Annotated in this window: 208 protein-coding genes, 4 tRNA genes, 3 rRNA genes, 1 other RNA gene, 4 pseudogenes, 1 riboswitch and 1 other annotated feature (2 of these 222 only partly in view); of the genes and pseudogenes, 191 read left to right on the forward strand and 29 right to left on the reverse strand. The window is 35.4% G+C overall.

Going from position 1 to position 230686, the window contains the following annotated elements:
- A protein-coding gene (rpoC, locus tag H0I41_RS01570; RefSeq protein WP_023599205.1) for a DNA-directed RNA polymerase subunit beta' crosses the window boundary here: on the forward strand, nucleotides 1-3651 show its 3' portion. 21 nt of this gene lie to the left of the window's left edge; only the last 3651 of its 3672 coding nucleotides appear in the window; its start codon lies off the left edge, out of view; its stop codon occupies nucleotides 3649-3651.
- Nucleotides 3652-3725: 74 nt separating this feature from the next.
- Here rpoC and H0I41_RS01575 read toward each other — a convergent pair whose 3' ends face one another.
- Nucleotides 3726-4397, reverse strand: coding sequence for a prepilin peptidase (locus tag H0I41_RS01575; protein ID WP_011161519.1), 672 nt, complete (start codon nucleotides 4395-4397; stop codon nucleotides 3726-3728).
- Nucleotides 4398-4563: 166 nt separating this feature from the next.
- Here H0I41_RS01575 and rpsL point away from each other — a divergent pair, with 166 nt between their 5' ends.
- The 43 genes from rpsL (at nucleotide 4564) to H0I41_RS01785 (ending at nucleotide 31099) form a co-directional block, all read left to right on the forward strand.
- Nucleotides 4564-4971 carry a 30S ribosomal protein S12 gene (gene rpsL / locus H0I41_RS01580; protein WP_003647838.1) on the forward strand — a complete coding sequence of 136 codons (408 nt, stop codon included), beginning with the start codon at nucleotides 4564-4566 and terminating at the stop codon, nucleotides 4969-4971.
- Between the two features lie 23 nt (nucleotides 4972-4994).
- Nucleotides 4995-5465, forward strand: coding sequence for a 30S ribosomal protein S7 (gene rpsG / locus H0I41_RS01585; protein ID WP_004895884.1), 471 nt, complete (start codon nucleotides 4995-4997; stop codon nucleotides 5463-5465).
- A gap of 29 nt (nucleotides 5466-5494) precedes the next feature.
- Nucleotides 5495-7591 (forward strand): elongation factor G, encoded by a 2097-nt coding sequence (gene fusA / locus H0I41_RS01590; RefSeq protein WP_011161520.1) that lies wholly within the window; start codon nucleotides 5495-5497, stop codon nucleotides 7589-7591.
- Nucleotides 7592-7861: 270 nt separating this feature from the next.
- Complete coding sequence (gene rpsJ / locus H0I41_RS01595; protein ID WP_003647835.1) at nucleotides 7862-8170, forward strand: 30S ribosomal protein S10; 309 nt, start codon at nucleotides 7862-7864, stop codon at nucleotides 8168-8170.
- Between the two features lie 26 nt (nucleotides 8171-8196).
- A complete protein-coding gene (gene rplC, locus H0I41_RS01600) occupies nucleotides 8197-8826 on the forward strand; it encodes a 50S ribosomal protein L3 (RefSeq protein WP_003649467.1) in 630 nt (209 codons plus the stop codon).
- A 14-nt stretch (nucleotides 8827-8840) separates the two neighbouring features.
- Nucleotides 8841-9458 carry a 50S ribosomal protein L4 gene (gene rplD, locus H0I41_RS01605; RefSeq protein ID WP_004895875.1) on the forward strand — a complete coding sequence of 206 codons (618 nt, stop codon included), beginning with the start codon at nucleotides 8841-8843 and terminating at the stop codon, nucleotides 9456-9458.
- The gene (gene rplW / locus H0I41_RS01610) at nucleotides 9458-9754 is read left to right on the forward strand and encodes a 50S ribosomal protein L23 (protein ID WP_004895873.1); all 297 of its coding nucleotides are present in this window, start codon (nucleotides 9458-9460) and stop codon (nucleotides 9752-9754) included. Before rplD ends, rplW begins: the two co-directional genes overlap by 1 nt.
- A 19-nt stretch (nucleotides 9755-9773) precedes the next feature.
- Complete coding sequence (gene rplB, locus H0I41_RS01615; protein ID WP_004895870.1) at nucleotides 9774-10610, forward strand: 50S ribosomal protein L2; 837 nt, start codon at nucleotides 9774-9776, stop codon at nucleotides 10608-10610.
- 21 nt (nucleotides 10611-10631) lie between these two features.
- Nucleotides 10632-10919 carry a 30S ribosomal protein S19 gene (gene rpsS, locus H0I41_RS01620; RefSeq protein WP_003647831.1) on the forward strand — a complete coding sequence of 96 codons (288 nt, stop codon included), beginning with the start codon at nucleotides 10632-10634 and terminating at the stop codon, nucleotides 10917-10919.
- Between the two features lie 20 nt (nucleotides 10920-10939).
- Nucleotides 10940-11293: a 50S ribosomal protein L22 gene (gene rplV / locus H0I41_RS01625; protein WP_003649465.1), complete on the forward strand. Its 354-nt coding sequence runs from the start codon at nucleotides 10940-10942 to the stop codon at nucleotides 11291-11293.
- Nucleotides 11294-11307: 14 nt separating this feature from the next.
- Nucleotides 11308-11976 carry a 30S ribosomal protein S3 gene (gene rpsC, locus H0I41_RS01630; protein ID WP_011161521.1) on the forward strand — a complete coding sequence of 223 codons (669 nt, stop codon included), beginning with the start codon at nucleotides 11308-11310 and terminating at the stop codon, nucleotides 11974-11976.
- A 2-nt stretch (nucleotides 11977-11978) separates the two neighbouring features.
- Nucleotides 11979-12416, forward strand: a complete 438-nt coding sequence (gene rplP / locus H0I41_RS01635; protein ID WP_004895865.1) for a 50S ribosomal protein L16 — start codon at nucleotides 11979-11981, stop codon at nucleotides 12414-12416.
- A complete protein-coding gene (gene rpmC / locus H0I41_RS01640; RefSeq protein ID WP_003647828.1) occupies nucleotides 12406-12603 on the forward strand; it encodes a 50S ribosomal protein L29 in 198 nt (65 codons plus the stop codon). Before rplP ends, rpmC begins: the two co-directional genes overlap by 11 nt.
- A gap of 22 nt (nucleotides 12604-12625) precedes the next feature.
- Nucleotides 12626-12892 carry a 30S ribosomal protein S17 gene (gene rpsQ, locus H0I41_RS01645; RefSeq protein ID WP_003647827.1) on the forward strand — a complete coding sequence of 89 codons (267 nt, stop codon included), beginning with the start codon at nucleotides 12626-12628 and terminating at the stop codon, nucleotides 12890-12892.
- Between the two features lie 33 nt (nucleotides 12893-12925).
- Nucleotides 12926-13294 carry a 50S ribosomal protein L14 gene (gene rplN / locus H0I41_RS01650; RefSeq protein ID WP_003647826.1) on the forward strand — a complete coding sequence of 123 codons (369 nt, stop codon included), beginning with the start codon at nucleotides 12926-12928 and terminating at the stop codon, nucleotides 13292-13294.
- 20 nt (nucleotides 13295-13314) lie between these two features.
- Nucleotides 13315-13554 (forward strand): 50S ribosomal protein L24, encoded by a 240-nt coding sequence (gene rplX, locus H0I41_RS01655; RefSeq protein ID WP_004895861.1) that lies wholly within the window; start codon nucleotides 13315-13317, stop codon nucleotides 13552-13554.
- Nucleotides 13555-13568: 14 nt separating this feature from the next.
- A complete protein-coding gene (gene rplE, locus H0I41_RS01660; protein ID WP_004895859.1) occupies nucleotides 13569-14111 on the forward strand; it encodes a 50S ribosomal protein L5 in 543 nt (180 codons plus the stop codon).
- Nucleotides 14112-14125: 14 nt separating this feature from the next.
- A complete protein-coding gene (locus tag H0I41_RS01665) occupies nucleotides 14126-14311 on the forward strand; it encodes a type Z 30S ribosomal protein S14 (protein ID WP_003647824.1) in 186 nt (61 codons plus the stop codon).
- Nucleotides 14312-14335: 24 nt separating this feature from the next.
- Nucleotides 14336-14734 carry a 30S ribosomal protein S8 gene (rpsH, locus tag H0I41_RS01670; RefSeq protein WP_004895856.1) on the forward strand — a complete coding sequence of 133 codons (399 nt, stop codon included), beginning with the start codon at nucleotides 14336-14338 and terminating at the stop codon, nucleotides 14732-14734.
- Nucleotides 14735-14758: 24 nt separating this feature from the next.
- Nucleotides 14759-15289, forward strand: a complete 531-nt coding sequence (rplF, locus tag H0I41_RS01675) for a 50S ribosomal protein L6 (RefSeq protein WP_135014279.1) — start codon at nucleotides 14759-14761, stop codon at nucleotides 15287-15289.
- Between the two features lie 27 nt (nucleotides 15290-15316).
- A complete protein-coding gene (gene rplR / locus H0I41_RS01680; RefSeq protein WP_004895852.1) occupies nucleotides 15317-15676 on the forward strand; it encodes a 50S ribosomal protein L18 in 360 nt (119 codons plus the stop codon).
- A gap of 17 nt (nucleotides 15677-15693) precedes the next feature.
- A complete protein-coding gene (rpsE, locus tag H0I41_RS01685) occupies nucleotides 15694-16218 on the forward strand; it encodes a 30S ribosomal protein S5 (protein WP_003647820.1) in 525 nt (174 codons plus the stop codon).
- A 9-nt stretch (nucleotides 16219-16227) separates the two neighbouring features.
- On the forward strand, nucleotides 16228-16413 hold the full coding sequence (gene rpmD, locus H0I41_RS01690; protein ID WP_024273012.1) for a 50S ribosomal protein L30: 186 nt from the start codon (nucleotides 16228-16230) through the stop codon (nucleotides 16411-16413).
- 25 nt (nucleotides 16414-16438) lie between these two features.
- Nucleotides 16439-16879: a 50S ribosomal protein L15 gene (gene rplO, locus H0I41_RS01695; protein WP_003649460.1), complete on the forward strand. Its 441-nt coding sequence runs from the start codon at nucleotides 16439-16441 to the stop codon at nucleotides 16877-16879.
- Nucleotides 16879-18174 carry a preprotein translocase subunit SecY gene (secY, locus tag H0I41_RS01700; RefSeq protein ID WP_004895849.1) on the forward strand — a complete coding sequence of 432 codons (1296 nt, stop codon included), beginning with the start codon at nucleotides 16879-16881 and terminating at the stop codon, nucleotides 18172-18174. The genes rplO and secY overlap by 1 nt, the downstream gene beginning before the upstream one ends.
- 11 nt (nucleotides 18175-18185) lie before the next feature.
- Nucleotides 18186-18839 carry an adenylate kinase gene (locus H0I41_RS01705; RefSeq protein ID WP_004895847.1) on the forward strand — a complete coding sequence of 218 codons (654 nt, stop codon included), beginning with the start codon at nucleotides 18186-18188 and terminating at the stop codon, nucleotides 18837-18839.
- A 73-nt stretch (nucleotides 18840-18912) separates the two neighbouring features.
- On the forward strand, nucleotides 18913-19134 hold the full coding sequence (gene infA / locus H0I41_RS01710; protein ID WP_003647816.1) for a translation initiation factor IF-1: 222 nt from the start codon (nucleotides 18913-18915) through the stop codon (nucleotides 19132-19134).
- A gap of 14 nt (nucleotides 19135-19148) precedes the next feature.
- Nucleotides 19149-19265: a 50S ribosomal protein L36 gene (gene rpmJ / locus H0I41_RS01715; RefSeq protein ID WP_003647815.1), complete on the forward strand. Its 117-nt coding sequence runs from the start codon at nucleotides 19149-19151 to the stop codon at nucleotides 19263-19265.
- 33 nt (nucleotides 19266-19298) lie between these two features.
- Nucleotides 19299-19646, forward strand: coding sequence for a 30S ribosomal protein S13 (rpsM, locus tag H0I41_RS01720; protein ID WP_003647814.1), 348 nt, complete (start codon nucleotides 19299-19301; stop codon nucleotides 19644-19646).
- A gap of 24 nt (nucleotides 19647-19670) precedes the next feature.
- Nucleotides 19671-20060 (forward strand): 30S ribosomal protein S11, encoded by a 390-nt coding sequence (gene rpsK / locus H0I41_RS01725; protein WP_003647813.1) that lies wholly within the window; start codon nucleotides 19671-19673, stop codon nucleotides 20058-20060.
- 45 nt (nucleotides 20061-20105) lie between these two features.
- Entirely contained in the window at nucleotides 20106-21044 is a 939-nt protein-coding gene (locus H0I41_RS01730; RefSeq protein ID WP_004895837.1) for a DNA-directed RNA polymerase subunit alpha, read from the forward strand.
- 26 nt (nucleotides 21045-21070) lie between these two features.
- Complete coding sequence (rplQ, locus tag H0I41_RS01735) at nucleotides 21071-21454, forward strand: 50S ribosomal protein L17 (RefSeq protein WP_135014278.1); 384 nt, start codon at nucleotides 21071-21073, stop codon at nucleotides 21452-21454.
- Between the two features lie 185 nt (nucleotides 21455-21639).
- Complete coding sequence (locus H0I41_RS01740; protein ID WP_011161524.1) at nucleotides 21640-22488, forward strand: energy-coupling factor transporter ATPase; 849 nt, start codon at nucleotides 21640-21642, stop codon at nucleotides 22486-22488.
- Complete coding sequence (locus H0I41_RS01745; protein WP_135014277.1) at nucleotides 22464-23333, forward strand: energy-coupling factor transporter ATPase; 870 nt, start codon at nucleotides 22464-22466, stop codon at nucleotides 23331-23333. Before H0I41_RS01740 ends, H0I41_RS01745 begins: the two co-directional genes overlap by 25 nt.
- Nucleotides 23326-24123 (forward strand): energy-coupling factor transporter transmembrane component T family protein, encoded by a 798-nt coding sequence (locus tag H0I41_RS01750; RefSeq protein ID WP_011161526.1) that lies wholly within the window; start codon nucleotides 23326-23328, stop codon nucleotides 24121-24123. The genes H0I41_RS01745 and H0I41_RS01750 overlap by 8 nt, the downstream gene beginning before the upstream one ends.
- A 3-nt stretch (nucleotides 24124-24126) precedes the next feature.
- Nucleotides 24127-24918 (forward strand): tRNA pseudouridine(38-40) synthase TruA, encoded by a 792-nt coding sequence (gene truA, locus H0I41_RS01755; RefSeq protein WP_086874626.1) that lies wholly within the window; start codon nucleotides 24127-24129, stop codon nucleotides 24916-24918.
- A gap of 102 nt (nucleotides 24919-25020) precedes the next feature.
- The gene (gene rplM / locus H0I41_RS01760) at nucleotides 25021-25464 is read left to right on the forward strand and encodes a 50S ribosomal protein L13 (RefSeq protein ID WP_011161528.1); all 444 of its coding nucleotides are present in this window, start codon (nucleotides 25021-25023) and stop codon (nucleotides 25462-25464) included.
- A gap of 13 nt (nucleotides 25465-25477) precedes the next feature.
- Nucleotides 25478-25873 (forward strand): 30S ribosomal protein S9, encoded by a 396-nt coding sequence (rpsI, locus tag H0I41_RS01765; protein ID WP_004895822.1) that lies wholly within the window; start codon nucleotides 25478-25480, stop codon nucleotides 25871-25873.
- Between the two features lie 472 nt (nucleotides 25874-26345).
- Nucleotides 26346-27725: an ATP-binding cassette domain-containing protein gene (locus H0I41_RS01770; protein ID WP_228099719.1), complete on the forward strand. Its 1380-nt coding sequence runs from the start codon at nucleotides 26346-26348 to the stop codon at nucleotides 27723-27725.
- 45 nt (nucleotides 27726-27770) lie between these two features.
- Complete coding sequence (locus tag H0I41_RS09355) at nucleotides 27771-27935, forward strand: P-loop NTPase family protein (RefSeq protein ID WP_228099718.1); 165 nt, start codon at nucleotides 27771-27773, stop codon at nucleotides 27933-27935.
- Entirely contained in the window at nucleotides 27936-29510 is a 1575-nt protein-coding gene (locus tag H0I41_RS01775; protein WP_011161530.1) for an ATP-binding cassette domain-containing protein, read from the forward strand. It begins immediately after the preceding gene.
- Between the two features lie 24 nt (nucleotides 29511-29534).
- A complete protein-coding gene (locus H0I41_RS01780; RefSeq protein WP_023599217.1) occupies nucleotides 29535-30104 on the forward strand; it encodes a histidine phosphatase family protein in 570 nt (189 codons plus the stop codon).
- Nucleotides 30105-30232: 128 nt separating this feature from the next.
- On the forward strand, nucleotides 30233-31099 hold the full coding sequence (locus tag H0I41_RS01785; RefSeq protein WP_135014276.1) for an NmrA family NAD(P)-binding protein: 867 nt from the start codon (nucleotides 30233-30235) through the stop codon (nucleotides 31097-31099).
- 225 nt (nucleotides 31100-31324) lie between these two features.
- Here H0I41_RS01785 and H0I41_RS01790 read toward each other — a convergent pair whose 3' ends face one another.
- Nucleotides 31325-31909, reverse strand: a complete 585-nt coding sequence (locus H0I41_RS01790) for a DJ-1 family glyoxalase III (protein WP_011161533.1) — start codon at nucleotides 31907-31909, stop codon at nucleotides 31325-31327.
- Between the two features lie 261 nt (nucleotides 31910-32170).
- Here H0I41_RS01790 and H0I41_RS01795 point away from each other — a divergent pair, with 261 nt between their 5' ends.
- On the forward strand, nucleotides 32171-32860 hold the full coding sequence (locus H0I41_RS01795) for a histidine phosphatase family protein (protein ID WP_011161534.1): 690 nt from the start codon (nucleotides 32171-32173) through the stop codon (nucleotides 32858-32860).
- 26 nt (nucleotides 32861-32886) lie between these two features.
- On the opposite strand, the gene H0I41_RS01800 is transcribed toward H0I41_RS01795, so the two are convergent.
- Nucleotides 32887-33213 (reverse strand): ArsR/SmtB family transcription factor, encoded by a 327-nt coding sequence (locus H0I41_RS01800; protein WP_069168893.1) that lies wholly within the window; start codon nucleotides 33211-33213, stop codon nucleotides 32887-32889.
- 94 nt (nucleotides 33214-33307) lie between these two features.
- On the opposite strand from H0I41_RS01800, the gene H0I41_RS01805 reads away from it, so the two are divergent.
- From H0I41_RS01805 to H0I41_RS01835, 7 genes are all read left to right on the forward strand, one after another.
- A complete protein-coding gene (locus H0I41_RS01805) occupies nucleotides 33308-34192 on the forward strand; it encodes a cation diffusion facilitator family transporter (RefSeq protein WP_053107059.1) in 885 nt (294 codons plus the stop codon).
- Nucleotides 34193-34255: 63 nt separating this feature from the next.
- Nucleotides 34256-34513: a hypothetical protein gene (locus H0I41_RS01810; protein ID WP_053107058.1), complete on the forward strand. Its 258-nt coding sequence runs from the start codon at nucleotides 34256-34258 to the stop codon at nucleotides 34511-34513.
- Nucleotide 34514: 1 nt separating this feature from the next.
- Nucleotides 34515-34757 (forward strand): hypothetical protein, encoded by a 243-nt coding sequence (locus tag H0I41_RS01815; protein WP_053107057.1) that lies wholly within the window; start codon nucleotides 34515-34517, stop codon nucleotides 34755-34757.
- Nucleotides 34758-35456 carry a 2,3-bisphosphoglycerate-dependent phosphoglycerate mutase gene (locus tag H0I41_RS01820; protein WP_180320531.1) on the forward strand — a complete coding sequence of 233 codons (699 nt, stop codon included), beginning with the start codon at nucleotides 34758-34760 and terminating at the stop codon, nucleotides 35454-35456.
- A 108-nt stretch (nucleotides 35457-35564) separates the two neighbouring features.
- On the forward strand, nucleotides 35565-36500 hold the full coding sequence (locus H0I41_RS01825; RefSeq protein WP_011161540.1) for an AAA family ATPase: 936 nt from the start codon (nucleotides 35565-35567) through the stop codon (nucleotides 36498-36500).
- Between the two features lie 235 nt (nucleotides 36501-36735).
- Nucleotides 36736-38094: a YSIRK-type signal peptide-containing protein gene (locus H0I41_RS01830; protein WP_135014275.1), complete on the forward strand. Its 1359-nt coding sequence runs from the start codon at nucleotides 36736-36738 to the stop codon at nucleotides 38092-38094.
- 45 nt (nucleotides 38095-38139) lie between these two features.
- Nucleotides 38140-48456: an MBG domain-containing protein gene (locus H0I41_RS01835; protein ID WP_182094572.1), complete on the forward strand. Its 10317-nt coding sequence runs from the start codon at nucleotides 38140-38142 to the stop codon at nucleotides 48454-48456.
- A gap of 211 nt (nucleotides 48457-48667) precedes the next feature.
- Here the strand turns inward: H0I41_RS01835 and H0I41_RS01840 are convergent, their stop codons facing one another.
- On the reverse strand, nucleotides 48668-50329 hold the full coding sequence (locus tag H0I41_RS01840) for an APC family permease (protein WP_135014273.1): 1662 nt from the start codon (nucleotides 50327-50329) through the stop codon (nucleotides 48668-48670).
- Nucleotides 50330-50807: 478 nt separating this feature from the next.
- Between H0I41_RS01840 and secY2 the strand changes: the two genes are divergently transcribed.
- The 10 genes from secY2 (at nucleotide 50808) to H0I41_RS01890 (ending at nucleotide 68992) form a co-directional block, all read left to right on the forward strand.
- Nucleotides 50808-51995, forward strand: coding sequence for an accessory Sec system protein translocase subunit SecY2 (gene secY2, locus H0I41_RS01845; RefSeq protein ID WP_135014272.1), 1188 nt, complete (start codon nucleotides 50808-50810; stop codon nucleotides 51993-51995).
- A 2-nt stretch (nucleotides 51996-51997) separates the two neighbouring features.
- Nucleotides 51998-53506: an accessory Sec system protein Asp1 gene (gene asp1 / locus H0I41_RS01850; protein WP_135014271.1), complete on the forward strand. Its 1509-nt coding sequence runs from the start codon at nucleotides 51998-52000 to the stop codon at nucleotides 53504-53506.
- A 1-nt stretch (nucleotide 53507) separates the two neighbouring features.
- Complete coding sequence (gene asp2, locus H0I41_RS01855) at nucleotides 53508-55052, forward strand: accessory Sec system protein Asp2 (protein ID WP_135014270.1); 1545 nt, start codon at nucleotides 53508-53510, stop codon at nucleotides 55050-55052.
- Nucleotides 55036-55893: an accessory Sec system protein Asp3 gene (gene asp3 / locus H0I41_RS01860; protein WP_135014269.1), complete on the forward strand. Its 858-nt coding sequence runs from the start codon at nucleotides 55036-55038 to the stop codon at nucleotides 55891-55893. The genes asp2 and asp3 overlap by 17 nt, the downstream gene beginning before the upstream one ends.
- A 4-nt stretch (nucleotides 55894-55897) precedes the next feature.
- On the forward strand, nucleotides 55898-58264 hold the full coding sequence (secA2, locus tag H0I41_RS01865; RefSeq protein ID WP_135014268.1) for an accessory Sec system translocase SecA2: 2367 nt from the start codon (nucleotides 55898-55900) through the stop codon (nucleotides 58262-58264).
- Between the two features lie 12 nt (nucleotides 58265-58276).
- Entirely contained in the window at nucleotides 58277-59806 is a 1530-nt protein-coding gene (gene gtfA, locus H0I41_RS01870) for an accessory Sec system glycosyltransferase GtfA (protein ID WP_135014267.1), read from the forward strand.
- Nucleotides 59799-61127, forward strand: coding sequence for an accessory Sec system glycosylation chaperone GtfB (gtfB, locus tag H0I41_RS01875; RefSeq protein WP_135014266.1), 1329 nt, complete (start codon nucleotides 59799-59801; stop codon nucleotides 61125-61127). The genes gtfA and gtfB overlap by 8 nt, the downstream gene beginning before the upstream one ends.
- Nucleotides 61120-61308, forward strand: a complete 189-nt coding sequence (locus tag H0I41_RS01880; RefSeq protein ID WP_023599234.1) for a hypothetical protein — start codon at nucleotides 61120-61122, stop codon at nucleotides 61306-61308. The genes gtfB and H0I41_RS01880 overlap by 8 nt, the downstream gene beginning before the upstream one ends.
- Before the next feature lie 361 nt (nucleotides 61309-61669).
- Nucleotides 61670-67960 (forward strand): pectate lyase-like adhesive domain-containing protein, encoded by a 6291-nt coding sequence (locus tag H0I41_RS01885; RefSeq protein ID WP_182094574.1) that lies wholly within the window; start codon nucleotides 61670-61672, stop codon nucleotides 67958-67960.
- Nucleotides 67961-68113: 153 nt separating this feature from the next.
- A complete protein-coding gene (locus H0I41_RS01890) occupies nucleotides 68114-68992 on the forward strand; it encodes a glycosyltransferase family 2 protein (RefSeq protein ID WP_011161551.1) in 879 nt (292 codons plus the stop codon).
- A 54-nt stretch (nucleotides 68993-69046) separates the two neighbouring features.
- Here H0I41_RS01890 and H0I41_RS01895 read toward each other — a convergent pair whose 3' ends face one another.
- Together H0I41_RS01895 and pepC are read right to left on the reverse strand one after the other, a co-directional pair.
- On the reverse strand, nucleotides 69047-70060 hold the full coding sequence (locus H0I41_RS01895; RefSeq protein ID WP_135014595.1) for a sugar transferase: 1014 nt from the start codon (nucleotides 70058-70060) through the stop codon (nucleotides 69047-69049).
- A gap of 281 nt (nucleotides 70061-70341) precedes the next feature.
- The gene (pepC, locus tag H0I41_RS01900) at nucleotides 70342-71691 is read right to left on the reverse strand and encodes an aminopeptidase C (protein ID WP_135014594.1); all 1350 of its coding nucleotides are present in this window, start codon (nucleotides 71689-71691) and stop codon (nucleotides 70342-70344) included.
- Nucleotides 71692-71888: 197 nt separating this feature from the next.
- Here pepC and H0I41_RS01905 point away from each other — a divergent pair, with 197 nt between their 5' ends.
- The 10 genes from H0I41_RS01905 to H0I41_RS01950 all read left to right on the forward strand — a co-directional run bounded on the left by H0I41_RS01905 (nucleotide 71889) and on the right by H0I41_RS01950 (nucleotide 81918).
- Nucleotides 71889-72923, forward strand: a complete 1035-nt coding sequence (locus tag H0I41_RS01905) for an LCP family glycopolymer transferase (protein WP_135014593.1) — start codon at nucleotides 71889-71891, stop codon at nucleotides 72921-72923.
- 116 nt (nucleotides 72924-73039) lie between these two features.
- Nucleotides 73040-73591, forward strand: coding sequence for a dCTP deaminase/dUTPase family protein (locus H0I41_RS01910; protein ID WP_004896724.1), 552 nt, complete (start codon nucleotides 73040-73042; stop codon nucleotides 73589-73591).
- Nucleotides 73591-74970: a DNA repair protein RadA gene (gene radA / locus H0I41_RS01915; protein WP_135014592.1), complete on the forward strand. Its 1380-nt coding sequence runs from the start codon at nucleotides 73591-73593 to the stop codon at nucleotides 74968-74970. Before H0I41_RS01910 ends, radA begins: the two co-directional genes overlap by 1 nt.
- An 81-nt stretch (nucleotides 74971-75051) precedes the next feature.
- Nucleotides 75052-76551: a glutamate--tRNA ligase gene (gene gltX, locus H0I41_RS01920; protein WP_135014591.1), complete on the forward strand. Its 1500-nt coding sequence runs from the start codon at nucleotides 75052-75054 to the stop codon at nucleotides 76549-76551.
- Between the two features lie 89 nt (nucleotides 76552-76640).
- Nucleotides 76641-78053, forward strand: a complete 1413-nt coding sequence (cysS, locus tag H0I41_RS01925) for a cysteine--tRNA ligase (RefSeq protein ID WP_162222133.1) — start codon at nucleotides 76641-76643, stop codon at nucleotides 78051-78053.
- Nucleotides 78046-78489 (forward strand): Mini-ribonuclease 3, encoded by a 444-nt coding sequence (locus tag H0I41_RS01930; protein WP_004895772.1) that lies wholly within the window; start codon nucleotides 78046-78048, stop codon nucleotides 78487-78489. Before cysS ends, H0I41_RS01930 begins: the two co-directional genes overlap by 8 nt.
- Nucleotides 78476-79231, forward strand: a complete 756-nt coding sequence (gene rlmB, locus H0I41_RS01935) for a 23S rRNA (guanosine(2251)-2'-O)-methyltransferase RlmB (RefSeq protein ID WP_135014589.1) — start codon at nucleotides 78476-78478, stop codon at nucleotides 79229-79231. Before H0I41_RS01930 ends, rlmB begins: the two co-directional genes overlap by 14 nt.
- Before the next feature lie 213 nt (nucleotides 79232-79444).
- Nucleotides 79445-80002, forward strand: a complete 558-nt coding sequence (locus H0I41_RS01940; RefSeq protein WP_053107529.1) for a sigma-70 family RNA polymerase sigma factor — start codon at nucleotides 79445-79447, stop codon at nucleotides 80000-80002.
- Nucleotides 80003-80069: 67 nt separating this feature from the next.
- Complete coding sequence (locus tag H0I41_RS01945; RefSeq protein WP_003649422.1) at nucleotides 80070-80288, forward strand: P8 family protein; 219 nt, start codon at nucleotides 80070-80072, stop codon at nucleotides 80286-80288.
- A 121-nt stretch (nucleotides 80289-80409) separates the two neighbouring features.
- Nucleotides 80410-81918 carry a gluconokinase gene (locus H0I41_RS01950; RefSeq protein ID WP_135014588.1) on the forward strand — a complete coding sequence of 503 codons (1509 nt, stop codon included), beginning with the start codon at nucleotides 80410-80412 and terminating at the stop codon, nucleotides 81916-81918.
- Nucleotides 81919-81983: 65 nt separating this feature from the next.
- Here H0I41_RS01950 and H0I41_RS01955 read toward each other — a convergent pair whose 3' ends face one another.
- From H0I41_RS01955 to H0I41_RS01965, 3 genes are all read right to left on the reverse strand, one after another.
- Complete coding sequence (locus tag H0I41_RS01955) at nucleotides 81984-83744, reverse strand: 1-deoxy-D-xylulose-5-phosphate synthase (RefSeq protein WP_135014587.1); 1761 nt, start codon at nucleotides 83742-83744, stop codon at nucleotides 81984-81986.
- Between the two features lie 99 nt (nucleotides 83745-83843).
- Nucleotides 83844-85091 carry an MFS transporter gene (locus H0I41_RS01960; RefSeq protein WP_014567127.1) on the reverse strand — a complete coding sequence of 416 codons (1248 nt, stop codon included), beginning with the start codon at nucleotides 85089-85091 and terminating at the stop codon, nucleotides 83844-83846.
- A 97-nt stretch (nucleotides 85092-85188) separates the two neighbouring features.
- Nucleotides 85189-86241 carry a polyprenyl synthetase family protein gene (locus H0I41_RS01965; protein WP_135014586.1) on the reverse strand — a complete coding sequence of 351 codons (1053 nt, stop codon included), beginning with the start codon at nucleotides 86239-86241 and terminating at the stop codon, nucleotides 85189-85191.
- A 329-nt stretch (nucleotides 86242-86570) separates the two neighbouring features.
- Between H0I41_RS01965 and rpmG the strand changes: the two genes are divergently transcribed.
- The 11 genes from rpmG to H0I41_RS02020 all read left to right on the forward strand — a co-directional run bounded on the left by rpmG (nucleotide 86571) and on the right by H0I41_RS02020 (nucleotide 93109).
- Complete coding sequence (rpmG, locus tag H0I41_RS01970; RefSeq protein WP_003647778.1) at nucleotides 86571-86720, forward strand: 50S ribosomal protein L33; 150 nt, start codon at nucleotides 86571-86573, stop codon at nucleotides 86718-86720.
- 7 nt (nucleotides 86721-86727) lie between these two features.
- Nucleotides 86728-86898: a preprotein translocase subunit SecE gene (gene secE / locus H0I41_RS01975; RefSeq protein WP_004895754.1), complete on the forward strand. Its 171-nt coding sequence runs from the start codon at nucleotides 86728-86730 to the stop codon at nucleotides 86896-86898.
- A gap of 95 nt (nucleotides 86899-86993) precedes the next feature.
- Entirely contained in the window at nucleotides 86994-87545 is a 552-nt protein-coding gene (gene nusG / locus H0I41_RS01980; RefSeq protein ID WP_135014585.1) for a transcription termination/antitermination protein NusG, read from the forward strand.
- Between the two features lie 131 nt (nucleotides 87546-87676).
- Nucleotides 87677-88102, forward strand: a complete 426-nt coding sequence (gene rplK / locus H0I41_RS01985; RefSeq protein ID WP_004895752.1) for a 50S ribosomal protein L11 — start codon at nucleotides 87677-87679, stop codon at nucleotides 88100-88102.
- 97 nt (nucleotides 88103-88199) lie between these two features.
- A complete protein-coding gene (gene rplA / locus H0I41_RS01990) occupies nucleotides 88200-88892 on the forward strand; it encodes a 50S ribosomal protein L1 (protein ID WP_135014584.1) in 693 nt (230 codons plus the stop codon).
- A 130-nt stretch (nucleotides 88893-89022) separates the two neighbouring features.
- The gene (locus tag H0I41_RS01995; protein WP_004896733.1) at nucleotides 89023-89667 is read left to right on the forward strand and encodes an amino acid ABC transporter permease; all 645 of its coding nucleotides are present in this window, start codon (nucleotides 89023-89025) and stop codon (nucleotides 89665-89667) included.
- Nucleotides 89654-90301 (forward strand): amino acid ABC transporter ATP-binding protein, encoded by a 648-nt coding sequence (locus tag H0I41_RS02000; protein ID WP_135014583.1) that lies wholly within the window; start codon nucleotides 89654-89656, stop codon nucleotides 90299-90301. Before H0I41_RS01995 ends, H0I41_RS02000 begins: the two co-directional genes overlap by 14 nt.
- Nucleotides 90301-91089: an amino acid ABC transporter substrate-binding protein gene (locus H0I41_RS02005; protein WP_167739992.1), complete on the forward strand. Its 789-nt coding sequence runs from the start codon at nucleotides 90301-90303 to the stop codon at nucleotides 91087-91089. The genes H0I41_RS02000 and H0I41_RS02005 overlap by 1 nt, the downstream gene beginning before the upstream one ends.
- Nucleotides 91090-91127: 38 nt before the next feature.
- Nucleotides 91128-91251 (forward strand) — a sequence feature (ribosomal protein L10 leader region).
- 37 nt (nucleotides 91252-91288) lie between these two features.
- Complete coding sequence (rplJ, locus tag H0I41_RS02010; protein ID WP_004895747.1) at nucleotides 91289-91789, forward strand: 50S ribosomal protein L10; 501 nt, start codon at nucleotides 91289-91291, stop codon at nucleotides 91787-91789.
- Nucleotides 91790-91832: 43 nt separating this feature from the next.
- Entirely contained in the window at nucleotides 91833-92195 is a 363-nt protein-coding gene (gene rplL, locus H0I41_RS02015) for a 50S ribosomal protein L7/L12 (RefSeq protein WP_003647769.1), read from the forward strand.
- Between the two features lie 77 nt (nucleotides 92196-92272).
- Nucleotides 92273-93109: an ion channel gene (locus tag H0I41_RS02020; RefSeq protein ID WP_228099753.1), complete on the forward strand. Its 837-nt coding sequence runs from the start codon at nucleotides 92273-92275 to the stop codon at nucleotides 93107-93109.
- A 31-nt stretch (nucleotides 93110-93140) separates the two neighbouring features.
- Here the strand turns inward: H0I41_RS02020 and H0I41_RS02025 are convergent, their stop codons facing one another.
- Nucleotides 93141-93365, reverse strand: a complete 225-nt coding sequence (locus H0I41_RS02025; protein ID WP_004896736.1) for a hypothetical protein — start codon at nucleotides 93363-93365, stop codon at nucleotides 93141-93143.
- A gap of 103 nt (nucleotides 93366-93468) precedes the next feature.
- On the opposite strand from H0I41_RS02025, the gene H0I41_RS02030 reads away from it, so the two are divergent.
- From H0I41_RS02030 to H0I41_RS02140, 23 genes are all read left to right on the forward strand, one after another.
- Nucleotides 93469-94080, forward strand: coding sequence for a class I SAM-dependent methyltransferase (locus tag H0I41_RS02030; RefSeq protein ID WP_011161564.1), 612 nt, complete (start codon nucleotides 93469-93471; stop codon nucleotides 94078-94080).
- A 75-nt stretch (nucleotides 94081-94155) separates the two neighbouring features.
- The gene (locus H0I41_RS02035; protein WP_014567132.1) at nucleotides 94156-94338 is read left to right on the forward strand and encodes a hypothetical protein; all 183 of its coding nucleotides are present in this window, start codon (nucleotides 94156-94158) and stop codon (nucleotides 94336-94338) included.
- A 175-nt stretch (nucleotides 94339-94513) separates the two neighbouring features.
- Nucleotides 94514-95356 (forward strand): transcriptional regulator, encoded by an 843-nt coding sequence (locus H0I41_RS02040; protein ID WP_228099752.1) that lies wholly within the window; start codon nucleotides 94514-94516, stop codon nucleotides 95354-95356.
- 124 nt (nucleotides 95357-95480) lie between these two features.
- The gene (locus H0I41_RS02045) at nucleotides 95481-95807 is read left to right on the forward strand and encodes a YxeA family protein (protein ID WP_053107523.1); all 327 of its coding nucleotides are present in this window, start codon (nucleotides 95481-95483) and stop codon (nucleotides 95805-95807) included.
- Between the two features lie 73 nt (nucleotides 95808-95880).
- Nucleotides 95881-96363 (forward strand): tRNA adenosine(34) deaminase TadA, encoded by a 483-nt coding sequence (gene tadA / locus H0I41_RS02050; protein ID WP_004896738.1) that lies wholly within the window; start codon nucleotides 95881-95883, stop codon nucleotides 96361-96363.
- Between the two features lie 33 nt (nucleotides 96364-96396).
- An RNA gene (ffs, locus tag H0I41_RS02055) (signal recognition particle sRNA small type) lies at nucleotides 96397-96477 on the forward strand.
- A gap of 62 nt (nucleotides 96478-96539) precedes the next feature.
- Nucleotides 96540-98348, forward strand: a complete 1809-nt coding sequence (dnaX, locus tag H0I41_RS02060; protein ID WP_135014580.1) for a DNA polymerase III subunit gamma/tau — start codon at nucleotides 96540-96542, stop codon at nucleotides 98346-98348.
- Nucleotides 98349-98360: 12 nt separating this feature from the next.
- A complete protein-coding gene (locus H0I41_RS02065) occupies nucleotides 98361-98690 on the forward strand; it encodes a YbaB/EbfC family nucleoid-associated protein (RefSeq protein ID WP_061400186.1) in 330 nt (109 codons plus the stop codon).
- A 1-nt stretch (nucleotide 98691) separates the two neighbouring features.
- Nucleotides 98692-99291 (forward strand): recombination mediator RecR, encoded by a 600-nt coding sequence (gene recR, locus H0I41_RS02070; protein WP_061400187.1) that lies wholly within the window; start codon nucleotides 98692-98694, stop codon nucleotides 99289-99291.
- The gene (locus H0I41_RS02075) at nucleotides 99288-99524 is read left to right on the forward strand and encodes a YaaL family protein (RefSeq protein WP_004896742.1); all 237 of its coding nucleotides are present in this window, start codon (nucleotides 99288-99290) and stop codon (nucleotides 99522-99524) included. The genes recR and H0I41_RS02075 overlap by 4 nt, the downstream gene beginning before the upstream one ends.
- A 106-nt stretch (nucleotides 99525-99630) precedes the next feature.
- Nucleotides 99631-100272 (forward strand): dTMP kinase, encoded by a 642-nt coding sequence (tmk, locus tag H0I41_RS02080; protein WP_135014579.1) that lies wholly within the window; start codon nucleotides 99631-99633, stop codon nucleotides 100270-100272.
- A 13-nt stretch (nucleotides 100273-100285) separates the two neighbouring features.
- Nucleotides 100286-100612: a cyclic-di-AMP receptor gene (locus H0I41_RS02085; protein ID WP_004895733.1), complete on the forward strand. Its 327-nt coding sequence runs from the start codon at nucleotides 100286-100288 to the stop codon at nucleotides 100610-100612.
- Nucleotides 100612-101469 (forward strand): DNA polymerase III subunit, encoded by an 858-nt coding sequence (locus tag H0I41_RS02090; RefSeq protein ID WP_135014578.1) that lies wholly within the window; start codon nucleotides 100612-100614, stop codon nucleotides 101467-101469. The genes H0I41_RS02085 and H0I41_RS02090 overlap by 1 nt, the downstream gene beginning before the upstream one ends.
- 10 nt (nucleotides 101470-101479) lie before the next feature.
- The gene (gene yabA / locus H0I41_RS02095; RefSeq protein ID WP_004895731.1) at nucleotides 101480-101824 is read left to right on the forward strand and encodes a DNA replication initiation control protein YabA; all 345 of its coding nucleotides are present in this window, start codon (nucleotides 101480-101482) and stop codon (nucleotides 101822-101824) included.
- A 5-nt stretch (nucleotides 101825-101829) separates the two neighbouring features.
- A complete protein-coding gene (rsmI, locus tag H0I41_RS02100) occupies nucleotides 101830-102687 on the forward strand; it encodes a 16S rRNA (cytidine(1402)-2'-O)-methyltransferase (RefSeq protein ID WP_023599260.1) in 858 nt (285 codons plus the stop codon).
- Between the two features lie 14 nt (nucleotides 102688-102701).
- The gene (locus tag H0I41_RS02105) at nucleotides 102702-103436 is read left to right on the forward strand and encodes an acyl-[acyl-carrier-protein] thioesterase (protein WP_135014577.1); all 735 of its coding nucleotides are present in this window, start codon (nucleotides 102702-102704) and stop codon (nucleotides 103434-103436) included.
- A 54-nt stretch (nucleotides 103437-103490) separates the two neighbouring features.
- The gene (locus H0I41_RS02110; RefSeq protein WP_274381715.1) at nucleotides 103491-104006 is read left to right on the forward strand and encodes a folate family ECF transporter S component; all 516 of its coding nucleotides are present in this window, start codon (nucleotides 103491-103493) and stop codon (nucleotides 104004-104006) included.
- Between the two features lie 28 nt (nucleotides 104007-104034).
- On the forward strand, nucleotides 104035-104760 hold the full coding sequence (tsaB, locus tag H0I41_RS02115) for a tRNA (adenosine(37)-N6)-threonylcarbamoyltransferase complex dimerization subunit type 1 TsaB (protein WP_004896750.1): 726 nt from the start codon (nucleotides 104035-104037) through the stop codon (nucleotides 104758-104760).
- Complete coding sequence (gene rimI, locus H0I41_RS02120; RefSeq protein WP_135014576.1) at nucleotides 104744-105280, forward strand: ribosomal protein S18-alanine N-acetyltransferase; 537 nt, start codon at nucleotides 104744-104746, stop codon at nucleotides 105278-105280. The genes tsaB and rimI overlap by 17 nt, the downstream gene beginning before the upstream one ends.
- Before the next feature lie 17 nt (nucleotides 105281-105297).
- Nucleotides 105298-106344: a tRNA (adenosine(37)-N6)-threonylcarbamoyltransferase complex transferase subunit TsaD gene (gene tsaD, locus H0I41_RS02125; protein WP_135014575.1), complete on the forward strand. Its 1047-nt coding sequence runs from the start codon at nucleotides 105298-105300 to the stop codon at nucleotides 106342-106344.
- 217 nt (nucleotides 106345-106561) lie between these two features.
- On the forward strand, nucleotides 106562-109564 hold the full coding sequence (locus H0I41_RS02130; RefSeq protein ID WP_135014574.1) for an SEC10/PgrA surface exclusion domain-containing protein: 3003 nt from the start codon (nucleotides 106562-106564) through the stop codon (nucleotides 109562-109564).
- Nucleotides 109565-109571: 7 nt separating this feature from the next.
- Complete coding sequence (locus H0I41_RS02135) at nucleotides 109572-110468, forward strand: hypothetical protein (RefSeq protein ID WP_135014573.1); 897 nt, start codon at nucleotides 109572-109574, stop codon at nucleotides 110466-110468.
- A 212-nt stretch (nucleotides 110469-110680) separates the two neighbouring features.
- Entirely contained in the window at nucleotides 110681-111304 is a 624-nt protein-coding gene (locus tag H0I41_RS02140; protein ID WP_135014572.1) for a hypothetical protein, read from the forward strand.
- A gap of 90 nt (nucleotides 111305-111394) precedes the next feature.
- Here the strand turns inward: H0I41_RS02140 and H0I41_RS02145 are convergent, their stop codons facing one another.
- Both H0I41_RS02145 and H0I41_RS02150 read right to left on the reverse strand, forming a co-directional pair.
- Nucleotides 111395-112750: a ClC family H(+)/Cl(-) exchange transporter gene (locus H0I41_RS02145; RefSeq protein ID WP_135014571.1), complete on the reverse strand. Its 1356-nt coding sequence runs from the start codon at nucleotides 112748-112750 to the stop codon at nucleotides 111395-111397.
- Between the two features lie 132 nt (nucleotides 112751-112882).
- Nucleotides 112883-113875, reverse strand: a complete 993-nt coding sequence (locus H0I41_RS02150; protein ID WP_135014570.1) for a GMP reductase — start codon at nucleotides 113873-113875, stop codon at nucleotides 112883-112885.
- 190 nt (nucleotides 113876-114065) lie between these two features.
- Between H0I41_RS02150 and H0I41_RS02155 the strand changes: the two genes are divergently transcribed.
- The 4 genes from H0I41_RS02155 (at nucleotide 114066) to H0I41_RS02170 (ending at nucleotide 117942) form a co-directional block, all read left to right on the forward strand.
- Nucleotides 114066-115355 (forward strand): adenylosuccinate synthase, encoded by a 1290-nt coding sequence (locus H0I41_RS02155; RefSeq protein WP_011161583.1) that lies wholly within the window; start codon nucleotides 114066-114068, stop codon nucleotides 115353-115355.
- Nucleotides 115356-115358: 3 nt separating this feature from the next.
- A complete protein-coding gene (gene purB, locus H0I41_RS02160) occupies nucleotides 115359-116654 on the forward strand; it encodes an adenylosuccinate lyase (protein ID WP_011161584.1) in 1296 nt (431 codons plus the stop codon).
- 73 nt (nucleotides 116655-116727) lie between these two features.
- Nucleotides 116728-117471 carry a hypothetical protein gene (locus H0I41_RS02165; protein WP_135014569.1) on the forward strand — a complete coding sequence of 248 codons (744 nt, stop codon included), beginning with the start codon at nucleotides 116728-116730 and terminating at the stop codon, nucleotides 117469-117471.
- A gap of 18 nt (nucleotides 117472-117489) precedes the next feature.
- Nucleotides 117490-117942, forward strand: a complete 453-nt coding sequence (locus tag H0I41_RS02170) for a bis(5'-nucleosyl)-tetraphosphatase (RefSeq protein WP_011161586.1) — start codon at nucleotides 117490-117492, stop codon at nucleotides 117940-117942.
- 83 nt (nucleotides 117943-118025) lie between these two features.
- Here H0I41_RS02170 and H0I41_RS02175 read toward each other — a convergent pair whose 3' ends face one another.
- Nucleotides 118026-119075, reverse strand: coding sequence for an IS30-like element ISLjo1 family transposase (locus H0I41_RS02175; protein ID WP_011161461.1), 1050 nt, complete (start codon nucleotides 119073-119075; stop codon nucleotides 118026-118028).
- A gap of 392 nt (nucleotides 119076-119467) precedes the next feature.
- Between H0I41_RS02175 and H0I41_RS02180 the strand changes: the two genes are divergently transcribed.
- The 6 genes and pseudogenes from H0I41_RS02180 (at nucleotide 119468) to H0I41_RS02205 (ending at nucleotide 123547) form a co-directional block, all read left to right on the forward strand.
- Nucleotides 119468-120256 carry a sensor histidine kinase gene (locus H0I41_RS02180; RefSeq protein WP_228099773.1) on the forward strand — a complete coding sequence of 263 codons (789 nt, stop codon included), beginning with the start codon at nucleotides 119468-119470 and terminating at the stop codon, nucleotides 120254-120256.
- Entirely contained in the window at nucleotides 120257-121024 is a 768-nt protein-coding gene (locus tag H0I41_RS02185) for a LytR/AlgR family response regulator transcription factor (protein WP_135014783.1), read from the forward strand.
- A 162-nt stretch (nucleotides 121025-121186) separates the two neighbouring features.
- A pseudogene (locus H0I41_RS02190) lies at nucleotides 121187-121618 on the forward strand (CoA transferase); the annotation flags it as partial.
- A 9-nt stretch (nucleotides 121619-121627) separates the two neighbouring features.
- Nucleotides 121628-121972, forward strand: a pseudogene (locus tag H0I41_RS02195) (NUDIX domain-containing protein); the annotation flags it as partial.
- Between the two features lie 171 nt (nucleotides 121973-122143).
- On the forward strand, nucleotides 122144-122962 hold the full coding sequence (locus tag H0I41_RS02200) for a helix-turn-helix domain-containing protein (RefSeq protein WP_135014779.1): 819 nt from the start codon (nucleotides 122144-122146) through the stop codon (nucleotides 122960-122962).
- Nucleotides 122963-123079: 117 nt separating this feature from the next.
- Nucleotides 123080-123547, forward strand: a complete 468-nt coding sequence (locus H0I41_RS02205) for a hypothetical protein (protein WP_135014777.1) — start codon at nucleotides 123080-123082, stop codon at nucleotides 123545-123547.
- Nucleotides 123548-123677: 130 nt separating this feature from the next.
- On the opposite strand, the gene H0I41_RS02210 is transcribed toward H0I41_RS02205, so the two are convergent.
- The 4 genes and pseudogenes from H0I41_RS02210 to H0I41_RS02225 all read right to left on the reverse strand — a co-directional run bounded on the left by H0I41_RS02210 (nucleotide 123678) and on the right by H0I41_RS02225 (nucleotide 129578).
- Nucleotides 123678-124955: an ISL3-like element ISLjo2 family transposase gene (locus tag H0I41_RS02210; protein WP_182094509.1), complete on the reverse strand. Its 1278-nt coding sequence runs from the start codon at nucleotides 124953-124955 to the stop codon at nucleotides 123678-123680.
- Between the two features lie 143 nt (nucleotides 124956-125098).
- Nucleotides 125099-126391 (reverse strand): extracellular solute-binding protein, encoded by a 1293-nt coding sequence (locus tag H0I41_RS02215; RefSeq protein ID WP_011161594.1) that lies wholly within the window; start codon nucleotides 126389-126391, stop codon nucleotides 125099-125101.
- 110 nt (nucleotides 126392-126501) lie between these two features.
- A complete protein-coding gene (locus tag H0I41_RS02220) occupies nucleotides 126502-128427 on the reverse strand; it encodes an ABC-F family ATP-binding cassette domain-containing protein (protein ID WP_011161595.1) in 1926 nt (641 codons plus the stop codon).
- Nucleotides 128428-128526: 99 nt separating this feature from the next.
- A pseudogene (locus tag H0I41_RS02225) lies at nucleotides 128527-129578 on the reverse strand (IS30-like element ISLjo1 family transposase).
- Between the two features lie 218 nt (nucleotides 129579-129796).
- Here H0I41_RS02225 and H0I41_RS02230 point away from each other — a divergent pair.
- The 5 genes from H0I41_RS02230 (at nucleotide 129797) to H0I41_RS02250 (ending at nucleotide 132768) form a co-directional block, all read left to right on the forward strand.
- The gene (locus H0I41_RS02230; RefSeq protein ID WP_003647732.1) at nucleotides 129797-130441 is read left to right on the forward strand and encodes a redox-sensing transcriptional repressor Rex; all 645 of its coding nucleotides are present in this window, start codon (nucleotides 129797-129799) and stop codon (nucleotides 130439-130441) included.
- Between the two features lie 140 nt (nucleotides 130442-130581).
- On the forward strand, nucleotides 130582-131148 hold the full coding sequence (locus H0I41_RS02235) for an LOG family protein (protein WP_135014789.1): 567 nt from the start codon (nucleotides 130582-130584) through the stop codon (nucleotides 131146-131148).
- A complete protein-coding gene (locus H0I41_RS02240; RefSeq protein ID WP_011161597.1) occupies nucleotides 131090-131395 on the forward strand; it encodes a PTS sugar transporter subunit IIB in 306 nt (101 codons plus the stop codon). Before H0I41_RS02235 ends, H0I41_RS02240 begins: the two co-directional genes overlap by 59 nt.
- A gap of 159 nt (nucleotides 131396-131554) precedes the next feature.
- Nucleotides 131555-132013 (forward strand): LytTR family DNA-binding domain-containing protein, encoded by a 459-nt coding sequence (locus H0I41_RS02245; protein WP_004895701.1) that lies wholly within the window; start codon nucleotides 131555-131557, stop codon nucleotides 132011-132013.
- The gene (locus tag H0I41_RS02250) at nucleotides 132010-132768 is read left to right on the forward strand and encodes a LiaF transmembrane domain-containing protein (RefSeq protein ID WP_004896777.1); all 759 of its coding nucleotides are present in this window, start codon (nucleotides 132010-132012) and stop codon (nucleotides 132766-132768) included. Before H0I41_RS02245 ends, H0I41_RS02250 begins: the two co-directional genes overlap by 4 nt.
- 44 nt (nucleotides 132769-132812) lie before the next feature.
- On the opposite strand, the pseudogene H0I41_RS02255 reads toward H0I41_RS02250, so the two are convergent.
- Nucleotides 132813-133864, reverse strand: a pseudogene (locus tag H0I41_RS02255) (IS30-like element ISLjo1 family transposase).
- 1024 nt (nucleotides 133865-134888) lie between these two features.
- Between H0I41_RS02255 and groES the strand changes: the two are divergent.
- The 24 genes from groES (at nucleotide 134889) to trxA (ending at nucleotide 161609) form a co-directional block, all read left to right on the forward strand.
- The gene (groES, locus tag H0I41_RS02260) at nucleotides 134889-135173 is read left to right on the forward strand and encodes a co-chaperone GroES (protein WP_003647727.1); all 285 of its coding nucleotides are present in this window, start codon (nucleotides 134889-134891) and stop codon (nucleotides 135171-135173) included.
- Between the two features lie 30 nt (nucleotides 135174-135203).
- Nucleotides 135204-136835, forward strand: coding sequence for a chaperonin GroEL (gene groL, locus H0I41_RS02265; RefSeq protein ID WP_004896780.1), 1632 nt, complete (start codon nucleotides 135204-135206; stop codon nucleotides 136833-136835).
- 148 nt (nucleotides 136836-136983) lie between these two features.
- On the forward strand, nucleotides 136984-137223 hold the full coding sequence (locus H0I41_RS09360; protein ID WP_044496655.1) for a helix-turn-helix domain-containing protein: 240 nt from the start codon (nucleotides 136984-136986) through the stop codon (nucleotides 137221-137223).
- Nucleotides 137172-137810, forward strand: coding sequence for a hypothetical protein (locus H0I41_RS02270; protein ID WP_011161600.1), 639 nt, complete (start codon nucleotides 137172-137174; stop codon nucleotides 137808-137810). Before H0I41_RS09360 ends, H0I41_RS02270 begins: the two co-directional genes overlap by 52 nt.
- 604 nt (nucleotides 137811-138414) lie before the next feature.
- On the forward strand, nucleotides 138415-140178 hold the full coding sequence (locus H0I41_RS02275; RefSeq protein WP_182094576.1) for an ABC transporter ATP-binding protein: 1764 nt from the start codon (nucleotides 138415-138417) through the stop codon (nucleotides 140176-140178).
- Nucleotides 140179-140313: 135 nt separating this feature from the next.
- Complete coding sequence (locus tag H0I41_RS02280; protein WP_162222137.1) at nucleotides 140314-140652, forward strand: helix-turn-helix domain-containing protein; 339 nt, start codon at nucleotides 140314-140316, stop codon at nucleotides 140650-140652.
- 11 nt (nucleotides 140653-140663) lie between these two features.
- Entirely contained in the window at nucleotides 140664-141134 is a 471-nt protein-coding gene (locus tag H0I41_RS02285) for a hypothetical protein (RefSeq protein ID WP_135014535.1), read from the forward strand.
- Nucleotides 141135-141238: 104 nt separating this feature from the next.
- Nucleotides 141239-142501 carry an MFS transporter gene (locus tag H0I41_RS02290; protein ID WP_162222138.1) on the forward strand — a complete coding sequence of 421 codons (1263 nt, stop codon included), beginning with the start codon at nucleotides 141239-141241 and terminating at the stop codon, nucleotides 142499-142501.
- A gap of 112 nt (nucleotides 142502-142613) precedes the next feature.
- Nucleotides 142614-145187, forward strand: a complete 2574-nt coding sequence (gene mutS, locus H0I41_RS02295; protein WP_162222139.1) for a DNA mismatch repair protein MutS — start codon at nucleotides 142614-142616, stop codon at nucleotides 145185-145187.
- A 5-nt stretch (nucleotides 145188-145192) separates the two neighbouring features.
- On the forward strand, nucleotides 145193-147085 hold the full coding sequence (mutL, locus tag H0I41_RS02300; protein ID WP_011161603.1) for a DNA mismatch repair endonuclease MutL: 1893 nt from the start codon (nucleotides 145193-145195) through the stop codon (nucleotides 147083-147085).
- Nucleotides 147086-147090: 5 nt separating this feature from the next.
- Nucleotides 147091-147669, forward strand: a complete 579-nt coding sequence (gene ruvA / locus H0I41_RS02305; protein ID WP_011161604.1) for a Holliday junction branch migration protein RuvA — start codon at nucleotides 147091-147093, stop codon at nucleotides 147667-147669.
- A gap of 28 nt (nucleotides 147670-147697) precedes the next feature.
- Entirely contained in the window at nucleotides 147698-148717 is a 1020-nt protein-coding gene (gene ruvB / locus H0I41_RS02310; RefSeq protein WP_135014537.1) for a Holliday junction branch migration DNA helicase RuvB, read from the forward strand.
- A 60-nt stretch (nucleotides 148718-148777) separates the two neighbouring features.
- Nucleotides 148778-149233: a preprotein translocase subunit YajC gene (gene yajC, locus H0I41_RS02315; protein WP_044496656.1), complete on the forward strand. Its 456-nt coding sequence runs from the start codon at nucleotides 148778-148780 to the stop codon at nucleotides 149231-149233.
- Between the two features lie 97 nt (nucleotides 149234-149330).
- Nucleotides 149331-150779, forward strand: a complete 1449-nt coding sequence (gene zwf, locus H0I41_RS02320) for a glucose-6-phosphate dehydrogenase (protein ID WP_135014538.1) — start codon at nucleotides 149331-149333, stop codon at nucleotides 150777-150779.
- Nucleotides 150779-151900: a DNA polymerase IV gene (gene dinB / locus H0I41_RS02325; protein WP_011161607.1), complete on the forward strand. Its 1122-nt coding sequence runs from the start codon at nucleotides 150779-150781 to the stop codon at nucleotides 151898-151900. Before zwf ends, dinB begins: the two co-directional genes overlap by 1 nt.
- 37 nt (nucleotides 151901-151937) lie before the next feature.
- The gene (locus H0I41_RS02330; protein WP_004896790.1) at nucleotides 151938-152903 is read left to right on the forward strand and encodes a DHH family phosphoesterase; all 966 of its coding nucleotides are present in this window, start codon (nucleotides 151938-151940) and stop codon (nucleotides 152901-152903) included.
- On the forward strand, nucleotides 152887-154272 hold the full coding sequence (locus tag H0I41_RS02335) for a DEAD/DEAH box helicase (RefSeq protein WP_135014539.1): 1386 nt from the start codon (nucleotides 152887-152889) through the stop codon (nucleotides 154270-154272). The genes H0I41_RS02330 and H0I41_RS02335 overlap by 17 nt, the downstream gene beginning before the upstream one ends.
- A 231-nt stretch (nucleotides 154273-154503) precedes the next feature.
- Complete coding sequence (gene alaS / locus H0I41_RS02340; protein WP_011161609.1) at nucleotides 154504-157152, forward strand: alanine--tRNA ligase; 2649 nt, start codon at nucleotides 154504-154506, stop codon at nucleotides 157150-157152.
- A gap of 54 nt (nucleotides 157153-157206) precedes the next feature.
- On the forward strand, nucleotides 157207-157464 hold the full coding sequence (locus tag H0I41_RS02345; RefSeq protein WP_003647717.1) for an IreB family regulatory phosphoprotein: 258 nt from the start codon (nucleotides 157207-157209) through the stop codon (nucleotides 157462-157464).
- Nucleotides 157464-157895, forward strand: coding sequence for a Holliday junction resolvase RuvX (gene ruvX / locus H0I41_RS02350; protein ID WP_023599301.1), 432 nt, complete (start codon nucleotides 157464-157466; stop codon nucleotides 157893-157895). Before H0I41_RS02345 ends, ruvX begins: the two co-directional genes overlap by 1 nt.
- Before the next feature lies 1 nt (nucleotide 157896).
- On the forward strand, nucleotides 157897-158211 hold the full coding sequence (locus tag H0I41_RS02355; protein ID WP_004895671.1) for a DUF1292 domain-containing protein: 315 nt from the start codon (nucleotides 157897-157899) through the stop codon (nucleotides 158209-158211).
- Between the two features lie 57 nt (nucleotides 158212-158268).
- Nucleotides 158269-158811 (forward strand): CvpA family protein, encoded by a 543-nt coding sequence (locus tag H0I41_RS02360; RefSeq protein WP_004896794.1) that lies wholly within the window; start codon nucleotides 158269-158271, stop codon nucleotides 158809-158811.
- A gap of 41 nt (nucleotides 158812-158852) precedes the next feature.
- Nucleotides 158853-161219: an endonuclease MutS2 gene (locus H0I41_RS02365; protein ID WP_086874684.1), complete on the forward strand. Its 2367-nt coding sequence runs from the start codon at nucleotides 158853-158855 to the stop codon at nucleotides 161217-161219.
- Nucleotides 161220-161297: 78 nt separating this feature from the next.
- Nucleotides 161298-161609: a thioredoxin gene (gene trxA, locus H0I41_RS02370; protein ID WP_004895668.1), complete on the forward strand. Its 312-nt coding sequence runs from the start codon at nucleotides 161298-161300 to the stop codon at nucleotides 161607-161609.
- Nucleotides 161610-161691: 82 nt separating this feature from the next.
- On the opposite strand, the gene H0I41_RS02375 is transcribed toward trxA, so the two are convergent.
- Nucleotides 161692-162087 carry a YslB family protein gene (locus H0I41_RS02375; protein WP_004896796.1) on the reverse strand — a complete coding sequence of 132 codons (396 nt, stop codon included), beginning with the start codon at nucleotides 162085-162087 and terminating at the stop codon, nucleotides 161692-161694.
- A 96-nt stretch (nucleotides 162088-162183) separates the two neighbouring features.
- On the opposite strand from H0I41_RS02375, the gene murI reads away from it, so the two are divergent.
- The 4 genes from murI (at nucleotide 162184) to H0I41_RS02395 (ending at nucleotide 177233) form a co-directional block, all read left to right on the forward strand.
- The gene (gene murI, locus H0I41_RS02380; RefSeq protein ID WP_004896797.1) at nucleotides 162184-162984 is read left to right on the forward strand and encodes a glutamate racemase; all 801 of its coding nucleotides are present in this window, start codon (nucleotides 162184-162186) and stop codon (nucleotides 162982-162984) included.
- A 2-nt stretch (nucleotides 162985-162986) separates the two neighbouring features.
- A complete protein-coding gene (locus H0I41_RS02385) occupies nucleotides 162987-163610 on the forward strand; it encodes an XTP/dITP diphosphatase (protein WP_004896798.1) in 624 nt (207 codons plus the stop codon).
- Nucleotides 163611-163765: 155 nt separating this feature from the next.
- On the forward strand, nucleotides 163766-175879 hold the full coding sequence (locus H0I41_RS02390) for an MBG domain-containing protein (RefSeq protein WP_135014540.1): 12114 nt from the start codon (nucleotides 163766-163768) through the stop codon (nucleotides 175877-175879).
- A gap of 175 nt (nucleotides 175880-176054) precedes the next feature.
- Nucleotides 176055-177233: an acetate/propionate family kinase gene (locus tag H0I41_RS02395; RefSeq protein WP_162222141.1), complete on the forward strand. Its 1179-nt coding sequence runs from the start codon at nucleotides 176055-176057 to the stop codon at nucleotides 177231-177233.
- A gap of 45 nt (nucleotides 177234-177278) precedes the next feature.
- Here the strand turns inward: H0I41_RS02395 and H0I41_RS02400 are convergent, their stop codons facing one another.
- Nucleotides 177279-178175 (reverse strand): mechanosensitive ion channel family protein, encoded by an 897-nt coding sequence (locus H0I41_RS02400; protein WP_004896804.1) that lies wholly within the window; start codon nucleotides 178173-178175, stop codon nucleotides 177279-177281.
- A gap of 122 nt (nucleotides 178176-178297) precedes the next feature.
- Between H0I41_RS02400 and H0I41_RS02405 the strand changes: the two genes are divergently transcribed.
- Together H0I41_RS02405 and H0I41_RS02410 are read left to right on the forward strand one after the other, a co-directional pair.
- A complete protein-coding gene (locus tag H0I41_RS02405; protein WP_004895662.1) occupies nucleotides 178298-178729 on the forward strand; it encodes a DUF948 domain-containing protein in 432 nt (143 codons plus the stop codon).
- Between the two features lie 22 nt (nucleotides 178730-178751).
- Complete coding sequence (locus H0I41_RS02410) at nucleotides 178752-179084, forward strand: YtxH domain-containing protein (RefSeq protein WP_004895661.1); 333 nt, start codon at nucleotides 178752-178754, stop codon at nucleotides 179082-179084.
- Nucleotides 179085-179177: 93 nt separating this feature from the next.
- On the opposite strand, the gene H0I41_RS02415 is transcribed toward H0I41_RS02410, so the two are convergent.
- Nucleotides 179178-180284, reverse strand: a complete 1107-nt coding sequence (locus H0I41_RS02415; RefSeq protein ID WP_011161616.1) for an aminopeptidase P family protein — start codon at nucleotides 180282-180284, stop codon at nucleotides 179178-179180.
- 143 nt (nucleotides 180285-180427) lie between these two features.
- Here H0I41_RS02415 and H0I41_RS02420 point away from each other — a divergent pair, with 143 nt between their 5' ends.
- A complete protein-coding gene (locus H0I41_RS02420; protein WP_004896821.1) occupies nucleotides 180428-181423 on the forward strand; it encodes a substrate-binding domain-containing protein in 996 nt (331 codons plus the stop codon).
- A 72-nt stretch (nucleotides 181424-181495) separates the two neighbouring features.
- Here H0I41_RS02420 and H0I41_RS02425 read toward each other — a convergent pair whose 3' ends face one another.
- The 3 genes from H0I41_RS02425 to H0I41_RS02435 all read right to left on the reverse strand — a co-directional run bounded on the left by H0I41_RS02425 (nucleotide 181496) and on the right by H0I41_RS02435 (nucleotide 187213).
- Nucleotides 181496-184315: a transglycosylase domain-containing protein gene (locus tag H0I41_RS02425; protein WP_135014542.1), complete on the reverse strand. Its 2820-nt coding sequence runs from the start codon at nucleotides 184313-184315 to the stop codon at nucleotides 181496-181498.
- Between the two features lie 98 nt (nucleotides 184316-184413).
- Nucleotides 184414-185811: a dipeptidase PepV gene (gene pepV, locus H0I41_RS02430; protein ID WP_023599311.1), complete on the reverse strand. Its 1398-nt coding sequence runs from the start codon at nucleotides 185809-185811 to the stop codon at nucleotides 184414-184416.
- A 19-nt stretch (nucleotides 185812-185830) separates the two neighbouring features.
- A complete protein-coding gene (locus tag H0I41_RS02435; RefSeq protein ID WP_182094578.1) occupies nucleotides 185831-187213 on the reverse strand; it encodes a glycerophosphodiester phosphodiesterase in 1383 nt (460 codons plus the stop codon).
- Between the two features lie 99 nt (nucleotides 187214-187312).
- Between H0I41_RS02435 and H0I41_RS02440 the strand changes: the two genes are divergently transcribed.
- The 5 genes from H0I41_RS02440 to H0I41_RS02460 are packed head-to-tail and all read left to right on the forward strand — an operon-like array spanning nucleotide 187313 to nucleotide 190960.
- Nucleotides 187313-187639, forward strand: coding sequence for a hypothetical protein (locus H0I41_RS02440; RefSeq protein WP_004895655.1), 327 nt, complete (start codon nucleotides 187313-187315; stop codon nucleotides 187637-187639).
- A 12-nt stretch (nucleotides 187640-187651) separates the two neighbouring features.
- Nucleotides 187652-189031, forward strand: a complete 1380-nt coding sequence (locus tag H0I41_RS02445; RefSeq protein WP_135014543.1) for a bifunctional metallophosphatase/5'-nucleotidase — start codon at nucleotides 187652-187654, stop codon at nucleotides 189029-189031.
- A complete protein-coding gene (locus H0I41_RS02450) occupies nucleotides 189031-189570 on the forward strand; it encodes a YutD family protein (RefSeq protein WP_135014544.1) in 540 nt (179 codons plus the stop codon). The genes H0I41_RS02445 and H0I41_RS02450 overlap by 1 nt, the downstream gene beginning before the upstream one ends.
- Before the next feature lie 2 nt (nucleotides 189571-189572).
- Nucleotides 189573-190355, forward strand: a complete 783-nt coding sequence (locus tag H0I41_RS02455; protein ID WP_004896827.1) for a TIGR01457 family HAD-type hydrolase — start codon at nucleotides 189573-189575, stop codon at nucleotides 190353-190355.
- Complete coding sequence (locus H0I41_RS02460) at nucleotides 190343-190960, forward strand: TIGR01906 family membrane protein (protein ID WP_172399349.1); 618 nt, start codon at nucleotides 190343-190345, stop codon at nucleotides 190958-190960. The genes H0I41_RS02455 and H0I41_RS02460 overlap by 13 nt, the downstream gene beginning before the upstream one ends.
- 7 nt (nucleotides 190961-190967) lie before the next feature.
- Here the strand turns inward: H0I41_RS02460 and H0I41_RS02465 are convergent, their stop codons facing one another.
- Complete coding sequence (locus H0I41_RS02465; protein WP_004895650.1) at nucleotides 190968-191618, reverse strand: VTT domain-containing protein; 651 nt, start codon at nucleotides 191616-191618, stop codon at nucleotides 190968-190970.
- Between the two features lie 26 nt (nucleotides 191619-191644).
- Nucleotides 191645-192601: an NAD(P)/FAD-dependent oxidoreductase gene (locus H0I41_RS02470; RefSeq protein WP_011161624.1), complete on the reverse strand. Its 957-nt coding sequence runs from the start codon at nucleotides 192599-192601 to the stop codon at nucleotides 191645-191647.
- Nucleotides 192602-192700: 99 nt separating this feature from the next.
- Here H0I41_RS02470 and H0I41_RS02475 point away from each other — a divergent pair, with 99 nt between their 5' ends.
- The 11 genes from H0I41_RS02475 to H0I41_RS02525 all read left to right on the forward strand — a co-directional run bounded on the left by H0I41_RS02475 (nucleotide 192701) and on the right by H0I41_RS02525 (nucleotide 203236).
- Nucleotides 192701-193072: a CvfD/Ygs/GSP13 family RNA-binding post-transcriptional regulator gene (locus H0I41_RS02475; RefSeq protein ID WP_014567191.1), complete on the forward strand. Its 372-nt coding sequence runs from the start codon at nucleotides 192701-192703 to the stop codon at nucleotides 193070-193072.
- A 516-nt stretch (nucleotides 193073-193588) separates the two neighbouring features.
- Nucleotides 193589-195161, forward strand: a 16S ribosomal RNA gene (locus H0I41_RS02480).
- 219 nt (nucleotides 195162-195380) lie between these two features.
- A 23S ribosomal RNA gene (locus tag H0I41_RS02485) occupies nucleotides 195381-198283 on the forward strand.
- A 61-nt stretch (nucleotides 198284-198344) separates the two neighbouring features.
- Nucleotides 198345-198461, forward strand: a 5S ribosomal RNA gene (rrf, locus tag H0I41_RS02490).
- The 16S, 23S and 5S rRNA genes sit together here with 4 tRNA genes alongside, the layout of an rRNA operon.
- Before the next feature lie 13 nt (nucleotides 198462-198474).
- Nucleotides 198475-198547 (forward strand) — tRNA-Asn (locus H0I41_RS02495).
- 22 nt (nucleotides 198548-198569) lie between these two features.
- Nucleotides 198570-198659: transfer RNA gene (locus tag H0I41_RS02500), tRNA-Ser, on the forward strand.
- A 118-nt stretch (nucleotides 198660-198777) separates the two neighbouring features.
- Nucleotides 198778-198849 (forward strand) — tRNA-Glu (locus H0I41_RS02505).
- A 23-nt stretch (nucleotides 198850-198872) separates the two neighbouring features.
- Nucleotides 198873-198945 (forward strand) — tRNA-Val (locus tag H0I41_RS02510).
- An 81-nt stretch (nucleotides 198946-199026) separates the two neighbouring features.
- A riboswitch (SMK box riboswitch) is annotated at nucleotides 199027-199097 on the forward strand.
- The gene (gene metK / locus H0I41_RS02515; protein ID WP_162222142.1) at nucleotides 199095-200303 is read left to right on the forward strand and encodes a methionine adenosyltransferase; all 1209 of its coding nucleotides are present in this window, start codon (nucleotides 199095-199097) and stop codon (nucleotides 200301-200303) included. It overlaps the preceding riboswitch by 3 nt.
- Nucleotides 200293-201750, forward strand: coding sequence for an MDR family MFS transporter (locus tag H0I41_RS02520; protein ID WP_086874689.1), 1458 nt, complete (start codon nucleotides 200293-200295; stop codon nucleotides 201748-201750). Before metK ends, H0I41_RS02520 begins: the two co-directional genes overlap by 11 nt.
- Nucleotides 201751-201833: 83 nt before the next feature.
- A protein-coding gene (locus H0I41_RS02525) for an IS3-like element IS1223 family transposase (protein WP_135014791.1) occupies nucleotides 201834-203236 on the forward strand; the annotation gives its coding sequence in 2 pieces (ribosomal slippage) (nucleotides 201834-202308 and nucleotides 202308-203236; 1404 coding nt in all).
- A gap of 53 nt (nucleotides 203237-203289) precedes the next feature.
- Here H0I41_RS02525 and H0I41_RS02530 read toward each other — a convergent pair.
- Nucleotides 203290-203997: a phosphatase PAP2 family protein gene (locus tag H0I41_RS02530; RefSeq protein ID WP_135014462.1), complete on the reverse strand. Its 708-nt coding sequence runs from the start codon at nucleotides 203995-203997 to the stop codon at nucleotides 203290-203292.
- A 242-nt stretch (nucleotides 203998-204239) separates the two neighbouring features.
- Between H0I41_RS02530 and leuS the strand changes: the two genes are divergently transcribed.
- From leuS to H0I41_RS02625, 19 genes are all read left to right on the forward strand, one after another.
- Entirely contained in the window at nucleotides 204240-206654 is a 2415-nt protein-coding gene (gene leuS, locus H0I41_RS02535) for a leucine--tRNA ligase (RefSeq protein ID WP_135014461.1), read from the forward strand.
- A 101-nt stretch (nucleotides 206655-206755) separates the two neighbouring features.
- Nucleotides 206756-208414 carry a putative polysaccharide biosynthesis protein gene (locus tag H0I41_RS02540; RefSeq protein WP_135014460.1) on the forward strand — a complete coding sequence of 553 codons (1659 nt, stop codon included), beginning with the start codon at nucleotides 206756-206758 and terminating at the stop codon, nucleotides 208412-208414.
- A 104-nt stretch (nucleotides 208415-208518) separates the two neighbouring features.
- On the forward strand, nucleotides 208519-209655 hold the full coding sequence (locus H0I41_RS02545) for a DUF2974 domain-containing protein (RefSeq protein WP_135014459.1): 1137 nt from the start codon (nucleotides 208519-208521) through the stop codon (nucleotides 209653-209655).
- 87 nt (nucleotides 209656-209742) lie between these two features.
- A complete protein-coding gene (locus H0I41_RS02550; RefSeq protein WP_135014458.1) occupies nucleotides 209743-210489 on the forward strand; it encodes a hypothetical protein in 747 nt (248 codons plus the stop codon).
- Nucleotides 210490-210532: 43 nt separating this feature from the next.
- Nucleotides 210533-211378 (forward strand): NAD(P)H-hydrate dehydratase, encoded by an 846-nt coding sequence (locus tag H0I41_RS02555; protein ID WP_135014457.1) that lies wholly within the window; start codon nucleotides 210533-210535, stop codon nucleotides 211376-211378.
- A gap of 52 nt (nucleotides 211379-211430) precedes the next feature.
- Nucleotides 211431-212357 (forward strand): D-alanyl-D-alanine carboxypeptidase family protein, encoded by a 927-nt coding sequence (locus tag H0I41_RS02560; protein WP_135014456.1) that lies wholly within the window; start codon nucleotides 211431-211433, stop codon nucleotides 212355-212357.
- Between the two features lie 279 nt (nucleotides 212358-212636).
- Nucleotides 212637-214313, forward strand: a complete 1677-nt coding sequence (gene argS, locus H0I41_RS02565) for an arginine--tRNA ligase (protein ID WP_135014455.1) — start codon at nucleotides 212637-212639, stop codon at nucleotides 214311-214313.
- A 111-nt stretch (nucleotides 214314-214424) separates the two neighbouring features.
- Entirely contained in the window at nucleotides 214425-215342 is a 918-nt protein-coding gene (locus H0I41_RS02570; protein WP_004896844.1) for a class II fructose-bisphosphate aldolase, read from the forward strand.
- 66 nt (nucleotides 215343-215408) lie between these two features.
- Complete coding sequence (locus tag H0I41_RS02575; RefSeq protein ID WP_135014454.1) at nucleotides 215409-215720, forward strand: hypothetical protein; 312 nt, start codon at nucleotides 215409-215411, stop codon at nucleotides 215718-215720.
- 91 nt (nucleotides 215721-215811) lie between these two features.
- Nucleotides 215812-218379, forward strand: a complete 2568-nt coding sequence (locus H0I41_RS02580; protein WP_162222145.1) for a sigma 54-interacting transcriptional regulator — start codon at nucleotides 215812-215814, stop codon at nucleotides 218377-218379.
- A 152-nt stretch (nucleotides 218380-218531) separates the two neighbouring features.
- Nucleotides 218532-218945, forward strand: a complete 414-nt coding sequence (locus tag H0I41_RS02585; RefSeq protein WP_061400294.1) for a PTS sugar transporter subunit IIA — start codon at nucleotides 218532-218534, stop codon at nucleotides 218943-218945.
- 24 nt (nucleotides 218946-218969) lie between these two features.
- Complete coding sequence (locus tag H0I41_RS02590; protein WP_004896848.1) at nucleotides 218970-219464, forward strand: PTS sugar transporter subunit IIB; 495 nt, start codon at nucleotides 218970-218972, stop codon at nucleotides 219462-219464.
- 18 nt (nucleotides 219465-219482) lie between these two features.
- Nucleotides 219483-220316, forward strand: a complete 834-nt coding sequence (locus H0I41_RS02595) for a PTS mannose/fructose/sorbose/N-acetylgalactosamine transporter subunit IIC (protein ID WP_135014452.1) — start codon at nucleotides 219483-219485, stop codon at nucleotides 220314-220316.
- Nucleotides 220313-221140, forward strand: coding sequence for a PTS system mannose/fructose/sorbose family transporter subunit IID (locus H0I41_RS02600; RefSeq protein ID WP_004896850.1), 828 nt, complete (start codon nucleotides 220313-220315; stop codon nucleotides 221138-221140). Before H0I41_RS02595 ends, H0I41_RS02600 begins: the two co-directional genes overlap by 4 nt.
- Nucleotides 221141-221845 carry an MgtC/SapB family protein gene (locus H0I41_RS02605; protein WP_004896851.1) on the forward strand — a complete coding sequence of 235 codons (705 nt, stop codon included), beginning with the start codon at nucleotides 221141-221143 and terminating at the stop codon, nucleotides 221843-221845.
- Between the two features lie 43 nt (nucleotides 221846-221888).
- On the forward strand, nucleotides 221889-223139 hold the full coding sequence (gene rpoN, locus H0I41_RS02610; RefSeq protein WP_257590070.1) for an RNA polymerase factor sigma-54: 1251 nt from the start codon (nucleotides 221889-221891) through the stop codon (nucleotides 223137-223139).
- A gap of 430 nt (nucleotides 223140-223569) precedes the next feature.
- Nucleotides 223570-224106, forward strand: coding sequence for a hypoxanthine phosphoribosyltransferase (gene hpt / locus H0I41_RS02615; RefSeq protein WP_061400289.1), 537 nt, complete (start codon nucleotides 223570-223572; stop codon nucleotides 224104-224106).
- 11 nt (nucleotides 224107-224117) lie between these two features.
- The gene (locus H0I41_RS02620) at nucleotides 224118-224789 is read left to right on the forward strand and encodes a type 1 glutamine amidotransferase (protein ID WP_043921298.1); all 672 of its coding nucleotides are present in this window, start codon (nucleotides 224118-224120) and stop codon (nucleotides 224787-224789) included.
- A gap of 71 nt (nucleotides 224790-224860) precedes the next feature.
- Nucleotides 224861-225493 carry an NAD(P)H-binding protein gene (locus H0I41_RS02625; RefSeq protein WP_182094580.1) on the forward strand — a complete coding sequence of 211 codons (633 nt, stop codon included), beginning with the start codon at nucleotides 224861-224863 and terminating at the stop codon, nucleotides 225491-225493.
- Nucleotides 225494-225554: 61 nt separating this feature from the next.
- Here H0I41_RS02625 and H0I41_RS02630 read toward each other — a convergent pair whose 3' ends face one another.
- A complete protein-coding gene (locus H0I41_RS02630) occupies nucleotides 225555-226013 on the reverse strand; it encodes a GAF domain-containing protein (RefSeq protein ID WP_135014449.1) in 459 nt (152 codons plus the stop codon).
- A gap of 47 nt (nucleotides 226014-226060) precedes the next feature.
- Complete coding sequence (locus H0I41_RS02635; protein ID WP_135014448.1) at nucleotides 226061-227272, reverse strand: chloride channel protein; 1212 nt, start codon at nucleotides 227270-227272, stop codon at nucleotides 226061-226063.
- 126 nt (nucleotides 227273-227398) lie between these two features.
- Here H0I41_RS02635 and H0I41_RS02640 point away from each other — a divergent pair, with 126 nt between their 5' ends.
- The 4 genes from H0I41_RS02640 to H0I41_RS02655 form a co-directional block, all read left to right on the forward strand.
- Nucleotides 227399-228394, forward strand: coding sequence for a class III bacteriocin (locus tag H0I41_RS02640; protein ID WP_061400285.1), 996 nt, complete (start codon nucleotides 227399-227401; stop codon nucleotides 228392-228394).
- A 67-nt stretch (nucleotides 228395-228461) separates the two neighbouring features.
- On the forward strand, nucleotides 228462-229028 hold the full coding sequence (locus H0I41_RS02645; RefSeq protein WP_135014447.1) for a DNA-3-methyladenine glycosylase I: 567 nt from the start codon (nucleotides 228462-228464) through the stop codon (nucleotides 229026-229028).
- Complete coding sequence (locus tag H0I41_RS02650) at nucleotides 229028-229966, forward strand: AEC family transporter (RefSeq protein WP_135014446.1); 939 nt, start codon at nucleotides 229028-229030, stop codon at nucleotides 229964-229966. The genes H0I41_RS02645 and H0I41_RS02650 overlap by 1 nt, the downstream gene beginning before the upstream one ends.
- Nucleotides 229967-229981: 15 nt before the next feature.
- Nucleotides 229982-230686, forward strand: the 5' portion of a protein-coding gene (locus H0I41_RS02655; protein ID WP_135014445.1) for a CPBP family intramembrane glutamic endopeptidase. The gene runs 81 nt beyond the window's last position; 705 of the gene's 786 nt are visible here — the first part of the coding sequence; the start codon lies at nucleotides 229982-229984; its stop codon lies off the right edge, out of view.

Raw genomic sequence — 230686 nt, forward strand, 5'->3', positions numbered from 1 at the left:
GAAAGTATGCAAATCGGTTTGGCTTCTCCAAACAAGATCAGAAGTTGGTCTTATGGTGAAGTTAAAAAACCAGAAACTATCAACTATCGTACTTTGAAACCAGAAAAAGACGGTTTGTTCGATGAAAGAATCTTCGGACCAACTAAGGACTGGTCTTGTGCTTGTGGTAAGTACAAGGGTATTCGTTACCGTGGCATTGTTTGTGATAGATGTGGTGTTGAAGTTACTTCTGCTAAAGTTAGAAGAGAACGTATGGGTCACATTGAACTAGCTGCACCGGTTTCACATATCTGGTATTTCAAAGGTATCCCATCTCGTATGGGATTAGTCTTAGATATTTCACCTCGTGCATTGGAAGAAGTAATTTATTTTGCTGCTTACATTGTTATTGATGCAGGTGATACTGATCTTGAAGATAAACAACTTTTAACAGAAGCTGAATATCGTGAAAAGAAAGCAAAATTCGGTGACCGTTTTGAAGCTAAAATGGGTGCTGAAGCTGTAAAAGAACTTCTAGAACAAGTAGATATTGATAAAGAAGTTCATGAACTAAAAGAAGAATTAAAGACTGCTACTGGTCAAAAGAGAACTCGGGCTATCAGAAGATTAGACATCTTGGATGCCTTTAAAAATTCAGGTAACAAGCCTTCATGGATGGTTATGGATTGTATTCCTGTTATTCCACCAGACTTGAGACCAATGGTTCAACTTGATGGTGGACGTTTCGCAACTTCTGACTTGAATGATTTATACAGACGTGTAATCAACCGTAACAATCGTTTAAAGAGATTGTTAGACTTAAATGCACCAAGAATTATCGTTCAAAACGAAAAGCGTATGCTTCAAGAAGCAGTTGACGCATTAATTGACAATGGTAGACGTGGACGTCCAGTTGTCGGACCAGGTAATCGTCCTCTTAAATCTCTTTCTCACATGTTGAAAGGTAAGCAAGGACGTTTCCGTCAAAACTTACTTGGTAAACGTGTTGACTACTCAGGTCGTTCAGTTATCGATGTTTCACCTGAATTGAAGTTTTACCAATGTGGTGTACCACGTCCAATGGCTCTAGAATTATTTAAGCCATTTGTAATGCACGAATTAGTAAAACGTGGTTTAGCATCTAACATTAAGAATGCTAAGCGTAAGATTGATCGTGAAGATGATGATATCTGGGATATCTTAGAAGATGTAATTAAAGAAAGACCAGTTCTTTTAAACCGTGCACCTACTCTTCACCGTTTAGGTATTCAAGCCTTTGAACCAGTTCTGGTACCTGGTAAATCAATTCGTCTTCACCCACTTGCTTGTGAAGCTTACAATGCCGATTTTGATGGTGACCAGATGGCCATTCACGTTCCATTATCTGATGAAGCTGTAGCAGAATCACGTTTGCTGATGCTTGCTGCTCACCATATCTTGGCTCCTAAGGATGGTAAGCCAATCGTTACACCTTCTCAGGATATTGTTTTGGGTAACTACTGGTTAACTCAAGCAGAGCGTGGTCGTGAAGGTGAAGGAATGATCTTTGATTCACCAGCTGAAGCAGCTATTGCATATGCAAATGGTGATATTCACTATCATACTCGTATTGGTTTAGCAGCTGACTCAATGCCAGAAAAGCCATGGCCAAAGGGCTACGAACATGGAATTTTTGTAACTACTTACGGTAAGTTAGTATTCAACCAAATTTTCCCTAAGGATTTCTACTACATTAACGATCCTACTCAAGAGAATCTTACTCACCCAGTAGATGAAAGATACTTCTTACAACCAGGTGAAGATATCCATGAAAAGCTTGACAATATGAAACTTGGTCAAGCCTTTAAGAAGGGATTCTTATCAGATTCTATTGCTCAAATTTACAAGGATTACAAAGTTCAAAGAACTTCTGATTTCTTGGATGATTTGAAGGAACTAGGCTACACTGTATGTACTACTTCTGGTTTAACTATCGGTGTTGAAGATATCCCTACAATTAGTGATAAAGATGATATTGTAGCAGAAGCTCGTAAGAAAGTTGATGTTGTTTCTAAGCAATACCGTCGTGGTTTAATCACTGATGAAGAAAGACATGATCGAGTAATTAGTATTTGGAATAACTGTAAAGACATTGTTCAAAATGAAATTGCTCAAATTCATGCACCAAGAAACCCAATTACAATCATGGCCGATTCTGGTGCTCGTGGTAACATTTCTAACTTTACTCAGCTTGCTGGTATGCGTGGTTTGATGGCCGCTCCTAACGGAGGAATGATGGAAATTCCTGTTACTTCAAACTTCCGTGAAGGTTTGTCTGTTTTGGAAATGTTCATGTCCACTCACGGTGCTCGTAAGGGTATGACGGATACTGCCTTGAAGACTGCCAACTCTGGTTACTTAACTCGTCGTTTGGTAGACGTAGCTCAAGATGTCATTATTCGTGAAGAAGATTGTGGTACTGATCGTGGTTTAACTGTTCACGCAATTACTGAAGGCGATGAAATGATTGAACCATTATTTGACCGTTTAGTTGGTCGCTACACTTCTAAGAGTGTTTACGATCCAGAAACTCATGAAGTAATTTGTCCAGCTGATGTCTTAATGGACGAAGATATGGCTCATAAGATCGTTGATGCCGGAGTTACTGAAGTAACAATTCGTTCCGTATTTACTTGCAACACTCAACATGGTGTATGTAAGAAATGTTACGGTATGAACCTTGCTACTGGTGACGACGTTGAAGTTGGTGAAGCAGTTGGTACTGTTGCCGCTCAATCAATTGGTGAACCTGGTACTCAGTTAACTATGCGTAACTTCCACAACGGTGGTGTTGCCGGTGCTGCAGATATTACTCAAGGTTTACCTCGTGTTCAAGAGTTGTTTGAAGCTCGTAATCCTAAGGGTCGTGCTACAATTTCTGAAGTAACTGGTGAAGTAACTTCAATTGAAGAAGATCCAGCCGAACACACTCGTCAAATTACCGTTAAGGGACAAACTGATACTCGTACTTATGACGTACCATATACTGCTTCAGTAGCAGTTGCTGAAGGCGATCATGTTGTACGTGGAGATAAGTTGACTCTTGGTTCTATCGATCCTAAGGAATTGATTCGTGTACGTGATGCATTGACTACCGAAAAATACATTCTAAGTGAAATTCAAAAAGCTTATAGAATGCAGGGTGTAGAAATTGCCGACAAACACGTTGAAGTTATGGCACGTCAAATGCTTCAAAAGGTTCGTATTCTTGACCCAGGTGAAACCGATATCTTACCAGGTGAATTGATGGATATTGGTGAATTTAAGGCAAGAAACCGTGAAGTAATTATTTCCGGTGGTATTCCTGCTACTGCGCAAAGTGTAATTCTTGGTATTACCAAGGCCGCTCTTGAAACTAACAGTTTCTTATCTGCAGCTTCCTTCCAAGAAACTACTCGTGTTCTTACTGATGCTTCTATTCGTGGTAAGAACGATCCATTACTTGGTCTTAAGGAAAATGTTATTATTGGTAAGATTATTCCTGCAGGTACTGGTATGCCAGTTTACCGTGAAATGGAACCTAAAGTTGATGTTCCTGAAGATGAAAAGAAAAAGTCAGTTTATTCTATAGCTGATATTGAAAAGAAATTAGCTGCAGCTGATGCAGAGAAAGACAATGGTTCAGCTGACTAATCGTCCTTTCAAAACTTAAACATTTGTGTTAAAAAAGCCTATTCGTGTAGAAACGAGTAGGCTTTTTTGTGTTATTAGAGAAAATTATAAAATATAAGACTTAAAAAAATAAAAGGAACAAAGGGATAGGTGTTTCGTTTGTCACCAACTATGTGATTAATAAGTAAAAGAATAGAAGCTAAAAGGAAAATATATTGTGCAGTATAAAAATCATAGTAAAAAATCAGAATAATAAAAATGATTGTATCACCATAGCCGAATTTATTTTTTAAATTCATTATTAGAAAAATTAAAATTGTAGTAATTATTAGGATCCATTCAGTTATGTCGTAGCTTGAAAAAGAACGATTGAGAGAGATAAGCCAAATTAACGGCAAAAGGACAAAGATAGGAAAAGAGTGGTCAAAATAATCAAAGATACTAATTAGAAAAATAAAGGTAATGAATAAATAGGAAGATTGATCAAGATAGGGATTTAAAGGCAAAAATGCAATCCCACCGAGTAATTCACAATATAATGCTTCTATAGGAATAGGTGCCTTGCAGAAAAAGCAATGTCCCTTATATCGTATAAATGAAAATATAGGAATTTGATTAAGAAGGGTAAGAGGAATTTTGCAACTATCACAGTGAGATTTCTCTGAGATAAAATTTTCCTGTCCAAAACGTTGTACGATTACTAACAAGTGGGAACCGATGATAGTTCCGAATATAAAATTAAGTCCATAAATGAATAATGTTGGCATTTTTTACCTCCAATATTTATATACGCAAAATTAAAAAAAGTTTTTTAAATTGTTTACTGAATTAAAAAATCGTGTTACACTAGCCATTGTGCTATTAAAAACATGATGTCCGTGAGGTCAGAAAAGAAACTCCCGGATGTGTGAACAATTTTAGGAGGAAATTTTAATGCCAACAATTAACCAATTGGTTAGAAAAGGCCGTCACTCAAAGACGACTAAATCTGATTCACCAGCTTTAAACTATGCTTACAACAGCATGAAGAAAAAGATGAACTACAACCCAGCACCTCAAATGCGTGGAGTTGCAACTCGTGTAGGTACTATGACACCTAAGAAGCCTAACTCAGCTTTACGTAAGTACGCTCGTGTTCGTCTTTCAAACTTAATTGAAGTTACTGCTTACATCCCTGGTATTGGTCACAACTTACAAGAACACTCCGTTGTTTTAATTCGTGGTGGTCGTGTAAAGGACCTTCCTGGTGTTCGTTACCACATCATTCGTGGTGCTTTGGATACTGCAGGTGTTGATGGTAGAAAACAAGGCCGTTCTAAGTACGGTGCTAAGAAGGGTTAAACAGTTAATAGGAGGGACTACTAATGCCTAGAAAAGGTAATATTGCTAAGAGAGATGTTTTAGCAGATCCAGTTTACAACTCTAAATTGGTTACTAAGTTAATTAACCACTTAATGATTGATGGTAAGAAAGCAAAGGCATCTTCAATTCTTTACGATGCTTTTGGTATTATTCAAGATAAGACTGGTAAGGAACCAGTTGAAGTTTTTGAAGAAGCAATGAACAACGTTATGCCAGTTTTGGAAGTTAAAGCTCGCCGTATCGGTGGTTCTAACTACCAAATCCCAGTTGAAGTTCGTCCAGAAAGAAGAACTACTCTTGGCTTAAGATGGCTTGTTTCATACGCACGCTTACGTAATGAACATACTATGGATGAACGTCTTGCAAATGAAATTATGGATGCTGCTAACAACACTGGTTCAGCAGTTAAGAAACGTGAAGACGTCCACAGAATGGCAGAAGCAAACCGTGCATTTGCTCACTACCGCTTCTAATCGTTAGTTTGTAAAAGGAGATTAATCTTATGGCTAACAAACGTGAATTCCCTTTGGATAAGACACGTAACATTGGTATCATGGCCCACATTGATGCCGGTAAAACTACTACTACTGAACGTATTTTGTACTATACTGGTAAGATCCACAAAATTGGTGAAACTCACGAAGGTGACTCACAAATGGACTGGATGGAAGAAGAAAAGGAACGTGGTATCACTATTACTTCCGCAGCTACTACTGCTCAATGGAAGGATTACAGAATTAACATTATTGATACCCCAGGACACGTTGACTTCACTATCGAAGTAGAACGTTCACTTCGTGTTCTTGATGGTGCCGTAACTGTTCTTGATGCTCAAGCTGGTGTTGAACCACAAACTGAAAATGTTTGGCGTCAAGCTGAAACTTACGGTGTTCCTCGTATTGTTTTTGTTAACAAGATGGACAAGATCGGTGCTGACTTCGATAAGTCTGTTAAATCATTACATGAACGTTTAAATGCAAACGCACAAGCTGTTCAAATGCCTATTGGTTCAGCAGACACTTTTGAAGGTGTTATTGACTTAATCAACATGGTTGCTGATGTTTATGATGAAGATAAACTTGGTTCAAAATGGGATACTATTCCAGTTCCTGATGAATACAAGGAAGAAGCTTTAAAGCGTCGTAACGAATTAATTGAAGCTGTTGCTGATGTTGATGATGGCATTATGGACAAGTACTTAGGCGGTGAAGAAATTTCTAACGACGAATTAAAGGCAGCTATCCGTAAAGCTACTTTAAACTTAGAATTCTTCCCAGTTTACGCAGGTTCAGCATTCAAGAACAAGGGTGTTCAAATGATGCTTGATGGTGTTGTTGATTACTTACCATCACCACTTGACGTAAAACCTTACGTTGCTCATGATCCTAAGACTGGTGACGAAGTTGAACTTATGGCTGACGATAAGAAGCCATTTGCAGCTTTAGCATTTAAGATTGCAACTGATCCATTTGTTGGTCGTTTAACTTTCATCCGTGTTTACACTGGTTCACTTCAATCAGGTTCTTACGTATTAAATGCATCAAAGAACTCTCGTGAACGTGTTGGTCGTTTGCTTCAAATGCACGCTAACTCAAGAACTGAAATTTCAGAAGTATTCTCAGGTGATATCGCTGGTGCTATTGGTTTGAAGAACACTACTACTGGTGACTCCTTAACTGATCCAGCTCACCCACTTATCTTGGAAAGTTTACAAGTTCCAGATCCAGTTATCCAAGTATCTGTTGAACCTAAGTCAAAAGCTGACCGTGATAAGATGGATGTTGCTTTACAAAAGCTTACTGAAGAAGACCCAACTTTCCGTGCTGAAACTAACCCAGAAACTGGTCAAACTTTGATTTCTGGTATGGGTGAATTACACTTAGACATCATGGTTGAACGTATGAAACGTGAATTTAACGTTGAAGCAACTATTGGTGAACCACAAGTTGCTTACCGTGAAACCTTCACTAAGGAAGCTAAAGCACAAGGTAAGTTTGTTCGTCAATCCGGTGGTAAAGGTCAATATGGTGATGTTTGGATCGAATTTACTCCAAATGAAGAAGGAAAGGGTTACGAATTCGAAGACGCTATCGTTGGTGGTGTAGTTCCTCGTGAATTTATTCCTTCAGTTGACCAAGGTTTACAAGAAGCTATGAAGAATGGTGTTCTTGCTGGTTACCCATTAATTGATGTTAAGGCTAAGTTATATGATGGTAGTTACCACGAAGTCGACTCATCAGAAGCTGCCTTCAAGGTTGCTGCATCTCTTGCTTTGAGAAATGCTGCTTCTAAGGCTGGTGCCGTTATTCTTGAACCTATCATGAAAGTTCAAGTAACTACTCCAGAAGAATACCTAGGTGATGTAATGGGTTCAATCACTGCACGCCGTGGTTCTATGGAAGGTATGGAAGATAGAGCTGGTGCTAAAGTAATCAACTCATTTGTTCCACTTTCAGAAATGTTTGGTTACGCAACTACTTTGCGTTCATCAACTCAAGGTCGTGGTACATTTACTATGGTATTTGACCACTACTCACCAACTCCTAAGTCTATTCAAGCTGACATCATCAAAAAACGTGGTGGCGAAGACGCTGAATAATTTTAATTAGAGAGTTAAAGAAAAGAGATATCGAAGGATATCTCTTTTTTTGTACAAAAAAATAAAATAAAATGCTGAGAAAGCTTGCTATTTAAGGAAAGACACAGTACAATAGTAAACGTGCGAAAATATTGGAGGGGTATACCCCGTGCACAAAAGCAATGCTTTGACGCAAAAGGTTGCGGCACACCAGGCTGCATTGCCACAGAGGTGAGTCGGTAATTTTTGCCGAGCTAGTCATCTTTTAAAGAAGACGAAGGAGGTTATTAGATGGCAAGTCAACAAATTCGTATTAGATTAAAGTCATACGAACATGGTATTCTCGATGAATCAGCTGCTAAGATTGTAGCTACTGCTGAAAGAACAGGCGCACAAATTTCTGGTCCTGTTCCACTACCTACGGAAAGAACTTTATTCACTGTTTTACGTTCACCACACAAGAACAAGGATTCACGTGAACAATTTGAAATCCGTACACACAAGCGTTTAATTGATATTTTGAATCCAACACCTAAGACTGTTGATTCATTAATGAAGCTTGATTTACCAAGCGGCGTTGATATCGAGATTAAATTATAATTTAAAACATATATGGAGGTGTAATCATGACCAAAGGAATCTTAGGAAGAAAGGTCGGTATGACTCAAATCTTCACTAAAAACGGTATTTTGGTTCCTGTAACTGTTATCGAAGCAACCCCTAACGTTGTTTTACAAGTTAAAACTAACGAATCAGACGGTTACGAAGCAGTTCAAGTAGGTTACCAAGATATGCGTGAAGTATTGAGCAACAAACCTGCCAAAGGTCATGCTGCAAAAGCAAAGACTTCACCTAAGCGCTTCATTCGGGAAATCCGCGATGTCGAGCTTAAGGACTACGAAGTCGGCTCAGAAATCACGGTGGACTCATTTAGTGAAGGTGACGTAGTTGACGTTACTGGAACTACAAGAGGTCATGGTACTCAAGGTAACATCAAGCGTTGGGGCCAATCAAGAGGTCCAGAAACCCACGGTTCAAGATACCACAGAATCCCAGGTTCAATGGGTTCAATCATTAACCGTGTACCTAAGGGTAAAAAGTTACCTGGTCACATGGGTGGCAAGAAAGTTACCGTACAAAACTTAGTAATTGAAAAAGTTGTACCTGAAAAGAACGTACTTTTAATTAAGGGTAATGTTCCAGGTGCAAAGAACTCATTAATTTTTGTAAAATCTGCTGCTAAAGCTGCTAAATAGGAAGGAGGACTATAATGGCTAATTTAGAAATTATCGATCAAAAAGGTAAGTCTGCAGGTAATGTAGATTTAAATGAAGAAATCTTCGGTATTGAACCTAATGAAAGTGTTGTTTTTGATGCTATCATTAGACAAAGAGCTGGTAAGCGTCAAGGTACTTCTGCTGTAAAGAACAGATCAGCTGTTCGTGGCGGTGGTAAGAAGCCTTGGAGACAAAAAGGTACTGGTCGTGCTCGTCAAGGTTCTATTAGAGCTCCACAATGGCGTGGTGGTGGTACTGTATTTGGCCCAACTCCTCGTTCATACAAGATGGATATGCCTCGTAAAGCACGTCGTTTAGCTATGAAGTCAGTTCTTTCCCAAAAAGTTGCTGACAATGATCTAATCATTCTTGATCAATTAACTTTAGAAGCACCTAAGACTAAAGAATTAAAAGCTATCTTAGATAATGCTAATGTTTCTGGTAAGGTTTTAGTTGTGTCTGATGATAAGAATGTTCAATTATCAGGTAAGAACCTTCCAAAAGTGAAAGTTGTACCTGTTAATGGCTTAAATGTTGTTGATGCGGTTGACTACCAAAAACTTGTATTAACTCAAGACGCTATTAAGAGAATTGAGGAGGTTTTGGCATAATGGATGCACGTGATATCATCTTACGGCCTGTAGTTACCGAAAAATCCATGAACTTAATGGATGATAAAAAGTATACTTTTGATGTGCTTGTATCAGCTACCAAGACTCAAGTTCGTAATGCAATCGAAGAAATTTTTGATGTAAAAGTTAAAAATGTTAACATTATGAACGTTCGCGGTAAAGAAAAGAGAGTTGGTCGTTACACTGGTAAGACTGCTCGCCGTAGAAAAGCAATCGTTACTTTAACTGAAGATTCTAATGACATTAAGATCTTCAATGATAATAAAGAAAATTAGTAAATAGGAGGTCAGTCAATTGGCAATTATCAAATATAAGCCAACTACAAACGGCAGACGTAATATGACTTCTTCCGACTTTGCTGAAATTACCAAGAAAAAGCCTGAAAAGACTTTACTTGAATCTCAAAGTCATACTGCTGGTCGTAACTCATACGGTCATATTACTGTTAGACACCGTGGTGGTGGTCACAAACAAAAATACCGTATCATTGACTTCAAGCGTAACAAGGATGATGTAAAAGCAGTTGTTAAGGCTATCGAATACGATCCAAACAGAACTGCTAATATCGCTCTTCTTCACTACACTGATGGTATTAAAGCTTACATTTTAGCACCTAAGGGTCTAAAAGTTGGTGCTGTTGTTGAATCTGGTCCAGATGCTGATATTAAGCCAGGTAATGCATTACCATTATCTGCTATTCCAGCTGGTACTGAAATTCACAATATTGAATTAAAGCCTGGTAAAGGTGGACAATTAGTAAGAAGTGCTGGTACTGTTGCACAAGTTCTTGGTAATGATGGTAAGTATACTTTAGTTAGACTTCAAAGTGGTGAAGTTCGTAAGATTTTATCAACTTGCCGTGCTACTATCGGTTCTGTTGGTAATGAACAACACTCATTAATTCAATTAGGTAAAGCTGGTCGTAGTCGTTGGTTGGGTAAACGTCCACAATCTCGTGGTTCCGTAATGAACCCTAACGATCACCCACATGGTGGTGGTGAAGGTAAGGCTCCAGTTGGTCGTCCACAACCTATGACTCCATGGGGTAAGAAGTCTCGTGGTATTAAGACTAGAAACTCTAAGGCTAGAAGTGAAAAACTTATTATTCGTCACCGTAAAGGTAACAAATAATTAAACGAAGGAGGTTAATTAATGAGCCGTAGTATTAAAAAAGGTCCTTTTGCTGATGCAAGCCTTTTAAAGAAGATCGAAGCCCAAGAAGGTTCCGAAAAGAAACAAGTAATTAAAACATGGTCTCGTCGTTCAACTATTTTCCCTTCCTTTGTTGGTTTCACAATAGCTGTTTACGATGGAAGAAAACATGTGCCAGTATACATTACTGAAGATATGGTTGGTCATAAGTTAGGTGAATTCGTACCTACTAGAACTTTCCGCGGTCACAAGGTCGCTGATAAGGCCACTACTACAGTAGGTAAATAATAGGAAGGAGAGACATCTAAATGGCAGAACAAATTAGTTCAGCTAAAGCTGAAGCAAGAACAGTTCGCATCGCTCCTAGAAAAGCCCGTTTGGTAGTAGACCTTATTCGTGGAAAGAGTGTTGCTGAAGCTCTCGCAATCTTACAATTTACGCCAAGAGCTGCTTCCCCAATCGTTGAAAAAGTATTGAAGTCAGCTATTGCAAATGCTGAACACAACTACGATCTTGAAAGTGCAAACCTTTACGTATCAGAAGCATACGTTAACGAAGGTGCAACTTTAAAGAGATTCCGTCCACGTGCTAAGGGTATGGCTTCTCCAATTAATAAGAGAACCAGCCACGTAGTAGTTGTAGTATCTGAGAAGAACGATTAAGGGAGGTAAATTTAATGGGTCAAAAGATTAACCCAAATGGTTTCCGTCTCGGTGTTAACCGTGATTGGGAAGCAAAGTGGTATGCAGACAAAAACTACGCTGACACTTTAAATGAAGATTTACGTATTAGAAAGTTCATCTCTGAAAAGTTAGCTGATGCATCTGTTTCCACTGTGGAAATTGAACGTGCTGCAAACAGAATTAACATTTCTATCCACACTGCTAAGCCTGGTATGGTTATTGGTAAAGGTGGTAAGGAAGTTGAAGCTTTAAGAAAAGAACTTAGTGCTTTAACTAACAAGAACGTTCACATTAATATTGTTGAAATTAAGAAGCCTGATTTAGATGCTAAATTAGTAGGCGAAGGCATTGCTCGCCAACTTGAAGCAAGAATTGCATTTAGACGTGCAACTCGTCAAGCAACTCAAAGATCTATGCGTTCTGGTGCTAAAGGTATCAAGGTTCAAACTGCTGGTCGTTTGAATGGTGCTGATATGGCAAGAAGAGAATGGCATACTGAAGGTAGTGTTCCACTTCATACTTTAAGAGCAGATATTGATTATGCTTGGGTAGAAGCTGCAACTACTTATGGTCAAATTGGTGTTAAGGTTTGGATTAACCGTGGTGAAATTTTACCACAACGTAAGAACAAACCTTCTAAGAAAGCGAAGGGAGGAAACTAATAGTGTTAGTACCTAAGCGTGTAAAGCACCGTCGTGAATTCCGCGGTAAAATGCGTGGTGAAGCCAAAGGTGGAAAGACCATTGCATTTGGTGAATATGGTTTAGAAGCTGTTGAATCTCACTGGATTACTAATAGACAAATTGAAGCTGCTCGTATTGCTATGACTCGTTTCATGAAGCGTGGCGGTAAAGTTTGGATTAGAATCTTCCCACAAAAATCCTACACTGCAAAAGGTGTTGGTGTTCGTATGGGTTCCGGTAAAGGTGCACCAGCTGGTTGGGTAGCTGTTGTTAAAAGAGGCAAGATTATGTTTGAAATCGGTGGCGTTTCAGAAGACGTTGCTCGTGAAGCTTTAAGACTTGCTTCAAACAAGCTTCCAATTAAGACTAAGTTTGTTAAGAAGAGTTCGGAAGTAGGTGGCGAATCTAATGAAGGCTAAAGATATCAGAGCATTAACCACTGATCAAATGTTAGAAAAGGAAAAGCAATATAAAGAAGAACTTTTTAATTTGCGTTTCCAACAAGCAACGGGTCAATTAGAGAACACCGCTCGCTTGAGACAAGTCCGCAAGAACATTGCTAGAATTAAGACAATTCTTAGCGAAAAAGAATTGAGCAAGAATTAGTTAACGGAAGGGAGTTATTAACTTGAGCGAAACTAACGAAAGAAATAATCGTCACGTATACCAAGGTCGAGTTGTTTCTGACAAGATGGATAAGACTATTACAGTTGTTGTAGATACCTACAAGAACCACCCTGTTTATAAGAAGCGTATCAAGTACTCAAAGAAGTATTACGCTCACGATGAAAACAACGAAGCTAAGATTGGCGATACTGTTCGTATCATGGAAACCCGTCCATTATCACATGCGAAGCGTTACCGTCTAACTAAGATTGTTAAGAAGTCAATTTAATTACGCGGATTTTATTGAGGGGAGGATAAACTAGTGATCCAACACGAAAGCCGTTTAAAGGTTGCTGACAACTCCGGTGCAAGAGAACTCCTAGTTATCAAGATTTTAGGTGGTTCTAAGCGTAAGACCGGTAATATTGGTGATATCGTAGTTGCTGCTGTTAAACAAGCAACACCAGGTGGCGTTGTCAAAAAAGGTGATGTTGTAAAAGCAGTTATTGTTAGAACAAAATCAGGTGCACGCCGTGAAGATGGTTCATACATCAAGTTCGACGAAAATGCAGCAGTTGTAATTAATGCTGATAAGAGTCCTCGTGGAACTCGTATTTTTGGGCCTGTAGCCCGTGAACTGCGTGAGCACGATTTCATGAAGATCGTATCTCTTGCTCCTGAAGTCTTATAATTTTTTAGGGAGGTGCACTGATGTTTGTTAAAACAGGTGACAAAGTAAAAGTTATTGCCGGTAAAGATAAAGGCAAAGAAGGCACTGTACTTTCAGTCAACGCCAAGACTAACCGTATCGTTGTCAAAGGTGTTAATAAGATCAAAAAGCATGAGAAACCTTCACAAACCAACGCTAATGGTGGTGTGGTAGAAAAAGAAGGTTCTATCCATGCATCTAATGTAAAAGTTATTGCTAAAAAAGAAGATAACAACAAATAGGAGGGAGGACGCACATGGCAAACAGTTTAGTAGAAAAATACTCAAATGAAATCGCACCAGCTATGAACAAAAAGTTTAATTACGATTCAGTTATGGAAATTCCTAAGATTGATAAGATCGTTTTAAACATGGGTGTCGGTGATGCAGTTTCTAATGCAAAGAATCTTGATGAAGCTGTAGAAGAATTGACTTTAATCTCAGGTCAAAAGCCTTTGATTACTAAAGCTAAGAAATCAATCGCAAACTTCCGTTTACGTGAAGGTATGTCTATTGGTGCTAAGGTAACTCTTAGAGGCGATAGAATGTACGATTTCTTGTACAAATTAATCAACGTTTCTCTTCCTAGAGTTCGTGATTTCCGTGGAATTAGTTCTAGATCATTTGATGGTCGTGGTAACTACACTTTAGGTATCAAAGAACAATTAATTTTCCCAGAAATTGATTACGACAAGGTAAACCGTGTTAGAGGTTTGGACGTTGTTATTGTAACTACTGCCAAGACAGATGAAGAAGCTCGTGAACTTCTTACTGAGTTTGGTATGCCTTTTGCTAAATAATTTGGAGGACATTAATGGCTAAAACATCACAAATCGTCAGAAATCATCGTCCTGCTAAGTTTTCATCTCGTGAATACACTCGTTGCGAGAGATGTGGCCGTCCACACTCTGTTTACCGCAAGTTCAAATTATGCCGTATTTGCTTAAAAGACTTAGCACACAAGGGTCAAATTCCTGGTGTTAAAAAGGCAAGTTGGTAATTAACGGTAAAGGAGGCAAATTAAATGGTCATGACAGATCCTATTGCAGATTACTTGACTAGAATTAGAAATGCCAACATGGCAAAACATACTTCTGTTGAGATTCCTGCATCATCAATGAAGAAATCACTTAGTGAAATCTTAAAGAACGAAGGCTTTATTCGCGATTACCAAGTTGAAGATGATAACAAACAAGGTATGATCAAGATTTTCTTGAAGTACGGTCCTAATAACGAACGTGTTATTTCAGGTTTAAAGCGTATTTCTAAGCCTGGTTTAAGAAACTATGTAAGTGCTGAAAACTTACCAAAAGTTCTTAATGGTCTTGGTATTGCTATCATTTCTACTTCTGCAGGTGTGATTACTGATAAAGAAGCTAGAGAAAAGAACGTCGGCGGCGAAGTTATTGCTTACGTTTGGTAATTTTGACAGAAAGGAGAACTATTAATGAGCCGAATTGGTTTAAAGGTCATCGAGGTTCCTGAAAAGGTCACAGTTGCCAAAAATGGTGACGACATCACTGTTAAGGGACCAAAAGGTGAATTAACTAGATACTTTGATCCACGCATTACCTTTGAACAAAAAGATGGAGAAATTCATTTTAGTCGTTCAAGTGAAGCTGACAAAGCTCTTCACGGTACTGAAAGAGCAAACCTTGCTTCCATGATTGAAGGTGTAACTGATGGATATGTTAAAAAGTTAACTTTAGTTGGTGTTGGATACCGTGCAGTTGCACAAGGTAAGAAATTAACTTTAAATGTTGGTTACTCTCACCCAGTTGAATTTGAAGCACCAGAAGGTATTACTGTTAAAACTCCATCAGCAACTTCAATTGAAATCGAAGGTATTTCAAAACAAGTTGTTGGTCAATTTGCGGCAGAAATTCGTGACGTTCGTCCACCAGAACCTTACAAGGGTAAAGGTATTCGTTACGAAGACGAATATGTACGTCGCAAGGAAGGTAAGACTGGTAAATAATAAATAGAAAATTTTTGAGGTGAAATTGTGATTTCTAAACCAGATAAAAACAAATTACGCTTAAAGCGTCATAAACGTATTCGTGGAAAGATTTCTGGTACTGCTGAGCGCCCACGCTTAAGTGTTTTCCGTTCAAACAAAAACATCTACGCTCAATTAATTGATGATGTAGAGGGTGTAACGCTTGCAAGTGCCTCAACAAATGATAAAAATATTTCAGCAGAAGGTTCTAAAATGGAACAAGCTGCTGAAGTAGGTAAAGCTTTAGCTGAAACTGCTGCTAAGAAGAACATCAAGAGTGTTGTATTTGACAGAAGTGGTTACCTATACCACGGTCGTATTCAAGCTCTTGCTGATGCAGCACGTGAAAACGGATTAGAATTCTAGGAAAGGAGAATTAACTAATGGCAAACCGCAACGATTCTCGTAGAGATTCTCGTAAAGATCGTAAAAAAGACGATATTGAAGATCAATTAGTAGCAATTAACCGGATCACCAAGGTTGTTAAGGGTGGTCGTCGCATGAGATTTGCTGCTGTTGTAATCGTCGGCGATAGAAAAGGTCATGTAGGTTTTGGTACTGGTAAGGCTCAAGAAGTCCCAGAAGCTATCCGCAAGGCTGTTGAAGCTGGTAAAAAGAGAATGATTAAGGTACCTACTGTTGGTACTACTATTCCACATGAAGTTATGGGCCATTACGGTTCTGGTAACATTATGTTGAAGCCTGCTGAAGCTGGTTCTGGTGTTGCTGCTGGTGGTGCTGTTCGTATTATCATGGATTTAGCAGGTATTTCAGATGTTACTTCTAAATCACTTGGTTCAAATACACCAATCAATGTTATCCGTGCTACTATGGACGGTTTGAGTAAATTAAAGACTCGTGAAGATGTTTTGAAGCTTCGTGAGTCAGCAAAAAGCTTAGAAGATTAAGGAGATTAAATAATGGATTTAAAAGTTACCTTAATTAAAAGCGTCGCACACCGTCTTCCAAAACAAAGAAAAATTGTTAAAGCTCTTGGTCTTGGTAAGGTAAATAGCACTGTTGTTCTTCCAGACAACGCTGCAACTCGTGGCGCTTTATTGAAGATTGCTCACCTGATCTCAGTTGAAGAGGTTAATAAGTAATTAGAATCCAAGGAGGTGCCAATTAATGAAGCTTAATGAATTAAAACCAAATGAAGGTTCACGTCGCAACAGAAAACGTGTTGGTCGTGGTACTTCTAGTGGTTACGGTAAAACTGCTGGTCGTGGACAAAAGGGTCAATTAGCTCGTACTGGTGGTAAGACTCGTTTAGGTTTCGAAGGTGGTCAAATGCCATTATTCAGAAGAATGCCTAAGCGTGGTTTCAAGAACGTTAACCGCAAAGAATACGCTATTATTAATTTAAATGATTTAAACAGATTTGATGATGGTAGTGAAGTAACTATCGATACATTAAAATCATCAGGTTTAGTTAAAAAAGAACTTGCAGGAGTTAAGTTGTTAGCTAACGGTGAATTAAAGGTTAAGTTAACTGTAAAAGTTAACAAAGCCTCAGAAGCTGCTAAAAAAGCTGTTGAAGCCGCTGGCGGAACTGTTGAGGTGATCTAATGTTCTCGACCTTGAAGAACGCCTTTAAGGATAAAGATATTAGATCAAAAATCTTCTTTACTCTCTTTATCCTATTGCTTTATCGAATCGGAGCTAATATTACGGTTCCGGGTGTTAATGCAAAAGCTATTACACGGGTTGCACAAACTGGTTTAGTCCCAATGTTGGATACAGTTAGTGGTGGTGGATTAGATACTTATTCTATTTTTTCATTAGGTGTTTCACCTTACATCACTGCCCAAATTGTCATTCAATTACTCCAAATGGATATTGTTCCTAAGTTAGTTGAATGGGGGAAACAAGGAGAAGTCGGAAGACGAAAAACAAATCAGGTAACGCGCTATCTTACTTTAGTCGTTGCTTTTGTTCAAAGTCTAGGAATTACTCTTGGTTTTAACGTTTTAACTGAAATGGGTTTGGTTAAAACGCAAACTCCTCAAACCTATATTGAGATTGCCATTATTATGACTGCTGGGACAATGCTTTTGACCTGGCTAGGTGATGAAATTACTGATAAGGGGCTCGGAAATGGTGTATCTGTTATTATTTTTGCAGGTATCATTGCTCGCCTTCCAAATGGAATTTATCAACTATATAAAGATTTCATCATTAATAATAGTGCTAGCGATCGTTGGCAAGGGATTTTGTTCTTCATCGCGATCATTATTGCCATTTTACTAGTAACTCAATTTGTTACATGGTTTCAACAAGCTGATTTACGAGTACCTATTCAATATACTCGTAGAGCAGCAACAAGTGGCTCCGAAAGTTTCCTACCATTAAAGGTTAACGTGTCTGGAGTTATTCCAGTTATTTTTGCCAGTTCCTTTATTATTACACCAGCTACAATTTTGATGGCTTTCCAAAGATCTCATGGAAATGAACAATGGTTTAAGATTTGTAATCAAATATTTAGTTTACAAACTACACCTGGTGCACTGATTTATACACTATTGATTATTTTGTTCACTTTCTTCTATGCCTTTGTTCAAGTAAATCCAGAAAAGTTGGCTGAGAACTTGCAAAAGCAAGGAGCCTATATTCCTAGCGTTTGGCCAGGAAAAGATACACAAAAATATGTATCTAAAATTTTGATTAGATTATCTACAGTAGGTGCGGTATTTTTAGGGCTAGTTGCCTTGTTACCACAACTTGCTACAAATATTTTTGGTTTACCAAGTTCAATTGGTCTTGGTGGAACGAGTCTTTTAATCGTTATTGGTGTTGTTTTAGAATTAGCTCGTCAAGTTGATGGGTTACTAATGAAACGCGAATACGTTGGATTTATTAGATAGTAAGGATAAAAATGATTAATTTAATTCTTTTAGGTTTGCCTGGTGCAGGCAAAGGAACAGCTTCTGAAAGCATTGTGGATAAGTATCACTTAGCACATATCTCTACCGGTGATATGTTTAGAGAAGCTATGGCTAATGAAACTCCTGTTGGTTTGGAAGCTAAAAGTTATATTGATAAAGGAAATTTGGTCCCAGATGAAGTTACAGCTAAGTTAGTTGAAGAACGACTTAAGCAACCCGACACTAAAAACGGATTCATCTTGGATGGATTTCCAAGAACCACTGTTCAAGCAGAACTTCTTGAAGATATAACTAAACGGTTGGAAAAACCGTTAACTAATGTAATTGCAATTGATGTTGATGAAGATGTTTTGATCAAACGTTTATCAGCACGTTACATTTGTAAAAAATGTGGTGCAACTTACAATAAGATTTCAAATCCAACTAAAGTAGAAGGTACTTGTGATCGTTGCGGAGGACATGAATTTTTCCAACGTGAGGATGACAAGCCAGAAGTTGTTAAAAATCGCTTAGAAGTTAACAAGAAAATGAATACTCCTCTTCGTGATTTTTATGAAGAAAAAGGAATTCTTTCAACTGTTAACGGTGAACAAACTCCGGAAAAAGTATTTGAAGACATTGACAAAATTTTAAGTAAAGACTAGTCTGTTATTGTTTTTTTACAATTCCGTGTTATAATGCCTAAGTGTGACTATTTGTTCATGTGGAGGAACAATTTTGGCAAAAGAAGATGTCATCGAAGTTGAGGGTAAGGTAGTTGATACCTTACCTAATGCTATGTTTAAAGTTGAATTAGAAAATGGTGCAACTATTTTAGCTCATGTGTCTGGTAAAATTAGAATGCACTACATTAGAATTTTACCTGGTGATAGAGTAACAGTTGAATTATCACCATATGATTTAACTAAGGGTAGGATTACGTATCGTTTTATTAAGTAATTACGGAGGCAAACATGAAAGTTAGACCATCTGTTAAACCAATGTGTGAACATTGCAAGATTATCAAAAGACATGGTCGTGTTATGGTGATTTGCTCTGCAAACCCTAAGCACAAACAACGTCAAGGTTAATAGTTAGATATTTTTATTAGGAGGTGCAATTTAATGGCACGTATTGCTGGTGTTGACTTACCCAGAAATAAAAGAGTTGTAGTCGCATTAACTTATATCTATGGTATTGGTGAACCAACTGCAAAAAAGATTTGTAAAGATGCTGGTATTTCTGAAGACATTCGTACTAATGACTTGACTCCAGAAGATCAAGAAAAATTACGTAGCGAAGTAGACAAGTACCGTGTTGAAGGTGATCTTCGTCGTGAAGTTAGCCTTAACATCAAGCGTTTAGTTGAAATTGGCTCATACCGTGGTATTCGTCACCGTCGTGGCTTACCAGTTCGTGGTCAAAATACCAAGAATAATGCTCGTACTCGTAAGGGTTCAAAGAGAAAATAATTTATTAAATAGGAGGTTAAGTTAATGGCTGCAAAGAAAACAGCACGTAAACGCCGTGTAAAGAAGCATGTTGAAAGCGGCGTTGCTCATATTCATTCTACGTTTAACAATACCTTGGTCATGATTACTGATGTACAAGGTAACGCAGTCGCATGGTCTTCCGCTGGTGCTTTAGGTTTTAAGGGTAGTCGTAAGTCTACACCATTTGCTGCTCAAATGGCCGCAGAAGCAGCTGCAAAATCTGCAATGGATCAAGGCATGAAGCATGTTGAAGTTTCAGTTAAAGGCCCAGGTGCAGGTCGTGAAGCTGCTATTAGAGCACTTCAAGCTGCAGGTCTTGAAATCACTGCTATTCGCGACGTTACTCCAGTGCCGCACAACGGTTCCAGACCACCAAAACGTCGTCGTGTCTAGTTTATTCCTGCGTGCAGGACATTACGTTTTGAAAGGGGCCCAGTAATGATTGAATTTGAAAAACCAAATATTACCGTAGTAGACCAAGAGGAGGCATACGGTAAGTTTGTTGTCGAACCACTGGAACGCGGTTTCGGGACTACTTTAGGTAACTCACTCCGTCGAGTTTTACTTACTTCTATTCCAGGTACGGCACTTTCTTACATTCAGATTGATGGTGTGTTACATGAATTTTCAACAATTCCTGGCGTTAGAGAAGACGTCACGAAGATCATTCTTAATTTGAAGAAACTAGAGTTAAAGTCACTCTCAGATGAAGAAAAAATTGCTGAAATCGATGTAACTGGACCAGCAATTGTAACTGCTGCTGATTTGAAGGTCGACTCTGATATTGAGGTCTTAAATCCAGATCAATATATTTGTAGTATTGCTGATGGTGGCCATTTGCATATGAACGTTGCGATCAAGACTGGTCGTGGTTATGTTCCCGCAAGTGAAAACAAGACAGATGACATGCCTATTGGTGTCATCCCCGTTGATTCACTCTTCTCACCAATCAAAAAAGTTAACTACCAAGTTGAAAGTGCTCGTGTTGGTAAGAGAGATGACTATGACAAATTAACTTTAGAAATTTGGACTGATGGTTCAATCACACCTAATGATGCCCTTAGTTTCGCTGCGAAGATTCTTGTAGAACACTTCAAAGTATTTATGTCTACTGATATGGATGCGCAGTTTGATGATGTAATGGTAGAAAAAGAGGACGATAAGAACGAAAAGAAGCTTGAGATGACGATCGAAGAGCTTGATTTGTCTGTTCGTTCCTATAACTGCTTGAAACGTGCAGGAATTAATACTGTTCAAGAATTAACTGATAAATCTGAAGCAGATATGATGCGCGTACGTAACTTAGGACGTAAGTCATTAGAAGAAGTAAAGAATAAACTTGCCGATCTTGGTCTATCACTTCGTCAAGATGACTAAGTAGGAATAATAAGGAGGGAAAACTCATGGCATACCGTAAATTAGGTCGCGATAGTGCACACAGAAAAGCAATGCTTAGAGAAATGACTACTCAATTGATCATGAACGAACGCATTGTTACTACTGAAACCCGTGCTAAAGAAATCCGCACAACTACCGAAAAAATGATTACTTTAGGTAAACGCGGTGATTTAAGTGCTAGAAGAAAGGCAGCTGCTTTTGTTCGTAATGAAATTGCTGATATTCATGAAGAAAAAGATGCAGTTGTTGTAAAATCAGCACTTCAAAAACTTTTCAGTGACATTGCACCTCGTTACAAAGATCGTAATGGTGGTTACACCAGAATGTACAAGTTAGCTAACCCACGTAAGGGTGACGCTGCTCCAATGGTAATCATTGAATTAGTTTAATTAGGTAAAATATAATATTATTTTATAAATCTTTCACAAAAGCGAGAATAAGCGTGATGATGGTGGCTTTTGCCTAGTCTAGCTTAGATGTTAAATCATCCCTCTTTGTGGATGATTTTTTTTTGCTCTTTTTTTATATATAATTGATACAATGACATATTATGGAAAAAGAGCAGTGAATATTTATGAAAGATAATATAGTAACGGTTAAGCATCTTTCTTTTACCTATAAAGATAGTAAAGTACCTGCTGTAAATGATATTAGTTTCTCAATTCCTAGAGGATCATGGACTACTTTGGTAGGTCATAATGGGAGCGGAAAATCAACAATTGCCCGTTTATTGGATGGCATTCTTTTACCCCATGATAATCCTAGAACGGTAATTAACGTTGATGGTATTGAGCTGACAGAGAAAACAATGTGGGATATTAGAGACCGTGTAGGAATTGTATTCCAAAATCCTGATAATCAATTTGTTGGTGCTACGGTGGAAGATGATGTAGCTTTTGGTCTTGAGAATCGTCAAGTTTCTCGTTCTAAGATGCAGACTATTGTTCATGATGTGCTTGAGCAAGTGGATATGCTTGACTTTCAAAAAAGCGAACCTCAATATTTGTCTGGAGGTCAAAAGCAAAGAGTAGCTATTGCCGGCATTTTAGCGATTGGACCAAAATTAATAATTTTAGACGAATCAACTAGTATGTTAGATCCAGCAGGTAAAACGAAAATTCTTAGCCTTATACGAGATTTACAAAATAAAAATGGTCTGACTATCTTCTCCATTACTCATGATATTAATGAAGCGGTACAAGCAGACCAGATGTTAGTTTTAGATAAAGGAAAATTATTGGCTAGTGGCTCTCCAAGAGAGATATTTGAAAACGAGGTTTTAATAAAAAGTGCCGGATTAGAGCTCCCTTTATTTTATAAGGTTAAAAATGAACTTATAAAAAAAGAAATTCATATCCCTCGAGAAGTCAATAGTGAGGAAAAGTTGGTGAAGTATTTGTGTCAATTGAATTCAAAAATGTAGATTATGTTTATGCACCTGGAACTCCATTTCAAACTCAAGGATTGATAGATATATCTTTTAAAATAGAAAAAGGATCCTTTGTAGCAATTGCTGGCCATACCGGAAGTGGAAAGTCTACTCTCATGCAGTATTTTGATGGCTTATTGCTTCCAAGTAAGGGTGAAATCACTGTAGCGGGTGAGCAGATTAATGCAAATACTTCAAGCAAGGCACTAAAAGCAATTCGAAAAAAAGTGGGCCTAGTGTTTCAATTTCCTGAAAATCAACTATTTGAAGAAACTGTGCTTAAAGATGTGATGTTTGGTCCACTTAATTTTGGCTTTTCAGAACAAAAGGCAAAAGAGCAAGCAGTAGAGTGGATTAAAAAAGTAGGCCTTTCTGAAGATATGATGGATAAATCTCCTTTTGAACTTTCTGGAGGTCAAATGCGTCGCGTGGCAATTGCAGGTGTGATGGCATATGAACCAGAAATTTTATGTCTTGATGAACCTGCAGCTGGACTAGATCCTGAAGGACAGAAGCAAATGTTTGAGATATTTAAGGAGTACCAACGAGCTGGCCATACAGTCATTCTAATTTCACATAATATGGATGATATTAGTGAATATGCAGATGATATGTTAGTCCTTGATCATGGTCATTTAATAAAACATGCTAGTCCACAAGAGATTTTTTCTGATCAGGAGTGGGTAAAAAAACACTATCTCGATGAACCCGCAACTAGTAGACTAACTCGGGAGCTACAAAAAGGTGGTTTTCAATTTTCAGAGATGCCACTAACTATTGAGTCGTTAGTAAGTAAAGTTGCAAATGAGCTAAAGAAGAAGGGGGACATGGATGAGTAAAATTATTATTGGACGTTATATTCCTAGTAATTCTATCGTTTATAAAATGGATCCTCGAGGAAAGATAATTGCAACATTTTTATTTATTGTTATTATCTTTCTGGCTAATAATTGGTTGTCCTATTTCTTTTTATCGATATTTACTTTACTTGCTGTTTGGGCAACAAAATTAAAGCCTAAAGTATTTTGGGATGGAGTAAAGCCATTAATTTGGTTAATTCTATTTACTTCAGTTTTGCAATTATTTTTTACTACAGGTGGAAAAGTTTATTGGCAGTGGGGAATTTTCAACATTAGTGAATATGGGATTCAGAATTCTATTTTTATCTTTATTCGTTTTGTAATGATTATTCTGATTTCGACAGTTCTTACGCTGACGACCACATCATTAGAAATTGCAGATGGAATGGAATGGATCTTAAAACCTCTTGGCTACCTAAAAGTTCCAGTAGCTCAAATTGCTCTTGTAATGTCTATTGCGCTTCGCTTTGTGCCGACATTATTAGATCAAGCAGTACGAATTATGAATGCTCAGAGAGCACGTGGAGCCGATTTTAATAGTGGGGGCTTAATTAAGAGAATTCATTCGATTATCCCAATTTTAATTCCCTTATTTATTAGTTCCTTAACTGTTGCAATTGATTTGGCTACGGCTATGGAAGCAAGAGGTTATCGAGAAGGGGCAAAAAGGACCCGCTATCGAGTTTTAAAGTGGTCAAAGTATGATTGGATTAACTTAGGCTATTTCGCGCTATTGACGCTAATTTTATTACTTACAAGGACGTATTAATTAATGACTACAAGATATAAATTAACCATGGCCTATGATGGTCATCTTTTTCATGGATTTCAAATTCAACCAAATGAACGAACTGTCCAAGGCGTGATTGAAGAAGCATTAAAAAAGATGACTAAAGGAAAAAGAGTGGTAGTGCACGGATCTGGAAGAACTGACGCTGGTGTTCATGCTAAAGGACAAGTTATTCACTTTGACTATCCGGGAAAAGAAATCCCAGCTAAAAATATGATGCTTGCTTTAAATGCCCTCATGCCGATTGACACAGTTTTCTTTGAAAGTGAAATTGTTGATGAAGATTTTCATGTTCAATATTCAACTAAAGGAAAATGGTATCGATATATAGTAGATCAACATCGTTTTACAGACCCTTTTAATCGTTTTTATACGGGCCACTATCCATATCCTTTAGATATTTCGCTAATGCAGCAGGCAGCTAAAGATTTGATTGGTGAACACGATTTTACAAGTTTTGCTGCTAGCGGTGGACAAATTGTGGATAAGGTGCGAACAATTTACTATGTGAATATTACGCCAGACCCGGATAAAAAGCAGATCTTTTTTGATTTTATTGGAAATGGCTTTTTATATAACATGGTAAGAATCCTAGTTGGAACTTTGTTAGAAATAGGCAATAAAAAAAGACCTGTTGATGATATACCAAGAGTTTTAAAGGCAAAAGACCGACAAGAAGTTCGAACTACTGCACCAGCCAGTGGATTATATTTACAACATGTTTTTTATGAAGATATTCCTAAAAAATATCGTTTGGACCTTAAAAAGGATTGACTTTTCAGGCAAAACGACGTAAATTAGTATACGTATGTTTGTCCACGATAGGCCCCGGAAACTTATTGTTTGTCAAACAGAAGAAAAACGGAGGAATTTAAAGTGCGTACTACCCCATTAGCTAAAACTAGTGATATTAAACGTAAGTGGTATGTTATCGATGCGACTGATGTTTCACTTGGTCGTTTATCAACTGCTGTAGCATCAATTTTAAGAGGTAAGAATAAGCCTCAATATACACCAAATGTTGATACTGGTGATTATGTTATTGTTGTTAACGCAGCTAAATTGAAGTTGACTGGTAAAAAAGCAACTGATAAGATCTACTACCGCCACTCAGATTACCGTGGTGGCTTAAGAGCTACTCCTGCCGGTGAATTATTAGCTAAGAACCCAGTAAGATTAGTTGAATTATCTGTAAAAGGCATGTTGCCAAAGAATACTCTTGGTCACCAAGAATTCATGAAGATGCATGTTTACGCTGGTGAAGACCACGAACACGCAGCACAAAAGCCTGAAAAGTTAGACATCAACGAATTAATCTAGGAGGTTTTAAATAATGGCACAACAAGCAGCTTACGCTGGAACTGGTCGTCGTAAAGATTCTGTTGCCCGCGTACGTTTAGTACCAGGTAACGGTCAAATTACCATTAACAAAGAAGACGTAACTAAGTACATTCCATACCCTAACTTGGTTCAAGATATGAAGCAACCATTAGCATTAACTGAAACTGAAGGTCAATACGATATTTTAGTTAACGTTAACGGTGGTGGTTTCTCAGGACAAGCTGGTGCAATTCGTTTAGGTATTGCACGTGCACTTCTTGAAGTTGACCCAGATTTCCGTGGTCCTCTTAAGAAGGCTGGCATGTTAACTCGTGACCCAAGAATGAAGGAAAGAAAGAAGCCAGGTTTGAAGAAAGCCCGCAAAGCTTCACAATTCTCAAAGCGTTAATATTTTATATTACGTTTTATGCAAAAGACATCTCGAAAGGGATGTCTTTTTTGTTTAGTATGTGATAGCATACATTTAATCTTAATTACTAAAAAATTGTGAGTAGAAGTGAGGAAAATATTATGAACATGGATAAAAAAGATCTGAAAGAAGACCTATATGTTGCTTATAGTGTATGTTTTGTACTATTAGTAGCTTCTATATTTTCCGATCTGATATCATGGTCATGGGTGCGCACATTTGTTAGAGTAGGATTCGGATTATCATTAATAGATACACTTAATGATCAATGGAAGTATTTTAAATTGAGAAAAGACATATCAAAATCATAGATAGCTGTGAAGTAAGACCTAAAGGTGAAATACTTTTGGGTCTTTTTTCTGTCTAAATTTAATAAGAAAAAAAGATAGATTGAATATTTCATAAAATAGTAATAATATTAAATCTATCTTAATATTTTGGAGTAACACAAATGAACATTAAAGGTATTTTTAATACGAATAAAATAAGATTCATTAGTATTTGTATCTTATTAATCCTAGAGACAGCTAGTGCAACAAGTGTTACATATTTAATGACACCTGCATTTAATTATATAAAGCAAAATAAATTAAATTTATTTTTAATATTTATTACTTTATCAGCTAGCTTGCAATTTATAAGTACAATTTTAACTTCCCTTGGTAATATTCTATATGCTCATCAAATTCAGGATTATATTCATCAGATTCGGAATAATATTACTAGATATCTATTTGTTAATGACGATGAAAATGTGTCTGAAATTCAAAATAATCTAAATTCGAATATTCAGGAATTAACTAATAAATATACCAATCCTTTATTCATTTTATGGCGCAGGATATTAACTATTGCTTTTTCTCTGGGAGTCTTATTTACCTTTAATTGGAGTTTAGTTGTTTTAACTTTGTTGCTGTCTTTTGTCGGTCTTTATTTACCAAAACTTTTTGAGAAAATGACATCTTCCGCTACTCTTGAAGTTACTCAAAAAAATGAATATCTGCTTGATACAGTAGAGAAATGGGCTCGAGGATTAGATGAATTAAGAAGGTATGCCAGTTTTGGCAGCTATGAAGGTGCAATAAAGAAATCAACCTCGGAGTTAAAAGCAGCTACAATTCAGGATTGCTTCTGGGGAAATTTGGCGACTGCACTTACATCTCTAATATCTTTAATAGGCATAATTTTGCTATTAGCACTTTCAATATATTTGTATGCGACAGGACAGATTGTCTTTGGTGCTATCATTACTTCTGGAATTTTTGCAAATCAAATTATGAATGCTATTACCTATTTAGCGGAAAGCCTCAATCAAATTAAATCTTCTAAGAAAGTGCGCCTTAAGATTCTTAACTTGCAAGAATCAGTACAATTTAATGTAAAAGACAATTCTGATAAAAGAATTAACAAGATTGAAATTAATGATCTTCAAGTCTCTTATCCAAATGGAGAAAGGATTTCTTATCCACATATAGTCGTTAACAAAGGGGAGAAGATACTCTTAACTGGAGATAGTGGTAGTGGAAAATCAACTTTATTTAAAGTTTTACTAGGTGAAGTTACACCTAAAATGGGTACAGTTAGCTATAAAGATAAAGAAGGAAAAGTATTTATACCGAATCCAGAAGAAATAGGATATCTTGCACAAGATAATACGCTTTTTCCCGATACTATCAAAAATAATATTACAATGTTTGATTCCAAGTTAGATAAGGAAGTTAATAATACAATCAAAAAGGTAAATCTTTCTACTGATATTGAAAAATTTCCCAAGGGATTAAAAACTTTAATTAACTTAGACTCTGAAAACTTATCTGGTGGTCAAAAATAAAAGATAGTTTTAGCCCGAGCTAACATCCATCATAGTAGCTTGCTCTTGATTGATGAAGGGACGAGTGCCATTGATAGTAAGGCAACTTTATCTATCTTAAAAGAATTATTGAAGTCAGAACAAACCATTATTATGATTGCTCATAATCTTTCGCAAAAGTCGATTAATATGTTTGATCGAGAGATTCATTTGAATAAAGAGGTGAATTAAATGTCTTTTCGAGGATTTATCAATACTAATAGGACTCGTTTCTTTTGGATTACTATTTTATCAATTTTATCAGGGATGAGTGGTATTCTGGCTGGCTATATACAGATGTATTGGTTGACCTATATTAAAGAGAAAAATTGGAATGAGGTTATAGTTACAACTAGCTTAATGGCTCTATGCTGGTTCTTTGCTCAATCAGTGATTTATTTTGTTCAATATTTAAATAATGTTCAAGAAGAAGAATATTTCAAGAAATTACGCGATGAAATAGCCGAGCATTATTTTAAAGATCAAAAATTTCATGAAGTAGCCGCTTTTCAAAATAGACTAACTAATGATTTCAACATTGTAAAAAATAACTTTTTTGAATGGTATGTAACTGTTCCTTTTTATGGATCGATGTTAATAACCTCTTTGATTGCGTTACTAACAATCCATTGGTCAATTTTTGCATTAAGTTTAGTTGTAGATACTGTTTCATATTTTTTACCTAAACTAATTAGTAAAAAAATAGAGAAAACTACAATTAACGTTTCCGATAAGAATAAAGAATATCTTGCGATATTGAGTAAATGGTTTTCTGGTTTAAGTGAATTAAAAAGATACTTTGCAGGTAATAAATTATTAGAAGTGCAGAGCAAAGCATCAAGGAGACTAGAAAAAGCAAATATTAATCAAACGATTCAAGAACAGATATTAAGTATCTTAAATGGCTTCAGTGCTTTGGTTTCTACAATTCTATTATTAGGATTTACTGGAGTATTAGTTGAACAAAAGTTAGTCATTTTTGGTGCGATTTTATCAGTACAAAATTTTGCGGATAATGTGGCTTTTGGAATGCAAGAAACTATTGAAGGATTGACAATGATGCGTTCCTCAAAACCATTAATGAATAAAATTAGTGAAGATACAGCACTACTTGAATCGAACAATAAAGAAGAGGCCAGTATTCCTTCCGTAATTAAAACTAATTCATTGTCTCTGAAATTTCCTAATGGTGAAATGTTGAAGTATCCTGACATAAATATAAAAGAGGGTGAAAAAATTCTCTTAACTGGTGATTCGGGATCAGGTAAGACAACCTTATTTAAATTACTATTAGGAATTATTAAACCTAGTTATGGAACGATAGAATTTGAAGACCAGGATGGCAATACTGTTACACCTGATATGTCTAAAATTGGCTATATCCCACAAGAACCTAATCTTTTTCCTGGGACAATTAAACAAAATATTACGATGTTTAATAGTCAGCTTGATAATCGAGTAAACTTGGCAATAAGGGATGTCAACTTAGATGATGACATGAAAAAGTTTAAAGATGGCGTAAATTCTCCGTTAAACTTAGACAAATTAAATATTTCTGGTGGACAAAGACAAAAGATCGTTATGGCCCGTGCACAAATTCATGACAGTAAAATAATTTTAATTGATGAAGGGACAAGTGCTATTGATCAACAGGCTACTTTTAAGATTTTAAAGAAATTATTGCAAACTGAGGCAACAATTGTTTTTATTGCTCATAATTTTAATGAAAATATGCGGAATTTGTTTGATCGAGAGATTAGACTATGAAAATTTTAGACAGGGAAAAATATAATGACAACAGTCTATTTTGTAAGACACGCTGAACCAGATTTAAGTAATCATAATGATTTGACAAGAGATTTAACTCCAAAAGGGATAGAGGATCGAAAATTTTTAATTGATTACTTTAAAAATAAGAAATTAGACGTGGCATTTTCAAGTCCTTTTAGAAGAGCAATTAGGACTATTGAGCCAGTTGCTAAAAGTAGAAATTTAAAAATTAACCAAATTTCGGAATTTTGTGAACGTAAAATTGGCGATGAGTGGATTTCTAATTTTCATGAATATTGTCAAAAACAGTGGTTTGATTTTGACTATAAGTTAGAAAATGGTGAATCTTTGAATGATGTTCAAAAAAGAAATATGAACGCGTTAAAAAATCTTTTAACTGATTATCCGGATAAAAATATAATTATTGGTAGTCATGGAACAGCCATTGGAACAATAATTAATTATTTTGATAGTAGTTTTGAATATCCTGCTTTTTCAAAAATTCAACCGATTATGCCCTTTGTTGCCAAATTTAACTTTAATGGCGATAAAGTAGACTATCAAATTATTGCTTTTAATTCTAAAAATTGAAAAGTATTAAACGACGTAATAACTTGATAACTAAAACCGTATATTTAAACTAACATTAAGGATTTCTAAAGGTTTTGAACTATAATAATATAGAAAGTTAATCTTAAGAAAGGTTATATATTATTTATATGAAATACTTAATTACAGGAGCAACGGGCAATTTAGGAGAAAAAGTTACTCGCTGGCTGAGAACAATGACTCCGGAAACTAATATCCGAGTTGGAATCCATAATTTAAAAAAGGCTGATAAGTTTAGCGACTTAGCTGTGGAAAAAGTAAAATTAGACTATTTTGATCTCAACACCCTCAAAGAAGCAGTTGCTGGCGTTGATCTGGTAATTTATATTCCCAGCATTACTTATAACTTGCAGAAAAGAATTACAGAATTTGAAAATGTCTTACAAGTTGTAAAAGAAGCTAAATCTAAATTGATTTTTGTAAGTTTTTTTGCAGATCAAGAAAATAATCCATTTGTAATGTCTCCATTTTATGCATATGTACCAAGGAGACTTGCTAGCTCAGGAATTGAATACAGTATTATAAAAAATAGTTTGTATGCAGATCCACTGGTCCCATATATAGAAGAACTAATTAAACGAAAAAATATTATTTATCCAGTTGGGGCAGAACCACTATCCTTTATTACAAGAAATGATAGTGCTCATGCAATTGCGTGTTTAGCAATGCAGCCAGTAATGCGCGATCAAGGCCAAACATATCTATTAAGTATGGACAAAAATTATAACATGGTTGAGCTATCATACATTATGTCTCGGATCACTGATCATAAAATTGGCTATGCACCTGTAACAACGGGTGAATTTGCAAAGATTTATGCCGCTGAAGGCGATGGAAAAGAACTTGCATCAATGTATGCCGGAGGAGCGAAGGGACTTCTTAGTGCAACATCTGATGACTTTCATCGCTTAACTGGTAGAGAACCAGAAGAAATGGAACATTTTTTAAGAAATGGCTATCAAATTGCACGTTTATAAAATAAATTAGTTTAATTTAAAATAAAAGATGTTATAATAAATATAGTAAGTGCTTAGAGAAAAATTAATTGTAATTAAGTGTAGTGCAGTGCTGAGACAAGACCGTAAGCTTGCTATTAACTACACAAGCTTTTAATTTAAGGGATAGATTAAAAGTTATTTTAGCTGTTATATACGAAAAAAGAGATCAGATATAAAATCTGGTCTCTTTTTCGATATGTTTAACTATAGGCTTTGATTAATATTTTTAGCTAGATAATCATAAAGCATTGCTTTTTCTAATTCTTTGGTGTCATAACCTAAAGTTTGAGCAATTGTATAAGCGTATGCCCAAGCTGTAGCTGGTCCACGACTAGTGATAATTTTGTGTTCTTTATCCACAACTGTAATATCAGTGCTAAAGTGGCCGTTTGGACATTCCTTTTCAATTTCTTTTTCAAAGCCTGGGTAACAGGTGTAGTTGGCTCCTTCTAGCAAGCCGTAGTGACCTAAAGCAATCGGAGCGGCACACATTGCTGCATCCCATTTGCCTTCTTTATTTCTTTGAATCATAAGCTTAGCTAATTTTTCATTGTTTCTAAGGTTTAAAGCTCCAGTTCTTCCACCTGGAAAAGCTACTAAGTCATACTCTAAAAGTGAATCATCCACAACTTTATCACAGGTTAGTAAGATATGATGGTCTCCGTTAATTTCTTTTTTATCAAGACCGACCATGTCACAATCAATATCTAAGCGACGTAGTACATCAACGACACTAAGTCCTTCAACTTCTTCACAGCCATCCGCAAAGACAACAGCAACTTTCGTCATAAAAAAGTCCTCCTTTTTATTAAGCACTATACAACTTTTATTTTAACCCATTAAAATAGTAATTTTTAATTTAAAGATTAAAAAAATAAATCCAAAATTGCGTACATAATAATAGCTAACCTATGAGATATTGTACTAATAATTTTGTGAAACACTAAATGTAGTGTTACCTTTAAAAATACTTGAATTAACGCAATATTCTGTTAACATTTAGATAATTGAAAGAAAATTTGTGAAACAATTTAAGAAAAGAGGGTAAAAATGGCTACTGAAGTTTATTTAGTAAGACATGGGGAAACAATGTTTAATCAGTTGAATAAAGTTCAAGGCTGGGCTGATTCTCCACTAACTGTAAAAGGAATTAATGACCTAAAAGTAACAGCATCTAATTTATCTCAGGTTCATTTTGATAAAATGTATAGTTCTGATTTAAAGCGAGCCATTGATACAGTTCACTTAATTGCCGATACAAATGAAGTTTCTGAGATTGGTAAAATAAAAAAACTTCCAGCTTTTCGTGAAGTATTCTTTGGTACTTTTGAAGGTGACGATATTGACGAAACTTGGGAAAAAGTTGCTGTAGCTGGAGGGATGAAACCAACAAATGATGTGGTAAAAATCATTCAAACCTTAGGAATCCATGATTTTCGTGAAGCAACTAAGAAAGCTGATCCACGTCATTTAGCAGAAGATGCAGAAGCCCTTAATAATCGAATGGACCAAGCTGTTAGCCAACTAGCTGAAGAAACAAAAGGGCTAGGACGAGTTTTAATTGTGTCTCATGGAGACTTTATTAAGACCTTGGGAATTAAATACTGGGATCAAACTACGCACGATCATGATATTCCTTTCCCAGATAATGGTAGTGTGACGCGTGGAATAATTGATGATAATGGAAAATTTAAAATAATTAATTATGGTGTAAAAAACACTGACATTCCAAATTTATAAGATGCAGCTATCCAGTTGCATCTTTTTTAGTATAAGTTTGTGGGATGTTCTTTGGCAGTATGTTCTACATGTTCAATCATGGCGTCAATCATTGATAAAACGTCCGAGTCATTTAAAAAATAAAAGACATGAGTTCCATGTTTATGATGTTTAACCAAATTGTATTTTTCTAAAATGCCTAATTGTTTTGATACTACCGGCTGCGCAAGGGTGAGAGTAGTGGCAATTGTTGAGACATCGACTTCTTTTGAAGCATTCCGTAAAAAAAATAAAATTGAAATTCGTCTACTATTGCTTAAAACTTTATAGATTTTAGCTGCTTCACTGACTAAATTTGTATCTGTTTGTGTCATAATTTAGCACCTCTTATTGACAATATATCAAAAATGGAATATTATACTTTCTGCAATAAGTATACCAAATTCGATATATTTATGGAGAAAAAATATGAAGGATAAATCATCACTACGTTACTTTTGGGTAACTTTATTAAATATTATTATTACAATTGCGGAATTTATCGGTGGAGCAGTTTCAGGCTCACTTGCTCTGCTTTCAGATGCCGTACATAATTTAAGCGATGTTGGATCAATTATTTTAGCTTTTGTTGCTAATTTAATTGCTAAAAGAAAGCGAAATAACAGCAAGACTTTTGGCTATGACCGCGCGGAAATATTAGCAGCTTTTACTAATGGGATTATTTTAATAGTAATCAGCATTTATTTATTTATCGAAGGAATTCAACGATTTAGTCATCCTGAACCAATTAAAGGAAAAATCATGTTAATTGTTTCTTTAATTGGGTTAGCTGCTAATTTAATTTCAATGCTAGTAGTTATGAAGGAAGCTAAGACGAGTCTTAATGCAAAAGCTACATTTTTAAATATGCTTTCAGACGCAATAACTAGTGTAGCAGTTGTAATTGGAGCAATTGTAATTTCAATTTGGAAAATTTACTGGGTCGATCCTGTTTTGACGATAGCAGCCTCTGTATTTTTACTTAAAGAAGCTTATGAAGTTACTATTAAAGCTGCTAATATTTTAATGGAAACAAACCCTAGCATCGACTTAAATAAGATAAATGAATTAGTTTTATCTTGTCCACATGTAAATAACATTCACCATGTGCATGTTTGGCAATATTCAGACAATGTGACGATGTTAGACGCACATATTAATGTAGATAAAAATTTAGATGCTGTGCAATTAGAAAAGATATACACAGAAATTGCTAAAAAATTAAAGCCGCTTGGAATTAACCATGTGACACTTCAAGCAGAATGCACACGTGGAATTAGTGATAAAATGATTTTTGATGATAAAGAAGATTAGTTAATCTGGTTTTGCTGCTATTTGGTAAAATAGGGGCAAAGCCTTTTATTTTAAGGAGAAAAAATGAAATTCGATACTAATGATCTAAAAGAAAATCTAAAAAATTATCAAAAGAAAGCTACAGACCAATTTAAAGATTTTGCGGAAAATGATTGGCCCGATATCAAAGACCACTTAACTGAAAAAGGCCAACAAGCTGGGGATTTTTTGAAACAAAACGGTGGCAAAGTTTATCAGAATTCGGTTAAAGCTTTCAAGAAAGCAGTTCGAAACTTAGACCAAAAAGTAAATGGTACAAGCATACACAAGGATGATAAATAAAATGAAGGTAAATATTTGGGTTGCAGTCATAGTTCTATTAATTGGATTATGGGATTTATATACTGCTTACAATCGTTATCAAAAACATAAAGTAACAACGAAAGAATTTCAAAGTGATTCTATTAATGGAACAAAGAAATTGCTTACTGGTATTCCATCTGACAGTAAAGTTGATATCATTTCTTTTACAATCTTAGGTGTCGTTTTTACCATTACTGGAATTATTTTGTTTTTTATGATTTAAATGAGACGGGTGAGAAGAAAGTTGGCCAAATTAGTTTTAGTTAGGCATGGTGAAAGTATAGCTAATCGTGACAATGTTTATACGGGCTGGAATGATGTGCCTTTAAGTAAAAAGGGGATTGAACAGGCAAAAAATGCAGGTCTTAAGGTAGAAAAAATAGCCGGATTTGTGCCAACGCATATTCATACTTCGGTCTTATCGCGTGCAATTATGACAGCTAATATTATTGCAGATGTTTGCAGCTTTTTATATTTACCTATCACTAAGACTTGGCGTTTAAATGAACGTCACTATGGGGCACTTCGCGGTATTAATAAGGATGTTTCAAAGAAAATTTTTGGCACTAAACAAGTCTTAGAATGGAGACGTGGTTTTGACAGTGTGCCTCCTTTATTAACGCAGCCCGTGCAAGATCGTAGATATCAAAAGTATGATATGCGTCTAATGCCCCAAGGAGAAAGTTTACATCAAACGCAGGAGAGATTAATGCCTTATTTTTGGGATCATATTGCACCTGAATTAATGGCAGGTCATGATCAATTGGTTGTAGCCCATGGCTCAAGTTTACGTGCCTTGATTAAAAAAATTGAAGATATCAGTAATGAGGATATTGTAAAAGTAGAAGTGCCCAATGCGGAGCCAATTGTTTATACTTTTGATACTGATTTGCATATTGTAAAGAAAGAAATTCTACATTGATTGAGTAGCCAACTGGTCTACTCTTTTTTAATAGTTTGTATAGGTATTTTTATGGTAAAATTTTTTACGAGTATATTTGAACAAATTCTTGTAGAGTAGGAGAAAATAATGCGTAAAATATTTTTACTAAGAGGAGCACCTGGATCTGGTAAATCTTCCTTTATTGCTCGTCACCACTTGCAGCCTTACGCTATTTCTCGTGATGAAATTAGGCTGCTATTAGCTGATTTGACGGTTTATTATGAGGAAAGCACAGATCACCTGCATCAAGTTATTCCACGCCACGTTACTGTACGTACAGAGCAAATGGTTGATAATTTGGTACAGCATAAGATGGCTTATGGAGAAACTATCATTGTCGATGGAACTCATATTACGCCAGATAAAATTGAACATTTTCGTCCATGGGTTGAAAAGTATCGCTATGAATTATTTGTAGTCGATTTAATGCAAAATAACACTTTAGAAAGCTTACTGCAGCGTAATCAGGTTAGAATGCACTATGATTGGGTGAAACCTGACGTAATTAAAATGATGTATGAGCAATATAAAGCTCATCCGGAAGTTCCATCTTGGGCTTATTCAATTTTGCCGAATGGAATGGAACGGGCCTTAAGTCAAAAAGAAAAGAATTTAGATCATTATTCACATGTGATTTGTGTACCAGATAAGGTAAGACCAGAAGATTTCCCACATGTGCATATTTCCAACTTTTACTTTTCTTTTAATGATGAATTTACTAAGAAATACGGAACATATAGAAACGTTATAACTTTAGGTAAAACTAGAGAAGAAGTAATTGAGCAATTTAGGCTTCCATATTTTGTATTTAAATTCCACCATAAGCACTTTTTAATTTCTGCATATCCAATTCGAAATGAAATGTTAGATCCTATTCGAAAAGTAAAGGGAGTTTGGTCTTATTCAACTGGGCTATATAATATTGCTGATTTTGTAAAAGAATTTCCTGAGAATGAGCATCAACATGTTCATCAATTTAATTTAAGCAAAATTGATCCCACCCGTTTGTTACATATTTGGTAGTAAAAAATGAGAAGGTTTTTGCCTTCTCATTTTTGTTTGGAAAAGTTTATTGTTTTTTCAATAACTGAGATTAGGTCCTAATACATTAGATAAAGTATAAATTTAAGGAAGGAATATCAAAAAACCATATAGGTAAACTATTGAAAAATAACAATAATAAGACATCATTTGCGTTATTATATTGAAAATTAGGTATAATTGAAACGATGAGAGAGATTCAGAAAAAAGGATAGGGATGGGTATGTTTTTTAATAAGAAAGATAACGATAGTAAACAACGGTTCGGCATTAGAAAATTAACTATAGGAGCTTGTTCCGTATTATTGTCTACATTAATCTTAGGAATAGGAACTCAAGAGCAAAATTCAAAAGCTCAGGCTGCTACTACAGAAACTTCTAACACTGCCAGTTCGACAGACTTAGTAGATAATCATCAAAATAAAAATACTTACCTAAGTTCTAGTGAAGTAAATGAAACAGCTACTAAAGTTAATGAGAAAGAAACTTCTGCTGGTAATGAGCAACAAGACTCTCAATCTGCAGTAGCTCAAGACAAGCAAAGTGGGGAAAAGGTTGCAGATGTAGTTACTAATAATCGGTCTACAGTTGAAGATAAAAGTTCTAATAATGCAGAATCTTCGGAAATCACTGATAACACTAAGAATACGGTAAATTCTGATAGGGCAGAAGTTACAAATAAAGAAGCTAATACACAAACTGATTCTAAAAAAGTTACGCAAAAGACGTCAGGTCAGGCTGTTAATGATGTAAACAAAAATGTAGCTGAAACCACTACTGACACTAAGAATACAAAAGTTTCCAGCTATACTAGTAATTTAGACTTGGAAAATATTCAAGAAAGTCTTGAACAGCAAGCTAAGGAAAATAATGGAAAAGCATTAGATGCTAAATCAGTTACATCTTTACTTAGAAGTTCGGATGCAGCTAATTTCCAAGTTTTGGCAGCATTAACAGAAAATATCGCTGAGGCTGATAAAATTAAAGCCAACGCAGCAGTGACAATTCCAAGTACTGACGGACGTTATACTTTATATATTTCAAGAAATACGTGGGGAAATACTACAGATGGTAATCAACCAACTAAGGTTTTACTTTCAGGAAATGTTCTTAGTGGTGATACTGTAACTATTTCAATCCCAAGCTATGGTATTGTCGGTGTCAATTCGCCAACTATCGATGCTAACTATGGGAGTGCTTCTCTAAAGGATATGGGTAATGATAAGGTAGTTATCTATAACTTCACCACTTCTGGGGTTATTAATCCGATCGTTACGATTCCCGCTGACAATGGATATGGTGCTAAACCCACGCCAATGCAAATTACTCAGCCTACGGTTAAGGATATTACTTGGACAATTAATGGTGTAGAGCAAACATCAGCTAAATTTCATATTGATATTAACCCTGTATGGAATCCGAAATTTGCTTTAAGTAAACCTAATCCAGAGTCTACTGATCAAAATGCGTTAAAGAAGATGATTCCTAATTATGAATCAATCTATCAACTAGCAATTAATGAAACTAACGGGGTTGCTCCGGGCCAAGACTACAGCAACACGCCTTTTCCTTCTTAAAAAATTAATAGTGCCGTTAATTATGGCACTATAATTACAATCCCAATGCCTAAAGGTTATGTGTTAGATCAATCTGCCACAATGCAACTTAATAATTTTGGGGATAAAACTACCATTACCCAAGAAGGTAATAACGTTATTATTACTGTACCAAAAGGTTCTGGTACGCAGAACTGGAATAGCGGACCGGCATACCAACTTGTTGGGTCATATGATATTGCCATGCCAGCTATCGCTACCACCTATACGGCTGATGCCCCTATTACGATTGTGCAAAAGCTTAATGATGATGGTAGTCAAACAAAAATTTGGAATGGCCCAACAGTAAGTCAAGATTTTTATGGCGCAAATGATCGAATTCCACTGGGCCAAATGCCGCTTTATGCTAAAGCTGCTTATAATGGTAATCAGCTTTTAAATAATGGTCATAAACAAATTGTTGCTTACTTTGGTATTACTAATGAATCAATTGCTTCATACAACGATTATAGTAGTAAACTTACTTTTAATTTTGATGAGGGATTAGGTGTAACTGAACTAAAAACACCTACTATTCCTGGTACAAGTAACTATAAGTACACAATTACTTACGCAGATGGTACAACGAGTGAAGGGCAGGTAAGTGCTGGTAATACTATTACGGGAACTGGAGTAATTACTAACATTGTGGTTAGTCCTGATGACTTTGAAAGAGATCAAAGCACTGCTATTAACTTGCCACTTAATAATTTTGCAAATCAAACTACTCAGTCAGTGAACGCGTTTGAAGCATATGGTGCAGTCCCAGATACAGTTAAGCCGGGTACACAATTAGTCGCCAATATGACTTTTACTGGAACAATTCAACAAGGAAATGTAACTAGATATTTGACTAGTAAGGCACAATTTGGTCAGAATGTCGTTTCGCCAGCTGATTTAACTTCTAGTTCAGGCATATTTGGATATCAAACTAACACAGCAACAGGTCAATCTAATATAGGATATCTATCTGTCTACGCGGGTGGTGGACAAACCAACAATATTTATGAACCGATTTTTTACTATGTTTTGCCAGAATGGTTCTCAGTTTATGATTTTTCAACTGACTATACTAAGCTACCTAATTTTGTCCCTAACACTAATAATGGTGTTACTGGTGCGCCAAAGTTGTCAGTATTTACTGTTCCAACAGAAACCCCAGGACTATCTCGTCAAGTTGTAAAGATTGATTACTCTGGTACGGGCTATAACTTTCTTGCTGGTCAAGGTTCCAATAATCAAATTCACCTTAATAGCTTGCCTGATGGAACTAACGGCACCTATCAAGGGATGATTTATATTGTTAGTCCAACGACCAAATTAACGAACACTGCTTATAATTCTAATAATACAAGCAATTTTGCTCCTAGTGGTATTGCTTTTAATCCAGATTGGGTACAGGGGAACATTTCTAGTCTTTATTACATTGGAAGTGAAAACTATACAATTAATCAAGTCGGTGGTGCTAATACTGCTAGCGTTGCTCAAGGGAATCAAAATAATACCTTAGTTGATTCTGGAGTTTCCAATCTTTATGGTACTAACAAGATGGAATATGCTGTTCGTTTGATTAATGGATCAAGTTCTACTTTAACTAATGTTGTTGCTTTGGTGAACTTACCACAAGCTTCCGACACTAGCTTTACTTTTCAACTAAGTGGTCGTACTGTTTACGATGGTGATAGAACTAAGTACTCTTTCTTATATTCTACAGAATTAGGTGATCTTAAGAGTAATAATGACCCTGATGGTACTAAGCCAGATGAGACAGGATACGTTACAGCAGATCAAGTAACGGATTGGTCTAAGATTAAGTCAATTATCATTAAGGTATCATCCTTAAGTAATACTGAACGTTCAGATCGTTTGACTTTCACAGGAATAGATCCTAACTTGGTAAATGATGCTGGTAAGACGGGATATATTAGTACTGGATTTTATTCAGATACTACGAAGCCATTTATAAGCAGTGAGGCAATATATAATACAAGTACTGTTCCTAACAAAGTAAAGCCAGCTAATATTACCGTAACTGGTGAGGCTAAGATTAACTTCAAGCTTCGATATACTGATGAAAATGGTCAAGTTCAGACTGTTGATCTTCCTGAATTAAGTACTGGTTACAATTTAGCCCAAAACAATACAATGTTGACTGAACAGGAAGCTATCAATCTTGCAAATAGGAATGCAGCATCTTCTATCCCTGCTAACTACGAAATTAAGTCAGCGATTTTGCAATCTGGTGGTAAGACTTGGCAAACTAATGCACCAGAAGGTACTCCTGTCTTTGGTGGAAATGTTCAATACTTCTATAATAATGCAACTGTAATATTAGAGGCAGTGCCAATTCAACGTACGATTAAGTATCAGGTCATTGATGAAAACGATCCATCAAATCCGGTAACTATTCAATCATTAACTGATTTATTAAGTAATGGTCAAGCAATTACTGGGAATCAAGGAAGTAATGTTCCAACTGATGCAACAACTGCATATGATGCAGTTAAGAGTGCTTTAGAAGCTAAAGGCTATGTTATTAGTTCAAAGAGTAGTACTGTACCAACAACTTTTAGTCCAGATAATACTGCATTAACGATTTATGTAACTCATAAGCGTGTAAAGGTAAGTACACCAGATCAATGGCCAAGTAGTAGTACCGATACAGATAAAGTTGCACTTTCGAAAACACTTACTAGAACTATCAAAGTTGAAGGCTTACCAACACCAGTTGAAGGAACTACTCAAAGCGTAACGTTTAACAGAACAGCGATTGTTGATGAAGTCACAGGTAAAGTAATAGGTTATGTAGATCCAAGTGATAGTACTAAGACAATTACAGATGGTGATGCTGCATGGACGAGCACCAATAATCAATGGGATGCATTTGTTCCATCAAACGTTCCAGCGGGCTATTCAATTGAATCAATTACTGATGCAAACGGTAATTATTCTGATGTTACTAGCGCAGATGGTAAACTAAAAGGTGTAGCACAAACTACTGTTTCAGCTAACGAAAGTGATGTTACAGTAACTATCACTTATCAAGGTAATCAAGTAAGCAATACAATTACTTTTATTGATACTGATGATAACAATAAACAAGTTGGAGAAACTATTACCATTAGCGGTCGTGTTGGAGAAACCGATAGCAATCTTAATTTAACTGTTCCAGAAGGCTATGAACTGGCTAATGGAGCAAGCTTACCAACAAGTTATACCTTTGAAGCAACTAACACCCCAATTACTATTCCACTTGTTCATAAACATAAGATTGTTGGACCTAATGACACTTGGCCAAGTAGTAGTACTGAGACAGACAAAGTTCCACTTTCTGAAACGATTACTCGCACTATTACTGTGGCTGGACTTCCTACAAATGTTCCATCTGTTGAACAAAATGTTAACTTTACTAGAACTGCAATTGTTGATGAAGTCACAGGTAAAGTAATAGGTTATATAGATCCAAGTGATAGTACTAAGACAATTACAGATGGTGATGCTGTATGGACGAGCACCAATGCAACTTGGAGTAGCTGGGCTAGCTCAACTGTTCCAGAAGGCTACTATATTGAAAGTGCAAAAGTCGGTAATACTGACTATCCTGCAGTAACAACTAATGCAAATGGCATTATTACTGGTTTAAATAGTATTACAGTGACTCCAGAGATGAGTTCGATAACAGTTAATGTGGTCTACAACAAGGTCAATCTTGATTTAACGATTAATCATGATACTATTACTAATACCTACAATGGCAGTGAACAACCAGTTTCTACCGATATAATTAGTGAAATTACTCATACGGTTGTTTCATCAAATACTGATGTATCTGTTCAAAATATTGCTCAAGCTATTCAAGATGCTAACTTGACGTCAGATGATTATTCATACACAGATGACCAAGGTAATATTTTAGCTGGCGCACCAACTAACGCTGGTAATTACCGCATTATTTTGAACCAAAATGGTTTAGATAAATTAAAGCAAGTCGCTGGCGGTTTAACAATTAATTATGATCCAAGTAAGTCATACGTTAACTACACGATTGAAAAGGCACAAGCAAGTGCTGAGCTAGAAGGAAATAATTCTAAGCAGTATGATGGTCAAAGTGTAACTAATGTTGAAGTTACTAAAGATGGTAATATCAAGGTTACTGCGAATGTTCCAAGCACTACTCAAAGTGCATATCAACTTCAAGCGGGTGACTATGACTGGTATAGCGCAGATGGTTCAACTAGATTAAGTAGTGCACCAACTAATGTTGGAAATTACATGATTAAGTTAAACAGTACGGGAATTGCCAACATTAAAGCTCATTATGGCAATAGCGACAACATTAATTGGACTGATGATGCAATTACAGGTAGTGCAACTTATGAAATTACTAAAGCTGCAGCCACTATTTCATTAACTCCTGATGAGAACAAGCAAACAAGTAGTTGGACTGGAAATGAAATTTCTATAAATCCAGCTGATTTTGTACCAACTATTACCACTGATAATGGTGTGACGCTCACTGTTTCTGCTGGTACTTTAGCAGTTGGTGACTACACAGTTACTCCTTCACCAGTTGCACCAGGAACTTACCAAGTTTCATTGACTGACTCAGGTATTGAAAAGATTAAAAAGGCGATTTCAACTAGTGAAAACTATGTTTGGAATAATACTGGTAATGGAGTGTTAGAAATTGTTAATGCTAAAGCGAACTATCAAATGTCAGGCAGTGGTGAAACTACTTATACTGGTTCTGCGGTAGAATTACCAATGGATCAACTTAAGGATGCAATTTCTTCATCTAATACAGTTAATGGTCAAGATTTAGTTATTCCTGAGCTTGATGTTAATGACTTTACTTGGTCTAGCGGTACTGCCCCAACGAATGTAGGTAATTACACTATCAAGTTGAGTGAAACTGGTATTAATAAGATTGCTGCAGCAAATCCAAATTATGCCTTAACTTTAGGTACGAATGCCTTTACTTACAAGATTAATGCGGCTAAAGCAAGTGCAACTGTAAGTGGTGAGAATAGTCGAACATACAATGGTAAAGCTATTTCAATTAATGATATCTATAATGGTGGAACTATCTCTGTTAAAATTACTGGACTTGACGATCAAGAATTTACTTACACCTTGCAAACTGGTGATTACACTTGGAATGTATCTGATCCAACAAATGTGGGTACTTACACTTTAACTTTGAATAGTACTGGAATTGGTCACTTACAAGATCTCTTGAACGATAAGTACGGTAACGGCAATGTAACTATTGCTAACAGCCAAGTTACTGGAAGTGCAAAATATACTATTGAAAAGGCTAACGCCAATGTAACTTTATCAGGTAATCAAGATGAAACTTATACTGCTGAAGAATTCACCAATAGCAACATTAAGGTTAGTGACTACAAGGTGACTTTGAGTAACGGATTAGAATACAAGCTAGTTGATGGAGACTTAGAATTTATTCCAAATCAAAATCCAACAAATGTCGGTACTTATACTGTTCAATTGTCTGATCAAGGTAAGAAGAATATTGCTGCCGTTCAAGGTAAAAACTATGAATATAGCTTTAATGATACTGGAGTAGGTAGTTTCAATATTACTAAAGCCACACCAAGTGCATCATTTACTGGTCAAGGCGAAAAGACTTACGATGGTACACCAATTAGTGGGTATGTACCAAAGGTGACGATTATAGCTCCTGGCAAAAATGATGTAACTTTAGTTGCTGGTACTGATTATGTTTGGACTAATGATGGTCAGACCTTTACTACTACTCCAAGTGATGCAGGAAATTATACTGTTTCATTAACTTCAGACGGAATTGGTAAGATCAAAGCAGTAAACGCTGCAAATCTTGATTGGTCAAATGTAATAATTAGTGAAAATGCAAGGTACACTATCACTAAGGCTCAAGCTACAGTTAACTTTGCTCAACCAGCTAGTCAAACAGTTGAATATGGGAAGAATGATTTTGATGTAAATAACTTCAAACCAAGTATTTCCACAAATAATCATGTAACTGTTAATGTCCCAGAGGGGGTGAGCCTTTCTGCACAAGCTGGCGACTTTGAGTTTACTAATGCCAATGGAAATACAACAACTACCGTTCCAACTGGGCTAGGAACTTACACTGTTACTTTAAGTGAAGCTGGCTTTAAGAAACTTCAATCACAGACTAATAATTATGACTGGGTAAATAATGCAAAAGGTACTTACATAGTAACTAAGGCAACTGATGTATCTGTAACCTTAATCGGTAATCAAGAAGTAATTTATACCGGTAATACATTTGCAAATAGTGATATTAATGTTAACGACTATCAAGTAACTCTTGAAAATGGTCAAACTTACAAGTTAGTTGCTGGCGATTTGGAATTTGGTCCGAGTCAAGATCCAACTAATGCAGGAGCTTACAAGGTACAATTGTCTGCACAAGGTAAGGAAAATATTGCTAAGGTGGATTCAACTCATTATAGTTACAACTTTGATAATGCTAGTACTGGTAATTTTGAAATTCAAAAAGCTACTCCAAGCGTTGAATTTAAGGCCAATGCTGAAAAGATATTTGATGGCACATCAATAGCTCTTGGGGACTACAAGACTCAGCCAAGTGTCACCGTAACTGCACCAGGTAATCCAACTATTACTCTGGAAGCAGGCGATTATGTTTGGATAAAAGATGGTGTTACTTATACAACTGCGCCAAGCAATGTTGGTAGCTACACTATCCAATTATCTGAATCAGGTAAGAATAAGATCTTGCAAAATAGTAATAATACAGAAAATCTTGATTGGGCTAATGCAAAGATTAGTGGTCAAGGTTCATATATAATTACTGAGGCTAATGCTACAGCAAATCTTTCGGGTAATTCATCTAAAACATATGATGGTAATCCAGTAACTACAACTGAGGTTAATAGTAAAGATGGTACAGTTGAAGTAACTATTACCATTCCAAACAGTAGTGAAACTGTAACTTATAAGTTACAAGACGGCGACTACACTTGGAATACGCTAAATGGGGATGCTCCAACTGATGCAGGTGACTATACATTTAAGCTAAGCCCAGAGGCTCTTACTAACTTGCAAAGTGCAATTGATGGTAAATGGGGTAAAGCTAACGTTAAGATAACAGATAGCGATCTTAACGGAGAAGCTACTTTCACAATTAATAAGGCTGATATCACTATTTCAGGAAACAGTAGTCAAACAGGGACGTACACCGGAGATCCACAAGTAGTAGATCCAAGTAATTTCCCAATTACGTTAACCCCAGAAGGTGATGGTCCAGTTCCAACAATTCCAGCTGGTACTTTAACAAGTAGTGATTTTATAGTTAAAGATAAAGATGGAAAAACTGTAGATCCAACTGATGTTGGTGATTACACAGTTTACTTAACCCCAGAAGGTGTTGAGAAACTTAAGAAGCTCAATCCAAACTACAACTGGCCAACAACTGAAGAAGAAGTTGGTAAGTTAGTAATTAAAGCTGCTCAAGCAAGTGCAATAGTAAGCGGTGAAAATAGTCGTGTCTACAATGGAGAAGCTATTAGTACCGCTGATCTTTACCAAGGTGGAGACATTAATGTTACGATCGTTGGAATTAATGATGATAAGATTACTTATACCCTAAAAGATGGAGATTACGATTGGAATGTATCTGATCCAACTAATGTTGGTACTTATATTTTGACTTTGAATAGTACTGGAATAAGTCACTTGCAAGAAGTTCTTACTGCAAAATATGGTGCTGGAAACGTAACTCTTGCAAATACTGCAGTAAGTGGCAGTGCTAAGTTCACAATTACTCCAGCTTCAATTGCTATTTCAGGAAACGGTAGTCAAACAGGAACATACACAGGAAATCCACAAGTAGTAGATCCAGGAAACTTCCCAATTACGTTAACCCCAGAAGGTGATGGTCCAGTTCCAACAATTCCAGCTGGTACTTTAACAAGTAATGACTTTGTAGTTAAGGATAAAGATGGAAAAACTGTAGATCCAACCGATGTTGGAGACTACACAGTTTACTTAACTCCAGCTGCTATCCAGAAACTTGAAAAGCTCAATCCAAACTACAACTGGCCAACCACAGAGCAAAATGTTGGTACTTTAACTATTATTCCAGCTGTTATGGATATAACTTTATCAGGTAATGGTTCTAAAGTTTCTGATGGGCAACCAGCAAAAGTTGAGCTTTCAACATTGGCAGATAACTTAACTGGTAACAATCTTAATAAAGATGGTTTAACACTAGCTGACTTTAGCTGGAATACTCCAGATGGCAACGCTCCAAGTGAAGTGGGTAACTACACGATTACTTTAAACGAAAACGGGTTGAAGAAACTTCAAGCTGATAATTTAAACTACAATGTTAATGTAAGTGGTGAATTTAAGTACACTATTACTGCTGCTCATCAAAAAATTGAGTATGTTGATGGTAATGGCAATGTCATTAAGACTATCGAAAATATTGGTACAGCTTCATCTAACTATGGTGATAAAGTTGACTTTAATGTAAAGCAAAATGTGCCAAAAGATTACAAGTTGGTAGATTCTAATGTCTCAACCCAAATCACTATTGAAAATGGTGTAACTAAATTTTTAGTCGAACCTAATATTGTAACAACAACTGATACTAAGACGGTAACGAGAACAATTATTGTCGAAAACCCAGATGGAAGTGAGAACAAAGTTGTACAAACTGTAACCTTCACTCGTCCTAAGTACACTGATCCAGTAAATGGTGAGGTAACTTACGGAGAATGGGATAAGAGTTCAGGTAACTGGAATAAGTACAGTGCACCAGAGATTCCAGGCTACACTTCAAATGAAGTACCAGAAGAATCAGTAACTCCAGCTACTGCAGACAAGACAGTAACTGTGAAGTACAGTAAGAATCCAGCAATTGAAACAACTGATACTAAGACGGTAACGAGAATAATTATTGTCGAAAACCCAGATGGAAGTGAGAACAAAGTTGTACAAACTGTAACCTTCACTCGTCCTAAGTACACTGATCCAGTAAATGGTGAGGTAACTTACGGAGAATGGGATAAGAGTTCAGGTAACTGGAATAAGTACAGTGCACCAGAGATTCCAGGTTACACTTCAAATGAAGTACCAGGAGAAGTAGTGACTCCAGATACTGCAGATAAGACAGTAACCGTGAAGTACACAAAGAACCCAGCAATTGAAACTACTGATACTAAGACAGTAACCAGAACAATCATTGTCGAAGCTCCAGATGGCAGTGAAAATAAAGTGGTTCAAACAGTAACGTTCACCCGTCCAAAGTACACTGATCCAGTAAACGGTGAAGTGACATACGGAGAATGGGATAAGTCCTCAGGTAATTGGGATAAGTATAATGCTTCAGAAATTCCAGGTTACACTTCAAATGAAGTACCAGAAGAAGTAGTAACTCCAGGTACTGCAGACAGGACAGTAACCGTGAAGTACACGAAGAATCCGTTGGTTGAAACTACTGATACTAAGACAGTGACAAGAACAATCATTGTTGAAAATCCAGATGGCAGCGAAAACAAAGTAGTTCAAACAGTAACGTTTACCCGTCCAAAGTACACTGATCCAGTAAACGGTGAAGTGACATACGGAGAATGGGATAAGTCCTCAGGTAATTGGGATAAGTATAATGCTTCAGAAATTCCAGGTTACACTTCAAATGAAGTACCAGAAGAAGTAGTAACTCCAGGTACTGCAGACAGGACAGTAACCGTGAAGTACACGAAGAATCCGTTGGTTGAAACTACTGATACTAAGACAGTGACAAGAACAATCATTGTTGAAAATCCAGATGGCAGCGAAAACAAAGTAGTTCAAACAGTAACGTTCACCCGTCCAAAGTACACTGATCCAGTAAATGGCGAAGTGACATACGGAGAATGGGATAAGTCCTCAGGTAATTGGGATAAGTATAATGCTTCAGAAATTTCAGGTTACACTTCAAATGAAGTACCAGAAGAAGTAGTGACTCCAGATACTGAGGATCAAACTATAAGAATTGGTTACAGTAAACAACAAGAACCAGAAACTCCTACTATTCCATCTCAACCTGCAGATAAGAAGGATTCTGGTAAAGTATCGGCAGTGAAGCAACAAGTTTCGACTACTAAGATAAGCAAAACAAATATTGTGAATACTGTGCAAAAGAAGGTAGGGAAGCAAGCATTAAGAAATAGAGCTCAAGTTAATAAGAAGAATGATCATACATTACCTCAAACAGGTGCGTACAAAGATATGTTTGCAATTATCTCTGGAGCACTTGCAGTAGGAATTGGATTACTAGGATTAAGTCTCGATCGAAAAAAGAAAAAATAGAATTAAGGTACAAGAAATATCTCTAAAAGAGAAGAAATTAAAACTTCTGTAGATCTTAAAAGGAATTAAGCAGCTAAAAAAGAGCTGTTTGATTCCTTTTTTCGTCTCATTATTTAAAGTTAAGCAGATTTTTTAAACAAAAAAATCCTGTTGATGAAATATAAGAAATATTCATCAACAGGATAGAAATATATTTTAAGTCTACTATAAATTAGCTTTGATTCTCTTCAACTGACTCATTCCGTTCGTCTGCATCAACTACTGATTTAGCTACTTGTTGATCAGGTTTATATGGGCGCTTAATCGGCATCCCCATTGGATTCTGTCCTTTAGACATCAATACAGTAGGAATATTTGATGTAACTTTTTCAGGCTTTGGTAATCCTTCAATTTCCCAAGTAAAGGGAGCAAATTCGTTTTTTGGATTTACCCAATTTGGATGCTTTTTAGAAAGAAGATAAAGTCCTAAACAGGTAAGTAATACAACCGCAACTAAAACTGCAATAACAATTATATAAGTTACTGGAGATCCGACTTCTGCTTTAACTTGTGCTGGTGGATAAAAGGCAAGAACAATACCGAAAATTGATGAAATGAGGCCAACACCGGCAATAATCCAAGCTCCTACTTTACCACCAGGTACTTTAAATGAACGAGGACGGTTAGGTTGTTGGTAACGTAAACGTAAGAATGCGACAAACATTAGAATGTAGTAGAAAAGATATAGAACAGTGACACACTGTGTTAGTAAAATTACAAATCCTTCTACGTTTGGAATTAATTTAAATAGATATGCAATAATAGTCATTCCAGCCATTTGGACATAAACTAGTCGAGCAGGCATTCCATGCTTGTTTTTCTTTTGTAACCATTTTGGTAAAAAGCCACTACCACCAGCTTGGGCAAGCATAACTGATGGAGCTGCTAGTTCAGTCACAGTAGAAGCAACTAAATTGAAAAGTCCGACCCACATTAGAACTAGATACAACCAAGGAAAGGCAAAGGTTTCACCAAGAACTTTAAATACCGTAACTAATGAATATAAAACATTAATTTGTTTTTCTGGAACGATCATTGCGATGATTACAGTACCTACTACGAAGATTAAGAATACTAAGATCAAAGTAATAAAAATTGAAGATACAAAATCTTTTTCAGGGTGCCGTAATCGTTTAATGAAGGCGGCATTTTCATCAATTCCAGTATAAGAGAAGAATACACCAGCTGCGAGGGCTAAAGTACTCATTCCATTCCATTTTGGAATTAATTGTTTTGGTGCCATTGAAATAGCGGGGGTATGTCCCTGGCACAACCAAACGATTGTTAGGATAATCATTACTGCTAATGGGATAAGTGTTCCAATTAAGACACCATATTTTGTAATAGTGGTAAAAGTTTTAACACCTTTATTAGCAATGATAGCCATAATCCAATATAAAATAATCCATCCAGTCATGATTAAAACAACATGAGTAGGATTTTGAGCGAAGGCAACTGCCTTGTTATACATTGGCGTGTAGAACAAAATAGTTGCAGCTGAACTCGGCATTCCCATCCCAAAGTTAATCATTACCTGAAACCATAAAATCAACAGACAAGTTAATGCCCATCCTTTTCCTAAACCTTCACCGACCCAGCGGAAAATACCGCCACGGTTGCTCCAGCCAGAGGCTAGCTCTGCAGCTACTAAGGCGGTAGGAATGAAGAAGCAAATAGCACCGATGGCAAAATAGGTAACTGACGATAAACCATAAAAGGCTTCTTGAACATCATTACCTAAACCAGCGATAATTGCCACGTTCATTAGAGTTAGGGTCCATATGGAGATAAAGGCTTGCTTTTTGGCAGATCCTGCTTTATGAGAATTCTCCATTTTTCTCTCTCCTTTAAATATATACAATAAACAAAATCAATATGTTATTTATTAATCTGCTCATGTGTATACTAGTCTCATGTTTCACAAACTACAAATAAAAAGGATTAAATATAAGAGCTGAAAAGCTTTATAATAAGCTGTTGTTTATTTATAGCCAGCTTTTATTTATTATATTGTGAATTAAGTTACTAATTATAGTTATTTGGTTATAGTAATATAATCGTAAAAAGAATGGCTATCTACTTAGGGAAGAAGAATAAAATTATAAATTAGTAAAATTTAATCAATTCTTAAAAATAACAAATTATATTATTTTATTTTTTTATATATTTCCACTTAAGTGCTTTTGATTATAATGTAGTATATAGGGTATAGACTTGAAAAATATAACACTAAATATAAAAGGATATGTGTAGAAGAAATATATCTTTGAAAGAGTAGTATCGCTCAATTCACTTATCGAGGAGAAGTTCATTTGGAAAAGAAAAATCTTTTAAATGTAATAAAGAAAGTAAGCTTTAGTCTATTCATAGTAATAATTTATGTAATGGGATTATACATTCCTCTTCCTTTTGCAGAAGTGACTAAACAGTATATGGAAGCTGTAAAAAATACTCCTATTTCAATTTTAGGGGCATTTAGTGGAGCTAATTTTACACAGATATCTATTTTTTCAATCGGTCTGAATCCATTAATGTTTTCGATGTTAATTATTCAGCTGCTAAGTTTTACTCATTCCTTTGGTTTTGATGCCTTGTCACCGAAACAAGTGCAGTACTTGATGCAATTTTTAACTATGATTATCACTATCATTCAAGCAGCACTATTAGTCTTTGCTTTTACAAATCGACGGAATGGTTTAGAAGATTTTGAAATGATCTTGATATTGAGTGCTGGGTCTTGTTTAGTAGTTTGGCTTTGTTACCGCAATATGAAATATGGGGTCGGAGCAAGTGCACCAGTTATTTTAACAAGCATTCTTAATGGCGCTATTCCCAATATAATTAGTAATGTAAAACTTCTTTTAACCATGAAATATGCATGGGTTTGGTTAGCAGCTTTAGCTATTTTTATTTTGTTACTAATAAAATTTTGGCTCGCGTTTACTAAAGCCTACTATCCTTTAAAAGTAGTTAATCCTAGTCTCCCTGCCTCTAGTAATTTGATGACAGTGCCGTTAGGATTAAACATGGCTGCCATGATGATGTATATGGTAGGAATGGCTATTTTGACCCTTCCTTTAATGGTGGGAAGATACTTTAGTTCTTCATCTTTGATCAATAATTGGGTATTTCAAGCTTCTTTTTCTGCAGTAATGGGAATATTGATTTTTTATTTCTTCACTTTTGTAAATTTCGATCCTAAAGAACAAGCCAAGAGTTTTCGAAATAATCACTACTATATTCCAAATATTGCTCCTGGACGTCCTACACAACGATATTTAAACCGTCTAATATGGATTATTGCCTTTCCGGGAGCCGTTTTAAATGCATTTCAACTTGTTTTTGGTTTATATGGGGGTAATTTTTTAGGTAATTATGCTGGCTTTGCTATTATTCCAATGAATGTTGTTATGATTACAATGTTTATGGGAGGAATTAAAGATCAAATTGATACTATTTTGTTCCCATATCGTTATGATCGTTTATTAAAGGATAACTAATAATGAAATATTTTATTCCTGCATGGCATAAACAATACGATGACTGGTCAATTAATATTCCAAGTATTGAAAACTATGACGCAGCAGAATACATGACTGTTTTAAAAAAGTTTGACGAAGAAATTGGTCTGATAATTACAGACTATCAGCCTCAATTGTTGAGTAAATTAAATCAAATTGCCTTTTTCCCTAATACCCTATTTTCTGTATATGATTTTTTACAAGGAGTTCATGGATTTGAAAATAAGGTTTTAGAATTAGAAGATTTTAACTGGCCTAAAAATGCAATTTTTGATTATGGTCCTTTTAGAACCTTAATTGTTTTAGAAAATAAACTATATGCAACAGTTTTCTATGATATTGATGGGCATATTTTAAGGATCTCTTATCCTGAAAATGACGAGCATAAAGCATTTACTTTGGGTATAGATAGTCGTGGTTTTATCTCTAATCAAGATGATGAGGAAAAAACTATCTACTTTGATCCATACGGTAATTGGCGTTTTAAAAAGGACAAAACCACTGACAAAATCACGGTTAATCCAGAAATGCATTTTTGTAAAAGAAGAGAATATGAAAATATTACAGATTTGGTTGATGAGATTTTAAGTCGATACTTAAAGGTCAATGCTAAGAATAATGATGAAATAATTGTAACAGTAGATGATGAGAGTAGTTTTAATAATGAAATCATTGAGCCATATAAACCTTTATATCTAATCAATAGACACCATCCTTATAGTAAAAAAATAGGTAGCCTAGCTAGGGCAAAAGTAATTGTAAGTAGCAATGAAATTAAACAAAATCTAGAAAAAAATTATAGAGAACAGTTCGATATTTCAGTTATTCCTGTCTTTAATTCGGAATTTCGTCTTGGTCATAGTCAAAGACAAAATGTACAGGAGATTGGCTTCTTTGCGGAAAATGCAAATGACGAAGATATTCATCAAATTATTCAAAAGCTGTGTAACTACATCTTAAAAAATCCAGATAATTACAGCTTGAAAATATTTACATACAATTTTTGGAAAGCTGATCATGTGAATAAAATTCTTGAGCAAATAAAAGAAGAAAACAAAAACAGTTTTATTCTCGGAAAGTCAGAACAAGCAGAAAATGCTCCAATTGATGGACTTGATGATGAAGTGAGTTTACCAGAACTTGATGTTGCGCATACCCGTTTAACTAATATTTCAGATGTATTAAGTAATTTGGATAAAATGAGACTTTTAATAAATTGGGGAAAAGCGGATGAATTAATGCAAATATCAGGTGTAAGTATTGGAATTCCACAAGTGCAAAACTTTTCTTCGGCCACTGTTGTGGATAATAAAAATGGACGAATTATAAAGAAAATAAGTGAGCTTTTACCTGTAGTTGATGAGTATTTAACTAATTTAAATAGTTGGAATCAGACAGTAGTATATAACGTACAATTAATGAACCAGTATTCCGAAGAAAACATCATTGAGAAATGGAAAGAAGTATTTAAAGAGAGGAAAGCGGAGTAGAATGCGAGTTTTACAACTAGGTAATGATAACTGGGAGAAAAAATATACAGTCCCAGAAGATATGGAATGGCATTTTAACGACTTTTCTTTTGAAGAAAAAAAGGCTACGAAGAAAAAGGGGATAAAAAGTTATGATGTAATTTTAGTTACTGGTAAAACTAACTTAACTAGTGACCAGTTGAAGAAGTTAAAGCAATTGATATCCCCATATCATGTTTTATACAGTTCTAATTTAAATACAGAATTGGATGATCATGAAAAATATTTTTTGAAAAGTATTGCTGCTCAAAAAATAAAAGAAGAACCGCAGTATTTGATTGATCGACTTCCAATTCGGTACTTCTCTGGACAATCCGGATTAAGGATTTTTCCAAGTCAACTGAAATTAAATGAGCATATAGTTAATAGTTATGAGTTTGAAGAACAGGGTCATCTTAAAGTAAATCTAGATACCCATAATGAATGGGTCAATTTAGGTACTTATAAAAGTGGGGTCTTTATCGATCCTGATAAGCAGATCAATTTTTGGCTTTCATTAAAGAATTTCAATTTTCAAGTTAGACTGAGAATTTTTATTCAGCAACCTGGTACAGATGGAGATGTCAAAGAACAAAGAGTAATAGACTTAAGCTCTTTTAATAAAGATGAATATTTTTCTCAAATTGAAGCATCTGACCACTACCGGACTGCAACCCTAAATCTAGAAGTTAAGGGAAGCGGCGACTTAATCATTGGCGTGCTTCATTCACGTTGGGGCCGAGATGGAGCCGGAAATTTCATTGCCGGTGGGCAAAGAATAGTTAATCCTCAGACTAGAGATGATATTGCCTATTACTTTAATCCTGGCGACCTGAAGCCCCCATTAAATGTATATTTTTCAGGTGCGCGTGAAGCAGAAGGTTTTGAGGCATATTTCTTGTTTAAAGGGTTAAAAGCACCGATGCTTTTATTTACTGATATGCGATTAAATATTGGTCAATTTTATGATGATGAGGATAATTTTTTTGAGCAAGAAATTATTAAAACAATTAAGTCAAAATTGAATGAATTGGGGTTTGATGAATCGCAACTACTAGTAAGTGGAATTTCAATGGGAACATATCCTGCGATAAAATATGGAGCTAAAATGAGTGCTCATGCAATTAATGTTGCAAAACCCTTGGTAAATTTGGGCTATATTGCTTCAAGGACTGCCTTAGATCGTCCCGACGAATTTGAAACTATGTTCGATATTGATAAAGGGATCGGTCCAGCTACCGATAGAGATGACTTGAAAAAAATTGATGAGAATTTTTGGAAAGAATTTGATAAGCAAGATCTTTCAAAAACACGCTTTTTTGCTGGTTATATGATTAATGATGACTATGACGATAAAGCAGTAAAAGAGTTAAAAGAGTCTCCTGCTGTAAAGCAAGCAGCCCAGTTTTCTGCTAAAGGATTTCCCGGACGACATAATGATGATCCACAAGTTAACTACTGGTTTATTGATCGTTTAAATGAACTATTAAGAGAAGATTTTGGTCGAGATAATGAAAAACGTAATTAATCAAGTTTATTGGGATAGAATGTCAGAGACATATTTATATGGAACGGCATTTAAGAAAAACGCTAAAAATGAAGTCACTTTTAAGAATAAATTGATGCCTTCAGGAAAAACTCTTATTAGCTGGTCATCAATAGCAAATTATCAGGCAGCAAAAGAAGTCCCTAGTTTACCACTCCTGCTGAATGGACAAGAATATTTGTTAAAAATTAGTGCAAAGATTAAGCCGGAAAATAGTGCAATTTTTGGAATACATTTTTTTGATATTCAGGGAAATGAAATTGATAAGGTTATTTTCACTGATTTAGAACAAAAGTTTAAATATCCAACTCGAGCAGTGAAATACACTATTGAAATAATTAGTGGTGGAGTAGAAGAGATTAATTTTAAAAAAATTCAAATTTCTCCTTTGGATTTAGAAGAAGTTTTCAATGATTTTTATCCTCATCCTATTTATTTAAATAAAAATTCCCAAAAAGAAGGGCTTATTCTACTTGATGATTCTAAACGAGCTAGAATTATTGCTCCATTTAAGATTAAGAGTTATGTGGGAGCCAATTTAACTATTGGATATCTGAGTTGGCAAAATAAACAGCATGGTCTTGAACTGTTGAAAGACTATATTAATGAACATAAAGATAAAGAATTAGTCCTCTTTAGCAGTAGTGCTGATATAGATGAATTTTTAGCAAACTCTAAATCCTTAAACTGTACGGTAGTGTATTCGAAGGCTTTTGTAGATGAAGGATATCATAATTTGCAGGAAACATATCTTTCAAAAAATTATCGAGAACCTGATCAAGTTCGAATGGTAAAAGAAGCTATTAATTATTTTAAGGAATGATGCAATGCTAACAGATAGGTTAAGACTAAAAAAAGCCAGGAAATTGTTAAATAAAATTAATAAATTAGGTCCTAAAATGCAGGCAATGAGTGATGAAGAACTGCAAGGACAAACTGCTATTTTTAAAAAGCAACTTAAAGAAGGTAAAAGTTTAGATGATATTTTACCAGAAGCTTATGCCACTGTAAGGGAAGCAGATAAAAGAATTTTGGGGATGTTCCCCTATGATGTACAGGTTTTAGGGGCAATTGTATTACATAATGGCTCCATTGCTGAAATGAAAACTGGAGAAGGTAAAACTTTAGTTGCGACAATGGCTCTTTATCTAAATGCTTTAGAAGGTAAAGGCGCAATGCTAGTGACTCCAAATGGTTATCTTGCATCTCGTGATAAAAAAGAGTTAGCTCCAGTTTATGAGTGGCTAGGTTTAAGTGTTAGCTTAGCTTTTGCAGAAGAGAAAGATAGTAAAAAGAAAATAACTGCTAAAACTAAAAGAAAATGGTATAACTCCGATATTGTATATACTACTGCTTCTTCTTTAGCTTTTGATTATTTGTTTAATAATCTTGCCAGCTCCAAAGAAAATCAATATTTACGCCCATTTAATTATGTTATTGTCGATGAAGTGGATGAGGTTTTATTAGATGAAGCACAGACTCCATTCGTGGTCTCCTCTAGTCCTAATGTTCAATCAAATCTATATCATTTGGCAGATCAGTTTGTAAGACTATTAGATCCCGAGGTGGACTATGTATTTAAAAAGGATGATCAATTATTTTGGTTAACAGCCCACGGTATTGAAAAAGCTGAGCAATTTTTTAAACTAGATAGCTTATTTTCTAATGATAGTAGGAGTGTTTATCGCCATATTATTTTAGCGATGGGTGCGCACTTAACTATGAGACGAGGACATGACTACTTGGTTGTAAAAGGCGAAGTGGTCTTGTTAGATGAAGATAGTGGTAGATTAAAACGTGGAGTGCAGGTAAGTACAGGAATTCACCAGGCTGTTGAAGCTAAAGAAAAGGTTGATTTGACTAAAATTCAGAAAACAGCAGCTTCAATAACATTTCCAGCTTTATTTGCATTGTTTAATAAAGTAAGTGGAATGAGTGGAACTGCTAAAGTTAATGAAGAAGAGTTTTTACAGACCTATAACTTAAAAGTGGTAACTATCCCTACAAGAGTGCCGGTAATTAGAAAAGATTATCGCCCACTTATTTTCTTAACTACAAGAGATAAATTAATGACAGCTGTAAATGATGTAGTAGAAATGCATAAAACTGGTCGGCCTGTGTTACTTGTTGCTGGTTCTGTAGAAAATTCAGAAATTATTTCAGAACTATTGCTCAATATTGGTATTCCTCATAATGTTTTAAATGCCTATAATGCAGCCTATGAAGCGCAAATTATTAAAAATGCAGGTCAAAAAAATGCTGTAACTATTGCAACAAATATGGCTGGTAGAGGAACTGATATTAAGCTAGGACCCGGAGTTAAGGAACTAGGTGGCTTAGCAGTAATTGGAACTGAAATGTTACCTAAAAGAGTGGAATTGCAGCTAGCGGGTCGTGCTGGCAGACAAGGAGATCCAGGTAGCAGCCAATTTCTGATTTCCTTAGAGGATTCATTTATTTCTTCTAATAATACTCCTCGTCAGAAGAAGTATTACCGCAAATTAATGAAGAAGAAGTCAAAGGGAAAGGATATTACTCTTCTCTCAGGTCCGCGAATTCGATTTAGTTTGCTCATGCTGAGAACCCGTAAAGAAGATCTTAATGAGTTGATGAGAAGTCAAACTAATAAGATGGAAATAATTTTATCGCTTCAACGGAAGAATTTTTATACTAGAAGAGACAAAATTATGAAAACTGATGATTTACAGGAAGATGTAGATCGGATCATCGATAATGCACTGAATCTTTATTTAGAAAAACAGGATTTATCAAATAAGAGTGATTTAAAGTACTTTATTAACCAGCATGTTACTTATCAACAGGTTAATGTACCAGATAATTTGAAAACTAAAAAAGCAATTAAAGACTTTTTGAAAGAATTAGCTTACAAGATTCTTGATGAGAAGAAGCATGTATTAATTAACAAAAAACAAGCAAATGATTTTTACCAACAAGTGATTATTTCATCAATGGATGGAAATTGGATTGATCAAGTAGATAGAATTGAAAAAATAAAGATTAATGCACAGCAATGGGGAAGAAGTGGAAGACCGCAAGATCTTCTCCACCAAGAAAAGGCTTTTGAAGCGTATAAAGATTTCTTAGATAAAATTACCTTGTCTACCTTTGATAATCTTTTATTAAGCAAGATTTTTACGAATGAAAAAGGACAATTAGTTGTAGTATTTAATTAGTAGGGGAAAATTATGACCGTATATAACATAAATTTAGGAATAGGTTGGGCTAGCTCTGGAGTAGAATACGCTCAAAAATATCGTGATCAAAGTTTTGATAAAGTGGGAATTGAACGAAAATTTATTTTTTCAGATTTAATTTTAGGGAATAATATCGGAGATTTAACTGCCAATTTGGGTTTTGATAATGACAATATTATCTGGTTATATAACTTCTTTACTGATGTAAAGATTTCAACGTCTAATTATTCTTTAGATACTCTAGAAAACGAACTCAATTTAAAAAAACTAAGTAGTAATGTAAAGACTGTTGGAAAAGAAGTATTTTATCAATTAAATGATGGCTTACAGCTAGTAGCTCGACTAAGTGATGCCGAAAAACGTACCATTGATCAGATTAGCTATGTTAAAAATAATACTTTACTTAAGAGAGACTTTTATTCTTACACTAAGTATGCCTGTGAGTATTATTTAGGTGCAGATAAAGATAATCGGGTTACCTTTCGGGAATTCTATAATGAAGATGGCACAATTGCTTATACACAACATTTAAATGGTAATCAAGAAACATTTGAATTTGCAAATGGTGAAGTTATTTATAGTAAAGATGACCTTTATCTGAAAATGCTTAAAGAATTGAACTTTACTAAAAAAGACGTAATTATTCTAGACAGAGAAGATGAAGATAAGAACTTAATTAATGGTCAACTAGTTTTTGAAAACCATGGACCAGCTAAATTAGTGGTGGTAGTTCATGCTGATCATTTTGATAAGCACTATACCACAGATCAAAATATCTTATGGAATAATTTTTATGAATATCAATTCCAACATGCGAAATATGTCGATAGCTTTATTGTAGCTACAAATGAACAAAAGAAGATTTTAAAAAATCAATTTAAAAAATACTATAATATTGAACCGCGTATTGATTGTATTCCAGTGGGAAGTTTAAATGAGTTGGAGCATCCTACACAAGGCCGGATGAAACATACCTTAATTACAGCTTCTCGCTTAGCAAAAGAAAAGCACATTGATTGGATTGTGAATGCAGTAGTAGCAGCTAAAAATAGTGTCCCTGATCTTTCTTTAGATATCTATGGAACTGGCGGTGAAGCAGGGATGCTTACTAATTTAATTAATCAAAATCAAGCACAAGATTATATTCATATTATGGGACAAAGAGATTTAACAAAAGTCTATCGAAACTATCCTGCTTATATTGCCGCTTCAACAAGCGAAGGCTTTGGTCTCTCACTGCTTGAAGCTGTGGGATCTGGATTAGCAATGATTGGCTTTGATGTTCCTTATGGTAATCCTACTTTTATTGAAAATGGAAAAAATGGAATGCTTTTACCATATAATGAAGAATGGACTGACTTTAGAAAAGAAGAAGTTTTAACAAAAGCAATTATCGAGTTGTTTACTAAGAGTGATGTAGACAGCTTTAATAAAAAATCATATCAAATGGCAGAACCTTATTTAACTGCAAATGTTGCTAAACAATGGAAAAAATTAGTGGGGGAATTGGTCAATGATTAATTTATTTGAAAATTTAGACGTAGAATCAACCGACTTTCTAAGATCACAGCTTTTTGCTAATCTTAAAATTCCTTCTGTGGTAATTAATGATGATGGTTTTTTACCAATTGAGGTAGACTCTCCCTTTAAATTCTATTGCGGATTTGGTGATGAAAATACTCCCCTGTACTTTGACCGTCTAAAGGTGCCAGAATTTCATCGAATTGTAGCAACTGCAAGTAAGGGAGAAGTCTACGATCTTTATGAAAAGAGAGCAGATATTTTCTTCCTTGCTACTGATAATACTAGGCTAATTAAAGAAGTTCATTGGCTTGATAAGAATGGTAACTTGAGCTGGATTGATCACTATAATCGTCAGGGAAAGCTATTTGCTAAAACTTATGTTAACAATGGACAGCAAGTTTTAAAGCGGTACTTTAATAAAGATGGAAAAGAAGTTATTACACAATATTTAGTTTCTGGCGATATCTTTTTACATGAAGAAAATAATGAACGATATTTTGCTAATTTAGCTCAATTTGTGACTTACTATTTAAGAAAAAAGAAATACCAGCTTGATCATATTTTCTACAATACTTTGAATCAGTCAATGATGGTAAGTTTAGGCCTTCAAAATGATGGTAGTGATACGCTGTTTTGGCATGAAAAGATTACTAACGATCTACCAGGTAATATGAAGTATTTAATGGACAATAGTACCAGAACTAAGCATATTGTTTTCCAAAATTATGTAGATTGGCAAACGTGGAAGAATAAATTACCAAATGATAAAAATGTTGATTTTAGATTTTTAGGTATGATTTATCCTCATCCAAGAGGAAACAAAATGCGTCCTGAAGCAGTTATTTTGACTAACTCAGACCAGATTGAACATTTAGATGAAGTAGTTCAAGCAATGCCAAATATTCATTTTAATATTGCGGCTATTACTGAAATGTCATCTAAGTTATTAGCTTTCAAAAAGTATAACAATGTTCGTTTATACCCTAATGCCACAACTAAACAAATTCAGGAATTGTATCAAACTAGTGATATTTATCTAGATATAAATCATGGTAATGAAATTTTGGATGCGGTTCGTGGTGCTTTTGAACAAAATATGTTAATTCTGGGATTTGAAAATACTTTGCACAATTCTCAATTTATTAGTTCAGAAAATGTATTTAAGCCGAATGAAGTTGATAAGATGGCAGATAAGATTTCAGATGCTTTATCTGATACAAATAATATGAGAGAGCTTATTGATGAGCAACGTTTACTTGCTGGGGATGTAAGTGTTGAACAGTATAAAGAGGTTATCGGCGATTTGAGAAATGAATAAAGAAAAGAAAAAATCGACGTTAGTGGAACAACACGCGTTGAAGCGATTAGAAAAAGTAGAAGAGAACCAGAGAAAAGCTTATGAAAAAAAGCAGAATGATTTTCCCTGGAAACAAATAACTATGGGATTACTTTTTGGAATAATTTTACTTTTGATGTTAATCCAAATGATAGTTAAATAAAAGAAGGCTAGTCTTATTGTGATTTATACTTTTTCAAACAAATAGTTAAAATATAAATTAAAAAATCAGTTCGTCAGTATTACGGACTGATTTTTTTCTGTTCTTTTTTAGTTTACCCTTGTCTTTTACTTGTTGAATAATAAAAAACGAATAAAGTTATATTATTTTTGCTTTTTTATTAATAATAAAATTTTATAAATAACAATTAAGAAAAATATTTTCTATTTTTTCTTTGATTTATCAACCTTTTTTCTTTTATTTAATTACCAAAGAGTTATTATAGAGTATGCAATAATAACAATTGAAATGCTTCTAATAAATAAAATTAATTGTAATATTATAGTAACGAGTAGGAAATGTTATGAAAGACAAAAAATTTAAGAAGAATCAAAAAAATAAATATGTCGATCCTAATAGTTTAAAGGAATCGGGAGACAGTTCTAACCCATATCTTAAAGAACTAGCAGCTTTAGCAGCAATTCTGGGAACTGGAGCTACAGGGGCAGCAATTTTACCTAATGATCGTGTATATGCTGCACAAACTTCTGTAGATGCTAAATCACAAATAGTTGGATCAGTATCTGAAAGTACGCAGACTGACTTGTCAAAAAAGGGAAACAGTAAATCTGATGAAAATGGAGTCAGTACTAGTAATTCAGAAGCTAAGAGTATGTCTACTTCTAGTTCAAAAAGCTTAAGGATCTCTCGGAGCGCATCTACCTCTTTGAGTCAATCGCAACAGATTTCACAATCTATGTCATTAAGTAATTCGCAGAGTCTTTCGGAGTCTTTAAGTTATTCTAAAAGTAAACTAAATTCTTCAAGTAATACTCAAAAAAAGATATCTAATTCTGAGACGCACAGTACTTTTAAATCTTCGAAGAATAAAAAAATAAGTGAAGAAAACTCTCTTACTTCAAGCTCAAATACTAACAGATCTAGTAATAAAACAAATATAAGAAATTTCTATTCTAGTGAGACCTCCTCTCTTGATAGAAGTCAAGGTCCTTTTCAAAGTAATACTAGTGAAATAAATAGCTTAAGTTTGAGCAGTAGACAGCTTATAGGTGAGAATTTTCAAATCCCTGTAGTTATTCAAAATTCTATTAACAATAGTTCTGATAATAAAACACAAACTAATAATAAAAAACTACAGATAGATAAATTGAATTTAACTGGTGTTTTTACCAACCTACTTCAAATTAATGATGAAAATGCAGTAGATGTAAGCACTAGTGCTGAATTTCAAAATGCTCTTAATAATTCAACTGTAAACGCTATTCGCTTGACAGCTAACATTGATTTAGGACAGTCAAGTATCGGAAGTATTCGAATTCCTCCTCGTAATCTGACAATTGATGGTGCTAATCATGACCTTAACTTAGGCAATAATTGTATTTGGCTCAATAATTCTGCTTCACCTAAGACTACCACGATTATTAAGTCTCTTAATCTTTATACGGCCAATAATCGTGGAGGCTTTGCCCTTACTAATTCCGGTGCAGAAACATTAATATATGATAATGTCCATGCTACTGGTGGAGCGGCAGTTTTTGCAGATACTTATGCTTCTAGTGGCTATCTAAAAACTTTTGAGATTCAAGGTCATACTACAATTGATGGAGTAAACTCATATAAATATAATGGCAATACTTATGACACGAGTTCTGCTAATTTTGTTGGGTATAGCACTTTGCTCTATGCCGGAAACGACTTAATTGTTGATGACAATGCGAGCTTAATCATTAATAACAATATGTCGGCGTATGATGTGGCAATGTTGGCCAATAATGGAGAACATGCTGTACGAGTTGGTGAAAATGCTACTTTAAGAATTAATAATACTTATAGTTATTCAGGTGGGGAAATTTGGAATAATGTCGGTAATATTGCTTTAACTAATGGTGAGGCGGAATTTACTGCTGGAAAAAATTCAAATATTAATTTAAGTACCAGTGGAGCAAATATTTACATTGCGAGTGGAAGTACGAATAACACTGTCAACTTTGAAGCAGCAACTAATACTACTTTTTCTGGTAATACTAATTTCTACTTCGGTGGATCGGATAATACGGTAAATATTGATGATCCAGCTCATGTGATTTTAAATACAACGACTGGAACGACTTACTCTACTAACTCTTCAAATCTTACAATAAATGCTACTGATACAAACGTAATTGTAACTAAGAATGGGGTAACTAAGAGATCAAATTATTTTGCTAATAATCGAAGTACGGTTAACGGAACAAATTATACAATTGGGATAACTATTGGTGAGCAAAATAATGGTGAAACGGCTGTTAAAAATGTAATGGCCGATATTAATAAGTCAGGTACAACTAGGGTAGAATATACTAGTGAAACTCAACACTCAGAAAGTATTTCGGATTCTATAAGAACGTCGGAAAGTATCTCTACAGCTATTATTGAAAGTGAGTCAACTAGTGCTAGTGAACGAGAAAGTGAAAGCCTAAGCAACTCGGTGTCAATGAGTGAGAGTTTGAGTAACTCAGTATCAATGAGAGAAAGCTTGAGCAATTCAGTATCGATGAGCGAAAGCTTAAGTAACTCAGTAAGCATGAGCGAAAGTCTAAGTAACTCAGTAAGCATGAGTGAAAGCTTAAGCAACTCAGTGTCAATGAGCAAAAGCTTAAGTAACTCGGTGTCAATGAGTGAGAGTTTGAGTAACTCAGTATCAATGAGTGAAAGCTTAAGCAACTCAGTGTCAATGAGCGAAAGCTTAAGTAACTCGGTGTCAATGAGTGAGAGTTTGAGTAACTCAGTATCAATGAGCGAAAGTCTAAGTAACTCAGTATCGATGAGTGAAAGCTTGAGTAACTCAGTAAGCATGAGCGAAAGCTTAAGTAACTCAGTAAGCATGAGCGAGAGTTTGAGCAACTCAGTAAGTATGAGTGAAAGCTTGAGTAACTCGGTATCGATGAGTGAGAGTTTGAGCAACTCAGTATCGATGAGTGAGAGCTTGAGCAACTCAGTAAGCATGAGTGAAAGTTTAAGTAACTCAGTAAGTATGAGTGAAAGCTTGAGTAACTCAGTAAGCATGAGCGAGAGTTTGAGTAACTCAGTAAGTATGAGCGAGAGCTTGAGTAATTCAGTAAGCATGAGCGAGAGCTTAAGTAACTCAGTGTCAATGAGTGAAAGCTTGAGCAACTCAGTAAGTATGAGTGAAAGCTTAAGCAACTCAGTGTCAATGAGCGAAAGCTTAAGTAACTCGGTGTCAATGAGTGAGAGTTTGAGTAACTCAGTATCAATGAGCGAAAGTCTAAGTAACTCAGTATCGATGAGTGAAAGCTTGAGCAACTCGGTATCAATGAGCGAAAGCTTATCTAACTCAGTATCGATGAGTGAAAGCTTAAGCAATTCAGTAAGCATGAGTGAGAGTTTGAGTAACTCAGTAAGCATGAGTGAGAGCTTAAGTAACTCAGTAAGCATGAGTGAGAGCCTAAGCAACTCAGTAAGCATGAGTGAAAGCTTAAGCAACTCAGTATCAATGAGTGAGAGCTTAAGCAACTCAGTGTCAATGAGTGAAAGCTTGAGCAACTCAGTAAGTATGAGTGAAAGCTTGAGTAACTCAGTATCGATGAGCGAGAGTTTGAGTAACTCAGTAAGTATGAGCGAAAGCTTGAGCAACTCAGTAAGCATGAGTGAAAGCTTAAGTAACTCAGTAAGCATGAGCGAAAGCTTAAGCAATTCAGTAAGTATGAGTGAAAGCTTGAGCAATTCGGTATCAATGAGCGAAAGCTTATCTAACTCAGTATCGATGAGTGAAAGCTTAAGCAATTCGGTAAGCATGAGTGAAAGCTTAAGCAATTCAGTAAGCATGAGCGAGAGCTTAAGTAACTCAGTAAGCATGAGTGAAAGTTTGAGTAACTCAGTAAGCATGAGTGAGAGCTTGAGCAATTCGGTATCCATGAGTGAAAGCTTGAGTAACTCAGTAAGCATGAGTGAGAGCTTGAGCAATTCGGTATCCATGAGTGAAAGCTTGAGTAACTCAGTATCGATGAGTGAAAGCTTGAGCAACTCAGTAAGCATGAGTGAAAGCTTAAGTAACTCAGTAAGCATGAGTGAAAGCTTAAGTAACTCAGTAAGCATGAGCGAAAGCTTAAGCAATTCAGTAAGTATGAGTGAAAGCTTGAGCAACTCGGTATCAATGAGCGAAAGCTTATCTAACTCAGTATCGATGAGTGAAAGCTTAAGCAACTCGGTATCAATGAGCGAAAGCTTATCTAACTCAGTATCGATGAGTGAAAGCTTAAGCAATTCGGTAAGCATGAGTGAAAGCTTAAGCAATTCAGTAAGCATGAGCGAGAGCTTAAGTAACTCAGTAAGCATGAGTGAAAGTTTGAGTAACTCAGTAAGCATGAGTGAGAGCTTGAGCAATTCGGTATCCATGAGTGAAAGCTTGAGTAACTCAGTAAGTATGAGTGAAAGCTTGAGCAACTCAGTAAGCATGAGTGAAAGCTTAAGTAACTCAGTAAGCATGAGTGAAAGCTTAAGTAACTCAGTAAGCATGAGCGAAAGCTTAAGCAATTCAGTAAGTATGAGTGAAAGCTTGAGCAACTCGGTATCAATGAGCGAAAGCTTATCTAGCTCAGTATCGATGAGTGAAAGCTTAAGCAACTCAGTAAGTATGAGTGAAAGCTTGAGCAACTCGGTATCAATGAGCGAAAGCTTATCTAACTCAGTATCGATGAGTGAAAGCTTAAGCAATTCGGTAAGCATGAGTGAAAGCTTGAGCAACTCAGTAAGTATGAGTGAGAGTTTGAGTAACTCAGTAAGCATGAGTGAGAGTTTGAGTAACTCAGTAAGCATGAGTGAGAGCTTAAGTAACTCAGTAAGTATGAGTGAGAGCTTGAGCAATTCGGTATCAATGAGTGAAAGCTTAAGTAACTCGGTATCAATGAGTGAGAGCTTGAGCAACTCAGTAAGTATGAGTGAGAGTTTGAGTAACTCAGTAAGTATGAGCGAAAGTTTGAGTAACTCAGTAAGCATGAGCGAAAGCTTAAGTAATTCAGTAAGCATGAGTGAGAGCTTGAGCAACTCAGTAAGCATGAGTGAAAGTTTGAGTAACTCAGTAAGCATGAGTGAAAGCTTAAGTAACTCAGTAAGCATGAGTGAAAGCTTAAGCAACTCAGTAAGCATGAGTGAGAGCTTAAGCAACTCAGTGTCAATGAGTGAAAGCTTGAGCAACTCAGTAAGCATGAGTGAAAGTTTAAGTAACTCAGTAAGCATGAGTGAAAGTCTAAGCAACTCAGTATCAATGAGTGGGAGCTTATCTAACTCAGTATCGATGAGTGAAAGCTTAAGTAACTCAGTAAGCATGAGCGAGAGCTTGAGTAACTCGGTATCAATGAGTGAAAGCTTAAGTAACTCGGTATCAATGAGTGAAAGCTTGAGCAACTCAGTAAGTATGAGTGAGAGCTTAAGCAACTCGGTATCAATGAGTGAGAGTTTGAGTAACTCAGTAAGTATGAGCGAAAGCTTAAGCAACTCAGTATCGATGAGTAAGAGCTTGAGCAACTCAGTAAGCATGAGTGAAAGTTTAAGCAACTCAGTAAGCATGAGCGAGAGCTTGAGCAACTCAGTATCGATGAGTGAGAGTTTGAGTAACTCAGTAAGTATGAGCGAAAGCTTGAGCAACTCAGTAAGCATGAGTGAAAGTTTAAGTAACTCAGTAAGCATGAGCGAAAGCTTAAGCAATTCAGTAAGTATGAGTGAAAGCTTGAGCAACTCGGTATCAATGAGCGAAAGCTTATCTAACTCAGTATCGATGAGTGAAAGCTTAAGCAATTTGGTAAGCATGAGTGAAAGCTTAAGCAATTCAGTAAGCATGAGTGAGAGTTTGAGTAACTCAGTAAGCATGAGCGAAAGCTTAAGCAATTCAGTAAGCATGAGTGAAAGTTTGAGTAACTCAGTAAGCATGAGTGAAAGCTTAAGTAACTCGACAAGTATGAGCGAAAGCTTAAGTAAGTCGGTATCAATGAGTGAAAGCATGAGCGAGAGTTTAAGCAACTCGGTATCAATGAGCGAGAGCTTGAGTAACTCAGTAAGCATGAGCGAAAGCCTAAGTAACTCAGTAAGTATGAGTAAGAGCATGAGCAACTCAGTAAGCATGAGCGAAAGCCTAAGTAACTCAGTAAGCATGAGCGAGAGTCTAAGCAACTCAGTATCAATGAGTGAAAGCTTAAGTAACTCAGTAAGCATGAGCGAGAGCCTAAGCAACTCGGTATCAATGAGCGAAAGCTTAAGTAACTCAGTAAGCATGAGTGAGAGTTTGAGTAACTCAGTAAGCATGAGTGAGAGTTTGAGTAACTCAGTAAGCATGAGCGAAAGCTTAAGTAACTCAGTAAGCACGAGTGAGAGCTTGAGCAACTCAGTATCAATGAATAAGAGTCAATCTAGATCAACACCGAATAACAGTAGTACTCAATCTACTTCTACTGATACGCTTCAGCCAAAACATAAAAATGCTGAATCTGTAGATAAGGCAGCTAAGAAAGATCACCGTAGAGGTAAATTGCCTCAAACTGGTGCAGAATCAAATTCAAGCTTCTTGGGATTAATGATCGCTGCTTTAGGTGGATTGCTTGGCTTCAGACGTAAGAAACGTAAAGATGAAGATAAAGATTAATAGATCTTAAATATAATAAATAAAGCCTCGACTTCCTTTTCTGGAAACTCGAGGCTTTGTTTTTATTAATATGAAGAAAAGCATAAATATTAAGCTATAATAGGTTTAAATATGTTGTAACCATGTAGTAAGAAAACAATGAGAGGACAGCACATGGAAAAAATCTCAGTAATTATCCCGGTATATAACGATGAAAAATATTTAGCTCAATGCTTAGATAGTGTCTTAAGGCAGACTTATTCTAATCTAGAAATTATTTTAGTAGACGATGGATCTACAGATAGTACACCTGAATTATGTGAAAAATACCGTGAAAAATATGCCAACATAAGAATTTTACACAAGAAAAATGGTGGAGTAGGCTCAAGCCGTAATGCTGGTCTTGAAATGGCAACTGGTGAATATATTTTGTTTGTAGATCATGATGATTTGCTGGGTGAAACCCATATTGAAGAACTTTATAAGCTGTTGAAAAAGAATGATGCAGATATTGCTGTAGGAAATTTTAATCATTTTATTGAAGAAAAAAGAGCATATGGGATTTGGCTTAAAGAAGATGATTACTTTGAAAAGACCTACACTCCAGAAGAATGGTTTACTGTAGAATATGAGACAGTACCTTATAATATGTCCATCATTTTTGCTGTGCCATGGGCAAAATTATATAAAAAATCTCTTTTTGAAAATATAGTTTATCCCATTAATGCTCGCGTAGAAGATGATCTAACTACATGGAAAATATACTTATTAGCAGATAAAATTGCATACATGAATAAAGCAATTTATACGCACCGTATTTTTGAAAATAGTGTCTCTGCACAGGCTAATAAGACTGCCGTTTTCCCTTTAGAAGCTGTGGAAGAAAGAATAAGTTTGTTAAGTCAGCTCGGTTTTGATATTACAACAGAAATTGAAGCATATCACTATCGTCTAAATATTTGTATCGATACAGCATTAAAGGACGGGGATTACTTGAAATATCGTAATGCCAAGCAGAAACTGGCGATCTTGAAGAAGTATAAAAAAATATAGTTTATTAAAAATAAAACTCCCTGAGAATAAATAAAATTCTCAGGGAGTTTTTAGTTAATTATTGTATTGAGCTTTTACCACAGCATCAACTAATGCTTTCTTAGTAAAGTAACCATTACGAATTAAACTACCAAAATTATTAACGCTATCAACCAATTGCTTATAGTCTTCATCATTAATTTGAAGAACTTTGGCTTGAGCTTCATCTAGACTGTCAGCAATAATGCCTAGATGTTTATTTTTTATAGTTTCAGCTTCTGGAGTAGTGCTATTTACGATAATTGGCAAGCCTGCTGCTAAGTAGGTGCTAAGTTTGTAAGAAGCATTTACTTTCATATATTCAGACCAATATGGTTCCTCAGACCAAACTAAACCAAATCCACCAGTTTGACGTAATTCTTCTAATAGAACAGGATCATGTTTCCAGCCAGTAAATTCAACGTTGTGTTCGGGATCGTTCTTTACTGGATCTGAATAAACTTTTAATTTTACATTTTGACAGTCCCATTTTTTTACAAAATCAAATTTTTCTGCATTACCTGCGAAATTAATTACTTTATTGTTTTCAGGAGTAATGAAGTAGTTTACCGTTGCTGGATGATCCCAAAAATGTTGTACCACATAAGGTTTTTCCTCTAATCCATTTTCTCTTAAAAGATCATACATTTTTTTTGAAGGTACAATTAAAACATCAGCCTTATTATAGTAGTCAATATATTGAGGCATCAGATAGCGATTAACTTCAAACATTAGTGGAATTACATCATGAATAAAGATGATTTTTTTAATATTAGGATAAAGATTGATATGGTCAATCAGTGCTTGATCCCATTCAATCGCGATCCAACTAGGAGATTGAAAAATGACAGTATCACCACCGTTAAGGGAAGCAATAATCCCATCAAAACGGGTGCTTCTTGCTTGTAGTGGTTCTTCTGTCCAATGATAAACATAAATTCCAAATTCATTCATGCCTAATTGTTTTGCAAAATCTACAACCATATTTTGGGCATTCTGAGCCACACTATTCATGGCCATTCCATTTATATTTGTAATATGAACTGTCATCATATTTCTCCTTTGAAATTCCTCTTTTCTTAAGTATAAGAAAGAAAAAAATTTTTTACAACACAGGCCTTATTTAATCATTGAGAGTATATTTAAAAGCTATTTTTAAACATTTCTTTTTTAAGTAAGTATTAGATATAATTAGAGCCCCATGTCTAACATTTTGTCTACGCTCAATAGTTTAGAAGGAGTGAATAAGCAAATAATAGTAGATACTTATAAAGATACAAAACAAAAAACATTCAGTTTGCTTTTGTTGCAATCTGAATGTTTTTTAAGTTCTAATAATTATTAGCTAGAGCACCCATTGGATCCCAAGGAAGTAATTGAATTGGATCTTTACTGCCGGCCTCAAATGTTTTCTTCAAGTCATCGCTAAGGTATTTCTTGTTGATAACTGCTTGGTAAACGAACTTATCAAACCAACTGTCACTCATTACAAAGTAACCCTTAAATCCAGGCTTTTCACCCCAAGAATTTTCAATCTTCCACTTAGTTGGCTTGCCATCTACTAAATCAACACCTGTAATAACCATTGCGTGGTCCATCATACTTTCGCCTGAATCAAGCATGTCAGCCTTAGACATTTCAAAATCAACATCAAATAAGTCATCACGCTTGTATAATTCAGTATCAAGTAAGCCGGCTTGACGTTCAGAGTCTTTAACAACGTTTGATCCAAACCAAACAACTTCACTGTTTTTAAGTTGAGTGATAATCAAGTCTTTCATTTCATCAATTGGTAAGTTCAAGTGACGTACTTGACGTCCGCCTTCCACATTTCCTAAGTATTCAACAGAAAATACTTTATGGAAAGGCTTATCTTTAGTTGGTGCATTAATTGTGGAAATGTATTCACTTAAGTCCCAACCCACATACTTTTTAAAGAAGTCTTGTGGACTTAAGGCAGCATCTCTATGGTAGTTACCATCATCATCTTTGTATTCAAAGTCAAAAGTTTTAGGTGGAACACCAAGAGAAATAGCTAGAATACGGTAAACTTCCTTAAGCATTTCGTTTTTGCGTTCTTGAACTTCTTCTTCACTCTTTCCATCTTGAACCATCTTACGTAATTCAAGACCATCTTTTCTAAGAAGGGTATTTAGAGTGTCATTTAAAGCACTTGAATTAGTTGCATTAGCAGTTTCTGGGTAAACTTTCTTTGGAACAATACCATATTTTTCAATTATTCCGCAAAGCATATCCCATTGACCACCGTCTTGTTGTGGGGTTGCAAATAGGAAAGCAACTTTACGATCGCCTAAGTCCTTGTCAGCAGTAGCAATCACATTTTCAAAGAACCAGTTTGACTTTTCAAATTTGTCCCAGAAGTTAGTGTAATTCTGAGATAATTCAAAGTCCTTAATTTTGAAGTTCTTTTGAATTGAATGACGCATAGTGTTTAAAGCACTGAACATCCAGCAGCGACCAGATTGTTTTTGGTTAGCAACTTTCCCAGTATCAATTTCAATTGAAAAAGTTGGGTCTAAGTCAATCTTAGTTTGTAGATTTTGACTAGCTTTAAAAATACCATTTTCTTGCGCAGCACGAGCCGCAATTTTGTTAGCTTTACTTGAGTTAAAGGCATTTTCGAAATTATTAATAAGATCGTTTGTGATTTCCTTGCTCATAAAATCCTCCTTAATTAAAAAAAGCTTAATTATATTTTAGCTTAAAATAAAGAGTTACGTCTAGTCACCGTATTTAAAATTTAAATATGATATAAATAATTTTTTTATTAGCCTAAAGCTTTATTTAAAAAATAGATAAAAGAGACAATTAGATGTTTATTTTTGTTATTCTGATCACGGAATTTGGAGGAAATAATATGAAACTCAAGAAAAAATATCTATTTTTCTCAATAGTTGGGATTTTAATAGTAGCGGTTTTAGGAATTTTTGGTTATGAATACCAAAAAATTCAATCGACTGCTAATACTATTTCTACTAACCATTCTTTAGCTAGTCGTCAGCAATTAAAACAAGGAAAGCCCTTTTCAATCTTGGTATTAGGAACTGATGTGGGAGCATTAGGACGAGGAACTAGTTATGCTGGAAATACAGATACCTTGGAATTAATTACTGTTAATCCTAAGAAACAGACTTTAACCACAACTGCTATTCCTCGAGATACCTTAGTAAGGGTTGAAACTAAAAATAAGGTAGAATATACCAAAATTAATGCAGCTTATGCTTTAGGCGGACCTACAGAAATAAAAAAGCAGGTTCATGAATTACTAGATGTTCCTGTTGATTACTATGCCTTGGTTAATATGGGCGGTTTAGAAAAGACGGTAGACGCTGTGGGAGGCGTGACTGTTGATAATCCTTTTGCTTTTAAGTATGAAGGGCATACCTATCCTAAAGGAAAGCAGTATTTAAATGGTAGCGAAGCTTTAGGCTACAGTAGAATGAGATATGATGATCCCGATAATGACTACGGCCGTCAAAAACGGGGCCAGCAGGTTCTACTTAGTGCTCTAACAAAAGTTAATAAATCAAAAAATATTATGCAAATGAATTCTTTACTCGACACAGCTAAAGATAATGTTCGGACTGATTTGCCTTTAGATGATTTAATGACCCTATATAAGAACTATCATGGAGCATTAGCCAATACTCAGAGTGATCATTTACAAGGAGAAAATGCGACAATTGATAATTTTAGTTTTCAAATAGCTCCAAATAAGGAAATGCAGCGTTTGTCAGATAATACCCGTCAAGCGCTCGGATTAACGAAGGTTAAAGTTAATAATATTCAAACCAAAATGAATGATATGCAAACTAACTGGAATGGCTATAATAATGTGAATTATGTTTTACCAAATGACGCTCAAGTTTATATTCCAGTTAATAAAGTATAAAAAAATAAAGCACTTGTTGGCCCAAAAAATAAGTGTTTTTTTCGTATATATAAGTAGGACAAGTATAATAAATTAACGTAAAATATAGGTCTAAGTGAATGTAAGAGAGGATAAAAATGAAAAAACGTGGTTTTGAAATAGTATCTAAATACCGTAATGCAGGCCTCCACCTGCCTCAACGCCAAACAATTGCGAGTGCGGGCTATGACTTTGAATGTGCACAAGATATAGTTTTGCCATCAATTTGGTGTATGAACTTTGTTCGAATTTTTAGACTAATTAGAAATGGTCATGAATTAAATGAACACGATCTACAATTAGCTGAAAAAGTATTAAAGCCATTTTTAGTACCAACTGGAATTAAGGCGTACATGCCAGAGGATGAAGTCCTAATTTTAGCTAATCGCTCTTCTAATACTTATAAGCGAAACGTTACTTTGCCAAATGGGATCGGCGTAATTGACAGTGACTACTATAATAATGAAAAAAACGAAGGTGAAATTTACTTTCAATTAATTAATTACGGCGTTCGTCCGCTAAAGATCAAAAAGGGTGAACGAATTGGACAAGGAATTTTTATGCCTTACTTAAAAGCAGATAATGATGATCCAGTTCAAAGACAGCGTCTTGGAGGATTTGGTTCGTCTGGAACAAGGAATGATGACTAATGGCAAAAGTTAAAACTCGTTATAAGTGTCGTAATTGTGGATATATTTCTGCTTCCTATCTTGGAAGATGTCCCAATTGTGGTGCTTGGAATCAATTTGAAGAAGAGACACAGGAAATTAAAAAAGTATCAACTAAGGCAACTGCAAGTCGGTTGATGACTAAAATTGGAAATAATGATCCAGTAAAGTTAACTGAAGTAAAAGCTGAGAAAGAAAAAAGAATTGTGACTCCTTTTGAAGAATTAAATCGAGTTTTAGGAGGAGGGATTGTTCCAGGATCTTTAGTTTTAATTGGAGGAGATCCAGGAATTGGAAAATCAACCTTAATGCTTCAAATTACTGGTGCTTTAGCTAAAGAACATAGCGTCTTATATGTTTCAGGAGAAGAGTCCGCAAGTCAAATAAAGATGCGGGCAGATCGATTAGGAGTAAGCAATAGCGGAATTTTGCTTTATCCAGAAACAAATATGCAGAATATTCGTGACCAGATTGATGAAATTAAGCCAGATTTTTTGGTAATTGATTCTATTCAAACAATGAATGAACCTTCACTTGATTCAATGGTTGGATCTGCTTCTCAAGTACGTGAAGTAACAAGTGAACTAATGAAAATTGCTAAAAATGAACAAATAACTACTTTTGTTATTGGCCATGTAACTAAAGAAGGAGCAATTGCTGGTCCTAAGATTATGGAACATATGGTTGATACCGTCCTTTACTTTGAAGGGGATGGACACCACTCATATCGAATTTTAAGATCAGTCAAGAATCGTTTTGGCGCAGCTAATGAAATTGGAATGTTTGAGATGAAAAATGAAGGGTTAGCAGAAGTAAGTAACCCTTCGGCTATTTTCTTAGACGAACGCTTACCTAATTCGACTGGTTCCTCAGTTGTTGTTTCACTTGAAGGAACGCGGCCTCTTCTTGCGGATATTCAAGCTTTAGTAACTCCAACTGCATTTGGATATGCGAAAAGAACAACTTCAGGATTAGATTTTAATCGAGTAGCACTTTTATTGGCAGTTTTAGAAAAAAGAGGCAACTTAATGCTTCAAAATCAGGATGCTTTTCTAACTGCAACTGGTGGGATTAAATTAAATGAACCAGCGATTGATCTTGCAATTTGCATGGCGGTTGCTTCAAGTTATAAAAATAAAGAAATTTCTTCTACTGATTGCTTTGTAGGTGAAGTTGGATTAACTGGAGAAATTAGAAGAGTTAATCAAATTGAAGCTAGAGTCAGAGAGGCCGCAAAAGTAGGCTTTAAGAGGATTTTTATTCCTAAAAATAACTTAAGCCAGGAACTTAAAAATAACTCTGAGATCGAAGTAATTGGAGTAGCAAGTTTACCACAAGCTTTAAAACTTGTTTTTAACTAGCAGAGAGATTGAACTTTTGCTCGTTAAAAGTTACACTTAAATGGATGAATTTTAATAAATTTTGAAAGAGGCGCTTTAATTTTGGCAAAACAAAAAATCCGCGTTCGTTACGCACCAAGTCCAACAGGTCACTTGCATATTGGTAACGCACGTACTGCATTATTTAACTATCTATTTGCACGTCACAACAAAGGGACAATGGTCTTAAGAATTGAAGATACGGACCAAAAACGTAACGTTGAAGGTGGTTCTAAGTCCCAAATGGAAAACTTGCACTGGTTAGGTATTGACTGGGATGAAGGTCCTGACAAGGGTGGCGACTTTGGCCCTTACCGCCAATCAGAGCGTAAAGACATTTACAATAAATATATTCAACAATTAATTGATGAAGGTAAAGCTTACTATTCATACACAACTGAGGAAGAACTTGAAGCACAACGTGAAGAACAACGTGCAATGGGAATTGCTCCTCACTACACTTATGAATATGAAGGCATGACTGCTGATGAAATTAAAGAAGCTCAAGCAGCTGCAGAAGCAAAGGGCTTAAAGCCAGTTGTTCGTATCCACATTCCTGAAAATAGAACTTATGCTTGGGAAGATATGGTTAAAGGTAAGGTATCATTTGAATCAGATACTATCGGTGGTGACTTCGTTATTCAAAAACGTGATGGTATGCCAACCTACAACTTTGCCGTTGTAATTGATGACCACCTAATGGAAATTACTCACGTTCTTAGAGGAGACGACCACGTAGCTAACACTCCTAAGCAATTAGTTGTTTATGAAGCACTTGGCTGGGAGCCACCTAAGTTTGGTCACATGACTTTGATCATCAACTCTGAAACTGGTAAAAAACTTTCTAAGCGTGATGAATCAGTTCTTCAATTTATTGAACAATACCGTGACCTTGGTTACTTACCAGACGCAATGTTCAACTTTATTACTTTACTTGGTTGGTCTCCTGTTGGTGAAAGTGAAATTTTCTCACAAAGAGAATTGATTAAGTCATTTGATCCTAAGCGTTTGTCTAAGTCACCAGCTGCCTTTGACCAAAAGAAGCTTGAATGGATTAACAACCAATACGTTAAGAAGGCAGACCGTGATCTTTTATTAGATCTTGCTTTAAATAACTTACAAGAAGCAGGTTTAGTTGATAAAGAAATTTCACCAGAAAAGATGGAATGGGTTCGTCAATTAGTAAATATTTACGCTGTACAAATGTCTTATACTAAGCAAATTGTAGATATTGCTAAGATCTTCTTTGAAGAAGCTCCAGAATTATCTGAAGCAGAAATTGAAGAAATCAAGAAAGACGATGCTCGTCCTGTAATTGAAGAATTCAAGAAGCAATTAAATGCTGTTCCTCGCTTTACTGCTGTACAAGCTATGAACGCAATTCAAGCTACTCGTCGTGAAACTGGCGTAAAGGGTAGAAAATTATTTATGCCAATTAGAATTGCTGCTACTCGTTCAATGGTTGGCCCTGGTATTGGTGAAGCTATTGAGTTAATGGGTAAAGAAAAAGTTAACAAGCACATTGACTTAACTTTAAAGCAATTAAGTGATTTAGGTCTTTAATTATTTAATACAGTTAAAGCTACGTGAAAGCGTAGCTTTTTTTGTTAGAATAGTTATGAAAGAATGTCTTAAATGAAAGAGGGATGATCATGAAGGTCTTTAACACTTTAACTCGAAAAAAAGAAGAGTTTAAGCCATTAGTAGCTGGAAAAGTAAGGATGTATGTTTGTGGACCAACTGTTTATAATTATATTCATATTGGAAATGCCCGCAGTGTGATCGCATTTGATACAATTCGTCGATATTTTGAGTATCGAGGCTATGATGTAAATTATGTTTCTAACTTCACTGATGTTGACGATAAGATGATTAATGAGGCCCGTAAAGAACATACAACTGTCGAGAAACTTGCTGAGCGCTATATTAAGGCTTTTATGGAAGATACCGAAGCATTAAATATTGAGCCTGCTACTCTTCATCCACGTGCAACTCATGAAATCAAAGAAATTATCGACTTTGTTCAAGATTTAATTGATAAGGGCTTTGCATATGAAGTTGATGGGGATGTATATTACCGTGCTAAAAAATTCCCTAACTATGGTCAACTAAGCGATCAAAATATTGCTGAACTTGAAGAAGGTGCCTCTGAGCATATTAATGAGGAAGAACAGAGCAAGAAAGAAGATCCAATTGACTTTGCCTTATGGAAGGCTCAAAAAGCAGAGGATGAAATTGTTTGGGATTCTCCATGGGGAATGGGTCGTCCAGGCTGGCATATTGAATGTTCGGTCATGTCAACTAAATATTTAGGCGATACCATTGATATTCATGGTGGTGGACAAGATTTGGAATTTCCACACCATGAAAATGAAATTGCTCAAAGTGAAGCTAAGACCGGTAAAAAATTTGTTAATTACTGGATGCACAATGGCTTTGTGACAGTAGGTAAGAAACAAGAAAAAATGTCAAAATCACTCCATAACTTTGTGACTGTGCATGATATTCTAAAGCAAATTGATCCACAAGTTTTACGTTTTTACATGTCTAGTGTTCAATACCGCCGTCCAATTAACTATTCAGAAGATGGCTTGAAGCAAGCTGAAACTGTTCTTAAACGCTACCAAAATACTTTGCGTAATCTTGATGCTAGACTAAATGATGAAAATGAAACGCTTGAAGATAGTGGCTTAAGGGATGATTTAACGCAAGCAAAAGCTGAATTTATTGAGGCTATGGATGATGATTTTAATGTTCAAAATGCTTTGAGTATTATGTACGATTTAGCTACAACTTTAAATAATCACTTGCAAAAAGATCAAGTTGATAAGCCAGCTTTAAAACGTGCTAAAAAATTATTAATTGCTTGGCTCGAAATTTTTGGAGTTAGCTTTAAGGAAGAGCAAGCTGAAAATGATACTGAAATTGAAAAGTTAATTGCTCAACGCGATGAAGCACGTAAAAATAAGGATTGGGCTGAAAGTGATCGCTTAAGAGATGAGTTACAGGCTAAAGGCATTGTAATTGAAGATACTCCACAAGGAACGAGGTGGCACCGTGCTTAAGCCAAAGATTTTAACAGAAAAAAATACTAATCCAGATGGGTTAGGTCCTCTTACTTTAGCTTATTTAGGGGATGGAGTATATGAGGTTTATATCAGACGTCACTTGGTTAAGGGCGGAATTGTAAAACCACAAATGCTTCAACGATATGCAACACATTACGTTTCCGCAAAGGCTCAAGCAGCATTAATTACTAAAATGCAAGACTTAGAAATGCTAGATGAAGATGAATTAGCCGCCTTCAAGAGAGGAAGAAATGCTAAAAGTCATACGCATGCAAAAAATACTTCAATTAACACTTATAAGCTCTCAACTGGATTTGAAGCGATGTTTGGATACTTAGATTTATTAGGTAAAAAAGAACGTGTTGATGAACTTGCAAAATGGTGCATTGACCAAGTAGAACAAGGAGGACTAGATAATTATGAGTTCAAATAATGATGAATTTGTATATGGACGTCATGCGGGCATCGATTTTTTAAAAACGCAGGATGCTAACTTAATTAATAAAGTATTTTTGCAAAATGGTGTTCAGGAAGAATTTGCTAATCAAGTTTATCAATTAGCACGTAAAAAAAATCTAGTTGTTCAAAATGCTCCTAAAAATAAGTTGGATCAAATGGTCAACCATGAAAATCACCAAGGCTTGGTCTTAACTGTAGCCCCATTTGAATATGCTGACTTAGATGAACTTTTAGACAAGTTTGACCAAGAAGGAAAAGATCCATTTATCTTAATGCTTGATTCAATTGAAGATCCGCATAACCTAGGTTCGATCTTAAGAACTTGTGATGCGACAGGCGTGGATGCAGTAATTATTCCAAAAAGAAGAGCAAGTGGGTTAACTTCTGTTGTTGCCAAAACTTCAACCGGTGCAATTGATTATGTGCCAGTAGCTCGAGTTAATAACTTAGTTCAAACTACTAAGATGCTAAAAAAGCGTGGTTACTGGATTTTTGGTACTGCCATGGAAGGTGAAGATTATCGTAAGTGGAATGCCAAAGGAAAGACAGTGCTTGTGATTGGTAATGAGGGTAAGGGAATTTCTCCGTTATTGTTAAAGCAAATGGATCAAACTTTAACCATTCCAATGGTTGGCCATGTTCAATCATTAAATGCTAGTGTTGCAACTGGTGTTTTGCTTTATGGAATGTTCAATAGTCGTCATCCTGAAAAATAATTAAAGATTAGAAAAAATTGTCATTTAGTTTTATAAGAAGCTAAGTGACAATTTTTTATTGCTTATAGTTATAAAAACAAACACACAATAAATTCTTGATCATTAACAAAGTACAATTGCTCTATACCTGTGTTTAATAAACATTCGTTCCCTTAGAAGGAGATTTTTTCTTTTTTATTCTTATTATCAAATAAAAAAGGAGGAATTTCCGGGATGGAAAGACTGAATGAAGTTTATTTGATTCGACGTGTAAAAGAAGAGCAAGATATGGATGCTTTGCATGAACTAGTAGAGCGGTATCGGCCTTTAATCAATGGAGCGAAGTTAAATTTTTTCATTCGTAATTTTGATCATGATGACTGGGAACAAGAAGCATTAATCATGTGCTATCAAAGTTGCTGTACCTACGATGAGAAACGAGCAAATAGTTTTGGGGCGTATTATCGGACAAAATTTTATAATCATCTCCGATCGCTCTTAAGGTATGAATTAGCACAGAAGAGAACATCGTTTACTAAAGCTATTTCCTATGACAATGTGGTGCATAAAAATCTGATTAAAGAAGAAGTTGAAGAAATGCACATTACGCCTAGAAAGGAAATGTACCAGAAATTTATTAATAAGTTGTCAGAAAAAGAGGTAATTGCGCTCAAAATTTTTCTGGGAGAGTTAACGATTGAAGAAGCGAGTAAGGAGACAAACTATAGTCGTTATCAATTACTTCAAGCGAAAGCTCGGTGTAAGGCAAAAATGCGGAAAGAATTGTTTTAAATTCGCATAGAACGAATAAAAAGACTATAATAAGACTTGTAGAATTTATTTAGGAGGTAATTTTAAGATGGCAGATGAAGTTATTAAGACAGAATTGTTAGACCGTCACATGAAGGAAGTTTTTGATTGGAGCGATTCTGACATGCCTGTTAGAGACGCACTATGGGACTACTTTATGGAAAAGAATGGTAGAGATACCATGAAGACGGAAAGTGACATGCTTCCGTTCTTGAAAGACTCTGACGATAAGATCGAAGCCTTCGTCAACGAAAATCTTAAGAAGTAACATCACCTAAAAACAATAATTCTACGCACAGTGGTCACGCATTGTTTGACCACCAAAGAACAATCTCTAGGGATTGTTCTTTTTTTGTGAGAAAATATATTTTAAAAGAAAGGGGCGGCTTATGGACTATATAATTGGGATGGATATCGGAACAACAGCAAGTAAGGGTGTATTGTATCGAGGAAATGGTAAAAAGATTGAAGAATTATCAATTCCTTACCCTTTAATTCAAGAACAAGTAGATCAGGCTGAAGAAGATCCACAAGTAATATTTAATGCTGCTCAAAAGATTATTTTTGACTTAAGTAAAAGAGTTGCAGGAAAAATTAAAGCAATTTCTTGGTCGAGTCAAATGCATAGTTTAATCGGCATTGGAAAAGACAATCGAGTACTGACTAACAGTATTACTTGGGCAGATAATCGAAGTAGCCAGCTTGTGGCTCAAGCAAAAGAAAATGGTCTTGCGCAAGATATTTATCAACAGACAGGGATGCCGCCTCATCCAATGGCTCCTGTGTATAAATTACTGTGGATTAAAGAAGAAAATCCTAAACTTTTTGCACAGGTGCAAAAATGGATTGGAATTAAAGAATATATTATTTGGCGTTTAACTGGCACGATAGTGACCGATACAACGATGGCAGCTGGAACTGGCTTGCTTAATCTCCACACTTTAACTTGGGATAGGAAATTACTTGATAAAATTGAACTAGATCCAGAAAAATTGCCCAACTTAGCTAAACCAGAATATGTGGTTGGAAAAGTAGAAGCAGAATATGTACAAAAATTGGGTTTAAATCCTGAAACAAAAATTATTTTAGGAGCTAGTGATGGATATTTATCAACAATTGGTGTTGGTGTTTTAGATAAAAAATACTTTGCCCTAAATGTTGGTACATCAGGAGCTATAAGAGCCATTGCATCTAAAGCAATAGTTGACTCAAAAAATCGCTTCTTTTGTTATCCAGTCGATAAAAGTCATTATCTTCTTGGTGGCCCAGTAAATAATGGGGGAATCGTCTTTGAGTGGGCTAGAAAAACGATTTTTGGGCCCGATCAAACTGCAGAAGATTTTATTAATGTTGCTGAAACTGTTCCTGCAGGCAGTAATGGCTTAATTTTTCATCCCTACTTAGGGGGAGAACGAGCACCAATTTGGAATGCTCAAGCTCGCGGATCTTTTATTGGATTAAGTCGAAACCACACTAAACCGCAAATGGCGCGGAGTGTTTTAGAAGGTATTGTCTTTAATCTTTTAGGTGCAGCTAGAGGCTTACGCGAAAAAATAGGGGAACCAGAAGCATTAAGAGTCACTGGCGGCTTTGTAAGAAGTGATTTTGTAAGGCAGTTAATTGCTGATATTTTTAATTTACCAGTAGTGGTAATTAAAAATGATCAAAGTGGAACTTTAGCAGCCATGTTTCTAGCACAATTAGGCTTGAATGAAGAGGATAGCTTAGACAAAATAGTGAAAGAAATAGATGACAGTAAAGTATATTTTCCAAATCAAAAAAATGTGCAGGTCTACCAGGATATAATTCCGATCTATCGAGAAGTAGAACATGATTTAGATCAAAGCTATGACAAAATAGCTCAATTTCAGAAAAAATATCCTAAATTATTTGAATAATAAAAAGGTAAATTGTATCAAATTAGTACAATTTACCTTTTTTCTAATATAAATATGAATTTGACTTATTTTAGAATTCCTAAAATATCACTAACAATTTGATCAGGCATTAAATGATCACGCTTGTAGATAGATTCTTTTGGTTCATTATCAGTGTATTCCTTTTTAGCACCATAATTCTTAACCATCATCTTAGTTGGACCATAGTAGCTAGCAATCTTTTGACCAAAACCACCATCAATACTGTTGTCTTCTAGAGTAACAACTAATTCATGGTCGTTTTGAAGTTTATCTAATGCGTCATAATCAAGGTGAGCAGCAGATTTTGGATTGATCAAAGTGGCATTAATGTTTTCTGTCTTTAATAAATCAACTACCTTTTCACCTAATTGATAAAAGTCACCTAAACCAATGATGGCAACCTTAGAACCGGGCTTTACATCATACTTAATAGTTGAATAGTCTTCATCCACTGGTTCACCTTCTGGAATTGGATTTACTGGAGATTTAATTGCTATGGGATGCTTTCTTTGCTTAACTGCCCATTCAAGCATTGATTTTAATTCATTCAAGGTGGTAGGAGCTAAGTATTCCCAGTTTGGCCAATTTGCGACCATGGCGTTGTCAAAAATACCTAAGTGGGTCTTAGAAGTGCCAGTAATTCCGCCGCCGGCTACCACCATTACAACTGGCAAGTCATTAGCTGCTACATCGTGAGAAAGTTGATCATAAGCCCGTTGTAAGAAAGTAGAGTTTTCGAATAAGACTGGGGTAATTCCTTCTTTAACAGCTCCTGCAGCAAAGGCAACAGACTCTTGTTCAGCAATTCCTACATCCTTATAATTCTTAGGGTATTTATTCTTAATCTCGCCTAAGCCAAAGACGCCAGGGATAGCAGCATTGATAGCTAAGATGTTTTCTTGATTTTCAATATGTTTCTTTAAGAAATCCAAAACTACAGTAGTTGGATTAGGAGTCTTTGGAGCTGATACAGTTGTCTTGTCTGTCTTAAGATCAAAAGGCAATACCCAGTGGTGACTAGCTTCATTTTCAATAGCTGGCTCATATCCCTTACCCTTAAGGGTATTGATATGTAAAACAATTGGGTGGTCAATATCTTTAATTGATTTGAGGGCATCAATCATTGCTTTAAGATCATTTCCCTGACCAACATATTTATAATCTAGTCCCATTGCAGTAAATGGATTATCAGCTGTTTGACCATTTGATTCACGTAATTTCTTCAAAGCAGTTACAACACCGCCGACATTATCGTCAATCGACATTTGATTGTCATTTACTACAATAATTAAATTATGCTTTTCATCAGCCGCATTATTAAAGCCCTCAAAGGCTAAGCCACCAGTTAAAGAACCATCCCCAATAAGAGCTGTAATGTTTTCATGTTCTCCTAGCATATCACGCGCTCTAGCCATTCCAGTTGCTAAAGCAATTGAAGTTGAAGTATGACCAACAGCAAAGTAGTCATATGGACTTTCCTCAGGATTAGAATAAGGAGTTACATCCTCGTACTTATCGGGATCAAGCCAACCATAAGCACGTCCAGTTAACATCTTGTGTGGATAAGTTTGGTGAGAAACATCCCAAACAATCTTATCTTTAGGTGCATCGAAAACATAATGGTAGGCAATTGTAACTTCGACAATTCCTAAGTCAGGTCCTAAGTGGCCACCTTTAGCAGCATCTTTTTCTAGGATCAAGGTTCTAATTTCACTAGCTAGTTGTTCTAGTTCTTTTAGATCTAATTTTTTAAGATCTTTTGGACTTTTAATCTTGTTTAATAAAAATTCTGGATGTTTGTTCATATTTTTTCACCCCACCATTAATAAAAAAAGTTTACTCATTTATTGTAAGTCAATGAGTAAGCTTTTACTAATATTAAGTTAGCATAGATAAGTATAAGATTAATCTATACTTTCTTCTAATGGTTGAGATGCATTTTGCTTTTTGAGAGTAAGGAACAAAGCAACAAAACTGAGCGCAAAAGCAGTTGCGTTGATTGCCCAACCGAAGTTGTAAGAACCAGTAGTATCAAATAAAAGACCGTTCAAGTAAACAGATGCAGACATTGCAAATGCACCAGTCATATTAATTACTGAAAGAATTGTACTGTAGTCCTTAGCTCCGAATTCTTCTCGAATAAGGTAAGGAAGAGCAACTAAACACACACCTTGACCCAAACCTAAAATAAAGGCAGAGGCAATAAGTGGAAGACTAGTCTTAAAGAAAATTTCGCCGCTCCAGCCTAATAAGCCAAATAAAGAATAAATAAATAAAGTAGCTCGTGTATTAAAACGATCAAGCATAAAACCAATAGAAATCTTACCAGCTGCTGCTCCAAGCATTACCCCAGAAACTACTGATGCACCAATTGTTAATGGGAGGCCTTGGCTGGTAATATGACCTGAAATATGTTGCACAGATCCAGAAACAAATTGCAGTGCAAGCATTGCAAATGCTAAAGCATAAAAGACAGGGGTCTTAAGAGCTGCCTTAAGGGTAATACCACTAGTTTCAAGAACTTTTTCTGGTATATTTTTCACTTTGCCGTATGCTTGGTGTTTTTGATTAGGTTTTTCTCTTAAGAAGAATGCTGAAGGAACTAAAATTCCGAGAATTAGTAATCCTTCGCAGATGAAGCCACCTCTCCATCCAAAGTTGGTAATGATGTTACCAATAATTGGGTTAAAGATGGTGCCACCAAAGGCTGAAACTCCAAGGGCAATTCCCATCACAGTTCCTAATTTTTCATTGAACCAATTTCCTAATAGGACAGGGATGGATAAAGTAATAGCAATTGGTTGGCAAATCCCAATGATGATCCAAGCAATGTAAAAATGAGTCAAACTTTGTGCTACTGATAAGCTAAGCATGGAAACTCCAATTACAGCAAAACAGAAAGTTAAAAGCCAACGCAAGTTAAGCTTGGTCATAATTTTACCTGCAAACAGCAAGGTAATTGCGGCAGCAGCATTTTGCAAGGTTGTCATTAAGGCAACGCTTGCTCGACCAACATGGAAACTTTTACTAATTGGTTCAAAGAATAAACCAATAGTATTAACAATTAATCCAAATCCTACTAAAGAAATTAAACAGGAGGCAATAAAAACCCACCAGGCAAAAAAATGCGAATTTTCTTTTTTCTTATTCACTTCTTTTCCTACTTTCTAGAATTATAATTCAAAAAAAGATTATAGCGAATTAGTAAAGAATAAGGAAAGAAAAGAGAATGTCTTAACATTCTCTTAATTAATAGCTTCTCTTTAATAAAATATTTGTCAGCTCTTCAAGCTGCTGGCGAGTTTTGTTGTCTGGCCAATGCTTTTGCAAGTTGTTTAAAGCTTTATCAGTGAATTTATCAGCTAACTTTTGTGCTCGTTTTACCCCGCCAAGGTCATTAACCATTTTTTCTATCTCTTGTAATTGTTCCTTAGTCAAATCTTTTCCTAACTTAACTAACTCATGTAAGCGACCTGTAGAGTCGTTTTGTAAGGCGAAAATTAAGGGTCCAGAGTAGATACCATCTTTAACATCTAATAAGACTGGCTTTTTAAAAGTAGAACTAGTAGTTGTATAGTCTAAAATATCATCTCTTAGTTGAAAAGCTTGGCCCAAGTATTCACCAAACTTTTTAGCTTTTAGAGCCCTAGTTACTTTAAGACCACTCTCATAAGCGCCAATAAAACAAGCTAGGCCAAATAAGACTCCAGTTTTACCCTTAATTTGGTCTAAGTATTCCTTTTCAGAAATAGTAATGTTATAGGCATTGTTGTACTGTTCAGTTTCACCAACTAGGATATTTTGCATGGTTTTTCCATCTGCAATAACACTATGCAAGCTTTGAGCATTTTCACTTAAAAGAGTGAGCGATAAAGCAAATAAATAGTCGCCCGCATAAACTGCGATATGCTTGCCATACTTAGTTTGAATTGAGGGTCTGCCATGGCGCATGCTCGATTCATCGATAATATCATCGTGAATTAAGGTAGCATTATGGAGAGTCTCAATTGAGGTTGCTATTTTTTGTAGTTCTTCGCGTTTTTGGTTAGCGTTTGGTCCAAAAGAGCCAAAGAGCATTACACAAGCAGGACGCAGCATTTTCCCAGGGAAAGCAAAAGTATCTTTTAAGGCGTCTCCTAGTAGACCCGGAACAGTATTTACATGTTTTAAAATAATACGATTGATGGCAATCATATCTTTTTGAGTTTCTGGAAAATTGTCCCAAAAAGTGAAATTGCTCTTGTTATTGTTTCTTTTTTCGGGAAGTGAATTTTGTAGTGGATGAGTTGAATTTTTTGCCATGATAAATATTTAATTAAAAGGAAAAGTTGCTCCTTTTAATTAATAAATCCTCCCAATCAGTTGAATATCAGCATAAGAGCAGTTAAAATTAAACGGAAATAAAGTCAATGAAGTAAAATTGTTATTTTTTATTTCATTTTCAATTTTGAAGATAGCTTTATTTTTAATTAAAAAAGATCTTATAAGTATAATTCTACACTATCTATTAATATTATTTAAAAGGAGATATAATTTTTTGATGAGTAAATTAGATTCTTCTTTACTTTATTGATAGGAATTGCTAAAATAACATTTTTTTGCTAAGATAAATGCAGTTTAGGAGTGGTTTTATGGCAGTAAAGAAAGCAGCTCTTGCATGTACTGTATGTGGTTCTCGCAATTATTCTATTGCAGCAAGCAAGAATAGAACGCAAAGACTTGAACTTAAGAAGTTTTGCAAGCATTGCGGAAAGCAAACTTTGCACAAGGAAACGAGGTAGGTAAGCAATGTTTAAGTTTATTAAGAGTGTTAACCAAACTATGGCAAAAGTATCATGGCCTACATGGAAACAAAATAGACGTGATACAGGTGTTGTAATCATCAGCTCAATTTTGTTTGGTGCTTACCTTGGTTTGCTAGATTTATTATTTAGCTACTTAACGCAAATGTTCTTATAAAAACAGTATATGTGTTATAATTAAATCAGTTAAAAAAGCCTCCCTCGGAGGTTTTTTTATTTGCATAAAGGTATTATTTTAAGGAGTTTAGAAACATGGTTGAAACCAGCGAAAAGAAATGGTACGTTTTACACACTTATTCTGGCTACGAAGAAAAGGTTAAGAAAGATTTACTTTCTAGAGCCCAATCAATGGGTATGCAAAATTATATCTTTCGAGTAATTGTTCCTGAAGAACAAAAGACTGAAACTGTTCGTGGTAAGAAGCAAGAAGTCGATGAAAAGGTATTTCCAGGTTACGTTTTAGTAGAAATGGTAATGACTGATGAAAGTTGGTATGTTGTCAGAAATACACCAAACGTTACTGGATTTGTTGGCAGTCACGGTGGTGGATCAAAGCCATCTCCTTTATACGATGACGAAATTGAAAGAATTCTTGCTTCTCAAGGCCAACCAGCTAAAGAACCTAAAGTTGACTATGAAGTTGGTGAAACAGTAACTATTATTGATGGTGCATTTAGTGGCATGAGTGGTAAGATTACTAAAATTAACCCAGAAAAAGATAAACTTTATGTTTCTATTGATATGTTCGGCAGAGAAACAAATGCTGAACTTGACTATAACCAAGTAAAAGAATTTGACCAATAATAAAAATTTAATTAGCTATTGTCAATTTAATAAATTGCTGGTAGTATATTAGAGTATCTTTATTATTGTGGGAGGAGAAGAAGGAAAATTCTCCACTATAACCGCATCACGGAATCAAGGAGGTATTGACCGTGGCAAAGAAAGTTATTAACGTAGTTAAACTGCAAATTCCTGCTGGTGCAGCAACTCCTGCACCTCCAGTTGGTCCTGCATTGGGTCAAGCTGGAATCAACATCGTTGGTTTCACTAAGGACTTCAACGCACGTACTGCTGATCAAAAGGGTATGATTATCCCTGTAGTTATTACTGTATATGAAGATCGTTCATTCGAATTCATTACTAAGACTCCACCAGCTGCTGTTCTTTTGAAGAAGGCTGCTAAAGTGGACAAGGGTTCTGGTGAACCTAACACTAAGAAGGTTGCTAAGGTAACTAAGGACCAAGTTAAGGAAATTGCCGAAACCAAGATGAAAGATCTAAACGCTGCAGATATTGAAGCTGCTATGCGCATGATTGAAGGTACTGCTAGAAGCATGGGCTTCACTGTCGAAGACTAGTGTTTTTAGGAACGTCGGATCGTTAATCAAAATTAACGAATCAAGGTGGGAGAGTGTGAGAAGACTCGTTTGACCACATTTTCAGGAGGATTTTTACATGGCAAAGCATGGAAAGAGATATTTAGAAGCAGCTAAAAAAGTTGATTCAACTAAATTTTATTCAGTAGATGAAGCTATGAAGTTAGCAAAAGAAACTTCATACGCAAACTTTGACGCAACTATTGAAGTTGCATATAACTTAAACGTTGACCCTAAGCAAGCAGATCAACAAATTAGAGGTGCATTGGTACTTCCAAACGGTACTGGTAAATCTAAGAAGGTTGTTGTTTTTGCTGAAGGTCCACAAGCTGACCAAGCTAAAGAAGCAGGTGCTGACGAAGTTGGTTCTGATGATTTAGTAGAAAAAGTTCAAAACGGTTACTTAGACTTTGACGTAGTTATTGCTACTCCAATGATGATGGCTAAGGTTGGTCGTTTAGGTCGTATCTTAGGACCTAAGGGCTTAATGCCAAACCCTAAGACTGGTACTGTTACTATGGACGTTGCTAAGGCTGTTGAAAACCAAAAAGCAGGTCAAGTTGAATACCGTGTTGATAAGCAAGGTTTAATCCATGCACCAATCGGTAAGGCTTCATTTGACGCTGAAAAATTAGCACAAAACTTTGATGCATTACGTGACGTTATTCTTCGTGCACGTCCTGCATCCGCTAAGGGTCAATACGTTAAGAGTGTTGCCGTTTCTGCAACCTTTAGCCCTGGTATCCACTTGGATCCATTAAACTTAGACTAATTAATAGTTGTTTAATTAAACGAAAAGACTTCACAATTGTGAAGTCTTTTTTTGTACTAAGGTTGAAAGTGTAGTGAGATTTTAGCTAAAATTAAACAATACGCTATTTTTAGAACAGGAGCTGACGGAAATGCTAAATTATATTTTTAGTATTATGCCATCATTATTTTCCGGTGCTTGGTTAACTATTGAAATCTTTTTTTGGACGACTGTAGTTTCTATTCCGCTAGGTTTATTAGTTGCCTTTGGTTTACATTCAAAATTGAAATTAGTTAAAGCTATTTTGAAATTTTATGTATGGATTATTCGTGGTACACCTCTTTTACTACAATTAATTTTTATTTTTTATGGCTTACCAACTGTTGGAATTGTCTTTCCAAGATACGAGGCTGCGTTAGTCGCATTTATTATCAATTATGCTGCTTACTTTGCAGAAATCTTCCGTGGTGGACTGCAAGCAGTACCCGTCGGCCAATTTGAGGCAGCACAAGTGCTAGGTTTAAGTAGATGGCAAACAATTAATCGTATTGTGCGTCCACAAGTTGTTAAGATTGTTTTGCCTTCGATTGGTAATGAGCTGATAAACTTAGTTAAGGACTCCAGTTTGGTCTATGTAATTGGTTTAGGAGACCTTTTACGTGCCGGAAATGTTGCGACTGCAAGAGACGTGTCTTTAGTTCCACTAGTATTAGTAGGGTGCGTATATTTGGCAATGACAGCAGTTTTAACAGCTTTATTGAGAGTAGTGGAGAAGAGAAGCAATGTCTGGAAATAAAGTTTTAGAGCTCAAGAATATAAGCAAGAGCTTTGGCACGAGAAAAATTATTGATAAGTTAAATTTGTCACTAGATCAAGGAGATATCTTAAGTATTATTGGCCCTTCAGGTGCAGGAAAAACTACACTGCTTCGCTTGATAGCGGGGCTTGAAAGTGCCGATAGTGGAAAATTCCTCCATAATGGAAAAGAATTTGATCCTACAGATCGTAATAATCATTTGGTAGGGATGGTTTTTCAAGATTACAATCTTTTTCCAAACCTTTCAGTAATGGATAATATTACGCTTGCTCCAATTATGGTAAATAAGATGAGTAAAGCAGAGGCTGAAAAAGCAGCTGCACCTGTTTTAGATCAATTAGACTTAGACAAGTTTAAAACTTTATATCCATACCAATTATCAGGGGGACAAAAGCAGCGTGTAGCCATTGCCAGAGCCCTGCAAATGAAACCCGAAATCTTGTGTTATGATGAGCCTACCTCTGCTTTAGACCCTGAGTTAGTAGGAAAAGTAAAAGATATTTTCTTAAAGCTTAAACAAACAGGAATGACGCAGGTAATTATTACTCATGATCACCAGTTTGGAAAAACTGTTGCTGATAAAATCTTAAAAGTTGAGCCAATAGAAAAATGATGAAAAAAATAATACGATTTTTGGGTCTATTGATTATTGTGCTAGCTTCTGTTGGACTGGCTGGGTGTCAAAGACAGGAAAACTCATGGCAGGCGATTAAATCACGTGGTACTTTAGTAATTGGTGTTGACGACAGCTTCGTACCAATGGATTTTCGACAAAAGAATGGTAAGCTTGTTGGTTTTGACGTTGACTTAGCCAAGGCCGTTTGCAAGGAGATTGGCTTAAAACCTGATTTTCAAACAATTGATTGGTCAATGAAAGAAACAGAACTTCGCAATGGGACAATAGATGTTATCTGGAATGGGTATACTAAGACGAAGGCTAGGGCAAAGAAAGTAGCATTTTCAAAACCATATCTTGAAAATGATCAGATTCTGGTTACACGAAAAAATGAAGGAATAAATAATTATCGACAAATGAAAGGAAAAATTCTTGGAGTTCAAACGGGATCTTCAGGAGCCGATGATTTGGATAATTATCCTAAAGTCTTAAAGAAACGTGTCAAAAGTACAGTTTTGTATGATACTTATAACAATGCCTTTATCGATTTAAAAGCTGGCAGAATTGATGGCTTATTAATTGATGGGGTATATGCAAATTATTATTTAGCTCACAGCAAGTATCAAAAAGAATTTAAAAAAGAAAAATTACCATATCCAAGTGAAAAATTTTCAGTAGGAATCAATAAAAAAGATAAAACTCTTAAAAACAAGATTAATCAAGCTCTTGACCATTTAGAGAAGACGGGAGAGCTAAAAAAGATTCGCGAAAAATGGTTTAATTAAAAAAAGCTATTGACGACTTATCTAATTTAAGGTAATATATTGTACAGTAAATTCTACCTAAGACTCGGGTGGCTAACGTGCCTTAATATCCCGCCGAGGCCAGAAAAACAAAGAGTTTTACAACTCCATGTCTTTTTGGCATGGAGTTTTTATTTCGGCTGATAGAATTTATCTTAAAGTAAATTTGGAGGTGAATTCGTTGAGTAAAGCAATCATTGCTAAAAAAGAAAAGCTTGTTGATGACTTTGCAGCAGAACTTAAGGAAGCTAAGGCTATCTTAGTAATTGACTACTTAGGTTTAACTGTTGAAGAAGTAACTAACTTACGTAAGGATCTACGTGATGCTAACGTTAAGATGAAAGTTATCAAGAACACTTACTTAAAGCGTGCTGCTGAAAAGGCTGGTATTGAAGGTTTAGAAGATACTTTTGTTGGTCCTACTGCTGTTGTTTACACTGCTGATGCAGAAGACATCACTGAACCAGCTCGTATTGTTTCTAAATACGAAGATGATATCGACGCATTATCAATTAAAGGTGGTATGCTCGAAGGTAAGGTTGCCAGCCAAGAAGAAATCAAGAAACTTGCAGCTATTCCAGGTCGCGAAGGTTTACTTTCAATGCTTGTATCTGTATTACAAGCTCCAGTTCGCAACTTTGCATACGCTGTTAAGGCTGTCGCTGATTCAAAAGACGAATAATATTAGTAAATTTACACATATCTAATTTCGGAGGAAACTTATAATGGCTTTAGATACTGAAAAGATTATTGAAGATTTAAAAGGTGCTTCAATCCTTGAATTAAACGACTTAGTAAAGGCTATTGAAGACGAATTTGGTGTTTCAGCTGCTGCTCCAGTTGCTGCTGCAGGTGCTGCAGGCGCAGGTGCAGAAAAGACTGAATTTGACGTTGAATTGACTGATGTTGGTCAAGAAAAAGTTAAGGTTATCAAGGTTGTTCGTGACATCACTGGTCTTGGCCTTAAGGATTCTAAGGACCTTGTTGATGGTGCTCCTAAGAACGTTAAGGAAGGCGTTTCTGAAGACGAAGCTAACGACATCAAAGCTAAGCTTGAAGAAGTTGGCGCAACTGTTACTGTTAAGTAATAACGTCTTAACTGAACATCCTACTGAAAATGAGGACTCTATTTTACGGAGTCCTCATTTTTGTTTACAATAAAATTATGCTTAAGAAAAATTTTTATAAATGGTTTAAAGCCGCTTTAGCTATTATTTCAATTATTCTGCTTGTGTTAGATTTTGCGGCAATAATTGATATTAATAGTAGGAATAGTAAGTGGTTTTGGCTAAATAACCTTATTTTAATTATTTTGGCAATAGATTACTTTTCTCGGCTCTATCTTGCAAAAAATAAGAAAGTATTTTTTAGAAATAATATTTTTGAGCTGCTAGCAATTATTCCTGTTGGCCTTGCCTTTAGTTGGATGAAACTGGCTCAGTTGGGAGATATTGGTTTATATTTTAGGCTATTACGTTTAATCCGGTTGGCTGGTCTAGTGGGGATGCTAAAAGATATCTTACACACTCATGGTATTTTATATGTAATATACTTTAGTATTGCCTTTTTGATGTTAGGATCAGTTGCAATTTCGATTACTGAGCATGTTTCACTTGATCAAGCATTCTGGTGGGCCGTAACTACTGCAAGTACTGTCGGTTATGGAGATATTTCTAAACACACGATTTCACCGCAATCTTTACTGGGAAAATTAGTGATTTTAGCAATGATTCTGATTGGAGTAGGAGTAATGGGAATCGTTACTAGTTCGCTTACTGCTTACTTGATGAGAAGAAATGAAGGTAAAATCAGTATTAAAGACAAGAATGCTGATTTGACCTTAATTTTAGATAAATTAGACCGGCTAGAAGATCAAAATAAGATGTTGGCTGAGCAAAATCAAAACTTGCAAAAACAAATCCAAGAATTAAAAGAAAATCGTCCTCCTCGGGAGTGGGATAAACTTAAGGAATGGATTGAAAAGAAAAAAGACAAAAATTAAAGCGTAAATTCAAAAATGAATTTACGCTTTTTTACATCTTCAAATAAAAATGTAGAATAATCATGAATAGAAGATAACAACCAGCAATAATAATGATAACCCAACCGGCTGTTAACCAAAATCTTGCCCAGGTTTGTCTATTTGTTGAAAGAACACGACCAAAAACTGCTTGATTGCCTTTTATTCTAAATCCTACCCATAAACAGATAATTCCAATAATAATTGCTAAAATAAATATAGGAATAGAAATCATCATTCTATCTCTTCCTTTCTGTAACATTCTAATTATAAGGCTTTATGGAAAAAAACAAAGCAGAATTGATAAACTATAAATAGAAATTAAAGAAGCGAGAATAATTATGACAAAAAAGAATCAAATGTATTTTGCGGCTAATCCTGATGCCAAGCATGATGAACACTTAGTTGATTATCATATTGATGATATTGATTTAAAATTTACAACTGACGCAGGTGTTTTTTCAAAATTAAGAGTTGATTATGGTTCCGGCGTTTTAATAAAGGCAATGAAAAACGTTGATTTTCCAAAGGATGGAATCTTAGATGTTGGGACTGGTTACGGTCCGATGGGATTATTTGCGGCTAAGTTTTGGCCTGATCAAGAAGTTGATATGGTAGATGTAAATGAGCGTGCCTTAGATTTAGCTAAAAGAAATGCACAGTTTAATCGGATTGATAATGTAAATATTTATCAGTCAGATATTTATGAACAGGTGGATAAAAAATACGGGCTAATTATTACTAATCCACCAATTCGTGCTGGTAAAAAGGTAGTCGACCAAATTTTGGCTGACGCAAAAGACCATCTAGTAGAAAAAGGCGTCTTATTGGTAGTAATTCAGAAGAAACAAGGTGCACCTAGTGCCAAGAAATTAATGACAAAGATATACGGAAATTGTGAGATTCTAGCTCGTGATAAGGGTTACTACATTTTAATGAGTACAAATAATTAAAAAAATAACAATAAAGGTTTATAATGAAAGCGGATACAAAGTAGAGAAAAATACTTTGAAAGAAGTGAATTCATTATGAAACTGTTTATTAACATTATTTTAGTCTTGATTGTTTTAGCTGGTCTTGGTGGAATGATTTATTTATCGATTGATGGTGATCGTTTCTTAGGCGCAGCTGGGTTAGCGATGCTTTATTTCATTGGATCAATCGGCTATTTTGTTAACTGTTATACGATTAAAAAACGTGGTCGTATTTAGATAGAAAGGGTCAAAAGATCTTTTTTATTTTCAAGTTTTAATCTATACGTGAATATGTTTTATGATGAATTTATTTATTTAAGCTGGTTAATTTAGCCAGCTTTTTTAGTTATAAAGGGTATTATATTTACAAATACTAGTACTTATAAGTTTAAACATAGGAATAGATGATGATATGAAAATAAGAGAAGCTCTTCGAAAAGAAAGATTGGCTCAACATAAAACACAAGCCGCTTGGATTAAAAATATACCTATGTCTGTTTCTCACTATTCAGAAATAGAGACAGGTTATGCTAAAAATGGAAAAGAAGCAGATATTGATAGTGAAAAATTAATTTTACTTCTTAAATCTAATCATGTAGATATAATAAGATTTTTTGAGTCAGTCAATGGCTCGTACAAAATTGATGAACGTGCAAGGATGATAGAGGATATTTCTAATCAATTATCAATTGCTTTTAATAATAATGATTTAGAAAGAGTCGAGAAAATTACTCATAAATTGGAAAATATGCCTGCTGTTCCAAAAATCACATATTATCGGGCTGTATTAATCAGGGCTTATTTAAAGGATGAAATGACTGCAATGGATAAGGCAACTCGAGCAAAAATTAATCAATATATTTATCAAAAAGATAATTGGGTTACAGATAACGAGGCATTAACAATTTTTGGTAACTCTATGCCTATTTCTGATCCAGACATTTTGATTGCTAGAATGGGAAAGGTATTACGCTACTATAAAAATTTAGAAAATTGTCCAGCTACTTTTCAGCGGAGAGTATCCACAGTTTGTGTTAATTATTTATATACGGCACTTTGTATTAGAAAAATTGATAAATATGTGTCAGAAACAATGGCTCTTATTCGTACATTGCCTTTTGATGATAGGTTTGGATTAAAGATTCTCATTACTCAATATTTTGAAGATATGAGAAGTGGAGATAAAAAATCTATGCAGCAATTAAAAGATGTTCTGAGACATGCAGGTCTAACGAAACTTGCAAATCGATTATAGAATGAAAGTTGATCTAAAAATAATTCGAAATATCGAAATTTAATGGCTAATGACTATGCTTTCTTAGTAATATATAATCAATCTAAAATAATTAATCGATAAGTTTAGTATAAGAAGGGTAAATATGAAGAAATTTAAAATAGGAGTTATTTCACTTCTGACTGTACTGGTAATAGCAATTATTGGCGTTTTGACTGTTCATACATCTGCGACCGATCGTTTAAATCCATTGGTTAGCGAAACAGTTAGTTATGCTAAGGTTCCAAAAGACACTCAGAATTACAAACAAGTAACGATCATTAACCCAAAGGATGGTAAAACTAGAGCTTATAAAATAAAACAAGTGGGTGGCTATGATCCAAATCAGGAATATATTAAGATCCATCATAAGGGCCAATATGTAAAATCAATTTCATATATTACAAAAAATCAGTTTTATAACCAACAATAAAAATTTTTAGCTAGCGGGTCGCTAGCTTTTTTCTTTTTGTTAGAATATAAGCAGAAATTAAAGAGGAAGATATATGTTAACTAAAGAGCAAAAAGAAAAATACATGCACCTAGCCTTTGAACAGGCAAAAAAAGCTGAAGAACAAGGTGAAGTACCAATTGGTGCAGTTGTTGTGGATAAAGATGGCAATGTGATTGGTGAAGGATATAATAGACGCGAGCTTGATGAAGATGCAACGCAACATGCCGAAATGATTGCTATTAGACAAGCTTGTAAAAAATTAAATTCTTGGCGTCTAGTCGACTGTAGTTTGTTTATTACACTTGAACCCTGTCCCATGTGCAGCGGTGCCATCATTAATTCAAGATTGGCTGAAGTTTATTATGGTGCTTTTGATCCAAAAGCTGGAGCAGCAGGCAGTGTCATTGACTTATTTAAGGTAGAAAAATTTAATCACCATCCTAAAATTTATGGCGGTTTATTTAGGGATCAAGCAGCCCAAATGCTAAAAGATTTTTTCCGTGAAATTAGACGTAAACAAAAGCAAGATAAATAGTGGAAAAATAAATCAAAATACTGTATTATAGTTTGTGGGCAATGTCCGACCTCCAAATTGTGTCAGGACCGGAAGGTAGCAGCACTAAGGTTGCTTGGGCATGTGCCTTTTTTTGAGAATTTAAACAGCTCTTAGCTCGTTTGAGCTAGGAGTTTTTTTGATAAAGGAAGTGCAAAATGGCTTATCAAGCGCTATATCGTAAATGGCGTCCGCGAACTTTTGATGGAGTCGTAGGACAAACAGCGATTACTGATACATTAAAAAATGCAATCAAGCGTGGCAAGATATCACATGCTTTTCTATTCGCAGGACCACGTGGTACTGGTAAAACATCATGTGCTAAAATTTTTGCCAAGGCCTTAAATTGTACTAATCTGCAAGACGGAGAACCATGTAATGAATGTGAAAACTGTCTTGCAGCAGATCAAGGAACAATGAATGATATCATCGAAATCGATGCCGCATCTAACAATGGTGTCGATGAAATTCGAGATATCAGAGATAAAGTAAAATACGCCCCAACACAGGGTAAATATAAAGTCTACATCATCGATGAGGTTCATATGCTTTCGATGGGTGCCTTCAATGCCTTACTTAAGACACTAGAAGAGCCGCCAGAGCACGTAGTCTTTATCTTAGCTACTACTGAACTTCAAAAAGTTCCAGCAACTATTATTTCCAGAACCCAGCGCTACAACTTCAAGCGGATTGATCAACATGATTTAATTGCTCGTATGACCTATATTCTTGGCCAAGAAAAAATTGACTTTGAAGAAAAGGCCCTTGAAGTAATTGCTCAAGTAGCTGATGGTGGAATGCGTGACAGTTTAAGTATCTTGGATCAGATTTTATCTTATGATCAAGATAAGGTTAAATACGAAGATGCTTTAAGAATAACTGGTTATGCGGCTCAAGAAAAAATTGAACAAGTATTATTAAATTTACTTAATGGCAAGACTTCAGCAGCTCTTGAAATAGTTCATGCACTTTTGCAGGACGGAGCATCAACTAAGAATATTTTAGATGAGTTGATTAGTTTAACTGTTAAAGGGATGCTGGCAATTAAGAGTAATAAGGAAGAAACTTTTTTAACTGAGAATTATGCTTCCGAATTAGCTAAAATTCCAGAAGAAAAATTCTACTCACTCGTACAAGCAGCTAATAATGCCTTAAATGACTTGCGCTACACTAACCAGCAACAAATTCCGCTGGATGTATTTGTGGTTCAAGTAACTCAAGCTCCAGCAAAAGCTGATAATACACCTCAACAAGCTGAAGCAATTTCGTCAGATGTTGTTCAAACTCTAAAAAATCAAATTGACATTTTAAGTAAGCAAGTTGCGGAATTGAAAAATAGGCAGGCACCTGCTAGAAGTACTACTTCAGACTTTTCTGGCACAATTAAAACTGAAACTAAGTCGCAAATTAAGCGCCTTGCCGATAAAGAAAATAAACCAGAACAAAAGTCGAAAAGAAGAAAGGCTAGTTCTAATAGCCAAGCGGCTCAAGAAAATAACCGCCGGCAGGTATATCATGTGCTTGAAAATGCCACTAAGGAAGACCTAAATACAGTAAAAGATATTTGGCCAGACTTACTGTCTACTCTAAAAGTATCTCAAAGAGCTGTAATGGAAGTTTTAGATCCTGTGGCTGCAAGTCACGAGCAAATTGTTTTAAAATGTAAGTATGAATTATGGTTTGAGCGAGCAAATCAAGACGGAGATCTAATTTCTCAACTTGAAACTGAAATTGCGAAGCTAACAAAGCATAATTATAGTATTGTTTTAGTTGCAGATTCTTCATGGTTGAAAGTACGGCATGATTTTGTGGCAAGTCATAAAGAAGAGTTACTTGCTAAAAAATTTCAAAGACTAGAAAAATCTGAACAAGAAGCAAATGGTAATCAGATAGATCCTCAAGCAAAAAAAGAAGTCATTGATAAGGCTAAAGAATTGTTTGGCGATCTAGCACAGATTAAAGATTAAGGAGAGAAAACTATGGGTAAGAGACCTAATTTTGGTGGTATGGGCATGGGTAACATGCAAGGTTTAATTAAGCAAGCTAAGAAGATGCAACAACAAATGGAAGCTGAACAAGCAAATTTAGCTACTCAAGAATTTGTTGGTAAGTCTGCAGATGACATGGTAGTTGCTACTTTTAGCGGCGACCGTAAACTAAAAGACTTGAAGATTAATAAGGAAGCAATCGATCCAGATGATCCAGATATGCTTCAAGATCTTGTTATCGATGCTGTAAACAAGGGAATCAAGGCAGTAGATGATGCTACTCAAGCATCAATGGGCAAATACACTAAAGGTTTGATGTAAGATGCAATATCCATTACCAATTGCCCGTTTAATTGATAATTACATGAAGCTGCCTGGTATTGGTGAAAAAACAGCAACACGTTTAGCCTTTTACACAATGGACATGCCGGAAGATGACGTGGAAGACTTTTCTAAGTCATTAATGCAGGTAAAAGAAAATCTTCATTCTTGTTCTATTTGTGGGAATATTACTGAAAGTGATCCATGCGAGATTTGCCGCGATCAAAACCGTGACCGTTCAACGATAATGGTAGTTGAGCAGCCAAAAGATGTCATGGCTTTTGAGGAAATGGGCGAATATAATGGCTTGTACCATGTCTTACATGGAGTCTTGTCCCCAATGGATGGAGTAGGCCCAGAAGAAATTAACATTAAAAGTTTAATTACCAGACTTCAAAAACAAGATGAAGTTAAAGAAGTTATTCTTGCCCTAAACTCCAGCCCAGAAGGTGAAGCAACTGCTATGTATCTAGCTAAGCTGATTAAGCCAGCTGGCTTAAAGGTAACGCGTCTTGCTGCTGGTTTAGCCGTAGGTAGCGATATTGAATACGCCAACTCAATTACTTTGAAGCGCGCTGTTCAAGGGAGAACAGATCTATGATTGGAAAAAGGAACAAAGTTAAAAAAGCAGGCGACGAACGATTACTAAGAATTGTTGCTCAACTGCAAAGACAACTTGCTGAACAAAAAGTTTTCGATCAAACGACAATTGATTATTCATTTGATAATCGAGTTTTAAATAAAATTCTCCATGCAAAATTTATTTTTTTGTATGAAGAAGCAAGAAGAAGAAACACTAAATCTAGTAGCTCATCAAGCGTTATTACTAGATAATGTAGTCCACTGCGGTGGACTTTTTTTGTGGAAAAATAAATAATCTTGAAAAAACAAGTCTGTCTTTCTTTTTTCTTTTACAGTACAATGCCAAGTGGGGGTAGACATGAGAGGATATTTAATTACATTTGAAGGCCCAGATGGGGCAGGAAAAACTACAGTTATTAACGAAATAATTAAGCAATTACCACAAAGTTTACAAGAACGGACTCTTGTCACGCGTGAGCCAGGTGGATCTAAAATTTCAGAAAATATCAGAACAATTATTTTAGACCCAGAAAATAAAGAAATGGACAATCGAACTGAGGCTTTGCTTTATGCAGCTCAAAGAAGTCAACACGTAAGTGAAGTGATTCGTCCAGCCTTAGCAGCGGGTAAGGTCGTCTTATCAGATAGATTTATTGATAGTTCACTCGCTTACCAAGGTGTAGGTAGAAATCTAGGCATTGAAGAAGTAAAGCAAATTAATGATTTCGGAACTGGCGGACTTGAGCCTGATTTAACCATCTTCTTAGACCTAGATCCAGCTGTTGGTTTAGCTAGAATTGAAAAAGAGCGCGCTGGTCAAGAAGATCGACTTGAACAAGAAAAAATTGACTTCCATAATAAGGTCTATGCTGGTTATCGTGAATTACTTGAACGCTATCCTGATCGAATTAAAAAAGTAGATGCTAATTTGCCGATCAAGGATGTTGCAGCTAATAGTGTTAAAATAATAAGAAAACAATTACCTGATATTTTTATGTAAGGATTTGGTAAGAATGAAACTTGTTTTAGCAATTGTACAGGATAAAGATGCAGATACCCTAGCAAAAGAATTTATTCAAAATGATGTTCGTGCAACTAAATTAGCTACCAGCGGTGGCTTTTTGAGAGCAGGGAATACAACTTTTATCGTGGGTATTGAAGATGACCGTGTAAATGAAGTATTAGAAATCATTAAAAAGAGCTCCCATACTAGAGAACAATATGTCTCGAATATGAACATGGATGCTGCAGGCACTTCCATGCTTGGAAAACCAGTTCAAGTTACTGTTGGTGGAGCGACTGTCTTTGTATTACCAGTTGAGGAATTTAAGCACTTTTAATGATTGATTTAAAAAATATCGGCCAAAAGCAGGCTGATCTTTTAAGGGATGCATATTTAAATAAAAAAGTTGCCCACAGTTACTTGTTTGTTGATCCCATGCAAAAGAAGGGCATAAATACAGCTTACTGGCTGGCCTGCCTTTTTAATTGCTTGGGAGAAGATAAGCCAGATGGAACTTGTAACAATTGTCAGAGAATCTTAGATGGAAATCATCCAGATGTCTTCTTAGTAAAACTAGAAGGTAAGCAGACTCTCTCAATTGATCAGATTCGTCCTTTAAAAGAAGAACTTGCTAAGAGCCCTGTTGAAGGAAATCGCCGCTTTTTTATAATTGAAAATGCGGAAAAATTAACTTTAGCTGCAAGCAACGCCTTGCTTAATTTATTAGAAGAACCAGTAGCACCAGTAGTTACGATTCTGATCACAAATAATGAAAATCAAATTTTACCAACAGTTAAATCTAGAACGCAGATTCTTAATTTTTCTGATGAAAAGATTGATAGTAAAAGAGCACAATTACTTGAATATGGCTTAACAGATGAAGAAATTGATGATCTAGGCGATACAGGTAAGCTTGAAGAAGAGAGTAGATACTTGTTTCAAGAATTATTAGAACATAATGATTTAGCCTTGGTGCGTGTGAATCAGATTAGTAGTCTTGCTACTAAGCCAGCGAATCAAAAGTTTGTTTTTTATCAGCTTAAGACTTTGACTATGAAGAGTTTAGAAGCTGGTAAAAAGTTAAGGGAAAGTGCATCTTTATTAGAGTTATTAATGACTTGCGATAAGATGCGAGCTAGTAATGTTAGTTTCCACAATACATTAGATTATTTAGTATTGAGTTTTGAACGGTAGGTGTTTTTGAGTGGATCCATTTTCACAATTGTCACAATTACAGCACAATCTTCAGGCAATGACAAAAACTGTTGCCGGTCTGGAAAATGACATGCTTGAAGTATTGAAAGAAAATACAGAATTAAAAGTTGAAAACCAACTATTAAGAGAAAAAATTAGTAAGCTAGATGCAAATAAAGAACCAGCTGAGAATAAGTCGCAAGCTGGTTTGAAGTCACTGAGAAATATTTACGATTCTGGTTACCATATCTGCAATATGTACTATGGTTCTCACCGTGAATCAGGTGAAGATTGCATGTTCTGCTTAGATATTTTAGATAATTTTGTAAATCACGGACAAAAGAGTAGGGGATAAAAATTATGCAAGTGCAGAGTAGTTTTAATAAAAAAGATAAGGGACGTCTGTATCTTGTCCCTACTCCAATTGGAAATTTAGAAGATATTACTTTAAGAGCTAAAAGAATTCTAACTGAAGCTGACTACATTGCAGCTGAAGATACCCGAACTAGTGGGATCTTGCTTGAAAAGATTGGCGTTCATAATAAGATGATTTCTTTTCATAAGTATAATTCTAAAGAACGCGCTCCAGAATTGATTAAGCTGCTTAAGGAAGGAAAGACAATTGCTGAGATCTCTGATGCTGGAATGCCGGTAATCTCAGACCCAGGTTATGTCTTGGTGCAAGAATGTATCAAAAATGATATTCCTGTTGTCTCTCTTCCGGGTCCTTCAGCTTTTGCGACTGCCCTAATTGCTTCTGGCTTTGATGCACAACCCTTTACTTATTATGGTTTTTTACCGCGTAAGAGCAGTGAGCAAAAGAAGTACTTTGAAATGATGAACACTTCGCGTGCTACTTCAATCTTTTATGAAGCACCGCATCGCTTGAAGAAGACCTTGAAGACTTTAGCTGAAGTAATTAAGCCAGATCGAAAAATTGCCTTGGCTCGTGAATTAACTAAGATTCATGAAGAATATATCAGAGGATCAATCAGTGAAATTAATGAATACTTCACTGAGAACGATCCACGAGGTGAATTTGTGGTTTTAGTTTCTCCTAATGAAGAGGAAGAAAAGCAACTTTCTTGGGATGAGTTAATCAAGCAAGTAGCCGACCAAGTAGCAGCTGGTGAAAGTAAAAAAGATGCGATTAAGTCAGTTGCTAAGGCAAATAAGGTTTCAAAGAATGAACTTTATGACAAATACCATCAAAATTAAGCACGAGGATTAAGATGGAAAAGATTTTTAAAGAAGAGCACCAAGTTAGCTATGGTGATTGTGATGAAACAGGAAAAATTCAACTTCCTCATTTAATTGAGCATTTTATGCAGGTTTCAAATGATCAATTAACAGCAGGTGGTGCTGGAATTCATGATTTACTAAAGCAAAATCTAGGCTGGGTTGTAGTTGAGTATCATCTTGATATTGATCGCTTGCCTGAAGCTGGTGAAAAAATTACTGTTACTACCAACGGTAGTGGATATAATCGCTTTTTTGAATACAGAGATTTTGGTATAATTGATTCTACTAACAAAAAGATAGTGGATGTCAAAAGCCAATGGGTAATTTTAGATTTAAAAAATCGCAAAATTACTGAAGCAGATGACCAAATGATGCAGAAATTTGGAAATCCATACTTGAAACATATGCCGCGCTTTAAGAGATTACGTCCCTTAAAAGAATATCGCTCAAGTAAAAAATATACTGTTAGATATTATGATTTAGATACAAACCATCATTTAACTAATAGTATTTATTTTGATTGGATGATTGATACCTTGCCAAGAGAGTTCTTGAATTCTCATACTGTTAAAAGTATTGATATTTCATTTAAAAAAGAAGTTCAATACGGAGATCAAGCACTAGCAGAAGTAGAGCTTGACCAAGATACATTGACTTCGTATCATTTAATTTCTAATCAGGGTGAGGTGTCTGCCTTGGCTGAAATTAATTGGAAAGAAAATTAAAGGCATGACTTGTTGTTAGTACAGTCGTGCTTTTTTTGAAAGGTAGGGATGCCAATGAAGGCAGGAATAAAGAAATTAGATTTGCAGGGGTTAGTTACCCTGGCACTCTTTGTAGCAATGGATATTGTGCTTGAGAAGATATCTTTTGGCCCATCAACCTTAAAGGTAGGTTTAGGATTTATTGGAAGTGCATTGCTTGCTTATTATTTTGGTCCCTTGTGGGGCGGAATTGGGGCATTAGTTAGTGACTTATTGCGGTCAGCGATTTTTGGAGTTGAGGGAGGCTTCTTCCCGGGCTTTACGCTGTCAGCAATTGTTGGTGTGGTAATTTACGCCCTCTTCTTATATCAAAAACCAATTAAGTGGTGGCGTATTATTGCCTCAACCTTATTAGTTACCTTAGTGGTTAATGTCTTAATGAATACTTACTGGATTCATCTATTATATGGCTTAGATTTAAGAGCAGCATTTCTACAAAGAATTCTAAAAGAGTTGATCACTCCTTGGATTCAAATTGTCGTTCTTTACGTGATTTTAAATGCTCTTCAACGTGTTAAAATAAGAAGGTAATTTCGATAATAATAAGGATAGAATTTAAATGAAAATATTAAGTATTACTACTGCAACCAATCATTTGAGCGTAGCTTTGAATGATGGAGATAAAATTTGGGAAAAGAACGAAGAAGATCATCGAAATCATAGTGAACATTTAGATCCTTTAATTAATGAATTGTTGAAGGAAAATGATCTTACTTTAAAAGATATTGATCGTTTTGCAGTTGCAGAAGGTCCTGGTTCTTATACTGGTTTAAGAATTGGAATTACTACTGCGAAGATGTTTGCTTCTATTTTAAATAAAGACTTAGTTGGAGTATCAACTTTAGCTGCATTAGCTAACGGCGCAAGCGATGGCTTAATCGTGAGTGAATTAGATGCTCGTAACAAGAACTTCTTTGCTGGCGTTTATCATAAGGCTAACGGCAAGTTAGAGAATCTAGTTCCTGATGGTCACTATCATTTAGATGACTTGATGAATAAGGTGAAAGACCTTGGCTTATCTGAACAAGTTATCTTTGTTGGTAGCCCAATTGAAAAATACCAAGATGAAATTAAGGACTTACTAGGTTCAGACAATTTCACTCAAGATGCTGGCGACAACCAAATTCATGCTGGTGAAATTGGAAAGTTAGCTCTTAATAAAGAAGCAGTAGATCCTGATAAGATGGTGCCAAAATATTTGAGACGTACGCAAGCTGAAATGGACTGGCATAATAAGACTGGAAAGGCATTTGGTCCTGATAGCGACTATGTTGAAGAAGTTTAGTTTATTTTTCCATCCGATAGAAATCGACCTCAGCTTTACGCCTTTTGCCTTGAGACTGAATAATGAAACTTATCAGGTTATGAAGGCTAGCGATGAGAATATTGCGGACTTGTTAGGGTTAGAGCAAGAAGTGTATTTTGGACGGACGCCTTGGAGTCGATTTTCTTTTAAGAGTGAATTAAAGAAGCATGCTAATTCCTTGTACTTGGTAGTTTATCAAGGCTCGACTTTGGTGGGCTTTGTGGGGATGAGAATGCAGGCTCAAGAAGGACATATTACCAATATTGCGGTAAAGCCTACCTATCAACGAAGAGGAATTGGTGAGTTCTTGCTCAGAACCATGATTGAGATTGCTCAGAAAAATCGCGCAGTTCAGATGACTTTAGAGGTACGCAGCGATAACTATAATGCTCAGAGTTTGTATCGTAAGTTAGGCTTTAAGGATAACTTTATCCGGAAGAACTACTATACTACTGAACAAGCAGATGCGATTAGCATGATTAAAGAATTGACAGATTAAGAATAGGAAGAGATAAAGTGACTAAAAAAGATGTTCGAATTTTAGCATTTGAAAGCTCATGTGATGAAACTTCAACTGCTGTGATTAAAAATGGTCGTGAAATCGAAAGCTTAATTGTAGCTACTCAAATTAAAAGTCACCAACGCTTTGGTGGGGTTGTGCCAGAAGTAGCAAGTCGTCACCATATTGAAGTAATTACGCAGATTACTAAGGAAGCTTTAGATGAAGCAAATGCGACTTGGGCTGATATTGATGCAATTGCGGTCACCTATGGACCAGGTCTAGTTGGGGCACTTTTGATTGGTGTTAGTGCAGCAAAGGCAGCTTCAATGGCAACTGGAATTCCGTTAATTGGCGTTGACCACATTATGGGCCACATTATGGCAGCGCAATTAAAGGATGAGATTGAATATCCAGCTCTTGCTTTGCAGGTGTCTGGTGGACATACTGAGATTGTCTTGATGAAGGATCCGATCCACTTTGAAATTGTGGGTGATACGAGGGATGATGCAGCTGGTGAAGCCTATGATAAGATCGGCCGCGTTTTGGGTGTTAATTACCCAGCAGGTAAGACCATTGATGAATGGGCACATAAGGGGAAAGATACCTTCCACTTCCCAAGAGCAATGATGGAAGATGATGACTATGACTTCTCCTTCTCAGGTCTTAAGAGTGCCTTCATTAATACTTGCCACCATGCAGATCAAATTCATGAAGAGCTTAATAAGTATGACCTAGCTGCAAGCTTCCAAGCTTCAGTTGTTGATGTGTTAAGTCACAAGACAATTAGGGCCATTAAGGAATATAAGCCAAAGACCTTTATTCTAGGCGGCGGGGTCGCCGCAAACCATGGCTTACGGGATCGATTAGCAGAAGAGATTGAAAAGTTGCCTGCTGATATTAAGCCAAAGGTGATCTTACCAGACTTGAAGCTTTGCGGAGATAATGCGGCAATGATTGGGGCAGCTGCTTATAACTTGTATCAAGCAGGTAAGTTTAGTGATGTGAACTTGAATGCAGATCCATCACTTGAGTTGCCATATGCCTATAGCATGTTGAAGTAAGAGCTAGACAATGCACAAGAGTGAATAGTTAACAGAATAAGTTATTTTATAAAGAACCAAATGATGTTGAAGAACAATGTTTTTCTTCGATGTCGTTTGGTTTTTTTGCTTTGTTCGTAAAACACCTTGACAAAATAAAAAATGGGGGGGGTAAACTAGGCTTGTGTCTACCTTTTAGATCGAAACCAGTTATTTAATTATATTCGGAGGAGTAAGAATGAAAAGTAAAAATAGTAAGTTAATGTATGTTTCGGCTGCCGTACTTGCTGCTGGTGCAGTAGCTGGCGTTAATACTCAAAACGCTCATGCGGCTGAAGTTCAAAAGCAAGCTGATAAGAATGCAGCACAAAAGACAATTGATCAAAATCGAAAAGATTTAATTCAAACTCAAGATCAGTTAAATAAAGTACAAGCAGATCGTGACAATGCTGTTCGTAAAGTTCCAGATGCTCAAGCAAAAGTCTTAACTGCAGATTCAAATAATCAATCAGCTCAATCAGGTTTAGCTAACGCTCAAGATCAATTAAAGACTGCTCAAAATGCTCAAGCTAACGCTCAAGCAAATTATGATGCGTCTTACGAAAATAATGTTAAGTCTGTACAAAACGATGTGAATAAAGCTAACGCTGATGTTCAAACCACTCAAGAACAAATTAATGTTCAAAATACTAAACAAGCAGAAGCTTTAAACAATCAAAAAGGGCAAGAAGACGCATTAAAGACTAATACTGAAACTTTGAACAAGACTAATGAAGAAATCAGTAAAACTCAAGGGCAAGTTGAACAAGCTCAAAAGACTTATGATGCTGTAAATAAGGATTATCAGCCAGTAAAAGCCGAATTAGATAGACAAGCTAAAGAAGCACAAGATGCACAGAAGGCTGCACAAGAAAATGCTAAGGAATTAACTAAAGCACAAAACGAGTTAAAGACTACACAAGACACTGCAAATAAAGCAGCAGAAACTATTAATAATGCACAAGCAAAATTAAATAGAGATACTAGCGCATTAAATGGCGCAAAGAGTGAATTAAGTTCAAAGCAAAAACAAGCTAGCGACTTAACTAGTCAAAGAGATCAAGTAGCTAAAGATTTGCAAACCGCACAAAACCAGATGAACATCGCAAAAGCCGAATTAGATGCGGATAAAGATGCGGTAGTCAACACTATGGTCATGCCGCAAGTTTATAAGGATACTGTGAAGAGATGGAATGGCAAATCACATACCGATGATTACTACAAAGAAATGGAAGCTGCAAGCTGGATTGGCTGGACGCAAAACGAATACACGCATAATGAAGCTGAAAAGAATCATATGGTTGATTTAAAGCATATGTCAAGAGCTGACCAAATCGAATTAAATAAGTTTGGTATTGATTTGATTAATCAATTAAGAAGCCAAATTGGCGTAGATCCCTGGACGTTTAACGATTCAGCATTAAACTTTGCAAACGCTATCGCAGATAGATATGTGAAAGATGATTGGGATTCCGATAAAGATGGCCACGATAGTGAAGCAATTAATGAATTAGCACATCAATATGGTTTGCAATCAAAAATGCATAGAGATGGATCATTTAGCAAATCTGGTCAATTATATGAAAATATGATGACTGATCGTTTTGGGCAAACAGAACCAACATTTGAACAAGCTAAACGAATGAAGGCTGACGGTAGTACTCAATCATTACAAGAACTAGCTTATAATGTCGCACTATCGTATAATCATTCACAAAGTGATTACAATAATCGATTAGATGATATGGATCATTTGAAGAACCAAGTATATAATGCAGTTAAACGATTCGCATTCAATTATAATGAATGGCTTCATGCATATGGTATTTTGTCACAAGAGTATTTCAATTATAGTGCAAAAGGTAAAAACTATGCCGCAATTAGTTTCAGTGTGAAACCAACAAAAGATCGTTGGGGCTTTGACGACATGGACATCCACGTAGTTAATGTTCATGAATCCATGGTTCTCGATCCAAAAGTATTTAATGTTAATGCAACTATTCCATTAACTGATGACAAGAGTGAATTGAAAAAGCAATACACTGATAACTTCGCTTTAGTAAACACGTTAACTCCTAAGAAAGCTAACTTAGATAACCAAATTAACGTTTTAACTAACGACATTAAAGGACTTAACACTCGCATTAGTGATTTGACTAAATCAATTAGTGATACTAACAAGACTCTTGCAGACGCAAAAGCAACTAAGGCAGATGCAGACAAGAAGATTGCAGTTCTACCAGGTCGCGTTCAAGAATTGAAGAATAAACAAGCATCCCTAGATAAGACTCAATCTAAGGCAGAAGCTGATTTGGCTACTTACCAAGCTAAGAATAAAGATCTTCTTGCTCAATTTAACGCTGCTAAAGCCAACTTAGATAAGTTAACAGCTAAGCTAAATGATCTTAACAGTGCAAAGAGTAGGGCTGAAAGTGCAGTAACAGAAAGCAAAGCTAACTTAGACAAGGCAACAAGTGAATTATCAGCTATTTCTTCTCATTTAGATGAATTGAAAGCTAAGTTATCAACTGCTAAAACTACTAAGGAACAAGCTGACGCTAACTTAGCTAAGGCTAAAGCTGCATATGATGAATATGTAAGCACCCATAAAGATGTAATTGATAACTTGAACAAGGCAAATGCTGAATTAGCAGCTAAGACTAAAGCTTATAACGAAGCAAAAGAAGACGCTGCTAAGACTGATAAAGAATACCAAGCAGCTCAAGATGAACTGACTAAGTTGAATAACCACATTGAAGACTTATCAACAGCTATCACTAACTATGAATCTAAGATCAAGCAATTAAATACTACAATCAACAAGCAAAAGGCAGACCAAAAACGTGCTGCTCTTGATGCTCAAATCAATAAGGCTTTAGATAATGTTTCAGCTCCTAAGCATACTGCTACTACAACTACTAGTGTTCAAGCTGGCACTTCTAGCTTAGTAGCTCCAGCAGCTGCTGTATCTACTACCCAAAGAAGTGAAGTCTTAACTAACACTGTAGTAAGATCAAATAATGCATCTGTTTTAAGTCCTCAAACTAAGAAGTTAGTTGCCCAAGCTAATGCATCTAAGAATTCATTACCACAAACTGGTGCTAACGATAAGCTTAGCGTATTTGCTGCTTTAGCAGGATTGTCTTTAGCATCCCTAGGCCTAGGCTCTTTAGTGGGCGACAAGAAGAGAAAGCGTAACTAGTCTTTTTATGAAAGAAAAAGAAGTGCTGAAGCGCCTTGGGTTTGAAGAAGATGAGAACTTAGGTGAAGTTAAGCAGCTACGTAATTACAGTATTGAGTATACTGAGGGTAATAACAATAATTACTTCAGGCTAACAGATAATAAAAAGCCAGCCAAGATCATAGAAGACTTTTCATCACATAACCAGATTATTCTTCCTGTGTGCCATTATGAATATGGGAGAGTAATAATTACTGGTTGGCGTGGTTGTCTGTCAGAGAATATGAAAGAATATGTTCCTGAGGATGTTTCCCATAAAGAATCGTGGATAAATAAGAGAAAAAAAGAAAAGGGAAACAAGGCTATGCTTCTTGACACTCTTATGCGGGAAGCCTTATCTAAAAATTATGAAGAAAACCTCTCAGCTACATATTGTATTGATGCGGGCCATGTTTTTGGCAGGTTTACACGCTTAACATCTTATATTGGGGATATTCTTGGAAGTAATCAGAATGTCAATAATATTAATATTTATCCTCAAGTTAAAGAAGCAAATGAAATTTCTAATACTGAGAGGAAATCTCAATTAGATTTTGAAAATGAAGCTCGGGACAATAAGCCTTGTTACTATGAAGCGGAAGCAATTTGTAAAGAATGGACTGATATAGTTCCGATTGGTACACGAATAAGAATCATAGATATACAGAACTCTAAAGAACTTCATCATGTATTCATTCCTAATTGTAAATATCCTAAATCTGATGAAGGCAAAAATTCAGATTCTGGATCCAAAGACACGGTAGATAACGAAAATTCAACTTCAGAACCCGAAAACACGGTAGATGATTATCGCGCCTTCTTTAAAGGAGGTGATCTAAACAGCCTAAAATGGAAAAAGGCTGATACTCCAAAGAATAATAAATAACAGTTTGATTTTTAATTAGGGTGAAAACCCTAATCCACTTTTCTTTTATTTTTACATAAAAGGTTGTTTAACATTTCATTGAAAGTAAGTAATTTAATAGTTACTTGCTTTTTTGATACTTTTTGACTTTAAAAGACCTTATTCTGCCTATAAATAAGGATTATTGTTATAATAAGAATTGAAAGATCAATAATCTTGAGGAGGAATTTATTATGAGAGATGAAGTTCAAGCTCCACAAGAGGAAACTCCTAACACATATTGGCGTTGGCTGGTAGAGTCATGGCGCTATCCTCTCGGCCACAACCTAGGGGAAAAGTGGTACGGAGTCGTTACCTTATTAGGTGAAGATATTGTATTATTCATTGGTTTAGCTATTACTAGTAATTATATTGCTAATATGTTTGATATTACGCTGATCCATCATGCATCAGGTTTTACCTTCTGGTCAATCGTAATTCTGTTCTGTGTTCAAATTATTACGATTCTTTGTTCCATGGTTGGTCACTTGTTCGTGTTCGGTAGTACCGGTGGCTTTTGGCAGTATGTCAACAAGGTTGCACAAGTAACTAACTGGAATTTCTGGATTGTAATTTGTGCATTCTTCTTCTTAATTCTAAGCTTAAGTTCAGGCTTGCTTGGATTTGGAGAAGCCTTAGTCTGGATCTTCTATGCACTGTTTTCTTTAGGTTCATTCTTACTGGTTGTTTGTCCTGATCCAGGAACCGAAAAGATGATCCACGATCCATTCTGGGGTGCAGTAATTTACCTAGTAATGATTGTTGTCATTTATGCTATTATTTGGGGCTTAGCCTTCAGCATTATGATCAACTTGTAGAAATATTAAAAAAGATGTTGTTTAATCAACGCGTAATGCGAAGATTAACGACATCTTTTTTGTTGTGAGGGTTATTTGTCAGTTGTATTTTTAACGTTTGGGAGCATATAACTTCTGAAAATCCATTTGAATTCTTAAGGCCTCGTAGATTGGTTTTCCACCTAAGAGATCTAAAACGAAATAAGCAATAAAAGTTGCCACGAGCATTGGAAAGATCTGTTCAACTGAGCCAACCATTTCTGTTAGCAGGGTTAAAGCAGTAAAGGGTGCTTTTTCAATAGCACCAAAGTAAGCACACATGGAGGTAACAATAATAATGCCATAGCAACGCTTTGGAGCAATTCCGGAGTGAATCATAATCACGGCGAAGATAACACCTAGTAAGGCTCCTAAAACAAGAATTGGCATAAAAATACCACCAGGAACTGAGGCACCATATGAGATCATTGAAAAAATAAAGCGAACAATAAACCAAATAAGTGGCAACAAAGTTAAACTTAGCATCCCAGTTTGGATATTTTTCATAAAGGTTGGTTCAAAAAGACCAGAGATAAAATCGTGAGAACCGCCAAGCAGCTTCGCATTCCAAAGGCCAATTGGAATTACTAAGATTAGCGGAATAATACTGTGGTAGATTTTAGGGATGATAGTAAGTTTTGAATAAATGGGTTTAAGGCTTAAGAGGCAGTATTGGTAGAAATAAGCAAGTAAGCCCAAAAGACCTCCCATTAAGATTACAAACCAATAAGAAGTTAAAGGTAAAGACCTATCTAAGGGAAGATAAAGGCAGGGAGTAGTGCCAAAAAAGCATAATGTCATTAGGTCAGATGTCATTGCAGCAGCTAGAGCAGTTAGGCATTCTTTCGGATCAAAACTAAAGGTTATTTCTTCTACTAAGAAGAAGACCCCAGCTAATGGAGCTGAGAAAGCTGCACTTAAGCCAGCAGCAATCCCGCATCCCTGGAGTCTCTTAAGATCTTCATCATCGGCATGAAAAAGATTCTGACCAAAAGCTTGTCCAACCATAGCGCCCATTTGAATACAAGGACCTTCTCGTCCAAGAAAAAGTCCCGGACAAATTGCTAAAAGCCCCCCAACAAACTTACGCCACAAGATGCTCCACCAATTCATTTTATTTTCATCAAGCATTATGGCTTCAACTTGAGGAACACCTGAACCAGTAATATTGTTGAGGACTGGTTTAATAACTTGAGCAAGAATCAGACAAATTATCATGCTCCCAAGCAGGTAAGGAACAAGATAGATCGGCTTTTGACGCATTAAAGGATAGATAAAAAATAGAAATTTCATTGTGTGGTCAATAATCCACCGGAAAGTCCCAACAATTAGGCCAGTAATTAATCCAATGATAATTCCTTGCAAAAAGATAAAGAAAAAATTTGATGTAAATGGTTTGGCTAAAACTTGTTTGGCCGTTTTAATCATTTTCTGCCAGCTTTCTAAAGGTTGTGATAAGCCTAGTTTACATCAAATTAATAAGCCCAAAATAAAAATAACGATAGCGTTTTACTATCGTTATTTCTGAGTATTAATATTTTGTGGTCTATCTTAGTTTTATTATTTATCTCCATCGAAGATAGAAGATTTAACAATAACATAATCTACTACTCTAATTGCACTTAGATCTTTTCCACCAGCATAAGAAATTGAAGACTGGAGATCTTCTTGCATCTCACGTAAGGTATCTTTAATTGAGCCACGGTATGGAACTAACATTTGCTTTCCTTCAACATTGCGGTAGGCGCCTTTTTGAACTTCAGAAGCTGAACCCCAGTATTGTTTATAACGCTTACCATCAATAGTAATTAAGTTACCAGGAGATTCTTCATGACCAGCAAAAAGTGAGCCAATCATAACCATAGAAGAACCGAAGCGAACAGACTTAGCAATATCACCATTATGGCGAATTCCGCCATCGGCAATTAAAGGCTTTCTAGCTGCTTTAGAACACATTCTAAGCGCTGCTAATTGCCAGCCACCAGTACCAAAACCGGTCTTAAGCTTTGTGATGCAGGCTCTACCAGGTCCCACACCAACCTTAGTTGCGTCAGCTCCAGCATTTTCTAATTCACGAACTGCTTCAGGAGTAGCAATATTACCAGCCGTTAAGAAGGTATCAGGTAATTTTTCCTTAATATACTTGATCATTTTAATGACATAGTCGGAATGACCATGTGCCACATCAATTGTTGTATATTCCGGAATAATATTTTCCTTAGCAAGATAGTCGATGAAGTCGTATTCGCTATCCTTAATTCCAACTGAAATTGAAGCAAATAATCCCTTATCGTGCATCATCTTAATGAAGTCAGCGCGTTTTTCTGGGTAAAAACGGTGCATAACATAATAGTAGCCATGTTCTGCAAGCCAGATGGCTAAATCTTCGTCGATAACACTTTCCATGTTTGCAGGAACAACTGGGATTTTAAATGTTCGACTTCCAAATTTAACTCCTGTATCAGCCTCGCTGCGGCTCTTAATAATACATTTATTAGGTACAAGTTGGATGTCATCATAATCGAAAGCTTCCATACTAAAATAATTGCTCATTTAATTTACCTCGTGCTCTTTAAAAACTACATGAGTTAATATACGGGTGAAGTTAGTCAAAGTCAAGAATAAAAATGAATATTTATTTTATTGATTATTAAAAATGTTCGGAAATCAATTGACTATTAAGATATAGATTGTTAAACTAGTCTTCGGTTTTAAGAAAATGATTTTTATGAGGTGAAATCAAATGACAGCAATAGCAGTTGTAGGTAGTCAATGGGGCGACGAAGGAAAGGGTAAAATTACCGATTTCTTAAGTAAAGAAGCAGCAATGGCTGTTCGTTCAAATGGTGGTAATAATGCCGGCCATACAATTGAAATCGGTGATAAGACTTTCAAAATGCGCCTAATTCCATCTGGAATTTTTGCTGCTAAGAAGGGTGCTGTAATTGGTAATGGTGTAGTTATCAATCCAGAAGTAATGTTCGGAGAATTAGATAACCTTGAAAAAGAAGGTATCGACATTAGCGGCTTGAAGATTTCTAACCGCGCACACATTATTATGCCTTACCACATTTTGCAAGATACTTATCAAGAAGAAGCAAAGGGTGACAAGAAGATCGGAACTACCAAGAATGGTATCGGTCCTTGTTACATGGATAAGGCTTCAAGAACTGGTATCCGTGTTTGCGATTTACTTGAAAGAGATACTTTTGAAGAGAAGTTACGTACTAATTTAGCTGAAAAGAATGCTTTATTCACTAAGGTTTACGGTAAGCCTGAACTTAAATTTGAAGACATCTTTGAAAAGTACCTTGAATACGGTCAAAAGATGAAGAAATACGTTACTGATACCTCAGTAGTTGTAAACGATGCTTTAGATAACGACGAAAAAGTTCTTTTTGAAGGTGCACAAGGAGTAATGCTTGATATTGATGAAGGTACTTATCCATACGTAACTTCTTCAAACACTATTTCAGGTGGGATTGCTTCTGGTATCGGAATGGGTGCTAACCGCTTAGATACTGTTATTGGTGTCTGCAAGGCTTACACTACTCGTGTTGGTGAAGGACCATTCCCAACTGAATTATTAGATGAAGTTGGTGATCGCATTCGTGAAACTGCTCATGAATACGGTACTGTTACTGGTCGTCCACGTCGTGTCGGTTGGTTTGATTCAGTTGCTCTTCGTCACGCTAAGCGTGTTGCTGGTATCAACGCTTTAAGTTTGAACTTATTAGATGTCTTTTCTGGTTTTGACAAGATTAAGATTGCCACTGCTTACGAACTTGATGGTGAAAAGATCGACTACTACCCAGCAAGTTTGAAGGAATTATACAGATGTAAGCCAGTTTATGAAGAACTTCCTGCATGGGAAGAAGATATTACCAATGTAAAGACTTGGGAAGATTTACCAGAAAATGCTAAGAAGTTCTTGAACCGCGTTTCTGAATTAGTAGGTGTTCCTCTAGTTACTGTTTCAGTTGGTCCTGACCGTGAACAAACTATTGTTTTGAAGAATCCTTGGGAAAAATAATTTATGTTAGAACGTTATACTCGTCCAGAAATGGGCAAAATTTGGTCCTTAGAAAATAAATACGCTGCTTGGTTAAAGGTAGAAATCGCTGCAACTAACACATGGGCAGAACTTGGTGAAGTGCCAGAAGCAGATGCTAAGAAGATTGCAGACAATGCTTCTTTTACTGTTGAGCGTGTTTCAGAACTTGAAGCCATTACCCACCATGATGTGGTTGCTTTTACGAGAACAGTTTCTGAAAGTTTAGGTGAAGAGAAGAAGTGGGTTCACTTCGGCTTAACTTCAACTGATGTTGTGGATACTGCACAAGGTTATATCTTAAAGCAAGCTAATGAGATCATTTTGAAAGACTTAGAGGCTTTAAAAGAAACTATTGCCGAAAAAGCTAAGAAGTACAAATACACTGTTGAAATGGGCCGTACTCACGGTGTTCAAGCAGAACCAACTACTTTTGGTTTGAAGCTTGCTCGCTGGTATGCTGAGATTAACCGTGATATTGAACGCTTTAAAGCAGCAGCTAAAGATGTAGAATCTGGTAAGATTTCTGGTGCCGTTGGTACTTTTGCAAATGTGCCACCAGCAGTTGAAACTAGCGTTTTAAAGCAGTTAGGTTTAACTCAGCAACCTGTAACTAGTCAAGTTTTACCAAGAGATTTACATGCGTACTACATTGCTACAATTGCCTTAATTGCAACCAGTATTGAAAATTGGGCTACTGAAATTCGTGGTTTGCAAAGAAGTGAAATTCATGAAGTTGAAGAACACTTTAGAGCTGGCCAAAAGGGCTCTTCTGCAATGCCTCATAAGCATAATCCAATTGGTTCTGAAAACTTATGCGGGATGGCGAGAGTAATGCGTGGCTACATGGTACCAGCTTATGAAGATGTAGCTTTATGGCATGAAAGAGATATTTCTCATTCAAGTGCTGAACGTGTAATTTTACCTGATGCAACCATTGGAATTGACTACATGTTGAACCGTTTCAACCGCATCTTAACCAACTTAGATGTTTTCCCAGAAACAATGCTCAAGAATATGGATCGTACTTATGGCTTGATCTATTCACAACGTGTGCTTTTGAAGTTAATTGATGAAGCAGGTTTATCACGTGAAAAGGCTTATGATATGGTGCAAAAGCTAGCTAATAAGTCTTGGCAAGAACAAACTTCATTTAGAAAGTTAATTGAAGACAGTGAAGTTATGAATTACTTGTCTGAAGAAGATCTAGACGATGCTTTTGATTATCATTATCACTTGAAGCATGTTGATGAAATTTTTGAAAAGTGCGGCTTAGATTAAGATAGAAATAAAGACGTTTTGTTAGATATAATTGTGTCTGACAAGGCGTTTTTTGTTTGGGATAAGGGGAAGTATGAAGAAAGAAATTTTAAAGAAACTGGAATATTTAAATAAGCTCTATAGAAATGGGTATTGGGGAAGTGAACTACCAGAAGATACGCGTCCTAAAAAGTTAGATCCTAATTCTGAAGAAAATGCTATCTTCTATACTTTACCAACAGCTCTGGATTATCAAAGAAATTCCAATACCTTATGGAAAAGTGCTACAGCAACTTTTGAAAATAATGAAACTAAGTTTGTATTTAATCCAGGAGAAGTAGTAAAGAAAGAGTTTACTGAAGTGCAAGATGCCTTGACTAAATATAATTTGGCTTTGCAGAAAAATAAGCAAACACAAATTTGGATTAGGTTGTGTCAGACTTTAGTTAATAACTTTAATGGAAGAGTAACGGATTTTTTTGCCTATTTTGATAATGACATTCAAAAGGTACGGCACTACATGCAGGTTGAAAAGAAAAAAGATTTTCCGTACTTATCAGGTAAAAAATTGTGCAATTATTGGCTATATGTGATGTATCAATATACGAATTTACCTTTGATTAACACTGATAAAATTTATATTGCAACTAATCGACATATTATTAGAGCTACACATCGGTTAGGACTAATTACAGATGAAGAATTAGAGAGTTCAAAAGTACAAGATTATGTAATAGAGGCTTGGATTGAAGCTTTAAACGATACAGAATATGTACCCATTGATTTTCAGGCTGCTCTTTGGCTATGGGCAAGAAGTGGATTCAAGGAAGATTTGTAGTAGAAAAGGATAGCAACTATGAAACAAGAATACTCTGCAGGCGCTATTATCTGGCGTAAAAATAATGAAGAAATCCAATATTTACTAATTCAAAGTCAACCTTATAAACAATTCAAGAGTGCTTGGGCATTTTCTAAGGGACATCTTGAAGCAGGTGAGACAGAACGGGATGCTGCAAGGAGGGAAGTCTTTGAAGAAGTAGGATTAAAGCCTGAATTTGATTTTGATTTTCACGAGAGTTATTCATACAAGGTCACTAGCGAAATTGAAAAGACAGTAACTCTATTTTTAGCAGAATATAAAGCTGGTCAAAAAATAAAGCGGCAAGAAAGTGAAATTAGATCGACTGAATGGTTAAATTATAGAGATGCGCAAGATAGAATTAGAAAACAGAACTTTAAAGAATTTAAATTTGAAGATTTATCAGCAATTTTGGCTAAGGCTAATACTTATTTGCTTGAACATGAATAAAAAGTCGTTTTGATTGAACGACTTTTTATTTTTGCTAAAATTAAAACTTTCGCAAATTGCAATAATAAATTGAACACTTTTAGTTAAGCTGCTTGATAGATTAGATCTAATTCTCTTTCAAAGATTTCATCTGGTGTATGATAGGCCAGTATCTTTCTTGGCAAAGAATTGCACCAGGTTTCAATATTAATGATGTCTTGTAAAGAATAGTTAGCTATTGCTTCTCCCTTAGGAATGAATCTGCGAATAAGACCATTGTGTCTTTCAACTGTTCCCTTATCACAAGAAGTGTAAGGATGGGCATAGTAAACCAGTGTATTGGATACTTTTTCTAGGTTGGAAAGATCTGCAAACTCTGAGCCATTATCAGTGGTAATGGTTTTAAAAATATCATTCCAATGTTCGCTGTATTGCCTTTGGAGTTCTTTAAAGGCCTGCATGACACTGACAGAAGTCTTGTCAGGAATACGAAGAATTAAAAACTCACGACTCATACGCTCAGATAAGGTTAGCAGTACCTCATCATCTTTGCTCTTATGTCCGAGAACTAAATCGCATTCCCAATGACCGAATTCATTACGTTTATTGATCTCTTTAGGACGTTCTTCAATGCTTCTGCCAAGTTTTTTCTTATTTTTGCGAATACGATGAAGCTTAGTATTGCGTTTAAGCTTCTCTGGCAAGTCGTAATTATAAATTCCTAATAAGCCTTGATCAACGTAATTATAAAGAGTTTTGGTGCAGACAACATCGCTGCTAGCGAATTCGCCAACAGCAGTAGCACGATTACTGCACACATCAAGCGACCAGCCATCTTTAAAAAAATGCTTGTGGACATAGCGCATGAATTGAGCTTTCCTGAGAAAGTCTGATTTGCGCCCACAATTTTTACGATGAGCTTTATATGCATCATGCCCTTGAGTAGCCTTATATTTTTTGACTTTACCATGATACAGTTTTACAGTGCCACGCTTAACCTCATAGCTGATAGTAGAAGGAGAACAGTTAAGTTCACGGGCAATTGCACGCAAAGAATAGCCATCTTTCAAACGCAATTGAATAATAACTCGCTCTTCAAATGATAAATGCTTGCCTTTAACGTGCTGGTTCATGGTAGAATGTAAAGAGTCCATTTTGACCTCCAATAGAAAGTTTTTGTGGTTATTAACATTCTATCAAACAGGTCCGAATGGACTTTTTATTTTTTATCAAGTGTTCAATTTAATTTTACAATCAGCGAATATTTTTTTATAGTAAGAAAAGCCAGTTAAGTAAAATAGTTAGTACAATTTTATTTGCTAATTTGATTACTTATGCGGCTGATTTGTTTATACGATTAATTGGACTGTCATTTCCAATAATTACATCGTATTTTGTGCCAATAGCAGTTACTTATTATGTTTTGGTTTATTTTTTAATTAAAAGAGTAAAATTATACCAATTATTCATTAAAGAAAAAAACTATCTTCTTCTTGGATTAATTGTTTATGCATTTATAGCGCTCCATATAATTGGCTTAATAAGTATGAAAGCAAATCAAGATTTAACTGGAATTTTAATTACTGCGCTCCTTTTATTTATTCAATTTTTGTTTATGATATATGCATTCTATATTCAGAATAAGTTATTTGATAGACGATTAGAGGATAGACTTAATAAAGAAAGAGAAAATAACCTCAAGTCATATTTGAAAAACTTAGAATATAGTGAAGAAAAATTACGTAGATTTAAACATGATTATCGAAATATGTTAATAAGCTTACGTAATGCTATTAAAGAAGATAATAATGATATATTAATTAATAAGTTAGACAGATATTCAGAAAATGAATTAGATCAAGAAAATTTTGAAGAATACAAAGATTTGATAAGAGTAAAGGATCTGCAAGTTAAAAGTATTTTGATTAGCAAAATAAATGAAATTGATAGAAATAATATAAAATTTAGTTTTGAATGTGCCACTAAGATTGATAATTTAGATAAACTAGTTAATCCTTTTGATTTAAGTAGAATTATTGGAATTGCTTTTGATAATGCAATTGAAGAAAGTAAAAATAATCAAATTGGTGAAATAAATGCATATATATTTCAAAATGGAAAAACATTTACTTTTGAGATTAGAAATAAAATAAAAAATATTCCTCAACTGTCTAAAATTCAACAAACTGGTTTTTCTACTAAGAAGAATCATCAAGGATTAGGACTTTCAAATATTAATCAATTAAAACAAAAATATCCTACATTATTTGTAAATTATCGAATAAATAATAATTGGTTTATTTTTACTTTAAATATAGTTGGAGTAGATGAATAGATGAGAACTTTTAAAATCGCTATTTGTGAAGATGATAGAGATCAAAATGAACATATCAATTATATGATTAAAAAATCATGTATATTTTTATCTAGTGAACATCAAAAATTTGAGATAAGTAACACTTTTTATTCCTATGAGTCAATATTTCAGTTTATTAATTCTAGCTCTAAACTTCCTGACATTTATTTTTTAGATATTCAATTGAGTTCGAAACCAGATGATAAAAATGGAATTGAATTAGCAAATTTAATACGTAACAGGCAGAAGACCGCACAGATTATATTTATAACTACTCATGATGAATTAGCCTTATTAACTTTTGAATATCAAATAGAAGCATTGGATTATATTGTAAAAGGTAATGAAGAAGCTAAAATTCAAACTAAAATAACACAAGATTTAGAAAAATCAGCTTATAAATTAGAAGAATTTCTTGAAAAGAAAAATAATATTTTTACTTATCAAATAGGTAATAATTTTTATAGAGTAAATATAGATGACATTTATTATATTTCTACTACGCCGTTTCCGCATAGATTGAAAATTATTGCTAAAAATGAGATTAGTGAATTTACGGGTGATATTAAGAATATACAAGATAAAATACCCAGTTTTATTAAAGTTTCTCAATCTTATTTAGTTAATATGAAAAATATTACAAGTATAAATTTGAAGAAGAGATTGATTCTCTTTCCTACTGGTGAAGAAATTCAATTTGCATTTAGTGCAAAAAGAAAAATTAAAGAATATTTGATGGCTGATTAATAATTTAGGAGTGTGCGATAAGATAAAAATAAAAAAGGGTCAAATTCCATATTTAATGTCTTAAGTTAATGATATTACTATTTGGATAGGATGACTTTTTGTTTTTGCTATTTTTAACTAAAATAAATTTGAAGACAGATATTACAGAAAGTGTAAGTAAAAATGTCAGAACCAAATTATCCCCATCTAGATAAAAATAAGCCTTATCCGTTAGCTGGAATCTTGGTAATAGATTTTACCCATGTCTTATCCGGTCCAACTTGTAGTAGAATGCTCGCCGATGCTGGAGCTCGCGTTATCCATGTTGAAAGAGAAACTGGCGATGATACACGTCACATGGGACCTTATCTTGCTGACGGTTCTAGTGAATACTTTAGAATTTGCAATACTGGTAAAGAATCGATTGCCTTAGATTTAAAGAACGCCCAAGATCATGCTTTGGCAGAAAAGATGATTGCTAAAGCTGATGTAGTAGTTGAGAATTTCCGTCCTGGCGTAATGACTCGTTTAGGTTTTGATCCTGAAGAAATGGTCAAAAAGTATCCTAAATTGATTTTTGCTTCAATTTCAGGCTTTGGACAATACGGTCCTTTTGAAGCAGGTGAGACAGAACGGGATGCTGCAAAGAGAGAAGTCTTTGAAGAAGTAGGATTAAAGCCTGAATTTGATTTTGATTTTCATGAGAGTTATTCATACAAGGTCACTAGCGAAATTGAAAAGACAGTAACTCTATTTTTAGCAGAATATAAAGCTGGTCAAAAAATAAAGCGACAAGAAAGTGAAATTAGGTCGACTGAATGGTTAAATTATCAAGCTGCTCAAGAAAGAATTAGAGAGCAAAACTTTAAGGAATTTAAATCTGAAGGCTTGTCAGCAATCTTGGCTAAGGCTAATGATTATTTGGTGAGTCGTGAGGGACAGAAGGAAACACAAGTTTTGAAAAATTAGACAGAAACTTAGGATTGTTTTTAAACCAGAGAGATGGAGGCATTAACAACCAAAAGTAACTAATTAACATGAGTCAAATTAATCATCTAGGTAAAGAATTCAGTTTTCTGAATTCTTTTTTTGTTATAAAATTAACAAAAAATAAATAAAAGCGAATAAGGAGATGAGATTATGAAAATTGGACAGGCGTTAAAAGAAGAACGTCAAAAATTAGGCTTAACTCAGGAACAGATGATAAAGGGTATTATTAGCAAGGGTCATTACTCAAAAATAGAGCGTGGATTAGAAAATATTTCAATTGATACTTTATTTAGAATTATTTTGAAACACCATATTGATATCAGTGATTTTTTTAATAAAGTTAAGTATGATTACTATACGTCTGAAGATAAAAAAGCTGAAGAATTGAAGCAAAAGATGTTGTATGCTTTTAATAACAATCAAAGGGAAAAAGTAGGAATATATTTAAATGAAATCCTAGATTTAAAAGAGCATCAACTTTTTAAATATCGAACAATAATTGCTATTGCTTCTTTAGAAAATAGCTTATCTGACTTAAGTTTAGCCTTTAAAAATAAAATAGTTACTAGATTTTCAGAACATGAAAATTGGGTGGAAAATATCGGTGCATTACAATTATTTTCTGATTGTATGAAAATATTTTCTTTAGAGCAAGTAGACTATTTTCTTGGTCAATTATTAAAACATTATCAAAAGAATTCTTGTTCTGAGAGTATGAGGGAAAGAGTAGCAATTATTTGTAATAATTATCTTTGCTATTGCTATAAGCAAAAATTAGACGGAGATAATATTGAAGCTGCATTAGATTATTTAGCGAGCTTAGAAACGACTACTCATTTTTTGCTTTATCGAATTTGTCATGAGTTGTATTTTAATTTATTTAGTGGAAATACAGAAGAAGCAGCTCAAATAAAAAAATTTCTGATGAAATGTGGATATAAAAATTGTATGGAATATTGGCAAATTTAGTTGTGTATAGCACAACATAATGAATAAAAACTGAAAAAGCTGTGATAATTATAAACAACAAATGATAAATATAAATTTATTATTTGTGTAAATATTTCTAGATAGGGAAAGTGAGCTATGAAAAATAAAAAACTATTTGTGGCTACTTTTGTAGCATTATTGCTTTTCGTTGGTGGAGGAGCATGGTTTTATCATAATCAGACCACGGTTCCTGAGGAATGGGTTGGTCAAAGCCTAATGACTTTAGAAAAAGAAGATAACAGGTTAAGTAATTCTTTTTATTTAATGTTTGATAAAAATACTGCTTATATTGCCACACGCTTAGGTGGCAATGAAGAGAGCAGGTCATCAAAATTAAGTAAAGATATTTTAAATGCCTTTTCGAAGAATGGAAATACTCGACCACAAGCTGGTGAATGGATGAAATTAGGACGGGTTAAAACTGAGCAATTGAAAGATGGCTATAAAATTAAAACAAGGAAAGTAACCTTTGATTTTAAAAAGGCTTCTAATGGAGCATACCAAAGTCAAGATGGTACTTATTGGCAATTTGTCCCTAAAAAGGTGGTGGAAAATAAACAATAAAAATGGACATTAGCGATATTAATATTAACCGTATACAAAAATATGCCTGATTAGACCAAGATAGATCTAATTAGGCATATTTTTTATGGCTCTTTTGCAAATCCTGTTGATGGATAATTTTAAGAAGGAATTAAGCAGCTAAGAAATAGCTGTTTGATTCCTTTTCTTTTATAATATTTTCTTCGAGTCTAATTCTAATTAATAAATGTTTGAAATTTCTATAGCCATAAGCAGTACGTTCAATTTGTTTAATCTTACGGTTAACTCCTTCAAGACAACCATTAGAATAAGTTGAGGTAATACCGTTTAGGACACCAGAATAATTACGTTTAAAAGTTAATAGAGTTTGATGCATTTGTTTACCAACATTTTGTTTTGAATGAAGTAGATGGATAACTTTCTTTTCATCGTTATCCTGAATAGCAGTCATAAAGTCCTGCATAACCCAATAAGTATTTTCTAAGGTTTGGTCACAATCTAAACCATCTAAGACAACATGTTCCTGTGTTAGACAGTCCTTAAAATGCCAGTCGTAATAAGGAGTAGTCTTATTAAGTTTGTCATATTTCATGAGATAAAGCTTCCAAGGGGACTTTAAAAGCTTATATTCACGGCTTCTTTTATTAAATTGCTTCATGATTTGAACTCTGAAAATATTAAACGATCTAGTAAGCATTTGAACCATATGAAAACGGTCAATAACTATCTGAGCATTTGGAAATAATTCTCTAGCAACTAAAGGATAATAACAATTAAGATCCATAGTTACTGTTTTAACCATTGCACGAGCTTTAGGAGTGAACTTGTAAAAATAGCGTAGAATATCAGGTTTGAAACGAGTTCTAAGAATTTGAACAACTTTGTGAGTATCACCATCTAGACAAATAAAGTGAAGCTTTTTGCCTACGCCCTTAAATTCATCAAAAGCTAAGTGTTCAGGGAGATGATCAAAGGCATCATAGAACTTAGAAGAGCAGACTTCTAATACTCTTTGAACCGTGTTGACAGATACATTATGTTCTCTAGCAATGCTGGTCATTGAACGATCTTCAGTAAGAGCAGAAAGTATTTTTCGCTTAGAAGTGTTAGAGATATAGCAGCCTTTATTAACCAGATTAGATTGAGCCATAGATCTTTTTAAACAGTAATTGCAGAGAACACGTTGTTTTCTTAATCTGATAGTAACGGGCTTACTAGCATCAGCAGTAATGAAACGAACGTTAGAGACGTAATGACCGTTATGCTTAAGATTAGTAGAACGACAATAAGGACAAGTAGGCTGGATCAGCTCAGCTAAATATATTTTGTAAATCTTACTGTTAATATTTTCATTTGAATAATCAGAAAAAATAATGTTTTTATCTTCAATATCAAGAGTAAATTTAATATAATCATTTAAAGAGGACATAGTTTAAATCTCCATACACTTAATTGAATTGGTCGAAGAAGGATTTTAAGTAAGAGAGGACTATGGCCTCTTTTTTTACGTAAAAAAAGAATATCATAGATATTCATCAACAGGAAAAATTATACAGCCTTTTTTATGTTTAATTATTGTTTCCAGCTAGCATCAAATTTTTGCTTGGCAGTCTGAATAGCTGGATTAATATTTTTCTTCTTTTTAGCATCAGCTAAGATTGCTTGCATACTTGCTTGAACTTGGTCATAAGCAGGTGTGGCATTCTTAGTTACTGGTAAGAAGTACAAGTCTTTAGTAGTCTCAGCCAAGATTGCTGGTACTTTACTTGTATTAAGTGACTTGTAAGCTTGTGAGTTTAGGACTTGCGTATTAACTGGTATATAGCCGGTAGTTTTAGTCCAGTAGAATTGTTCTTTCTTACTGGTTAAGAATTTTAGATACTTGAAGGCAGCTGACTTTTGTCTAGCGCTAGCCTGGTTAAACATATAAATATCAGTTCCTTGTTGCGCATTAACCTTGCTTGGACGAGGGGCAATGCCAAATTGATATTCTTTCTTCAAGCCTTGTTTTAGATATGCTTCATTAGCAGTTGAACCGATAAACATTGCTACCTTACCAGAATTAAATGGGGTAGACATATATTTTTCAGTACCAGCTTGCATGAAGTAGCCCTTACGAACCCCATCAGCGTAGTAGTCAATTACTTCTTTTGAATCTTTACCAGAAAAGTTAATCTTCTTAGTAAAGTTGATGCCTTTTTCCTTCATCCCCAACATATAGTAATTGTTTAAAGCATCAAAACCAGCCCCAGTTACTTGATGGTCACTCTTTTGATAGATCTTTTCAGAAGCAGACTTAAGCTCGCCCATTGTTTGCGGAACTTTGAGATTATATTGATCTAGTAAAGTCTTATTATAGAAAAGTACTTCAACTGACTTATTAAATGGGACTCCGTATTGAGTATTGTTAATTTTTGCGCCGTTCCAAAGTGCTTGCTTAATATTACTTTTAGCATAGGAGCCCCAGCCAAGGTCATCATTTTTAACATAAGGAGTGAGGTCAACTAGCATTTTTTGCTTAGCGGCATTATACAACCATCCTGGATAAGCCTGGGTGATAGTCGGCAAATTATCAGGTGATTGCATTGTTGAGGAAAGCTTAGACTGAAGATCCGCATAATTACCGCCTTGGCTTTCAAGCTTGATCTTGATTTTTGGATTTTCTTTTTCAAAGTCCGCAGTCATCTTCTTGAGGGCTTTTTCAGAAGAACCGGTTAATGAATACCAAAAAGTTACCGTAGTATTCTTGGTAATCTTAGTCGGAATTTTGCTACTAGACTCCTTAGTTTGAGTCTTAGAGCATCCAACTGCTAAAAGTGCCGTTCCAATTGCGGCAAGAGTTAACATCTTTTTTCTAAATTTCATTTTTCTTCTCCCGTCAATTCATTTTGACAGGTACTATTTTAACATGAATTTAAAATTAGCCGAAAATTTTTAAAATAATAAAAAACCATCCCTCATCGGATGGTCAAAAATTATTCAAATTCATCTAGTGCTTCTAAAGCATTTTCCCAGTCAGTATTTGCTTGATTTAGTTGCTCTTGAACAGCAGATAATTTTTCTTGAAGAGGTCCAAGCTTTTCAAAAGAAGCAGCAATATCTGGATTAGCCATTTCAGTTTGAATCTCTTGTTCTTCATTTTCTAATTTTTCAATTCTAGCTTCTGCATCACTAACAGCGCGTTCTAACTTACGTTTTTGTGAATCATGAGCCTTTTGCTCTTGATAGGAAAGTTTACCCTGATTTTGATTAGCACTAGTAGTACTTTCAGTTTGTTCAGCTTTTGCTTCTTGAACAGCAGCAGCTTGTTTAGCTTTTTCATCTAAGTAGTAAGAATAATTACCATTGTAGATCTTAGCGTGACCATCGCGAACTGAAATAATCTTATTAGCTAACTCGTTAATAAAGTAACGGTCGTGAGAAACAAAGAGCAATGTGCCATCATAATTATCTAAAGCTTGTTCAAGCACTTCTTTTGCTTCAATATCTAAGTGGTTAGTTGGCTCGTCCATTAGCAAGAAGTTGTCTTTTTCAAGAGACAAAACAGTTAAGGTTAAACGAGCTTTTTGTCCACCAGATAATTGGCCAACTGTCTTATCAATATCTTCAGCAGTAAATAAGAAGGAAGCTAAGATTGAGCGAACGTCTTTTTCTGGCATGGTCTTGTGACGATCCCAAATGGTATCAAGAACTGTCTTTGAAGGATCAAGGCTTTGAAGTTCTTGGTCGTAGTAACCAATATCTAAGCTAGCACCATACTTAATTGAACCATCCTTAGGTTCAAGTTTTTTCATAATTGTTTTAAGTAGGGTAGACTTACCAATTCCGTTTGGTCCGATAATTGCAACACGGTCATTTTTATTAACTTGAAAATCAATGTCAGAAACCATTGTTTTATCTGGATAACCGATAGTTAAGTCTTTGGCAATTAAGACTTCTTTTCCTGAAGGACGGTCACTAGTAAAGTTAATACGAACTTTTTGCTTGTGCTTAGGTGGCTTAATTCGCTCCATCTTGTCTAAAGCCTTACGTCTACTCTGAGCACGTTTAGTAGTCGAAGCACGAACTAAGTTCTTTTGAATGAACTCTTCTTCTTTTTTGATTTTTTCTTGTTGCTTCTCATAAGCAGCTTCTTGCTGGTTATTCATCAATTCACGTTCTTTAACGTATTGGCTATAGTTACCCTTAAAAGTAGTTAGTTTTCCAAAGTTTAATTCAAAGATTTGGTTAGCTAAGTGATCTAAGAAGTATTGGTCGTGAGAAACAGTGATAATTGCGCCTTGATAGTTCTTCAAAAATGCTTCTAACCAATCTAAAGTATCTAAGTCAAGATAGTTAGTAGGTTCGTCTAGCAAGAGAACTGGTGGCTTTTGCAACAGTAATTTCACAAAAGCAAGGCGTGTTTTTTCACCACCAGAAAGAGTTCCAATGACTTTCTGCCAGGTATTTTCTTTAAAATTGAAACCATTAAGAATACTCTTAATTTCAGCTTGATAAGTAAAGCCGCCTTCTTGTTCAAAGTCGTATGCAAGCTGGTCATAGCGCTTGAGCAGGTCTTCATCTTCAGGATGTTCAGCAATTTGTTCCTGCATTTTGGTAATGCGTTTATTTTTTTCAATTAAATTATCAAACACAGTAAGCATTTCATCCCAGATAGTCTTGTTTTCATCAAGGGCATTTTCCTGGGCAATGTAGCCGACTTTTAATCCCTTATTAATGGTAAATTGGCCGCTAGTTGGTTCTTGCTGACCAGTCATAATCTTTAATAAGGTAGTTTTTCCAGCTCCGTTAGGACCAACCAGACCAATTCTGGCATTATCAGGAACAGAAAAAGAAATGTTACTGAAAATAGTATTGCCTCCAAAACGTTGTTCGAGGTCTTGAGCTTGTGCAATAATCATAATAATTTTCTCCTAGAGCTTATTTTAACATAGCAAATGTTTTAAATTTTATGAAAATATTATCTTCGCAAATTGCAATAATAAATTGAACACTTTTAGTTAAGCTGCTTGATAGATTAGATCTAATTCTCTTTCAAAGATTTCATCTGGTGTATGATAGGCCAGTATCTTTCTTGGCAAAGAATTGCACCAGGTTTCAATATTAATGATGTCTTGTAAAGAATAGTTAGCTATTGCTTCTCCCTTAGGAATGAATCTGCGAATAAGACCATTGTGTCTTTCAACTGTTCCCTTATCACAAGAAGTGTAAGGATGGGCACATAGTAAACCAGTGTATTGGATACTTTTTCTAGGTTGGAAAGATCTGCAAACTCTGAGCCATTATCAGTGGTAATGGTTTTAAAAATATCATTCCAATGTTCGCTGTATTGCCTTTGGAGTTCTTTAAAGGCCTGCATGACACTGACAGAAGTCTTGTCAGGAATACGAAGAATTAAAAACTCACGACTCATACGCTCAGATAAGGTTAGCAGTACCTCATCATCTTTGCTCTTATGTCCGAGAACTAAATCGCATTCCCAATGACCGAATTCATTACGTTTATTGATCTCTTTAGGACGTTCTTCAATGCTTCTGCCAAGTTTTTTCTTATTTTTGCGAATACGATGAAGCTTAGTATTGCGTTTAAGCTTCTCTGGCAAGTCGTAATTATAAATTCCTAATAAGCCTTGATCAACGTAATTATAAAGAGTTTTGGTGCAGACAACATCGCTGCTAGCGAATTCGCCAACAGCAGTAGCACGATTACTGCACACATCAAGCGACCAGCCATCTTTAAAAAAATGCTTGTGGACATAGCGCATGAATTGAGCTTTCCTGAGAAAGTCTGATTTGCGCCCACAATTTTTACGATGAGCTTTATATGCATCATGCCCTTGAGTAGCCTTATATTTTTTGACTTTACCATGATACAGTTTTACAGTGCCACGCTTAACCTCATAGCTGATAGTAGAAGGAGAACAGTTAAGTTCACGGGCAATTGCACGCAAAGAATAGCCATCTTTCAAACGCAATTGAATAATAACTCGCTCTTCAAATGATAAATGCTTGCCTTTAACGTGCTGGTTCATGGTAGAATGTAAAGAGTCCATTTTGACCTCCAATAGAAAGTTTTTGTGGTTATTAACATTCTATCAAACAGGTCCGAATGGACTTTTTATTTTTTATCAAGTGTTCAATTTAATTTTACAATCAGCGAAAATATTATCTTTGTGAAAATTGTTTCTTGATTTATCCTTGAAGAATGCCTATTATTAGTTTGATTAGTAAATATTTCACATTTTTATTTTATGAAAGAAAGAGGCCTCTCATGGATGAAATTAAGATTCCTAAGGCTACCGCTAGACGCTTGCCACTTTATTACCGCTATTTGATATTTTTGAATGATGAAGGAAAAGAAAAAGTATCTTCAACTGAACTTGCTGAAGCTGTTCAGGTAGACAGTGCTTCAATTCGTCGAGACTTTTCTTATTTTGGTGCTTTAGGTAAGCGTGGATACGGTTATGACGTTAAGAACTTACTTAATTTCTTTAAAAAGATTTTAAATCAAGATACCTTGACCAATGTTGCCTTGGTTGGTGTTGGTAACATGGGTCATGCGCTTTTAAATTATAACTTTAAGCGTACTAATAATATCAGAATTAGTGCCGCTTTTGACATTAATCCTGAAATTACTGGGACAATTATGTCAGGTGTGCCCGTTTATGACATGAGTGAGATGAAGAAGCAATTGCGTGAACAACAGATTACCATTGCTATTCTCTGTGTTCCCCAAACTGCCGCCCAAAAGACAGCTAATGAAATGTTTGATGCTGGAATTAAGGGAATTATGAACTTCACGCCGCTTCGTTTATCTGCTCCATCTAGTGTTCGGGTTCAAAATGTTGACTTAGCAACTGAACTGCAAACTTTAATTTACTTTTTGGACTCAGATAAAGATAAGAACAAAAAATAATTTACTATAATATAGTCCTTTTGCACAAGTTTAGGTAGGCTTGTGTATTTTTTATGCGCTTTTATTTGTAATTAAAGAGAAAATAATTTTAAGATAGATGAGCGTAGAAAAATTAATGAGATAGAAATCAGGTAGATAAAATGATTAAAAAACTTGCAGTATACTGTGGTGCCAGGGCTGGTAATCGTCCTGAATACATTAAGGCTGCCTATAATTTTGGTAAGAAAATGGCCGACCACCAAATTGAATTAGTTTATGGTGGCGGAAAGTTCGGCTTAATGCGGGCAGTTGCAGACGGTGTTTTAGAAAATGGTGGTATCGTCCACGGCATTATTACTGAAGAATTAAAAGATCGCGGAGCTTCTTATGATAAAGTACAGGATTTCCGTGTGGTTCCCAATATGGATAAGCGAAAAGATACCATGATGAATCTAGCAGATGGAATGGTAGCTTTACCTGGAAGTATTGGAACTTTAGAAGAAATAAGTCAGGCTATTTCTTGGACTGCAATTGGTGACAATACTAAGCCCGTAGCTTTTTATAATTATGAAGGTTTCTATGATTATTTAGATAAACTCCTTAAGCGGATGAATCAAGATGATTTTTTAGAGAATATCTATTTAGACGCAATTTATTTTGGAACTGATTTTGATAAAATTCTACAGTTTATGGAAGACTATCAAGCACCTGCTTATCGGAAGTATTAATAAAAGATCGACTAAAGTAGAGAAAAAGTATGAAATTAAGACTGTTTTAGGCGCTCAAGTAGAAGATATTATTGAAAAAGATGCACCAGATTGCATTTTAATTGGACCGCAAATTAAATACATGGAAGATCAACTTAAGGCGGATGCAAATAAGCACGATATACCCTTAGAAGCAATTGGGATGCAAGATTATGGCACAATGAATGGTAAAAATGTAATTGCCCAAGCTGAGCGATTACTAGGATAAAAACTGGTAGAAGTATGAAACAAAATCCCTCTCTTGATTCATACTTCTTTTTTTGACCACTTAGAACTATAAAATGACCGCTTAGTTAACTTCACTAGATTTTAATCTTACATTCATGTTTAATATAATTATCGAAAATGAAACAAGGAAGTGAGAATTGTGAAAGTTAAGCTTGAACTTGATCCGGATCAGAAGGAAACAGAAATAACCATTCATGCTGGTCAGTTAACACCTGAAATAGAAAGAATTTATCAACAACTTCAAATGGATTCAGATCATCCTGACCAAATTGAAGGAATGATGGACAACACTTCCTACTATTTAAGTATTAATGATATTTTGTTTTTTGAAACAGATGCTAAGCAAGTAATGGCGCACACGACTAGGAATGCATATTTTGTTAAATATAAATTATATGAATTAGAAAACTTATTAGGTGGACAGTTCATGCGAATATCAAAATCGACAATTTTAAATTTAGATCAGATTTATGCTATTACTAAATCGATCTCTAATTGTCAGATTAAATTTCATGATTCATATAAGACAGTCTATGTTTCTAGACGATATTATCGAGATTTAAATGATAGATTAAAAGAGAGAAGGGCATTATCATGAGAAAGGCCAGTTTTGGAAGGATTCTTTGGGGCTTAGGCCTGCTTGCAGCAGCAGCGTTTTTAGTGTTAGACCAGTTGCATTTAATTCCAGTAGAGTTAGGATTCTGGACAATTTTTTGGACTGTAGTATTTGCGGCAACATTAATTACTTCCTTAATTAATAGAAGTTTAGGTGGAACAATTTTTTCAATTGCATTTTTATTAATTATCTATGCAAAGCCTCTTCACATTGAAAGTATTGTTCCTTGGACAGTGCTTTTAGCAGCATTTTTAGTTTGGGGAGGTTTAAGATTAATCTTCAAAAAAAGTTGGAAGCCAACTGTAATTATTAATGGTGAAAAAGTCAGTACTAATTGGTCTGACTTAAAGGCACCTCATAAATTTAAGGCTGAACATGTATTTTCTGATACAACAAGTTCAGATAATGGTGACAATATTGTAATTAGCGAAAAAATGTCTTCTACTTCACGTTATGTTCATTCACAGCATTTAGAGACAGTAACGATAAATGTTTCAATGGGAGACGTTAATGTCTATCTTGATTCAGCAAAACCAGCTGGGGATGAAGTGATTGCTAACGTGAATATGTCAATGGGAGATTTAACCTTCTACATTCCAACGTCTTGGCGGGTGGATAATCAATTAAATCAAGGATTCAATGATATTACTATTGATGGTGATCAACCAGCAGAGGGTCCAACCTTAGTGCTTCAAGGCCGCGCCAATATGGGAGATATTACTGTTAAGAGAGTTTAATATATTATTGTCGCAAATTGCAATAATAAATTGAACACTTTTAGTTAAGCTGCTTGATAGATTAGATCTAATTCTCTTTCAAAGATTTCATCTGGTGTATGATAGGCCAGTATCTTTCTTGGCAAAGAATTGCACCAGGTTTCAATATTAATGATGTCTTGTAAAGAATAGTTAGCTATTGCTTCTCCCTTAGGAATGAATCTGCGAATAAGACCATTGTGTCTTTCAACTGTTCCCTTATCACAAGAAGTGTAAGGATGGGCACATAGTAAACCAGTGTATTGGATACTTTTTCTAGGTTGGAAAGATCTGCAAACTCTGAGCCATTATCAGTGGTAATGGTTTTAAAAATATCATTCCAATGTTCGCTGTATTGCCTTTGGAGTTCTTTAAAGGCCTGCATGACACTGACAGAAGTCTTGTCAGGAATACGAAGAATTAAAAACTCACGACTCATACGCTCAGATAAGGTTAGCAGTACCTCATCATCTTTGCTCTTATGTCCGAGAACTAAATCGCATTCCCAATGACCGAATTCATTACGTTTATTGATCTCTTTAGGACGTTCTTCAATGCTTCTGCCAAGTTTTTTCTTATTTTTGCGAATACGATGAAGCTTAGTATTGCGTTTAAGCTTCTCTGGCAAGTCGTAATTATAAATTCCTAATAAGCCTTGATCAACGTAATTATAAAGAGTTTTGGTGCAGACAACATCGCTGCTAGCGAATTCGCCAACAGCAGTAGCACGATTACTGCACACATCAAGCGACCAGCCATCTTTAAAAAAATGCTTGTGGACATAGCGCATGAATTGAGCTTTCCTGAGAAAGTCTGATTTGCGCCCACAATTTTTACGATGAGCTTTATATGCATCATGCCCTTGAGTAGCCTTATATTTTTTGACTTTACCATGATACAGTTTTACAGTGCCACGCTTAACCTCATAGCTGATAGTAGAAGGAGAACAGTTAAGTTCACGGGCAATTGCACGCAAAGAATAGCCATCTTTCAAACGCAATTGAATAATAACTCGCTCTTCAAATGATAAATGCTTGCCTTTAACGTGCTGGTTCATGGTAGAATGTAAAGAGTCCATTTTGACCTCCAATAGAAAGTTTTTGTGGTTATTAACATTCTATCAAACAGGTCCGAATGGACTTTTTATTTTTTATCAAGTGTTCAATTTAATTTTACAATCAGCGAATATATTATTGTTTCAATTTAAATAAAAAAGAAGTAAACTATTATAGCAAAAAAGAGAGTTACTGGTAATAGCTCTCAAATCACAAGCCGCTAAAATGCGGTGGCAAGATTAATAACAAACTAAAAGTCGCTATCAACTCCGCCAAAAGTTATCAAGCGGCTTTTTAGTTTGCTCTATTTTCTCTTCCACAAATCGTGGATAGTCTTTACTAGTTTCTCTATAGCTTTTACAAGCTTTTGTGCATTGTTTACTAGTTTTATTAAAGCTAGAAATTGAACTTATAAATGTAATGCTGTAAACTATTTATAGCATAAAAAAGAGAGCTACTACCAATAGCTCTCTCAAATCACAAGCCGCTAAAAGTGCGGTGGCAAATATTGATGCAAACAAAAAAGTCGCTAGCAACTCTGCCAAAAGTTATTGAGCGGCTTTTTCATTTGCTCTATTTTCTCTTCCACAAATCGTGGATAGACTTTATCAGTCTTTTTACAGCTTGCGCCAACTTGTCTGCATCGCTTACTAGTTTTATTAAAGCTAGAACAATACAGTCTAAGAAACCAATAAAGGCAAGGACAGCTCCAAAAATGGCTGTCATGAAGCAAATTGTACCTCCTTTCAGTAAGAATCTGTACAATAGTAATTACACCATTGGCATCATCTCCTCAAACGAAAGTACCACCGCATATTTAACTTTTTGTGCGTGTTTAATTTTATCAAAAATTACCAAAATTAATCTACATTTATGAGTAAATTAGCACTTTTTAGCACTCTGATGATAAAAGTGCTAATTTTTGCGTCTAAATACTTGCTTTTCTTTTATAAACAATGTACTATCGTAATTGTAAGTTAGCACTTATAATATATGAGTGCTAAGTAATATAATTATAGATTTAAATTATGTACAGGAGGGACTAACGTGTTACAACCAATCGGTGATCGCGTGATCGTTAAAGTAAAAGACGAAGAAGAAGAAAAAGTTGGAGGCATTGTCCTGGCTTCTAACGCTAAAGAAAAGCCTCAAATGGGCGAAATTATTGCCGTAGGAAATGGTAAGCGCAACGCAAATGGCGACTTAATTCCTATGTCAGTTGCAAAAGGTGAAACTGTATTCTTTGATAAATACTCTGGCACTAACTTGAAGTACGAAGGCGAAAAGTACTTAGTTCTTCGTGAAAGCGACTTATTAGCTGTCGTTAAGTAATAAAATTTGAAATAAAAGGTGGCATATAATATGGCTAAAGAGATTAAATTTTCTGAAAATGCAAGACACTCATTATTAAAAGGTGTTGATAAATTAGCAGATACTGTTAAGACAACTTTAGGACCTAAGGGTAGAAATGTTGTTTTGGAAAAGAGTTATGGTGCTCCTGACATTACTAACGATGGTGTTACTATCGCCAAGAGTATTGAATTAGAAAACCATTTTGAAAATATGGGTGCAAAGCTTGTTTCTGAAGCTGCACAAAAGACTAACGACATTGCTGGTGACGGTACTACTACTGCTACTGTTTTAACTCAAGCAATCGTTCGTGAAGGTATGAAGAACGTTACTGCTGGTGCAAACCCTGTTGGTATTCGTCGCGGTATTGAAACTGCTACTAAGGCAGCTGTTGACGAATTACACAAGATTAGCCACAAGGTAAGTACTAAGGACGAAATTGCTCAAGTTGCTTCTGTTTCATCAGCTTCAACTGAAGTTGGTAACTTAATCGCTGACGCAATGGAAAAAGTTGGTCACGATGGTGTTATTACTATCGAAGAATCAAAGGGTATTGATACTGAACTTTCAGTAGTTGAAGGTATGCAATTCGATCGTGGTTACTTATCACAATACATGGTAACTGACAATGACAAGATGGAAGCAGACTTAGACAACCCTTACATTTTGATTACTGACAAGAAGATTTCTAACATTCAAGATATCTTGCCATTATTACAAGAAATCGTTCAACAAGGTAAGAGCTTATTAATCATTGCTGATGATGTTGATGGTGAAGCTCTTCCAACTCTTGTTTTGAACAAGATCCGTGGTACGTTCAACGTTGTTGCTGTTAAGGCTCCTGGCTTTGGTGACCGTCGTAAGGCAATGCTTGAAGATATCGCTATCTTAACTGGTGGTACTGTAATTTCTTCAGACTTAGGTCTTGAATTAAAGGACACTAAGATTGATCAATTAGGTAAGGCTGGCAAAGTTACTGTAACCAAGGATTCAACTACTATTGTTGAAGGTGCTGGTTCTAAGGAAGCTATTGCAGAACGTGTAGACCAAATCAAGAAGCAAATTGCTGACACTACTTCAGACTTTGACCGTGAAAAATTACAAGAACGTCTTGCTAAACTTGCTGGTGGTGTTGCTGTCATCAAGGTTGGTGCTGCTACTGAAACCGAATTAAAGGAAAGAAAGTACAGAATCGAAGACGCTTTGAACGCAACCCGTGCTGCTGTTGAAGAAGGTTACGTTGCTGGTGGTGGTACTGCATTAGTTGATGTTATGAAGTCCATCCAAGGCACTGTTAAGGGTGACAGCGAAGACGCAGAAACTGGTGTTAAGATTGTTATGAAAGCTTTAGGCGCTCCTGTACGTCAAATTGCTGAAAACGCTGGTAAAGATGGTGCTGTTATCTTAGATCACTTAGAACATGAAGACCCAGAAGTTGGTTACAATGCTGCAACTAACAAGTGGGAAAACATGGTTAAGGCTGGTATTATCGACCCAACTAAGGTAACTCGTTCAGCACTTCAAAATGCTGCTTCAATTGCTGCCTTGTTATTAACTACTGAAGCTGTTGTTGCTGACGCTCCAGAAGATGACAAGAACCAAGCTCCTGCAGCTCCAAACCCAGGTATGGGTATGGGAATGTAATTTAGAAACTAATTACATTTACTAATTTAATAAATTGATAAAACACTCCATGATTTTTGATGATCATGGAGTGTTTTTGTGTAGTAGAGTATAATATCTTAATAAAAAATTACAGTTTAATTTTTTATTAAGAAAGAAGATGACAGTGATGACCATTGGCGAAGCTTTAAAAGAAACTAGAAAAAATCTAGGATTATCTCAAACTGAGATGGCGTATCCTATTCTGACAAAATCATATTATTCTAAAATTGAGCGGGGAATCCACGAGATTAATGCCAGTGATTTAATTAAGATTTTAGAAATGCATGATGTTGATATTAGTAAATTTCTAGTAAAATGCGGGTTAAGGATAATAGAATTGATAAAGAATATTGGGGAGAGCAGCTAAGCCAGGCCTACTATGATCAAGACTTGAATAAGGTTAAAGAACTAGAATTAGAAATACCAAATATTAAAACAGATAACTATACTAAAGATCTTTTAAAATCAATGATTATTCTGAATAAGGCAAATTTACAGGGGAGTATAGATACCTTACCTGATGAAATAAAAAAACATGTTAAATCTCTAATTTTCAAAGCAGAAAATTGGAATAAAGAAAATCTCAGTTTATTCTCAATTAGTCTTCCTTTATGGTCAGATCAAGAAATGAAACCAATAGTAACATCTCTTTTGAAAAAATATGTTAATATTGAAAACTTTCCACGAGAGATGCAAATTTTAGTCTCTTCAATAATGGTTAATTATCTGTCCCTATTGATTAGATCATCATCACAAAATTTAGACTTAGTAGAAGATATATTCATTTTATTAGACAATTTACCAGTAAAACCATTAAATTGCTTTGGAAAAATAATGAAAAATTTTTATCGAGCATATTTTCAAGGCGATGAGGAAAAAATACAGGATATCCTAGACTTTTTTACTAACAACGATATGAATAAAATTTCTGAAATTTTAAAGGTGTCAATTTAGACACTTTTTATTTTGCACTAAAGATGTGAGTAAAATGACAAATATAAAAAATAATTGCCTGGAAATATAATCATTTTCATAATCAGATTTATATGGATTTGAATTGGAACATGACATATAGTTTTCATATTTTACAATAATGGAATGAGTTACGTATGAATAATCAATTTCAATTTTATCTTATAATACTATCAATAATCGTAAGTTTTATTCTCTATTATATTATTCGACCAAGAATTCCAATTTTATACGAAGCGTTAGTATGTACGTATGTAACTCTATTTTGTCTGTATTTAGTAATACAAGGAGAATACATACTATTAATCGGTGTAGTTATTTTTACTGTATTATCTATTTACTATTGGAAAAAATATTATACTAAAAAAAGTAACTAATTCTTTAAATAGGAAATTCTATATTAATTAACACATTATTAATAAAAAATGGATTTATATAGTATAATCTAATAAAAATATTAAATAAGGAGGATCAAATTATGCCGACAGTAGTATTAAATGCTCATCAAAATTTACAAGACAATAAATAGGTGAGCGGAGAATAATTACAATTCATTTTGTTGAATCCGTTCATCAAGGAGGACAAAATGAATCACGTTAAAAAATTAAATCAGTACTTCAAAGAATTAGCTAGAACTTATCATTTATTCTTTAAATCAGCACCTCTAATTGCGACTTGCGTTTTATTATTAGCACCCTTGCAAGCGGTAGTTCTGTTAATTGCCGTAGCAGCTGGACAAAAGGTAATTGATCAAGTTACTAATCATTCACCCTTTATGGAAATGATCATTGTATGGATTGTAGCGACTGCGTTTCAACAGTTTTTACCATCTTTATCAACAATGGTGCAGGGAATTTTAACTGATAAATTAACAGGTTTCATTAACATTAGTTTGATGAAAAAATCTGAAGATTTACAGTCAATTAGGATTTTTGACGACAGTAAATACTTTGATGATTTACAAATGCTTCGAGATGATGCAAGCTGGCGTCCAGTTAATTTGATTGTTTTTGGAGTATCAGTTTTGCAGTCGTTTCTAACGTTAGCTTTTATGTTAGTGTACTTGGCTCGCTATAATCGGTGGCTGGCGCTTTTATTATTAGTTGTAATGGTGCCGCAAAGTATTTCTTATTACCGTATTCAGCAGCAATCATTTGAGACAATGGTTGAAAGAAGCAAGAATGCTAGATACTTACATTACTATAGTAGTTTGTTGTTAGACCGCAGGGATGCTAAAGAAGTTCGACTTTTTAATATGTTTCCTAAAATTACTGAAAAGTATACGACCTTATTTGAACAGACTAAAAGGGATGTAAATCAAATTCGTAAAAAGCAACTCGCTGTTAGTTCATTATTTGTTCTTCTAACTGTTGGAGTGGTTGGTTACGGTTTTTATTGGTTGACTAACTCGGTAAGAACTGGTGCTCTAGAAGTTGGCGTTTTGTTAATGTTTGTTTCTGTAATTGGTTATATTTCCACAAGTATGGCACGAGTAGTGGAAGATAGCAGTCTACTCTATGATTCCTTACTGTGGATTGAAAAGTACTTTAATTTTCTTGAATATCACGATGATTTTAAAAATGGAAAGCAAGAATTTCCTGATGAGTTTAAGAAGATTGAAGTTAAGGATCTTTCATTTACATACCCATTTTCCGATGATGAAGTTTTACACAATATTAGTTTTTCAGTAAATAGTGGCGAAAAGATCGCAATTGTTGGTGAAAATGGATCAGGAAAATCTACTTTAGTAAAGTTGTTAATGAGATTTTATGACCCGACTACTGGAGCTATTTCAATTGATGATGATAATTTAAAAGATTTTAGTATTTTTGACTTACATAAAAATTTATCAGCTACTTTCCAAGATTTTTCTCGTTTTAAGTTAACGCTTAAAGAAAATGTGATTACGGGATATTCATTTAATGAAGAGCGAGTAAATAATGTTTTGAAAGCAGCAGGCTTAAATAATTTGCTGGCAAATGATCATCTGCAACTAAGCACGATTCTAGCTAAAGATTTTGAAAATGGAACTGACTTATCCGGTGGTCAATGGCAGAAGATTGCTTTAGCACGAGACTTATACGCAAATGGTAAAATTGAATTTTTAGATGAACCAACAGCAGCGTTAGATGCTAAGAGTGAAGCAGAAATTTATGAGCGATTTTTAAGAGAAAACAACCAAAAGACGATCTTCTTTGTTACGCATAGACTGTCTGCAGTTAAGTTTGCTGATAAAGTACTCTTCCTTGATAGTGGAAAAGTTAGTGGCTTTGATACTCATGCTAATTTATTAAATAAAAATGCAAAATATCAAGAAATGTATAACTTACAGAAAAATGCATATATTTAATGTTAGAAAAATTCTTCATGCAAGCAGGCATGGAGAATTTTTTTATATAATTCATATGAAAACAGAGTGAAGATCAATTCTAATTGACTTAAAATTATTCGTAAATAAAGAAATAGGAAAAATATGGTGGGAACAATGGAAAGAACCGAGATAGGCAAATTTTTATATCAAGAACGTAAAAAGAGACACTTAACACAGAAAAAATTTCTAGGGGGAATAGTTTCCGTTTCCCAGTATTCACGCGTAGAAAGTGGAGAGCAGGATTTAAGGACGAGTGAATTTTTTAAAATAGTGCAGCTGAATCATATTAATATTACTGATTTATTAAATCCAAAGGATCAAAGAGACAGTAAGGAACTAGAAGATAAAAAACTAAATGAATTGGCTGTTGCATTTTATGAACGAGATCTTAATAAGATAAAGCAAATTGAAGAAGAGTCTAAAAAAATGATGGTCTTACTACTTTATTACTAGACGCTACTTTGATGGAAAAAATTTTAGAAAATAATCTTGATGATCTTGATCCAAAAATAATAGAAAAATTTTCAAAAAAACTAGATGAAGCTGAAGATTGGACAACAGATAAGGTTTTTCTACAATTATTTGGAAGTTCAATGATGATCTTTAATATGGATCGATTGAATATGTATATGAAAGAAATTGTGAAAAGATATGGGGACACAATAAATCAATATTCTTTTGAAAGACAGAGAAGAATAGGTTCTATCTGTATTAATTATTTAGGGAGAAGCTATAAAGACAATGATAGAACTCAATTAAGTCAAGTTTTGTTGATCCTTTATAATATGTCAGCTATTCCAGATTTATTAATGTATAAGTTACTTGGCCAATATTTTGAAGCATTATTTACAAATGATAGAGAAAAAGCTGATGAGTTGCTAAAAGTGTTATCTTTCTCAGGTTATGAGATATTCGTAATGAACTTGCCAAAATAATTTGCAAATTTGCAAATTTTAACAAATATAGCTGAGAAATGATTATAGTTTAATTAAACATTTATTCAATCGCTAGAAAATAATAATATGAAAGGGCTAGTTCCATGAACGAATATTTAAAAAATATAAAGTACCGTACCCTTCTAAATTCTGACTTAATTGATTCAATTGGTAATAGCTTATATGATATTGTTTTTGTCATTTATGCTAGTACTGTTCCAAATAAATCTCTTGCTGTTTCACTCGCTTCAATGGCTACTATAGTACCGGCTTTATTATCAGTGATAATTGGTGTTTGGGCAGATCGAGCTTCTAAAAAAGTAAACTATATGATTCTTACTCGTTTGAGCCAGGCACTACTTTTTATGGCAATCACATTTTTAATCGGTTTGAATAAATCTTTTGGGCTATTTTTAGTATTGCTGCTGATTAATATCATTTCAGATATTTTAGGAAATTTTGGAAATGGTTTATCGCTTCCGCTCTTGCAGCATTCGGTTGCTGAAAAAGATTTAAACTCAGCAATGGGATTATATACTGCTTCTAACACCACTATTCAAGTAGTTTTTCAGGCTATTGGAGCTACATTAATTGTCGGCTTTAATTATAATTATCCGCTTTTTGGATTGATTAATGCAGTGACATTTGGTCTTGCTGGACTAATTATTTTTGCTCATAGGCAACAACTCCAAGTTGCTGAAAGCCAGATAAAAATTTTGAATAATGATAATACAGGATCAAATAGCTCTCTCAGAAATTCATTTAATCTCTTAACTAGAAAAAAGAGATTATTAATAATTATAATATTAGCTGTTTGCATCAATTTTTTAGGTGCAGCCATGATTCCATTAATTAATGTCTCACTTTTAAAATATAAAGCATTATATTTTTTAAATTATGGGTATACTGTTGCTGGAATAAACATTCTATTTTCAGTAGGTACTATTTTAGGTGCTTTATTTGTTAATGATTTTTTTAAGAAAAGTTCTATTGAGAGTTTGCTAAGTTACTGTTCACTTTCCTTGTTACTACTAGCTATCGTACTTATTAGACATACATCGTTTTGGCTATTAGCAATTATTATTTTAATTACAGGATATTTAGCTGGAAAAATAAATCCTCGCCTCAGTGCTTTAATTATGACGATAGTACCTGATACGCAGTTGGCATCTACAAATGGTCTTTTTCAAATGTTAGTATTAATTGGTGCGCCTATAGGACAAGTATTATTTTTAGGAATAGCAAATGGATTTTCTCCTTTATATAGCTGGATTCTATTTTCAATATTGGCTGTAGTTTTAGTGATTATAACTTCCTTTTTCAAAGTGAAATTAAAAAGATCTATATCCCTCTCAGTTGATGAATAGTATAAAATTCTTCATGCAATTAGGCATGGAGAATTTTTTTGCGTCTCAAGAGTTAACATTTTTACGTTATAATAGAACATAGGTTTTTGGAAGAAAGGATATTTGGTAACGAATGGCAAAAAAAGATACGACACCGATGATGAAGCAATATTACGAAATTAAGGAACAATATCCCGATGCGTTTTTGTTTTATCGTGTGGGTGATTTCTATGAATTATTTGAAGATGATGCAATCAAAGGTGCACAAATTCTAGAATTAACCTTAACTCATCGTTCAAATAAAACTAAAAATCCAATTCCAATGGCAGGCGTGCCTCATTTAGCTGTGGATACTTACGTTAATACTTTAGTAGAAAAGGGCTATAAAGTAGCACTTTGTGAACAACTTGAAGATCCGAAAAAAGCTAAAGGGATGGTTAAACGCGGAATTATTCAATTAATTACGCCGGGTACCATGATGCAAGAGCGGCCAGATCAAGCAAAAGACAGCAACTATTTAACTTCTGTTATTTCTACAAATTCTGGCTTTGGTTTAGCCTACAGTGACTTATCCACTGGGGAAACTTTTTCCACTCATCTAACTGACTTTGAAGCAGTAGCAAACGAATTATTGTCACTTCAAACACGAGAAGTTGTGTATAACGGCCACTTAACTGACTTAAATAAGGACTTTTTGAAGAAGGCTAATATTACTGTTTCTGAACCTGTTGAAGTTAAAGGTGAACATGCAGAAATTTCTTATGTAGCTCAGAATTTAACTGATGACGCTGAAATTAAAGCTACTAAGCAATTAGTTGCATATCTTCTTTCAACCCAAAAGCGTAGTTTAGCCCACCTGCAAGTTGCTCAAAGCTACGAACCAACGCAATACTTACAGATGTCTCACACGGTTCAAACTAACTTAGAGTTAATTAAGTCAGCTAAAACATCTAAGAAGATGGGTTCTTTATTCTGGCTTTTAGATAAGACTAGTACTGCTATGGGTGGACGTTTATTAAAATCTTGGATTGAGCGACCACTTCTTTCAGTTACAGAAATTACACGTCGTCAAGAAATGGTTCAAGCCCTTCTTGATGATTACTTTACCCGTGAAAAAGTTATCGACAGCTTAAAGGGTGTGTATGACTTAGAAAGATTAACAGGTCGAATTGCTTTTGGTTCAGTTAATGCACGTGAAATGCTTCAATTAGCGCATTCTTTAGGTGCAATTCCTGAAATTTTGAATGCACTGCTTGAAACAAGTAATCCACATCTGCAAAACTATGCTAAACAAATTGACCCACTAAAAGGAATTCATGACCTAATCGTCAACACCATTGTGGATAATCCGCCACTTCCAACGACTGAAGGTGGATTAATTAGAGAGGGCGTTTCAGAACAATTAGACCGCTACCGGGATGCCATGAATAATGGTAAGAAGTGGCTATCTGAAATGGAAAGTCATGAACGTGAAGTAACTGGAATTAATAATCTAAAAGTTGGTTATAACAAAGTCTTTGGCTACTATATTGAAGTTACAAATTCGAATAAGAGTAAGGTGCCAACTGATCGCTACACTAGAAAGCAGACCCTAACTAATGCAGAACGTTATATTACGCCTGACTTAAAGGAACATGAAGCTTTAATTTTAGAAGCTGAAGCAAAATCAACTGGTCTAGAATATGATTTATTTGTAAAGCTGAGAGAAGATGTTAAAAAGTACATCCCTGCCTTGCAAAAACTAGCTAAACAAATCGCAAGTCTAGATGTTTTAACTAATTTTGCGACAGTTAGTGAACAAAATAATTATGTTCGTCCTAACTTTGTGACTGATAAGCAAGAAATTAATGTAGTTAATGGACGCCACCCAGTTGTTGAACAAGTCATGACTGCAGGTAGTTATATTCCAAATGACGTGAAGATGGATCAAGATACTAATATTTTCTTGATTACTGGACCAAATATGTCTGGTAAATCAACCTATATGCGTCAGATGGCTTTAATTGCAATCATGGCGCAGATTGGTTCTTTTGTTCCAGCTGATAGTGCAACCTTACCAATTTTTGACCAAATTTTTACTCGAATTGGTGCAGCAGATGATTTGATTTCTGGCCAGAGTACTTTTATGGTAGAAATGAGCGAAGCAAACGACGCTTTGCAACATGCAACTAAGCGGTCGCTAGTTTTGTTTGATGAAATTGGCCGAGGTACAGCTACTTATGATGGAATGGCACTTGCTGGTGCAATTGTTAAGTACCTTCATGACAAAGTTGGCGCAAAGGCCTTGTTTGCTACACACTACCATGAATTAACCGATTTAGATCAAACGCTCAAGCATTTGAAGAATATTCATGTAGGAGCAACAGAAGAAAATGGAAAGTTAATTTTCTTACACAAGATTCTTCCAGGACCTGCCGATCAATCTTATGGTATTCATGTTGCTCAATTAGCAGGTTTACCACACAAGGTTTTGCGTGAAGCAACAACAATGCTTAAGCGGTTAGAAAAGCAAGGCGCTAGTGAACTGCAACCAGCTAGTGAACAACTTGATCTCTTTGTTCCTGAAGAAGCGAGTGCACCAGCAATTTCAGATGATGAAAAAGATGTATTAGATGAGATTCAAAATGTGTATCTTGCTGACAAGACACCCCTCCAAGTTATGGAATTAGTGGCTCAGTGGCAGCAGGAATTGAAAGATAAGGACTGAGAATCATGAGTAAAATTCATGAACTGTCGCCTGAACTAACTAATCAGATTGCAGCTGGTGAAGTTATTGAAAGACCAGCGAGTGTTGTAAAAGAATTATGTGAAAATTCTCTTGATGCAGGAAGCAAGCGAATCAGAATTGACTTTATTGATGCTGGGTTAAAGCAAATTACAGTTCAAGATAATGGTAGCGGAATTGCTAAAGATCAAATTGATTTAGCCTTTACTCGTCACGCAACTAGTAAGATTGCGACTGAACGAGACCTATTTAATATTTCTACTTTAGGATTTCGCGGAGAAGCTTTAGCCTCAATTGCAGCTGTTTCTCATGTAGAAGTAACGACAAGTAATGATAATTTAGGTGGCGTACGGGCAATTTTTTCAGGTAGTGAAAAGAAGCTTCAAGAGGATGCAGCTTCGCCTAAAGGAACCAAAATTACAGTTAGCGACTTATTCTTTAATACGCCAGCTCGTTTAAAATATTTGCGCTCTGAAAGAACTGAAATTTTAAAGATTGTTGATATTGTTAACCGTTTAGCTTTAGGACATCCAGACGTTTCGTTTACCTTAACTAATAATGGCAAAGTCTTGTTAAAGACCAATGGGCGTGATGATTTAAGGCAAGACATAGCTAATATTTATGGTCGGCAGCTTGCTGAAAAAATGAACATCCTTAAGGGAAAGAGCCCAGACTTTGAGATTAGCGGCTTAATTTCTGATCCTAATACTACTCGGTCGAACCGCAACTTTATTTCCTTATTATTAAATGGACGCTATATCAAAAACTACCGGTTAACCCAAGCAATTATGGCTGGCTATGGCAATAAATTAAGACCGCGTCGTTATCCGATTGCAGTAGTAAAGATTGAACTTGACCCTCTTTTAGTTGATGTCAATGTTCACCCAACTAAGCAAGAAGTGCGTTTGTCAAAGGAACAAGAGTTAGAGCGTCTGTTAACTACTAGTATTTCTGAAGCTTTAGAACAAAATAATCAGATTGATTCAGGGTTAAATAATTTATTAGCGCCTAAAAAATCAACTAATATTGATCAATTGAAATTCAACTTAAATAAAGATGTAGTTAATACTGCTCGTCCTGTTGAATTTACTCCGCAAGTTGAACCTGACCAAAACGCTGAAGTGCATGAAACTGGTGCTAATTTTGTTAGCTTAGACCAGGTGCGTAATGATGATAAATATGTGATTACGTCAACGTGGAATGACAACGTAAATCAACAAGTACAATTGAGTCCTTTTGATGAAGAAAAGGATATGCAAGGAAAAGATGATAGTATTATCTCATCTGGAGATGAAATTTTAGCTAATAATCTACCTGAATTGACTTATATGGGACAAACTAAGTCTTACTTGATTGCTCACCATGAGGAAGATCTGTATTTAATTGATCAGGTTAACGCATATCGCCGTTTAGCTTATGATCAAATTCTTCAAGATTTAAATAGTGAAAATATTTCTCAGCAAGGTCTTCTTAGTCCCTTAATTTTGGACTTTAGCAATGTTGATTATTTGAAATTAAAAGAAAATCTAGAAAATCTTCAAGAATTTGGCTTATTTTTAGAAGATTTTGGTCAAAATAGCCTGATCTTGAGAACATATCCTATGTGGCTTCAGCCCGATGCTGAAAAAAATGTCCGGATGATTTTGGACTTATATTTAAATCAAACTGAGCATGATATTTCTAAGCTTAAAGCGCAAATTGCTGGCGAAATAACTATGCGTCAAAGTGCTAGAAGAAGAATGCTCAATCCAGTTGAAGCACAAGAGTTGTTAAAAGAATTAAGAAATAGTAGTGATCCTTATCAAGATTTTGAAGGAAAAATAATTATTATCCAGTTAAGCGAAAATGATCTTAACAAGATGTTTAAAAAAGATGAGTAGGTAAAATGTTTGAATATCTCAAGGGAATAGTAACAAAAATTGATCCAGCTTATATCGTTCTAGATGTAAACGGAGTTGGCTATAAGATTCTTTGTCCCACTCCTTATAGTTATGATGAAAATCAACCTGCAACAATTTACGTTGAGCAAGTTGTAAGAGATACCGGAATTACTTTGTATGGTTTTTTGTCTTTAGAAGATAAAGAATTATTTTTAAAATTATTAAGTGTTTCAGGAATTGGACCTAAGTCTGCTGTGGCAATTATGGCTGCTGAAGATACTGATTCTTTGGCTAGTGCAATTCAAAATGGTGAAGTAAAATACCTGACTCGTTTCCCGGGAGTAGGAAAAAAGACTGCTTCCCAGATTGTCTTAGACTTGAAGGGAAAACTAGGCGACTATGTAAAAAAATCAACTGCTGCTGCCGATCTTACTCCAAGTCTGCAAGATGCTTTACTTGCCTTAGTAGCACTTGGTTATACCCAAAAAGAAGTTGATCGAATTACGCCAAAATTAGCAAAATTACCTGAAAACACTGCTGATGGTTATGTTAAGGAAGCATTGGCTTTACTACTTAAGAAATAAAATTTAGAAATTAATTGATGATAGGGAAGTGAAAGATGTGAACGAGGAAGAACGAATTATAGGAGCAGAAAGTAGTGAAGAAGATGAAACAATCGAATTATCGCTGCGTCCGCAACTACTTGCTCAATATATTGGACAAGATAAAGTTAAGAGCGAGATGAAAATATACATTAAAGCAGCAAAACAACGTGATGAAGCTTTAGATCATGTTCTTTTGTATGGACCTCCTGGATTAGGTAAGACTACTTTGGCTTTTGTAATTGCTAATGAAATGGGGGTTCATTTAAAGAGTACATCCGGACCAGCAATTGAAAAGGCTGGAGACTTAGTAGCGCTGCTTTCAGAATTGAATCCGGGGGATGTTCTATTCATTGATGAGATCCACCGTTTAGCAAAACCCGTGGAAGAAGTTCTCTATTCAGCAATGGAAGATTTTTATATCGACATTGTTGTTGGAGAAGGTCAAACAACACATGCAGTCCATGTACCGCTACCTCCTTTTACCTTAATTGGGGCAACCACTAGAGCGGGTCAACTGTCTGCGCCGCTAAGAGATCGTTTTGGAATTATTGAACATATGCAGTACTATTCTGTTGAAGATTTGGAAAAAATAATTCAAAGATCTAGTGTAGTCTTTAATACAAAGATTGATCCTGAAGCAGCAATTGAATTAGCACGTCGCTCTCGTGGCACGCCTCGTGTTGCTAACCGCTTGCTTAAACGTGTGCGTGATTTTGCTGAAGTAAAGGGTAAAGAAGCTATTTCGTTAGTAACAACTAAGCACTCACTTCATTTATTAGAAGTTGACGATGAAGGACTAGACCAGACGGACCGGAAGCTTTTAAGAATGATGATTGAAAACTATGGCGGAGGTCCAGTTGGGATTAAGACAATTGCAGCTAATGTAGGGGAAGATACAGATACAATTGAAGAAGTATATGAACCGTACTTACTGCAAAAAGGTTTTATTACTCGAACTCCTCGAGGCAGAAGCGTTACACAAAAAGCTTATCTGCAATTAGGTTATCCACCAAAAGATGAAAAGTAAGTTTTTAGTTAAGCTAAAAATACGGTATAATTATTACTTGAAAGTTAATTAATAAAAACAATGAGGTGTAATACTTTGAATACATTTTTCTTAGCACAAAGTGCTGCCGGTATGAATAATATTTTTATGATCATTGCAATGATTGCAATTTTTGTTTTCTTCTATTTCTCAATGATCAAGCCACAAAAAAAGCAACAACAAGAACGTATGAAGATGATGTCTGAACTTAAGAAGGGCGACCAAGTAATTATGGTTGATGGTCTTCATGGTAAAGTTGATTCAATTAATGATAGTGATAAGACTGTCGTTATTGATGCGGACGGAATCTTTTTAACATTTGAAAGAATGGCTATTCGTCGTGTTCTTCCAACTGCTGCAGCTCCTGCACAAGACCTTAAGTCTAATGAAGCTAAAGAAGAAAAAGTTGAAACTGAAGAAAAGACTGTTGAAAAAGACAGTAAGCCAGAAGAAAAAGCTACTGATACAACTGAAAACACTAATTCAGAAGATAAATAAAGAACGTCCGCAAGGACGTTTTTTATTTTTTTATTGTCATGACTAGTATTGTAAAATAGAATTGGTAAAGTTGATTTTTATTAAGTAGGTAGTTAGAATGAAAAATATTCCAGTTGTTATGATTATTTTTGGTGGCTCCGGAGATTTAGCTCATAGAAAGCTTTATCCAGCCTTATTTAATTTGTATCAAAAAGGTTTAATTCATGATCATTTTGCTGTAATTGGTACAGCGAGAAGACCTTGGAGCCATGAATATTTGCAAGAACAAGTAGTTGAAGCAGTTAAAGAAAGCTGTGACAACTTTGATGAAAAAGAAGCAAAAGAATTCGCTTCACATTTTTATTACCAGTCTCACGATGTAACTGATATTGGCCACTACATTGCCTTGAAGGAATTAGCAGCTAAACTTGATGAAAAATATCAAGCAGAAGGAAATCGAATTTTCTACATGGCTATGGCACCAAGATTTTTTGGTACAATTGCTACTCACATTAATGATCAAAAATTGCTTGGTAGCGGCTTTAACCGTTTAGTAATTGAAAAGCCATTTGGTCATGATTTAGCTTCAGCAGAAAAGTTAAACCGAGAAATTGGCGAAAGTTTTGATGAAGAGTCGGTATATCGAATTGACCACTATCTTGGAAAAGAAATGGTTCAAAATATTATGCCTCTAAGAATGACTAATCCAATTGTTAAGAATATCTGGAATAATGACTATATCGCAAATATGCAAGTAACTTTAGCAGAAAGTCTAGGAGTAGGAACTCGTGGTGGTTACTACGAAACATCTGGTGCTTTACGTGATATGGTTCAAAACCATATTTTTCAAATTATTACACTTTTAGCTATGCCTGAGCCTAAAGGACTTGATTCAGACCATATTCACCAAGCTAAACAAGAATTATTAGATAGTCTAGTAATTCCAACTCCAGAAATGGTTAAAAAGCATTTCTCACGAGGACAATATTTAGCTGATGATAATGAAGTAGAGTATTTAAAGGCAGATCAAGTTGCACTAGACTCTAAAGTAGAAACATTTGTAGCTGGAGAAGTTAAATTCAAAAAGGGTCCAGTAGCTGATGTGCCAATTTACTTTAGAACTGGTAAGAAAATGAAGGATAAGGTTTCTCGCATTGATATTGTTCTTCACCATATGAATAATTTATACGGTAGCGCACATTCAAATAATATCTCAATTATTATTGATCCAATTAGTGAAATTTATTTCACAATTAATGGAAAGAAGATTACAGCTGAAGGTTTAAGAAGAGAAAACCTTAGTTATAAGTTTTCTAAGGAAGAAATGGAGCAAGTTCCAGATGGCTACGAACGATTGCTTCACGATGTGTTTGTAGCAGATAGAACTAACTTTACTCACTGGTCAGAATTGAAGCAATATTGGAAGTTCGTTGATGCAGTTGAAGATGTTTGGCAAGATGAAAATAAAGATGTTAAGCAGCTTGAACAATATCCAAGTGGTAAGTTCGGTATGGAATCAAGTAATCATATTTTTGAAAAAGATAGCGAGCACTGGATTTACCGTTAATGGATTTACTGCCTAAAAACAATACGAGTCGTAAGATTATTCATATTGATATGGATGCCTTCTATGCTTCAGTAGAAATGCGCGATAATCCATCAATTAGAAATAAAGCCGTCTTAATTGGTGGAGATCCGAAGAAAAATAAGGGTCATGGGGTTGTAGCGACGGCGAATTATATTGCTCGGAGCTATGGAGCTCATTCAGCGATGCCGACGGCTAAGGCGGTAAGATTAATACCAGCAGAGAAGTTGGTAATTATTCAACCAAATTTTGAAAAATATCGTGCTGTATCAGCTGAAATTCATCAATTGATGCATAAGATAACTGATCGGGTAGAATCTGTTGCGTTAGATGAAGCATATTTAGATGTTACTGAAAATAAGCTTAATTTAACCGATCCAGTTCGTATTGCTGCTTTACTTCAGGAACGAATCTATCAAAGAATTGGTTTGACTAGTTCATTTGGTGTCTCTTATAACAAGTTTTTAGCTAAGATGGGCTCAGAATATGCCAAGCCTTTTGGGAGAACTGTAATTAAACCAGAAGGTGCTCGCGATTTTTTAGCAAAACAACCAATAAAGAACTTCCCGGGTATTGGACCAAAGACTCAAGAAAAACTGGCAGAGATGGAGGTTTATACCGGAGCTGATCTAAGAAAAATTCCAACCGATATTTTAATTAAAAAATTTAATCGAATGGGTTATCTTATGGCTCAGCATGCTCATGGTATTGACTTAAGAGATGTAGTGACTGATTCGGAAAGAAATCGAAAATCAATTGGGATTGAACGTACTTTTAATCAAAATTTATTTGATGAAAATACTGCCTTAACAAAATTGCGGTCATATAGTAGAGAACTTGAAAAAAGTTTAAAGGAGCGCCACTTTCTTGCAAATTGTGTTGTCTTAAAAGTACGCGATGCTAATTTTAAGACAATTACTAAAAGAAGGAAGCTAAAGCAGGGCACTAATGATAAAATTGTTATCTACGATACTGGGCGTGCTTTGTTTGCGACAGAAAAAAGCATGCTTTCAACTGGAATCCGACTTTTAGGCCTTACGGTCACTGATTTTGAAGAGCATCCCGTTGAGAATATATCGCTAGAAATTTTTGATAATGAGTAATGATAAAATAAAAAGAAAAATTTAGGAGAGAGAATTAATGGCAACTTTTGATGAAATTTATGAAAAGATAAAAGAATATCCAACAATTATTTTGCACCGTCACACTAGTCCAGACCCAGATGCAATTGGTTCTCAAGCCGGTTTGGCTAGATCTTTGAGACTAGCTTTCCCTGATAAAAAGATCCTTTGTGCTGGTGAAAATGATGAAGGTGACTTAATTTGGATTAACAAGATGGATGAGGTTAAGCCAGAAGACTACAAGGGTGCTTTAGTTATTACAACCGATACTGCAAACACTCCTCGTATTTCTAACAAAAATTATGACAAAGGTGATCTTTTAATTAAGATTGACCACCACCCAGATGTAGATCCATACGCAGATATGAGCTACGTTGATCCAGATGCACCAGCTGCTTCTGAAATTATTTTTGATTTCTTAAAAGCAGAAAACTTACCAATTACTAAGGAAGTTGCAGCAGCTTTATATGCAGGTATTGTAGGTGATACGGGAAGATTTATGTATCCTGAAACTTCAGCTCATACTTTTGATGTTGCAGCTGAATTAACTAAAACTGGAATTAATATTACGGATATTGCTAGAGAAATTGCGGATGTTACTTTTGATGAAGCAAAATTACAAGCTTTAGCAATGGATAAGATGGAGATTGATCCAGTTGGGGCTGCTTATACAATTTTGATGCAAGATGATTTGAAGAAGATGGGGTTAACTGACGATCAAGCAAATGTTGCTGTTTCAACTCCTGGTCGAATTAAAGATGTTTTAGCTTGGAATGTATTTGTAGAAAAGCCAGATGGAACTTTCCGCGTTCATTATCGTTCAAAGGGACCTGTTATTAACCATTTAGCTGAACAGCACGATGGTGGAGGTCATGCCCTAGCATCTGGAGCTAATGCAAAAGACATGGATGAAGTAAAACAAGTCTTTAATGAAGTAGTAGAAGTAACAAAGAAGTATAAAGAAGAACATGGCACAAACAAGTAGTATATTTCAAAATGAAAAAATCCGGCCAGAACTACAAGCCGGATTAGAAAAAATTAATTTTAAGAAACCGACTAAAGTACAGTCTTCGGTTATTCCGACATTTTTAAATAAAAAGAATGTTGTAGTGCAAGCTGCAACGGGATCAGGAAAGACTCATGCTTATTTGATTCCAATTTTGAATATGATTGATGAGAGCGCACCTGTAACACAAGCAATTGTTACTGCACCGAGTCGTGAATTGGCTAATCAATTGTATAAAGTTGCGCGTCAGTTAAGGGATGCTAGTGGTTTAAATATTTCAATTGAATATTTAGGCGGTGGAAATGACCGTAATCGCCAAATTGAAAAGGCTGAAAGCAGAGCCCCACAATTAATTATTGCAACCCCTGGTCGTTTACATGATTTTGCATCCAAAAAATTTATTAACTTGGAGAATGTAAAGGCCTTTATTATTGATGAAGCTGACATGACTTTAGACATGGGCTTTTTAGGTCAAATGGATGAAATTATGTCTAAGTTGGACAAAAAAGCAGTCTTAGGTGCATTTTCAGCTACAATCCCAGTTAAGCTCGAAAACTTTTTAAGAAAGTACATGTCAAAGCCAGAATTTATCGTTATTGACAATCCGGCAATTATTGCGCCAACGATTCAAAATGATTTAATTGACGTAGGTTCAAGAGACAAGAAATCAATTTTGTATAAGTTATTAACAATGGGACAGCCATATTTAGCCCTTGTTTTTGCTAATACGAAAAAGACTGTTGATGAATTAACGGACTACCTTGAAGAACAAGGCCTTAAAGTAGCAAAAATTCATGGTGGAATTACTGAACGCGAACGAAAGAGAATTATTCGTCAAGTTAGAGAGGGACAATATCAATACGTTGTAGCTAGTGACTTAGCTGCTCGTGGAATTGATGTACCCGGTGTTAGCTTAGTTGTTAACTATGAAATTCCAAAAGATTTAGAATTTGTAATTCACCGAATTGGTCGAACAGGTAGAAACGGGCTTGAAGGACATGCTATTACCTTAATCTATGATGATGAAATGAGTCAGATTGAGGACTTAGAAAAATTGGGTATTCATTTTGACTTTAAAGATCTTAGAAATGGTGAATTAGTTGAAAGAACTCACTATCACAGAAGAGATAATCGTCAAACGCGTAACCATAAACTTGATAACCGCATGATCGGTATGGTTAAGAAAACCAAGAAAAAAGTAAAGCCAGGCTACAAGAAGAAGATTAAACAGGCCATTCAAAAAGATCGTCAGCAAAAACGTAAGCTTGAAGAACGTCATCAAATTCGAAAAGCAAAGCGTAAACGTAAGCGTGAACGTGAGCAAGCACGTAGTAATTTTGACAACTAGAAAATTTGTAGTAAAATAAAGCACGTTTAGGACATATTATTAAAGTATTTTTTTCAAAGAGAGGACTGCTTGGTGAGAAGGTCTAGAAAATATTTAGTAATGCTACCTAAGTTAATTAGAGAAATAAATATTTAAAGAGGTAACAAACACTGTTGCAATCAAGGTGGTACCGCGCTGGGAGCGTCCTTGTTTTATGCAATAGTGTTTTTTATATTTGTAGGAGAACTTTTTATGAAACAATTGACTAGTTCACAAGTACGTCAAATGTTCTTGGACTTTTTTAAAGAGCATGGCCACATGGTTATGCAAAGTGCATCATTAATTCCACAAGATGATCCAACCTTGTTATGGATTAACTCTGGTGTTGCTACAATGAAGAAATACTTTGATGGTTCGGTTGTGCCTAAGAATCACCGAATTACTTCTTCTCAAAAATCAATTAGAACTAACGATATTGAGAATGTTGGTAAAACCGCTCGTCACCAAACTTTCTTTGAAATGCTTGGTAACTTCTCAGTTGGGGATTACTTTAAAAAAGAAGTTATTCCTTGGGCTTGGGAATTTTTGACTAGTCCAAAATGGTTAGGTCTTGATCCAGATAAACTTTATGTAACTGTTTACCCTAAGGATACTGAAGCATACCACATGTGGCATGATGTTGTTGGTTTACCTGAAGATCATATTGTTAAGTTAGAAGATAACTTCTGGGATATTGGTGAAGGTCCATGTGGTCCTGACTCAGAAATTTTCTACGATCGTGGTCAAGAAAATAACGATGTGGCTGAAGATGATCCAGAAAACTTCCCAGGTGGAGAAAACGCGCGCTACCTTGAAATTTGGAATATCGTATTTTCACAATTTAACCACTTACCAAATGGTAAATATGTTGACCAACCACATAAAAACATTGATACCGGTATGGGATTAGAACGTGTAGTATCAATTATTCAAGATGCTCCAACTAACTTCGAAACTGACTTATTCATGCCAATCATTAAGGAAACTGAAAAGTTAAGTGATGGCAAGAAGTATGCCGCAAATAAAGAAGATGATGTTGCATTTAAGATTATTGCTGACCATGTTCGTGCTGTAAGCTTTGCGATTGCTGACGGTGCACTTCCTTCAAACTCAGGACGTGGATATGTTTTACGTCGTTTAATTAGACGTGCTGACTTAAACGGTCAACGTTTAGGTATTAAAGGTGCATTCTTGTACAAATTAGTACCTGTAGTTGGCGAAATTATGAAGAGCCACTATCCAGAAGTTGTTGACCAACAAGCATTCATTCAAAAAGTAATTAAGAACGAAGAAGAAAGATTCCAAGTAACTCTTTCATCTGGTCTAAACTTACTTGATAATATCATTGCTGAAGCTAAGAAGAGCGATGATAAGACTATTTCTGGTAAAGATGCCTTCAAGTTATTCGATACTTACGGCTTCCCATATGAATTAACTTTTGAAGCTGCTCAAGATGCAGGTCTTAAGATTGATAAAAAGGGCTTTGATGAAGAAATGAAAGCTCAAAAGGAACGTGCTCGTAAAGCTCGTGGTAACTTGCAATCAATGGGTTCACAAGATGTTACTTTGATGAATATCAAAGATAAGAGTGAATTTGAATACGGCACTTTAGAAGAAAAACATGCCAAATTAATTGATATTGTTGTTGATGACAAGTTAGTTGATAAGGCAGATGGTGAACATGCAACTTTAATCTTTGATAAAACTCCATTTTACGCAGAGCGTGGTGGACAAGTTGCTGACCACGGTGAAATTTTGAACCAAAATGGTGAATTAGTTGCTCGTGTAACTGATGTACAACATGCACCAAATGATCAAAACTTGCACTTTGTAGATGTTATTTTGCCACTTGAAAAGGGACAAGAGTATGTCTTGAAAGTTGATCAAAAACGTCGTCGCGGCTTAAAGCATAACCATACTGCTACTCACTTATTGCATGCAGCTTTACGTGAAGTTTTAGGTACTCATACTCACCAAGCTGGCTCTTTAGTTGAACCAGATTACTTACGTTTTGACTTTACAAGCTTAGAGCCAATGACTAAGAAAGAAATTGCTAGTGTTGAAAAGTTAGTTAACGAAAAGATTTGGGAAGAAATTCCAGTCAAGACCACTGTTACTGACCCAGATACTGGTTTAAAGATGGGCGCCTTAGCATTATTTGGTGAAAAATATGGTGACACAGTTCGTGTTGTTCAAATCGATGACTTCTCCACTGAATTTTGTGGTGGTACACACTGTGAAAATACTGATCAAATCGGAATGCTTAAGATTGTTTCTGAGTCTGCTGTTGGCGCTGGTACTCGTAGAATTATTGCTGTTACCGGTCCAGAAGCTTACAAGTATGTAACAGACCGTGACGAAATCTTGAAAGAAGTTCAAGATGAAGTTAAGGCAACTAAGGCTGAAGATGTAGTTAATAAGATTTCTTCTATCGAAGATGATTTACGTGCAAGCCAAAAAGAAGCTGAACAATTAAAGGCTCAAATTAATAAGGCAAAAGCTGGCGATCTCTTTAATGACATTAAGCAAGTTAAAGATTTAACTGTAATTGCTGCGCAAGCTGATGTTGAAGGCATGAATGATTTACGTGAACTTGCTGACAACTGGAAGAGCAGCAATAAATCTGATGTTTTAGTCTTAGCTGCTGAAGTGAATGGTAAAGCTAATATGGTAATTAGCTTAGATGATAAGGCTATTAAAGCAGGACTTAAGGCTGGCGATTTGATTAAAACTGCTGCTCCAATCTTTGGTGGTGGCGGTGGTGGCCGTCCAAATATGGCACAAGCCGGTGGTAAGAATCCAGCAGGATTAAAAGATGCTATCGCTAAAGTGTTACAAGAAGTTGAAGAAAAACAAAATTAATTGAGTTCGTTCGATATTTCAAGTAAAATTAAGAAGAATAGGAGGAATTTTATTATGAGTTCGCTAGATAAAACAATGCATTTTGACTTTAACCAAAATAAGGGTAAGAATGTATACGATACTCTACAAGACGTATACAATGCACTTGAGGAAAAAGGCTATAGCCCAATTAATCAAATTGTTGGTTACTTACTTTCAGGCGATCCTGCATATATTCCTCGGCATAATGATGCACGTAATTTGATCTTGAAACATGAGCGTGATGAAATTATTGAGGAATTGGTTAAGAGTTATTTAGGTAAAAATAAATAATGCGATTACTTGGACTTGATGTTGGCTCTAAAACTGTCGGTGTTGCAATCAGTGACCCTTTGGGGATTACCGCTCAAGAGCTTGAAACAATTAAGATTGACGAAAGCAAGTTTAGCTTTGGTATGCGTCAAATTAGAAAAATTGTACGTAAATATGATGTTGAAGGCTTTGTTTTAGGTTTACCTAAAAACATGGATGGTAGTAGTGGACATTCTGTAGAAAGAAGTAAACAGTATGGTGAACGCTTAAAAGAAAAGTTTGACCTCCCTGTTTATTACGTAGATGAACGTCTTACAACAGTGCAAGCTGATCGAATTTTAGTTGAAGAAGCTGGCGTCCATGATCGTGTTGAACGAAAAAAAGTTATTGACCAAATGGCTGCTGTTTTAATCTTGCAAAACTATTTAGAAGCAACCAGAAAGGATAATTAAAATGAGTGAAAAAATTAACGCTAACCAAGATAATGATCGTCAAATTACTTTAGTTGACGAACAAGGTAATGAAGAATTATTTGAAATCTTATTTACTTTTACATCTGAAGATTATGGTAAATCTTACGTTTTACTATATCCAGCAGCTGTTAGTGATGATGATGATGTTGAAGTACAAGCTTTCAGCTATGATGCAGATGCAGATGGCGATGTAACTAGTTCTGACTTACATGAAATCACAGATGATGATGAGTGGAACATGGTACAAGGAGTTTTAAATACATTTTTGTCAGACGATCGCTTAAGCGGCGAATAATCTTCAAAAAAGACTGGCGATTGAAGCTAGTCTTTTTTGCTTAATCAAGGATGAGCAATGATTTCTTTTTTCATTTTATTAATTTTTATCTATTGTTGTTATGTAGGCTATCGGCGTGGTGTAGTATATGAAGGCTTAGCAGCTGGTGGATATGTAATCGGGCTAATTTTAGCCACTTTATTGTATAAACCATTTAGTAACTTTTTAAATTTGTGGGTTCCATATCCATCCGCAAATGATCGAAGCAGCTTTGCTTTCTTTGATAAAACTACGGGATTAACCTTAGATAAATCATTTTATGCAGCAATTGCTTTTTCAATTATTTTGTTGATTGTTTGTTGCTTATGGCGTTTTGTGATGCTAGGGTTTAATCAATTAAGATATGTTACGGTAAACTCTAACCTAAATCTCTGGGGAAGTTTAATTATTTCTTTTATTGTGACACAGATTAGTGTTTATTTGCTTTTGTTTATTTTAGCCACAATTCCTAATGATGGTTTGCAAAATATGCTGGGGCATTCTATTTTAGCAAGTGGTATCTTGCATTTTTCTCCTGGAATTTCCCAATTTTTTATAAATTTATTCATTACAACAATATAAAAATGGCCCCAACTCTGGGGCCTTTTTGCTAGGTGGAATATATGAACTCTAAAATTATTGAAAAATTAGAATATAATCGCATAATTAAACAATTAAGTGATTTGGCTATTACAGCACCTGCAAAAGAGCAGGCTTTAACGTTAATGCCAAGTAGTAATTTTGATGAAGTAAAAAAATCAATTGATCAAACTAGGGTCCTTTCTAATGTTTTACGAGTTAAAGGACCAATGCCGATAACTGACTTTAAAGATGTTAGAGCTAGTTTGAAGCGTTTGAAGGTCAAGGCAAATTTAAATGGTGAAGAATTAGGTAATATTTTTCTAATTCTTAGCTTAGCTAAAGATGTTTCTCAGTTTACTGCTGACTTAGAAGAGCGTGAAATTGATACCCGTCCGATTGAAAAAACTCTTAAAAATTTAGCAATTCCAGAAGACTTATTTAAGAAGTTGAATCAGGCAATTGAATATGACGGAACTGTTAAGGATACAGCTTCTTCTAAGTTAATGCAGCTGCGACATGATATTCAAAGCAATGAAACTGATATTAAAAATCACATGAATGATTACATCAGTGGAAAGCATACACAGTATTTGTCAGAAAATATCGTAACTATCAGAGATGGTCGCTATGTATTACCTGTAAAACAAGAATATAAGAATAAATTCGGTGGAGTTGTTCATGATCAAAGTGCTAGTGGACAGACTTTATTTGTTGAGCCACAAGCAGTTTTAGTTCTTAATAACCGACAGCAAAATTTAATGGCTCAAGAGCGTCAGGAAATCCACCGTATCTTAATTGAATTGTCAGAACTTGCTGGTATGTATCAAAAAGAAATAAAAAATAATGCGGATGCATTAACACAATTAGACTTTTTAAGTGCTAAAAGCAAATTAGCTAAAGCAATGAAAGCTACAGAACCAGTATTAAATCAAGATCATGTCATTAAGTTGAGAAAGGCTCGACACCCATTAATTGATCCTAAAAAAGTTGTTCCTAATAATATTGAATTAGGAACTAGCTTTGATACCATGCTGATTACGGGACCTAACACAGGTGGTAAGACAATCACGCTGAAGACTTTAGGGCTGCTCCAATTGATGGCTCAAGCGGGATTATTCATCACAGCTGAAGAAGGCAGTCAATTAACTGTTTTTAATGAAATTTACGCCGATATTGGGGATGAGCAATCTATTGAACAGTCATTAAGTACTTTCTCATCACATATGGACCAAATTATAAAAATAATGAAAGATGTAACTGAGGATGATTTGGTTTTAATTGATGAATTGGGAGCCGGAACTGATCCTGAAGAAGGAGTTAGTCTAGCGATCGCTATTTTAGATGATTTACGGGGAGCACAAGCTAAAATTGCGATTACTACACACTATCCGGAATTAAAGCTTTACGGCTATAATCGTGCAAGAACTACGAATGCCTCAATGGAATTTGATTTAAAGAAACTTGCTCCAACGTATCGTTTGAGAATTGGTATCCCTGGACAAAGTAATGCCTTTGCCATTGCACATCAATTAGGGATGAATGAAGTTGTAGTCGACAAGGCTAGAAGTTTGATGAATGACGAAGATAGTGATATTAATAAGATGATTGAACGATTGACGGAGCAGACTAAGGCTGCTGAGCAACTTCATGAAACTTTAAAGCAAAATGTTGACCAAAGTATCACTCTTAAGCGTCAACTCCAGAATGGTCTTGACTGGTATAATCAACAAGTACAAAAGCAACTTGAAAAAGCTCAAGAAAAAGCTGATGAAATGCTTGCTAAAAAGCGTCAAAAAGCTGATAAGATCATCAATGATCTTGAAGAACAAAGAAGAGCTGGGGGTCAAGTTAGAACCAATAAAGTTATTGAAGCTAAAGGTGCTTTAAATAAACTTGAGCGTGAAAATCAAAACTTGGCCCAGAACAAGGTCTTGCAACGTGAAAAGCGGCGTCATGATGTAAGTGTTGGTGATACTGTGAAAGTTCTATCTTATGGACAACAAGGTGTAATTACGAAAAAACTTGCTGATCATGAATTCGAAGTTCAAATTGGTATTTTGAAGGTTAAAGTCACTGATCGGGATGTTGAAAAGATTAGTACACAAGCTGCTCCTAAGAAGGCAGAAAGAGCGGTTCGCTCGAGTCGTGGCCTTCGTTCTACGCGTGCAAGTAGTGAGCTTGACTTAAGGGGACAACGCTATGAAGAAGCTCTAACTAACTTAGATCGCTACATTGATTCTTCCCTCTTAGCCGGTTTGAATACCGTCACAATTATCCACGGAATTGGAACTGGGGCAATTAGAAATGGTGTTCAACAATACTTGAAGAGAAACAGACACGTAAAGAGCTATAGTTATGCGCCTGCTAACCAAGGTGGAACTGGAGCGACAATCGTTTATTTACAGTAAGCAATATACTTGCAAAAAGTAAGTAATTCTACTAAACTATACTTATAATTTAAAGAATTTATTTGTGAGGTAATAACAATGGTTGATGAAATTACAGATGCAACTTTTGAAGAAGAAACTAGCGAAGGCGTTGTTTTAATTGATTTTTGGGCAACTTGGTGTGGTCCATGTAAGATGCAATCACCAGTTATTGACCAACTTTCTGAAGAAATGGATGATGTAAAATTCACCAAAATGGATGTTGATCAAAACCAAGAAACTGCTCGTAACTTAGGAATTATGGCAATCCCAACTTTATTAATTAAGAAAGATGGAAAGATTGTTGACCGTTTAACTGGTTATACTCCTAAGGAAAAACTTGAACAAATTTTAGATCAATATACTGACTAATATAAATAAAAAAAACCGGGTAAGCCTCTGTATTGAGACTTACCCGGTTTTTATTATTGCTATTCTCTTACTTGGTTAATAGTTAGTCAGATTGCGCAGTGATTTGAACTACGTGCTTTTTAGTAACAGTAGCTGAAGCTTCAGTTGGAGTACCATTTTGGCGCTCTAAACATTCCGCAATAATTCCACTTTCAAGTGAAAATTCATCACTTTGGCTATCAAGCCTATCAGTTACGACCTGGCCGGATAATTCAAAAACTGCGGTATGTTTGCGATCTTTAAGTACTTTTAAAGTTCCAAATTGAGCCATATCAAAAAATTCGATTAAATCATCGATATCTGATAAATCATATTTACGACTAACATGTTTTCCGGCCCAGTAAAGAATTTCTTTATCTTCGCTACCTAAAATGGTAGGTAAGATAAAATCACGATATAATGAATTTAAAAAATAAAGATGTTCGTTTGTATGTTCCATGCTTTCATTTCCTTTTGTCTTCTATATCATTTTAACTTAAAATAGGTGGAGTAGAAAAGAGAATTTAATCATCATTTATTTAAAGGAGTTTTTTTAATGGATAATCGACCAATTGGAGTTTTAGATTCAGGATTAGGCGGCTTAACCGTTTTAAAAAAAGTAATTGAAAAAATGCCTAATGAGTCAACAATTTTTATTGGCGACCAGGCTAATATGCCGTATGGGGATCGCTCAAGAGAAGAAATTATTTCTCTAACTCGCGATAGTGTAAACTTCTTATTAAGTAAAGATGTAAAAATTATTATTTTTGGTTGTAACACAGCAACCGCTGTAGCAATGGCAACTATTCAGAAAGAAATACCACTACAGATAATTGGTGTTGTTCAATCTGGTGCTTTAGCTGCAGCAAGAACTACAGAAACTAAAAATGTAGCTGTAATTGGTACTAAGGCCACTGTGGCTAGTCATTCTTATTTAAAAGAAATTCAGTATCGTGATCCAGAAATTAAGGTCAGTGAATTTGCTCAACCAAAATTAGCGCCACTAGCTGAAGAAGATCCCGATGAAGATACTAAGAATGCAGTGGTTAGCGAAAGTTTAACTCCATTGAAAAATGCTGATTATGATACCTTAGTTTTAGGCTGCACACATTATCCTTTATTGAGAGACGAAATTGTGGCTGTGGTGGGTCAAGATAAAAAAATTGTAGATCCAGCTGATCAAGTGGCACAATATACATATAATGTTTTGCGACGTGATGATTTATTTGCTGAGAGTACTGCTCCGGTAAAACATGACTACTATACAACTGGAGAAGCAAAGAAGTTTACTGAAATTACCCGTCAATGGATGAATGATGACACGATAGTTGGTCATCATGTAGATGCTGAGGATTAAAAATGGATACTTTATTATTTGCAACTAACAATAAAAATAAGGCTAGAGAAGTTGAAGAGGCCTTAAAGAAAATAAATTTTCCCATTCATGTAATTACTAATCAGGACCTAACTGATCCTCCCCATGTTCTAGAAACTGGGACAACATTTTTAGCTAATGCAAAACTAAAAGCTCATAAAATGGCGGAGTTCAGTAATTTACCAACTCTTGCTGATGATTCAGGTTTATCAGTTGATAAATTAAACGGAGCTCCTGGAGTTCATTCTGCTCGCTACGGAGGCGAAGCTCATAATGATGCCTTAAATAATGCAAAATTATTGGCTGAACTAGGCGGTGTTCCCCGAGAGAAAAGACAAGCTACTTTTCATACAACTATGGTAGTTTCGTGGCCAGGTAGATTTGATGATGATTTAGTAACACAAGGTGAAATTAGAGGCGAAATTTTAACTTATCCGCGAGGGGATGGAGATTTTGGCTATGATCCACTTTTCTTTGTTCCTGATAAGGGGAAGACATTTGCTGAAATGACAGTAGATGAAAAAAATGCTATTTCTCACCGTGGCCAAGCTTTAAGAAAATTACTTGCTGAGCTGCCAACTTGGTGGAAAAAAATGGAAAATGAATAATTAAGAGTGACTTAAAAGACTTAGTTCTGATATTTTATTGGAATTAAGTCTTTTTTATATAAATACATATTTTATTATATATAATGTGGTATTAGGCCTTTTTTAGCGTTAAAATACCTTTGATAAAGGGAAGTTTTTAAGGAGATTGAGGCCACATGTTATTCAATAAACGTGACTTAGATACAAAACAAAGATTTAGTATAAGAAAGTTAACTATTGGAACTTGTTCTGTTCTTTTATCAACTTTATTTTTAGGAATAGGTACTAATGAAGTAGTTCATGCAGATACTTTACCTAATAATGTTCAAGAACAGAATGCACAAACTAATAAAAATGATGCTCAAAAAGATGAAGTAATTGATGCTAGTCAAGTTCAAGATTCTAAGATAGAGGGATCTAATCAAGCTCAAAAAGGTATTACAGATTCAGAAAAGACTGCAGATAAGAATGCAGTCCAAAAGTCTGATGAAATTAAGAAGGATGATGTAGAGAATACTACAGTTCCTACTCAAAATAGTAATCAACAGAGTACAACTGCCAAGTCTGCAGAAACTCCTTCTATTGTTCAAAAAACTGAAACTTCAAAGCCTGATTCTTCTATTCCTCAAACTAAAAGTGAAACAGATTCTTTAAATCAAAAAAATAATGCTAATGCTGCAGCTCAGAATACTACTACACTTAATATAAGTAACGTTGCTGCTAAGGCTAATGTTAATGCTCTTAAAGAAAATAAGACTGTAGCAGCAACCGCCACCACACCTACTACAAATGGTGGCTATGATTCTGCTACTTGGGGAACATTAGATACGTCCAAGTGGACCGGACAGAATACAACCTTTGATGGAACTGATTACTACCAATTAACTGGTTATACCGGTGATCAAACTCATATTATTGTGCCAAATCAAGCTGACTTTGAGCAAGCTGGAAAATCAACTAATAATCTTCAAGTATCGATCTCTAATGATTTAATTAAAAGCTGGCAAAATGCTGCTACTATTGCCTTTAGTAAGACTGATGATAAGAAGATTAAGCTTATAAGTACTAATTTAGACAATACTTTCAACAAGAATACTACTTTGACCAATTTAGATGCCAACAGTTTAGACACAAGTAGCGTTACTTCGATGCAAAGTACTTTTGAAGGTGCTTCTAACCTATCATCTTTGACTGGAATCAGTGACTGGGATGTTTCCAATGTAACTAATATGTCCCTTTTATTCCAAAATGCGACTGGCTTGACTAGTTTAACTGGTTTGAAAAACTGGGATGTTCAAAAAGTTACGAATATGACTCGGATTTTCAACCAGGTTACCAAAGTTACAGATCTTTCTCCTTTGAGCAATTGGAAGACTGATAGTTTACAAAAACTTAACACTGCATTTGCTAATAATAGTTTTACGAACTTACAAGGTCTAGAAAATTGGAATGTAAGTCATGCAACTGACATGGGTGTCATTTTTATGAGTGATGCTAATTTGACTGACATTAGTGCCTTAGCTAATTGGGATACTAGCAATGTGACTGATCTTAATCGGGCATTTAATGTTAACCAATCACTAACTAGCCTGCATGGTTTAGAAAACTGGAATACCAGTAAGGTAACCAATCTTAATGCAACTTTTGCCAATGAAGGATCATTGGTTGATGCAAGTGCGATTGCTAATTGGAACACGAGCAATGTTACCAATATGTCAGTTTTGTTTGCTGATTCAAGTGCTCAGTATGTTGATTTTTCTAACTGGGACTTTAGTAAGGTGACTAGTGCATCGAATGTCATAAATAATACTAAGTCAGTCGTTTATCTCGGTAATAACTCTACCCTTACTGCTGATAAGTTAAACACCTTGGGTATTGCCAATGGTGGCTTCACTCAGCCAATCATTTTAGCTAGTGGTAATCTCTATACTCTTTTATCCAATAAAAATAGTAATACACATAATATTACTATTAATAATGCCAGTGGTAGCCAACTTACTACTATTTCTGCACCCGTTGTTTATGATGCAGCTAGCGCAAGTAACATGACCGATGCCATTAATAGTTACAAAGACATGGTTGATCAAAAGCTTGAAGATTATGTTACTGAACATAACTATGTACTAAAGAGAGTTTCAAGTGCCCCTGTTGATGATGTCACGGGTCACAATAATCATCTAGTTAACTATGCGAATGCTACATACCAAGTTGTTACTATTCCAGCAGATCAAAAGAAAAATCTTCAGATTCAAGATAAGACTACCTATAAAGGGAAGACTTTAACAGCTAAAGATTTAGTTACTAATGTTGCTGATTTTCCAGCAGGTACTACATTTGAATTTGCTGATAATAGTGAACCAAATTGGGATCAAGTAGGAACCTATAATGTTAAAGTTATTGCAACTTATCCAGTTTCTGTAAATGGTCAGCAATACACGGCCGTAACTACTCCAGCTACTGCCAAGGTTACTGTTACTCAACAAATGCAGTTTACGATTACTTACTGGGATGATACGGAAAATAAGGAAATTACTCAATTTGATATAGCAAATGCTGGTAATGGGGCATATACTTATCTTTCATTTCCAAAAGGTATAAATCCAAACAATTATCAATCCGTCAGTGTCTCTGGGGTGCCTGAAGGAGCAACAATTGCTGGGGATTTCTGGAAGCCGTTTACAGATCCAAGTTGTAATTGGACAGTACCAAATTATAAGTGGGATGCGACGGCAGCTCCTTCGTTATTTGATGCTAATGTTGTTGTCCACTTAATTCATAAAACACAAGACGTAACCAATACGGACCCAGGTGCACAAGAAACACGTACGGTGACGGCTGATTTCGTTAAGATTAATGAAAATGGTACACCCGAAGCCGCACCTTTTGATTCAGCTACTTTAGACGTTTACTACATTCGCAAAGCTACTAAAGATTTGGTAACTGGTAAAGTTACTTATGGTAATTGGAAATTAAATACAAATAAGGGTACCAATGGTCTTCAAGTAGTTAGTGGAGCTTGGACTTTACCAACAGATAGTAGTTCCAAGATTACTGTCACTGCTCCTGATCTTGACGGCTATGAAAAAGCGGATTCTCTAGTTAATGGGCAGTTAACTACGAACTTTGGTACGGTTGATAATATCACCAGTAAATTAACGACTTACTATGTACCTACATCATTGACACAAAAAACTATTAACCGTGTAATTAACATGATTGGGATCGATAAATCTATAAACGGGTCTGCAATGGTCAAACCATCTACCACCACTCAATCAGCCACGATTACTAGACCTGTTAAAGTAAATGCTGATGATAGTGGAGTAACATTTGATGGCTTTGATGGGAGTGGCTGGACTACAGGTAAGTGGGGACGCTACAACAATATACCGGTTCCTAATAATTATACGAAAGTCATTAAACAAATTGTTACGCATCCTGATGGCACAACTACTGAAACAACGTTAGATATTCCTAAGTGGAGACCTATTCCAGCTCAAACTGTCACTATCGATACCCTTCCGACTGTAATTAATATAACCTATACGGCAACTGCAACAGCATTTTTGGCAGGTACTAGTGAGTCAACTTATACTGGCAGTCCAATCACTCTTGATGACCTTAATGATGGAAACGGTGATAATCCAATCTATGCTGAAGTTACAGGGCCAACAGGAGGCCGCTATACTTTACAGGCTGGAGATGTTGAATTTTCATCTGATAATGGTAAAACTTGGACGACTGAAATGCCAACTAATGCAGGCACCTATGAATTACGTTGGTCACAACAAGGTAAGCAGGATGTTATAAAAGAATTTGGTAATAACAGTATTAAATGGGTAGATGCTCAGGGTAATTCAACCTTTACCAGTACTGCAACCTATATTATTAATCCGGCACCAGCTACTTTCACTTTAAGCAACCAGACATCTGGAAATTATACTAAGATCTATGAGGCCCAACCAACGACTAGTATCGATCCTTCAAAATTAACAATTACTGTTGACTTTAACAATGCCAAAGTAGTTTTAGATACGACTGGCCTCACCAGTGATAGTTATGAGTGGGTAGATGCTCAGGGTAATTCGATCAGTAATCCTGAAAATGTTGGAACTTACTACATAAAACTTAAGGACGCTGCACTATCTACTCTACAGAAGGATAATCCTAACTTTACTTTGACTAATAGTAATAAATTAGCTGAGTACACCATTACGCAAGCTCAGGCAAGTGGTGTATTAAGTGGCTCTAACTCACGGACATACGATGGTCAAGCTACTACACCTGCTGAAGTAAATAGCAATGGTCAAATTGGCGTAACGGTAACCTTCCCAGGTGTTACTGATGCTAACAAGACCTATATTCTTAAAGATGGTGACTACAAGTGGAGTAGTGGCTCTGCACCAACTAATGCTGGGTCATATACGATTACTTTGACACCTGATGGTATTTCCAACCTTGAAAAATATATTCTTGGTTTAGCAGGTTCTGGTCAAAATAACACACCGAATGTAGTATTTTCTGATAATGCCTTTACTGGAAGTGCAAGTTATACAATTAATGTTGCTGAAAATACTGTAAGTGTCGATGGAACCCAAACAGAAACTTACACCGGTCAAGAAATTAGCGTTAAATACAACGCGAATGGCACTAACAGCGTTCAAGTAAGTATTAGCTCTAAAGATGGAGCAACCGCTAGCTTAAGCAATGTACAGTTAGATTCTGGTGATTTCCAAATTGTTGATGTCAGCGGTAAGCCTATCATTGCAACAAATGCTGGTGGTGTTTATCATATTGTCTTAACTGATACTGGTGTTGCGAAGATTCAACAAGCGGTTGGTGATAATTACAAGATTAGCCAAGGGACGAGTTTCGGTACTTTAGTTATTAATAAGGTCCAAGCATCTGCAGAATTTAGTGGCAATCCTTCGTACACTTATACTGGTAGCCCTAATAGTGATTACTTAAACGGCTTCTCAATTAAGCTGAATGAACCAAATAATCCAACTTATAACTTAGTTGCTGGTGATATTGAATTTAATGTTGATGGGACTTGGACTACTGCTGTTCCAGTTAATGTTGGAAAATATGAAGTTCGCTTATCACAAGACGGTTGGAATCATATCAAAGAGATTAATAGTGATAATGTAACTTGGTCTGCCACCGCATCTAGTGGAACTGGTACTTACACCATTACTCCTGCTAGCGCTAATACTGAACTTAGCGGTCACAATTCGATGGTTTACAATGGCAGCTCAGTAACGACAGCTGATTTGTATACTGATGGTTCAACCATCGAGGTAGCTATTAGTGGTAATAATATTGTTAACTTACCAACTAGTTTTACTCTTGCAGATGGAGACTATACTTGGAATACTCCAGATGGTAAAGCCCCTGTTAATGCAGGGTCCTATACTCTGACTCTTTCTAGCGCAGGTCTTGATAAAATTCAAGCTGCAATTGATGAAGCAGTTGGTAAAGGTAATGTTATCTTGTCTAAGGACAATACAGGGAGTGCCACTTTCCAAATTACACAAGCCGTGTCACCAGACGTTCAGTTAGATGGTAACGAAAAGAGTGAATACAATGGTCACGCAGTCAGCTTCGATCCAAATAATGAAGAAACCAAGAAGAACTTTGGCTTCAATAATGTTCAAGGTTTGACTATTCCAGATTTAACTGCTGATGACTTTGAATGGGTCGATCAAGATGGCAACCCAATTTCTGCACCAACTGATGCAGGTTACTACTACCTCCAATTGAATGAAAAAGGTAAGTCCGCTTTTGCGAATGCTAACCCTAACTACACATTTGTTAAGGATGGAAATAGTACGATTTCAGGGCGCATTACTTACCACATTTATCCAGCAAGCTTGATTATCGGCGTAAGTGGAACTGCATCACAAGTTTATAATGGTCAAAATGCAGCCATTACCCAAACACAGCTTGATAATGGTGATATTAAATTAGTGTGGGGTAACTCAAATGATGAGCCAATTGGATTGGGAAGCTTCACTTTAACCCCAGAAGATTTAGAAGTGGTTGATAGTGCTGGTGATCCAGTCAGCCATGCTAATGCGCAAGAAAACGATAAAGTAGGCAATCCAACTTATTATGTTCGTCTAACTAATGCTGTGCTTAATAAAATTAAGGCCTTAACAGGTGCAAGTAATTATGACATTAGTTTAAGTGAAACTACTGGTAATTTCTTAATCTATGCTCGCAAGGCTCAAGTTACTTTAAGCGGTAATCAAACTACCACTTACGGGACTGATTTAGCTCTCGATCCAAGCGTCTACCACATTGAACTAACTAATTGGAATAGCAGTGTTCCTGTGCCAACTGATGCTGAAATTATTCAAGCAATTGGTGGGTTGAAGTCTGGGGATGTCTATATTAATGGCTTTACTAATGGTCAAATGCCAGTCAATGTTGGCTCTTACCAAGTTAAGATTACTGATCAACTACTGCAAAGACTCCAAGCAGCTTTTCCAGACTATGATTGGGATGCTGTTAGCGGGAATAATGGCACTGCTAGAAGTGGGTCGTCTGATTCAGATCCTATTGATGCTAGACATGAACCAGCTACATATGTAATTACACCGGCTGATACTACGGTTACGATTAATGGCGCAGAGCACATTAAATATGGTGAAAATTCGACGATTCAATATGGTAGCGATAATGGTTACAGTATAACTATTACTGCACCTGTCAAGAATGAAACAACTGACAATGAACATGAGCCAATTTATACAGATTTGAAGCTTGAAACAGGCGATTTAGAGTTTGTAACTACTCCAGGTAATGTTGGCACTTATGAAGTTAAATTATCTGCTCAAGGATTGAAGAAGCTCCAAGCTTTAACTGGTTCAACTAATTATAATTGGACTCAAGCTTCTGAAGCACGAGCAAACTTCTTTGTTGACCAGATGCCAGTGACAATTACCGTTGGTGGTAATGAGCAAAACGTAACTTATAGCTCCAATGATTGGTTAAAGGCTATTAAGGAGAATCCTCAAGGTTATACCTTAACTGTGATGACCGAAAATGGTACTACTTTAAACTACCAAGCTAAAGATGGAGATTTGATTTTTAGTCAAACACCAGGAGATGTTGGTAGTTATCAAGTTGTTCTATCAGCTCAAGGTCTGGATAATATCAAGCAGGCACTGGGTACTAACTATGCTTATCCACAGGCCGCAAGCGATGTAACTACTTATGGCACCTTTAATGTGAACCAAGGCGAAGTCACGATCAGCTTAGATGGTAGTGATAGTAAGATCTATGATGGAAAAACTACTGTACCAGCTGATTTGAATATTGGTAAATATAATTTAACTTATTCAGCCCCTGTTTATGCTCCAGACGGTAGCCCACAAACAATTAAGTTAACTAGTGATGATTTGCAGTTTGCTAATGGTGATCCTATTAATGCTGGAACTTATACAGTTGAATTATCACCAGCCGGTCAAGCTAAGTTGAAGAATTTAACTGGCAACAATGGCGATAACTACAAGTGGATATTTAACACCCAGGCAACTTACACGATTAATTCAGCTACTGATGCTAGTGCAAGCTTGTCAGGTTCTAACCAAATGATATTTAATGGCTCGCCAGTAACTACGGCTGAAATTAACAATGGTGGTAACATCGTTGTTAACTTGAATTTCCCTGGTAGCACTGAAAATAGCATTTACCACTTGCAAGATGGTGATTATATTTGGAATGATGGAGCTGCTCCAACTAATGTAGGTACTTACACTATTAAGTTGACCCAAGCTGGTTTGGCTCATTTGCAAGCTGCAATTGACCAATATGCTGGTTCAGGAAATGCAAAAATTAGTGCGGATAGCTTAACTGGTTCAGCTACTTTTGAAATCGTTCCTAAGTCAATTACTGATGTCACCATCTCGGGCAAGGATCAAGAAAAGACTTACGATGGTCAGGCTGCTAGTTTAGATGTAAATGACTTAACGATTAGCGCTACTAATCTTGTTACTGATAGTCCATTATCAATGAAAGACATTACTGCCAGTGATTTTGATTGGTATGATGCCCAAGGTAAGAAGCTAGATGCGATTCCAGCTGATGCTGGCACTTATGAAGCTCGTTTGAAACCTTCTGCTTTGCAAGCATTACAAAAGGATAATCCTAACTACAGTTTTAATACCGCAAGTGGAACGATTAAGTACACAATTAATCAAAAAGCAGCTACTGATACTTTAGATGGAAATGGTAATAAGGTTTACAATGGTCAAGAAACTACGGTTAGTGATGTTCTTAATTCAATTACTTGGACGCCAAGTGGGATAGTTGATGGCCAAAGCTTAGATCTTTCTAAGCTAAGCGACGCTGATTATGCTTGGTATACCAAGAATGCAGACGGTACATACACTGAAATGGCCGGTTTACCAACTAATGCTGGTACTTACTACTTGAAGCTTAAGGATAGTTCAATTGCTAAAATTCAGGTAGCTAACCCTAACTACAGTTTTGCCACTGGTGCAATTAGCGGTGAGTATACTTATGTTATTACTCAAGCTAATGCTGTGATTACTTTGCCAAATACTAGCGATCAAACTGTTACTTGGACTGGTAATCCGGCAACAATTGATCCCGCTAACTTTATTCCAGAAATCACTACTGATAATCCGAATGAAAAGACCATCGTTTTGCCAAGTACTTTGCAATTGACTGCAAGTGATTACGAATTCTCACAAAATGGAAAAGTGATTTCTGCACCAAGCGAAGTTGGAACTTATCAAGTTCGTTTAACCGAAGCTGGCTGGCAAAAAGTTCAAAATGCGATTGCTGAAAATACCAACTATACTTGGAATTACCAAGGTGAAGGTAATTATCATATTGAAAAGGCTACTGCAAACGTTACTCTTGATGGTTCAGCTTCAACAATTTACACAGGAAATTCAGTAGTAATTCCAGCTACTGCTGGAGTTGTTAACGGCATTAATGTGAAGTTATCAAATGGCCAAACTTATGTCTTAAAACCTGAAGATCTTGAATTCGTGAATGATCAAGGCAATCAAATTCCTGCACCAACTGATGCAGGTACTTACAAAGTAAGATTAACCAAGATAGCCTTAGATCAAATTCGAAATATTGAAAGCAACCATTATAACTATACTTATAATAATGATGCGGTAGACTTTACAATTGAAAAAGCTAATGCTGATGTAATAACTTCAGGTTCATATGATGTAGTTTACAACGGCCAAACTCCTGAGATTAATGTTGATAAGATTACTAACACTATTGCTACGAACAATGATGTAAAGCTTACTGCACCAACTTTAACTGCTGACGACTATGAATGGGTTGATGAAACTGGTAAGGTAATTACTGATCCTGTAAATGTAGGTACTTACTACTTGAAACTCAAAGATTCTAGTCAAAGTAAGATTGCTAATAATAGTAATTACATTTGGAACTTCAAGGGTTTAGCTAGTGTCACAATTAGTAAGGCGAATGCAACTATTGGTTTTAATGGTAATCAAGAAACTTCTTATACAGGAAGTGTCATAGCAGTAGATCCTGATAAATTTGAAGTTAAACTTTCTAACGGTCAAACTTACCAATTGACTGACAAAGATATTCAAGTTATCGGTAATCCAATAAATGTTGGTACTTACAAAGTTGAGTTAAGCCAAGCTGGAATCGATTCAATCAAGGCAGCTGATAGTAATTACAACTACAGTTATGATGACAGTCAGGGAGTGCTAGTAATTGTTCCAGCTAAGGCTAGTGCAACTATAAGTGGTTCTCAAACTACTCAAGACTTAGAACTTGATCCTCATAACTACTCAGTTGTTTTAACGTTAAACGGACAGCAACAAACTATTACTGGGTTAACAGCAAGTGATTTTGTCTTCAGTAAAGATGGTCATCCGGCTCAATTAACTGAAGCTGGAACTTATGACGTTGAGCTTAGTGGGGATGCAATCAATAAGATTCGTCAAGAAAATCCAAATTACAATATTGACTTCAGTTCAACAGCGACATTTACTTTGGAAAATAGTAGCCAAACTATTAACTATGTGGATGCTGATAATAATGTAATTGGTTCAACTAATATTAGCGGTCACATTAAGGGAACTAAACTACCATTTACTCCTGAAATTCCAGTAGGTTGGGTAGCAAGTGATCCAAGTGATGTACCAACTGAAATTACCATTAATAATGGAACTACTATAATTAAGATTAAACATGGAACAACTAATGTAGATCATAATAATCCGGTTCCTGATGGTGCAAAGACTGTAACAGGTGAAGTAATTGATGGTGCTCACGCAAGTGACTTGAACCAAACAATTACTCGTACAATCAATGTAACTAACCCAGATGGAACTAAGAGTACAGAAGTTCAGACCGCAAAGATTTATCGTGATGCAAGTTACGATAATGTGACTGGTGAAGTAACTTATGGAGAATGGTCAACTGGAAGCTGGAAAGAATTTAGTCCAGCAGAGATCGAAGGTTACAGTGCAAGTGAAAAAGTAGTTCCAGCTGTCGAAGTTAAAGACGGTCAAAAGAATGTCACAGTTGATATTACTTACACAGCTAATGAACAAAGTGGAATAATTTCTTACCAAGACGAAGCAGGTAAAGAAATTAGCACTACTCCACTTAGCGGTAAGACTGGTGAAACAGTAACAGTTAACCCAGAAATTCCAGCAGGCTGGGAATTAGTTCCAGGTCAAGAAATTCCAAAGACTGTCACTGCTACAGGAGAGGGAATTCCAACTGTAGTAATTAAGATTGAACATGGAATAACCAATGTTGATCATAATAATCCGGTTCCTGATGGTGCAAAGACTGTAACAGGTGAAGTAATTAATGGTGCTCACGCAAGTGACTTGAACCAAACAATTACTCGTACAATCAATGTAACTAATCCAGATGGAACTAAGAATACAGAAGTTCAAACCGCAAAGCTTTACCGTAATGCAAGTTACGATAATGTAACTGGTGCAGTAACATATGGAGAATGGTCAACTGGAAGTTGGAAAGAATTTAGTCCAGCTGAGATCAAAGGCTACACTGCAAGTGAGAAAGTAGTTCCAGCTGTCGAAGTTAAAGACGGTCAACCAGATGAGACTATCAATATTACTTACACAGCTAATGAACAAAGTGGAATAATTTCTTACCAAGACGAAGCAGGTAAGGAAATTAGCACTACTCCACTTAGCGGTAAGACTGGTGAAACAGTAACAGTTAACTCAGAAATTCCAGCAGGCTGGGAATTAGTTCCAGGTCAAGAAATTCCAAAGACTGTTACTGCTACGGGAGAGGGAATTCCAACTGTAGTAATTAAGGTTGAGAATTCAACTATTATTGTTACTCCGGAAACACCTGAAAAAGATATTCCAAATGGAAAAGTACCTGGCAATCCAAGTAAGAACTACCCTGAAATGGAAAAACTTGAAGTGGCTCCAACTCGTGCTATCATCCTTATAAAACCAGATGGTAGCAGAGAAAACATTATCCAAAAGGTAATCTTTACTAGATCTGCTACATTCAATGAAGTAACAGGCGAAATAACCTATAGTGCATGGAAATTAAGTAATTCTGATGATCATGAAGCTCTCTGGGAAGCTTATGAACCAATGAGTATTTCAGGATACACGGTTATGAATGTAAACCAAGAAAAGGTTACGCCGGATACACCTAATACTCAGCTAGAAGTTACTTATATTCCGATTAATCGTCCTGCAGTAACTGCAACTCAAACAATTCATTTTGTTGATGAAAAAGGTAAATTAGTTGAGAGTAAAATCTACACTGGAAAATTCGGTGAGGTTATTTCTGTTAGCCTATCGGTTCCTAAGGGTTACAGTTTAAGGAATGGCCAATCATTACCAACACAAATTACCATTGAAAATGGTATGATAACCATTAATCTAAAATCAGAAAGTAAGCATCCTATTCCTAACTCTGAGAACAAACAGAAACCTTCTGTAACACCAAATACTCCTGATGCTCATACTGATAAAAATAATTTATCTTCAAAAGATAATAAAGTTGTTAAGTCTCATGGAGAAAAATTAATAAATACTAACCATGTTGACCACGTTGTTATTAATCAAAAAGCCACAAGAAAGGGCACAAAGGCTTCATCACAAACTTATGGTGAAAAGCACTTTGAAAGCAGACATATGCTTCCACAAACTGGGGCACATTCTGAAAATCCAATTTTTACAGCTTTAGGTATGTTAGCAGTAGGCTTAGGTTTATTCGGTTTAAGTGATCGGAGAAAGAAAAAGGATAAATAGTAATACTTGGTTACTGAAAAATTAAAGGTAAAAGAGTAACGAAAGAAGCAAGCTAAGTTAGCTTGCTTCTTTTTTATTATTTAACATATGGATAATAACTTTTGTTTATGAAAGCGCTATACTTAGAATGAAAGAATAGTTATATAAGTTTAAGTAGATTTCGAGGTTATAGCATATGAAAAAAGTTCTGGCAATTAATTCTGGAAGTTCGTCTTTCAAATATAAGTTATTTTCTTTCCCTAATGAGAAAGTAATTGCTTCGGGAATGGCCGATAGAGTAGGAAAAGAAAATGCTGTCTTTAAAATTAAGTTGAGTAATGGTCAAGAATATATAAAAAATCTGCCTATTCATAACCAAGAAGAGGCAGTTAAATTATTAATTGAAGATTTAAAAAAATTTCACGTAGTTGAAGATTTGCGAGAAATTAGTGGTGTTGGTCATAGAGTAGTAAATGGAGGAGAAATTTTCAAAGAATCAGTCCATGTTAAAGAAAAGGAATTACAAGAAATATTTGATCTTGGAGAACTGGCACCGTTGCATAATATTCCAGAAGCAAATGGTATTAAGGCATTTATGAGAATTATCCCTAATGTACCTCAAGTAGCAGTTTTTGATACTTCATATCATCAAACTTTAGATCAGATTCACTATCTTTACTCCATTCCTTATGAGTATTATCAAAAATACGGTATTAGAAAGTATGGTGCGCACGGAATTTCAATTTCCTATGTGGCACAACGTGCGGCAAAAATGCTTAATAAGAATCCTAACTTAGTTAATTTGATTGTTTGTCATTTAGGATCTGGGGCTTCTGTTACCGCAGTAAAAAATGAAAAATCTTATGATACTTCAATGGGAATTAGTCCACTTACTGGGGTAACAATGGGAACTAGAAGTGGTAACTTTGACCCAGCTGCCTTACAACGTTTAATGCATAAAACTGGAATGAATATCGATGAAGCTGTTAAAGTTTTGAACTATAAATCAGGATTATTGGGGATTTCAGGTGTATCTTCAGATATGAGAGATTTAATTGAGAGCAAAGATAAACGTGCAACGCTAGCTCGAAAGATATTTATTAATCGTGTAGTTAGGTATGTTGGTGCATATGCAGCTGAATTAAATGGTGTTGATGCAATTATATTTACTGCTGGAATTGGAGAACATGATCCTGGCATTAGAGCCGGAGTGATGGCATCATTAAAATATTTAGGACTAGATCCTGATTTTAAAGCTAATCGGACAGATGGAGAAAAGTTTATTTCTAAACCTAATTCAAAAGTAAAAGCAATGATTGTTCCTACTAACGAAGAATTAATGATTGCTCGTGAGGTAGTGCGAGTTTTGCAATAAAAAAAGATTAAGTAGGATTAGACAAAGGTCTAACTACTTAATCTTTTAAGAAGTAGTAGTATTTTCTTGTTTTGTAGGTAGGGAACTAAATTTTATATCTTGTTGATTGAACTCTTTGATATAAGCGCTCAGATAAGCATTTTTTACCTGGCTTTGACTGTTAGCCACTACTTGAAAATGAATCTGGTAAGTAATACTTGAACCAGTTTGATTGATAATGCCAATAATTTGTGGGCCCTTTTTAATTTGATTTTTAAATTTATCTTTGAGTGCTGCATTTACTGTGTTAATTGCATGGTTAACGGTTGTAAGATCGTTATCAACAGATAAATTCAAATTAATGTTCATACTCCATCCAGAATGTGAACCATGAGTTAAATTTTCTACAATAGTAATATTGCGATTGGGAATATAGATAACTGCCCCATTGGTAGTTTTAAGACGAGTATTACGTAAAGTAAAAGAAAGAACAGTTCCAGTATAGGTTCCAATCTTGACAGTATCACCAATGTTATATTCGCCCTCACTGAGAATATTTATTCCCGTTATTACGTCACTTACTAGGCCTTGTGCTCCCATTCCTAAAGCAAGAGAAACAAGTCCCACACTAGCGATAAGAGTGCCAACTGGAATACCTAGAAGTGTTAAAAGACTGTATAAATAAAACAAAAGAATTGTATATTGAAAAAGAGCAACACCAAGTTGAGCTAAGGTTCTTTTTCGACCAGTCATGTGTTCTTGAAACTTTGGATTTTTCAGTAAGTAGCGAGTTAATAAGCGTTTACCTATACGCCAAATCAAGAAAAAGATTCCAGTTGTAATTAGAATTTGAGTACCACGACTTAAGAGTGTATGAAGTACACTATTCCAATCAATTAGAGAATCAACATTACTATTTTTTTTAGTTGTAGATGTTCCTTTTAAAATCGTTGACCAGTTCAAAACATCATCTCCTTAGCGATTTCTTTAGATAGTATATCAAAAAGTAAGGTACTATTTCATTGCTTGAGGGGAGGAATAATGCTAGACTTTTTATGAGAGGAATAATTAATGGAGGATAGATTATGTCAATTTCATATGGTGCATTAGCTGGCTTGATTGCAGCAGTAGCCTTTTTAATCTTAGTCTTATTTACTTTGCCTTTAATTGTTAGAGCAACTAAGACAATGAAGAAAGTTGACTCAACTATGGATAGCGTTAATATAGCAGTTGATGACTTAACTAAGCAAACTGCAGTATTGATGAAACAAAGTGAAGATTTATTAGAAAAAAGTAATGCTCTTCTAGCCGATGTAAATGGTAAAGTAACCGAATTAGAACCAGTTGTGAAGGCAGCTGCAGATTTAGGTGAAAGCGTGTCAGATATTAATTCTTCATCAAGAAGAATGATTGAGCGCTTCTCTGGTATGGGTATTAGAGGAGCTGGAATTGGCATCTTTTCATCTCTAGTTAGTCGAATGTTCGCAAGACGTAAGCGTCGTCGTGGGGAAGACTAATATTTATTAAAGGAGAACAATTATGCGTAAATTAGGTGGATTTTTATTAGGTAGCGTTGTCGGTTTAGGTGTTGGCTTGATTGCTGGCTCATTATTATTACCAGAAGAAACAACTGATGATGTAAAGAAAAAGCTAGCTGAAAACGAAAAGTTACAAGACTTAAAAGAGAAATATGATAAGGGAACTGAAGCAATTAAGAACCAATTAGCATCATTCCCTAAATCAGTTGAAGATGATTCAGAATTGAAAGATTTTGATGATATCGTAATTGATGATACTAACAAAGATCTTGGTGAAGATGAAAAATCTGACAAAGAAGCTGTTAGTGATCTAAATAACGCTGAAAAAAATTAATTAATATTAAAGAATCAAGTTTTCACTTGGTTCTTTTTTTGTATAAAAAAACTGGTGATAGAGATAAACTATCACCAGTTAATTTAGTATAAATTAGTCTTTAACGGGAATGTATTTCAATTCTTTACTTGTTTTAGTAAAAGTCTCAAAACCATTCTTTGTTACAACACCACAGTCTTCGATTCTAACACCAGCTACGTTAGGAATATAAATACCTGGCTCAATTGAGAAACACATGCCTTCTTCAAGAACAACATCATTTCCTTCCATAATTTGTGGAAATTCATGAACGTTCATCCCGATACCATGACCAAGACGGTGGATGAAGTATTCACCATAGCCTGCTTTAGTTATGATATCTCTAGCAACAGCATCAAGTTCGCTAGCTGTAATACCAGGCTTTGCGGCTTCAATCGCTGCTTGTTGGGCTTCACGGTCAACTTCGTAGATTTCTTTTTCTTTAGCAGTTGGTTCTCCGTAAGCAACAGTTCTACTTGAGTCAGAAGCATAGCCATTATGCATTGTTCCAAGGTCAAAAAGAACTAATTCATTTGGTTCAATTTTGTTCATGGTTGGACCAAGATGAGGGTTAGCAGCATTTTTACCAGCTTGAACGATTGTTTCAAAACTAGTGTGCATTACACCTTTTTGAAGTTTTAACTGGTAATCAATTTGACCAGCAACGTAGCGTTCAGTTACACCATTTTTAAGGGCATTAAAGCCAATTTGAAAAGCAAAGTCTGCTTCTGCACCAGCAGCCTTTAATTGTTCAACTTCCTCTGGTGTTTTACGTAAGCGTGCTTCAGCAACAAATGGGGATACATTATTTGTAAATGAAGAATCAGGAAAGGCGATTCTTAATGCTTCTAAGCGATCAACTGAAAGATGGGCTTTTTCAATAGCAATATTATTTGGAGTACCAATACGCTGATTTACCAAGTCAGCGATTTTTGACCATGGATTTTCGTGATCTAGGTAGCCATAAACATCTCCATCCCAAGCCGAATTTTTAGCTTCTTCAACATTTAACTCAGGTGCAAAAATAAAGGCTGACTTATCTTTAAAAGCAAGTAAAGCAAAAATTCTTTCATGAGGATCCATGCTATAGCGAGTAAAGTAATTAATACTAATTGGATCAGAGATGTAGGCAACATCATTATTGGTTGAAATTAACCAATTTTGTAACTTATCTAAGTTCATAATTTTAACTCCTTTTTTAACATATACTGGGAGTATATCATATAATATGGTAAAATAATTAGTTTTTAGTCGTAAACGGTTGCAATGTCTTGATATTCTTGATAAGTTATAAAAGAGTGTTTTTACAGGAGTGTGAGAAATTTATGCAAAAACAAGAAGTAACTATTTATGATGTTGCTCGTGAAGCAAAAGTTTCTATGGCTACTGTTTCAAGAGTAGTAAATGGAAATAATAATGTACGTAAAGAAACACGTGAAAAGGTATTAGCTGTCATTGATCGTTTGCATTACCAACCTAATGCTGTAGCCCAAGGATTAGCTTCAAAGAGAACTACGACAGTTGGTTTGATTGTTCCCGATTTAACGAATATGCATTTTGCAGAATTATCTAAAGGAATTGACGATATTGCTACTATGTATAAGTACAATATTTTACTTTCTAGTGTCGGTAATACTTTGTTAAATGAAGATCAAGTAATTCAAAACTTACTTAATAAGCAAGTTGATGGTGTAATTTACATGTCAAACTTGATGAGTGAAAGTGCACAAGAGATTTTTAAGCGCACTAATACACCAGTTGTGTTGGCAGGTACTGCTGATGCAAATCAAAATTTTCCTAGTGTAACAATTGATTATAAGGCAGCTGAAAAAGAAGCTTTAGGCTTATTATTAAAGAATGGTAAGAAAAACCTTGCTTTAGTTGTTGGCGATGGAAAAGCTTATGTTAATAAGGACAATCGCTTTGTAGCTTATAAAGATTTTATGGAAGAACATAATTTAGATAATGTTCATATCTATGAGGATGCTAGAACTTACGAAGATGGCTATGAATTATTTGAACAAATTAAAGCAGATAAAGTAGATGGAATTATTGCTACTCGTGATGTAACTGCAGCAGGTATTATTAATGCAGCAGTTGAGGCGGGCGTATCCATTCCAGATGACTTAGAAATTATCTCTGCAGCTTCAACTAATGTGGCTAAAATTGTTCGTCCACAATTAACCACTGTTCAACAACCGCTTTATGATATCGGTGCTGTTGCAATGAGAATGTTAACTAAATTAATGAGTGACGAAGAACTAGATGAAGCTCATGTTATCTTGCCATATACTTTAAAGCAATCTCGTTCTACTAAATAAAGTATAGTTATACCAAAAATCCTCTTAGGTTAAATTTAACCTAAGAGGATTTTTTAATATGAAAATTTCTAATTATGGAGCAGTAGGAGCATTATCTGCTGCCGCATCACCTGCAGTAGCTTCTGTGCTAGCAGATCCGCTAGTAGGAGCACTTTCACTTGGACTAATATTTGAATTTACTTCATTAGCTTCATTAGCGTTACTACTTTCTGATCTGTTATTTTGAGATGAAGAAGGAGACTCACGCGTAGAAGTGGTACTTCTCGTAGTTGAGGAAGAATTATTGTTTCCTCCTTGTCCTGTACTCCTAGCTTGTTCATCATTGGCTCCTACATTCCGATTAGTTGAGGAAGAAGAATTATTATTAGATTCACGATAAACTTCATGGTTTTTGCCATAATAATTTTTTGCATTTTCTGAAGTTGATCCATCAGCTACAGCGAAGAGACTATTAATATTCTTTTTCTTAGAAATCGTCTTACCAGTGTAGATTAAGACTTTACCATAGTCATTATTTTTACCTTCTAAGTAATCATAGAAGAGGTTGTAGTCTTTAGTTGAGCCACCAATACCAAATTTAGCAGTTGCATTTGGTGCTGGTGAAAGACTTAATGCAGTAGTTTTTTTGCCACTAAGATCAATATTATCGCCATCGTAGCTTACTGTTCCAGGTAATGTTCCTGTTCTTGCTAAGACACTATTTTTATAAACAGAGCTTGGACGGCTAGGTGCGTCATTTAATTTAAAGATCGATGGATCTTCCTTATATAATGCATTAGCAATATTGGCCCATAGATTTAAATTAGTCTCACTAGAATTAGAATCTAAGTTGTATGAATGACCGTAGAAGTTATCATAGCCCATCCAACTAGAAATTGTAATTCCAGGAGTAGATCCATTAAACCAAATATCACGATAATCATTACTGGTTCCAGTTTTACCAATTAGATTCTTGTGGTCGAACTTCAGGGTACCAGTTAAGCTTGAGGCTGTTCCTTTAGTTACTACTTGGTGTAGCATCTTCTGCATAATGTAGGAAGTGCCTGCAGAGAAGACTTTCTGTGGATTTTGTTTGTGCTTATAGATTACTCGACCGGATGGATCTTGAATTTCTTCAATATAGTATGGATCGGCACGTTTACCATTGTTATAGAAGTTAGAAAAGGCACTAGCATTATCGGCTACTGAAAAACCGTAATCAGTACCACCAAGAGCTAATCCTAAGTTTTCAAATTCGCTCTTACTTAAATTTAAGCCTAATTTCTTCATATCTTGACGCAGATTGATATTTTTATCGTTAACTAACTTACTGTATAAATTTACAGCAGGAAGGTTATAAGACTTACTTAAAGCTTCCTGAGCTGAAATAAATCTGTTTTCAACAGTTGAGTTATAGTCAGTTGGAATATAGTTACCAAATCTGGTGGGGAAGTCAGCAATTGCAGTTTGGCTTGAAATAAGCTTATGCTCTATAGCTGGGCCATAAACTAAATATGGCTTAATTGAAGAACCAGGAGAGCGGTAAGTATCAAAGGCATGGTTAATTTGAGAATTTTTAAAGTCAACCCCACCGCTAAATGCTAAGACCTTACCGGTAGCATTATCAATTACGACACTACCGTTTTCCACGTGTTCGGTGGTATTAACCCACTTGTTAGTAGAAGAATCAAAATCACGAGAAGTTCGGTCTTGACCATACTTGTTTTGCTTAACAACCTGTTGCATGGTCTGGTATAGTGGCTTTCTAATTGTAGTTTTAATGTGGTAGCCTTTTTGATGAAGAAGCTCAGTTGCGCTAGTTAGGTACTGATTATAGCGGTTTGTATCTTGTTTAACGTCAGATACTTTTAAACCATCTTGTTCAATCAAGTTTTCGGCTAAAAGACTGGCACTCTTATTCATTACTAGATTGTATAAATAACCGCTTTGTTTCTTTTGCTTCGGTGCTTTTTCAGGAGCAAGGAAGTCAGCGCGCAAATCATATTTTTTAGCTGCAAGATAAGCTTTTTTACTAATGTCGCCATTTCTGTACATACGGAATAAAACAATGTCTTTTCTCCGCATTGCTAAGTCAAGATCACTTTTAACTTTTCCATTTAAGCGATATGGAGTATATACAGACGGACTTTGAGGCAGACCAGCAATAAAAGCAGCTTGCGGTAAATTAAGTTCAGAAATTGATTTACCAAATATACCTTCAGCAGCAGTTTTAATGCCGACAATATTTTCTCCGCGATTATTTTTACCATAAGGAGCAGCATTTAAATATGCACGGAGAATGTCTTCTTTAGAAAAATGTTTTTCGATCTTATGAGCATAAAACATTTCAGTGACTTTTCTTCTCCAGGTTGTCTGGCTAGTTAAAAATTGCATTTTAACTAATTGCTGAGTTAAAGTTGACCCACCGGTCTGCACACCAACACCTGTTAATTCAGAAAGGACAGCTCTAACTAAGGACTTAGGTAAAACACCCTTATGAATATAAAAGTTTTCATCCTCAGTGGCTGTTACAGCATTCTTAACGAGGGGAGTTAATTCACTTTCACTTGCTTTTTTAGTAACTGTATCTGGTCGAACAGTAGCAATTTTTTTATTACCAGCATAGTAGAGTGTAGCTGAATTTTGAGCATGATTTATTTGATGATTTAATTCGCTAATAGTTGGGATAGGTTGGTTACGAACAATACCAAGTGCATAACCGCCGCCAAAACCAATTAGTAAAAATAAACCGAAAAATGCAATTAAGATAAAATAATGAAAAACACGGCGCAAAGTTAAATAGACGATACCACTGTAAAATTTCCACTGGCTTTCGTCTGATTCACTTTGCAGTGTTTTAACTTCTGGCCCCGCAGTTAGGAACTTTCTGATTTTTTCTTTTAAATTTTTCACAGATCAGGATCCTTTGTTAATTACTTTTCACCTATTATAGCAAAAAAAGGACTAGCATTGATGCAGTCCTTCTTTACGAATTTATTAATATTTTTGGTTTACTTAGTTAATTCATAAATTGCTTCGGCATAAATAGCAATTGAATTAATTAAATCATCAACTTTCATGTATTCATTTGGTTGGTGCATAACAAGTGGGGCACCTTCTGGTTGAGCACCAAAAGCTACACCATGTTTGAATAGCCGGCCGTATGTACCACCACCAATGATAACCTCATGTCCCTTCTTACCAGTTTGTTTTTCATAAACAGAAAGAAGTGTCTTAACAATTGGATCATCGCCAGGAACATAGTGTGGAGCTTCAGCAGAGCCTTCAACTCTAGCATCTAAAATATCACCAAACTTTTCGTTGATATTTTTCACCATTTCTTCTGGTTCAATACCTTGAGGGTAGCGAACATTGTTTAAGAGGTATGCATTTTGACCTTCAAAATTAAACATACTTGGTGAACTGGTTAAATCACCCATTAAATCATCATGGTGGAAAATGCCTAATTTCTTACCATTGAAGTCTTTATGTTCAACAGTTGCTAGGAAGTGTAGGAAGTTCTTTGCTTGGCCATCAAAGTTAAGACCATCAAGGAAGAGGGCAAGGTAAGTAGCAGCATTTCTACCAGTTTCAGGAGCCGATGCATGAGCACCATGACCAGTTAATGTTAATGCAAGGCGACCACTAAGCATTTCAGCCTTACCTTCAAGTTTGTGTTCTTTAAGGAAAAGATCAAATTTTTCTTTAATACCGTCAATATCGCCTTCAAGTTGGGCATGAGCAGTTTGAGGGATGACGTTAGTAGCAATACCGGATTGGAACGTCCAAAGCTTAACGTCACCTTGGCTTGGGTCAAATTTGAAGTCAAGCTTTAGAGTAACAATTCCTTGTTCACCGTTGATAATTGGAAATTCAGCATCAGGTGAGAAGGCAACATCAGGAGCTGGTTGATGCTTGAGGTAGTAATCAATTCCTACCCAATTAGTTTCTTCATTAGTTCCAAGGACAAAATCAATCTTCTTTTTAGGTTTAAATCCATGTTCCTTTAAGATAAGCATTCCATAGTAAGCAGCTAAAGAAGGTCCTTTATCATCAGCACTACCACGACCATAGATTTTTCCATCTTTAATAGTCATCTTAAATGGATCAGTCTTCCAGCCTTCGCCAGCAGGAACAACATCCATATGTCCAATAATACCTACACGTTTGTCACCAGAACCCATATTGATTCGACCTGCATAGTTATCAAAATTTTCAGTGTCGAAACCATCGCGCTTAGCAAAAGATAAAAACTTCTTCATTGCTTTAACTGGGCCAGGACCAACAGGATATTCTTTACTGGTATTGTTTAAATCTTCAGAAGAATCAATTGCGATTAATTCTTTTAAATCATTTAAAATAGCATCCTTTTTTTCTTGAGCTAATTTTTTGTAATCTAGTTCTTCCATAAATGTACTCCTTTAATTTTTATCTCTGATTAAATATTACAGCATTTACGTCAGAATAAGTCGACCAAAAGTTTTTAATTGGGACTTTTTCTACTGGTAAATAAGGAAATAGTGCAACATTGGTTTGACGATAAGCTGGATCAAGTTTTTGATAATTTTTATAGGCAAAAGTGTTCTTATTGAATAAGCCATAATATAAGATCTTAGAAGACTTTATCCAGCCATAGTCAGTAAGAAGCCATAAATCATTGACTCCGCCACTTACACCTAATATTTTATAGCGTTTATTAGGCATGAGTTGGGCTTTTTTACCAGACTGCCTATCAGGTTTATTATAAGTGAAAATTGGATTTTGGGTAGGATTAATAATACTTAAATTCCAATACGGCAAAATCCATTCAGGTTGCAAATCTAAGCTAACTAGATCTGCAGGAATAAATTCCTTATCACCAATTTGATAAAAAGTTTGTCCTGATGCAATAGCAGCTGAAGAAACATGGACAGGTTGTAAGAAACTAATTTGCTTTGAAGTTTTCACATTTAGATATGGGTTTACGCTGACTCCAGTTGGAGTACGCCCAAAGTAAATACCATCTTTATTAACAGTATATTTTTTAGTACCACTCTTGGCCAATTTGTATTTATAGCCTCTTGCAGGAAAGTTCGTTACAACTCCATCTACATCATTGTTAATTAACCAGTTCCATAATTTAGGTGATTCATTCATTTCGGCCCAAACAAATACTTTTTGATGTAGAGCATGAAGCTGACTGATAAGTTTAGGATTTTGAGTGACTAAATCAGATGAAATGTTAATTCCATTTACATAGCTTAATACATCAAAATTAATTCTTTGCAGAGAGCCAACAATAAAAATTCTAGGTACATCAGGTAATAATTGACTCATAGTCTTTAGACTAGGGGCAGAAAAGCTATGGATCATGACCCGATCTTGCATATGATATTTTTTGATACTGCTAGCAAGAAGCTCCTCCATATTTTTAGGGCTATTATGTTTAGTCTTTTTCGTTTCAAGAAGGAACTTAGTATTAGGTTTATCTTTATAATAATCAAATAATTGATCTAGCGAAATGATTGACTCACCGTTAGCTTGCTTTAAGGTATTTAAATAGGAAAAATTATTTTGTGATACAATAACTGGTGATCCAACAACTCGGCTTAAGTCGCGGTCATGAGAAACGACTAAGACGTTATCTTTTGAAACATGGAGATCAAGTTCAACATAATCTGCACCATCTGCGAAAGCTGAGTTGTCACTTTGAATTGTTTCTTCTGGATATTTGCTGGGGTTGCCTCGGTGTCCGATAACCAGAAATCCAGATTCAAAAATAAAAATTAAACTAAAAAAAAGGGCTAAAAAGTAAAGCCGGCTTGTTTTCATGTGTACACCTCTATTCTTTTTAACAATAGCATGGATGTATACTTTTTTCTATAATTAATATAGTAGTTAAAATCATTTTAAGAAAGTAGATGCTGAAATATGGCTTATGAGCAACTAGACTTGATTGAAGAAGTTACTCGCAATGACGGATCGAAATATTATGAAATTTCAAATATCGATCAAAACGGAATTGCTGAACTAGCTGTAGACCGTGGATTAATTAAAAAAGTTCGAATCCTGCAGTTGAATTTAGCTCGAACTAAATCACTACAACTATATGAAGAATATATTAATAAAACCTACCAATTAGAGACCTTAACTAATGAGGATGATTGGAAAGATCCACAATGGGTAGAGTGGGAAAAACCTAAAGGAAAAGTATTAGATGCCTATAACACAGTATTAAAAGCCAATCATATTGGTTAGAAGAGGAAAAGTATGGAAAAATTACGTATTGTTCATACTAATGACCTACATTCACATTTTGAACAATTTCCTAAAATAAAAAGATACTTGCATCAAGCTCAAAATGATAAGAGCGTTGATCAAACATTTACTTTTGATGCTGGTGATTTTATGGATCGATCACATCCTTTGTCTGACGCAACAGAAGGACAGGCTAACATTAAATTAATGAACGAATTTAATTATGATGCAATTACCATTGGAAATAATGAAGGTATTTCAAATTCTCATGCAGTTTTAGAAAAATTATTTGATCACGCTAATTTTCCCGTTGTATTAGCTAACCTACGTGAGGAAGATGAGAGTATGCCAAAGTGGTGTACTCCCTATAAAATATTTGAAACCAAAAAGAAGACTAGAATTGCAGTTGTTGGTTTAACAGCTGCATATCCAATGACCTATGGTCCCAATCATTGGCATGTGAAGTTGATTTCTGATACTTTAGATAAATTACTGCCGAAGATAAAGGATCAATATGATATGTTAATTATTGTTAGTCATATTGGTTTAAGGGTGGATCGATATATAGCACATCATTATCCTGAAGTAGACTTGATTGTTGGCGGACATAGTCATGACTATTTAGCAAAAGGTGAAAAAGTAAACAATACTTGGATTACTCAGACAGGAAAATGGGGTCAACATATTGGTGATATTAGTGTTGAATTAAATGATGAGCATCAAGTATTATCAATTAAACCAAACACTGTCACTACCGATGACTTACCAAGTTTAGATTCCGATCAAAAGCAAATTGTAAATTGGCATCAAAAAGGTGAGCAGATGCTTAAAGCACGAAAAATTGCTTATTTACCAGGTAAATTTGATCATGACAAGATGGCAGCAATTCAAGTTTCACTTGATGCAATTAGTGAATTTGCTGGAACTGATGTTGCTGTCTTGAATAGTGGTTTATTTTTAAAACCATTTCATCAGGGAGTTTTAACGGAAGCCGACTTACAAGCTGCTTTGCCTCATCCAATGCATGTGGTACAAACTAAGCTGCTTGGAAGTGATGTTTGGCGCATGGTAATGGAGATGGAAAAAAATCGTCATTTTCTAAGTAAATTTGCACTTAAGGGAATGAGTTTTAGAGGTAAGATTTTTGGAAATCTTGTATATAAGGGGATACAAGTTGATCATGCAAGTAGAACGGTTTACATTAATGGAAAAGAAATTGATCCTGAAAAAGAATATACACTTGCATTGCTTGATCACTATGTTTTGATTCCATTTTTCCCTACAATTTCAATTATGGGTAAAAATAAATTTTTATTCCCCAATTATCTAAGAACCGTAATAGGAAACTATTTAAAAAAGAAATACCCAATAAATAAAGAGAAAGAAAAATAATGGAGTATAAAGAAGCAGATAAAGACCAGCCGCTATATCATCCTTTAGCTCATGTCATTATTAATGAAGATATTGTAATGATTAACGGGCGAGCGTATGAAATTATAGCTAATGTAAAAGATGCTCTAGACATTGAAATGCTTAAGGAGAAGTATGACCCTTATTTAGATCAATATGATTATTTAGTAGGGGATGTATCAAGTGAGCATTTGAGATTAAAGGGCTTTTATGATGAGAATGATCGCGTTGCAATTGATAAAAAAGCTAATGCAATTGTGGATTATTTAGAAGAATACTGTAATCCTGGTAGTGCATATTTTATTTTGCGCTTAGCTCAAGAAAACCAAATTAAAAAAATTGCTTTTGGTAGGCAAAATAAGAGAAAGAGCACAAACAATAACCGCTACCGTGCAAAGCGCCCTTACTTTAAAGAAAGACGCGTTCATAAAACAAAGATTGGCAGTCATAAGACAGCAGTAAAATTTCAACGTGGAAATCATAAAAATAAAAGCTTTGTAATTAAGAAGAGAAAGGGATAATTGTGGAACATAAAGACTATAAATGTTACTTAATTGATTTAGATGGAACTATTTACCGTGGCAGCGATACGATTGAAAGTGGTGTGAGATTTATACATCGTCTCCAAGAAAAAAATATTCCACACTTATTTTTAACTAATAATTCAACTCGTACACCACAAATGGTAGTTGATAAGCTTAGAGGACATGGCGTCAATACTGATATTTACCATGTTTATACGCCAGTTTTAGCTACAGAGTCTTATTTACTTTCTCAAAATCCAGATGCAACTAAAATACCAATTTATATTATTGGTCAAATTGGCTTAGTACAAGGTTTATTAAAAAATGAACGTTTTTACTATGATGATCGAAATCCAAAATATGTGGTTGTAGGGATGGATACAGATTTAACCTACCACAAAATTCGTGTAGCAACTCGAGCAATTAGAAATGGTGCAACGTTTATTGGAACAAATGCAGATAAAAATTTACCTTCTGGAGATGAGCTACTACCTGGAAATGGCGCCCTTTGCACGATGATTGAAGTAGCAACGGGGGTTAAGCCAACTTACATCGGAAAGCCTTCACCGATTATTGTAGCGAGTGCATTGAAAATGTTGAATGCACAAGGACAAGATGCAATTTTAGTTGGAGATAACTACGATACCGATATTATGGCGGGGATTAACTGCAATATTGATTCACTCTTAACGTTGACAGGCGTAACAAATAAGGAGCAGTTAAAAGAAAAAGATAAGAAGCCGACATATATTGTAGAGAATCTAGATGAATGGAAACTATGAAAAGAAAACCGATAATTGCAGTTGTTTACAATTTAATGATGGCCCTTGCTACCGCGACTTTAGGAGCAGTTGTTTTGAGCTGGCCCTTACTAGCAATTTTTGTAAAGGCTCAAAAGACTGATTTAATAGTAAGAAAGTCACTGGGAACAATAATGAAAAACTATACTCAACTTTTGGATTATTTGTTGCTCCCCTTTAAAAATAAATTGCAAATGTCTGATTTCCCTACTTCTCCGAGTGCAGCACGCCATTTTTATGAGTGTAAATTATTGTTTGAATTAGCAATAATTGTCTTTATTGTTGGATTAATTATTCTTATCTTTTTAAAAATGAGAAAGAGAATGAATTATATCTACATTTCGAAAACTACAGCCTTAATCTTTATGATTTTACCTGTAATTATTTTGCCTTTTGCTTTAATGAATTTTGATGAATTTTTCATTTCTTTTCATCACTTATTATTTAACAATAGTGACTGGCTTTTTGATCCTACTACCGATCCTATTATTAATGTACTAACAGAGGAATTCTTTGCAGGATGCTTTGCAACTGGTGGGATAATTTATGAATTATATTTTTCATGTTTTATTTTGACAAAAAAATAAAGGAGCTTTAACCAAGCTCCTTTTTTAATACTAATTTTTTCTTTATCCAAATGATCAATACTGGTACCACTGAGATTAAGATGATTGCCAGGACAATTAATGAGAAGTGCTCTTGAACAACTGGAATATTTCCAAAGAAGAATCCTAGAGCAGCAAATAAAGTTACCCAGAGAAAACCACCGAGAAAGTTATAACGGATGAAAGTACCATAATGCATCTTACTTGCGCCAGATACAAATGGAACAAAAGTACGAATAAACGGAATGAATCGTCCGATTACAATAGTAATTCCGCCATGCCTGTCGAAGAAATTTTCGGCAGCTTTTCGTTTATCTTGATTAATCAACTTATTAAACCAACTGTGCTTAGCACCTTCAGCTTGTGACCAACGACCGATTTCATAATTAATTGTATCGCCTAAAACAGCAGCTGCAAGAAAAACTAAATAGCAAATCCAAAAGTGAAGATTGTATTTTGGTGTTGCTGCCATTGCACAAGCTGCAAATATAAGTGAGTCTCCTGGTAAAAATGGAAAGATAACTAAACCTGTTTCAATAAAAACAATTGCAAACAGAATTAAGTATGTCCAATTTCCAAACATATTCACAATTGTGACTAGGTGGTCATCAATATGAAGAATAAAATCAATAAGTCCCATAAATAACTATATATTCCTTTCAAAAATTAGATACTCGTAGAATGAAAAGTCATTGTTTTTTCTGGAAATAGGTCTTGCATAATGCTGCTAATTGCAATTTGAGCCTCGCCAAAACCTAGGGCAATCATTGGTACCCGGCCTGGGTAAGTAATAGCATCACCAATTGCGTAAACATGAGGCAAATTTGTTTGCATTGTTTGAGAAACAGAAATTAAATTATTTTCTAATTCAATGCCCCACTTACGTAATTGACGATTATCACTTTTGAAACCATATGCAACTAGAATTTCATCAACGTCTTTAGTAATAAAATCGTGACTTGCACCAACTCTGTGCAAAACTAATTCTATTCTATTATTGTTTAAGTGAAGTTCTTTTGGAAGGTAAGGAGTTAAAAGTTCAACATTTTTTAAACTTTTAAGTTGACTAACAGAACTTTCAAGTCCGCGAAATTCATTTCTCCGGTGTACTACATATACATCAGATGTTTTACTTAATTCCAGTGCCCAATCAAGCGCAGAGTCGCCACCACCAAGAATGGCGACTTTTTTATTAGAAAAGATTTCGGGATGTTGCATGGAATAGTGAATATGGGCTTGGAGCTCTGGAGTAGTAGATAAAGGTAGAGTTTTTGGCTTAAATGCTCCTAAACCTGTAGCAATAAGAAGACTTTTCACTTGATAATCATCATCAATGATAATATCTTCTCCTGTTGAGAAAGAGATTTTTTTTACTTTATGTGAGAGGGTTAATTTAGTATTCTCGGTTTGTTCAAATAATCGAGAAACTAATTCTTTCCCTTTAATAGAAGAAAAAGCTGGTATATCCTTAATATCTTTTTGTGGATAAAGCATATTAATTTGGCCACCAACTTCATCTAACGCGTCGAAGGTAATAGTTTTTAATCCATGTAAATTAGCAAAAGAAGCAGCAAATAGACCAACCGGCCCAGCGCCAATAATAGCTAAATCATATTTTTCCATTGTAATAAGCAATCCTCCATAAGAATTAATCTAGAAGTCATGTCTTTAGCGTTAATTAAAAAGACAGTTATAATTAATATTAGTAAGGGATGAGATAGTATGCAAGTTAAAATTGGTGATATAGTTCATGGAAAAATTAGTGGTATACAACAATACGGAATTTTTGTAAGACTGGACAGTCAGATAGAAGGATTAATTCATATTTCTGAGATTCATGGTGGCTATGTAAAAGATATAGGAAGAGAATACCAAGTTGGAGAAACTATAAAGATACAAGTTATTGATATAGATCCATATTCTAATCAAATTAGCCTATCTCGACGAGCGGTACTTCCAGAAGTCGAAGAAGCGAGAAAAAAGAGAGTTCATTTTTGGACCTCAAAAAGAGCTAAAAAGGGGTTTATGCCATTAAAAGAAGTTTTGAATAAGCAAATTCAAGAAGCTAAAATTAGATATTCAAAAAAGGATTAAAATAAAGTGTTAAGCAGTAGTACTTAACACTTTATTTTTTATATCCGAATTTTAAGACTTAAATCTCAATTAAAATAAGAATGAAAAATGATAAATCTGAACAATTAAATTATTAATTAAATGAATATTCGCAATATATATTTTTATTCAAAACCATGTTGACGAAAAGTGAAAAAGCCTGTAAAGTAATACATGCTGTTTGAGGCAAGCGAAAAGAGCAAATAAAAAAGTTCAAAAAAAGCTTGCCAAAGCGAGCAAAAGATGATAATATTATAAAGCTGTCATTTGAGAGAGATGAGAAAATTAAAAAAGTTCTTGTCAAAGCTTAAAAGACATGATATAATATAAAAGTTGTCACATGACAACGGTAGTACCTTGAAAACTGAACAAAGTTTCGCTGAAAGTGTGCGGGATATAAAAATCCCAAACAAAAGCGAAGTCAATTCGCAAGCAATAAATTTGAGATAACTCAAAGAAAGTTTTAGAGCTAAACGATAAAAAGCTCATTTTCAAAAGGAAAATGAGAGTTTGATCCTGGCTCAGGACGAACGCTGGCGGCGTGCCTAATACATGCAAGTCGAGCGAGCTTGCCTAGATGATTTTAGTGCTTGCACTAAATGAAACTAGATACAAGCGAGCGGCGGACGGGTGAGTAACACGTGGGTAACCTGCCCAAGAGACTGGGATAACACCTGGAAACAGATGCTAATACCGGATAACAACACTAGACGCATGTCTAGAGTTTGAAAGATGGTTCTGCTATCACTCTTGGATGGACCTGCGGTGCATTAGCTAGTTGGTAAGGTAACGGCTTACCAAGGCAATGATGCATAGCCGAGTTGAGAGACTGATCGGCCACATTGGGACTGAGACACGGCCCAAACTCCTACGGGAGGCAGCAGTAGGGAATCTTCCACAATGGACGAAAGTCTGATGGAGCAACGCCGCGTGAGTGAAGAAGGGTTTCGGCTCGTAAAGCTCTGTTGGTAGTGAAGAAAGATAGAGGTAGTAACTGGCCTTTATTTGACGGTAATTACTTAGAAAGTCACGGCTAACTACGTGCCAGCAGCCGCGGTAATACGTAGGTGGCAAGCGTTGTCCGGATTTATTGGGCGTAAAGCGAGTGCAGGCGGTTCAATAAGTCTGATGTGAAAGCCTTCGGCTCAACCGGAGAATTGCATCAGAAACTGTTGAACTTGAGTGCAGAAGAGGAGAGTGGAACTCCATGTGTAGCGGTGGAATGCGTAGATATATGGAAGAACACCAGTGGCGAAGGCGGCTCTCTGGTCTGCAACTGACGCTGAGGCTCGAAAGCATGGGTAGCGAACAGGATTAGATACCCTGGTAGTCCATGCCGTAAACGATGAGTGCTAAGTGTTGGGAGGTTTCCGCCTCTCAGTGCTGCAGCTAACGCATTAAGCACTCCGCCTGGGGAGTACGACCGCAAGGTTGAAACTCAAAGGAATTGACGGGGGCCCGCACAAGCGGTGGAGCATGTGGTTTAATTCGAAGCAACGCGAAGAACCTTACCAGGTCTTGACATCCAGTGCAAACCTAAGAGATTAGGTGTTCCCTTCGGGGACGCTGAGACAGGTGGTGCATGGCTGTCGTCAGCTCGTGTCGTGAGATGTTGGGTTAAGTCCCGCAACGAGCGCAACCCTTGTCATTAGTTGCCATCATTAAGTTGGGCACTCTAATGAGACTGCCGGTGACAAACCGGAGGAAGGTGGGGATGACGTCAAGTCATCATGCCCCTTATGACCTGGGCTACACACGTGCTACAATGGACGGTACAACGAGAAGCGAACCTGCGAAGGCAAGCGGATCTCTTAAAGCCGTTCTCAGTTCGGACTGTAGGCTGCAACTCGCCTACACGAAGCTGGAATCGCTAGTAATCGCGGATCAGCACGCCGCGGTGAATACGTTCCCGGGCCTTGTACACACCGCCCGTCACACCATGAGAGTCTGTAACACCCAAAGCCGGTGGGATAACCTTTATAGGAGTCAGCCGTCTAAGGTAGGACAGATGATTAGGGTGAAGTCGTAACAAGGTAGCCGTAGGAGAACCTGCGGCTGGATCACCTCCTTTCTAAGGAAGGCGAAAGATGATGGAGAGTGCGAGAGCACTAAGAGAAGTCATCGAGAAAGCCAAGCGGAAGCACACTGAGAAACTTTGTTTAGTTTTGAGGGTAATACCTCAAGAGCTAGTACATTGAAAACTGAATATAATCAAAAGCAAAAAAACCGAGACAATCGAAAAAACAGATTGAAGAGCGACCGAGAAGAGAGAGAAACTCAACTTGAAATAGGTCAAGTAGAAAAGGGCGCATGGTGAATGCCTTGGCACTAGAAGCCGATGAAGGACGTGACGAACCACGAAAGGCTTCGGGGAGCAGTAAGTAAGCAATGATCCGGAGATATCCGAATGGGGGAACCCAATACCGCGAGGTATTATCATTAACTGTTAAGGTTAATGAAGGAAGACGCAGTGAACTGAAACATCTAAGTAGCTGCAGGAAGAGAAAGAAAAATCGATTTCCCAAGTAGCGGCGAGCGAACAGGAAAGAGCCCAAACCAACTGGCTTGCCAGTTGGGGTTGTAGGACTGCGATATAGTACTTGAAGTGATAGCAGAATTATCTGGAAAGATAAGCCAGAGAGGGTGAGAGCCCCGTACGCGAAATTGCGGAGAGACTTAGCAGGATCCTGAGTAGGTCGGGACACGAGGAATCCCGATTGAAACCGCGAGGACCATCTCGCAAGGCTAAATACTAACTAGTGACCGATAGTGAACCAGTACCGTGAGGGAAAGGTGAAAAGAACCCCGGAAGGGGAGTGAAAGAGAACCTGAAACCGTGTGCCTACAAGTAGTCAGAGCACATTAAAGTGTAATGGCGTGCCTTTTGTAGAATGAACCGGCGAGTTACGTTATGGTGCAAGGTTAAGTCAGAAAAGACGGAGCCGGAGCGAAAGCGAGTCTGAATAGGGCGAAAGAGTATCATGACGTAGACCCGAAACCAAGTGACCTACCCATGACCAGGTTGAAGGCGTGGTAAAACACGCTGGAGGACCGAACCCACGTGAGTTAAAAATCGCGGGGATGAGTTGTGGGTAGCGGTGAAATTCCAAACGAACTTGGAGATAGCTGGTTCTCTCCGAAATAGCTTTAGGGCTAGCCTCGTGTGAATGATAATGGAGGTAGAGCGCTGTTTGGACTAGGGGCCCGTCAGGGGTTACTGAATCCAGATAAACTCCGAATGCCAGATATCAATGCACGGGAGTCAGACTGCGAGTGATAAGATCCGTAGTCGAAAGGGAAACAGCCCAGATCACCAGTTAAGGTCCCCAAATCTATGCTAAGTGGAAAAGGATGTGGAGTTGCGTAGACAACTAGGATGTTGGCTTAGAAGCAGCCACCATTTAAAGAGTGCGTAATAGCTCACTAGTCGAGTGACGCTGCGCCGAAAATGTACCGGGGCTAAGCATAGTACCGAAACTGTGGATGCATATATTATATGCGTGGTAGGAGAGCGTTCTAAGTGCGGCGAAGTTAGATCGAGAGGACTAATGGAGCGCTTAGAAGTGAGAATGCCGGTATGAGTAGCGAAAGATAGGTGAGAATCCTATCCGCCGAAAGACTAAGGTTTCCTGGGGCAGGCTCGTCCGCCCAGGGTAAGTCGGGACCTAAGGTAAGGCCGAGAGGCGTAGCCGATGGACAACAGGTAGAAATTCCTGTACTGAAATTGTTCGATATGAGCAAAGGAGGGACGCAGGAGGCTAATGACGCATGTTGCTGGAAATACATGTGCAAGCAGTAAGAAAAAAGATGAGTCAAATGCTTGTCTTTAGATTTCAAGCTGTGATGCGGAGCGAAATAAAAGTAGCGAAGGTCATGATGTCACACTGCCAAGAAAAGCTTCTAGCCAGAACAATTTTACCCGTACCGCAAACCGACACAGGTAGTCGAGTGGAGAACACTCAGGTGAGCGAGAGAACTCTCGTTAAGGAACTCGGCAAAATGACCCCGTAACTTCGGGAGAAGGGGTGCTGATAGTAAAATATCAGCCGCAGTGAATAGGCCCAAACAACTGTTTATCAAAAACACAGGTATCTGCAAAATCGTAAGATGACGTATAGGTGCTGACACCTGCCCGGTGCTGGAAGGTTAAGAGGAGAGCTTAGCGTAAGCGAAGGTTTGAATTGAAGCCCCAGTAAACGGCGGCCGTAACTATAACGGTCCTAAGGTAGCGAAATTCCTTGTCGGGTAAGTTCCGACCTGCACGAAAGGTGTAATGATTTGGGCACTGTCTCAACGAGAGACTCGGTGAAATTATAATACCCGTGAAGATGCGGGTTACCCGCGACAGGACGGAAAGACCCCATGGAGCTTTACTGTAGCTTGATATTGAGTATTTGTTAAACATGTACAGGATAGGTAGGAGCCAGAGAAAGTAGGACGCTAGTCTTACCGGAGGCAATGTTGGGATACTACCCTTGTTTGATGGATCCTCTAACTCACAGAGCTGAGCGTTCTGGAGGACAGTGTCAGGTGGGCAGTTTGACTGGGGCGGTCGCCTCCTAAAGTGTAACGGAGGCGCCCAAAGGTTCCCTCAGAATGGTTGGAAATCATTCGCAGAGTGTAAAGGTATAAGGGAGCTTGACTGCGAGAGCTACAACTCGAGCAGGGACGAAAGTCGGGCTTAGTGATCTGGTGGTACTGCATGGAAAGGCCATCACTCAACGGATAAAAGCTACCCTGGGGATAACAGGCTTATCTCCCCCAAGAGTTCACATCGACGGGGAGGTTTGGCACCTCGATGTCGGCTCGTCGCATCCTGGGGCTGAAGTCGGTCCCAAGGGTTGGGCTGTTCGCCCATTAAAGCGGCACGCGAGCTGGGTTCAGAACGTCGTGAGACAGTTCGGTCCCTATCCGTCGTGGGCGTAGGAAATTTGAGAGGAGCTGTCCTTAGTACGAGAGGACCGGGATGGACATACCGCTGGTGTACCAGTTGTCTTGCCAAAGGCATCGCTGGGTAGCTATGTATGGAAGGGATAAGCGCTGAAAGCATCTAAGTGCGAAGCCCCCCTCAAGATGAGATTTCCGATGCGAAAGCAGTAAGACACCTTAAAGACGATGAGGTAGATAGGCTAGGAGTGGAAGCATAGCGATATGTGGAGCGGACTAGTACTAATCAGTCGAGCACTTGACCAAAGCTCAAAGGTTTAAAGGCTAGAGATTATATTCAGTTTTGAGTGTAAAAGCTCAGAAAGAGTACGGTGGCGATGGCAAGAAGGATACACCTGTTCCCATGCCGAACACAGAAGTTAAGCTTCTTAACGCCGAGAGTAGTTGGTGGGAAACTGCCTGCGAGGGTAGGCAGTCGCCGTGCTCTTTTTTAATATTCCGGCTTAGCTCAGTTGGTAGAGCACCTGACTGTTAATCAGGTTGTCGTCAGTTCGAGTCTGACAGCCGGAGTTTATGGCAATAATAAAATAATGGAGTGTTGTCCGAGTGGCTGAAGGAGCATGATTGGAAATCATGTATACGGGCTTTACCTGTATCGAGAGTTCGAATCTCTCACACTCCGTTGGAGAATATTTTTCGCCATAATATGTATTTCATTTATTGAGTAAATTTTTTGAAAAAAGTACTTGCTTTTTGAAAAAGATCTGGTATAATAATATATGTGCTCAATTGTGAGATCTGGCCCGTTGGTCAAGCGGTTAAGACACCGCCCTTTCACGGCGGTAACATGAGTTCAAATCTCGTACGGGTCATTGCCATATTAAATATGGTTGTTGGAGGATTAGCTCAGCTGGGAGAGCATCTGCCTTACAAGCAGGAGGTCACAGGTTCGAGCCCTGTATCCTCCATCGTTCACGGGACTACCAAATATGGTAGTCCTTTTTTGTGTTTAAAGACAAATGAACGAATTTTTATTGTATATATTGTTATTCGGTTAAGGTCCCGAAAGGATTCGTTTTTAACGAAGATGCCTTGTAACCGAAAGATGGGGGACTCTATGAAAAAAGAAAAACGTTTATTTACTTCGGAATCAGTTTCAGAAGGACATCCAGATAAAGTTGCAGATCAAATTTCTGATGCTATTTTAGATGCAATTTTAGCTAAGGATCCAGATGGTCGTGTGGCTTGTGAAACTACTGTTACTACTGGTCTCGTTTTAGTTGTAGGTGAAATTTCAACCTCTGCGTATGTGGATATTCAATCTGTAGTTAGAAAAACTATTTTAGAAATTGGATACAATCGTCCTGAACTTGGTTTTGACGGTAATAATTGTGCTATCTTAGTCGATATTGATGAACAATCTAGTGATATCGCTGGTGGTGTTAATAAATCACTTGAAACACGTGAAAACCAGCAGGACAAAGATGATTTAGATAAAATAGGTGCTGGTGACCAAGGGTTAATGTTTGGTTTTGCCATTAAGGAAACTCCTGAATTAATGCCGCTACCTATTTCTTTAGCTCATTCATTGATGAGACGGGTTGCTAGTCTTCGCAAAGAGGGACGTCTTGATTGGCTAAGACCTGATGCAAAAGCACAAGTAACTGTAGAATACGATGATGAAAATAAACCAAAACGTATAGATACAGTGGTTATTTCTACTCAAACTGATGCAACAGTAAGTAACGATGAAATTCGTGAAGCAATGATCGATATGGTAATTAAGAAGGTCATCCCATCTCAATATCTTGATAAGGATACTAAGTTCTTGATTAATCCTTCTGGTCGCTTTGTTATTGGTGGACCTAAAGGAGATTCGGGGCTAACTGGACGTAAGATTATTGTTGATACATATGGTGGATACGCTCGTCATGGTGGGGGTGCTTTCTCAGGTAAAGATTTAACTAAGGTTGATCGAAGCGCAAGTTATGCGGCTCGATATGTAGCTAAGAATATTGTGGCAGCTGGCTTAGCTTATCAATGTGAAATTCAACTTGCTTATGCAATTGGAGTTGCCCATCCAGTTTCAATCATGGTTGATACGCATGGAACAAGTAAAGTAAGTGAAGATCTATTGGTAGAGGCGGTTAGAAATGTCTTTGATTTAAGACCAGCTGGTATTATCGAAATGCTGAACTTAAAGCGTCCTATTTATCGCCAAACTGCCGCTTATGGTCATTTTGGACGAACAGACGTGGATTTACCTTGGGAGCATACAGATAAGGTAGAAGCGCTAAAAACATATGTGAGCGAGCATGCAGAATAAAAGTAATACTAAAATTGTAACAATTGCTATCTTTTTAACGACCTTTATGACAGCGATTGAAGGGACTATTGTATCGACGGCGATGCCCACAATTGTTTCTGATTTAAATGGATTAGAAATCATGAATTGGGTTGTTTCCATCTTTCTATTAATGACTGCTGTCTCAACCCCAATTTATGGAAAACTAGCTGATAGCCTTGGAAGAAAACCTGTATTTCTATTCGGAATTGCTGTTTTTGTGATTGGATCAGCACTTTGTGGAATTGCACAGAATATGGTGGAACTAATCCTCTTTCGAGTAATTCAGGGGCTTGGATCAGGAGCAGTACAGCCAGTAGCTGTTACCATCATTGCTGATTTATATACGCTTGAAAAAAGAGCAAAGATGCTAGGTTTAAACTCTGGTTTTTGGGGAGTAGCTTCGGTTATTGCACCATTGTTAGGTGGATTCATTGTTCAACATTTATCATGGCACTGGATTTTTTATATTAATGTTCCATTAGGAATTTTAGCCTTTTTACTGGTAATCATCTTTTTGAAAGAAACAAAGACAAGTAAGGATTCCACTTTAGATTTAAAAGGAACAACTTGTTTAGTCATCTTTTTATTGGCCTTAATGGTCTTCTTACAAGAAATAGAAAATGGCTTTAATTTAATCTTATTGGGATTACTAATTATTATTGTTGCTTCAGCCATCCTTTTCTTTCGGATGGAGAAGAAAGCAAAAGATCCAATTATGCCACTAGATATGCTAACTAGCAAAGAATTTACAATGATTAATTTGATTACTTTGCTTATTTCAGGGGTAGTCATTGGCTTTGAATTCTATATTCCAACTTGGATGCAAGGAATAAATGGGACAAGCGCTTCTGTTGCTGGATTTGCGGTGACACCAAGTTCGTTAATGTGGATTGTAGGATCATTTTTAATTGGTGGAATGCTTGGACGATGGGGAATAAAGAAAACATATGATTATATGTTAATTGTCCTTATTGGAGCCGATTTAGCCTTAATATTTGTTCCAATCTATACCTCATTTTGGGTATTTTGTCTGATTGCAGCATTCAATGGGACAGCCTTTGGAGCTATTACAACTGCTTCGCAAGTTCGTTCTCAAGTTTTAGTAGGACGCGATAAAATTGGAGTTGCAACTAGTTTTAATACATTGATGAAATATTTAGGGCAGACTATGATGGTCTCTATATATGGAATTACATTTAACATGGTTGTAGCAAAGCAGTTAACACATCATCCGCAATTAACTCAAAGAATGATGAATGATATTGTTTCTGCTGATAAAGCTAAACATTTAGCACCTAATTTAATCCCCGCTTTAAGAGAAGTTTTATTAAGCGGCTTAAAGTCGGTATATGTGGTTTCTTTAATTGTGATAATTTTATCGTTAGTTCTTAATCAACTTTATAAACAGAAGAAAATTGTTGAATAAAAAAATGCTAACTGAGTTAAAACCATACTGAAGTGCCTCATAATTGTTAGACATAAAATCTAATAATTATGAGGTATTTTTTTATGACCAAATATTCGACTGAATTAAAAATTGAAATTGTTTCCAAATATTTAAATCATGAAGATTCAATAAAAGGTTTAGCTAAACGATATAATATTCATTGGACTCTTATTCGTAGATGGATTGATAAGGCTAAGTGTCAAGGTTTAGCTGCCTTATCTGTTAAACATACTAAAACTACTTATTCTTCTGACTTTAGGCTAAATGTGGTACGCTACTATTTAACACATTCTATTGGAGTTTCAAAGGTAGCGGCTAAGTTTAATATTAGTGATTCTCAAGTATACAATTGGGCTAAAAAGTTCAATGAAGAAGGATATGCTGGGCTGCTGCCTAAACAGAAAGGTCGGCCTAGGAAAGTGCCTAAAAAGAGTAAGAAGACAACTAAAAAGTTAGAACTTAGTGAAAAGCAAAAGTATGAAGAAAAAATTCTTAAGCAGGAAGCTGAATTAGAAAGACTTAGAGTGGAAAATCTTGTCTTAAAAAAAGTGGCTGCCCGATATCCACGTTATCCAACAAACAAAAAACACAATTAATACAGGATATTCGGGCAAAACACCATCAAATTAAACTTAAGGTCTTATTTAAAGTGCTCAAATTAAATAGAAAGACTTACTATGACAATGTAAAAAATAGAATTAATCAAGCTGATAAGTATGCTTTAGTAAAAGAGAAGATTCAAGAAATCTATTATGGCTATGAAGGACAAGAAACATATGGTTATCGTCCTATGTGGGGAGCGTTAAGAGATGAAGGATTTAAACTTTCTCTAGAAACAGTACGTAAGTTAATGAGAAGTTTAGGAATAAAAACAACAATTTATCATAAAAATACTGGTAAATATAGTTCGTATAAGGGTAATGTAGGAAAGAAAGCACCAAATATCCTAAATCAAACTTTTGATGAAACAATCCCCTATAAAGTTCTTCATACCGATGTAACTGAATATAAACTAACTAGCGGCAAGAAAGTTTATATTTCTCCTGTAGTAGATGAGGCTTCTTTGGAGATTCTAGCTTGTGCAGTAAGTTATTCTCCTGAAATGAAAACTATTTATAATATGCTAGATGAACTAGCAGATAATCTTCCACCAGGAGCTGCTCCTATCCTTCATTCAGATCAAGGCTTTCAATATCAGAATCCAGGCTATCAGGCTCGACTAAAGAAAATGAATATAATCCAAAGCATGTCCCGAAAAGGAAATTGTCATGATAATGCACCAGGAGAAACGATATTTAATTTAATGAAGAGAGAAAAACTGAATCGACTTAAGATTGGAAGTTTAGAAGAGATGAAGGAAATTCTGAAAGATTATATTTATTGGTTTAACAATGTTAGAAGATCAAACAAATTAAAATACACGACTCCTGTAAAATACAGAAATCGTGTATTATCAAATCTTTAAAATTTTATAAATGTCTAACTTTTCTATGGCACTTCATACTCAGTTAGCATTTTTTATTTATTCTTTTTTAAATAGAGGTGGTATAAAACGGAAAATCCAAGTAAAACAAATGTTGTACCTTCTAGCCATCCACCAATTACGTCTGAGGGATAGTGGACATGACAGAAGATCCTAGTGTAACCAATAAAAAGTGGGAAAATACTCCAAATAATAATTAAAATAGTGCGCCAGGATTTATTTTTTACTAAAAGGATAGTTAAGACTATTAGAATACCAAAGAAAGTTGCACTACCTACTGAGTGGCCCGATGGAAAGCTATAACCATCAGCAAAAACTAAATGGTGAACTAAGGGGCGATGACGTTCAACGGCATGTTTGGTAATCCAATTATAACCATTGGCACAGATCATTAAGCCGGCTGAGAAGAAAGCATAGGCGAATCTTTTGGCAATCAGCAAGCAAATAAATAAAATTATCGTAGCAATGGTTAAAGTACTAGTATTACCAATCACTGTTAATTTAGTGGCAATCGCTACATTAGTAGGATTGTTGTTAGAAACTAGATGAATAATAGTTTGGTCAAAAGAATGTATAAAAGGATTTTTATAAATGACCAAGAGTGCCCAAATTACATAAAGAATTAAAAAAATAAATCCAGGAATAAGGGTATCGTGGATAGTTAAATTGTTATATTTCTTTTTCAAAAAAATTTCTCTCCTTGTAATTTCTAGTAGATGTGGTAAATTATAATCATTATCCATCAAAAAATAAAGACTAGGGAGTAGTAACAAGTCAGAGTTGTTATTAGAGATGAGCTGGTTGGTGTAAAGCTTAACAATGATGCTGTGAACTTGCCCTAACGACAGGTCTATCGTTTGCCTTCCGCGTTAAGGGGCACGAGTGTCACACATTGTATGTGTGGAACTTAGGTGGTAACGCGAAATTAACTTCGTCCTATGATTTTAATCATAGGGCGTTTTTTTAGTTTTAAGGAGAGATATTTTTGTATAATCACAAAACTGTAGAAAAAAAGTGGCAAAAATACTGGGCTGAGCATGATACTTTTAAGACAGGCACTGATCCTAAGAAAAAGAATTATTATGCTTTAGATATGTTCCCATTTCCATCTGGTAAAGGTCTTCATGTAGGACACCCAGAAGGATATACTGCAACTGATATTGTTTCAAGAATGAAGAGAGCTCAAGGCTATAACGTTCTTCATCCAATGGGCTGGGATGCATTTGGTCTTCCAACTGAACAATATGCCTTAAAGACTGGTGAAGACCCAGAAAAAGTTACTAAAGAAAATATTGCTAATTTTAAAAAGCAACTGAATAAGCTTGGTTTTTCGTATGATTGGGACCGCGAAGTTACTACTTCTGATCCAAATTACTATAAGTGGACTCAATGGGTTTTTGAACAAATGTATAAGAAGGGCTTGGCATATGAAGCTGAAGTTCCTGTTAACTGGTCTCCAGATCTAGGCACAGTTGTTGCAAATGAAGAGATTATTGATGGTAAAACTGAACGTGGTGGTTATCCAGTTTACCGTCGTAATATGCGTCAATGGATGCTTAAGATGACAGCTTATGCTGATCGCTTGCTCGAAGATTTAGATGATTTAGATTGGCCAGAGCCAGTTAAAGAAATGCAAAGAAACTGGATTGGTCGCTCAGAAGGAGCTCAGGTTACTTTTAAGGTTAAGGACAGTGATAAAACATTTGATGTGTTTACTACACGTCCTGATACCTTATTTGGTGTTAGTTACACTGTCTTAGCTCCTGAAAGTAAGTTAGTTCAAGAAATTACAACTCCTGAACAAAAAGAAGCTGTGGATGCTTACATTAAGAAAATTGAATCAAAGTCTGATCTAGAAAGAACTGATCTAAATAAAGACAAGACCGGTGTCTTTACTGGTGCCTATGCAGTTAACCCAGTAAATGGAAAAGAAGTTCCAATTTGGATTTCTGATTATGTTTTAGCAAGTTATGGTACCGGTGCAGTAATGGCGGTACCAGCTCATGATGATCGTGACTATGCTTTTGCAACTAAATTTGGCTTGCCGATCAATCGAGTTATTGAAGGTGGAAATTTAGAAAAAGAAGCCTTTGGTGGAGATGGTAAACACATCAATTCTGAATTCTTAGATGGCTTAAACAATGAAAAAGCTAAGAAGAGAATGATTGAGTGGCTTGAAGATCATAATGTAGGTGAAAAGAAAGTTAACTATAAACTTCGTGACTGGGACTTTAGTCGTCAACGTTACTGGGGTGAACCAATTCCTGTAATTCACTGGGAAGATGGTACTACTTCACTAGTTCCAGAAGATGAATTACCATTACGTTTGCCACATGCAACTGACATTAAGCCATCAGGTACTCCAGAAAGTCCACTTGCCAATTTGACTGATTGGGTAAACGTTGTTGATGAAAATGGTCGAAAAGGTAAGCGTGAAACTAATACTATGCCTAACTGGGCAGGTTCAAGTTGGTACTACTTACGCTATATTGATCCACATAACGATAAAGAATTGGCCGACTATGATTTACTTAAGAAGTGGCTCCCTGTAGATCTTTACATTGGTGGGGCAGAACACGCTGTTCGTCACTTACTCTATGCTAGATTTTGGCACAAGGTTCTTTATGACTTAGGTGTTGTGCCAACTAAAGAGCCATTCCAAAAGCTTTATAATCAAGGTTTGATTTTAAAGAATCATGAAAAGATGTCTAAGTCTAAAGGAAATGTTGTTAATCCTGATGAAGTAATCGATGAATATGGTGCAGATTCACTTAGAATGTACGAAATGTTCATGGGCCCATTAGATGCTTCAATTGATTGGGATGATAATGGTCCTGCATCTACTAAGAAATTCTTAGATCGTGTATGGCGCTTATTTGTTAATGATCTTGACCTAAAGGCAATCCCTCAAGAAAAAATTGTTGACGAAAATGATGGCGAACTTGATAAGGTATATGCCGAGACTGTCAAAAAGGTTACAGAAGACTTTGAAGCTTTACACTTTAATACTGCAATCAGTCAAATGATGGTCTTTATGAATGCAGCTCAAAAAGCTAAGACTATTCCACGTGAATATGCAGAAGGATTTGTACAACTTCTTGCTCCTGTTGCACCTCACATGATGGAAGAAATTTGGTCAGTATTTGGTCATGATGAATCTATTGCATATGCGAAATGGCCAGAATATGATCCTGCCAAATTAGTTGAATCAACAGTTGAAATTATGGTTCAAGTTAATGGTAAGCTTCGCGGCAAATTTAAGGCTGCTAAGGATAGTGATAAAGATACCTTAGAAAAAGAATCTCTTGCTCTTGATCATGTTCAAAAATTCTTAGAAGGAAAAGATGTCAAGAAAGTCATCGTTATTCCAAACAAAATTGTTAATATTGTTGCTAAGTAATTTAAGTTTTTCCTAAATAATTAATATTTGTAAATACAATTTACATTAATGAGTAATATATAATTCAGACGCTTAACTGGATATAGGGAAAATTTATCTTTATGGAAAACAATACTAAAAATACTAAAGAGACAATGGTCAAAGGCTCCGCATGGATGACTTTTGGCTCTATTGTGTCACGAATTTTAGGAGCATTGTATATTATTCCATGGTATGCCTGGATGGGAAGTCATGGAAATATTGCCAATGCTTTAACAGCGAAAAGCTATAACATTTATAGTTTATTTATTATTATTTCTACCGCAGGTATTCCCGGAGCGGTTGCCAAGCAGGTAGCAAAATATAATGCTTTAAATGAATATGATATTGGGCGAAAACTGTTTAGACGCGGCTTAATTTTGATGGCCATGTTTGGTGTGATTTGTGCGGCAATTATGTACTTTGGTGCTCCAATTTTAGCTACTGATGATATCATTGGTGCTCTTTTGCATGGGTCTAAAAGTGATCCGCGTCAAGTGGCCGTGATGAGAAGTCTTTCTTATGCAGTTTTAATTATTCCAATTTTGAGTATCATGCGTGGGTATTTTCAAGGTTATGCAGATATGATGCCTCCAGCTATGTCTCAATTTGTTGAACAATTGGCACGTGTAATATGGATGCTATTGACTGCTTATATTATTATGCAAGTTCAACATGGATCTTATGTTCATGCAGTAGTTCAATCAAATTTAGCTGCAGCTATTGGTGCGGTATTTGGAATTTTGCTCTTAGTATGGTTTTTATATCGTAGACGAAATGAACTAAATGCATTAATGGAGCAATCAAATCATGCAATTAAAATTTCTACTGCTGGAATTTTCTGGGAGATTATTAATCAATCTATTCCATTTATTATCATTGACTCTGGAATTACCTTGTTCCAATTAATTGACCAGTATACCTTTCATCCAATGATTGCTATGTTTGTTCATGCTAGTTCTGATCAAATTGAATCATGGTATGCCTTATTTGGATTAAATGCAAATAAATTAATCATGATTATTGTATCTTTAGCAACTGCAATGTCAGTAACTGCTATTCCGCTTTTATCAGGTGCCCATGCACGACGTGATTATGCCAGCATTTCTAGCCAAATTGAAAACACCTTGGAATTATTTTTGTTTGTTATGATTCCAGCTTCATTGGGTATGGCTGCTATTGCAACGCCGATTTATACAATTTTTTATGGCTACGATCAACTAGGTTCAAATGTCTTGTACTTATCATCATTTACGGCAATTAGTTTAGGCCTATTTACAGTTTTAATGGCAATTTTACAAGGTCTATCAGAGAACGGACTAGCTATAAAGTACCTGGTGTTAGGAATTATCATTAAATTTGCTGTCCAACTTCCGATGATTGAATTCTTTAAAGTATATGGACCACTCTTAGCTACAAATATTGGCTTGATTATTACCATCTGGCTTTCTTTAAAGCACTTAAAAGTTAGATACAGATATAATAGTAGTCGTACATCAAGACGGTTTATTGGAATTGCAATTTTTTCAATGGCAATGTTTGTGATAGTTACCGGGGTAGTTAATTTCGGTGGAAAAATCATTTCACCTGAACGTAGGCCAACCTCATTTGTTCTTGTTACACTTGCGGTAATTATTGGTGGCTTACTTTATGCCTTTTTAACAGTGAAATTTGGTTTAGCTCAAAAGATCATTGGACCAAAAGTTGATAGGGTATTAGAAAAATTACATATTAGAGTTTAAAAGAGAAAAAGGAAACTTGAGTAAGATACTTACCTAAGTTTCCTTTTTTGCCCCTGCCAAGGAAGTCTATTATATAATATTTCCGAGAAAGTGAGGAAGAAAAATTGGATAATGTGCTTGTATATGCTGCAAAAGAGAAGCGAAGTTTTAATGAATTTCCCTTAAATGAAGTAGATAGCATGATTTTTTCTCAATTAGCGTATTGTAATTTTGATACTCTTCCTCAGCATCATAGTTTACAAAGTTTGGCTTCTGATGAAGAGATTAAGACTTTAGCTCAGGGAAATCTTGGTGGAAAGAATACTGAAAAGTTAATCAAGATTATGCTAGAAAATCCCCGCTTTAAAAAACTATGTTGGCGCAATGTGGTTAGTAAAGTAGATGCAAAAACACAAATGCAATTTAATGCTGTTACATTTTGTATTGCAGAAGATCAATACTATATTGCATATCGGGGAACAACGGCTACTACCATCGGTTGGAAAGAAAATTTTAATATGTCTTTTAATGATTGGGTACCAGCTCATTACTTTGCTCGTTCTTATTATCGAAAAATCAAAAATTTGTTTTCAGGGAAATTTTATCTTGGTGGGCATTCAAAGGGCGGAAATTTAGCTTTTGCCGTTGCATTGAACCTAAAAGAATCCGACCTGTCACATATTGCTAGAATCGACTGCTTTGATGGACCAGGTTTTCATAATCAAGAACGATTAAAGAATAGATTCTTGAAGTTAAAGGGTAAGATTCATAAATATATTCCGCAAGGTTCATTGATTGGCATCTTACAAGATGATCTGATTGGAGAAAAAGATTATTGTACTATTGTGGCAGCTTTTGGAAATAGTTTGCTCCAGCATGATATGTTTACTTGGCATGTTATCGATGATCAATTTGCAACCGTAAAGCAATTAGATAGCACATCTGAAGTTTCATGGAAGGCAATTGCTGAATGGCTAAAAAATACAAACGATACGGAAAGAAAAGATTTTATTGAAATGCTCTATCTAACGGTGAGTGACACTAATCAAATTTATTTCAGGAAACTGTTAACGCTTAAGACGACATATAAATTAGCTACTCGTTTGATAAAAAATAGTTCTACCCAAAAGAATGTTTGGGAACCAATAATAAGAAAACTTTTTAAAGCTTATGTGAATTCAGGAGCAGCAGCTTTTAGTGAACAAAGAAAAAATCAATTATCAAACTTTAAAAGAATTTTAGATGAACAACGCAATAAATAGGTTAAGTTATAAAAGTCTATCTTGAATTAAAAACTACCTGCTTATCTAGAAAAAGAGTAAAATAACGATTGAAAGAGGTGGACAAAATTGAAAAAAGATACATATATGACTTTACTAGGATTCCGTGATACTTGTTATAATGATTTCAATTTTGATATTGATGGGAAAGATTTTTATTTAGGAACTGATACCTATAAAAAAATTGACAAGATATTAAAGGATGCACAGAATGAACAATTATTAGTTCAGTTTGAAGAGGGTACTCATCTTTATCAAGATTATGATCCAGAATACTTGAGCGTAGCACAAAAGAGAGAAATTCAACATGATATTAATGCAGCTCGTAACTTTTTGGATAATTACGATGGTGATGTAGACGATAAGCATGATAATTATGCAGCTTACCTAGATGATAATTCTTTGAGTTATTCTTTTGGTCCAGATAGTAATTTAGATGAAGTACAAAATAATTTAAATGATATTGAAACCAATGGTGTAATCATCTGGCAAAGACGAAAAGATGAATATATTTTATTACCACATACCATTCATAGCCTTGAAAGAATTAAAAAACAGATTGCATCAAGTAAACGTGTCGATGATAAAAAATTGCGTTATGCAATGGAGCGCTTATTTGACAATATAACTGATTTTCTTAAGCCATTTAGTGATAGTGAATTAGGAAAATACGAAAATACAATTTCACAGGAGCTTAGAGATAATTTGGAACATTATGCTTTAAGTGTTCAAACTGATGCACGTGAAGTAGCTGCAGATAAATTAACTAAATATGCAGTGCAACTTGCAGAAAAAGAAAATAATGACAGTATTTAAAGTAAAGCTCATCGATTAGATGAGCTTTTTTGGATAGGACAAAATGAAATCTATTTCAAAAGAATTAATCTCTAGAGTAATAAAGAAAAGAAAAAGTGCTACCCATAAAGGTAATTATGGCCGCTTACTCCTAATTGGAGGTAGTAAAAAATATGGTGGAGCACTGATTATGGCAGCAGAAGGCGCACTAAACAGTGGTGCAGGCTTAGTGACAGTTGCTACAGACCAAGTCAATATTGCCGCGTTACATACTAGAGACCCAGAGATTATGGCTCTTAATTGGGATGAAAGCGTAGAGTTAAAAAATTTAATTAAAAGCTCTGATGTAGTAATTTGCGGAATGGGTCTTGGATTAGATGAAAAAGCACAACAAATATTAGGACTAGTCAGAGATAACATCACCTTAAAGCAAACACTAATCTTAGATGCTAGTGCACTAGATTTAATTGGTCAGCAAACGGATTTACTACCATTAAATTCAAAAATTTTGATTTTTACTCCTCATCAAATGGAATGGGAGCGATTAAGTGGAATAAAAATTTCTGATCAAAGTGATGAACTAAATCAAGTAGCTTTAGATAAATTAGTTAAAAATAAGAATGCGATTTTGGTTTTGAAATCCAATCACACTAAAGTTTATGATCAAGCAGGGCATATTTATTTAAATCCTTTTGGTAATCCAGGAATGGCTATTGGTGGTATGGGAGATACATTAGCTGGAATTATTGGTGGATTTTGTGGTCAATTTATACCTAACTTAGAAACAGTGGCAGCTGCTGTGGGGATTCATTCTTTAACTGCTGATAAAATTGCAGAGAGGAAATATATTGTTCGACCAACCCAATTATCGGCTCATCTTCCAGAGATAATGAAGCAATATGAGAAATAATTAAGTAATGACGAAATAAGTTAAATTGCATAAAGAGAAATTGGGTGACCGAATGAGACATGCAAAGAAGAAATCTAGGAAAAAGTATTTATGGTTAATTAGCCTTGTAATAGCAGCTATTTGTTTTTTTGTATGGAAAAACAATTTTAACTCAAATAGAATGCCAGCTAATTATCATGCTGACCAAGTAGATTTAAACGTTAAAGCTGCCGTAGCAATTAATGCAAAAGATGGATCAACCATTTACGCTAAAAATGCTAATCAAAGCTTGCCGATTGCCTCAATGAGCAAGCTTTTAACCGTTTACTTAACTCTCCAAGCAATTAAAGAGAAAAAGATATCTTGGGACACAACGGTTACTCCGACTCAAGAAATAGTTGACTTGGGCTCAAATCCAGATTACGCAAGTGTTCCACTTAGGCTAGGACAAAAATATACCGTCAGAGAACTATACGATGCGGCTTTAATAAAGTCGGCAAATAATGCAGCTCGTTTACTCGCGATTGCAGTTAGTGGAAGCGAGACAAATTTTCTAAATCAAATGCGCCAGCAAGCTCGTAAATGGAAACTCAATAATGCTAAATTCGTAACTGTTGATGGTTTACCAGAGAAAAAGAAAAATTTTTTAGGGATGACGACAACAGTTGAAAATAAAATGAGTGCCAATGATATGGCGATTGTAGCAAGAAAATTAATAACTAATTATCCTGAAATTCTAAATACTACGAAACTAGCTAGAGCATATTTTCAAAATACTCTTATGACTAATAGTAATAAAATGTTAAACGGTCTCTCATACTATGATTCGACATTTCCTGTTGATGGTTTAAAGACGGGTACTACTGATGGCGCTGGTTCATGTTTTACTTGTACAGTGAATAAGAATGGAAAAAGAGTGATTACAGTAATTTTAGGTGCTGAAAATGATAATGAACGGTTTGTGGAGACAAAAAAGTTATTAAGTTACTGTTTTAATTAAAATTTTACTATGCATTCGATTTAATATTGCACTTTCCCTAAGTTTGCTGATATAATCTGCATGACAAAAGGTTAAAAGTAGTAGTATTGCATATGTTTTCAGCGAGTCTATGGTTGGTGGGAGTTAGACAATGGGGCAGTATGAAGGCGTGTTTAACTTTAACTTTAAAATCAATTAATAAGCGGATACTTTGTATCAAGTAGAGTGGTACCGCGGGAACTTTCTCGTCTCTTTCTAGTTTACTAGGAAGAGACTTTTTTTATGCAAGAGGTGTTATAAGTGGATTTTAAACAAAAAGTCGTTGATTTAGTTAGTGAACAGGTAGATTTACCTAAAGAAAAAATTTCTATGTTAATTGAAAGACCAAAGAATCCTAAGATGGGTGATTATGCTTTTCCAGCATTTGCTTTGGCTAAAATTGAACATAAAAATCCTGCTTTAATTGCTAAGGATATTGCAGAAAAAATTAGTGATGATAATTTCACCAGTATTCAAGCAGTTGGACCATATGTAAACTTCGCAATTGATCATGCAAAATTAGTCAATGCAACTTTAAACGATGTTCTAACTGAAAAAGAACATTTTGGTGATCAAAAACTTGGAGAAGGGAATGTTCCAATTGACATGTCTTCTCCTAATATTGCTAAGCCAATGTCAATGGGACACCTACGTTCCACGGTGATTGGTAATTCAATTGCTAAGACTTTGGAAAAAGTTGGTTATACTCCAATTAAAATTAATTATCTTGGGGACTATGGTACCCAATTCGGTAAATTAATTACTGCTTACCGTTTATGGGGTAATGAGGAAGATGTGAAGAAAGATCCGATCACAAATCTTTTCCATTACTATGTTAAGTTCCATGAAGAAGCTGAAAAAGATCCTAAGTTAGAAGATGAAGGACGTGCTGCCTTTAAGAAACTAGAAAACGGTGATGAAGAAGAAATCAAATTATGGAAATGGTTCCGTGAAGTTTCCTTACAAGAATTTAACCGTATCTATAAAGAATTAGGAGTAACTTTTGATTCATATAACGGAGAAGCATTTTTCAACGATAAAATGCAACCAGTAGTTGATGAATTAAGAGAAAAGGGCTTACTTGAAGAATCTCGTGGAGCTCAAGTTGTTAAGTTGGGAGAAGATGAAAATCCAGCTTTAATTTTAAAATCTGATGGCTCTAGCCTTTATATGACTCGTGATTTGGCTGCTGCCTTATATCGTAAAAAAGAATATGACTTTGTTATGTCATTGTATGTTGCTGGTGGTGAACAAACTGGTCACTTTAAGCAATTAAAACAAGTTTTGAAGAAGATGGGGTATGACTGGTCAGATAACATTCACCACATTCCATTTGGTTTGATTACTCAAGGTGGAAAGAAATTATCTACTCGAAAAGGAAACGTTGTTTTCTTAGATCAAGTCCTAAAAGATGCAGTTTCTTTAGCAGAACAACAAATTGAAGAAAAGAATCCAAATCTATCTAATAAGAAGCAAGTTGCTCATGATGTTGGTGTGGGCGCCGTTGTATTCCATGACCTAAAGAATGATAGAATGGATAACTTTGATTTTGATTTGGAAGAAGTTGTTCGTTTTGAAGGGGATACTGGTCCATACGTTCAATACACTAATGCTAGAGCTCAAAGTATTTTACGCAAAGCTAATAAAGAGATCTCAATGGATAATTTAAGCTTAAATGATGATTGGTCCTTTGCAGTTGCAAAAGCATTAGCTGATTTCCCTGCTATTGTAGAAAAAGCTTCAGAAAAATTTGAACCATCAATTATTGCAAAATATGCCTTAGATTTAAGTAAGAAATTTAATAAGTATTATGCAAATGTTAGAATTTTAGATGAAGATGATCAACTAAACGCTCGTCTTGCATTAGTTCAAGCAACTTCAATTGTTTTAACAGAAGCTTTAAGACTTTTGGGTGTAAATGCACCTAAAGAAATGTAATATTTCTTTAAATAAAAATATTCACTGAATTTTTTTGAGCTAAAGTATGTTAATTTTTGCACTAATGGGTTAAACTAGTGATGTGTTAAAAATTTAGGAGGTATTTTTTTAATGGCTTATTTAGTAAATGGTAATGACATTTTCAAAGCTGCTCGTGAAAACCACTACGCTGTAGGTGCATACAACACTAACAACCTTGAATGGACTCGCGCACTTTTAAGAGGTGCTAAGGAAACTAGAACTCCTTTATTGATTCAAGTTTCTACTGGTGCTGCTAAGTACATGGGTGGTTACAAGACTGTTAAGGACTTAGTTCTTAACGAAATGGACAACATGGATATCGATGTTCCAGTTATTTTGAACTTGGACCACGGTGACTTTGAATCAGCTAAGGAATGTATTGCACTTGGTTACTCATCAGTTATGTTTGATGGTCACAACTTACCAACTGACGAAAACTTAGCAAAGACTAAGGAAATCGTTAAGTTAGCTCACGAAAGAGGTATCTCTGTTGAAGCTGAAATCGGTAAGATTGGTGAAAACCAAGGTGCCGATGGTGGTGAATTAGCATCAGTTGAAGACGCTAAGACTTTCGTTGCCGCTGGTGTTGACAAGCTTGCTTGTGGTATTGGTAACATCCACGGTGTTTACCCAGAAGGTTGGACTGGCTTAAACTTCGATCGTTTGAAGGAAATTGCAGAAGCAGTTCCAAACGAACCACTTGTTCTTCACGGTGGTTCAGGAATTCCTCAAGACCAAATCGAAAAGGCAATTCAATTAGGTATTGCTAAGATTAACATCAACACTGAATTCCAATTAGCATTCCAAGCTGCAACTCGTAAGTACATCGAAGATAAGATGGACTTAGACAAGGGCAACAAGGGTTACGACCCACGTAAGCTTTTGAGAGCTGGTACTGACGCAATTACTGATTCTATGAAAGAAATGATTTCATGGATGGGTACTGCACCAATCGACTCAAAGGAATCATCAGTTCAATTTGATGAAGCTTCATTAAACGAAGAATAATCAAAAACTATATTAAAAAAGACCTCAGAAATTGAGGTCTTTTTTTATTAGCTTAAGTGTGGAAAAATGCAAATAATATTTGATGATCGTGGATGTAAAAGCTTTTTTAAAAAATATAATAGGCAAAAAAAGATAATCAAGGATCTAATTGAAAAAGCCATTGTTAAAGAAGTTACCACTGGGATGACAAAGATTAAATTGGCTAGTAGAAAAAGAATTAATGGACAAAAAATTTATGAATTTCGATTAAATCTTGGTACTATTGGATCGGCTCGAATTGCCTTTTCAGTTTTTAAAGATAAAGCCATTATTTATTTCATTAGTAAAGGTATGGAAAAAGCATCTTTTAGTAAGGCATTTGAAAAAATTTTTAGATAATACAGGGTAGCCATGATATATAAGCATAGTAAATGATATCGTTTTCAAAATTGTGATATAATTATAATATTAAATTTTTGGAGAACGAATCATGGATAAAGGAAAAAACAATGTCTTAACTTATTTAAATATGCTTAGCCATGATCATGCACTAACAACGGCACAATTAGCTGATAGCTTAAATTTATCCAGATCTGTAGTTAGTCATTATTTAAATGAATTATTTAGAGAAGAAAAAATTCAAAAAATTGCTGGGCGACCAGTAAAATGGACTAAAAAGGGTAGTATGCCTAATTTGAATCATAATTTTGATGACTTTATTGGCTATCGTGGTTCAATGAAATATGCTATTGATCAAATCTCAGCAGCAATTATGTATCCACCGGATGGTTTAAACATTTTGATTACGGGTCATTCGGGGGTAGGAAAAAGCTATTTAGCAAGCAAAATTGCTCAATTAGCTAAGAGCAAAGGAATTATTAGTAATGGGGCTCCATATATTGTTTTGAATTGTGCTGATTATGCGAATAATCCTGAACTTGTCTCCAGTATGTTATTTGGTTATGTAAAAGGTGCTTATACAGGAGCTGACGAAGCAAAAGATGGACTTCTTAAGCAGGCAAATGGGGGATACTTATTTTTAGACGAAGTACATCGCTTAAGTAGTGAAAATCAAGAAAAACTATTTTCATTTATGGATTCGGGACAATTTTATCCAATGGGAGATAACTCTCATCCTATTAAATCAAAAGTTCGGCTCGTAATGGCAACCACTGAAAATCCAGAGAAAGTTCTTCTAACTACTTTTCTACGGCGTGTACCTGTACATGTTAAATTGCCCGATTTTGCTAGTCGTCCAATTGATGAAAGGCTAGAACTACTACGGTATATTTTCTATCAAGAGGCACGTCGGATTAATCGAAAAATTGAAGTAGATAAATATGTCGTATCTACCTTACTAAAAATTAAGCATCCCGGAAATATTGGGTATTTGAAAAACATCATTAAGGTTTCCTGTGCAGCTGCTTATCGTGACCAAGAAAATAGTGACGTAATTAAGCTACATTTAAATAATATTATGGTCGAAGAACTCCCAACATTTGCGGAGTATGGGAATTTATTAGTTGATCCGAATACAGTGCTTGAACGGTCAGGTAACAGTTTAATTAAGAAAAGTTTTCTTAAATTAGAAGTGTTGTTGAAACAACTTGAGACAAATTATTCTCATGAGGAAATAAGTAAGTGTAAACTAGCAATTCAAAATTTAAAGTGTTTTGTAGATCCAAGCTCTATTAAATCAGGTTTATATTTACAACATAATAATCTATTTCAAAAAATAATCGGGAATCAATTTGGTTTATCTAATACGACATATTTAGAACCGGTCTTATATTTGCTTTATAGTTACCACTTCGAAGTTGATGAAAAGATAATTGATTCTCTAAATGAAAAATTTTCTAACCTTATTTCTCGTTCCTTGCATGTTGCAAAGAGTTTTTATAGTAAGCTCCCTATCTTAGTTCCACAGAGTCAAAAAACACTTGAGTTGATTTTAGCGCTTTTACTAAGTGATCATGTTGATGAAAATATTAAGCTTAGAGGCTTAATGGTTGCTCATGGGGAAAATACTGCAACTAGTATTCAGACCGTTGTTAATTCTTTATGTGGGACTTATATATTTGATGCCTTAGATATGCCAATTGATACTGGAGTAGAACCAATAATTGATGAAGCTAAGAAATTGATTGCTTCTTTCAATACTACTGAAGGTTTTATTTTAATGGTTGATATGGGATCGCTCGGGCAACTATATTCGGAAATTAAATCTCACCTCGATGGTGATTTATTGGTAGTTAATAATTTAACTACATTAACTTCTTTGGATCTGGCTTTAAAGATGCAACAAAATATTTCGTTTAAGCAAATTGCGGAAGCTGCTGATCGCGATTATGAAATTGGAGTGCAATATTATGAAGGCTTTTCTCAATCTCCTAATATTCTTGTTTCTTGTATTTCAGGACTTGGGATTGCGCAAAAGGTTAGTGAAATTATTCAACCATTTTTGCCAAGTGATATTAAGGTGATCCCGGTTGATTATAATTCCTTGAAAGAAAAGATTAAGTCAAAAGAATGGGCATATTTTGATAGGACGTTGTTTGTGTTAACTACGCTAGATATTTTAGAACCCGTTGAGTTTAGGCATATGAACTTATACGATCTTTTAGATGCTAGTGGAGAGAATAACTTGAAGCGTTGGTTAGCACCTTACATGACTTCTGAAGAGATTGATGGCTTTAGCCAACAGTTATTGCGCTTTTTCTCTAAAGAGGGTATTTCTGAAAGACTTTCTTTCTTAAATCCAGATGTTGTGATTCGGCAAGTGGAAGAAATAAATGCTAAGTATGAAAGCTACTATGGTCTGAATTTGGATGGAAAAGTAAAACTTAACTTATATATGCATATTGCACTAATGATTGAACGATTAATGGTGCAAAAAACTGCAGAAGTTAAGGTAGAACCACAAACTGAGGCAGAAAAAGATTTTCTTAAAATTTCCCATAGTATTTTTCAGCCAATCGAGCTTAAATATAATATTCATATTTCAAATTATGAGATATCACTCTTGTATGAACTGTTTAAGCAATTCATTAATAAGTAATTTTTGGAATAATTAGTGTTTAATAAAGTTTAAATAAAGTGTTTAAAAAATAAACACTTTATTTTTTTTGCCGTAAAATAGCTGTTTTATTAACTTGGCACGCTTTTTGCTATTAAGTAGGTGTAAAGAGAAAAAAGAGAGGAGCTAAAAACATGACAGATATTTTAATTGCTAGTCACGGACATTTTGCAAGTGGATTACAAAGCTCATTAGATATTTTGACTGGGATGGGCAAACAAGTAAATGTGATTGATGCATATGTAGATGATAGTGACTATACTCCTAAAATTGAAGAATTTATTAAATCCGCCAAAAGGCCAGCAGTAATTTTTACTGACTTAAAAGGAGGAAGCGTAAACCAAAAAGTAATGCTTAAAGCAGCTAATGAAAAAGATATTTTTATTGTTACCCAAATGAATTTAGCAGTAATTATGTCTGTGCTGCTTGATAGTGAACCTTTAACTAAAACTCACTTAAAAGATTTGATTAAACAAAGTCAAGTTGAGCTCATTGCACTAGAAAACGAAAAAGAAGAAAAAGAATCAGATAATGATTTCTTTGCTTAAAGGATTTATAGAAGGAGAAAAAAGATGATTGCACAATTAAGAGTAGATGACCGTTTGATTCATGGACAAGTTGCTTTAGTTTGGACTAAAGAATTAGATACACCAGGAATTGTAGTAGCAAATGATAATGCAGCAAACAATGAGATGGTACAGATGACTTTGAAGATGGCTACACCTACTGGAAAGAAATTATTAATTAGAAATGTAGATGACGCAATTAAGGTCTTCAATAATCCTAAGGGAGCAAAGATGAGAATTTTTGCTTTAACTAATAATGTTCAAGATGCCTTGAAGATTGCTAAAAATGTTAAAGATATTGAGGGAATTAATGTAGCAAATGTTGGTCGCTTTACTAAGGATGCTGATAATGCTATTCAACTATCTTCCACATTAATGATGACACCAGAAGAACTAGAAGCATTAAAAGAATTGGCAAAACTAGATATTCCAGTTTTTCATCAAATCGTACCAAATAATGCTAAAACTCCAATTTCTTCTATTTTGAAAGATGCTAACTAGAATTAGGAGGAAAAGATTATGTTACATACAGCAACGCTAGCAGCGATTTGTGTGTTTGTCTGTTTGGGTGGTAACTGGCTCTGGGGACAAACAATGATTGAACGTCCTTTAGTTGTAGGGATGGTAGCCGGCTTAATGTTTGGTGATATTCGGACTGGTATTTTAATTGGAGCTTCTCTTGAAGCTATCTTCATGGGAGCTGTTGATATTGGTGGTGCAATTTCATCTGAACCAGTAACAGCTACAGTATTAGCAACTACTTTTGCAATCACTTTAGGAGTAGATACCAAAGCAGCTTTGGCTTTAGCTGTTCCAATTGGTGTATTTGCAGCTTTTATTTCAATGTTCTTAAAAAATGTTGTTATGAACATTTTTGCACCACTTGTTGATAAGGTGGCGGCAGACAATAATCCACAAGGTTTGACAAGATTACACTTTGGTATGTGGTTTGTTAACTACTTTACTTTCTCTTTGGCAACTTTCTTTGCTGTTTTAGCGGGTGCACGTCCTGTGCAACATCTAGTAAATCAGATCCCACCTAACTTAATGGCTGGATTATCTGCAACAGGTGGATTATTGCCAGCAGTTGGTTTTGCAATCTTGATGAGAATGCTTTGGAGTAAACAATTATCACCGTACTATTTCTTAGGTTTTGTTTTAGCTGCTTACTTAAAGCTCCCTTCAGTAGCGGTAGCGGCAATTGGAATTATTATTGTTGTTTTACAATGGATTCGCGATAAGCAGATCATGGATATTGAAAATAAACAAAAAGCAGCTCCAGCTGCTAATGCTGTTACTCATTTAGAAACGACTGATCAAATGGACGAAGAAGAGGAGGACTTTTTCTCATGAAAATCACTAAGAATGTCTCACCTGAAGACAAAAAGATAATTAACAAAATATTTTGGCGCTCCTTTACAGTTTTTGCCAGCCGTGCTGGTGCTACTAAAGCGCATGCTCCTGGTTTTATGTATTCAATTATGCCTGCTTTAGATGAATATTTTAAGGATGATAAAGAAGGACATCGGAAAGCAATGATGCGCCATACAACTTGGTATAACATTACACAAAATGTTGGTACTTTTGTAATGGGCCTGGTTGCTTCCATGGAAAAGAAAACAGCGCAAGATCCAAACTTTGATCCAGATTCGACTGTTGCCATTAAAACTTCATTAATGGGTCCTTTATCAGGAATTGGTGACTCAATCTTCTGGGGTGTATTAAGAGTTATTGCAGCTGGCGTTGGTATTAGTTTAGCAAGTCAGGGATCTATTTTAGGACCAATCTTGTTCTTATTAATCTACAATATTCCTTCAATTGCTACTCGTTATTATCTTACTTACATGGGCTTTACGGTTGGAGATACCTTTATTCAAGATATGTATAAAAGCGGTAGTATGAAGCTATTAAACAAAGCTGCTTCAACTTTAGGTTTATTAATGATTGGGTGCATGACTGCAACAATGGTTAAATTTGAATCTAAACTAAGTATCCCAATTGAAGGTGGTAAGCCAATAAAAATTCAAACTTACTTAGATCAATTATGGGTAGGATTAGTTCCATTAGTTGTAACACTTATTTGCTATTGGTTACTATCAAAGAAAGTGAACGTAAACTGGATTTTATTAGGTGTTTTAGTTCTTTCCATTGTTTTAGGATTAATCGGAGTGGTTTAAATGCATATAGCAGTGACACTCCCTGAAATAATTGTGCGTTTAGCGCTTTCTGTTTTCATGGCTAGTGTCATAGGCTATGATCGTGAACATAAAAATCGTCCTGCTGGAATTAAGACACATGCCTTAGTTTGTGCTGGTGCGTGTATTATTGCTCTTATTCAGGAAAAGATAGGCTATGATGCAATTCAAATTGCTATTCATCAACCAAAGCTTGCCGGAATAGTAAGAGCGGATGAAGCTAGATTGATTGCACAAGTTGTTTCAGGAATAGGATTTTTAGGTGCTGGAACTATCTTAGTCCAACATCGAACAGTGTTAGGATTAACAACAGCAGCTAGTCTATGGGCAGTTGCTGGAATTGGACTGGCGATAGGAATGGGAGATTATACAATTGGCATTGCCGGTGCTGTAGCAGTAGTTTTAGTATTAGTATTTTCTAAAAAACTAATCCAAGTACATGCAATGAAAAGATTGGAAATTCAGTATAAGCATAAAGTTGAGACGAAAGAATTTATCCAACATTATTTTGAAAAGCACCATATTACTGTAACTAACGTTAACTTTAAGGTAACACAAAAACCAGAAGGACAGATCTATGTTAATATTTATGAGATAGAGATTCCTCGTTCGTTAAACTACGCAGAAATTATTGAAGATATTTCAATGAATAAAAATATTATGTGTATTCAAATGGTAAGTATTTAAGGTATAAGTAAAGGGAGAAAAGTCGATGATGCAGGCTCAAAGTATGTCACTTAAGGTACAAGAGAAGCTTGTAACACGGCTTTTTTTGTCTACTAAATTAAGACACGATCTGAGAATTTTATCTTATAATGCTCATGATCTCAGTACCGTGATTCAAGAATTTGCTCAAGAGAATCCCTTTGTTGAATTAAAAAATCCAAGTAAAGAATTACAAAATTTAGACTGGATTCAAGACAATGAAACTGAAAATCTAATTGATCATCTCTTAAGTCAAGTGAGGATAAGCGATTGGTCTAATAAAAGTAAGAGAGTTGTTACCTTTTTAATTTATCAGTTGGATAATGATGGATATTTACGAAAGAGTTTAGAAAATTTAAAAAGTAAAGTAATATTTTCTCTACAAGAACTTAATGCTGGAAGAGATAGACTGCAAAAACTTGATCCTATTGGAATAGGTGCTAAGGATTTAAATGAGTGTTTGTTACTTCAAGCTAGGGATAAAAAAGATTTTAATAGCATTGCGATTAGTTTATTAGAGAAGCATGAGCTGGAAGCCTTAGCTGATCCAAGTAAATGGGCTACTCTGCCGTATGAACATGAAAAAATAATAACGGCACTAAAAGCCATTCAAACTCTAAATCCTGCTCCGGCTAGTGAATATGAATTAGGAGAACCAACCCAATATTTAATTCCAGATTTAAAATTTTATTTTGAAGATGGAAGATTACTGATTAGCTCTGCTCGATCAAATTTACCTGAAATGATTTTTGATGATGAAAAGTTTGTTGAGCTACAAAAAGATAGCGAAATAAAAGATAAGGATTATTTTATAAAACAAAAGAAGGATTTTACTGACTTGCATTATGCAATTCAGCAACGTGAAGAGACGCTACTAAATCTAGGGAAATTTTTGGGAAGACGACAAGAAAAATATTTGTCCTCTCTGAATGAGCAAGATTTAGTAAGCATAAAATTAGAAGATGCAGCTACAGAATTAAATTTAGCAATAAGTACCATAAGTAGAGCAATTAAAGATAAATATGTAGAGTGCCAAGGTAAGGTCTTTAGTCTAAAGCTCCTGTTTCCGCGAAAAAGTATCAGTAATTTAACTCAAAATCAACTTGAAAGAATGTTGAAGGATTTTATTAAGTTAGAAGATCCCCAAGAACCATTAAGTGACGAACAACTGGTAAATAAATTTGAAGAAAAAGAAATTTCAATTAGTCGTAGAACAATTTCTAAATATCGAAAGAAACTAGGAATTAAAAATAGTTATCAAAGAAATCAAAAATAAAGCAAAAACCCTCGTTGATCTAAGTCAACGAGGGTTTTTAATACTAAATTGTAGAGGAAAATGAAGAATGGATTATGGATTTATTTCCTACGAACCTTTACAGGAACTGGAACTGGTTTATTTATAATTACTGCGTTGGTAGCAAGTAATGCTACAGCACTAATACCTAAAATTAATAATAATGTCATTTAAACCATTCCTTTCTTACTTGATTGATATCAATATTAAGAGTAATTTATGAATTTTTTGTGACTTATATTTAAGATAAAATCTAAAAAAATATAAATAATTTTTCTTTATTTATAAAATACGAACAATATAATTATTAGTAGTAAAAATAATTAATAAATAAGTGTAAAAAGACTAAAAAAATCATCGAATTTATGTTAAAATTTCATCATTGGCGATTTTAATAAAGAGGAATTAAAGAATGAATAACGATATCGAAAGTGTATTGTATACTCAAAATGATTTAAACAATCGTATGGATGAAATGGCTGCTGAATTAAATAAAAAATATAAAAATGAAGAGCCAATTATTATTCCAGTCTTAAATGGAGCAATGATTTTTGCTAGTGATATGATTAAGAGATTAAGTTTTAAGCTAACTATTGATCCTATTAAGGCATCTAGTTATGAAGGAAGCCAATCCACAGGAAAAGTAAAGATTACGCAGGATATTAAGTCGGATGTAACAAATCGTCCAGTAATTTTTATGGAAGATATTATTGATACGGGACGTACTTTACAAGCACTTAGTGAAATAATGAAAGAACGTGGGGCTAAAAGCGTAGAAGTTGTATCTATGCTTGATAAGCCTGAAACCCGTGTCGTAGATTTTCATGCAGATTATTATGGTTTTAAGGCTCCTGATGAGTTTTTAGTTGGCTATGGATTAGATTATAATGGCTTGTATAGAAACTTGCCTTATGTCGGAATTTTAAAGCATGAAGTTTATGCTAGTTAAAGGGATAAATAATGCGCGTTAATATATTGCAACATACTCCAAACGAGGGGCCCGGTGCAATTAAAACCTGGGCCGATAGTCACCATTATGAACTCTATGTGTATCACCCTGAAACTTTTGGTAAATTGCCAACTGCTAATGAAACAGATCTACTCGTAATTCTAGGTGGTCCCATGAGTCCAAACGATAATCTAGAGTGGATTAAGCAAGAGAGAGTTCTAATTAAAAGAATGCTTGATGCCGGTAAGCCGATGTTTGGGGCTTGTCTTGGCGCACAACAAATTGCAATGACTACCGGAGCTAAAATTTTAGATGCTCCTCATAAAGAAGTAGGCTGGGCTCCAGTTTATTTAAAAGATACAACACTACCGGATATTCCTAAAGAATTAACGGCCCTTCATTGGCACCAACAAATGTTTGAAATTCCTGTAGGTGCAAAACTTTTATTTTCGAGTGACTTAGTAGAGAATCAGGGCTTTTTATTAGGAGATAATGTTATCGGCTTACAGTTTCATTTTGAGCCTGAAGAAGATAACGTTCGAGAAATTGCGATTAACGATAGTGGGTATCCACTTGAAAATAATGATCTAAATCAGACTGCTGAAGAAATCATTGCTCATGGTGTACCGAAAGAAAATAAAGAGGTAATGTTTAAATTACTCGATTTTATTACTAAAAAATGAGTGTAAATTTTGGACTACTAATAAAAAGTAAGCTATCATAAAGCTGTAAGTTTTTTTGAGGAGGAAAAATTATGGCTAAAATATTTATTTTTGGTGGTTCCGGAAGAGTAGCTACAGATTTAATTAAAGATTTAGTAGCTGATGGTAATACAGTGACAGCAGCAGCTCGTCATCCAGAAAATATTATTAAACTTGATGGTGTAACACCTGATAAGCTTGATTTACATGCTGATGTAGAAGATATTACTAAACAAGTAAAAGGTTTTGATACTATTTACTTTACGGCTGGATCTCGTGGTAAGGACCTTATTCAAACTGATGCTATGGGAGCAATAAAAACTATGATGGCTGCTGAAAAAGCAGGTGTTAAACGCTATATTATGCTCAGTTCAATGCTTAGCTTAGATGTAGACTCATGGAAGAAGATTCCAGGTCTTGATGACTATCTAGCTGCTAAATTCTTTGCTGATACTTATTTAATGGATTCAACTAATCTTGAATATACAATTTTGCAACCTACGAATCTCACTGAAGAAGCCGGAACAGGCAAAATCAAACTTAATGCTGGACCAAGTGACTCCAATCCAATTCCTGATGTTGCTAAAACATTGGCTGAAATTCTAAAATATCCAAATACTATTGATAAGGTTATTCCAATGAGTAGTGGGAATACTCCAATTGATCAAGCCTTGAAAGAAATTTAACTATAAGAAAAAGCTCCATTGTGGAGCTTTTTTGTGTTTATAGTGTTAAAAAAATTGATTTTTAGAATTTAAATACCTTAGAAATTTCTTCTAAGTATTTTTGATCTAACTCATCGAAGTTAGCTAATTTAGTTGAATCAAAATCAAAAACTCCCCATAGATTGCCGTTTGTTTTAAAGATAGGGACAACAATTTCAGAATTTGATTCACTATCGCAGGCAATATGTCCAGCAAATTCATGTACATTTTTTACAATTTGAGTTTGCTTTTCTTTTGCAGCTGTTCCGCATACTCCTTTGCCAATTTGAATATGAACACAAGCTGGTTTTCCTTGGAAAGGACCAAGAATTAATTCTTGATTCTCATAACGATATACACCAGCAAAGTTAACATTATTAAGTGAATTAAACAATAAAGCTGAAATATTTGCTGTATTTGCAATCCAATCGTTTTCGCCTTCGACTAAGGCTTGGGCTTGTTTTAATAATAATTGATAATTGTCTTCTGTAGTGGCAGCCATAATTGAATACCTTCTTTCTGTTAAATTGTTCTAATTCTAACATTAATTTAGTAAATTAAGGATTTTAAGCCAATTTTTTTCAGAAGAAACTTATGTATCACCATAACTATATAGGCAGTAATAAAAATAAGTGGAGCTAAAGAAATTGGTAATAAAAAAATTAACAAGATAGCGGTAAGGAGTGGCTTTTCTAAAATAATCGTAATGCTGGTAGCTACTGCTAGTGATACAGTAATTGCGGGCTGAATAGGGATGAATTGAGCAATTGCAGCACCAACAGCGACACTAGCAAAAATTGCTGGAAAAATTTTACCCCCACGCCATCCCATTGCAAATCCAACATGGGTAGAAATTGTTTTTATTAGAGCAATTAATAGTAAAAATAATGGCGAATAGGAAAGAGCAGTTTTAGAAAATGGAACAATGTGAAATTCGCCTGAAAAGAGTGCGTAATCAGTTACTAAAGTTAAAACGCTTAGCACAATGCCCCATAAGGTTGCTTTTAAAAGTGCTGGTAAGGCCCAAGTCTCTACTCTAGTAAATATTTTTTCTAAATATAAGAAGAAATATGCAAAAAGCATCCCACCTATAAGAGGAATTAGACTATACCAGAGAATAGTCCATGACCAGTGAATTGGACGTTCATGAATTCCGAATGCTCCTTCTTCAGGAAAAAGTTTAAAGATCAAAATTGTTCCAATTAATCCAATTAAAATATTAAAAGTGATGAACCATTTTTTTTGATTTTTAGTTCTAAAAAGCTCACTAAACTTTGGGGATTGCAATAGAGTATCTTTATCAATGCCTATTTGCCAAACATGAACCCAGCTTTTGTAATGAGTAGTCATCAATCTAATTTTATCTCCGAGCCAATTTATCATCCCGGAAGTAAGAACAGTGGTGGAAGCTTCTGGCCCAATACTTCCGCCAGCTCCTAATGATAAAAGCCCTAAAGTAAAAGATTTCCACCAAGAATGATAATCAAGTTTTCCACTTTTTCGCACATCATGTAGTACTTCTTCAATCGTTAAAGGATAGGAACCTAATTTCTTTACTAAGAAACCAATAATTATTCCAAATGGTATACAAATAAGAAAGGGATAAGCGGGACGCAAAGAAAAATTACTATGATGATTAAAGTAACCCCAAATAAAGTCAATAACATAATTGATTAGGTTGAGGTATAAAGCAGTTAAAATACCAATAATAAAACTCCATATGCCACTAAAAATTAGAATATTTATGCTTTTTTTAGCCATTATTTTCTATCAATTCCTTTATGCAATTTAGATTCATGATAGCAGTGTACTTTATTTGTTGTCTTGGTTCAAATCGCTCATAATAAATTTGGGAGCAGAATAAATAAAGAAAGGATTGGTCCATTTATGATTGGAAGAGAAACTCAAATATGCCTAGTAAATAAATTAGAGAATATTCACCATGTTGTAGTTCAAGCTTCCGCAATTGATGGAAGTAACGTCTTTGCCTTGCAGCTTCTTCATAAACAAAGTGACGTTGTTGTTTATCAAACTCCAAATGATAGCGAAACTGTTACATTTGATGAAGACCATCCTATTTTATACTTAAAAGGTCCAAATTCAGCTGGAACTGCTGGTGGACATACCCAGACCTGGATACAAAGTGGAGAAAATAATAAATGGTTTGTTGGTACTAAACCCAAAAGACATGGAAATACATATTGGACCACACAAATTGCAAGAGTAACAGTACCGGGGTATCAAACACAGGTATTTGCTAATAATACTGATTTACCACGTCTTTCCTATCTTAACCGAGCAGGAGCTGGTTATGGGGATGGAGGTACAGTTTATCCCGGAAAAGATTTAGTAAGAGTAGAGGCCACTGTTTCACCAAATGGTCATTATTTCTTGATTGCAAGTATTGATATAAATCATACGGGCTATTTTGCGCTTTATGACCTTAACGAAGTAAATAACAAATTAGATGCGGCAGAAGAAAAAGCTGAAGATATTAATATTGAAACCTTAACATGCTTAGGAGCATTTAAGGTTCCTCATTTTAATGATCAAAAGATTATTTCAATTCAGGGTTATGGAATAGATGATAATAAAGACATTTATATTTCAAGTCAACCAAGTCCTCATACAACTTTTTTGGGTTTTCCAAGACAGGGAAAGCCGCGTGAAATTGTTAAAATTCCGTGGGGGATGGTTGATCCCGATAAATGGTCTGTAGTTAATTTAGATAATAGCTTAAAACTTGATGCGTTAGATTTTTGTACTGAATTTGAAGGAATTCAAGTAACTAGCGATTGTCTTTACTTAACAGTAGCTTATCATCAGCGCAACAGTGACTTAACAACTCTAATGAATCGTATTTACCAAGTTGAAAAATTTTAGAATGAAAAATAGGCAGACTTTTATGTCTGTCTATTTTGCTATAATTGATAAAAATGAGGTGTAAGAAATGGAAAAAATTCGTTGTAGTTGGGGAAATAGTAAGAATTCACTCTACCGAAAATACCACGATGAAGAGTGGGGTAAGTTAAATCTAGATTCAACTTACTTATATGAAATGCTTGTATTAGAAAGTTTTCAATCGGGATTATCCTGGGAAACAATTTTAAATAAACGTGAAAATTTTCGAAAGGCATTTGCAAATTTTAACTATCATAAAGTAGCCAAATTTAATGAAGCTGATTTTGAAAGATTAATGCAAGACAAAGGAATTATCCGAAATCGACTAAAGATTAATGCTGCAATTAATAATGCGAAAGTTTTAGTTAAACTAGAAAACAACAATCAAACGTTCAAACAAATTCTAACTAAGTTTATCCCTGAACCAATAAATCACCATCCTAAAAAAATGGAAGATATTCCTGCTTCAAATGAATTATCTAACCAAATTTCAAAAGAAATGAAAAATCTCGGATTTAAATTTGTTGGTCCAATAACAATATATTCATTTTTACAGGCAGTTGGATTAATAAATGATCATATAGAAAATTGTAGTTTTAAGAATGGAGAACTGTAATGCCTTTACTACTACCGACAAAACAAGTAGTGATTATGTTTATTTTAATGTTTGTTGGATGGATTTGCTATCAGGTAAAATTTCTCCATGAACAAACAGTAAAAGATTTAACTAAGATACTTCTTTATGTGGTATCGCCATGCTTAATTATTAATTCTTTTCGCCAATCTTTTTCAGTTACTAGATTAATACAATTTAGTTTGATTTTTTTACTAGTACTTGTTTTATTTGTGTTCAAAATTATTGTAAGCTCGATTCTCTTTAACAAAAGAACAATTAAAGACGAGCAAAAAAGAACAATTCTACGATATGCTGGAACTTACACTAATGCAGGTTTTATGGGAATTCCCTTAGTACAAGCGCTTTTAGGGAATAATGGTGTATTTTTCGCAGTACCATATTTGATTATTTATAACATCTTTATGTGGACGCATGGGATTAGGATGTTTACTAGAAAAAAGCAATCATTTAAAGAAAGTTTTCATCAAGCTATAGTTAACCCTAATATCATTGCAGCTATTGTAGGGATGATATTATTTGTAATTCAAATTAAATTACCTGATATAGTTTCTGACCCTATGAATTATATTGCTAATTTGAATACTCCGCTAAGTATGATTGTTATTGGTACAAATCTTGGAGCTATTAATTTAAAAGAAGACTGGCATGATAAATTAGTTTGGAGTGGGGTATTAGTTAGAAACTTCTTTTTCCCATTAATAATTTTAGGCTTCTTACTAATTTTGCCACTTCCATCAATTGCTAAAATGACAACTTTAATTATGGCAGCTTGTCCGGTGGCAGGAGTAGTAGTGCTTTTTAGCTTAATCAGTAATTTTGAAGTAAAATTTCCTACTAAATTAATGTGTTTATCTACTTTAGTAGCCATTATTACCATTCCAGTCATAATTAGTTTTGCTAATTTAATGGGAATATAGGGGGAAAATGGAAAAATGAAAGAAAAGAAGAAGAACTATTTAGCAATCAATAAAACTAGTGTATCAATTAAGTGGCTCACAATAGCATCACTCGTCTATCTGCTAATCTATACTGAAGCTGGTCAGATAGTAACAGCATTTTCTGAAATTTGGGCTCCAATATTATATTTAGTGATTGTTTGCTTTTTAGCACTGGGAGCAAAAATATTTTATAAAACAGATCGTGTTTTTATTAAGTTACCTAAAGAGGGTAAAGTTAAGATCTTAACCATTATCTTTTGTATTATGTTAATGGCTTTATACTTTTTAATGAATCTGATTACAAGTTGGGTCCAGGTCTTTAATTTAATGCCTGAAATGATGTGGTCTTCCATTTGTGTTGCTTTAGCTGCTGGAATTGGAGAGGAATTTCTTTGCCGTGTAACTTTGTTTAATTTATTTACCAAGATTTTTGAAAATAAACAGTACGTTTTGCTTTGGTCGAGCATTTTTTCCTCAGTTTTATTTGGATTATTTCATTTGATTAACTTAGGACATGGGGCAGCGCTAGATGCAACTTTCCAACAAGTTTATTATGCAACTGCTGTTGGATTAGCTTTCTCCTATCTGCATATTTTTACTAATCGAATCTGGCCATGTATTCTAATGCATTTTTTGTTAGATTTACAACCCAATATTGCAAATATGAATGCTGAAGTTTCACCATGGGGTCCGATATTA

Source organism: Lactobacillus johnsonii (assembly GCF_014058685.1).
In the GTDB taxonomy this organism is placed as follows: domain Bacteria; phylum Bacillota; class Bacilli; order Lactobacillales; family Lactobacillaceae; genus Lactobacillus.

Coding starts and splice junctions, on each gene's coding strand:
- H0I41_RS01575 (WP_011161519.1), bottom strand. CDS start 4,397: ATGCCAACATTATTCATTTATGGACTTAATTTTATATTCGGAACTATC.
- rpsL (WP_003647838.1), top strand. CDS start 4,564: ATGCCAACAATTAACCAATTGGTTAGAAAAGGCCGTCACTCAAAGACG.
- rpsG (WP_004895884.1), top strand. CDS start 4,995: ATGCCTAGAAAAGGTAATATTGCTAAGAGAGATGTTTTAGCAGATCCA.
- fusA (WP_011161520.1), top strand. CDS start 5,495: ATGGCTAACAAACGTGAATTCCCTTTGGATAAGACACGTAACATTGGT.
- rpsJ (WP_003647835.1), top strand. CDS start 7,862: ATGGCAAGTCAACAAATTCGTATTAGATTAAAGTCATACGAACATGGT.
- rplC (WP_003649467.1), top strand. CDS start 8,197: ATGACCAAAGGAATCTTAGGAAGAAAGGTCGGTATGACTCAAATCTTC.
- rplD (WP_004895875.1), top strand. CDS start 8,841: ATGGCTAATTTAGAAATTATCGATCAAAAAGGTAAGTCTGCAGGTAAT.
- rplW (WP_004895873.1), top strand. CDS start 9,458: ATGGATGCACGTGATATCATCTTACGGCCTGTAGTTACCGAAAAATCC.
- rpsS (WP_003647831.1), top strand. CDS start 10,632: ATGAGCCGTAGTATTAAAAAAGGTCCTTTTGCTGATGCAAGCCTTTTA.
- rplV (WP_003649465.1), top strand. CDS start 10,940: ATGGCAGAACAAATTAGTTCAGCTAAAGCTGAAGCAAGAACAGTTCGC.
- rpsC (WP_011161521.1), top strand. CDS start 11,308: ATGGGTCAAAAGATTAACCCAAATGGTTTCCGTCTCGGTGTTAACCGT.
- rpmC (WP_003647828.1), top strand. CDS start 12,406: ATGAAGGCTAAAGATATCAGAGCATTAACCACTGATCAAATGTTAGAA.
- rplX (WP_004895861.1), top strand. CDS start 13,315: ATGTTTGTTAAAACAGGTGACAAAGTAAAAGTTATTGCCGGTAAAGAT.
- rplE (WP_004895859.1), top strand. CDS start 13,569: ATGGCAAACAGTTTAGTAGAAAAATACTCAAATGAAATCGCACCAGCT.
- H0I41_RS01665 (WP_003647824.1), top strand. CDS start 14,126: ATGGCTAAAACATCACAAATCGTCAGAAATCATCGTCCTGCTAAGTTT.
- rpsH (WP_004895856.1), top strand. CDS start 14,336: ATGGTCATGACAGATCCTATTGCAGATTACTTGACTAGAATTAGAAAT.
- rplF (WP_135014279.1), top strand. CDS start 14,759: ATGAGCCGAATTGGTTTAAAGGTCATCGAGGTTCCTGAAAAGGTCACA.
- rpsE (WP_003647820.1), top strand. CDS start 15,694: ATGGCAAACCGCAACGATTCTCGTAGAGATTCTCGTAAAGATCGTAAA.
- rplO (WP_003649460.1), top strand. CDS start 16,439: ATGAAGCTTAATGAATTAAAACCAAATGAAGGTTCACGTCGCAACAGA.
- secY (WP_004895849.1), top strand. CDS start 16,879: ATGTTCTCGACCTTGAAGAACGCCTTTAAGGATAAAGATATTAGATCA.
- H0I41_RS01705 (WP_004895847.1), top strand. CDS start 18,186: ATGATTAATTTAATTCTTTTAGGTTTGCCTGGTGCAGGCAAAGGAACA.
- rpmJ (WP_003647815.1), top strand. CDS start 19,149: ATGAAAGTTAGACCATCTGTTAAACCAATGTGTGAACATTGCAAGATT.
- rpsM (WP_003647814.1), top strand. CDS start 19,299: ATGGCACGTATTGCTGGTGTTGACTTACCCAGAAATAAAAGAGTTGTA.
- rpsK (WP_003647813.1), top strand. CDS start 19,671: ATGGCTGCAAAGAAAACAGCACGTAAACGCCGTGTAAAGAAGCATGTT.
- H0I41_RS01730 (WP_004895837.1), top strand. CDS start 20,106: ATGATTGAATTTGAAAAACCAAATATTACCGTAGTAGACCAAGAGGAG.
- rplQ (WP_135014278.1), top strand. CDS start 21,071: ATGGCATACCGTAAATTAGGTCGCGATAGTGCACACAGAAAAGCAATG.
- H0I41_RS01740 (WP_011161524.1), top strand. CDS start 21,640: ATGAAAGATAATATAGTAACGGTTAAGCATCTTTCTTTTACCTATAAA.
- H0I41_RS01750 (WP_011161526.1), top strand. CDS start 23,326: ATGAGTAAAATTATTATTGGACGTTATATTCCTAGTAATTCTATCGTT.
- truA (WP_086874626.1), top strand. CDS start 24,127: ATGACTACAAGATATAAATTAACCATGGCCTATGATGGTCATCTTTTT.
- rpsI (WP_004895822.1), top strand. CDS start 25,478: ATGGCACAACAAGCAGCTTACGCTGGAACTGGTCGTCGTAAAGATTCT.
- H0I41_RS01770 (WP_228099719.1), top strand. CDS start 26,346: ATGAACATTAAAGGTATTTTTAATACGAATAAAATAAGATTCATTAGT.
- H0I41_RS01775 (WP_011161530.1), top strand. CDS start 27,936: ATGTCTTTTCGAGGATTTATCAATACTAATAGGACTCGTTTCTTTTGG.
- H0I41_RS01780 (WP_023599217.1), top strand. CDS start 29,535: ATGACAACAGTCTATTTTGTAAGACACGCTGAACCAGATTTAAGTAAT.
- H0I41_RS01785 (WP_135014276.1), top strand. CDS start 30,233: ATGAAATACTTAATTACAGGAGCAACGGGCAATTTAGGAGAAAAAGTT.
- H0I41_RS01790 (WP_011161533.1), bottom strand. CDS start 31,909: ATGACGAAAGTTGCTGTTGTCTTTGCGGATGGCTGTGAAGAAGTTGAA.
- H0I41_RS01795 (WP_011161534.1), top strand. CDS start 32,171: ATGGCTACTGAAGTTTATTTAGTAAGACATGGGGAAACAATGTTTAAT.
- H0I41_RS01800 (WP_069168893.1), bottom strand. CDS start 33,213: ATGACACAAACAGATACAAATTTAGTCAGTGAAGCAGCTAAAATCTAT.
- H0I41_RS01805 (WP_053107059.1), top strand. CDS start 33,308: ATGAAGGATAAATCATCACTACGTTACTTTTGGGTAACTTTATTAAAT.
- H0I41_RS01810 (WP_053107058.1), top strand. CDS start 34,256: ATGAAATTCGATACTAATGATCTAAAAGAAAATCTAAAAAATTATCAA.
- H0I41_RS01815 (WP_053107057.1), top strand. CDS start 34,515: ATGAAGGTAAATATTTGGGTTGCAGTCATAGTTCTATTAATTGGATTA.
- H0I41_RS01820 (WP_180320531.1), top strand. CDS start 34,758: ATGAGACGGGTGAGAAGAAAGTTGGCCAAATTAGTTTTAGTTAGGCAT.
- H0I41_RS01825 (WP_011161540.1), top strand. CDS start 35,565: ATGCGTAAAATATTTTTACTAAGAGGAGCACCTGGATCTGGTAAATCT.
- H0I41_RS01830 (WP_135014275.1), top strand. CDS start 36,736: ATGGGTATGTTTTTTAATAAGAAAGATAACGATAGTAAACAACGGTTC.
- H0I41_RS01835 (WP_182094572.1), top strand. CDS start 38,140: ATGCCTAAAGGTTATGTGTTAGATCAATCTGCCACAATGCAACTTAAT.
- H0I41_RS01840 (WP_135014273.1), bottom strand. CDS start 50,329: ATGGAGAATTCTCATAAAGCAGGATCTGCCAAAAAGCAAGCCTTTATC.
- asp1 (WP_135014271.1), top strand. CDS start 51,998: ATGAAATATTTTATTCCTGCATGGCATAAACAATACGATGACTGGTCA.
- asp2 (WP_135014270.1), top strand. CDS start 53,508: ATGCGAGTTTTACAACTAGGTAATGATAACTGGGAGAAAAAATATACA.
- asp3 (WP_135014269.1), top strand. CDS start 55,036: ATGAAAAACGTAATTAATCAAGTTTATTGGGATAGAATGTCAGAGACA.
- secA2 (WP_135014268.1), top strand. CDS start 55,898: ATGCTAACAGATAGGTTAAGACTAAAAAAAGCCAGGAAATTGTTAAAT.
- gtfA (WP_135014267.1), top strand. CDS start 58,277: ATGACCGTATATAACATAAATTTAGGAATAGGTTGGGCTAGCTCTGGA.
- gtfB (WP_135014266.1), top strand. CDS start 59,799: ATGATTAATTTATTTGAAAATTTAGACGTAGAATCAACCGACTTTCTA.
- H0I41_RS01880 (WP_023599234.1), top strand. CDS start 61,120: ATGAATAAAGAAAAGAAAAAATCGACGTTAGTGGAACAACACGCGTTG.
- H0I41_RS01885 (WP_182094574.1), top strand. CDS start 61,670: ATGAAAGACAAAAAATTTAAGAAGAATCAAAAAAATAAATATGTCGAT.
- H0I41_RS01890 (WP_011161551.1), top strand. CDS start 68,114: ATGGAAAAAATCTCAGTAATTATCCCGGTATATAACGATGAAAAATAT.
- H0I41_RS01895 (WP_135014595.1), bottom strand. CDS start 70,060: ATGACAGTTCATATTACAAATATAAATGGAATGGCCATGAATAGTGTG.
- pepC (WP_135014594.1), bottom strand. CDS start 71,691: ATGAGCAAGGAAATCACAAACGATCTTATTAATAATTTCGAAAATGCC.
- H0I41_RS01905 (WP_135014593.1), top strand. CDS start 71,889: ATGAAACTCAAGAAAAAATATCTATTTTTCTCAATAGTTGGGATTTTA.
- H0I41_RS01910 (WP_004896724.1), top strand. CDS start 73,040: ATGAAAAAACGTGGTTTTGAAATAGTATCTAAATACCGTAATGCAGGC.
- radA (WP_135014592.1), top strand. CDS start 73,591: ATGGCAAAAGTTAAAACTCGTTATAAGTGTCGTAATTGTGGATATATT.
- cysS (WP_162222133.1), top strand. CDS start 76,641: ATGAAGGTCTTTAACACTTTAACTCGAAAAAAAGAAGAGTTTAAGCCA.
- rlmB (WP_135014589.1), top strand. CDS start 78,476: ATGAGTTCAAATAATGATGAATTTGTATATGGACGTCATGCGGGCATC.
- H0I41_RS01940 (WP_053107529.1), top strand. CDS start 79,445: ATGGAAAGACTGAATGAAGTTTATTTGATTCGACGTGTAAAAGAAGAG.
- H0I41_RS01945 (WP_003649422.1), top strand. CDS start 80,070: ATGGCAGATGAAGTTATTAAGACAGAATTGTTAGACCGTCACATGAAG.
- H0I41_RS01950 (WP_135014588.1), top strand. CDS start 80,410: ATGGACTATATAATTGGGATGGATATCGGAACAACAGCAAGTAAGGGT.
- H0I41_RS01955 (WP_135014587.1), bottom strand. CDS start 83,744: ATGAACAAACATCCAGAATTTTTATTAAACAAGATTAAAAGTCCAAAA.
- H0I41_RS01965 (WP_135014586.1), bottom strand. CDS start 86,241: ATGGCAAAAAATTCAACTCATCCACTACAAAATTCACTTCCCGAAAAA.
- rpmG (WP_003647778.1), top strand. CDS start 86,571: ATGGCAGTAAAGAAAGCAGCTCTTGCATGTACTGTATGTGGTTCTCGC.
- secE (WP_004895754.1), top strand. CDS start 86,728: ATGTTTAAGTTTATTAAGAGTGTTAACCAAACTATGGCAAAAGTATCA.
- nusG (WP_135014585.1), top strand. CDS start 86,994: ATGGTTGAAACCAGCGAAAAGAAATGGTACGTTTTACACACTTATTCT.
- rplA (WP_135014584.1), top strand. CDS start 88,200: ATGGCAAAGCATGGAAAGAGATATTTAGAAGCAGCTAAAAAAGTTGAT.
- H0I41_RS01995 (WP_004896733.1), top strand. CDS start 89,023: ATGCTAAATTATATTTTTAGTATTATGCCATCATTATTTTCCGGTGCT.
- H0I41_RS02000 (WP_135014583.1), top strand. CDS start 89,654: ATGTCTGGAAATAAAGTTTTAGAGCTCAAGAATATAAGCAAGAGCTTT.
- H0I41_RS02005 (WP_167739992.1), top strand. CDS start 90,301: ATGAAAAAAATAATACGATTTTTGGGTCTATTGATTATTGTGCTAGCT.
- rplL (WP_003647769.1), top strand. CDS start 91,833: ATGGCTTTAGATACTGAAAAGATTATTGAAGATTTAAAAGGTGCTTCA.
- H0I41_RS02020 (WP_228099753.1), top strand. CDS start 92,273: ATGCTTAAGAAAAATTTTTATAAATGGTTTAAAGCCGCTTTAGCTATT.
- H0I41_RS02025 (WP_004896736.1), bottom strand. CDS start 93,365: ATGATGATTTCTATTCCTATATTTATTTTAGCAATTATTATTGGAATT.
- H0I41_RS02030 (WP_011161564.1), top strand. CDS start 93,469: ATGACAAAAAAGAATCAAATGTATTTTGCGGCTAATCCTGATGCCAAG.
- H0I41_RS02035 (WP_014567132.1), top strand. CDS start 94,156: ATGAAACTGTTTATTAACATTATTTTAGTCTTGATTGTTTTAGCTGGT.
- H0I41_RS02040 (WP_228099752.1), top strand. CDS start 94,514: ATGAAAATAAGAGAAGCTCTTCGAAAAGAAAGATTGGCTCAACATAAA.
- H0I41_RS02045 (WP_053107523.1), top strand. CDS start 95,481: ATGAAGAAATTTAAAATAGGAGTTATTTCACTTCTGACTGTACTGGTA.
- tadA (WP_004896738.1), top strand. CDS start 95,881: ATGTTAACTAAAGAGCAAAAAGAAAAATACATGCACCTAGCCTTTGAA.
- dnaX (WP_135014580.1), top strand. CDS start 96,540: ATGGCTTATCAAGCGCTATATCGTAAATGGCGTCCGCGAACTTTTGAT.
- H0I41_RS02065 (WP_061400186.1), top strand. CDS start 98,361: ATGGGTAAGAGACCTAATTTTGGTGGTATGGGCATGGGTAACATGCAA.
- recR (WP_061400187.1), top strand. CDS start 98,692: ATGCAATATCCATTACCAATTGCCCGTTTAATTGATAATTACATGAAG.
- H0I41_RS02075 (WP_004896742.1), top strand. CDS start 99,288: ATGATTGGAAAAAGGAACAAAGTTAAAAAAGCAGGCGACGAACGATTA.
- tmk (WP_135014579.1), top strand. CDS start 99,631: ATGAGAGGATATTTAATTACATTTGAAGGCCCAGATGGGGCAGGAAAA.
- H0I41_RS02085 (WP_004895733.1), top strand. CDS start 100,286: ATGAAACTTGTTTTAGCAATTGTACAGGATAAAGATGCAGATACCCTA.
- H0I41_RS02090 (WP_135014578.1), top strand. CDS start 100,612: ATGATTGATTTAAAAAATATCGGCCAAAAGCAGGCTGATCTTTTAAGG.
- rsmI (WP_023599260.1), top strand. CDS start 101,830: ATGCAAGTGCAGAGTAGTTTTAATAAAAAAGATAAGGGACGTCTGTAT.
- H0I41_RS02105 (WP_135014577.1), top strand. CDS start 102,702: ATGGAAAAGATTTTTAAAGAAGAGCACCAAGTTAGCTATGGTGATTGT.
- H0I41_RS02110 (WP_274381715.1), top strand. CDS start 103,491: ATGAAGGCAGGAATAAAGAAATTAGATTTGCAGGGGTTAGTTACCCTG.
- tsaB (WP_004896750.1), top strand. CDS start 104,035: ATGAAAATATTAAGTATTACTACTGCAACCAATCATTTGAGCGTAGCT.
- rimI (WP_135014576.1), top strand. CDS start 104,744: ATGTTGAAGAAGTTTAGTTTATTTTTCCATCCGATAGAAATCGACCTC.
- H0I41_RS02130 (WP_135014574.1), top strand. CDS start 106,562: ATGAAAAGTAAAAATAGTAAGTTAATGTATGTTTCGGCTGCCGTACTT.
- H0I41_RS02135 (WP_135014573.1), top strand. CDS start 109,572: ATGAAAGAAAAAGAAGTGCTGAAGCGCCTTGGGTTTGAAGAAGATGAG.
- H0I41_RS02140 (WP_135014572.1), top strand. CDS start 110,681: ATGAGAGATGAAGTTCAAGCTCCACAAGAGGAAACTCCTAACACATAT.
- H0I41_RS02145 (WP_135014571.1), bottom strand. CDS start 112,750: ATGATTAAAACGGCCAAACAAGTTTTAGCCAAACCATTTACATCAAAT.
- H0I41_RS02150 (WP_135014570.1), bottom strand. CDS start 113,875: ATGAGCAATTATTTTAGTATGGAAGCTTTCGATTATGATGACATCCAA.
- H0I41_RS02155 (WP_011161583.1), top strand. CDS start 114,066: ATGACAGCAATAGCAGTTGTAGGTAGTCAATGGGGCGACGAAGGAAAG.
- purB (WP_011161584.1), top strand. CDS start 115,359: ATGTTAGAACGTTATACTCGTCCAGAAATGGGCAAAATTTGGTCCTTA.
- H0I41_RS02165 (WP_135014569.1), top strand. CDS start 116,728: ATGAAGAAAGAAATTTTAAAGAAACTGGAATATTTAAATAAGCTCTAT.
- H0I41_RS02170 (WP_011161586.1), top strand. CDS start 117,490: ATGAAACAAGAATACTCTGCAGGCGCTATTATCTGGCGTAAAAATAAT.
- H0I41_RS02175 (WP_011161461.1), bottom strand. CDS start 119,075: ATGGACTCTTTACATTCTACCATGAACCAGCACGTTAAAGGCAAGCAT.
- H0I41_RS02180 (WP_228099773.1), top strand. CDS start 119,468: ATGAAAGCAAATCAAGATTTAACTGGAATTTTAATTACTGCGCTCCTT.
- H0I41_RS02185 (WP_135014783.1), top strand. CDS start 120,257: ATGAGAACTTTTAAAATCGCTATTTGTGAAGATGATAGAGATCAAAAT.
- H0I41_RS02200 (WP_135014779.1), top strand. CDS start 122,144: ATGAAAATTGGACAGGCGTTAAAAGAAGAACGTCAAAAATTAGGCTTA.
- H0I41_RS02205 (WP_135014777.1), top strand. CDS start 123,080: ATGAAAAATAAAAAACTATTTGTGGCTACTTTTGTAGCATTATTGCTT.
- H0I41_RS02210 (WP_182094509.1), bottom strand. CDS start 124,955: ATGTCCTCTTTAAATGATTATATTAAATTTACTCTTGATATTGAAGAT.
- H0I41_RS02215 (WP_011161594.1), bottom strand. CDS start 126,391: ATGAAATTTAGAAAAAAGATGTTAACTCTTGCCGCAATTGGAACGGCA.
- H0I41_RS02220 (WP_011161595.1), bottom strand. CDS start 128,427: ATGATTATTGCACAAGCTCAAGACCTCGAACAACGTTTTGGAGGCAAT.
- H0I41_RS02230 (WP_003647732.1), top strand. CDS start 129,797: ATGGATGAAATTAAGATTCCTAAGGCTACCGCTAGACGCTTGCCACTT.
- H0I41_RS02235 (WP_135014789.1), top strand. CDS start 130,582: ATGATTAAAAAACTTGCAGTATACTGTGGTGCCAGGGCTGGTAATCGT.
- H0I41_RS02250 (WP_004896777.1), top strand. CDS start 132,010: ATGAGAAAGGCCAGTTTTGGAAGGATTCTTTGGGGCTTAGGCCTGCTT.
- groL (WP_004896780.1), top strand. CDS start 135,204: ATGGCTAAAGAGATTAAATTTTCTGAAAATGCAAGACACTCATTATTA.
- H0I41_RS09360 (WP_044496655.1), top strand. CDS start 136,984: ATGACCATTGGCGAAGCTTTAAAAGAAACTAGAAAAAATCTAGGATTA.
- H0I41_RS02270 (WP_011161600.1), top strand. CDS start 137,172: ATGCGGGTTAAGGATAATAGAATTGATAAAGAATATTGGGGAGAGCAG.
- H0I41_RS02275 (WP_182094576.1), top strand. CDS start 138,415: ATGAATCACGTTAAAAAATTAAATCAGTACTTCAAAGAATTAGCTAGA.
- H0I41_RS02280 (WP_162222137.1), top strand. CDS start 140,314: ATGGAAAGAACCGAGATAGGCAAATTTTTATATCAAGAACGTAAAAAG.
- H0I41_RS02285 (WP_135014535.1), top strand. CDS start 140,664: ATGGAAAAAATTTTAGAAAATAATCTTGATGATCTTGATCCAAAAATA.
- H0I41_RS02290 (WP_162222138.1), top strand. CDS start 141,239: ATGAACGAATATTTAAAAAATATAAAGTACCGTACCCTTCTAAATTCT.
- mutS (WP_162222139.1), top strand. CDS start 142,614: ATGGCAAAAAAAGATACGACACCGATGATGAAGCAATATTACGAAATT.
- mutL (WP_011161603.1), top strand. CDS start 145,193: ATGAGTAAAATTCATGAACTGTCGCCTGAACTAACTAATCAGATTGCA.
- ruvA (WP_011161604.1), top strand. CDS start 147,091: ATGTTTGAATATCTCAAGGGAATAGTAACAAAAATTGATCCAGCTTAT.
- yajC (WP_044496656.1), top strand. CDS start 148,778: ATGAGGTGTAATACTTTGAATACATTTTTCTTAGCACAAAGTGCTGCC.
- zwf (WP_135014538.1), top strand. CDS start 149,331: ATGAAAAATATTCCAGTTGTTATGATTATTTTTGGTGGCTCCGGAGAT.
- dinB (WP_011161607.1), top strand. CDS start 150,779: ATGGATTTACTGCCTAAAAACAATACGAGTCGTAAGATTATTCATATT.
- H0I41_RS02330 (WP_004896790.1), top strand. CDS start 151,938: ATGGCAACTTTTGATGAAATTTATGAAAAGATAAAAGAATATCCAACA.
- H0I41_RS02335 (WP_135014539.1), top strand. CDS start 152,887: ATGGCACAAACAAGTAGTATATTTCAAAATGAAAAAATCCGGCCAGAA.
- alaS (WP_011161609.1), top strand. CDS start 154,504: ATGAAACAATTGACTAGTTCACAAGTACGTCAAATGTTCTTGGACTTT.
- H0I41_RS02345 (WP_003647717.1), top strand. CDS start 157,207: ATGAGTTCGCTAGATAAAACAATGCATTTTGACTTTAACCAAAATAAG.
- ruvX (WP_023599301.1), top strand. CDS start 157,464: ATGCGATTACTTGGACTTGATGTTGGCTCTAAAACTGTCGGTGTTGCA.
- H0I41_RS02355 (WP_004895671.1), top strand. CDS start 157,897: ATGAGTGAAAAAATTAACGCTAACCAAGATAATGATCGTCAAATTACT.
- H0I41_RS02360 (WP_004896794.1), top strand. CDS start 158,269: ATGATTTCTTTTTTCATTTTATTAATTTTTATCTATTGTTGTTATGTA.
- H0I41_RS02365 (WP_086874684.1), top strand. CDS start 158,853: ATGAACTCTAAAATTATTGAAAAATTAGAATATAATCGCATAATTAAA.
- trxA (WP_004895668.1), top strand. CDS start 161,298: ATGGTTGATGAAATTACAGATGCAACTTTTGAAGAAGAAACTAGCGAA.
- H0I41_RS02375 (WP_004896796.1), bottom strand. CDS start 162,087: ATGGAACATACAAACGAACATCTTTATTTTTTAAATTCATTATATCGT.
- murI (WP_004896797.1), top strand. CDS start 162,184: ATGGATAATCGACCAATTGGAGTTTTAGATTCAGGATTAGGCGGCTTA.
- H0I41_RS02385 (WP_004896798.1), top strand. CDS start 162,987: ATGGATACTTTATTATTTGCAACTAACAATAAAAATAAGGCTAGAGAA.
- H0I41_RS02390 (WP_135014540.1), top strand. CDS start 163,766: ATGTTATTCAATAAACGTGACTTAGATACAAAACAAAGATTTAGTATA.
- H0I41_RS02395 (WP_162222141.1), top strand. CDS start 176,055: ATGAAAAAAGTTCTGGCAATTAATTCTGGAAGTTCGTCTTTCAAATAT.
- H0I41_RS02405 (WP_004895662.1), top strand. CDS start 178,298: ATGTCAATTTCATATGGTGCATTAGCTGGCTTGATTGCAGCAGTAGCC.
- H0I41_RS02410 (WP_004895661.1), top strand. CDS start 178,752: ATGCGTAAATTAGGTGGATTTTTATTAGGTAGCGTTGTCGGTTTAGGT.
- H0I41_RS02415 (WP_011161616.1), bottom strand. CDS start 180,284: ATGAACTTAGATAAGTTACAAAATTGGTTAATTTCAACCAATAATGAT.
- H0I41_RS02420 (WP_004896821.1), top strand. CDS start 180,428: ATGCAAAAACAAGAAGTAACTATTTATGATGTTGCTCGTGAAGCAAAA.
- pepV (WP_023599311.1), bottom strand. CDS start 185,811: ATGGAAGAACTAGATTACAAAAAATTAGCTCAAGAAAAAAAGGATGCT.
- H0I41_RS02435 (WP_182094578.1), bottom strand. CDS start 187,213: ATGAAAACAAGCCGGCTTTACTTTTTAGCCCTTTTTTTTAGTTTAATT.
- H0I41_RS02440 (WP_004895655.1), top strand. CDS start 187,313: ATGGCTTATGAGCAACTAGACTTGATTGAAGAAGTTACTCGCAATGAC.
- H0I41_RS02445 (WP_135014543.1), top strand. CDS start 187,652: ATGGAAAAATTACGTATTGTTCATACTAATGACCTACATTCACATTTT.
- H0I41_RS02450 (WP_135014544.1), top strand. CDS start 189,031: ATGGAGTATAAAGAAGCAGATAAAGACCAGCCGCTATATCATCCTTTA.
- H0I41_RS02460 (WP_172399349.1), top strand. CDS start 190,343: ATGGAAACTATGAAAAGAAAACCGATAATTGCAGTTGTTTACAATTTA.
- H0I41_RS02465 (WP_004895650.1), bottom strand. CDS start 191,618: ATGGGACTTATTGATTTTATTCTTCATATTGATGACCACCTAGTCACA.
- H0I41_RS02470 (WP_011161624.1), bottom strand. CDS start 192,601: ATGGAAAAATATGATTTAGCTATTATTGGCGCTGGGCCGGTTGGTCTA.
- H0I41_RS02475 (WP_014567191.1), top strand. CDS start 192,701: ATGCAAGTTAAAATTGGTGATATAGTTCATGGAAAAATTAGTGGTATA.
- metK (WP_162222142.1), top strand. CDS start 199,095: ATGAAAAAAGAAAAACGTTTATTTACTTCGGAATCAGTTTCAGAAGGA.
- H0I41_RS02520 (WP_086874689.1), top strand. CDS start 200,293: ATGCAGAATAAAAGTAATACTAAAATTGTAACAATTGCTATCTTTTTA.
- H0I41_RS02530 (WP_135014462.1), bottom strand. CDS start 203,997: ATGGATAATGATTATAATTTACCACATCTACTAGAAATTACAAGGAGA.
- H0I41_RS02540 (WP_135014460.1), top strand. CDS start 206,756: ATGGAAAACAATACTAAAAATACTAAAGAGACAATGGTCAAAGGCTCC.
- H0I41_RS02555 (WP_135014457.1), top strand. CDS start 210,533: ATGAAATCTATTTCAAAAGAATTAATCTCTAGAGTAATAAAGAAAAGA.
- H0I41_RS02560 (WP_135014456.1), top strand. CDS start 211,431: ATGAGACATGCAAAGAAGAAATCTAGGAAAAAGTATTTATGGTTAATT.
- H0I41_RS02570 (WP_004896844.1), top strand. CDS start 214,425: ATGGCTTATTTAGTAAATGGTAATGACATTTTCAAAGCTGCTCGTGAA.
- H0I41_RS02575 (WP_135014454.1), top strand. CDS start 215,409: ATGCAAATAATATTTGATGATCGTGGATGTAAAAGCTTTTTTAAAAAA.
- H0I41_RS02580 (WP_162222145.1), top strand. CDS start 215,812: ATGGATAAAGGAAAAAACAATGTCTTAACTTATTTAAATATGCTTAGC.
- H0I41_RS02585 (WP_061400294.1), top strand. CDS start 218,532: ATGACAGATATTTTAATTGCTAGTCACGGACATTTTGCAAGTGGATTA.
- H0I41_RS02590 (WP_004896848.1), top strand. CDS start 218,970: ATGATTGCACAATTAAGAGTAGATGACCGTTTGATTCATGGACAAGTT.
- H0I41_RS02595 (WP_135014452.1), top strand. CDS start 219,483: ATGTTACATACAGCAACGCTAGCAGCGATTTGTGTGTTTGTCTGTTTG.
- H0I41_RS02600 (WP_004896850.1), top strand. CDS start 220,313: ATGAAAATCACTAAGAATGTCTCACCTGAAGACAAAAAGATAATTAAC.
- H0I41_RS02605 (WP_004896851.1), top strand. CDS start 221,141: ATGCATATAGCAGTGACACTCCCTGAAATAATTGTGCGTTTAGCGCTT.
- rpoN (WP_257590070.1), top strand. CDS start 221,889: ATGTCACTTAAGGTACAAGAGAAGCTTGTAACACGGCTTTTTTTGTCT.
- hpt (WP_061400289.1), top strand. CDS start 223,570: ATGAATAACGATATCGAAAGTGTATTGTATACTCAAAATGATTTAAAC.
- H0I41_RS02620 (WP_043921298.1), top strand. CDS start 224,118: ATGCGCGTTAATATATTGCAACATACTCCAAACGAGGGGCCCGGTGCA.
- H0I41_RS02625 (WP_182094580.1), top strand. CDS start 224,861: ATGGCTAAAATATTTATTTTTGGTGGTTCCGGAAGAGTAGCTACAGAT.
- H0I41_RS02630 (WP_135014449.1), bottom strand. CDS start 226,013: ATGGCTGCCACTACAGAAGACAATTATCAATTATTATTAAAACAAGCC.
- H0I41_RS02635 (WP_135014448.1), bottom strand. CDS start 227,272: ATGGCTAAAAAAAGCATAAATATTCTAATTTTTAGTGGCATATGGAGT.
- H0I41_RS02640 (WP_061400285.1), top strand. CDS start 227,399: ATGATTGGAAGAGAAACTCAAATATGCCTAGTAAATAAATTAGAGAAT.
- H0I41_RS02645 (WP_135014447.1), top strand. CDS start 228,462: ATGGAAAAAATTCGTTGTAGTTGGGGAAATAGTAAGAATTCACTCTAC.
- H0I41_RS02650 (WP_135014446.1), top strand. CDS start 229,028: ATGCCTTTACTACTACCGACAAAACAAGTAGTGATTATGTTTATTTTA.